The organism is Pseudomonas sp. 09C 129, from assembly GCF_002843625.1.
Lineage (GTDB): Bacteria > Pseudomonadota > Gammaproteobacteria > Pseudomonadales > Pseudomonadaceae > Aquipseudomonas > Aquipseudomonas chlororaphis.
This window is the reverse complement of the sequence record NZ_CP025261.1, coordinates 5,191,537-5,417,936: the sequence shown is the minus strand read 5'-3', so window position 1 is coordinate 5,417,936 and position 226,400 is coordinate 5,191,537. Positions and strand designations below refer to the sequence as shown.

200 protein-coding genes and 1 pseudogene (2 of these 201 only partly in view) are annotated in these 226,400 nt (G+C 61.3%); 117 read left to right on the top strand and 84 right to left on the bottom strand.

Features of this window, described 5'->3' with window-relative positions:
* The 4 genes from CXQ81_RS24040 to puuE form a co-directional block, all read right to left on the bottom strand.
* Positions 1–378: the 5' portion of an ureidoglycolate lyase gene (locus CXQ81_RS24040; RefSeq protein ID WP_007921785.1), read on the bottom strand. 126 nt of this gene lie to the left of the window's left edge; 378 of the gene's 504 nt are visible here — the first part of the coding sequence; the start codon lies at positions 376–378; its stop codon lies off the left edge, out of view.
* Positions 379–528: 150 nt separating this feature from the next.
* Positions 529–1,524, bottom strand: a complete 996-nt coding sequence (alc, locus tag CXQ81_RS24035; protein ID WP_009045057.1) for an allantoicase — start codon at positions 1,522–1,524, stop codon at positions 529–531.
* Positions 1,525–1,601: 77 nt separating this feature from the next.
* Positions 1,602–2,117 carry a 2-oxo-4-hydroxy-4-carboxy-5-ureidoimidazoline decarboxylase gene (uraD, locus tag CXQ81_RS24030; protein WP_007921783.1) on the bottom strand — a complete coding sequence of 172 codons (516 nt, stop codon included), beginning with the start codon at positions 2,115–2,117 and terminating at the stop codon, positions 1,602–1,604.
* Entirely contained in the window at positions 2,114–3,040 is a 927-nt protein-coding gene (puuE, locus tag CXQ81_RS24025; RefSeq protein ID WP_063432619.1) for an allantoinase PuuE, read from the bottom strand. Before puuE ends, uraD begins: the two co-directional genes overlap by 4 nt.
* A 420-nt stretch (positions 3,041–3,460) precedes the next feature.
* On the opposite strand from puuE, the gene uraH reads away from it, so the two are divergent.
* Entirely contained in the window at positions 3,461–3,814 is a 354-nt protein-coding gene (gene uraH / locus CXQ81_RS24020; RefSeq protein WP_023966464.1) for a hydroxyisourate hydrolase, read from the top strand.
* Positions 3,815–3,998: 184 nt separating this feature from the next.
* Here uraH and CXQ81_RS24015 read toward each other — a convergent pair whose 3' ends face one another.
* The 3 genes from CXQ81_RS24015 to CXQ81_RS24005 all read right to left on the bottom strand — a co-directional run bounded on the left by CXQ81_RS24015 (position 3,999) and on the right by CXQ81_RS24005 (position 6,801).
* A complete protein-coding gene (locus CXQ81_RS24015; RefSeq protein ID WP_092417419.1) occupies positions 3,999–4,625 on the bottom strand; it encodes a LysE family translocator in 627 nt (208 codons plus the stop codon).
* A 63-nt stretch (positions 4,626–4,688) separates the two neighbouring features.
* Positions 4,689–6,038 (bottom strand): NCS2 family permease, encoded by a 1,350-nt coding sequence (locus CXQ81_RS24010; protein WP_009050208.1) that lies wholly within the window; start codon positions 6,036–6,038, stop codon positions 4,689–4,691.
* Between the two features lie 328 nt (positions 6,039–6,366).
* Positions 6,367–6,801 (bottom strand): MarR family transcriptional regulator, encoded by a 435-nt coding sequence (locus CXQ81_RS24005; RefSeq protein ID WP_009045052.1) that lies wholly within the window; start codon positions 6,799–6,801, stop codon positions 6,367–6,369.
* Between the two features lie 81 nt (positions 6,802–6,882).
* Between CXQ81_RS24005 and CXQ81_RS24000 the strand changes: the two genes are divergently transcribed.
* On the top strand, positions 6,883–8,049 hold the full coding sequence (locus tag CXQ81_RS24000) for a PLP-dependent aminotransferase family protein (RefSeq protein ID WP_007932279.1): 1,167 nt from the start codon (positions 6,883–6,885) through the stop codon (positions 8,047–8,049).
* A 12-nt stretch (positions 8,050–8,061) separates the two neighbouring features.
* Positions 8,062–8,664: a glutathione S-transferase family protein gene (locus CXQ81_RS23995; RefSeq protein ID WP_007932276.1), complete on the top strand. Its 603-nt coding sequence runs from the start codon at positions 8,062–8,064 to the stop codon at positions 8,662–8,664.
* A gap of 107 nt (positions 8,665–8,771) precedes the next feature.
* Here the strand turns inward: CXQ81_RS23995 and CXQ81_RS23990 are convergent, their stop codons facing one another.
* The 5 genes from CXQ81_RS23990 to CXQ81_RS23970 form a co-directional block, all read right to left on the bottom strand.
* Complete coding sequence (locus CXQ81_RS23990; RefSeq protein WP_101338763.1) at positions 8,772–9,143, bottom strand: glutathione S-transferase N-terminal domain-containing protein; 372 nt, start codon at positions 9,141–9,143, stop codon at positions 8,772–8,774.
* Positions 9,144–9,243: 100 nt separating this feature from the next.
* Positions 9,244–9,789, bottom strand: coding sequence for a GTP cyclohydrolase I FolE (gene folE / locus CXQ81_RS23985; RefSeq protein ID WP_003204506.1), 546 nt, complete (start codon positions 9,787–9,789; stop codon positions 9,244–9,246).
* A gap of 77 nt (positions 9,790–9,866) precedes the next feature.
* Positions 9,867–10,424: a Smr/MutS family protein gene (locus tag CXQ81_RS23980; RefSeq protein WP_007932272.1), complete on the bottom strand. Its 558-nt coding sequence runs from the start codon at positions 10,422–10,424 to the stop codon at positions 9,867–9,869.
* Between the two features lie 75 nt (positions 10,425–10,499).
* The gene (locus tag CXQ81_RS23975) at positions 10,500–10,820 is read right to left on the bottom strand and encodes a hypothetical protein (RefSeq protein WP_007932271.1); all 321 of its coding nucleotides are present in this window, start codon (positions 10,818–10,820) and stop codon (positions 10,500–10,502) included.
* Positions 10,821–10,961: 141 nt separating this feature from the next.
* Entirely contained in the window at positions 10,962–11,552 is a 591-nt protein-coding gene (locus CXQ81_RS23970; RefSeq protein WP_053262217.1) for a cysteine hydrolase family protein, read from the bottom strand.
* A 237-nt stretch (positions 11,553–11,789) separates the two neighbouring features.
* Between CXQ81_RS23970 and prmB the strand changes: the two genes are divergently transcribed.
* A complete protein-coding gene (gene prmB / locus CXQ81_RS23965; RefSeq protein ID WP_101338762.1) occupies positions 11,790–12,698 on the top strand; it encodes a 50S ribosomal protein L3 N(5)-glutamine methyltransferase in 909 nt (302 codons plus the stop codon).
* A 129-nt stretch (positions 12,699–12,827) separates the two neighbouring features.
* On the opposite strand, the gene CXQ81_RS23960 is transcribed toward prmB, so the two are convergent.
* Positions 12,828–13,616: a hypothetical protein gene (locus tag CXQ81_RS23960; RefSeq protein ID WP_087092395.1), complete on the bottom strand. Its 789-nt coding sequence runs from the start codon at positions 13,614–13,616 to the stop codon at positions 12,828–12,830.
* 98 nt (positions 13,617–13,714) lie between these two features.
* Positions 13,715–14,668, bottom strand: a complete 954-nt coding sequence (locus CXQ81_RS23955) for an alpha/beta hydrolase (protein ID WP_101338761.1) — start codon at positions 14,666–14,668, stop codon at positions 13,715–13,717.
* 141 nt (positions 14,669–14,809) lie between these two features.
* On the opposite strand from CXQ81_RS23955, the gene aroC reads away from it, so the two are divergent.
* The 5 genes from aroC to mtnC all read left to right on the top strand — a co-directional run bounded on the left by aroC (position 14,810) and on the right by mtnC (position 19,034).
* Positions 14,810–15,901 carry a chorismate synthase gene (aroC, locus tag CXQ81_RS23950; RefSeq protein ID WP_007932265.1) on the top strand — a complete coding sequence of 364 codons (1,092 nt, stop codon included), beginning with the start codon at positions 14,810–14,812 and terminating at the stop codon, positions 15,899–15,901.
* 34 nt (positions 15,902–15,935) lie between these two features.
* Positions 15,936–17,084, top strand: coding sequence for an MFS transporter (locus tag CXQ81_RS23945; protein ID WP_101338760.1), 1,149 nt, complete (start codon positions 15,936–15,938; stop codon positions 17,082–17,084).
* Positions 17,081–17,701 carry a methylthioribulose 1-phosphate dehydratase gene (locus tag CXQ81_RS23940; RefSeq protein WP_007932262.1) on the top strand — a complete coding sequence of 207 codons (621 nt, stop codon included), beginning with the start codon at positions 17,081–17,083 and terminating at the stop codon, positions 17,699–17,701. The genes CXQ81_RS23945 and CXQ81_RS23940 overlap by 4 nt, the downstream gene beginning before the upstream one ends.
* A gap of 99 nt (positions 17,702–17,800) precedes the next feature.
* The gene (locus tag CXQ81_RS23935) at positions 17,801–18,346 is read left to right on the top strand and encodes an acireductone dioxygenase (protein ID WP_007932260.1); all 546 of its coding nucleotides are present in this window, start codon (positions 17,801–17,803) and stop codon (positions 18,344–18,346) included.
* 4 nt (positions 18,347–18,350) lie between these two features.
* Positions 18,351–19,034, top strand: a complete 684-nt coding sequence (gene mtnC / locus CXQ81_RS23930; RefSeq protein ID WP_101338759.1) for an acireductone synthase — start codon at positions 18,351–18,353, stop codon at positions 19,032–19,034.
* 100 nt (positions 19,035–19,134) lie between these two features.
* Here the strand turns inward: mtnC and CXQ81_RS23925 are convergent, their stop codons facing one another.
* Positions 19,135–19,413, bottom strand: a complete 279-nt coding sequence (locus CXQ81_RS23925) for a DUF3509 domain-containing protein (RefSeq protein WP_009045039.1) — start codon at positions 19,411–19,413, stop codon at positions 19,135–19,137.
* 660 nt (positions 19,414–20,073) lie between these two features.
* On the opposite strand from CXQ81_RS23925, the gene CXQ81_RS23915 reads away from it, so the two are divergent.
* The 5 genes from CXQ81_RS23915 (at position 20,074) to CXQ81_RS23895 (ending at position 25,871) form a co-directional block, all read left to right on the top strand.
* On the top strand, positions 20,074–21,906 hold the full coding sequence (locus tag CXQ81_RS23915) for a long-chain-acyl-CoA synthetase (protein ID WP_101338757.1): 1,833 nt from the start codon (positions 20,074–20,076) through the stop codon (positions 21,904–21,906).
* 97 nt (positions 21,907–22,003) lie between these two features.
* Positions 22,004–22,522 carry an ankyrin repeat domain-containing protein gene (locus tag CXQ81_RS23910; RefSeq protein ID WP_009045037.1) on the top strand — a complete coding sequence of 173 codons (519 nt, stop codon included), beginning with the start codon at positions 22,004–22,006 and terminating at the stop codon, positions 22,520–22,522.
* Positions 22,523–22,637: 115 nt separating this feature from the next.
* Entirely contained in the window at positions 22,638–23,168 is a 531-nt protein-coding gene (locus tag CXQ81_RS23905) for a hypothetical protein (RefSeq protein WP_101338756.1), read from the top strand.
* Between the two features lie 95 nt (positions 23,169–23,263).
* Positions 23,264–23,455, top strand: a complete 192-nt coding sequence (locus CXQ81_RS23900) for a PLDc N-terminal domain-containing protein (RefSeq protein WP_007932252.1) — start codon at positions 23,264–23,266, stop codon at positions 23,453–23,455.
* A gap of 322 nt (positions 23,456–23,777) precedes the next feature.
* Positions 23,778–25,871: an LTA synthase family protein gene (locus tag CXQ81_RS23895; protein WP_101338755.1), complete on the top strand. Its 2,094-nt coding sequence runs from the start codon at positions 23,778–23,780 to the stop codon at positions 25,869–25,871.
* A gap of 81 nt (positions 25,872–25,952) precedes the next feature.
* On the opposite strand, the gene CXQ81_RS23890 is transcribed toward CXQ81_RS23895, so the two are convergent.
* On the bottom strand, positions 25,953–26,105 hold the full coding sequence (locus tag CXQ81_RS23890; RefSeq protein WP_003226960.1) for a DUF3309 family protein: 153 nt from the start codon (positions 26,103–26,105) through the stop codon (positions 25,953–25,955).
* 304 nt (positions 26,106–26,409) lie between these two features.
* Between CXQ81_RS23890 and CXQ81_RS23885 the strand changes: the two genes are divergently transcribed.
* Positions 26,410–27,225, top strand: coding sequence for an SDR family oxidoreductase (locus CXQ81_RS23885; protein WP_101338754.1), 816 nt, complete (start codon positions 26,410–26,412; stop codon positions 27,223–27,225).
* 64 nt (positions 27,226–27,289) lie between these two features.
* Positions 27,290–27,622 (top strand): YnfA family protein, encoded by a 333-nt coding sequence (locus CXQ81_RS23880; RefSeq protein WP_007932246.1) that lies wholly within the window; start codon positions 27,290–27,292, stop codon positions 27,620–27,622.
* Positions 27,623–27,673: 51 nt separating this feature from the next.
* Here the strand turns inward: CXQ81_RS23880 and CXQ81_RS23875 are convergent, their stop codons facing one another.
* The 5 genes from CXQ81_RS23875 to mnmC form a co-directional block, all read right to left on the bottom strand.
* The gene (locus tag CXQ81_RS23875; protein WP_007932245.1) at positions 27,674–27,901 is read right to left on the bottom strand and encodes a YheU family protein; all 228 of its coding nucleotides are present in this window, start codon (positions 27,899–27,901) and stop codon (positions 27,674–27,676) included.
* Positions 27,902–28,002: 101 nt separating this feature from the next.
* Positions 28,003–29,187 (bottom strand): osmoprotectant NAGGN system M42 family peptidase, encoded by a 1,185-nt coding sequence (locus tag CXQ81_RS23870; RefSeq protein ID WP_087092386.1) that lies wholly within the window; start codon positions 29,185–29,187, stop codon positions 28,003–28,005.
* A gap of 130 nt (positions 29,188–29,317) precedes the next feature.
* A complete protein-coding gene (ngg, locus tag CXQ81_RS23865; RefSeq protein ID WP_101338753.1) occupies positions 29,318–31,063 on the bottom strand; it encodes an N-acetylglutaminylglutamine synthetase in 1,746 nt (581 codons plus the stop codon).
* A 2-nt stretch (positions 31,064–31,065) separates the two neighbouring features.
* Positions 31,066–32,838, bottom strand: coding sequence for an N-acetylglutaminylglutamine amidotransferase (locus CXQ81_RS23860; RefSeq protein ID WP_101338752.1), 1,773 nt, complete (start codon positions 32,836–32,838; stop codon positions 31,066–31,068).
* A gap of 250 nt (positions 32,839–33,088) precedes the next feature.
* Positions 33,089–35,071 carry a bifunctional tRNA (5-methylaminomethyl-2-thiouridine)(34)-methyltransferase MnmD/FAD-dependent 5-carboxymethylaminomethyl-2-thiouridine(34) oxidoreductase MnmC gene (gene mnmC / locus CXQ81_RS23855; protein WP_178081114.1) on the bottom strand — a complete coding sequence of 661 codons (1,983 nt, stop codon included), beginning with the start codon at positions 35,069–35,071 and terminating at the stop codon, positions 33,089–33,091.
* Positions 35,072–35,224: 153 nt separating this feature from the next.
* Here mnmC and pap point away from each other — a divergent pair, with 153 nt between their 5' ends.
* The 3 genes from pap to CXQ81_RS23840 all read left to right on the top strand — a co-directional run bounded on the left by pap (position 35,225) and on the right by CXQ81_RS23840 (position 39,232).
* Entirely contained in the window at positions 35,225–36,745 is a 1,521-nt protein-coding gene (pap, locus tag CXQ81_RS23850; RefSeq protein WP_007932235.1) for a polyphosphate:AMP phosphotransferase, read from the top strand.
* A 143-nt stretch (positions 36,746–36,888) separates the two neighbouring features.
* Positions 36,889–38,073 (top strand): thiolase family protein, encoded by a 1,185-nt coding sequence (locus tag CXQ81_RS23845; protein ID WP_101338750.1) that lies wholly within the window; start codon positions 36,889–36,891, stop codon positions 38,071–38,073.
* Between the two features lie 199 nt (positions 38,074–38,272).
* On the top strand, positions 38,273–39,232 hold the full coding sequence (locus CXQ81_RS23840) for a DMT family transporter (protein ID WP_101338749.1): 960 nt from the start codon (positions 38,273–38,275) through the stop codon (positions 39,230–39,232).
* 79 nt (positions 39,233–39,311) lie between these two features.
* On the opposite strand, the gene CXQ81_RS23835 is transcribed toward CXQ81_RS23840, so the two are convergent.
* A complete protein-coding gene (locus CXQ81_RS23835) occupies positions 39,312–40,706 on the bottom strand; it encodes a class II fumarate hydratase (protein ID WP_007932231.1) in 1,395 nt (464 codons plus the stop codon).
* 192 nt (positions 40,707–40,898) lie between these two features.
* On the opposite strand from CXQ81_RS23835, the gene CXQ81_RS23830 reads away from it, so the two are divergent.
* The 7 genes from CXQ81_RS23830 to CXQ81_RS23800 all read left to right on the top strand — a co-directional run bounded on the left by CXQ81_RS23830 (position 40,899) and on the right by CXQ81_RS23800 (position 48,710).
* Positions 40,899–41,414, top strand: a complete 516-nt coding sequence (locus CXQ81_RS23830; protein WP_007932229.1) for a DUF2059 domain-containing protein — start codon at positions 40,899–40,901, stop codon at positions 41,412–41,414.
* Positions 41,415–41,426: 12 nt separating this feature from the next.
* On the top strand, positions 41,427–41,726 hold the full coding sequence (locus CXQ81_RS23825) for a BolA family transcriptional regulator (protein WP_101338748.1): 300 nt from the start codon (positions 41,427–41,429) through the stop codon (positions 41,724–41,726).
* A 101-nt stretch (positions 41,727–41,827) separates the two neighbouring features.
* Positions 41,828–42,769: a rhodanese-related sulfurtransferase gene (locus CXQ81_RS23820; protein WP_007932227.1), complete on the top strand. Its 942-nt coding sequence runs from the start codon at positions 41,828–41,830 to the stop codon at positions 42,767–42,769.
* Between the two features lie 36 nt (positions 42,770–42,805).
* The gene (locus CXQ81_RS23815; protein ID WP_172963034.1) at positions 42,806–43,408 is read left to right on the top strand and encodes a DsbA family protein; all 603 of its coding nucleotides are present in this window, start codon (positions 42,806–42,808) and stop codon (positions 43,406–43,408) included.
* Positions 43,401–45,215 (top strand): ABC transporter ATP-binding protein, encoded by a 1,815-nt coding sequence (locus CXQ81_RS23810; protein ID WP_101338747.1) that lies wholly within the window; start codon positions 43,401–43,403, stop codon positions 45,213–45,215. The genes CXQ81_RS23815 and CXQ81_RS23810 overlap by 8 nt, the downstream gene beginning before the upstream one ends.
* A 204-nt stretch (positions 45,216–45,419) precedes the next feature.
* Entirely contained in the window at positions 45,420–47,879 is a 2,460-nt protein-coding gene (locus tag CXQ81_RS23805) for an EAL domain-containing protein (protein ID WP_007932218.1), read from the top strand.
* A 78-nt stretch (positions 47,880–47,957) separates the two neighbouring features.
* Positions 47,958–48,710, top strand: a complete 753-nt coding sequence (locus CXQ81_RS23800) for a TenA family transcriptional regulator (protein WP_219734992.1) — start codon at positions 47,958–47,960, stop codon at positions 48,708–48,710.
* Between the two features lie 37 nt (positions 48,711–48,747).
* On the opposite strand, the gene CXQ81_RS23795 is transcribed toward CXQ81_RS23800, so the two are convergent.
* The 5 genes from CXQ81_RS23795 to CXQ81_RS23775 form a co-directional block, all read right to left on the bottom strand.
* Positions 48,748–49,674, bottom strand: coding sequence for a GGDEF domain-containing protein (locus CXQ81_RS23795; RefSeq protein WP_053262197.1), 927 nt, complete (start codon positions 49,672–49,674; stop codon positions 48,748–48,750).
* Between the two features lie 366 nt (positions 49,675–50,040).
* Complete coding sequence (locus CXQ81_RS23790; RefSeq protein WP_101338746.1) at positions 50,041–50,781, bottom strand: YciK family oxidoreductase; 741 nt, start codon at positions 50,779–50,781, stop codon at positions 50,041–50,043.
* Positions 50,782–50,819: 38 nt separating this feature from the next.
* A complete protein-coding gene (gene mupP, locus CXQ81_RS23785) occupies positions 50,820–51,491 on the bottom strand; it encodes an N-acetylmuramic acid 6-phosphate phosphatase MupP (protein WP_101338745.1) in 672 nt (223 codons plus the stop codon).
* A gap of 4 nt (positions 51,492–51,495) precedes the next feature.
* Positions 51,496–52,194 carry a bifunctional 2-polyprenyl-6-hydroxyphenol methylase/3-demethylubiquinol 3-O-methyltransferase UbiG gene (gene ubiG / locus CXQ81_RS23780; RefSeq protein ID WP_007932212.1) on the bottom strand — a complete coding sequence of 233 codons (699 nt, stop codon included), beginning with the start codon at positions 52,192–52,194 and terminating at the stop codon, positions 51,496–51,498.
* A 63-nt stretch (positions 52,195–52,257) separates the two neighbouring features.
* Complete coding sequence (locus tag CXQ81_RS23775; RefSeq protein ID WP_087092376.1) at positions 52,258–53,589, bottom strand: TRZ/ATZ family hydrolase; 1,332 nt, start codon at positions 53,587–53,589, stop codon at positions 52,258–52,260.
* A 108-nt stretch (positions 53,590–53,697) separates the two neighbouring features.
* On the opposite strand from CXQ81_RS23775, the gene mtnA reads away from it, so the two are divergent.
* From mtnA to CXQ81_RS23620, 31 genes are all read left to right on the top strand, one after another.
* On the top strand, positions 53,698–54,774 hold the full coding sequence (mtnA, locus tag CXQ81_RS23770; RefSeq protein WP_101338744.1) for an S-methyl-5-thioribose-1-phosphate isomerase: 1,077 nt from the start codon (positions 53,698–53,700) through the stop codon (positions 54,772–54,774).
* 355 nt (positions 54,775–55,129) lie between these two features.
* Positions 55,130–57,799, top strand: coding sequence for a DNA gyrase subunit A (gyrA, locus tag CXQ81_RS23765; protein ID WP_101338743.1), 2,670 nt, complete (start codon positions 55,130–55,132; stop codon positions 57,797–57,799).
* 64 nt (positions 57,800–57,863) lie between these two features.
* On the top strand, positions 57,864–58,949 hold the full coding sequence (gene serC, locus CXQ81_RS23760; protein ID WP_025805551.1) for a 3-phosphoserine/phosphohydroxythreonine transaminase: 1,086 nt from the start codon (positions 57,864–57,866) through the stop codon (positions 58,947–58,949).
* Complete coding sequence (gene pheA / locus CXQ81_RS23755; RefSeq protein WP_009045010.1) at positions 58,949–60,043, top strand: prephenate dehydratase; 1,095 nt, start codon at positions 58,949–58,951, stop codon at positions 60,041–60,043. The genes serC and pheA overlap by 1 nt, the downstream gene beginning before the upstream one ends.
* Before the next feature lie 10 nt (positions 60,044–60,053).
* Positions 60,054–61,166 carry a histidinol-phosphate transaminase gene (gene hisC / locus CXQ81_RS23750; RefSeq protein ID WP_101338742.1) on the top strand — a complete coding sequence of 371 codons (1,113 nt, stop codon included), beginning with the start codon at positions 60,054–60,056 and terminating at the stop codon, positions 61,164–61,166.
* A gap of 28 nt (positions 61,167–61,194) precedes the next feature.
* Positions 61,195–63,402: a bifunctional prephenate dehydrogenase/3-phosphoshikimate 1-carboxyvinyltransferase gene (locus CXQ81_RS23745; protein WP_101338741.1), complete on the top strand. Its 2,208-nt coding sequence runs from the start codon at positions 61,195–61,197 to the stop codon at positions 63,400–63,402.
* Positions 63,399–64,088: a (d)CMP kinase gene (cmk, locus tag CXQ81_RS23740; RefSeq protein WP_101338740.1), complete on the top strand. Its 690-nt coding sequence runs from the start codon at positions 63,399–63,401 to the stop codon at positions 64,086–64,088. Before CXQ81_RS23745 ends, cmk begins: the two co-directional genes overlap by 4 nt.
* 121 nt (positions 64,089–64,209) lie before the next feature.
* A complete protein-coding gene (gene rpsA / locus CXQ81_RS23735; RefSeq protein ID WP_007931318.1) occupies positions 64,210–65,904 on the top strand; it encodes a 30S ribosomal protein S1 in 1,695 nt (564 codons plus the stop codon).
* Positions 65,905–66,106: 202 nt separating this feature from the next.
* Entirely contained in the window at positions 66,107–66,388 is a 282-nt protein-coding gene (locus tag CXQ81_RS23730) for a hypothetical protein (protein ID WP_101338739.1), read from the top strand.
* Between the two features lie 183 nt (positions 66,389–66,571).
* The gene (gene ihfB / locus CXQ81_RS23725) at positions 66,572–66,865 is read left to right on the top strand and encodes an integration host factor subunit beta (RefSeq protein WP_008042113.1); all 294 of its coding nucleotides are present in this window, start codon (positions 66,572–66,574) and stop codon (positions 66,863–66,865) included.
* Positions 66,866–66,887: 22 nt separating this feature from the next.
* Positions 66,888–67,109 (top strand): hypothetical protein, encoded by a 222-nt coding sequence (locus CXQ81_RS23720; RefSeq protein ID WP_101338738.1) that lies wholly within the window; start codon positions 66,888–66,890, stop codon positions 67,107–67,109.
* Positions 67,110–67,233: 124 nt separating this feature from the next.
* A complete protein-coding gene (locus tag CXQ81_RS23715; protein ID WP_101338737.1) occupies positions 67,234–68,289 on the top strand; it encodes an LPS O-antigen chain length determinant protein WzzB in 1,056 nt (351 codons plus the stop codon).
* A gap of 649 nt (positions 68,290–68,938) precedes the next feature.
* Positions 68,939–70,069, top strand: coding sequence for a non-hydrolyzing UDP-N-acetylglucosamine 2-epimerase (gene wecB / locus CXQ81_RS23710; protein ID WP_097137571.1), 1,131 nt, complete (start codon positions 68,939–68,941; stop codon positions 70,067–70,069).
* 9 nt (positions 70,070–70,078) lie between these two features.
* On the top strand, positions 70,079–71,350 hold the full coding sequence (gene wecC, locus CXQ81_RS23705) for a UDP-N-acetyl-D-mannosamine dehydrogenase (protein WP_101338736.1): 1,272 nt from the start codon (positions 70,079–70,081) through the stop codon (positions 71,348–71,350).
* A complete protein-coding gene (locus CXQ81_RS23700; protein WP_101338735.1) occupies positions 71,347–72,786 on the top strand; it encodes a mannose-1-phosphate guanylyltransferase/mannose-6-phosphate isomerase in 1,440 nt (479 codons plus the stop codon). The genes wecC and CXQ81_RS23700 overlap by 4 nt, the downstream gene beginning before the upstream one ends.
* Before the next feature lie 22 nt (positions 72,787–72,808).
* Complete coding sequence (gmd, locus tag CXQ81_RS23695; protein WP_101338734.1) at positions 72,809–73,846, top strand: GDP-mannose 4,6-dehydratase; 1,038 nt, start codon at positions 72,809–72,811, stop codon at positions 73,844–73,846.
* A 13-nt stretch (positions 73,847–73,859) separates the two neighbouring features.
* Positions 73,860–74,750 (top strand): GDP-mannose 4,6-dehydratase, encoded by an 891-nt coding sequence (locus CXQ81_RS23690; RefSeq protein ID WP_256593416.1) that lies wholly within the window; start codon positions 73,860–73,862, stop codon positions 74,748–74,750.
* Positions 74,751–74,797: 47 nt separating this feature from the next.
* Positions 74,798–75,811, top strand: a complete 1,014-nt coding sequence (locus tag CXQ81_RS31565) for a glycosyltransferase family 4 protein (protein WP_223816043.1) — start codon at positions 74,798–74,800, stop codon at positions 75,809–75,811.
* 40 nt (positions 75,812–75,851) lie between these two features.
* Entirely contained in the window at positions 75,852–77,099 is a 1,248-nt protein-coding gene (locus CXQ81_RS23680; RefSeq protein ID WP_101338732.1) for a lipopolysaccharide biosynthesis protein, read from the top strand.
* Positions 77,100–77,119: 20 nt separating this feature from the next.
* Positions 77,120–78,418, top strand: a complete 1,299-nt coding sequence (locus CXQ81_RS23675; RefSeq protein WP_101338731.1) for an oligosaccharide repeat unit polymerase — start codon at positions 77,120–77,122, stop codon at positions 78,416–78,418.
* Between the two features lie 8 nt (positions 78,419–78,426).
* Positions 78,427–80,355, top strand: a complete 1,929-nt coding sequence (gene asnB / locus CXQ81_RS23670) for an asparagine synthase (glutamine-hydrolyzing) (RefSeq protein WP_101338730.1) — start codon at positions 78,427–78,429, stop codon at positions 80,353–80,355.
* A gap of 146 nt (positions 80,356–80,501) precedes the next feature.
* Positions 80,502–82,646 carry a bi-domain-containing oxidoreductase gene (locus CXQ81_RS23665; protein WP_101338729.1) on the top strand — a complete coding sequence of 715 codons (2,145 nt, stop codon included), beginning with the start codon at positions 80,502–80,504 and terminating at the stop codon, positions 82,644–82,646.
* A complete protein-coding gene (locus tag CXQ81_RS23660; protein WP_101338728.1) occupies positions 82,643–84,472 on the top strand; it encodes a heparinase II/III-family protein in 1,830 nt (609 codons plus the stop codon). Before CXQ81_RS23665 ends, CXQ81_RS23660 begins: the two co-directional genes overlap by 4 nt.
* 2 nt (positions 84,473–84,474) lie before the next feature.
* Positions 84,475–85,689: a glycosyltransferase family 4 protein gene (locus CXQ81_RS23655; protein WP_101338727.1), complete on the top strand. Its 1,215-nt coding sequence runs from the start codon at positions 84,475–84,477 to the stop codon at positions 85,687–85,689.
* Positions 85,689–86,285: a sugar transferase gene (locus CXQ81_RS23650; protein ID WP_101338726.1), complete on the top strand. Its 597-nt coding sequence runs from the start codon at positions 85,689–85,691 to the stop codon at positions 86,283–86,285. The genes CXQ81_RS23655 and CXQ81_RS23650 overlap by 1 nt, the downstream gene beginning before the upstream one ends.
* A complete protein-coding gene (locus tag CXQ81_RS23645; RefSeq protein WP_101338725.1) occupies positions 86,282–86,911 on the top strand; it encodes an acetyltransferase in 630 nt (209 codons plus the stop codon). Before CXQ81_RS23650 ends, CXQ81_RS23645 begins: the two co-directional genes overlap by 4 nt.
* 82 nt (positions 86,912–86,993) lie before the next feature.
* Positions 86,994–88,169, top strand: coding sequence for a DegT/DnrJ/EryC1/StrS aminotransferase family protein (locus CXQ81_RS23640; RefSeq protein ID WP_101339474.1), 1,176 nt, complete (start codon positions 86,994–86,996; stop codon positions 88,167–88,169).
* Positions 88,170–88,336: 167 nt separating this feature from the next.
* Positions 88,337–90,331, top strand: coding sequence for a nucleoside-diphosphate sugar epimerase/dehydratase (locus tag CXQ81_RS23635; RefSeq protein ID WP_009044988.1), 1,995 nt, complete (start codon positions 88,337–88,339; stop codon positions 90,329–90,331).
* Positions 90,332–90,652: 321 nt separating this feature from the next.
* On the top strand, positions 90,653–91,651 hold the full coding sequence (locus tag CXQ81_RS23630; RefSeq protein ID WP_371860911.1) for a glycosyltransferase family 4 protein: 999 nt from the start codon (positions 90,653–90,655) through the stop codon (positions 91,649–91,651).
* Positions 91,652–91,772: 121 nt separating this feature from the next.
* The gene (locus CXQ81_RS23625; protein WP_101338724.1) at positions 91,773–92,108 is read left to right on the top strand and encodes a helix-hairpin-helix domain-containing protein; all 336 of its coding nucleotides are present in this window, start codon (positions 91,773–91,775) and stop codon (positions 92,106–92,108) included.
* Positions 92,109–92,319: 211 nt separating this feature from the next.
* Complete coding sequence (locus tag CXQ81_RS23620) at positions 92,320–93,114, top strand: SDR family oxidoreductase (RefSeq protein ID WP_101338723.1); 795 nt, start codon at positions 92,320–92,322, stop codon at positions 93,112–93,114.
* A gap of 28 nt (positions 93,115–93,142) precedes the next feature.
* Here the strand turns inward: CXQ81_RS23620 and CXQ81_RS23615 are convergent, their stop codons facing one another.
* Positions 93,143–93,709, bottom strand: a complete 567-nt coding sequence (locus CXQ81_RS23615; protein ID WP_101338722.1) for a TetR/AcrR family transcriptional regulator — start codon at positions 93,707–93,709, stop codon at positions 93,143–93,145.
* Between the two features lie 197 nt (positions 93,710–93,906).
* Here CXQ81_RS23615 and CXQ81_RS23610 point away from each other — a divergent pair, with 197 nt between their 5' ends.
* Both CXQ81_RS23610 and CXQ81_RS23605 read left to right on the top strand, forming a co-directional pair.
* Entirely contained in the window at positions 93,907–94,560 is a 654-nt protein-coding gene (locus CXQ81_RS23610) for a GntR family transcriptional regulator (RefSeq protein ID WP_007931348.1), read from the top strand.
* Positions 94,561–94,575: 15 nt separating this feature from the next.
* Complete coding sequence (locus CXQ81_RS23605; RefSeq protein ID WP_101338721.1) at positions 94,576–95,427, top strand: DUF1989 domain-containing protein; 852 nt, start codon at positions 94,576–94,578, stop codon at positions 95,425–95,427.
* Between the two features lie 76 nt (positions 95,428–95,503).
* On the opposite strand, the gene CXQ81_RS23600 is transcribed toward CXQ81_RS23605, so the two are convergent.
* Both CXQ81_RS23600 and eat read right to left on the bottom strand, forming a co-directional pair.
* The gene (locus CXQ81_RS23600; RefSeq protein ID WP_007931351.1) at positions 95,504–95,671 is read right to left on the bottom strand and encodes a DUF2897 family protein; all 168 of its coding nucleotides are present in this window, start codon (positions 95,669–95,671) and stop codon (positions 95,504–95,506) included.
* Between the two features lie 167 nt (positions 95,672–95,838).
* A complete protein-coding gene (gene eat, locus CXQ81_RS23595; RefSeq protein WP_101339472.1) occupies positions 95,839–97,224 on the bottom strand; it encodes an ethanolamine permease in 1,386 nt (461 codons plus the stop codon).
* Positions 97,225–97,639: 415 nt separating this feature from the next.
* Here eat and kdpF point away from each other — a divergent pair, with 415 nt between their 5' ends.
* From kdpF to CXQ81_RS23565, 6 genes are all read left to right on the top strand, one after another.
* Entirely contained in the window at positions 97,640–97,729 is a 90-nt protein-coding gene (gene kdpF / locus CXQ81_RS23590) for a K(+)-transporting ATPase subunit F (protein ID WP_007899818.1), read from the top strand.
* An 8-nt stretch (positions 97,730–97,737) separates the two neighbouring features.
* Positions 97,738–99,447: a potassium-transporting ATPase subunit KdpA gene (gene kdpA, locus CXQ81_RS23585; protein WP_007931354.1), complete on the top strand. Its 1,710-nt coding sequence runs from the start codon at positions 97,738–97,740 to the stop codon at positions 99,445–99,447.
* A 10-nt stretch (positions 99,448–99,457) separates the two neighbouring features.
* On the top strand, positions 99,458–101,557 hold the full coding sequence (gene kdpB / locus CXQ81_RS23580; protein WP_178081083.1) for a potassium-transporting ATPase subunit KdpB: 2,100 nt from the start codon (positions 99,458–99,460) through the stop codon (positions 101,555–101,557).
* A 114-nt stretch (positions 101,558–101,671) separates the two neighbouring features.
* Entirely contained in the window at positions 101,672–102,223 is a 552-nt protein-coding gene (gene kdpC / locus CXQ81_RS23575) for a potassium-transporting ATPase subunit KdpC (protein WP_101339470.1), read from the top strand.
* A gap of 52 nt (positions 102,224–102,275) precedes the next feature.
* Positions 102,276–104,927, top strand: coding sequence for a sensor histidine kinase KdpD (locus CXQ81_RS23570; protein ID WP_101338720.1), 2,652 nt, complete (start codon positions 102,276–102,278; stop codon positions 104,925–104,927).
* A gap of 113 nt (positions 104,928–105,040) precedes the next feature.
* On the top strand, positions 105,041–105,736 hold the full coding sequence (locus CXQ81_RS23565) for a response regulator (protein WP_009044976.1): 696 nt from the start codon (positions 105,041–105,043) through the stop codon (positions 105,734–105,736).
* A 19-nt stretch (positions 105,737–105,755) separates the two neighbouring features.
* Here CXQ81_RS23565 and CXQ81_RS23560 read toward each other — a convergent pair whose 3' ends face one another.
* Entirely contained in the window at positions 105,756–106,796 is a 1,041-nt protein-coding gene (locus CXQ81_RS23560) for a patatin-like phospholipase family protein (RefSeq protein WP_007931359.1), read from the bottom strand.
* Between the two features lie 264 nt (positions 106,797–107,060).
* On the opposite strand from CXQ81_RS23560, the gene CXQ81_RS23555 reads away from it, so the two are divergent.
* The 3 genes from CXQ81_RS23555 (at position 107,061) to CXQ81_RS23545 (ending at position 109,156) form a co-directional block, all read left to right on the top strand.
* A complete protein-coding gene (locus CXQ81_RS23555; protein ID WP_007931360.1) occupies positions 107,061–107,339 on the top strand; it encodes a hypothetical protein in 279 nt (92 codons plus the stop codon).
* A gap of 144 nt (positions 107,340–107,483) precedes the next feature.
* Positions 107,484–108,251 (top strand): CHAD domain-containing protein, encoded by a 768-nt coding sequence (locus tag CXQ81_RS23550; protein WP_101338719.1) that lies wholly within the window; start codon positions 107,484–107,486, stop codon positions 108,249–108,251.
* A gap of 107 nt (positions 108,252–108,358) precedes the next feature.
* Positions 108,359–109,156 carry an acyl-CoA thioesterase II gene (locus tag CXQ81_RS23545; RefSeq protein ID WP_101338718.1) on the top strand — a complete coding sequence of 266 codons (798 nt, stop codon included), beginning with the start codon at positions 108,359–108,361 and terminating at the stop codon, positions 109,154–109,156.
* 7 nt (positions 109,157–109,163) lie between these two features.
* Here the strand turns inward: CXQ81_RS23545 and CXQ81_RS23540 are convergent, their stop codons facing one another.
* From CXQ81_RS23540 to CXQ81_RS23530, 3 genes are all read right to left on the bottom strand, one after another.
* The gene (locus CXQ81_RS23540; protein WP_053262176.1) at positions 109,164–109,526 is read right to left on the bottom strand and encodes an Mpo1-like protein; all 363 of its coding nucleotides are present in this window, start codon (positions 109,524–109,526) and stop codon (positions 109,164–109,166) included.
* Positions 109,527–109,677: 151 nt separating this feature from the next.
* Entirely contained in the window at positions 109,678–111,159 is a 1,482-nt protein-coding gene (locus CXQ81_RS23535) for a methyl-accepting chemotaxis protein (RefSeq protein WP_101338717.1), read from the bottom strand.
* A gap of 85 nt (positions 111,160–111,244) precedes the next feature.
* Entirely contained in the window at positions 111,245–112,051 is an 807-nt protein-coding gene (locus tag CXQ81_RS23530) for a TatD family hydrolase (protein ID WP_007931367.1), read from the bottom strand.
* Between the two features lie 236 nt (positions 112,052–112,287).
* Between CXQ81_RS23530 and CXQ81_RS23525 the strand changes: the two genes are divergently transcribed.
* From CXQ81_RS23525 to CXQ81_RS23515, 3 genes are all read left to right on the top strand, one after another.
* On the top strand, positions 112,288–113,709 hold the full coding sequence (locus CXQ81_RS23525; protein WP_007931369.1) for a transglycosylase SLT domain-containing protein: 1,422 nt from the start codon (positions 112,288–112,290) through the stop codon (positions 113,707–113,709).
* A 102-nt stretch (positions 113,710–113,811) separates the two neighbouring features.
* Positions 113,812–114,246, top strand: coding sequence for a DoxX family protein (locus tag CXQ81_RS23520; RefSeq protein WP_007931371.1), 435 nt, complete (start codon positions 113,812–113,814; stop codon positions 114,244–114,246).
* Positions 114,247–114,503: 257 nt separating this feature from the next.
* Entirely contained in the window at positions 114,504–114,812 is a 309-nt protein-coding gene (locus CXQ81_RS23515; protein WP_101339469.1) for a hypothetical protein, read from the top strand.
* An 82-nt stretch (positions 114,813–114,894) separates the two neighbouring features.
* On the opposite strand, the gene CXQ81_RS23510 is transcribed toward CXQ81_RS23515, so the two are convergent.
* On the bottom strand, positions 114,895–115,524 hold the full coding sequence (locus CXQ81_RS23510; protein ID WP_007931372.1) for a response regulator transcription factor: 630 nt from the start codon (positions 115,522–115,524) through the stop codon (positions 114,895–114,897).
* Between the two features lie 146 nt (positions 115,525–115,670).
* On the opposite strand from CXQ81_RS23510, the gene CXQ81_RS31120 reads away from it, so the two are divergent.
* From CXQ81_RS31120 to greB, 3 genes are all read left to right on the top strand, one after another.
* Positions 115,671–115,964, top strand: a complete 294-nt coding sequence (locus CXQ81_RS31120; protein WP_037035922.1) for a hypothetical protein — start codon at positions 115,671–115,673, stop codon at positions 115,962–115,964.
* Between the two features lie 186 nt (positions 115,965–116,150).
* Positions 116,151–117,893 carry a hypothetical protein gene (locus tag CXQ81_RS23505; protein ID WP_101338716.1) on the top strand — a complete coding sequence of 581 codons (1,743 nt, stop codon included), beginning with the start codon at positions 116,151–116,153 and terminating at the stop codon, positions 117,891–117,893.
* Positions 117,894–118,258: 365 nt separating this feature from the next.
* Positions 118,259–118,732, top strand: a complete 474-nt coding sequence (gene greB, locus CXQ81_RS23500) for a transcription elongation factor GreB (protein WP_007931374.1) — start codon at positions 118,259–118,261, stop codon at positions 118,730–118,732.
* 16 nt (positions 118,733–118,748) lie between these two features.
* Here greB and CXQ81_RS23495 read toward each other — a convergent pair whose 3' ends face one another.
* Positions 118,749–121,253 (bottom strand): ABC transporter permease, encoded by a 2,505-nt coding sequence (locus CXQ81_RS23495; RefSeq protein WP_101338715.1) that lies wholly within the window; start codon positions 121,251–121,253, stop codon positions 118,749–118,751.
* Positions 121,253–121,936, bottom strand: coding sequence for an ABC transporter ATP-binding protein (locus CXQ81_RS23490; RefSeq protein WP_007931376.1), 684 nt, complete (start codon positions 121,934–121,936; stop codon positions 121,253–121,255). Before CXQ81_RS23490 ends, CXQ81_RS23495 begins: the two co-directional genes overlap by 1 nt.
* A gap of 10 nt (positions 121,937–121,946) precedes the next feature.
* Here CXQ81_RS23490 and CXQ81_RS23485 point away from each other — a divergent pair, with 10 nt between their 5' ends.
* The 3 genes from CXQ81_RS23485 to CXQ81_RS23475 all read left to right on the top strand — a co-directional run bounded on the left by CXQ81_RS23485 (position 121,947) and on the right by CXQ81_RS23475 (position 123,987).
* The gene (locus CXQ81_RS23485; protein WP_009044965.1) at positions 121,947–122,552 is read left to right on the top strand and encodes an arylesterase; all 606 of its coding nucleotides are present in this window, start codon (positions 121,947–121,949) and stop codon (positions 122,550–122,552) included.
* Between the two features lie 56 nt (positions 122,553–122,608).
* A complete protein-coding gene (locus tag CXQ81_RS23480) occupies positions 122,609–122,902 on the top strand; it encodes a hypothetical protein (protein WP_007931378.1) in 294 nt (97 codons plus the stop codon).
* Positions 122,903–123,018: 116 nt separating this feature from the next.
* Positions 123,019–123,987 (top strand): L,D-transpeptidase family protein, encoded by a 969-nt coding sequence (locus tag CXQ81_RS23475; RefSeq protein ID WP_101338714.1) that lies wholly within the window; start codon positions 123,019–123,021, stop codon positions 123,985–123,987.
* 126 nt (positions 123,988–124,113) lie between these two features.
* Here the strand turns inward: CXQ81_RS23475 and oprI are convergent, their stop codons facing one another.
* Entirely contained in the window at positions 124,114–124,365 is a 252-nt protein-coding gene (gene oprI, locus CXQ81_RS23470) for an outer membrane lipoprotei OprI (RefSeq protein ID WP_003448337.1), read from the bottom strand.
* A gap of 674 nt (positions 124,366–125,039) precedes the next feature.
* Here oprI and CXQ81_RS23465 point away from each other — a divergent pair.
* A complete protein-coding gene (locus tag CXQ81_RS23465; RefSeq protein ID WP_007931380.1) occupies positions 125,040–125,321 on the top strand; it encodes a GNAT family N-acetyltransferase in 282 nt (93 codons plus the stop codon).
* A gap of 59 nt (positions 125,322–125,380) precedes the next feature.
* On the opposite strand, the gene CXQ81_RS23460 is transcribed toward CXQ81_RS23465, so the two are convergent.
* Positions 125,381–126,457, bottom strand: a complete 1,077-nt coding sequence (locus CXQ81_RS23460; protein WP_101338713.1) for a 3-deoxy-7-phosphoheptulonate synthase — start codon at positions 126,455–126,457, stop codon at positions 125,381–125,383.
* A 131-nt stretch (positions 126,458–126,588) separates the two neighbouring features.
* Entirely contained in the window at positions 126,589–127,032 is a 444-nt protein-coding gene (locus CXQ81_RS23455; protein WP_007931382.1) for a PilZ domain-containing protein, read from the bottom strand.
* Here CXQ81_RS23455 and CXQ81_RS23450 point away from each other — a divergent pair.
* The 5 genes from CXQ81_RS23450 to cysB all read left to right on the top strand — a co-directional run bounded on the left by CXQ81_RS23450 (position 127,031) and on the right by cysB (position 130,983).
* The gene (locus tag CXQ81_RS23450) at positions 127,031–127,417 is read left to right on the top strand and encodes a co-chaperone YbbN (RefSeq protein ID WP_101338712.1); all 387 of its coding nucleotides are present in this window, start codon (positions 127,031–127,033) and stop codon (positions 127,415–127,417) included. The genes CXQ81_RS23455 and CXQ81_RS23450 overlap by 2 nt on opposite strands.
* Positions 127,417–128,373 (top strand): putative 2-dehydropantoate 2-reductase, encoded by a 957-nt coding sequence (locus CXQ81_RS23445; protein WP_101338711.1) that lies wholly within the window; start codon positions 127,417–127,419, stop codon positions 128,371–128,373. The genes CXQ81_RS23450 and CXQ81_RS23445 overlap by 1 nt, the downstream gene beginning before the upstream one ends.
* Positions 128,374–128,396: 23 nt before the next feature.
* Entirely contained in the window at positions 128,397–129,302 is a 906-nt protein-coding gene (locus CXQ81_RS23440) for a 5'-nucleotidase (protein WP_007931385.1), read from the top strand.
* 93 nt (positions 129,303–129,395) lie between these two features.
* A complete protein-coding gene (locus CXQ81_RS23435; RefSeq protein WP_007931386.1) occupies positions 129,396–129,896 on the top strand; it encodes a universal stress protein in 501 nt (166 codons plus the stop codon).
* Positions 129,897–130,008: 112 nt separating this feature from the next.
* The gene (gene cysB, locus CXQ81_RS23430; RefSeq protein WP_007931387.1) at positions 130,009–130,983 is read left to right on the top strand and encodes an HTH-type transcriptional regulator CysB; all 975 of its coding nucleotides are present in this window, start codon (positions 130,009–130,011) and stop codon (positions 130,981–130,983) included.
* A 7-nt stretch (positions 130,984–130,990) separates the two neighbouring features.
* On the opposite strand, the gene CXQ81_RS23425 is transcribed toward cysB, so the two are convergent.
* Entirely contained in the window at positions 130,991–131,473 is a 483-nt protein-coding gene (locus CXQ81_RS23425) for an elongation factor GreAB (RefSeq protein WP_009044959.1), read from the bottom strand.
* 2 nt (positions 131,474–131,475) lie between these two features.
* A complete protein-coding gene (locus CXQ81_RS23420) occupies positions 131,476–131,871 on the bottom strand; it encodes a hypothetical protein (RefSeq protein WP_101338710.1) in 396 nt (131 codons plus the stop codon).
* 122 nt (positions 131,872–131,993) lie between these two features.
* Between CXQ81_RS23420 and earP the strand changes: the two genes are divergently transcribed.
* Positions 131,994–133,127, top strand: coding sequence for an elongation factor P maturation arginine rhamnosyltransferase EarP (gene earP, locus CXQ81_RS23415; protein ID WP_101338709.1), 1,134 nt, complete (start codon positions 131,994–131,996; stop codon positions 133,125–133,127).
* Between the two features lie 48 nt (positions 133,128–133,175).
* Positions 133,176–133,748, top strand: coding sequence for an elongation factor P (locus CXQ81_RS23410; RefSeq protein ID WP_007931398.1), 573 nt, complete (start codon positions 133,176–133,178; stop codon positions 133,746–133,748).
* Positions 133,749–133,829: 81 nt separating this feature from the next.
* Here the strand turns inward: CXQ81_RS23410 and CXQ81_RS23405 are convergent, their stop codons facing one another.
* From CXQ81_RS23405 to CXQ81_RS23390, 4 genes are all read right to left on the bottom strand, one after another.
* Positions 133,830–134,843: an alpha/beta hydrolase gene (locus CXQ81_RS23405; RefSeq protein ID WP_101338708.1), complete on the bottom strand. Its 1,014-nt coding sequence runs from the start codon at positions 134,841–134,843 to the stop codon at positions 133,830–133,832.
* Between the two features lie 41 nt (positions 134,844–134,884).
* The gene (locus CXQ81_RS23400) at positions 134,885–135,304 is read right to left on the bottom strand and encodes an organic hydroperoxide resistance protein (RefSeq protein ID WP_009044954.1); all 420 of its coding nucleotides are present in this window, start codon (positions 135,302–135,304) and stop codon (positions 134,885–134,887) included.
* A 278-nt stretch (positions 135,305–135,582) separates the two neighbouring features.
* Positions 135,583–136,044 (bottom strand): MarR family winged helix-turn-helix transcriptional regulator, encoded by a 462-nt coding sequence (locus tag CXQ81_RS23395; RefSeq protein WP_053280308.1) that lies wholly within the window; start codon positions 136,042–136,044, stop codon positions 135,583–135,585.
* A 75-nt stretch (positions 136,045–136,119) separates the two neighbouring features.
* Complete coding sequence (locus CXQ81_RS23390) at positions 136,120–137,070, bottom strand: LysR family transcriptional regulator (protein ID WP_025805488.1); 951 nt, start codon at positions 137,068–137,070, stop codon at positions 136,120–136,122.
* Positions 137,071–137,177: 107 nt separating this feature from the next.
* Here CXQ81_RS23390 and CXQ81_RS23385 point away from each other — a divergent pair, with 107 nt between their 5' ends.
* Positions 137,178–137,927, top strand: a complete 750-nt coding sequence (locus CXQ81_RS23385) for a sulfite exporter TauE/SafE family protein (RefSeq protein ID WP_101338707.1) — start codon at positions 137,178–137,180, stop codon at positions 137,925–137,927.
* On the opposite strand, the gene CXQ81_RS23380 is transcribed toward CXQ81_RS23385, so the two are convergent.
* Positions 137,917–138,771 carry a LysR substrate-binding domain-containing protein gene (locus CXQ81_RS23380; protein ID WP_162136185.1) on the bottom strand — a complete coding sequence of 285 codons (855 nt, stop codon included), beginning with the start codon at positions 138,769–138,771 and terminating at the stop codon, positions 137,917–137,919. The genes CXQ81_RS23385 and CXQ81_RS23380 overlap by 11 nt on opposite strands.
* Positions 138,772–138,868: 97 nt before the next feature.
* Here CXQ81_RS23380 and CXQ81_RS23375 point away from each other — a divergent pair, with 97 nt between their 5' ends.
* Positions 138,869–139,090 carry a DUF1127 domain-containing protein gene (locus tag CXQ81_RS23375; RefSeq protein WP_101338706.1) on the top strand — a complete coding sequence of 74 codons (222 nt, stop codon included), beginning with the start codon at positions 138,869–138,871 and terminating at the stop codon, positions 139,088–139,090.
* A gap of 64 nt (positions 139,091–139,154) precedes the next feature.
* Entirely contained in the window at positions 139,155–140,366 is a 1,212-nt protein-coding gene (locus CXQ81_RS23370) for a winged helix-turn-helix domain-containing protein (protein ID WP_101338705.1), read from the top strand.
* Between the two features lie 47 nt (positions 140,367–140,413).
* Here the strand turns inward: CXQ81_RS23370 and CXQ81_RS23365 are convergent, their stop codons facing one another.
* Positions 140,414–141,760 (bottom strand): class II 3-deoxy-7-phosphoheptulonate synthase, encoded by a 1,347-nt coding sequence (locus CXQ81_RS23365; RefSeq protein WP_007931431.1) that lies wholly within the window; start codon positions 141,758–141,760, stop codon positions 140,414–140,416.
* Positions 141,761–141,921: 161 nt separating this feature from the next.
* Here CXQ81_RS23365 and CXQ81_RS23360 point away from each other — a divergent pair, with 161 nt between their 5' ends.
* Positions 141,922–142,677, top strand: a complete 756-nt coding sequence (locus tag CXQ81_RS23360) for a spermidine synthase (protein ID WP_007931432.1) — start codon at positions 141,922–141,924, stop codon at positions 142,675–142,677.
* Positions 142,678–142,766: 89 nt separating this feature from the next.
* On the opposite strand, the gene CXQ81_RS23355 is transcribed toward CXQ81_RS23360, so the two are convergent.
* Entirely contained in the window at positions 142,767–143,558 is a 792-nt protein-coding gene (locus CXQ81_RS23355) for a crotonase/enoyl-CoA hydratase family protein (protein ID WP_101338704.1), read from the bottom strand.
* Positions 143,524–143,859 (bottom strand): hypothetical protein, encoded by a 336-nt coding sequence (locus CXQ81_RS31295; protein ID WP_164485202.1) that lies wholly within the window; start codon positions 143,857–143,859, stop codon positions 143,524–143,526. Before CXQ81_RS31295 ends, CXQ81_RS23355 begins: the two co-directional genes overlap by 35 nt.
* An 85-nt stretch (positions 143,860–143,944) precedes the next feature.
* Here CXQ81_RS31295 and CXQ81_RS23345 point away from each other — a divergent pair.
* Positions 143,945–145,652, top strand: a pseudogene (locus CXQ81_RS23345) (DEAD/DEAH box helicase).
* A 113-nt stretch (positions 145,653–145,765) separates the two neighbouring features.
* Here the strand turns inward: CXQ81_RS23345 and CXQ81_RS23340 are convergent.
* On the bottom strand, positions 145,766–146,533 hold the full coding sequence (locus tag CXQ81_RS23340; RefSeq protein WP_101338703.1) for a class III extradiol ring-cleavage dioxygenase: 768 nt from the start codon (positions 146,531–146,533) through the stop codon (positions 145,766–145,768).
* Positions 146,534–146,634: 101 nt separating this feature from the next.
* On the opposite strand from CXQ81_RS23340, the gene CXQ81_RS23335 reads away from it, so the two are divergent.
* Complete coding sequence (locus CXQ81_RS23335; RefSeq protein WP_101338702.1) at positions 146,635–147,291, top strand: thiopurine S-methyltransferase; 657 nt, start codon at positions 146,635–146,637, stop codon at positions 147,289–147,291.
* Between the two features lie 69 nt (positions 147,292–147,360).
* Here CXQ81_RS23335 and htpX read toward each other — a convergent pair whose 3' ends face one another.
* The gene (gene htpX, locus CXQ81_RS23330; protein WP_007931437.1) at positions 147,361–148,251 is read right to left on the bottom strand and encodes a protease HtpX; all 891 of its coding nucleotides are present in this window, start codon (positions 148,249–148,251) and stop codon (positions 147,361–147,363) included.
* A 306-nt stretch (positions 148,252–148,557) separates the two neighbouring features.
* Entirely contained in the window at positions 148,558–149,769 is a 1,212-nt protein-coding gene (locus CXQ81_RS23325) for a pyridoxal phosphate-dependent aminotransferase (protein ID WP_007931438.1), read from the bottom strand.
* 224 nt (positions 149,770–149,993) lie between these two features.
* Between CXQ81_RS23325 and msrB the strand changes: the two genes are divergently transcribed.
* From msrB to CXQ81_RS23310, 3 genes are all read left to right on the top strand, one after another.
* Positions 149,994–150,386, top strand: a complete 393-nt coding sequence (msrB, locus tag CXQ81_RS23320; protein ID WP_007931439.1) for a peptide-methionine (R)-S-oxide reductase MsrB — start codon at positions 149,994–149,996, stop codon at positions 150,384–150,386.
* 112 nt (positions 150,387–150,498) lie between these two features.
* Positions 150,499–150,984, top strand: a complete 486-nt coding sequence (locus CXQ81_RS23315; protein WP_007931440.1) for a glutathione peroxidase — start codon at positions 150,499–150,501, stop codon at positions 150,982–150,984.
* Positions 150,981–151,442 carry a MarR family winged helix-turn-helix transcriptional regulator gene (locus CXQ81_RS23310; RefSeq protein ID WP_087092769.1) on the top strand — a complete coding sequence of 154 codons (462 nt, stop codon included), beginning with the start codon at positions 150,981–150,983 and terminating at the stop codon, positions 151,440–151,442. Before CXQ81_RS23315 ends, CXQ81_RS23310 begins: the two co-directional genes overlap by 4 nt.
* Here CXQ81_RS23310 and CXQ81_RS23305 read toward each other — a convergent pair.
* Complete coding sequence (locus CXQ81_RS23305) at positions 151,426–153,747, bottom strand: response regulator (RefSeq protein ID WP_101338701.1); 2,322 nt, start codon at positions 153,745–153,747, stop codon at positions 151,426–151,428. The two genes, CXQ81_RS23310 and CXQ81_RS23305, sit on opposite strands and share 17 nt — an antisense overlap.
* A 164-nt stretch (positions 153,748–153,911) precedes the next feature.
* On the opposite strand from CXQ81_RS23305, the gene CXQ81_RS23300 reads away from it, so the two are divergent.
* Positions 153,912–154,802, top strand: coding sequence for an ATP-binding protein (locus tag CXQ81_RS23300; protein WP_007931443.1), 891 nt, complete (start codon positions 153,912–153,914; stop codon positions 154,800–154,802).
* Positions 154,799–155,281 (top strand): GAF domain-containing protein, encoded by a 483-nt coding sequence (locus CXQ81_RS23295; RefSeq protein WP_085531688.1) that lies wholly within the window; start codon positions 154,799–154,801, stop codon positions 155,279–155,281. The genes CXQ81_RS23300 and CXQ81_RS23295 overlap by 4 nt, the downstream gene beginning before the upstream one ends.
* A gap of 6 nt (positions 155,282–155,287) precedes the next feature.
* Here the strand turns inward: CXQ81_RS23295 and CXQ81_RS23290 are convergent, their stop codons facing one another.
* From CXQ81_RS23290 to CXQ81_RS23245, 10 genes are all read right to left on the bottom strand, one after another.
* Positions 155,288–158,236 (bottom strand): HD domain-containing phosphohydrolase, encoded by a 2,949-nt coding sequence (locus CXQ81_RS23290; RefSeq protein WP_101338700.1) that lies wholly within the window; start codon positions 158,234–158,236, stop codon positions 155,288–155,290.
* A 207-nt stretch (positions 158,237–158,443) separates the two neighbouring features.
* Positions 158,444–160,549 (bottom strand): ATP-binding protein, encoded by a 2,106-nt coding sequence (locus CXQ81_RS23285; protein WP_256593415.1) that lies wholly within the window; start codon positions 160,547–160,549, stop codon positions 158,444–158,446.
* Positions 160,550–160,656: 107 nt separating this feature from the next.
* Positions 160,657–161,283 (bottom strand): response regulator transcription factor, encoded by a 627-nt coding sequence (locus CXQ81_RS23280; protein WP_009044936.1) that lies wholly within the window; start codon positions 161,281–161,283, stop codon positions 160,657–160,659.
* 296 nt (positions 161,284–161,579) lie between these two features.
* Positions 161,580–166,538, bottom strand: coding sequence for a hemagglutinin repeat-containing protein (locus CXQ81_RS23275; protein WP_101338698.1), 4,959 nt, complete (start codon positions 166,536–166,538; stop codon positions 161,580–161,582).
* A gap of 111 nt (positions 166,539–166,649) precedes the next feature.
* Positions 166,650–168,272 (bottom strand): ShlB/FhaC/HecB family hemolysin secretion/activation protein, encoded by a 1,623-nt coding sequence (locus tag CXQ81_RS23270; RefSeq protein ID WP_256593491.1) that lies wholly within the window; start codon positions 168,270–168,272, stop codon positions 166,650–166,652.
* An 858-nt stretch (positions 168,273–169,130) separates the two neighbouring features.
* The gene (locus CXQ81_RS23265) at positions 169,131–170,462 is read right to left on the bottom strand and encodes a deoxyguanosinetriphosphate triphosphohydrolase (protein WP_007923253.1); all 1,332 of its coding nucleotides are present in this window, start codon (positions 170,460–170,462) and stop codon (positions 169,131–169,133) included.
* Between the two features lie 101 nt (positions 170,463–170,563).
* Positions 170,564–171,727 carry an EAL domain-containing protein gene (locus tag CXQ81_RS23260; protein ID WP_101338696.1) on the bottom strand — a complete coding sequence of 388 codons (1,164 nt, stop codon included), beginning with the start codon at positions 171,725–171,727 and terminating at the stop codon, positions 170,564–170,566.
* Between the two features lie 138 nt (positions 171,728–171,865).
* Positions 171,866–172,207, bottom strand: a complete 342-nt coding sequence (locus CXQ81_RS23255; protein ID WP_007923255.1) for a hypothetical protein — start codon at positions 172,205–172,207, stop codon at positions 171,866–171,868.
* Positions 172,204–172,590 (bottom strand): phage holin family protein, encoded by a 387-nt coding sequence (locus tag CXQ81_RS23250; protein WP_007923256.1) that lies wholly within the window; start codon positions 172,588–172,590, stop codon positions 172,204–172,206. Before CXQ81_RS23250 ends, CXQ81_RS23255 begins: the two co-directional genes overlap by 4 nt.
* A gap of 1 nt (position 172,591) precedes the next feature.
* Positions 172,592–172,906, bottom strand: a complete 315-nt coding sequence (locus CXQ81_RS23245; RefSeq protein ID WP_007923257.1) for a YqjD family protein — start codon at positions 172,904–172,906, stop codon at positions 172,592–172,594.
* 332 nt (positions 172,907–173,238) lie between these two features.
* Here CXQ81_RS23245 and CXQ81_RS23240 point away from each other — a divergent pair, with 332 nt between their 5' ends.
* Positions 173,239–174,447, top strand: coding sequence for an ammonium transporter (locus CXQ81_RS23240; RefSeq protein WP_101338695.1), 1,209 nt, complete (start codon positions 173,239–173,241; stop codon positions 174,445–174,447).
* A 49-nt stretch (positions 174,448–174,496) separates the two neighbouring features.
* Here the strand turns inward: CXQ81_RS23240 and CXQ81_RS23235 are convergent, their stop codons facing one another.
* Positions 174,497–176,455 carry a monovalent cation:proton antiporter-2 (CPA2) family protein gene (locus CXQ81_RS23235; RefSeq protein ID WP_101338694.1) on the bottom strand — a complete coding sequence of 653 codons (1,959 nt, stop codon included), beginning with the start codon at positions 176,453–176,455 and terminating at the stop codon, positions 174,497–174,499.
* A 215-nt stretch (positions 176,456–176,670) separates the two neighbouring features.
* Between CXQ81_RS23235 and CXQ81_RS23230 the strand changes: the two genes are divergently transcribed.
* The 4 genes from CXQ81_RS23230 to CXQ81_RS23215 all read left to right on the top strand — a co-directional run bounded on the left by CXQ81_RS23230 (position 176,671) and on the right by CXQ81_RS23215 (position 178,805).
* Complete coding sequence (locus CXQ81_RS23230) at positions 176,671–176,907, top strand: glutaredoxin family protein (protein WP_101338693.1); 237 nt, start codon at positions 176,671–176,673, stop codon at positions 176,905–176,907.
* Between the two features lie 113 nt (positions 176,908–177,020).
* Positions 177,021–177,449 (top strand): S24 family peptidase, encoded by a 429-nt coding sequence (locus CXQ81_RS23225; protein WP_009044928.1) that lies wholly within the window; start codon positions 177,021–177,023, stop codon positions 177,447–177,449.
* 56 nt (positions 177,450–177,505) lie between these two features.
* Positions 177,506–177,826 (top strand): hypothetical protein, encoded by a 321-nt coding sequence (locus CXQ81_RS23220; RefSeq protein ID WP_007923266.1) that lies wholly within the window; start codon positions 177,506–177,508, stop codon positions 177,824–177,826.
* 88 nt (positions 177,827–177,914) lie between these two features.
* Positions 177,915–178,805 (top strand): pseudouridine synthase, encoded by an 891-nt coding sequence (locus CXQ81_RS23215; protein ID WP_101338692.1) that lies wholly within the window; start codon positions 177,915–177,917, stop codon positions 178,803–178,805.
* Positions 178,806–178,886: 81 nt separating this feature from the next.
* Here the strand turns inward: CXQ81_RS23215 and CXQ81_RS23210 are convergent, their stop codons facing one another.
* Positions 178,887–179,108: a YgdI/YgdR family lipoprotein gene (locus tag CXQ81_RS23210; RefSeq protein ID WP_007923269.1), complete on the bottom strand. Its 222-nt coding sequence runs from the start codon at positions 179,106–179,108 to the stop codon at positions 178,887–178,889.
* A 70-nt stretch (positions 179,109–179,178) separates the two neighbouring features.
* Positions 179,179–179,787 (bottom strand): molybdenum cofactor guanylyltransferase MobA, encoded by a 609-nt coding sequence (gene mobA / locus CXQ81_RS23205; protein ID WP_101338691.1) that lies wholly within the window; start codon positions 179,785–179,787, stop codon positions 179,179–179,181.
* Positions 179,788–179,866: 79 nt separating this feature from the next.
* Here mobA and moaB point away from each other — a divergent pair, with 79 nt between their 5' ends.
* Positions 179,867–180,406 (top strand): molybdenum cofactor biosynthesis protein B, encoded by a 540-nt coding sequence (gene moaB, locus CXQ81_RS23200; protein ID WP_007923271.1) that lies wholly within the window; start codon positions 179,867–179,869, stop codon positions 180,404–180,406.
* Positions 180,390–181,616, top strand: coding sequence for a gephyrin-like molybdotransferase Glp (gene glp / locus CXQ81_RS23195; protein ID WP_101338690.1), 1,227 nt, complete (start codon positions 180,390–180,392; stop codon positions 181,614–181,616). Before moaB ends, glp begins: the two co-directional genes overlap by 17 nt.
* A 58-nt stretch (positions 181,617–181,674) precedes the next feature.
* Here glp and CXQ81_RS23190 read toward each other — a convergent pair whose 3' ends face one another.
* Positions 181,675–181,938 carry a hypothetical protein gene (locus CXQ81_RS23190; RefSeq protein ID WP_101338689.1) on the bottom strand — a complete coding sequence of 88 codons (264 nt, stop codon included), beginning with the start codon at positions 181,936–181,938 and terminating at the stop codon, positions 181,675–181,677.
* Positions 181,939–182,162: 224 nt separating this feature from the next.
* Here CXQ81_RS23190 and yegS point away from each other — a divergent pair, with 224 nt between their 5' ends.
* Complete coding sequence (gene yegS, locus CXQ81_RS23185) at positions 182,163–183,065, top strand: lipid kinase YegS (RefSeq protein ID WP_007929994.1); 903 nt, start codon at positions 182,163–182,165, stop codon at positions 183,063–183,065.
* Here yegS and CXQ81_RS23180 read toward each other — a convergent pair.
* From CXQ81_RS23180 to CXQ81_RS23170, 3 genes are all read right to left on the bottom strand, one after another.
* Complete coding sequence (locus tag CXQ81_RS23180) at positions 183,062–183,721, bottom strand: response regulator transcription factor (RefSeq protein ID WP_009044922.1); 660 nt, start codon at positions 183,719–183,721, stop codon at positions 183,062–183,064. The two genes, yegS and CXQ81_RS23180, sit on opposite strands and share 4 nt — an antisense overlap.
* The gene (locus CXQ81_RS23175) at positions 183,718–184,611 is read right to left on the bottom strand and encodes a sensor histidine kinase (RefSeq protein ID WP_007929997.1); all 894 of its coding nucleotides are present in this window, start codon (positions 184,609–184,611) and stop codon (positions 183,718–183,720) included. The genes CXQ81_RS23180 and CXQ81_RS23175 overlap by 4 nt, the downstream gene beginning before the upstream one ends.
* 503 nt (positions 184,612–185,114) lie before the next feature.
* A complete protein-coding gene (locus tag CXQ81_RS23170) occupies positions 185,115–185,582 on the bottom strand; it encodes a hypothetical protein (protein ID WP_009044920.1) in 468 nt (155 codons plus the stop codon).
* Between the two features lie 540 nt (positions 185,583–186,122).
* Here CXQ81_RS23170 and CXQ81_RS23165 point away from each other — a divergent pair.
* On the top strand, positions 186,123–187,058 hold the full coding sequence (locus tag CXQ81_RS23165) for a chemotaxis protein CheV (protein ID WP_009044919.1): 936 nt from the start codon (positions 186,123–186,125) through the stop codon (positions 187,056–187,058).
* A gap of 99 nt (positions 187,059–187,157) precedes the next feature.
* Positions 187,158–187,961 carry an MOSC domain-containing protein gene (locus CXQ81_RS23160; RefSeq protein ID WP_062825103.1) on the top strand — a complete coding sequence of 268 codons (804 nt, stop codon included), beginning with the start codon at positions 187,158–187,160 and terminating at the stop codon, positions 187,959–187,961.
* An 80-nt stretch (positions 187,962–188,041) separates the two neighbouring features.
* Here CXQ81_RS23160 and CXQ81_RS23155 read toward each other — a convergent pair whose 3' ends face one another.
* The 8 genes from CXQ81_RS23155 to CXQ81_RS23120 all read right to left on the bottom strand — a co-directional run bounded on the left by CXQ81_RS23155 (position 188,042) and on the right by CXQ81_RS23120 (position 197,563).
* Positions 188,042–188,326, bottom strand: coding sequence for a pyrimidine/purine nucleoside phosphorylase (locus tag CXQ81_RS23155; RefSeq protein ID WP_007930001.1), 285 nt, complete (start codon positions 188,324–188,326; stop codon positions 188,042–188,044).
* A gap of 81 nt (positions 188,327–188,407) precedes the next feature.
* A complete protein-coding gene (locus CXQ81_RS23150) occupies positions 188,408–188,950 on the bottom strand; it encodes an exonuclease domain-containing protein (protein WP_007930003.1) in 543 nt (180 codons plus the stop codon).
* Positions 188,951–189,019: 69 nt separating this feature from the next.
* Positions 189,020–190,978, bottom strand: coding sequence for an acetyl/propionyl/methylcrotonyl-CoA carboxylase subunit alpha (locus CXQ81_RS23145; RefSeq protein WP_101338688.1), 1,959 nt, complete (start codon positions 190,976–190,978; stop codon positions 189,020–189,022).
* 115 nt (positions 190,979–191,093) lie between these two features.
* Positions 191,094–191,891, bottom strand: coding sequence for an enoyl-CoA hydratase/isomerase family protein (locus CXQ81_RS23140; RefSeq protein ID WP_101338687.1), 798 nt, complete (start codon positions 191,889–191,891; stop codon positions 191,094–191,096).
* Complete coding sequence (gene atuD / locus CXQ81_RS23135; protein ID WP_101338686.1) at positions 191,888–193,045, bottom strand: citronellyl-CoA dehydrogenase; 1,158 nt, start codon at positions 193,043–193,045, stop codon at positions 191,888–191,890. The genes CXQ81_RS23140 and atuD overlap by 4 nt, the downstream gene beginning before the upstream one ends.
* 210 nt (positions 193,046–193,255) lie before the next feature.
* The gene (gene atuC / locus CXQ81_RS23130; protein ID WP_101338685.1) at positions 193,256–194,872 is read right to left on the bottom strand and encodes a geranyl-CoA carboxylase subunit beta; all 1,617 of its coding nucleotides are present in this window, start codon (positions 194,870–194,872) and stop codon (positions 193,256–193,258) included.
* Positions 194,873–194,875: 3 nt separating this feature from the next.
* Positions 194,876–195,760: an SDR family oxidoreductase gene (locus tag CXQ81_RS23125; protein ID WP_007922898.1), complete on the bottom strand. Its 885-nt coding sequence runs from the start codon at positions 195,758–195,760 to the stop codon at positions 194,876–194,878.
* Between the two features lie 12 nt (positions 195,761–195,772).
* On the bottom strand, positions 195,773–197,563 hold the full coding sequence (locus tag CXQ81_RS23120) for an acyclic terpene utilization AtuA family protein (protein WP_101338684.1): 1,791 nt from the start codon (positions 197,561–197,563) through the stop codon (positions 195,773–195,775).
* 210 nt (positions 197,564–197,773) lie between these two features.
* Between CXQ81_RS23120 and CXQ81_RS23115 the strand changes: the two genes are divergently transcribed.
* The 3 genes from CXQ81_RS23115 (at position 197,774) to CXQ81_RS23105 (ending at position 199,817) form a co-directional block, all read left to right on the top strand.
* Positions 197,774–198,397: a TetR/AcrR family transcriptional regulator gene (locus CXQ81_RS23115; RefSeq protein WP_101338683.1), complete on the top strand. Its 624-nt coding sequence runs from the start codon at positions 197,774–197,776 to the stop codon at positions 198,395–198,397.
* A gap of 107 nt (positions 198,398–198,504) precedes the next feature.
* On the top strand, positions 198,505–199,296 hold the full coding sequence (locus tag CXQ81_RS23110; protein WP_053262128.1) for an ABC transporter substrate-binding protein: 792 nt from the start codon (positions 198,505–198,507) through the stop codon (positions 199,294–199,296).
* Between the two features lie 83 nt (positions 199,297–199,379).
* Positions 199,380–199,817, top strand: coding sequence for a pyoverdine biosynthesis protein (locus tag CXQ81_RS23105; protein WP_101338682.1), 438 nt, complete (start codon positions 199,380–199,382; stop codon positions 199,815–199,817).
* A gap of 56 nt (positions 199,818–199,873) precedes the next feature.
* Here the strand turns inward: CXQ81_RS23105 and CXQ81_RS23100 are convergent, their stop codons facing one another.
* A complete protein-coding gene (locus CXQ81_RS23100) occupies positions 199,874–200,422 on the bottom strand; it encodes an RNA polymerase factor sigma-70 (protein ID WP_007922891.1) in 549 nt (182 codons plus the stop codon).
* Between the two features lie 375 nt (positions 200,423–200,797).
* Here CXQ81_RS23100 and CXQ81_RS23095 point away from each other — a divergent pair, with 375 nt between their 5' ends.
* The 6 genes from CXQ81_RS23095 to CXQ81_RS23070 all read left to right on the top strand — a co-directional run bounded on the left by CXQ81_RS23095 (position 200,798) and on the right by CXQ81_RS23070 (position 218,450).
* Entirely contained in the window at positions 200,798–213,841 is a 13,044-nt protein-coding gene (locus tag CXQ81_RS23095) for a non-ribosomal peptide synthetase (RefSeq protein ID WP_101338681.1), read from the top strand.
* Between the two features lie 644 nt (positions 213,842–214,485).
* Positions 214,486–214,704, top strand: coding sequence for a hypothetical protein (locus CXQ81_RS23090; RefSeq protein WP_101338680.1), 219 nt, complete (start codon positions 214,486–214,488; stop codon positions 214,702–214,704).
* Positions 214,705–214,766: 62 nt separating this feature from the next.
* Positions 214,767–215,231: a nitrogen fixation protein gene (locus tag CXQ81_RS23085; RefSeq protein WP_101338679.1), complete on the top strand. Its 465-nt coding sequence runs from the start codon at positions 214,767–214,769 to the stop codon at positions 215,229–215,231.
* Positions 215,232–215,548: 317 nt separating this feature from the next.
* On the top strand, positions 215,549–216,367 hold the full coding sequence (locus CXQ81_RS23080; RefSeq protein WP_101338678.1) for an alpha/beta fold hydrolase: 819 nt from the start codon (positions 215,549–215,551) through the stop codon (positions 216,365–216,367).
* A gap of 218 nt (positions 216,368–216,585) precedes the next feature.
* Complete coding sequence (locus tag CXQ81_RS23075) at positions 216,586–217,638, top strand: hypothetical protein (protein WP_101338677.1); 1,053 nt, start codon at positions 216,586–216,588, stop codon at positions 217,636–217,638.
* A 467-nt stretch (positions 217,639–218,105) separates the two neighbouring features.
* Complete coding sequence (locus CXQ81_RS23070) at positions 218,106–218,450, top strand: DUF6124 family protein (RefSeq protein ID WP_101338676.1); 345 nt, start codon at positions 218,106–218,108, stop codon at positions 218,448–218,450.
* Positions 218,451–218,574: 124 nt separating this feature from the next.
* On the opposite strand, the gene CXQ81_RS23065 is transcribed toward CXQ81_RS23070, so the two are convergent.
* The 4 genes from CXQ81_RS23065 to dsbD all read right to left on the bottom strand — a co-directional run bounded on the left by CXQ81_RS23065 (position 218,575) and on the right by dsbD (position 225,383).
* A complete protein-coding gene (locus CXQ81_RS23065; RefSeq protein ID WP_101338675.1) occupies positions 218,575–221,943 on the bottom strand; it encodes an ATP-binding protein in 3,369 nt (1,122 codons plus the stop codon).
* Positions 221,944–222,037: 94 nt separating this feature from the next.
* Entirely contained in the window at positions 222,038–222,805 is a 768-nt protein-coding gene (gene dsbG / locus CXQ81_RS23060; RefSeq protein ID WP_101338674.1) for a thiol:disulfide interchange protein DsbG, read from the bottom strand.
* A complete protein-coding gene (locus CXQ81_RS23055) occupies positions 222,781–223,653 on the bottom strand; it encodes a TlpA disulfide reductase family protein (protein ID WP_007922874.1) in 873 nt (290 codons plus the stop codon). The genes dsbG and CXQ81_RS23055 overlap by 25 nt, the downstream gene beginning before the upstream one ends.
* Positions 223,653–225,383 carry a protein-disulfide reductase DsbD gene (gene dsbD, locus CXQ81_RS23050; RefSeq protein ID WP_101338673.1) on the bottom strand — a complete coding sequence of 577 codons (1,731 nt, stop codon included), beginning with the start codon at positions 225,381–225,383 and terminating at the stop codon, positions 223,653–223,655. The genes CXQ81_RS23055 and dsbD overlap by 1 nt, the downstream gene beginning before the upstream one ends.
* Positions 225,384–225,536: 153 nt before the next feature.
* Between dsbD and CXQ81_RS23045 the strand changes: the two genes are divergently transcribed.
* A complete protein-coding gene (locus tag CXQ81_RS23045; RefSeq protein ID WP_007922871.1) occupies positions 225,537–226,214 on the top strand; it encodes a response regulator in 678 nt (225 codons plus the stop codon).
* A 3-nt stretch (positions 226,215–226,217) separates the two neighbouring features.
* Positions 226,218–226,400, top strand: partial view of an ATP-binding protein gene (locus CXQ81_RS23040; RefSeq protein ID WP_007922870.1) — the start only. The gene runs 1,140 nt beyond the window's last position; 183 of the gene's 1,323 nt are visible here — the first part of the coding sequence; its start codon is at positions 226,218–226,220; the stop codon falls past the right edge of the window.

Sequence of the window (226,400 nt, the reverse complement as noted above, 5' to 3'; positions counted from 1 at the left end):
GTGCCAGACGCCGCGATGGTAATTAATGCCCTGCCTGCCGTTGCTGACAAAGGCGCGGACCAAGCCCGATACAGGTGCATCGCCAAGTGGCGCGACCACGATCAGAAAGGGATTGCCGAGCAGCGGAATGAAAGCCTGGCTGCCCAGCGGATGGCGCTCCAGCATGCGGACGGTCAAGGGCATGTCCAGCGCGTCGGCGCGGAAGATGCTGATGATCGCCTTGTCGTCCGGCGTGGCGGTTTCCACGGTAGCCAGACGATGGAAGCGCATGGTCGAACCGTTGTTGATCATGAAGTGATCGCTGCCGTCGGTTTCGATCACGTCACCGAAGGGGGCGAAGGCTTCTTTGCTCAGCGGTTCGATCATCAATGTGCGCATGCTGTTCTTCTTAATCTGTGAGTTCGTTGTTGTCGTCTTGTGCTGTCCTGTAGGAGCGAGCTTGTTCGCGATGCGGTTGTCCGGTGTTCATCTATCGCCCGGTCTGACGCCATCGCGAGCAAGCTCGCTCCTACACCTACAGGTTCGGCATTACTTCGCGACCTTGCCGAGGATCCGCAGGCGGCTGACGCCACCGTCCGGGAACACGTTCAGGCGGATATGGGTGATCGGGCCCAGGGCCTTGATCTGCTCGGCGAAGGTGTGTTCGGCGTGCATTTCCAGCTTCTGGCTCGGCAGCAGTTCACGCCAGAACAGCGACTGGGTTTCGATCTGGCTGTCGGTACCGCCCTTGACGAAGGCGCCCTGGATCGAGCAGCTGTCCGGGTAGTTGCCCTTGAAGTGCAGGGTGTCGACGATGATTTTCTCGATCTCGCCCGGATGGCCCAGGGCGACGATCACCCAGTCATTGCCTGGCGTGCGGCGGCGTGCGGTTTCCCAGCCATCGCCCATGTTGATGCCGCGGCCCGGGTTGAGGATGTTGCTCATGCGGCCGAAGTGTTCGTCGGAGCAGGCCAGGGCGCGGCCGCCGTTGAGGGCGGCTGCCAGGTCGATCTGCTCGTTGTCGCCGACCGCCGACCAGTCGCGGTACGGAATGCCATACACGCGCAGGCGGGCCACGCCGCCATCCGGGTAGATGTTGAAGCGCAGGTGGCTGAACGCCTGGTCGTTGCTGATCTCGTGGTAGTGGTGGCTGTTGCCTTGCAGCTCGACGGCCGACAGCACTTCCACCCACTGGGTGTTTTCATTCGGTTCGCCTTCGGCCAGGAAGCAGGCTTCCAGGGAGGCCGATGGCGGGAAGTTGCCGGTGAAGAATGAGGTGTCGATGTCCACGCCTTTGATCTGGCCAGGCACGCCCAGGCGGATCACCGCGCTGTCGTAGCCTTCGAAGCGCTTGCGGCGCGACTCCCAGCCGTCCATCCACTTGCCGTTGTCATCGAAAACGCCCTCCTTCCATACGGCCGGGGTCGGCTGGAACAGACGGTTGGCGTCAGCGAACCAGTCATCGGTCACCGAAATGATCTTGGTGCCCAGGCGGGCGTCGGCCAGGTTGACGAACTTCTCGAAAGGTACGGCGTAAGCTTTCATTCTTCTTGTCTGCCTTTATAGAGTGGCTTGGGATGCTTGCAGGGCCCTGGGTACGTTTCGTACTCGGGCCAGGCTTGCTAGAGAGTCAGTAATCGGAACAGGGCGATCTTGTTGATCTCCGCCAGCGCGCACCTGAATTCGGTGTCCACCGAGTTGTGGATGCGGGCTTCGAACGCCGCGAGGATCTGATGCCGGTTGCTGCCTTTTACCGCCATGATGAAGGGAAACTTGAACTTGGCCTTGTAGGCGTCGTTCAGCTCGGTGAAGCGCTGGAACTCTTCGGCCGTGCATTGGTGAATACCCGCGCCAGACTGTTCTTCAGTGCTGGCCGCGGTCAGTTGCCCCTGGACGGCGGCTTTGCCGGCCAGGTCCGGGTGAGCGTTGATCAGGGCCAACTGGCTCTGGTGGTCGGCGCTCAACAGGATGTCGCTCATGCGCTGGTGCAGGGTGTCGATCCGGTCGATCGAGGCATCCTGGCCCAGGTCGAAGGCCTTTTCGGCGACCCATGGCGAATGTTCATAGATATCGGCGAAGGCATTGACGAAGGCGTCGCGGCTCAGGGTCGAGGGTTTCAGGGTTTGGAAGGTGCTCATTTCGCCGCCCCCGGGAACGGATGGGTTTGCTGCCAGTGGCGGGCGATGTCCACTCGGCGGGTGAACCAGACCTGATCGTGACCTTTGACGTACTCGATAAAACGCTTCAGGGCGGCCAGGCGTGCCGGGCGGCCGATCAGGCGGCAGTGCAGGCCGATGGACAGCATCTTCGGTGCCTCGGCGCCTTCGGCGTACAGCACGTCGAAGGCATCCTTGAGGTACTGGTAGAAGTCGTCGCCCTTGTTGAAGCCCTGGACCTGGGTGAAGCGCATGTCGTTGGTGTCCAGGGTGTAGGGGATCACCAGGTGCGCCTTGCCGGTCGGGTTGTTGGTTTCCCAGTAGGGCAGGTCATCGTCGTAGGTGTCGCAGTCGTAGAGGAAACCGCCTTCCTCCATCACCAGGCGCCGGGTGTTCGGGCCGGTGCGGCCGGTATACCAGCCCAGCGGGCGCTCACCGGTGATTTCGGTGAGGATGCGGATCGCCTCGAGCATATGCTCGCGTTCCTGGGCTTCGTCCATGTACTGGTAGTCGATCCAGCGGTAGCCGTGGCTGCAGATCTCGTGGCCGGCCTCGACCATGGCGCGGATCACGTCCGGATGGCGCTGGGCGGCCATGGCGACGGCGAAGATGGTCAGCGGAATGTCGAATTCCTTGAACAGCTTGAGGATCCGCCAGACGCCGGCACGGCTGCCATACTCGTACAGCGATTCCATGCTCATGTTGCGTTCGCCCTGCAGGGGCTGGGCGGCGACCATTTCCGAAAGGAAGGCTTCCGACTCCTTGTCGCCGTGCAGGATATTGCGCTCGCCGCCTTCTTCGTAATTGAGCACGAACGACAGGGCGATGCGGGCATTGCCCGGCCAGTGAGGGTGAGGAGGGTTGGAGCCGTAACCGATCAGGTCGCGTGGGTAGTCAGCGCTCACTGCAGTCTTCCTTCTTATCGTGATAACGGTGGCGTGGCGGGGCCTGGGGAGAAGGACAGGCTGGCGTCACAGCGATGGACTGATTGTATACAACTTTTCATTCGGTTTGTAAGCCCGATTTTTTGCATTTTTCATCGATTGTGTTCGTGCCTGGGTATTGCAAGAAACCTGCCTGGTTGGTCAGCTAATGGATGAAAAGTCTTCTGTCCTCATGGTGTAGCCGCTGATCAAGGGAATACGGGGGCTTGCTCGAAGTACCCGGAAATGGGTGATTTTTATTGTGTACAATTTTTTTGAAAAGTGTCTTAATAAATTCCTCGCCGCATCCTTTCGTGCTCCGAAACGGTGCGGTCTCCTTATCAACTGACTTCAGGAGGCGCGAGGTCTGGACGTGTGAGCGCGCACAGACACGCAGAATCAATGGGACGTTTGACTACACACGTGTTGGATGCCGCGCATGGCTGCCCAGGCAGCGCCATCAAGGTCGAGTTGTACCGGGTCGAAGGTACGCAGCTGGAACTGGTCGCCAGTGCCCTGACCAACAGCGACGGCCGTTGCGATGCGCCGCTGCTGCAAGGCGATGACTACCGCACCGGGGTTTACCAGCTGCAATTCCATGCCGGTGATTACTACCGTGCCCGCGGCGTACAACTGCCCGAACCTGCGTTTCTCGATGTGGTGGTGCTGCGCTTTGGCATCTCGGCCGAGCAGGAGCATTACCACGTACCGCTGCTGATCTCGCCCTACAGCTATTCGACCTACAGAGGAAGCTAGGACTTTCCCCCCACGAAGCCTGCGCAAATAGCTTCTTTGGTCTTTCGCCCGCTCACACTGCGGGCTTTTTTTCGTTCCCAGAAAGGTGGTGCTTGTGAGGACGCTATCGCGGGCAAGTCGGATCGCCGCCCGCTCGCTCCTACAGGATTGGCTTCTGTAGGAGCGAGGCTTGCCCGCGATGCTTTCAGCGGCTCAACAGCGACGCGGCACCGGCGCCGCTGAACAGCCCGGCGCTGACCCGGTTGAACCAGCTCTGGCCCTTGCCGCTGCGCAGGTAGCGCGCCGCCCCGTGGGCGCCCAGGCCATAAGCCAGCTTGCACAGCAGGTCGAGCACGGTCCAGGTGGCGATCATGATCAGCAACTGTGGCAGGAAGGGCTGCTCGGTACTGAGAAACTGCGGCAGAAACGCGGCGAAGAACAGAATGTCTTTCGGGTTGCTGGCACCCAGCACAAAAGCGCGCCCGAACAGTGCGCGAAAGCGTGGTTTTGGTGCGGCCTCGGGCACTTCGGCGCCATGAGACGGCTGCCGCGATTGCTGCCAGCTTTGCCAGGCGAGATAGAACAGGTACAGCGCGCCGACGATTTTCAGGGCGCTGAACAGCTGTTCCGAGGCCAGCAGCAGGGCGCCCAGGCCCAGGGCCGAGGCGCTCAGCAGGCAGATCGAGGCAAACACACCGCCGAGAAACGCCGGGTAGGACCGGCGCAAACCGTAATTCAGACTGTTGCTGATCATCAGCAGGGACAGCGGGCCCGGAATCAGGATCACCACCAGTGCCGCGCCGCTGAACAGCAGCCAGGTTTCCACGCTCATTGCCTTTCTCCTTATGCGCAAAAGCCTCACCCGACGGGGTGAGGCCGTTTGAAACCGATGTACCTACAAGAAAATGAACTTGGCGATAAAGATCGCGCACAGCACCCACAGGCTGATGGAAATTTCCTTGTACTTGCCCGTCCCGGCCTTCAAGGCCACGTAGGTGATGAAGCCCAGGGCGATACCGTCGGCGACCGAGAAGGTCAGCGGCATCATGATCGCGGTCACGATCGCCGGGATGCTGTCGGTGGCCTCTTCCCAATCGATGTGGGCCATGCCGCCCATCATCAGCATCGCCACATAAATCAGCGCGCCGGCGGTGGCATAAGCGGGGATCATGCCAGCTAGCGGTGCGAAAAACATGGCTGCGATAAATAGCACACCTACGGTCACTGCGGTAAGACCAGTCCGACCACCTGCGGCGACGCCCGCGGCACTTTCCACGTAGCTGGTCACGGGCGGAACGCCGACCACCGCACCGAATACGCTGGAGGCGCTGTCCGCCTTCAGGGCACGGGAGAGGTTCTCGATCTTGCCGTCGGGGTTGACCAGGCCGGCGCGCTGGGCCACGCCCATCAGGGTGCCGGCGGTATCGAACATGTGCACGAAAAGGAACGCCAGCACCACGCTGATCATGCTGACGTTGAACACCCCGGCCACATCCATGGCCATCCAGGTCGGTGCCAGGCTCGGCGGGGCCGACATGATGCCCTCGTAGTGCACCAGGCCCAGGCCCCAGCCAGCCAGGGTCACGGTGATGATGCTGATGAGGATCGCGCCGAATACCCGGTGATAACTGAGCACGGCAATCATCAGGAAGCAGATCGCCGCCAGCAGCGGGCCGGGTTCGCGCAGGGAGCCGAGCTTGATCAGGGTGGCCGGGCTATCGACCACGATGCCCGCGGTCTTCAAGCCGATCAGCCCCAGGAACAAACCCACGCCGGCGCCCATGGCGAAGCGCAGGCTGGCCGGAATGCTGTTGAGCAGCCACTCGCGGATCCGCGAGAAGGTCAGGAACATGAACAGCACGCCGGAGACGAACACCGCACCGAGGGCGGTTTCCCAGTTGTAACCCATGGTTCCGACCACGGTGTAGGTGAAAAAGGCGTTCAGCCCCATGCCGGGCGCCAGGCCTACCGGCCAGTTGGCGTACAGCCCCATCAACAGGCAACCCAGGGCCGCGGCGATGCAGGTGGCGACGAAGGCCGCGCCGTGGTCGATGCCGGCGTCGGCCATGATGTTGGGGTTGACGAAGATGATGTAGGCCATGGTGATGAAGGTCGTCAGACCGGCGATCAACTCGGTCTTCACCGTGGTGCCATGCAACCTGAGTTTGAAGATGCGCTCCAGCCAGCCACTGTTCAGCGGCGGCGAGAGTTCCAGCGTAGGGGCTTCGGATTTGCGGCTTTCCACAGCGAGTACTCCTCAAGAGTTTTATTATTTTTTCCAGAGCCGGGCACGTGAGGGTGGGCAGCGGCTCTTTGAGGTATGTAAGGCTTGCGGGCTTTTATTGACCTTTAGGTCAGGAACTCGCACGTGGCGAATTATGCTTTTGTATACAAAGAAAGCAAATAATGTTTTTTAGGTTGTGTGCGAAAAGTTCGCCAGAAAGGCTATATGGCCTGTAGCCGCTGGCGCAGCCTGCGATCGAGCGCGCAGCGGTCGTAATGGGGCTGACGCGGGTCTTGCAGAAGCATCGGGTATGCAGGTTGACGACCGCTGTGCGCTCGCAGGCTGTGGTTCAGCGGTTGTCGCCCAGAGCCTTGTTCACCGCCAGCCAGCCATCCACTGCCGCCTCGCCGGCCTCGGCGAATACCCGTTGCAGCAGCTTGACCTGCTCGCGCCGCAGCGATTGCTCAAAGCGCGCGCCGTCTTCCGTCAGCTCCAGCAGGCGTTTGCGCTTGTCACTCTGCGAGGCAACGCTGTTGACCAGGTGCATCTCCATCAATTGGCGCAGCGGGATATTCAGCGCCTGCTTGCTCACGCCCAGTGCCGTGAGCAGTTCTTTCACGCTCAGCCCTGGATAGCGGGCGATGAAAAACACGATGCGCTGATGCACGCGACTCAGGCCGCGACGCTCGAGCATTTCGTCGGCCTTGGCGGTGAACGCCTGGTAACCAAAGAAGAAGGCTTCCATGGCGGCTTGTTGGGTGGTCTGGTTTTTAAGGTCAAGCATATTGACGTATCTGCGAAAGTCGGCGTAATTTCGGTCAAGCAGTTTGACGTATTTTCCTCCGCCTTTGCTACCGGTGACCTCATGGCCTTCTCCGAACGTGTTTCGCGTCTTAAAAGCTCACTGATCCGTGAAATCCTTGCCGCCGCGCAGCGTCCGGAAGTGATGTCGTTCGCCGGAGGCCTGCCCGCCGAGGCGATGCTGCCGAAGGTCGATTGGCAGGCGATGCCGGTGTCCATGGGCCAATACGGCATGAGTGAAGGCGAGCCACAGCTGCGCGAGGCCCTGGCGGCGCAGGCCCGGGGGCTGGGCGTGCCGTGCGAGGCCAGCCAGGTACTGGTGGTCAGCGGCTCCCAGCAGACCCTCGATCTGGCGGCCAAGCTGTACATCGACAAGGGCACCGAGATCATGCTGGAAGCGCCGACTTATCTCGCGGCACTGCAGATCTTCCAGCTGTTCGGCGCCGATTGCCTGACCGTGCCGCTTCAGGCCGATGGGCCGGATCTGGCGCAATTGCGCGCCTGCCTGGAGCAGCATCGTCCCGCGTTCATCTACCTGATCCCGACCTTCCAGAATCCTTCGGCGGTGCGCTACAGCGAGGCCAAGCGCGATGCCGTGGCGGCGCTGCTCGACGAGTTCGGAGTGACCCTGATCGAAGACGAGCCTTACCGCGAACTGACGTTCGATGGCGGCAACGCCACGCCTATTGTCGGGCGCCTGCGCAAGGCCAGTTGGATCTACACCGGCACGGTGTCGAAGACCCTGCTGCCAGGGTTGCGGGTCGGTTACCTGATCGCCAGCCCGGACCTGTTTCCCCATCTGCTGCGGTTGAAGCAATCGGCAGACCTGCACACCAACCGCGTCGGCCAATGGCAGGCGCTGCAATGGATAGGTACCGAGCAGTACCAGCAGCACCTGGGCGAATTGCGCGATTTCTACCGGGTGCGCCGCGATGGTTTTCAGGCCGCCCTGCAACGTCATTTCGGCGATCTGGCCGATTGGCAGGTGCCCCAGGGCGGGCTGTTTTTCTGGTTGACCTTGAAACAGCCGCTGGACACCCGCACTTTGCTGAAAGCGGCGCTGGAGCAGGACGTGGCATTCATGCCGGGCGAACCCTTCTTCTCCGAGCCGGACCGCAATCCAGGTCACCTGCGGTTGAATTTCAGTCATATCGATCCGGCGCGTCTGGACGAAGGTCTCAAGCGGCTGGCCACCGTGGTACGTCAAGCACAGGCTGCACAGGCAGCCTAAGGGGAGAGGGCCATGTACAAGGTTTATGGGGATTACCGGTCCGGCAACTGCTACAAGGTCAAGCTGATGCTCAATCTGCTCGGTCAGCCTTACGAGTGGCACGCCGTGGACATCTTGAACGGGGATACGCAGACCGAGGCGTTTCTGGCGAAGAACCCCAACGGCAAGATCCCGGTGCTGGAGCTGGAAGACGGCACCTGCCTGTGGGAGTCGAACGCGATTCTCAACTTTCTCGCCGATGGCAGCGAGTTCCTGCCGAGCGAGCCGCGTTTACGCACGCAAGTGCTGCAATGGCAGTTTTTCGAGCAATACAGCCATGAGCCGTACATTGCCGTGGCACGTTTCATCCAGCTCTATCTGGGGCTGCCGCAAGAACGCCAGCACGAATACGAGAAGCTGCAAAAACGCGGTTACAAGGCCCTGGATGTGATGGAACACCAGTTGGCGCGCACGCCGTATCTGGTGGGCGAGCAGTACTCGATTGCCGATATCGCGCTCTATGCCTATACCCATGTCGCCCATGAAGGTGGCTTCGACCTGGCGCGCTACCCGGGCATCCAGGCGTGGATGCAGCGGGTGGAAAGCCACCCGCGGCATATCGGGATGCTCGACTGAGTCTCTGCGGGAAACAAAAAACCGACCCTTGGGTCGGTTTTTTTATGGTCTGGATCTTGTGGGGGCTGTTCTGGCGCGATGACGTCCTTCAGAACGCCACCAACCATTCAAGCTGTTGCAAAGCGCTTGTCCAGATAATCGATGATCACCTTGGACTCGTATATCCAGGTGGTCTGGCCGTTTTCTTCGATACGCAGGCACGGCACCTTGATCTTGCCGCCTTGCTCCAGCAGGGCCTGGCGATCCTGCTCGTTGTTTTTCGCGTCACGCAGGGCCACCGGAACGTTCAGGCGGTGCAGGGTGCGGCGGGTTTTCACGCAGAAGGGGCAGGCGTGGAACTGGTACAGGGTCAGGCCCTTGGCGGCCTGTTCGACCTGGGCTTGAGCGGCGGCGGGGCGCTGCTGCTTGCGTGGGCGGGTGATGAAGTCGATGAAGATGATGAGCTGGCCCAGGCCGACTCGAAGCGCTTTGACGATCACGATATTGCCTCTTGCCCATGAAAGAAGGGGCGGCAGCTTACCTGATTTTTGCCAGGCGAAAAAAAACCGGCGATGAACGCCGGTTCTTTCGGGCAGCCGTTTACTTGATCAGGCTGAGAAACTCGCTGCGGGTTGCCGCGTTTTCGCGGAACTCGCCCAGCATCACCGAAGTGATCATCGACGAGTTCTGCTTCTCCACACCGCGCATCATCATGCACATGTGCTTGGCCTCGATCACCACCGCGACGCCCAGGGCGCCGGTCACTTGCTGGACCGCGTCGGCGATCTGGCGGCTGAGGTTTTCCTGGATCTGCAGGCGGCGCGCGTACATGTCGACGATGCGCGCGACTTTCGACAGGCCCAGCACCTTGCCACTCGGAATGTAGGCGACGTGAGCCTTGCCGATGAAAGGCAGCAGATGGTGCTCGCACAGCGAGTAGAGCTCGATGTCCTTGACCAGCACCATCTCGCTGTTATCGGAGCTGAACAAGGCACCGTTGGTGACTTCTTCCAGCGTTTGCTCATAACCGCGGCAGAGGTACTGCATGGCTTTGGCGGCACGTTTTGGCGTGTCGAGCAGGCCCTCGCGGGAGACGTCTTCGCCCAATTGGCCGAGGATCGCCGTGTAATTCTGTTCCAGGGACATGAAACTACCTGTGGGATTTTACGCAAAGGGCAAGGGTACGGTGGCGGACCGGGCGCTGCAAGCGCGACGAAGCGGCTTTACTCGTCGCGGCCTTCCATCATGGTGCGTTTGAGCATCACGTAGACCGCCCCGGCACCGCCATGTTTGGCCTGGCACGAGGTGAAGCCGAGCACCTGGGGATGCTGGCGCAGCCAGGTGTTGACGTGGCTCTTGATCATCGGCCGCTTGCCGTCCAGGCGCACGGCCTTGCCGTGGGTGACGCGCACGCAGCGGATTTCGAACTTGGTGGCTTCGGCGAGGAATGCCCAGAGGGTTTCCCGGGCCTTTTCCACGTTCATGCCGTGCAGGTCGAGGCTGCCCTCGAAAGGGATCTGGCCGACCTTGAGCTTGCGCATCTGGCTTTCCTGAACCCCGTCGCGGGCCCACATCAGCTCGTCTTCCGGGCCGACATCGATCACGAACTGATCGGACAGCCCGTCGACGGTCGTGGTTTCGGTGCGCACGCTGGCTGCCTGGCGCAGCTTGGCGATCTGCGCCCGGTCAGCCTTGGGTTTGCCGGTTTCGGCGCGATCGTGCTTGATCGGCTTGACGCCTTGGATCGCGCTTTTGAACAGGGAAAAATCGTCGTCTTGCATGTCAGCCTCCGCGAAGACCGAGCAGTTTACCCAACTCGACGGGAGAGGGGCGGGACAAAACGTGTTGCCGTCGATTCAGTCATGCTTCTTCATCAGGTGGGGAGCCATGTTCAGGGTCTGCGGCTGGCGCATGCGCCGCCGGCAGCGACGCCACAGCCAGACGCCGACATACAGCAGTAACAGACCGACCGCTAGAATCACCGCGGAACCCGCCGGACTTGCATTCAATTCGCCCAGCGCCGGAGGGCGCCCCAACAGGCTGGCGGCCCCGGCCATCGCCAGCAGCACACCGAAGGTCGCCAGCAACGCGGAGAATCCCGCGCCCAGGCGCAAACGCCAGTTCCGCGGGCCTTTGGGCCGCAGACGACGTGCGTCAAAACCATCGGATATCTTCATTCCGACCTTCCTCAATGGGTATCGGCCCTTCGACCGAAAGATGACCGGGTGGTTCCTGAGGCTAAGGCAATTACGGCAAATGAGAGGCTTTTACGGATGAGCGGCCTTGCCCCTGAAGGCGCGCCGCTCATTGCAGGTCGATCAGATCAGATCTTTGGTGGCGGCGAGGGTGGCGAAGTTGTCCGCCATGATGGCCATTTCGGTCTGCTGCACGTGCTCGGCGCTGAGGATGCCGCCCTTGTAAGGCAGGTCGCGGGTGGCGCAGGCGTCTTCCACCAGGGTGCAGCGAAAACCCAGGTTCTTCGCCGCGCGCACGGTGGTGCTGACACTGGAATGGCTCATGAAACCGCAGACGATCAGGTCCAGGGAGCCCAGGTCCTGCAGGCGCTTTTCCAGTTCGGTGCCATGGAAGGCGCTCGGCAGCAGCTTGCCGATGATGGTCTCGTCGCCCTGGGGTTCGAGGCCGGGGATGAATTCACCGCGTTCGCCCTGGGGGTCGAACAGGCCGCCGACGGTGCCGAGGTGGCGCACATGCACAACCGGGCGGCCGGCGGAGCGGGCGGCAGCGACCAGTTGCTTGATGTTGGCGACCGCAGCGTCCATGCCGGACAGGGCCAGGGGGCCGCTGAGGTACTCTTTCTGGGCGTCGATGATCACAAGGGTCGCGTGGCTCAAATTAGCCGCTGCATAACCACGACCGCTGAGTTGAAACATCGTCTTTGGAACGGACATTCTGGGGCTCCTGTGAGTGGGGCTTTTGCGACATTGTCCTCTGGCGGAGCGCTTCTGTGAATCGCTACTAACGTAAGGTGCGTGGTTGCTGGCCTACAGCCGTGTCAAGGGCTATGGAGAATCGGGCCGAATGTGGAGAAAACCGCCTGAACGCCCCGCAGACTCAGATTTTTCATGCGTCGTCCTCAGACGTTTTGGCTGTTAGAATCGCCAGTCGTTTTTTCAGGAGTCTGTCCCGTGATCACTTCCCGCCTGCGCACCCTGCGCGACCACATCCGTTGGGCTGTCAGCCGCTTTCATGGGGAGGATCTGTTTTTCGGCCATGGGACCGACAACGCCTGGGACGAAGCCCGCCAATTGGTACTGGGTGCCTTGCACCTGCCGTGGGAAATCGCTGACAGCTATCTGGACTGCGCCCTGGAAGACGACGAACTGGTCAACCTGCAGCGTCTGCTCAAGCGGCGCATCGAAGAGCGCGTACCGACCGCCTACCTGCTGGGCGAGGCCTGGTTCTGCGGCCTGTCGTTCATTGTCGACGAGCGGGTGCTGATCCCGCGTTCGCCGATCGGCGAGCTGATCGAAAAACGTTTCGAGCCCTGGTTGGGCGCCGAGCCCGCGCGCATTCTCGATCTGTGCACCGGTTCCGGCTGCATCGGCATTGCCTGCGCCTACGAATTCCGTCATGCGGAAGTGGTGCTGGCCGACTTGTCGTTCGAAGCCCTCGAGGTGGCGAACCAGAACATCGAGCGCCATGGCGTCGATGAGCGGGTGTTCACGGTGCAGGGTGACGGCTTCGAGGGTTTGCCGGGCCAGCGTTTCGACCTGATCGTGTCGAACCCGCCGTATGTGGATGCCGAGGACTTCGCCGACATGCCCGAGGAATACCAGCATGAACCGGAGCTGGGCCTGGCCTGTGGCGACGATGGCTTGAACCTGGTGCGGCGCATGCTGGCCGAGGCGGCGGATCATCTGACCGAGAAGGGCCTGTTGATCGTCGAGGTCGGCAACAGCCAGGTTCATGTCGAAGCGCTGTACCCGGAAGTCGATTTCGCCTGGCTGGACTTCGCGCGCGGCGGTCATGGCGTGTTCATGCTCACCGCCGAGCAGTGCCGACAGCACCAGGCACTGTTCAACTCCCGGGTCTGATCGGCGTTTCTGTAGGAGCGAGCGGGCGGCGATCCGACTTGCCCGCGATCCAGGCACCGGGGTGTGCCTGGACGGACGCTATCGCGAGCAAGCTTCGCTCCTACAATAGTCCGTAGAGGCAGCCAGGGGTCAGCGGTGGGTCGCGATCCAGATCAGCAACCCGGCCTGGAACACCGCAAACGCTACCAGGCAGGTGATGGTAAAGCGCAGCCCGGTGTCTTCGCGCTTGTACTTGGCGACCTTTTCTTCGTGCTTGCGCAGCTTCACTTCCTGTTCTTCGAGGTTCTGCTCGGCCTGCTGCAGCATTTGCGCGGCTTCGAGGATCTCGACGAATTGCAGCTTTTCGGTGTTCCAGTTGGGCAGCAGTTCACCGACCTGCACGTGCTTGACGCTGCCCTTGAGATGCTGGGCATCGGCGTAAACCACATCGAAACCCTGGACCCGCAGGAAATGATCGCGCCGCAGGCGCGTGGCCTCGTTCAGCGCATCCTTGTTCGCCAGTTCGAAACCGTCCACGCGGTAGTGCGGCCATTTCTTCTGGGCCCAGCTTGCCCCCTGCGCCAGCAGAAAGCGGCCGATGCCGCGGTTCGCCGGCTCGATCTGCAGGTTTTCCGGCTCGAAGCGCACCCGACGAGTCGCGTGGTCGACCCAGACATCCAGGTGATTCTGTTCCTTGCGCACCCGTTGGCCCGGCAGTTGGAGGGTCATGCGCAACAGGCTGTGTTCCTTGTTGCTGCGCTCGGCATAACCGAACTCGATAAAGCGCAGGGGCCGTCCGCCCGTGGCGCGATCGGTTTGCAGGGGGGCCAGGCGAAGCATCCGGTGATGCTCGGCATGGACGTCCGCCCACGGCAACGCCACGGCTTCGGGAGCGGGGTTTTCAACCTCGGTTTCGGGAGGGTTCTGGGTATCGGTCATAACGGCGAGATCCTGTCCAAGCGCTACTTGCCGACGGCAAGTGAACGGCCGGCAAAGGCTTATCGGCCGTTTTTTTCAGGACTGGAGGGGAAAACGCGTCAACGGGCGTGAAGTCCGTCAATAAAGCTGATGATGCGGGTGCCGAGTTCCGAGGCCAGGGGCAGCTGCGGATCCTTGTAGGAGGCCAGTTGCCGCTTGACGTCGTTGGGCACGATACGCAGGACATGGTTCATGCCTTCGATCAGCGCCAGTTGGGCGTCCGGCTTGGCGGCCTTGAGCATCTGCGCATCGCCGACACCGACCTGGATGTCATTACTGCCCTGGACGATCAGCGCCGGCATCTTCAGGCGGGCGAACGCGGCGGCCGGGTCTTGCCTGAACAGGGTGATCAGGTACGGCTGCACGCTGGGGCGAAAGATCACTTCCAACTGCGGCGGCACGTCGGTGTCGACCCGGCCGGCCTTGAGGCTGTCGAGCAGTTCGTTGCTGCGCAGCATCAGCGGCGCCGGCAGGCGATAGCTCAGTTGCTGGCGCAGCACCTGGTCCACCGGGCGGGCGGTGCCGGAGATGGAGATCACCGCCGCCGCATCGACCTGGGGCGCCGCCAGGGTGGCGATCAGCGCGCCTTCGCTGTGGCCGAGCATGATCAACGGGCCCAGGCGCGGGTCGCTCTTGAGCTTCTTGCCCCAGGCCACGGCGTCGGCGACATAGGCGTCGAGGGTCAGGTTGCGCTCGTCCGGGGTGGCGGCGAGGCTGGCGGCCACCCCGCGCTTGTCGTAGCGCACGCTGGCGATGTTGTGCTTGGCCAGCACCCAGGCCAGGCGCTTGAGGCTGTCGTTGCGCCCACCGTCGGGATTGTTGCCGTTGCGGTCGGTGGGGCCGGAGCCGGAGACGACCAGGACCACCGGCACCGGGGCGTCGGACTTGGGCAGCAGCAGCGAGCCGTATAACTCGCCAGTGCCGGTGTCGAGGCTGATGGGACGTTGCAGTACGGCCGCCTGGACCAGGCCGGTGAACAGGGTAAGGCTCAAGAGAAGAACTCGCAGCATCATCACGCCATCATGGAGAAGGTGCCGGTTGGACTTCCGGACACGGATAAGGTTCGAGGATGAACTAGTTGGGGAGCCTGCGTATACTTCCCGGCTCAGTAATCCAGATTGAGTTATTTCGGCTGATTTCATGGAGCGTCCTGCATGTCCGGCAATACCTACGGCAAGCTGTTCACTGTCACCACCGCGGGCGAAAGCCATGGTCCGGCGTTGGTCGCCATTGTCGACGGCTGCCCACCGGGTCTTGAGCTGTCGCTGGACGATCTGCAGCGCGATCTGGACCGGCGCAAGCCCGGCACCAGCCGCCACACTACCCAGCGCCAGGAAGCCGATGAAGTCGAAATCCTCTCCGGCGTGTTCGAGGGCAAGACCACCGGCTGCTCCATCGGCCTGCTGATCCGCAACACCGACCAGAAGTCCAAGGACTACTCGGCGATCAAGGATCTGTTCCGCCCGGCCCACGCCGATTACACCTACCACCACAAATACGGCATCCGCGACTACCGCGGCGGCGGTCGCAGCTCGGCGCGGGAAACCGCCATGCGCGTGGCGGCGGGGGCCATCGCCAAGAAGTACCTGGCCAGCCAGGGCATCGTGGTGCGTGGCTACATGAGCCAGCTGGGCCCGATCGAAATCCCGTTCAAGACTTGGGACTCGGTGGAAGACAACGCCTTCTTCAGCCCCGACCCGGACAAGGTGCCGGAGCTGGAAGCCTACATGGACCAGCTGCGTCGCGATCAGGATTCGGTGGGCGCCAAGATCACCGTGGTCGCCGAGGGCGTGATGCCGGGCCTGGGCGAGCCGATCTTCGACCGCCTGGATGCCGAGCTGGCCCATGCGCTGATGAGCATCAACGCGGTCAAGGGCGTGGAAATCGGCGCCGGTTTCGCCAGCGTCGCCCAGCGTGGCACCGAGCATCGCGACGAGCTGACCCCGCAAGGTTTCCTCAGCAACAACGCGGGCGGCATCCTGGGCGGGATTTCCTCCGGCCAGCCGATCGTCGCGCACCTGGCGCTCAAGCCGACCTCCAGCATCACCACTCCGGGCCGCTCGATCGACATCGATGGCAACCCGGTGGACGTCATCACCAAGGGCCGTCACGACCCGTGCGTGGGCATCCGCGCCACGCCGATCGCCGAAGCCATGATGGCCATCGTGCTGATGGATCACCTGCTGCGTCATCGTGGCCAGAATGCCGACGTGCGCGTCAGCACGCCGGTGCTGGGCCAGTTGTAATGGCGTCTCTGCCAGTCGCCACGGTCTGACGGCCGTGGCGGCGCTCCCGTACTGGCGGCTCTCCAGTTTCTACCTGTTCTATTTCGCCTTGCTGGGTTCGACCGCGCCGTTTCTGGCGCTGTATTTCGATCACCTGGGGTTTTCCAGCGCGCGTATTGGCGAGCTGGTGGCGATTCCCATGCTGATGCGCTGCGTGGCGCCGAACCTCTGGGGCTGGCTGGGCGACTACACCGGCCGGCGCCTGGCCATCGTGCGTTTTGGCGCGATCTGCACGCTGCTGAGTTTTTCGCTGATTTTCGTCAGCAAGAGCTACGCCTGGCTGGCGATGGTCATGGCCCTGCATGCGTTCTTCTGGCACGCAGTATTGCCGCAATTCGAAGCGATCACCCTGGCGCACCTGCAGGGCCAGACCGCTCGCTACAGCCAGATCCGCCTGTGGGGCTCGATCGGTTTCATCCTCACGGTGGTGGCGCTGGGGCGGCTGTTCGAGTGGTTGAGCCTGGACATCTACCCGGCGGCGCTGGTGCTGATCATGGCCGGCATCGTGCTCAGCAGCGCCTGGGTGCCCAACGCCCAGCCAGCGGCCCAGGGCAGCCGCTTGGCCGCCGGGGGCTTTCTTGGCCAGCTGCGCAGCCCCGGCGTCCTGGCCTTCTATGCCTGCGTGGCGCTGATGCAAATGAGCCACGGTCCTTACTACACCTTCCTGACCCTGCACCTGGAACACCTGGGCTACAGCCGCGGCTTGATCGGCCTGTTGTGGGCGCTGGGGGTGGTCGCCGAAGTCTTGATGTTCCTGGCAATGAGCTGGATTCTCTCGCGGTTTTCGGTACGCCGGGTGCTGCTGGCGAGTTTCCTGCTGGCAGCCCTGCGCTGGTTGCTGCTGGGCGCCTTTGCCGAACACCTGTGGCTGCTGTTGTTTGCCCAGGTGCTGCATGCCGCGACCTTCGGCAGCTTTCATGCCGCGGCCATTCATTTCGTGCAACGCAGCTTCGGCGACCGTCAGCAAGGCCAGGGCCAGGCCCTGTACGCGGCCCTGGCCGGCACCGGCGGCGCATTGGGCGCGTTGTATTCCGGCTACAGCTGGAACGCCCTGGGCGCGACATTGACCTTTAGTATTGCAAGCCTCGCAGCGCTGGCGGCAGCCGTTATCATTGCCACACGTATGCAAGAGGAGAGGCCATGAGCCTTACCCGCGAACAGCTGGCACAGGACATCATCGAGGTCGGACGCTTTCTGTATGCCCGCGGCTGGTCCCCGGCCACCAGCAGCAACTATTCCACGCGCCTGTCGCCGAGCGCGCTATTGCTCACGGTTTCGGGCAAGCACAAAGGCCAGTTGGGCCTGGATGACGTGCTGGCCACCGACTTGTCGGGCAACAGCCTGGAGCCGGGCAAAAAGCCGTCGGCCGAAACCCTGTTGCACACCCAGCTGTACAGCTGGAACCCGCAGATCGGCGCCGTGTTGCATACCCACTCGGTGAATGCCACGGTGCTGTCACGCCTGACCGCCGAGGACTTCATCGAGTTCGAGGGTTACGAGCTGCAAAAGGCTTTTACCGGCATTGCCAGCCACGAGTCGCGGGTGCGCGTGCCGATTTTCGACAACGATCAGGACATCGCCCGGCTGGCGACCAAGATCCAGCCCTGGCTCGACGCCCATGCCGATTGCGTCGGCTACCTGATTCGCGGTCATGGCCTCTACACCTGGGGCGCGCGCATGAGTGACGCGCAGCGCCAGATCGAGGCCTTCGAGTTTCTGTTCGAGTGCGAGTTGCAGACTCGCGCCCTGTTAAACCGTTAAGGCTTGCTTCGACTGAAGTAGCCAGCGCCTGATGATATGCACTGCCTGACCGGCCTGGAAAAAGCCGGAAGGCACTGCCGATAACGAGGAATTGCCAAGATGAGCAGCCTGTCCGTTTACCACGTATCCAGCCCGGACCTGCCGAACAAGGTGCTGACCCATTTCGACGATATCGCCGCGACCCTGGCCGAGCAGGGCGTGCGTTTCGATCGCTGGCAAGCCGCCACCAGGATCCAGCCGGGCGCCAGCCAGGAGGAAGTGATAGGCGCCTACCAGGAACAGATCGACCGCCTGATGACCGAGCGCGGCTACATCACCGTCGATGTGATCAGCCTCAATGGCGATCACCCGCAGAAGGCCGAGCTGCGCGCCAAGTTCCTCGACGAACACCGGCATGCCGAGGACGAAGTGCGCTTTTTCGTCGCCGGCCGCGGCCTGTTCAGCCTGCATATCGGCGACTACGTGTATGCCGTGCTCTGCGAGAAGAACGACCTGATCTCGGTGCCGGCCGGTACCGCGCACTGGTTCGACATGGGCGAGAACCCATACCTGGTGGCGATCCGCATGTTCAACAACCCGCAAGGCTGGGTCGCCAACTTCACCGGTTCCGATATCGCCAGCCAGTTCCCGCTTCTGGAGGATTGAGCGGATGCCGATCAAGGCCATTCTCACCGACATCGAAGGCACCACCAGCGCGGTGAGCTTTGTCTTCGAGGTGCTGTTCCCCTATGCGGTGCGGCACCTGCCGGACTTCGTGTGCAAGCACGCCAGCCGGGCCGACGTTGCCGAGCAGTTGCAGGCGGTGCGCGAGGCCAGCGGCGAGCCGGCGGCGGACGTCGAGCGGGTGATCGGGATTCTGTTGGGCTGGATCGCGGAAGATCGCAAGTCCACGCCACTCAAGGCGCTGCAAGGCATGGTCTGGGAGCAGGGGTACCGGGCCGGACAGCTCAAGGGCCATGTCTACCCGGATGCGGCGGCGGCGTTGCAGCGCTGGCACCAGGCCGGCTATCGGCTGTACGTCTATTCGTCGGGTTCGATCCAGGCGCAGAAACTGATTTTCGGTTGCTCCACTGTCGGGGACCTGTCGCCGCTGTTCAGCGGTTTCTTCGACACCACCTCGGGACCGAAACGGGAAGTGCAGTCTTACCAGCGCATTACCCAGACCATCGGCTGTGCGCCCGGGCAGATTCTCTTTCTGTCCGATATCGTCCAGGAGCTGGATGCGGCCCGGTCCGCCGGCCTGGCCACCTGCGGCCTGGTGCGCGAAGGCGGGGTATTGGCGGGGCATGCGAATGTAGCGAGCTTCGCCGATATCGATCCGCAGGGTTTCTGAGAAGCAATCAGGCCGTGTCAGCGCAAGGCTGGCACGACCTGATTGGGGTTATCTGTTATCCAGTTGCCGGTGATCATCGCGAATCCGCAGCGGTGCGGATTTAAAGCGAGTGATACGACGGCAGGGCAAAACGGTTCTGGCTTTGCAGCAGGGAAATCTGTGGCAATTCGCTGGCCTGTTCGGCCAGGTCGCGACGCAACGCGCTGATCACCCACGACAACTGATCGCCCGCATGCAACTGCGCATAAGAGATCGAGCGCTTGAGCTGTTTACCTTCGCTGTTACGCAGCGTCAGCAGGATGCCGCCATCGGGCCGTGGCTGAGTGGTCACTTCGTAGTTGGAGAACAGGGAAGCGAATTTTTCTTGGATCAGGCTCATGTCTATCAGCTCCATTGGTTCTTGAATGGCAAACCTGGAGTGATAGGTGCAGCGATTGTGCCAGCCTCAATTTTTTATAAAAATCGTTATAAATCAGATTGTTATAAAAAATCGCCGTTTTCGGGATCGTGCAATTTGCATGAATGGCCATCGTGCATCCTGCATTTTGCGAGATCGCGGGCCTGGGCAAGGGCAGGGGAGTAACGCTGTGACTGCCGGTTCACGCAAAAGATTCAGCCGGCAAGCCCGGCCCTCAAGCGCGAGGCACCTGGCGGCGCGGAGGAGATACAAAACTTTGCAAAAACTCCATGTACAGGCCAGGAAGCGCTGACGTATTTTTTTGCCAGCGACAAGCTTGGCGCAGACTCTTTGCACAAGCCCAAGCCCTGATGTTCCGGGCTGTACAGGTCAATCAGACGTTTCACCGACATGGACAGTCATGCGCCATGGTCCCCTTGGATCATGGGCGCCTGATAATAAGAAAATAGGACGTCATCCATGAACGCCATGCTCTGCGTTACTGCCAATAGCACGCCCCCTGTTTCTCCTGTTTGCCGTCGCGGCCCGCCCTCGGGCCCCAGCTGAATAGCCCCATCGACCCTTATCCGCCTGCCCGGCCTGGCCCCGTGCAGGATCCTTTTGCGTCGAACAGGAGCCGTCATGAGCACTCATCAGCACGACATGATCACCTGGGGCATGATGCTACGGAAGTTGCCCTCCATCGCCCGGGCGTTGCCGCGGGTCATCAAGGGCATGCAGATAGCCAACGTCAAGCGTGCCGATCAGCCCTGCGGGCTGGGCTGGACCTTCGAGCAGGCCACCCAACGCAACCCCGACGGCCCGGCGCTGCTGTACGGCGACCGGGTGTTGAGTTATGCACAGGCCAATCAGTGGGCCAACCGGATCGCCCATTACCTGGCGAGCCAGGGCATCGGCAAGGGCGACGTGGTGGCGATCTTCGTCGAGAACCGTCCCGAGTTGCTGGTGAGCGTGCTGGCGGTGGCCAAGCTCGGCGGTATCTGCGCCATGCTCAATACCGCGCAGACCGGCAGTGTGCTGGTGCACAGCGTGAACCTGGTGAAGCCGGTGGCGATGATCGTCGGCGGCGAACTGCTGGATGCCTACTCGGCGATTCGCGATCAGGTCGCCATCGACGAGGCGCGCATCTGGTTCGTCGCCGATCCGGATGTGGCGCCCGGGCCAACGCCTGCCGGTTGCATCGACCTGATGACCGCCAGTGCCGCCAGCGAATCGTCCAACCCACCAAGTACCGCGCGGATCTACCTCGACGATCCGTGCTTCTATATCTACACCTCCGGCACCACCGGGCTGCCCAAGGCCGGTATTTTCAAGCACGGTCGCTGGATGCGCAGCTCGGCCAGCTTCGGCATGATCGCCCTCGACATGCAGCCGGCCGATATCCTGTACTGCACCTTGCCGCTGTATCACGCCACCGGGTTGTGCGTGTGCTGGGGCTCGGCCATCAGCGGCGCCTCGGGCTTCGCCATTCGCCGCAAGTTCAGCGCCAGCCGTTTCTGGGAAGACGTCCGCCGGTTCAAGGCCACCACCATTGGTTATGTGGGCGAGCTGTGCCGTTACCTGGTTGACCAGCCTGCCTGCGAGCACGACCGTGACAACAGCGTGGTGAAGATGGTCGGCAACGGCCTGCGCCCCGGCGTGTGGGGGCCGTTCAAGCAGCGTTTCGGCGTCGAGCATATCTGTGAGCTGTATGCCGCCAGCGACGGCAATATCGGCTTTACCAACGTGCTCAACTTCGACAATACCGTGGGTTTTTCCCTGGCGCCCTGGGCGCTGGTGGAGTATGCCCACGACACCTGTGCGCCGATCCGCAACGGTTCCGGCTTCATGCAGAAGGTCGCCAGGGGCGGGCAAGGCCTGCTGCTGGCGAAGATCGACGACAAGGCACCGCTGGACGGCTATACCGAGCCGGAAAAGAACCTGAAGGTGATCCTCACCGACGTGTTCGAGAAGGGCGACCGTTACTTCAATACCGGCGACCTGCTGCGCGATATCGGTTTTGGCCATGCGCAGTTCATCGATCGCCTGGGCGATACCTATCGCTGGAAGGGCGAAAACGTCTCCACCACCGAGGTGGAGAACATCCTCCTGCAACATCCGCAGGTCGCCGAGGCGGTGGCCTATGGCGTGGAGGTGCACAACACCAACGGCCGTGCCGGGATGGCGGCGATCACCCCGGCCGAATCCCTGGCGACCCTGGATTTCACCGAGCTGTTGCAGTTCGCCCGCGAGCATCTGCCGGGCTACGCGGTGCCGCTGTTCCTGCGGGTCAAGGTGAAGATGGAGACCACCGGCACCTTCAAGTACCAGAAGACCCGGCTCAAGGAAGAAGCCTTCGACCCGTCGAAAACCGGCGGCGATCCGGTGTACGCCTGGTTGCCGGGTTCGGCGACCTATGTCCGGGTGACGGAGGCGGTCCTGGCGGATATTTGTGCCGGTCGACACCGTTATTGATTCTGGCTATGGCCGCTCTTGAGAAAAAAGGGATGACAGGGCGGGAGCCGCTTGGGGACACTAGCGGCTTTCCGATTGGCCGAAAGTGGAGTTCCCGATGTCAGACAAAAGCCGCCAGATGACCGCAGAAGAAGCCGCCGAGTTCACCGAGCAGGTCTTCAACGTCGCACGTCAAGGCGACGCCCAGATGCTCGACAAGCTGGCGAGCAGCGGTCTGCCGGTCAACCTGCGCAATCACAAGGGCGACACCCTGCTGATGCTGGCCAGCTACTACGGGCATGTGGACGCGGTACAGGTGCTGCTCAAGCACAAGGCCGACCCCGAGATCCGTAACGACAACGGCCAGAGCCCGATCGCCGGCGCAGCCTTCAAGGGCGACCTGGCGGTGGTCAAGGCGCTGGTGGAAGGCGGTGCCGAGGTGGAAGGCTCGTCCTTCGACGGGCGTACCGCGCTGATGATGGCGGCGATGTTCAACCGCACGGAAATCGTCGACTACCTCATCGGCAAGGGCGCCAACCCGCGGGCCACCGACGCCAACGGCGTGAGCGCACTGGACGCGGCGAAGACCATGGGCGCCGTCGACACCACCGCGCAATTGCAGAAGTTGCTGGGCTGAGCTGAACGGCGCATACCGTCGGGCCAAGGCCATGCCTGGGTTGCGGCGGTAGGTTCGCGGGCCGGGTTTAGGCTATCCTGCGCGCCCGCCATTGACCCGTAACAGGATTCGCCCCATGAAAACCGTCCTCGCCGAACTCATCACTAAAATCAGCTCCGGCTGCATGGGCGAAGAAGAAATCCTGCGGATCGCCGACGAGGCCGCCCAGGCCTACGCCGATCCCCAGGCCTTCCTGGCCGCCAATCCGGACATCAACTACGACGACAGCTTCCCGATCCCGCTGGGCGAATGGGTGGTGGTCGGCAGCCTGCCGGACACCGTGCTGTTCCAGGCCGACACCTACATGGACCTGTTCGCGCAGATCGTCGCGTCTTTCGGCCCGGGCGTGGCGTTCAATATCAAGCCCAAGCAACTGGCCAAGACCGAGGCCCTGACCGCGCTCAACCGCATCCAGATCCAGATGGGCAGCATGAACCCTGAAAACGGCGGTTACGTGCTGATGAACTTCAGCCAGTTGCTGGACGACGAGCTGCAAGTGGTGCTGGTCTACGGCAACGACGTGCCGCGGGTGCTGCAGCTGTGCGCCGAAGCCGGCATTGCCGCCGCGCCGTCCCTGGAAGCGCTCAAGGTCGCGGTTCACGTCTGAGCCGCGGGCCACAGCCGACCGCGCAGGCAATAAAAAGGAACCCCGCTGCCGGCCGACTATCCTAAGTGGGCAAGCCCTCATTTAGGAGCGACACCATGGGTTCCACTTTCAATACGCTGGTTGGACTGATCATCCTCGCGCTGGACATCTGGGCGATCATCAATGTGCTTAAAAGCAGTGCCGAAACCGGGATGAAAATCCTCTGGGTGTTGCTGATTATCCTGTTGCCGGTGCTGGGCCTGATCATCTGGGCGATTGCCGGGCCGCGCGGCAACGTACGGCTCTGAAGGTTGGCGTGGGGTTCAAAAGGGGCCGCCAGGCCCTTTTTTATGTGACCAAATATGCGCTGCACGAAATTTTCACAAAGTCTCCATGACAATTCGCCAGCGCTGTTTTTCCGCTGCTCCCGTGCGATCTCCGATTGCGATCCCTGGCTCTGGGCCATTGCCGGCCAGGGGAGGGCGCCTGCCAGTAATCAATGGCAATGCCGCTGCTGATCGTGCAACATTTGCGCACCGCGCCATCCCCCCAGCCCTGAATGGCTACAAGAGGGCAAAGCGCAGCTGCATTCTTTTCGCAACTTCAACTTCCATTGGGTCCTAAAACGATATGGCAAACCCGGACGTCCTGAGTCAGCAGCGAGCCTCGAGTCGCCTGCTGCAACCGACCGTCAAATCGCATCTGGCTTATACGCTGCTCTGCGCGCTGGCCATGATGGTCATGCTGTCTTTGCTGCGCGTGGCGCTGCTGGTCTACAACCGCGAGATGATCCTCGACACACCGGCCTCGACCTTCCTTGAAGCCTTCGCCAACGGCCTGCGCTTCGATGTGCGCCTGGTGGTCTACCTCAGCATCCCGCTGCTGCTGGCGCTGTTCAGTGCCCGGGCCATGGCGGCTCGCGGTTTCTTCCGCTTCTGGCTGACCATCGTTTCGAGCATCGCGCTGTTCCTCGGCCTGATGGAGATGGACTTCTACCGCGAGTTCCACCAGCGTCTCAACGGCCTGGTCTTCCAGTATGTGAAGGAAGACCCGAAAACCGTGATGAGCATGCTCTGGTACGGCTTCCCGGTGGTGCGCTACCTGCTGGCCTGGGCGGTCGGTACCTGGCTGCTGAGCCTGGCGTTCAAGGGCGCCGACCGCGCGACCCGGCCGCGCGGCCCGTTCAGCGGCGGCAGCATCGGCACCCGGCAGGTCGCCCCGTGGTACGCCCGTATCGGCGTATTCGTGGTCTGCCTGCTGGTCTGCGTGGTCGCCGCCCGCGGCACCCTGCGCCAGGGCCCGCCACTGCGCTGGGGTGACGTCTACACCACCGAATCGAACTTCGCCAACCAGCTGGGCCTCAACGGCACGCTGTCTCTGGTCGAGGCGGCCAAGAGCCGGATGGGCGAGGACCGCAGCAATATCTGGAAAGCCACCCTGCCGCAGCCCGAGGCGCAGCAAGTGGTGCGCGACCTGCTGGTGATGCCGGACGACAAGCTGGTGGACGCCGATATCGCCGCCGTGCGCCGCGACTACACGCCACCGGCCGCCAAGACCCTGCCGATCAAGAACGTGGTCGTGATCCTGATGGAAAGCATGGCCGGTCACTCGGTGGGTGCCCTGGGCGCTCCAGGCAATATCACCCCGTACCTGGACCAACTGTCCAAGGAAGGCCTGCTGTTCGACCGCTTCTTCTCCAACGGCACCCATACCCACCAGGGCATGTTCGCCACCATGGCCTGCTTCCCCAACCTGCCGGGTTTCGAATACCTGATGCAGACCCCGGAAGGCAGCCACAAGCTGTCCGGCCTGCCGCAGGTGTTGAGCGCCCGCAAGTATGACGACGTGTATGTCTACAACGGCGATTTCGCCTGGGACAACCAGTCGGGCTTCTTCAGCAACCAGGGCATGACCAACTTCGTCGGTCGCAACGACTTCGTCGATCCGGTGTTCTCCGATCCGACCTGGGGCGTGTCCGACCAGGACATGTTCAACCGTGGCCTGGAAGAATTGAAGGCGCGGGAAAACGGCAAGCCGTTCTATGCCCTGCTGCAGACCCTGTCCAACCACACCCCGTACGCCTTGCCGACGCCATTGCCGGTGGCGAAGGTGACCGACCGTGGCAGCCTGAACGAACACCTGACCGCCATGCGCTATTCCGACTGGGCCCTGGGCCAGTTCTTCGAGAAGGCGCGCAAGGAGCCGTACTTCAAGGAGACGCTGTTCGTGATCGTGGGTGACCATGGTTTCGGTAACGAGCGCCAGATCACCGAAATGGACCTGGGCCGCTTCAACGTGCCGATGCTGATGATCGCTCCGGGCATCCAGGAAAAATTCGGCCAGCGCAACCACACCGTGGGCACCCAGGTCGATATCGTGCCGACCATCATGGGCCGCCTCGGTGGCGAAGTGCGTCACCAGTGCTGGGGCCGCGACCTGCTCAACCTGCCGGAAGGCGACACCGGCTTTGGCGTGATCAAGCCGTCGGGCAGCGAGCAGACCACGGCTATCGTCACCGCCGACCAGATCCTGGTACTGCCGCGCGAGAAGGAAATGGCGCCGAAGATCTACCAGTACGAACTGGGCGCCAATCCGCATGCCGAAGTGGTGCCGGACGCACCGCGTACCGCCGAGTTGAAGCACAAGCTGGAAGCTTTCCTGCAAACCGCTACCAAGAGCCTGTTGGATAACACCGCAGGCGTGGTGCACGGCACGCCGGACTGATTCATTGCGCTAATGAAAAAGAGGCCCTCGGGCCTCTTTTTTTTGACGGTTATTCAAGTGCCGGACATGAACTGGCGAAAGCTATATCCGGCCCAGTAACAGGAGAACCAGCAACACCACCAGCACCACACCGATGATGCCGGACGGGCCATAACCCCAGCTTCTGGAGTGCGGGAATACTGGAAGACCACCGATCAGCAGAAGAATCAGAATAATGATCAGGATTGTGCCCATGTCGTTTTCCTTATTGGAGGATCGAAGGCGCGGCTGGACTCGAAGGCAATTAATCCGTACCGCTTAATCATTCGGACTCTGTGCCTTGAAGGATGATTCCAAGTTTTTTTAATGCTTTTTGCACGCAGGCCTATTTCTTTTCGTACCTGCTGCCGGTGGCCATCGAGTTGAACGTGCAACACCGCGGGAAGTCGCACCGAGGCCCCGGTTTGCCTGGGGCATTCAGCAATCTGATGGTGCGTGGGCGGCACAAAATCCTTCGCTACACTCGCCTCATCTTCCCCGGAACAACAAGGCAACTCCTATGCAAAATCGCATGATGATCACTGGCGCCGGATCCGGCCTGGGTCGCGAAATCGCTCTGCGCTGGGCGCGCGAAGGCTGGCAGTTGGCGTTGTCGGATGTCAGCGAACCCGGCCTGCAGGAAACCCTCAGGCTGGTACGCCAAGCCGGCGGCGATGGCTTCGTGCAACGTTGCGACGTGCGTGACTACAGCCAGTTGACCGCCTTCGCCCAGGCCTGTGAAGTCAAGCTCGGCGGCATCGATGTGATCGTCAATAACGCCGGCGTGGCCTCCGGCGGCTTCTTCAGCGAATTGTCCCTGGAGGACTGGGACTGGCAGATCGCGATCAACCTGATGGGCGTGGTCAAGGGCTGCAAGGCGTTCCTGCCGCTGCTGGAAAAGAGCAAGGGCCGGATCATCAACATCGCCTCGATGGCGGCCTTGATGCAGGGCCCGGCGATGAGCAACTACAACGTGGCCAAGGCCGGCGTGGTGGCCCTGTCCGAAAGCCTGTTGATCGAACTGGCCCAGCAGGAGATCGGCGTGCACGTGGTATGCCCGTCGTTCTTCCAGACCAACCTGCTGGATTCGTTCCGTGGCCCGACCCCGGCGATGAAGGCCCAGGTCGGCAAGCTGCTGGAAAGCTCGCCGATCAGCGCGGCGGACATCGCCGATTACATCTACAACCGGGTCGCCGCCGGCGAATTCATGATCCTGCCCCACGAACAGGGACGCATGGCCTGGGCCCTGAAGCAGAAGAACCCGCAGTTGCTGTACGACGAAATGACCCTCATGGCCGACAAGATGCGCGCCAAGGCCAAGCAAAACGCCAGCTGAGCTTGCTCCTGCCCCGGCGCGTCGTTAGGGTTGCCAGCATCTGGCATCCCTGACGAGACCTTGCATGCTCAATTACCTGTGGTTCTTCCTCGCCGCGCTGTTCGAGATCGCCGGCTGCTACGCCTTCTGGATGTGGCTGCGCCAGGGCAAAAGCGCCTGGTGGATGGTCCCGGCGCTGGCGAGCCTGATGCTCTTCGCCCTGTTGCTGACCAAGATCGAAGCGAGCTACGCCGGCCGCGCCTATGCGGCGTACGGCGGGATCTACATCATCGCCTCGATCGGCTGGCTGGGTATGGTGGAGCGGGTGCGGCCGCTGAGTTCGGACTGGCTGGGTGTGGCGCTGTGCGTGATCGGCGCGAGCATCATCCTGTTCGGGCCGCGCTTTACCAACGGTTGAGAAACTGGCCGGGTTGCGGGCGCCGCGATGGCGCCCGGTCCCGGCCGGGAATCAGTCGAACAATTCCTTGGGCACGTCGTGCTTGAGCATCAACTGGCACTGCTCGCTGTCCGGGTCGAAGACGATCACCGCCTGGCCCTTGGTCAGCGCCTGGCGCACGCGCAGGACGCGGGTTTCCAGCGGGGTGTCGTCGCCATTGTCGGTGCCGTCGCGGGTGACGAAGTCTTCGATCAGGCGGGTCAGGGTGTCGACTTCTAGTTGGTCATGGGGAATCAGCATACGGGCCTCCGGCAAACAATCCCGGATCCTACTGCGCCGGGCCCCGCGCGGCTAGGCAAACCTCGCGCGGGGCCGGGCTTTTCCCTTCAGGGCTTTTCACCTCAGGACTTTTGCCCCACCAGGCTGTCCACCGACGGCACCCGGGTGTCGCTTTCCATCTGTGTGTCGTGTTCCAGCTGATGGCTGAAACGGTCCAGGGAGCCCTGGGCCGGCTGTGCGTCGCTGGCGAACACCGGCGGGCTGAGGATGTAGGCGCCCAGCAGGCGGCTGAGGGCCGCCAAGCTGTCGATATGGGTGCGTTCGTAGCCGTGGGTGGCGTCGCAACCGAAGGCCAGCAGGGCGGTACGGATATCGTGGCCGGCGGTGACCGCCGAATGGGCATCGCTGAAGTAGTAGCGGAACAGGTCGCGGCGCACCGGCAATTCGTGTTCCGTGGCCAGGCGCAGCAGGTGGCGCGACAGGTGATAGTCGTAAGGCCCGCCGGAGTCTTGCATGGCCACGCTCACCGCGTGCTCGCTGGAGTGCTGGCCGGGGGCGACCGGGGCGATGTCGATGCCGACGAACTCGCTGACGTCCCAGGGCAGGGCCGCCGCCGCGCCGCTGCCGGTTTCTTCGGTGATGGTGAACAGCGGATGGCAGTCGATCATCAGCGGCTCGCCGCTGTCGACTATGGCCTTGAGCGCGGCCAGCAGCGCCGCGACCCCGGCCTTGTCGTCGAGGTGGCGGGCGCTGATATGGCCGCTTTCGGTGAACTCCGGCAAGGGATCGAACGCGACGAAATCGCCGACGCCGATGCCCAGCGACTCGCAGTCGGCGCGGGTGGTGCAGTAGGCATCCAGGCGCAATTCGATGTGGTCCCAACTGATGGGCATCTCGTCCACCGCGGTGTTGAAGGCGTGCCCGGAGGCCATCAGCGGCAACACGCTGCCACGCAATACGCCGTTGTCGGTGAACAGGCTGACCCGGCTGCCCTCGGCGAAACGGCTGGACCAGCAACCGACCGGGGCCAGGGTCAGGCGGCCGTTGTCTTTCACCGCGCGCACGCTGGCGCCGATGGTGTCCAGATGCGCCGAGACGGCGCGGTCAGGGCTGTTCTTCTGGCCCTTGAGGGTGGCGCGAATGGTCCCGCGGCGGGTCAGCTCGAAGGGGATGCCCAGTTCTTCCAGGCGCTCGGCCACGTAACGCACGATGGTGTCGGTGAAGCCGGTGGGGCTGGGAATGGCGAGCATTTCCAGGAGGACTTTCTGCAGGTAGTTGAGGTCCGGTTCGGGAATCGATCGGGTCATGGAAACTCCTGATGATGAAAAGGCCATCGATGGTTTCGATGAACAAGGCGTCGGGCGCTCGCTCCCACAGTGCGTTTCTGTAGGAGCGAGGCTTGCCCGCGATAAGGCCGGTACTGTCGGCCCATGACGGTCAGACTGCCGGCTGGCTGTGAGGAAACAACAGGTCGACAAAGCGCTCGGCCGTCGGCTGCGGTTCATGGTTGGCCAGGCCGGCGCGCTCGTTGGCCTCGATGAACACGTACTGCGGCTGGTCCGCCGCCGGCACCATCAGGTCGAGGCCGACCATCGGGATATCCAGCGCCCGCGCCGCGCGGATCGCCGCGTCCACCAGTTCCGGATGCAGAATTGCGGTGACATCTTCCAGGGTGCCGCCGGTATGCAGGTTGGCGGTGCGCCGCACGAACAGCCGTTCGCCGGCCGCCAGGATGCTGTCGTAGCCGTGCCCGGCGGCGTGCAGGGTGCGCTGGGTTTCGTGGTCCAGGGGGATCTTGCTTTCGCCGCCGGTGGCGGCCTGGCGGCGTCGGCTTTGCGCTTCGATCAGCTGCCTGATGGAGTGCTGGCCGTCGCCGATCACCTCGGCCGGCCGGCGAATGGCGGCGGCAACTACCTCGAAGCCGATCACCAGGACGCGCAGGTCCAGGCCCTCGTGGAAGCTCTCGAGCAACACCCGGCTGTCGAACCGCCGGGCGTTGTCGATCGCCTGTTGCACTTCTTCGATGGTGCGCAGATCCACGGCCACACCTTGGCCTTGTTCCCCGTCGAGTGGCTTGACCACCACCCGTTCATGCTCGTCGAGAAACGCCAGGTTGTCGTCGGCGTTGCCCGCGAGTTGTTGCGCCGGCAGGTTCAGCCCGGCCTGTTTCAGTACCTTGTGGGTCAGACTCTTGTCCTGGCACAGGCTCATGCTGATGGCGCTGGTCAGGTCGCTGAGGGATTCACGGCAACGCACCCGGCGGCCGCCATGGCTGAGGGTGAACATCCCGGCTTCGGCGTCGTCGACCTGCACGTCGATGCCGCGGCGATGGGCTTCCTCGACGATGATCCGCGCGTAAGGGTTGAACTGCGCCTCGGGCCCGGGGCCGAGGAACAGTGGCTGGTTGATGCCGTTCTTGCGCTTGATGGCGAAGGTCGACAGGGTGCGGAAACCCAGCTTGGCGTACAGGCACTTGGCCTGGCGATTGTCGTGCAGCACCGACAGGTCGAGGTAGCTCAGGCCACGGCTCATGAAGTGTTCGATCAGGTGCCGGACCAGCACTTCGCCGACCCCCGGGCGGGTGCAATGCGGGTCCACCGCCAGGCACCACAGGCTGCTGCCGTGCTCCGGATCGTGGAAGGCCTTCTGGTGGTCCAGGCCCATGACGCTGCCGATCACCGCGCCGCTGTCTTCGTCTTCGGCCAGCCAGTACACCGGCCCGCCGGCATGGCGCGGGGTCAGCAGGCTCGGGTCGACCGGCAGCATGTTGCGGGCCAGGTACAGCTGGTTGATGGCCTGCCAGTCCGCCGCACTCTGCGCCCGACGGATGCGGAAGCCGCGAAACACCCGGGTGGCCTGGCGGTAGTCGCTGAACCACAGGCGCAGGGTGTCCGACGGGTCGAGGAACAACTGGGTCGGTTCCAGGCCGAGGATCTGCTGGGGTGCGGCGACATACAGGGCGATGTCGCGTTCGCCGGGGTGTTCGTTGAGCAGCTCCTCGGCCAGGCTCGTCGGGTCGGGAAAGGTATGGCCGATCAGCAGCCGGCCCCAGCCGCAATGCACGGCAATCGGGTCGGTGCCGAGGGCGCTGCGATCTTCGGCGAAACGCGCCTGCAGACGCTCGTAGGAGGGCGCCTGACCGCGCAGCAAGCGTTGGCTGTAAGCCGTGGCATGGGGTTTCATGGTCAGATTCCTTGTTCGCTGAGCCACAGGTTCAGCGCCGCCAGTTGCCACAGCTTGGAGCCGCGCAACGGTGTCAGCTGGCCTTGTGGATCGGTCAGCAGGCGGTCGAGCATCGCCGGGTTGAACAGGCCGCGGTCCTGGCTCGGGTCGAGCAGCAGTTCACGTACCCAGTCCAGGGTGGCGCCCTGCAGGTGCTTGAGGCCGGGCACCGGGAAGTAGCCTTTCTTGCGGTCGATCACTGCGCTGGGGATCACCAGCCGCGCGGCCTCCTTGAGCACCTGCTTGCCGCCATCGGGCAGCTTGAACCGGGCCGGCACCCGCGCCGACAGCTCCACCAGCCGGTAGTCGAGAAACGGCGTGCGTGCCTCCAGGCCCCAGGCCATGGTCATGTTATCCACACGCTTGACCGGGTCGTCGACCAGCATCACCGTGCTGTCCAGGCGCAGGGCTTTATCCACAGGCGCGGCAGCGCCGGGCTGGGCGAAATGCTCACGCACGAAATCGCCGGCGGCGTCGTTCGCGGTCAGCCACTGCGGCTGCACGGTGGCCGCGTAATCGTCGTAGCTGCGGTCGAAGAACGCCTCGCGGTAGGCCGCGTAGGGATCGCTGGCGCCCTCCACCTGCGGGTACCAGTGGTAACCGGCGAACAGTTCGTCGGCGCCCTGGCCGCTCTGCACCACCTTGCAGTGCCTGGCGACTTCCCGCGACAGCAGGTAGAAGGCGATGCAGTCGTGGCTGACCATGGGTTCGCTCATGGCGCGGAACGCCGCCGGCAGCTGTTCGATGATCTCGCGCTCGTCGATGCGCAACTGATGGTGATCGGTGCCGTAGTGTTGGGCGATCAGGTCCGAATACTGGAACTCGTCGCCGCGTTCGCCGCCGGCATCCTGGAAGCCGATGGAGAAGGTCGACAGGTTATCCACCCCGACTTCCCGCAGCAGGCCGACCAGCAGGCTCGAATCGACGCCGCCGGACAGCAGCACGCCGACATCCACTGCCGCCCGTTGGCGGATCGCCACGGCTTCGCGGGTGCTGTCGAGTACGCGGTCGCGCCAGTCTTCCAGGGTCAGCCCGGTTTCATCGGCGCGCGGGCCGTAGGGCAGGGTCCACCAGGTTCGCTGCTCGGTGCGGCCGTCGGCTTCGATGCGCATCCAGGTGGCCGGCGGCAGTTTCTCGATGCCCGCCAGCAGGGTGCGCGGCGCCGGCACCACGGCATGGAAGTTCAGGTAATGATTGAGCGCCACCGGGTCGAGCAGCGGGTTGATGTCGCCGCCCTTGAGCAGCGCCGGCAAGGCCGAGGCGAAACGCAGGCGCTGGCCGGTGCGCGACAGGTACAGCGGCTTGACGCCCAGGCGGTCGCGGGCGATGAACAGGCGCTTGGCGTCCCGCTCCCAGATGGCGAAGGCAAACATGCCGTTGAGCCGCGGCAGCAGCTTGGCGCCCCAGGCGTGATAGCCCTTGAGCAGCACTTCGGTGTCGCCGCCGGAATAAAAGGCGTAGCCCAGGCTTTCCAGCTCGGCGCGCAGTTCGGGGAAGTTGTAGATCGCGCCGTTGAAGGCCAGGGACAGGCCCAGTTGGTTGTCGATCATCGGCTGGGCCGAGCCGTCCGACAGGTCCATGATTTTCAGGCGCCGATGGCCCAGGGCTATCGGGCCCTGGCTATGGAAACCCCAGGCGTCGGGGCCGCGAGGGGCGAGGTGGTGGGTAATTCGTTCAACCGCTGCCAGGTCGGCGGGTTGATGATCAAAACGTAGTTCTCCAGCTAATCCGCACATAAGTCCTTACCGGTTTTTCCGTTGGGGAGGGGTGAATCGCGACCGGCCAGAAATGGCAGGTACCCGGAAACTGACCCAGGTGATCCCCTGGAGTTTTAGACCGATGGGTTATAAGCGGCGGGGCGCAAGTGCGTTGTGGGCTGGGGCAAAGGCCTTGATCTGCCTGGAGTTTTGCCGTGCGGGCAGTGCCCGTGGGCGTTTGCGGGAGATGGCGAAGCGATGCCAGGGCGGCTGGCATCGCTGCTTTATTTCATGGCTTGCCGCGAATCAACCGACGCAAGGCAAAGCGATTGGGGTGACAGGCCTCGGCCACGCTGCGCGGCAGGGGCAGCGGTTCGTTGTCCAGCCAGGCGGCCAGCAACTCGCCCGACAGCGGCGCGGTGATCAAGCCGCGCGAGCCGTGGCCGCTGTTGATATACAGGCCGTCCAGCCAGGGGCAGGGCAGGTCCGGAACCTGGCGCGCGTCCTTGCCCAGCACCGCGTAGACCTCGGCGAATGCCGCCTGGTCCGCCAGGGGACCGACGATCGGCAGATAGTCCGGGCTGGTGCAACGGAAGGCGGCCCGTCCTTCGAGGGTTTGCGCTTGCAGCCGGTCGGCTTCCAGGCGTTCCACCAGGTCCTGGGAGATCTCTTCGAGCATCTGCAGGTTGCCCGCATGCTCGGCGGCGGTGGGTGTCAGGTCTTCGCTCTTGAAATCGAAACTGGCACCCAGGGTGTGTTCGCCCAGTCGCGCGGGGGCGACATAACCCTCGGCGCACACCACGGTGGCCAGGCTCTGGCTGCGCGCGGTCTGCGGCAGTCGGGTGATCTGCCCGCGGATGCGCTTGAGCGGCAGCTCGGCGCTGGCGGGAAAGCGCTTGATCTCGGCGGCGCCGGCGAGGATCACCACCTCGGCACTGGCCAGCAACCGCTCGCCGTCCCAGGCCTGCCACTGGCCATCGACCCGGCGCAATTCCACTACATCGTGGTGGGGCAGCAGGCGAATCCGCGGGTGCGCGGCTTGCCACTGGCACAGGGCCGGCGGATGCACCCAGCCACCTTCCGGGTAGAACAGCCCACCGTGGGCCAGGCCGACGCCGGCCAGGGCCAGGGCCTGGGGTTGGTCCAACTGATGCAGCAGGTCCGCCGGGAAGGCCGCCGCCAACTGCGCCTGGCGCTCGGCTTCCTTGGCGTTGAAGGCCAGTTGCAGCACGCCGCAGCTGTCCCAGTCGACACCCCGTTGCAGCTGTTCGAGCAGGCGCCGGGTGTAGCCGAAACCGCTGAGGATCATCTGCGACAGGGCGGTGCCGTGGGCCGAGAGTTTCAGGTACAGCACGCCCTGGGGATTGCCCGAGGCCTCCTGGGCCAGTTGCCCGTGGCGCTCCAGCAGGCTGACCCGCCAGCCCCGCGCGGCGAGGCTGGCGGCGCTGGCGCAACCGGCCAGGCCGGCGCCGATCACCAGGGCGTGTTTGTCCTGGATTTGTTGCGTGGGGCGAGCGAACCAGGGCTTGCTGGCGGCAGGCAGCGGCGTGTCTTCGGGCCAGCCGAGAAACTCGCCGCGCAGCACTTCCCACTTGTGGCCGATGCCCGGGGTGCGCTTCATCTTGAAGCCCGCGGCATTCAGCAGGCGGCGCACCCAGCCGGTGCTGGTGAAGGTGCTGATGCTCGAACCCGGCGCGGCCAGGCGCGCCAGTTCGGCGAACAGCTCGGCGGTCCACATCTCGGGGTTTTTCGCCGGGGCGAAGCCGTCGAGGAACCAGGCGTCGACCTGCCCGTCGAGTTGCGGCAATTGCTCCAGGGCATCGCCGACCAGCAGGGTCAGGGTGACCCGGCCCTCGTCCAGCACCAGGCGCTGAAAGCCCTGGTGCACCGCGACATAGGCGCGCAACAGGCGCTCGGCCAGCGGCCCCAGTTCCGGCCACAGGGCCAGGGCGCGCTGCAGGTCGGCTGGCGTCAGCGGGTACTTTTCCACGCTGACGAAATGCAGGCGTGCGCTGGGGTCAGCCTGTTGTTCGAACAACTGCCAGGCGCAGAGAAAGTTCAGGCCGGTGCCGAAGCCGGTTTCGCCGATGACGAAGCAGCCACTGGGCGGCAACGCGGCAAAACGCTCGCGCAGGCGGTTCTGTTCGAGAAACACATGGCGGGTTTCGTCCAGGCCCGACTCGGTGGAGAAATACACATCGTCGAAGACCCGCGAACGCGGGCGACCCTGGTCGTCCCAGTCGAGCTGGGCGTGGGGCTGGGGAGGGGGCAATTCGGCGCTCATGTTCGGCTCGGTAGCGGCAAGGCGGCCATTCTAGCCGATCGACACACCGGGTAATGATCCACGGCAATAAGCGGTATGTTCGGGGCCGACAAAACCTAGGTCGATCCGCTAGTCTTGCTCCATCTTGCCAGGGAGTCGCTCATGTTCGAATCTGCCGAAATCGGTCACGCCATTGACAAAAAAACTTTTGACGCCGAAGTCCCGGCCCTGCGCGAAGCCCTGCTGGAGGCCCAGTTCGAGCTGAAGCAGAAAGCCCGTTTTCCGGTGATCGTGCTGATCAACGGCATCGAAGGCGCCGGCAAGGGCGAGACGGTGAAACTGCTCAACGAGTGGATGGACCCACGCCTGATCGAGGTCCGTACCTTCGACCAGCAGACCGACGAAGAACTGGCGAGGCCACCGGCCTGGCGCTACTGGCGGATGCTCCCGGCCAAGGGCCGCATGGGGGTGTTTTTCGGCAACTGGTACAGCCAGATGCTCCAGGGGCGGGTGCACGAACTGTTCAAGGACGGCCGTTTCGACCAGGCCATCGCCGGCGCCGAGCGCCTGGAAAAGATGCTCTGCGACGAAGGCGCGCTGATCTTCAAGTTCTGGTTCCACCTGTCCAAGAAACAGATGAAGGCCCGCCTCAAGTCCTTGCAGGACGACCCGCTGCACAGCTGGCGCATCAGCCCGCTGGACTGGCAGCAGTCGGAGACCTACGACAAGTTCGTCAAATACGGCGAGCGGGTGTTACGCCGCACCAGCCGCGACTACGCGCCCTGGCATGTGATCGAAGGCGTGGACCCGCATTACCGCAGCCTGGCGGTGGGCAAGATTCTCCTCGAGGGCCTGCAGAGCGCGCTCAACCGGCCGACGCTCGAAGTCGAGTCCCATGTGGCGCCGCTGGGCGAGGCCGTCGACAAGTTGACCCTGCTCGACAGCCTGGACATGAGCCAGCAACTGGACAAGGACGACTACGAGGAGCAACTGATTACCGAGCAGGCGCGCCTGGCCGGCCTGCTGCGCGACAAGCGCATGCGCAAGCACGCGTTGGTGGCGGTTTTCGAGGGCAATGACGCGGCCGGCAAGGGCGGGGCGATTCGCCGGGTAGCGGCGGCGCTGGACCCGCGCCAGTACAGCATCGTGCCGATTGCCGCGCCGACCGAGGACGAGCGGGCCCAGCCGTATCTGTGGCGCTTCTGGCGGCATATTCCGGCGCGGGGCAAGTTCACCGTGTTCGACCGTTCCTGGTACGGCCGGGTGCTGGTGGAACGGGTCGAGGGCTTTTGCAGCCCGGCGGACTGGTTGCGCGCCTATGGCGAGATCAACGACTTCGAGGAGCAGCTCGAGGACGCCGGGGTGATCGTGGTCAAGTTCTGGCTGGCGATCGACAAGCAGACCCAGCTGGAGCGTTTCCAGGCCCGTGAAGAGATTCCGTTCAAGCGTTTCAAGATCACCGAGGACGACTGGCGCAACCGCGACAAATGGGATGCCTACCGCGCCGCCGTCGGCGACATGGTCGACCGCACCAGCACCGAGGTCGCGGCCTGGACCCTGGTGGAGGCCAACGACAAGCGCTGGGCCCGGGTCAAGGTATTGCGCACCCTCAACCGCGCACTGGAAGAGGCATTCGACAAGTCCGAGAAAAAGGACAGGAAAGGCAAGAAGGACAAGAAATAACCGCCGCGGGTTGTGAGCGGGTCACTGGATAAACCCAGCACCGCGATGGTTTTGCATACGCCGGATGAATGATCGTCGCGGCCGGGCAAGGGCTGGATCTATGCTCGAGCCACTCACAACCGACAACAACAATGAGGTATGCCATGCGTGAAGTGGTGATCGTCGATAGCGTGCGGACCGGCCTGGCCAAGTCCTTTCGCGGCAAGTTCAACCAGACCCGTCCGGACGACATGGCCGCCCATTGCGTCAATGCGCTGCTGAGCCGCAACGGTATCGACCCGGCCAGCGTCGAGGACTGCATCGTCGGCGCCGGTTCCAACGAAGGCGCCCAGGGCTACAACATCGGGCGCAACGTCGCGGTGCTGTCGCGCCTGGGCACCGGTACCGCGGGCATGACCCTCAACCGTTTCTGTTCGTCCGGCCTGCAGGCGATCGCCATCGCGGCCAACCAGATCGCGTCCGGTTGCAGTGACATCATTGTCGCCGGCGGGGTCGAGTCAATCAGCCTGACGATGAAAAGCGTCAACACCGACAACCTGATCAACCCGCTGCTCAAGGAGCAGGTGCCGGGCATCTATTTCCCCATGGGCCAGACCGCCGAGGTGGTCGCCCGGCGTTATAACGTGAGCCGCGAGGAGCAGGACCTGTATGCCCTGCAAAGCCAGCAGCGCACCGCGGCGGCCCAGGCGGCCGGGCTGTTCGACGACGAGATCGTGGCGATGGCGGTGAAGTACAAGGTCGAGGACAAGAACAGCGGCCAGGTGCAGATTCTCGATGGCGTGGTCGATCGCGACGACTGCAACCGCCCGGACACTACCCTGGAAAGCCTGGCCGGTTTGAAACCGGTGTTCGCCGAAGACGGTTCGGTGACCGCCGGCAACTCCTCGCAATTGTCCGATGGCGCGTCCATGACCCTGGTCATGAGCCTGGAGCGGGCCCTGGCGCTGGGGCTCAAGCCCAAGGCGTTCTTCCGCGGCTTCACCGTGGCCGGTTGCGAGCCGGACGAAATGGGCATCGGCCCGGTGTTCTCGGTGCCCAAGCTGCTCAAGGCCAAGGGCCTGCAAGTGGACGACATCGACCTCTGGGAGTTGAACGAGGCCTTCGCCTCGCAATGCCTGTACAGCCGCAACCGGCTGCAGATCGACAACGCCAGGTACAACGTCAACGGCGGCTCGATCTCCATCGGCCACCCGTTCGGCATGACCGGTTCGCGCCAGGTCGGGCACCTGGTGCGGGAACTGCAACGGCGCAACCTGCGCTACGGTATCGTCACCATGTGCGTCGGCGGCGGCATGGGCGCGACCGGGTTGTTCGAAGCGGTGCGCTAAGCCGTCAGACGGGGTGGAACCTATCGCGGGCAAGCCTCGCTCCTACAGAACGGTGGTGCTTCTGTAGGAGCGAGGCTTGCCCGCGATGCTTTTTGCGACCTGCACCATCCTGTTTACGTTCCCCCTCCAACTGTCTCTGTGTAAGTCACGGTCCCGAGCCTAGAATGCGGGCTCTCTCCATCAGGCTTTTGGGGGTCGCATGCATATCTCGTCCGGTCGCTGGGTCTACGGCTTGTTCCTCGCACTGCTGACGGCGCTGCTGTGGGGCATCCTGCCGATCAAGCTCAAGCAAGTGTTGCTGGTGATGGACCCGGTGACCGTGACCTGGTTTCGCCTGTTGGTGTCCGGTGGTTTCCTGCTGATCTACCTGGCGGCGGTCAAGCGTTTGCCGAGCTGGCGCGTGCTCGGGCCGCGCGGCGGCTGGCTGGTACTGATGGCGGTTTGCGGGCTGGTGGGCAACTACGTGCTGTACCTGATGGGGCTGAACCTGCTGAGCCCCGGCACCGCGCAACTGGTGGTGCAGATGGGGCCGATCCTGCTGCTGATCGCCAGCCTGTTTGTGTTCAAGGAGCGTTTCAGCCTGGGGCAGGGGATTGGCCTGGCGGTGCTGCTGATCGGTTTCGGGCTGTTTTTCAATCAGCGCCTGACCGAGCTACTGACGTCCTTGAGCACCTACACCGCCGGTGTGCTGACGGTGCTCGCCGCCTCGGCGGTCTGGACCTTCTACGCCCTGGGCCAGAAGCAGTTGCTGACGGTGTGGAATTCCTTGCAGGTGATGATGGTGATCTACCTGTTCTGCGCGCTGTTGCTCACCCCGTGGGCCCATCCTCTCGAAGCGCTTGAATTGAGCCCGCTGCAAGGCTGGCTGTTGCTGGCCTGCTGCCTGAATACCCTGATCGCCTACGGTGCGTTTGCCGAAGCGCTGGCCCATTGGGAAGCGTCGCGGGTCAGCGCCACGCTGGCGATCACGCCCTTGGTGACCTTCGCCGCAGTGGCGGTGGCGGCCTGGTTGTGGCCCGAATATGTGCATGCCGAACAGATCAACGGCCTGGGCTATGGCGGGGCGGTGCTGGTGGTGCTGGGGTCGGCCTTGACGGCCCTGGGGCCTTCGCTGATGGCCGGGCTCAAGGCGCGGCGGGTGCGCATGGAAATGCCGTAGAGTTAGGGCGCGTTATCGTCGATCGCGGGCAAGCCTCGCTCCTACGGAAGCAGGAGCGAGGCTGATTTGCAGTTGGCGATCAGCCCTGCTTGCCAGCCTCCAACATGTTTTCCGGACGCACCCAGGCATCGAACTCTTCGTCCGTCAGGTAACCCAGTTCCAGGGCCGCTTCACGCAAGGTGCGGTTCTCGGCATAGGCCTTCTTGGCGATCTCGGCGGACTTGTCGTAGCCGATATGGGTGTTGAGCGCGGTGACCAGCATCAGCCCGCGTTCCAGGTGGTCGGCCATCTGCACCGGGTCGGGCTCCAGGCCGGCGATGCAGTGCTGCTGGAAGTTGCTGCAGCCGTCGGCGAGCAGGCGCACCGATTGCAGCAGGTTGTGGATGATCACCGGCTTGAACACGTTCAGTTGCAGGTGGCCCTGGCTGGCGGCGAAGCCGATGGCCACGTCGTTGCCCATCACCTGGCACGCCAGCATCGACAGGGCTTCGCACTGGGTCGGGTTGACCTTGCCCGGCATGATCGAGCTGCCCGGTTCGTTGGCCGGCAGCCTGACCTCGGCCAGCCCGGCCCGTGGTCCGGAGCCCAGCAGGCGCAGGTCGTTGGCGATTTTCATCAGGCATACCGCCAGGGTCTTCAGGGCGCCGGAGAGGGTGGTCAGGGGTTCGTGGCCGGCGAGGGCGGCGAACTTGTTCGGCGCGGTGACAAACGGCAGGCCGGACAAGGCCGCCAGCTCGGCGGCGATCGCCTCGCCGAAACCATGGGGCGAGTTCAGCCCGGTGCCGACGGCGGTACCGCCCTGGGCCAGCTCGCAGACCGCTGGCAGGGCCGCGCGAATGGCGCGCTCGGCGTAGTCCAGTTGCGCGATGAAGGCCGACAGCTCCTGGCCGAAAGTGATGGGGGTGGCATCCATCATGTGGGTGCGCCCGGTTTTCACCAGCTTCATGTGCCGTGCCGCGAGTTCGGCCAGGCCGCCGGACAGTTCGGCGATCGAGGGCAACAGATGCTGCTGCACCGCCTGGGCCGCGGCAATGTGCATTGCCGTGGGGAAGCAGTCGTTGGAGCTTTGCGAGCGATTCACATGGTCGTTGGGGTGCACCGGGGTCTTGCCGCCGCGCGGGTTGCCGGCCAGTTCGTTGGCGCGACCGGCGATCACCTCGTTGACGTTCATGTTGCTCTGGGTGCCGCTGCCGGTCTGCCAGACCACCAGTGGGAACTGGTCGTCATGCTGGCCGTCCAGCACCTCGTCGGCGGCTTGTTCGATCAGGCGGGCAATGTCGGCCGGCAGATCGCCGTTGCGGTCGTTGACCCGGGCCGCGGCCTTCTTGATCAACGCCAGGGCATGCAGGACCGACAGCGGCATACGCTCGTTGCCGATGGCGAAGTTGATCAGCGAACGCTGGGTCTGGGCGCCCCAATAGGCGTCGTCCGGGACTTCAACCTGGCCAAGGCTGTCGGTTTCGATTCGACTCATCGTGCTCACTCCTGTAGGTCTGATTGCGCAGTTTAGGCCGTGATCCACAGCCTGGGTTCCATAAAGCGCCTTTTGTGTCATTTGGTCGAGCAAATGCAGGCACCACAAGGCTTGGGGTTGAGCGACAGAGTTTTTTAGGCGCAGAATGGTCGCCCTTGGGGTTATACCTCGCCTGCTAGAAAAGGAAACTCGATGACTCGTCTTCGTGCCATCTGTACCGCGGTTGTTCTGGTTTGTGCCAGCGGCCAGGTGCTTGCCGATACCGCCAGCCACAACGCCAGTGCCGAAGCTTTCCTGACCCTGGCGCACGCTGACAAGCTGGGCACTCCGGTGTACATGCAAGTGCAGCAAATGTTCGCCCAGCGTTTTGAACAGACCAAAGCCCCAGAGTCGAAAAAAGCCGTGCTGGAAACCTACCAGGCCAAGGCCAACGCCGCCCTGGACCAGGCCATCGGTTGGAACAAGCTGAAGCCGGACATGGTCAAGCTCTACACCAGCAACTTCAGCGAATCCGAGCTCAAGGACCTGGTGGCGTTCTACCAGTCGCCGCTGGGCAAGAAAGTCCTGGAAAAAATGCCGCAGCTGACCCAGCAATCGGCCCAGATGACCCAGGCCAAGCTGGAAAGCGCGGTACCGGTAGTCAACAAGCTGCTGGCCGACATGACCGCCGAACTCGAGCCTAAGGCCGCACCGGCGAAGAAGAAGTAAGCGGAGCCAGGAATGACCATGCAACAACGTATCGAATCGGCACTGGGCGCATTGCAGCCAGAGCATTTGCAGGTGCTGGATGAAAGCCTCATGCACAGCCGCGGCCTGGAGACCCATTTCAAGGCCGTGCTGGTCAGCGAGCAGTTTGCCGGGCTCAACAGCGTCAAGCGTCACCAGAAGGTCTACGCGACCCTGGGCGAGCTGATGGGCCAGTTTCATGCGTTGGCGCTGCATACCTACACGCCAGAGGAATGGGCGAAGATCGGCGTGGCCCCGGCCTCGCCGACCTGCGCTGGCGGCAGCAAGCATTAACCACAGGTTTTTTGCTAGAATCCGCAACGCGCCGCTCAGTCGGCGCGTTTTTTTTGCATCCGGTTCACCCTTTGCGAGGGTAGCCACCTGGAGAATTACCCATGACACAACAGATTGTCGTGGCGGCACTGTATAAGTTCGTCACCCTCGAAGATTACGTTGCCCTGCGCGAACCGCTGCTCAAGGCGATGCTCGACAACGGCATCAAGGGCACCCTGCTGATCGCCGAAGAAGGCATCAACGGCACCGTTTCCGGTAGCCGCGAAGGCATCGACGGGCTGCTGGCCTGGCTCAAGAACGACCCGCGCATGGTCGACATTGATCACAAGGAATCGTACTGCGACGAGCAGCCGTTCTACCGCACCAAGGTCAAGCTCAAGAAAGAGATCGTGACCCTGGGCGTACCCGGCGTCGACCCGAACAAGAAGGTCGGCACCTATGTCGAACCGCAGGACTGGAACGCGCTGATCAGCGACCCGCAAGTGCTGCTGATCGACACCCGCAACGACTATGAAGTCTCGATCGGCACCTTCGAAGGCGCCATCGACCCGAAGACCACCAGTTTTCGCGAATTCCCCGACTACATCAAAGCCAACTTCGACCCGAGCAAGCACAAGAAAGTCGCGATGTTCTGCACCGGCGGCATTCGTTGCGAGAAAGCTTCGAGCTACATGCTCAGCGAAGGCTTCGGCGAGGTCTTCCACCTCAAGGGCGGTATCCTCAAGTACCTCGAAGAGGTGCCGCAGCAAGAGAGTAAATGGCAGGGCGACTGTTTCGTCTTCGATAATCGGGTGACCGTGCGTCACGACCTCAGCGAAGGCGACTACGATCAATGTCATGCCTGCCGCACGCCGGTAAGCGTCGAGGATCGCGCCAGCGAGCACTATGTGCCGGGTATCAGTTGCCCGCACTGCTGGGACACACTGAGCGAGAAAACCCGCCGCAGCGCCATCGACCGGCAGAAGCAGATTGAACTGGCCAAGGCTCGCAACATGCCGCACCCGATCGGTTACAACTACAAGCAATCTTCTTCCGAGGCCTGAGCCATGTCTGCCCGCCTGCTCTATGTGATGGACCCGATGTGTTCGTGGTGCTGGGGCTTCGCTCCAGTGGCCGAGGCCCTGGTCGAGCAGGCGCGGGCCGCGGGCGTCGAGTTGCATCTGGTGGTGGGCGGCCTGCGGACCGGCAGTGGCTCGGCCCTGGAGCCGACCACCCGCCGCTATATCCTCGAACACTGGCAGGCGGTCACCGAGGCCACCGGCCAGCCGTTCAAGTTCGAGGGCGCCTTGCCCGACGGTTTTGTCTATGACACCGAGCCTGCGTGCCGCGCCATCGTCACGGCGCGCAGCCTGGCGCCGGATTGCGCCTGGAAACTCTTGCGCCTGATCCAGCGGGCTTTTTACGTCGAAGGCCGGGATGTCACTCGCGCCAGCGTTCTGGTGGAACTGGCCGAGGAAGCGGGCGTGCCGCGCATCGAGTTCGCCGAGGCGTTCGATCGCGCCGAGCAGCATGCCGCGACCGCCGCCGATTTCACCTGGGTCCAGGACCTGGGGATTGCCGGCTTCCCGACGATGCTGGCCGAGCGCAATGGCCAGCTGGCCTTGTTGACCAATGGCTACCAGCCCCTGAGTGAGCTGTCTCCACTGCTCGGCCGCTGGCTGGAGCGTGCCGCCTGTGCGTGATCCACAAGCGCCGGAACCCGTCGATCGCCTGAGCTGGGCGCAAGTCCGCCGGCTGGCACTGCAGCATAAAAAAGCCCTGTGGATCGCCAATGGCGTGGCCGTCCTGGCGACGCTGTGCAGCGTGCCTATCCCGTTGCTGCTGCCGCTGTTGGTGGACGAAGTACTGCTGGGGCATGGCGATGCTGCGCTGAAGGTGATGAACCACGCCTTGCCCGCGGGCTGGCAGAGCGCCGCCGGCTACATCGGCCTGATGTTGTTGATCACCCTGATGCTGCGTTGCTCGGCGCTGCTGTTCAACGTGCTGCAGGCGCGGTTGTTTGCCGGGTTGGCCAAGGACATTGTCTATCGCATCCGCCTGCGGTTGATCGAGCGCCTCAAGCGCATTTCCCTGGGCGAGTATGAAAGCCTGGGCAGCGGTACGGTGACGACTCACCTGGTCACCGACCTCGACACCCTCGACAAGTTTGTCGGCGAAACCCTCAGCCGTTTTCTGGTGGCCATGCTCACGCTGGTGGGCACCGCGGGCATCCTGATGTGGATGCATTGGCAGCTGGCGCTGCTGATCCTGTTGTTCAATCCCTTGGTGATCTACGCCACGGTGCAGTTGGGCAAGCGGGTCAAACACCTGAAAAAGCTCGAGAACGACAGCACCTCGCGTTTCACCCAGGCCCTGACCGAAACCCTGGATGCGATCCAGGAAGTCCGCGCCGGCAATCGCCAGGGCTTTTTCCTCGGCCGTCTCGGCCGGCGTGCCCAGGATGTGCGGGACTACGCGGTGGCCTCGCAATGGAAGAGCGACGCCTCCAATCGTGCCAGTGGGCTGCTGTTCCAGTTCGGTATCGATATCTTTCGTGCGGCAGCCATGCTCACCGTGCTGTTTTCCGATCTGTCCATCGGCCAGATGCTGGCCGTATTCAGCTACCTGTGGTTCATGATCGGCCCGGTGGAACAACTGCTGAACCTGCAGTACGCCTACTATGCCGCCGGTGGCGCGTTGTCGCGCATCAATGAGCTGCTGTCGCGGGCCGACGAGCCGCAGTATGCCGGTGGTGTCGACCCGTTCCAGGGGCGCGAGACCGTGGGTATCGAAGTCAGCGGCCTGAGTTTCGGCTACGGCGACGAGCTGGTGCTGGACCAAATGAACCTGTCGATCGAGCCGGGGGAGAAGGTGGCGATCGTCGGCGCTAGCGGCGGCGGCAAAAGTACCCTGGTGCAGCTGTTGCTGGGGCTCTACACACCGCAGGCGGGCATCATTCGTTTTGGCGGCAAGACCCAGCAGGAAATCGGCCTGGAAACCCTGCGGGAAAACGTGGCGGTGGTGTTGCAGCATCCGGCGCTGTTCAACGACAGCATCCGCGCCAACCTGACCATGGGCCGCGAGCGCAGCGACGAAGCCTGTTGGCGGGCATTGGAAATTGCCCAGTTGGACTCGACGGTCCGCGCCCTGGCCAACGGCCTGGACAGTGTGGTCGGCCGTTCCGGCGTGCGTCTGTCTGGCGGCCAGCGCCAGCGCCTGGCCATCGCGCGGATGGTCCTGGCCGAACCCAAGGTGGTGATCCTCGACGAAGCCACTTCCGCGCTGGACGCCGCCACCGAGTACAACCTGCACCAGGCGCTGACGCGTTTCCTCCACGGTCGGACCACACTGATCATTGCCCACCGCCTGTCCGCGGTAAAACAGGCGGATCGGGTTCTGGTGTTCGATGGCGGACAGATTGCCGAAGATGGCGACCATCAGCAGCTAATTGCCGACGGCGGCCTTTACGCCAAGCTTTACGGGCATTTGCAGCAAGTCCAGCGACCTTGAGTTTTATCCGGTTTTCTGTGCTTAGTGCTTGAATTCTCTGGTGGAAATGACCCTCCTGGGGCGCGGCCCTGTCGTGTCTCGACTGGCAGCGTGCTCGAACGTCACGGCCTGTGCGCTCGAAGCGGCGGAAATTAGCCTAGTCTGTGCTGTCAGGAGCGGTATTTCCTCGGGTGTTCATCTGGCAGTGCTTATGCAAGGGACCTCATGAAGCAAAAGCGGACTCTCGGAACGCCACGGTTATTGGGCATCGTCTGGCCATTTATTGCGGTGGTGTTGTTTCAAGCGCTGTTGGGTGGCCTCAGCTTATATGTCCTTTCGGCGGTACGTGGTTACGTTGCCGGGGAGAGCCTTTGGTCCAAGGGCCAGAAGGACGCCATTTACTACCTCAATCTCTACGCCGACAGCCGCGACGAATCGATCTTTCTGAAGTACCAGAATGCTATTGCCGTGCCTCAGGGCGGGCATGAGCTGCGGGTCGCGCTGGATCAGCAACCGCCCGACCTGAATGCCGCGCGGGCGGGGATTCTCAAGGGTGGCAACCACCCTGACGACAGCGACAGCGTGATCTGGCTGTATCTGAACTTCCGCCATTTCAGCTACCTGGAAAAAGCCATCGACCTGTGGACCGTGGGCGACAGTTATCTGGTGCAGCTCGACAGCGTGGCCCATGAAATGCACCGCAGCATTACCAGCAACCAGGCCTCCGAAGCCGATATCCAGCGCTGGAAGAACCAGATTTTCGCCATCAACGATGGCGTGACGCCCGCTGCCAAGGCCTTTAGCGATGCTTTAGGCGAGGGCTCGCGGGTCATCCTGCGGCTGTTGCTGATCACCAACCTGGCCACCGCGCTGGGGCTGATTGTCCTGGCCTTGCTGCGCACCCATAAGCTGCTGGCCCAGCGTCATGAATTTGCCAGCGCCCTGCAGTTGGAAAAGGAACGGGCGCAGATCACCCTGCAATCCATTGGCGACGGCGTCATCACCACCGACGTGGACGGCGCCATCGCCTACATGAACCCGGCCGCCGAGGAAATGACCCACTGGAAGGCCGAGCAGGCCATGGGGCTGCCGCTGGCGGCCTTGTTCAATCTGCTCGATGAAAATGCCCAGACCGATGGCTTCACCCTGATCGAACACATCCTCAGCGGCCAGCTCAGTGGCGGCAGTGAGCACTCGAAGCTGATCCAGCGCCTGGATGGCAGCACGGTGTCGGTGACCCTGGTCGGCGCGCCTATCCAGAACGCCGGCAAGGTCAGCGGTACGGTGCTGGTGCTGCACGACATGACCCAGGAGCGCCAGTACATCGCCAATCTGTCCTGGCAGGCGACCCACGACGCCTTGACTGGCCTGGCGAACCGTCGCGAGTTCGAATACCGCCTGGAGCAGGCATTGCACAGCTTGAGCCGGCAACCGGGGCGGCACGCCCTGATGTTCCTCGACCTGGACCAGTTCAAGCTGGTCAACGATACCTGCGGCCATGCGGCAGGGGACGAGTTGCTCCGGCATATCTGCGCCTTGCTCCAGTCGGGCCTGCGCGAGGGCGATACCCTGGCGCGCCTGGGGGGCGATGAGTTCGGCATCCTGCTGGAGAACTGCTCGCCGGAAGCGGCGGAAAAGATCGCCGAAGGCCTGCGCCAGACGGTGCAGAACCTGCATTTTGTCTGGAAGGGCCGGCCCTTCGTCACCACGGTCAGCATTGGCCTGGTGCATGTGGCGCAAACCCCGACCACCCTCGAAGCATCACTGCGGGCAGCGGACATGGCGTGCTACATGGCCAAGGAGAAAGGGCGCAACCGGGTCCAGGTCTATCACGCGGACGACTCGGAGCTGTCCCTGCGGTTCGGTGAAATGGCCTGGGTACAGCGTCTGCATATGGCCCTGGAGGAAAACCGCTTCTGTCTTTATGCCCAGGAAATAGCCGCTCTGGGTCATGTGGACCGGCTCGGCGGGCATATCGAGATTCTGCTGCGCCTGCACGACGAGGCCGGGCGGATGATCCTGCCCGACAGCTTCATTCCGGCCGCCGAGCGTTACGGCCTGATGACCTCCCTTGACCGTTGGGTGGTGGAGAATGTGTTCAAGATCATCGCCGAATGCATCCGCGAGGAGCGCGAAGGGCCCTTGGCGATGTGTGCGATCAACCTGTCGGGCGCGACCATCGGTGACGAGGCTTTCCTGGACTTCCTGCGCGAGCAGTTCATCGTCCACGGTGTGCCACCGGACCTGATTTGTTTTGAAATCACCGAGACCAGCGCTATCTCCAATCTCGGCAGTGCGATTCGATTTATCAACGAGCTCAAGGGCTTGGGCTGTCACTTTTCGTTGGATGACTTTTGTGCGGGAATGTCGTCATTCGCTTATCTCAAACATTTGCCTGTAGACTTCCTCAAGATCGATGGAAGTTTCGTAAAAGATATGCTGGACGACCCGATCAATCGTGCGATGGTCGAGGTGATCAACCATATCGGTCATGTGATGGGCAAACGCACGATTGCCGAGTTTGTCGAAACACCGCAGATTGAGCAGGCATTGTTGGAGATTGGCGTGGATTACGCTCAGGGCTACCTGATCGAGCGCCCGCAACTCTTCACCTGCGACAGTCTGCAGTGCCGGCCTTCGCGACCACAGCCTCTGTTGTTCAAGGCTCCTGGCACGTTCCGTTGAATCTCTCGCTGATCCGTACCATCACCATCAAAAGGAGCCCCGACAGTGATCGACGCATTCAACAGAACCGGTCCGCTCATGGACGCTGCAAGCTATCCGGCCTGGGCCCAGCAGCTGATCCAGGATTGCAGCGAGAGCAAGCGCCGCGTGGTCGACCACGAACTGTACCAGCGCATGCGCGACAACAAGCTCAGCAACAAAACCATGCGCCAGTACCTGATCGGCGGCTGGCCGGTTGTCGAGCAGTTCGCCCTGTACATGGCGCAGAACCTGACCAAGACCCGCTTCGCCCGTCACCCCGGTGAGGACATGGCGCGGCGCTGGCTGATGCGCAATATTCGGGTCGAGCTCAATCATGCCGATTACTGGGTGAACTGGAGCCGCGCCCATGGCGTGAGCCTGGAAGATCTGCAGGCGCAACAGGTTCCACCGGAGCTGCACGCTTTGAGTCATTGGTGCTGGCATACCAGCTCCGCCGACTCATTGATCGTGGCGATCGCTGCGACCAACTACGCAATCGAGGGTGCCACGGGTGAGTGGTCGGCGCTGGTCTGCTCCTCCGGCGTGTATGCGGCGGCCTTTCCCGAAGAAGAGCGCAAGCGGGCGATGAAGTGGCTGAAAATGCATGCCCAGTACGACGATGCGCATCCTTGGGAGGCGCTGGAAATCATCTGTACCCTGGCCGGCATGAAGCCGAGCAAAGCCTTGCAGGGCGAGCTGCGCCAGGCGATCTGCAAGAGTTATGACTACATGTACCTGTTCCTGGAGCGTTGTATGCAACAGGAAAAGACCCCGGCGGCCCGTGAGCGGATGGCGCTGGTCGAAGGTTGAATGGCGGCCTCCGATGGAGGCGGCCCCAGCCATTCTCTCAGCCGGCCATCGCCAGGCGGTTGCGGCCTTCGCGCTTGGCCACATACAGCGCGCTGTCCGCACGGCGCAGCAGGCTCTCGGCTGATTCCCCTGGCAGCAGGGTCGAGCAACCCAGGCTGACCGTCAGTTCGATCAACTTGCCATCCGCCCAGTAATCCTTGGCCTGGGCCGCCTGGCGCAGCCGTTCTCCCACCATGGCGGCGGCATCGCGTCCGGTGTTGGACAGCAGGATCAGGAACTCCTCGCCACCAAAACGAAACACCATGTCGACGTTGCGCAACTGCGCCTTGATGGCCGCGGCAACAGCCTTGAGCACTTCATCGCCGGCGCTGTGGCCGTGGCTGTCGTTGATTCTCTTGAAGTGATCGATATCCAGCATCAGCAGCGACAGTGGGTGCAGGTGGCGGCGGGCCATTTCGATTTCCCGTTGCAGCGTCTGGTCCATGGCGATCCGGTTGCCGGTATCGGTCAAGGGGTCGCGCAGGGCGCTACGGGTCGCGGCCCGATAGAGCAGAGCGTTGCGCATCGGATAAAGCAGGGTGGACAGCAGGGATTCCAGATGGCCCTGTTCCTGGTCGCTGAAACGCTGATTGCGCCGAAATACCAGCTCGCCCATGGTCTCGCCTTCATGGCTCAGGCTGTAGCTGATGGAGTGGTGGCCGCGCTGGCCGAACTCCAGGCGCAGGTCGCTGGGTTTGTGCTGGTAAACCAGGGCATCCAGGGGCACAAGGCGTTGGGTTTCGCGGAAGAACAGGCCGAGAATGCGTTGCGGCTCCAGGCTGGTCTGTAATTGCAGGCTCAGCTGCTGGCGCAACTGGGCAAGGCTGACCGGGCGTTGCAGGAGTGGTGACTGCTGGCCAAAGCCCAGGCGTTGCAATTTGGCGCTATCGAAGTCAATTGCGTTGGTCTGGGTCGGTATTTTCATATGGCGTGAGCCCCTGGGCACGTAATGCAGTCTTACTGGCTGGGTGAGAGCGGCTCATGGCTGCACGTCATACTGTTCCATCAGTCCCGTAGGACAAGCGATCACAGTCTAATCCGCTTTACGGGCCGTTATAAGCCCCGACTCGATCGTCGCTGAGTTTCGCCAATACACTGCCTATTTGAGGGAGATGAGAGCGAAAGTCATGCCATTCGCTTCATCCGAGTAAAATGCTTTTGAATTCAGCGGGTTGGCTGACCGTGCCGAGGCTTGGCGTGGCCCGGGGTGGCATTTGTCTGGCGATGACGGGGTGGAAGGCTGGCAGGAAAGGAGTGCCGCGACGATATTCCGCCGCGGCCAAAGAACGGATTACTGGGCGTCGAATGCCTGGCCGTTGATCCCGGTACTGTCCGGACCCATGAGGTACAGGTAGACCGGCATGATCTCCTCGGGGGCCGGGTTGTTGCTCGGGTTTTCCCCTGGATAGGCCTGGGCGCGCATGCTGGTGCGGGTAGCGCCCGGATTGACACTGTTGGCGCGCACCGGTGCGACACCGTCGACTTCGTCGGCCAGGGTTTGCATCAGGCCTTCGGTGGCGAACTTCGAAACGCCATAGGCGCCCCAGTAGGCACGGCCCTTGCGGCCAACGCTGCTGGAGGTGAACACCACCGAGGCGTCCTGGGACAGCTTGAGCAGCGGCAGCAGGGTACTGGTCAGCATGAACATGGCATTGACGTTGACTTGCATCACCCGCATGAAGTTCTCGCCCGACAGCTGTTCCAACGGCGTGCGCGGACCAATGATCGAGGCATTGTGCAGCAGGCCATCGAGGTGACCGAACTCGGCTTCGACCATGGCGGCCAGCTCGTCGTACTGGTGCGGCAGGGCGGTTTCCAGGTTGAACGGAATCACCACCGGCTGAGGGTGGCCGGCGGCTTCGATCTCGTCATAAATCTGGATCAGGTTGGCTTCGGTCTTGCCCAGCAGCAATACGGTAGCGCCGTGGGCGGCGAAGGTCTTGGCGGCAGCGGCGCCGATGCCGCGACCGGCACCGGTGACCAGGATGACCCGATCCTTGAGCAGTTCGGGGCGGGCGGAGTAATCAAACATAAAAACCTCGGGAAATCAGAAGCGAAAGCCTGGGCCGATCAGCAGCTGCACAGCGCCTGGTCCAGGACCTGGCGCAGTTCCAGCGGATGGTCGACCACCACGTCGGCGCCCCAATGCTTGGGATTGTCGTCCGGATGGATGTAACCGTAGGTCACGGCGGCGGTCCTGGTGCCTGCGTCGCGGCCCGATTCGATGTCACGCAGGTCGTCGCCGACGAACAGTACGCTGGCCGGGTCGAGGTCGAGCATCTTGCACGCCAGGATCAACGGCTCCGGATCGGGCTTGCTGTTCTTTACGTGATCCGGGCAGATCAGCAGGGCGGAACGTTCCGCCAGGCCCAGCTGCTGCATGATCGGCTCGGCAAAGCGCACCGGCTTGTTGGTGACCACGCCCCAGAGCAGATTGGCCTTCTCGATATCGGCCAGCAGCTCGGCCATGCCGTCGAACAGTTTGCTGTGCACCGCGCAATGCTTGAGGTAACGCTCCAGAAACTCCAGGCGCAGCTCCTCGAACCCCGGGGATTCCGGGTCCGTCGAGAAGGTCACGGCGACCATCGCCCGGGCGCCACCGGAGATTTCGTCACGGATATGTTTGTCTGCGATCGGCGCCAGGCCGCGGTCGGCGCGCATGGCCTGGCAGATGGCGATGAAGTCCGGCGCGGTGTCGAGCAGGGTGCCGTCCATGTCGAAAAGAACTGCTCTGATACGCATGGGCTTATTCCTCCCGCAGGGTCTGGATCATGTAGTTGACGTCGACGTCGGCGGCCAGCTTGTAGTGCTTGGTCAGCGGGTTGTAGGTCAGGCCGATGATGTCCTTGACGGTCAGGCCGGCATCGCGGCTCCAGGCACCCAGTTCGGAAGGCCGGATGAATTTCTTGAAGTCATGGGTGCCGCGCGGCAGCAGCTTCATGATGTATTCGGCGCCGATGATGGCGAACAGATAGGCCTTCGGATTGCGGTTGATGGTGGAGAAGAACACCTGGCCACCGGGCTTGACCATGCGAAAGCACGCGCGGATCACCGAGGACGGGTCTGGTACGTGCTCGAGCATTTCCAGGCAGGTGACGACGTCGAACTGCTCGGGCATTTCCTCGGCCAGGGCTTCGGCGGTGATCTGCCGATACTCGACGTTCACCCCGGACTCCAGTTGATGCAGTTGTGCCACCGCCAGCGGGGCCTCGCCCATGTCGATGCCGGTTACCGTGGCGCCGCGCTGGGCCATGGCTTCGCTGAGGATGCCGCCGCCGCAACCGACGTCGAGGACTTTCTTGCCGGCCAGGTTGACGCGCTCGTCAATCCAGTTGACCCGCAGCGGGTTGATATCGTGCAGCGGTTTGAATTCGCTCTCGCGGTCCCACCAGCGATGGGCGAGGGCTTCGAATTTGGCGATTTCGGCGTGGTCGACGTTACTCATGGGTAATCCTCTGAATCTGGAAAATTCTGGCTGTCGGTCTCGAGCCGGGCTCGAGGGTTCCTGCTATTCGGTATGGCCGCTGATACGCCGGCCCCAGGCTGTCGCCGTGGCGTGCAGCTGTTGTTCGTCCAGGCGCGTCAGGCGCCGGTCGTCGAGCAATTGCTTGCCGGCGACCCAAAGGTGTTTCACGCAATCGCGGCCGGTGGCATATATAAGCTGCGAAACCGGGTCATAGATCGGTTGCTGTGCCAGGCCGGACAGGTCGAATGCCACCAGGTCCGCGGCCTTGCCGAGTTCCAGCGAGCCGATCTCGCTCTCCAGGCCCAGGGCCCGCGCGCCGTTGAGGGTGGCCATGCGCAGCGCCTGGTGGGCATTCAGGGCGGTGGCCGAGCCTGCCACGGCCTTGGCCAGCAGTGCGGCGGTGCGGATTTCGCCGAGCAGGTCCAGGTCGTTGTTGCTGGCGGCCCCGTCGGTGCCTACTGCAACATTGACGCCAGCCTGCCACAGCCGTTCCACCGGGCAGAAGCCGCTGGCCAGTTTCAGGTTCGACTCCGGGCAATGAATGACATTGCTATTGGTTTCTACCAGCAAAGCCAGGTCGTCATCGCTGATTTGGGTCATGTGTACGGCCTGGAAGCGCGGCCCGAGCAGTCCCAGTCGCGCCAGGCGGGCCAGGGGCCGCTCGCCGTGCCGGGCGACGGCCTGTTCCACCTCGAAGGCGGTTTCATGGACGTGCATATGAATGGAGGCATCGAGCTCTTCGGCAATGATCCGGATCTTCTCCAGGTTTTCGTCGCCGACCGTGTAGGGCGCGTGGGGACCGAAGGTGATCTTGATGCGCGGATGATGCTTGAGGTCGCTGAATAGCTCGACGCCCTGGCGGATGGCCTCGTCGGCGCTGTGGGCGCCCGGAATCGGAAAGTCGAGGACTGGAATTGCAATCTGCGCCCGAATGCCGCTGTTGTGCACGCGCTCGCTGGCAACCTTCGGAAAGAAGTACATGTCGGAAAAGCAGCTGATGCCGCCTTTGAGCTGTTCGGCGATGGCCAGGTCGGTACCGTCGCGGACGAAGGCTTCATCGACCCATTTGGCTTCGGCGGGCCAGATGTGGTTCTCCAGCCAGGTCATCAATGGCAGATCGTCGGCCAGGCCGCGGAACAGGGTCATCGCCGCATGGCCGTGGGCGTTGATCAGACCAGGGCTGAGCAGCATGCCCGGCAACTCGCGGACCTCGGCAGCCTGCAGCTTCAAGGCCGCGGCGCGCGGGCCGATGAACACGATGCGGCCGTCGCGGATACCCAGGCCGTGCTCCTTGAGCACCACGCCGGCCGGTTCAACAGGCACCAGCCAGGTCGGCAACAGGAGTAGGTCGAGCGCAACGACAGGGTTCGGCATCGAAGATCGGTTCCAGGGCGTTTGTGGAGGATGGCGAAGTATACCCGAGCGTCTTCGCCGGGGGATCGCTATAATCGGCGGCTTTTGTTCATGAGTGCGGGGTGAGGGATGCGCGATCGACTGTTGGCAGCGGAGAAGGTGAAGGCCATCGATTGGCGGGATGACGCCCTGTATCTGCTCGATCAGCGTATTTTGCCCTTCGAGGAAAGCTGGATTGCCTACACCAGCGCGGCTGCCGTCGCGCAGGCCATTCGCGAAATGGTGGTGCGTGGCGCGCCGGCGATCGGTATCAGCGCAGCCTATGGCGTGGTCCTGGCGGCGCGCGCGCGTTTTGCCGTCGGTGGTGACTGGCAGGCGGCGATGGAAGAAGACTTCGCACTGCTCGCCGACTCGCGTCCGACCGCGGTCAACCTGTTCTGGGCGCTGAACCGCATGCGTGAACGCCTGGAGCGCCTCAAGGGCCACGCCGACCCGCTGGCGGTGCTGGAGGCGGAAGCCCTGGCCATTCATGAAAGCGACCGCGAAGCCAACCTGACCATGGCCCAGTTGGGTGTCGACCTGATTCGCCGGCATCAGGGCAATGCCCAGGCCATCCTGACCCACTGCAACACCGGCGCCCTGGCGACCGGCGGCTTCGGAACGGCCCTGGGGGTGATTCGCGGGGCCTTTATCGAAGGTATGGTCGAGCGGGTGTATGCCAATGAAACCCGTCCTTGGCTGCAAGGCTCGCGGCTGACTGCCTGGGAGCTGGCCAACGAGGGCATCCCGGTGACCTTGAATGCCGACTCCGCTGCCGCGCACATCATGAAAACCAAGGGCGTGACCTGGGTGATCGTTGGCGCCGACCGCATTACCGCCAATGGCGATGTGGCGAACAAGATCGGCACCTATCAGCTGGCGGTCAATGCAATGCACCACGGCGTGCGTTTCATGGTGGTCGCGCCGAGTTCGACCATCGACATGGCCCTGGCCAGTGGCGAAGACATTCCGATCGAGGAGCGTGATGGCAAGGAGTTGCTCGAGGTCGGTGGCAAGCGGGTAGGGGCGGATGTGCAGGCCTACAACCCGGTATTCGACGTCACCCCGGCGGACCTGATCGACGCCATCGTCACCGAGAAAGGCATAGTCGAGCGTCCCGATACCGCGAAAATGGCCCAATTGATGTGCCGCAAGCGCTTGCACTGAGATCGTTTTGCAAAAGGTTTCGCTGACGGCTGCCGTGGGGTGGTCGTCAGTCCGGGAAAAAAACCGCATTTACGCGCGAAATCAGCCTCTGAGCTTCTCTCGTCTCTTATCAGCCTGTCACCGGTCAACTAACTATGCTCCATGCGCATCAGGGGGATAGGTGCGTGGCGGCGATTGTGATAACATCCGGCGGTTTCCAAGGTGGTCCGAAGTGACCGCCTTCACTGCGCAAATCCATGGCATAACTTGTTGATTTGTCGTAAGTCGGTGCATGGCACTAGGCCTGCAGCGGCGAGCTTCGTTCGTCCCATATGGATGTGACGAAGTTTCACCAGAAAAAGGAATCAGGCTTCTCATGGGCGAACTGGCCAAAGAAATCCTCCCGGTCAATATCGAAGACGAGCTGAAACAGTCCTATCTCGACTACGCGATGAGCGTAATCGTCGGGCGGGCACTGCCTGATGCGCGCGATGGCTTGAAGCCCGTGCACCGGCGTGTGCTGTACGCGATGAGCGAGCTCGGTAACGACTGGAACAAGCCGTACAAGAAATCTGCCCGTGTTGTCGGTGACGTGATCGGTAAGTATCACCCGCACGGTGATACCGCGGTGTACGACACCATCGTTCGTATGGCCCAGCCATTCTCCCTGCGCTACCTGCTGGTAGACGGCCAGGGTAACTTCGGTTCGGTCGACGGCGACAACGCGGCGGCCATGCGATACACCGAAGTGCGCATGACCAAGCTGGCGCACGAGCTGCTGGCCGACCTGCACAAGGAAACCGTGGACTGGGTGCCGAACTACGACGGCACCGAACTGATCCCCGCGGTCATGCCGACCAAGATCCCCAACCTGCTGGTCAACGGTTCCAGCGGTATTGCCGTGGGCATGGCGACCAACATTCCGCCGCACAACCTCGGCGAAGTCATCGACGGTTGCCTGGCCCTGATCGACAACCCGGAGCTGACCGTCGATGAGCTGATGCAGCACATCCCGGGCCCGGACTTCCCGACCGCGGCGATCATCAATGGTCGCGAAGGCATCATCGAAGCCTACCGTACCGGTCGCGGGCGCATTTACATGCGTGCCCGCTCGATCATCGAGGACATCGACAAGGTCGGTGGCCGCCAGCAGATCGTCATCACCGAGCTGCCTTACCAACTGAACAAGGCGCGTCTGATCGAGAAGATCGCCGAGCTGGTCAAGGAGAAGAAGCTCGAAGGCATCACCGAGCTGCGCGACGAGTCCGACAAGGACGGTATGCGCGTAGTGATCGAGCTGCGTCGTGGCGAAGTGCCGGAGGTGATCCTCAACAATCTCTACGCCCAGACCCAGCTGCAGAGCGTGTTCGGTATCAACATCGTTGCGCTGATCGACGGTCGTCCGCGGATCCTCAATCTGAAGGACCTGCTGGAAGCCTTCGTGCGTCACCGTCGTGAAGTGGTGACCCGCCGCACCGTGTTCGAACTGCGCAAGGCTCGTGAGCGTGGTCACATTCTCGAAGGCCAGGCCGTTGCCCTGTCGAACATCGACCCGGTCATCGCCCTGATCAAGGCCTCACCGACCCCGTCGGAAGCCAAGGAAGCGCTGATCAGCACGCCTTGGGAATCCAGCGCGGTGATGACCATGGTCGAGCGTGCCGGCGCGGATTCCTGCCGTCCGGAGAACCTCGATCCGCAATACGGTCTGCGCGACGGCAAGTACTTCCTGTCGCCAGAGCAGGCGCAAGCCATTCTGGAATTGCGTCTGCACCGCCTGACCGGCCTCGAGCATGAAAAACTGCTGGCCGAGTACCAGGAGATCCTCAACCAGATCGGCGAGCTGATCCGCATCCTCAACAGCGCCACGCGCCTGATGGAAGTGATCCGCGAAGAGCTGGAAGTGATTCGCGCCGAATACGGCGATGTGCGTCGCACCGAGATCCTCGATGCCCGTCTCGACCTGACCCTGGGCGACATGATCCCGGAAGAAGAGCGCGTCGTGACCATTTCCCACGGCGGCTATGCCAAGACCCAGCCGCTGGCCGCGTACCAGGCCCAGCGTCGTGGCGGCAAAGGCAAGTCGGCAACCGGCGTCAAGGATGAGGACTACATCGCTCACCTGCTGGTGGCCAACAGTCACACCACGCTGTTGCTGTTCTCCAGCAAGGGCAAGGTCTACTGGCTGAAAACCTACGAAATCCCCGAGGCTTCCCGTGCCGCCCGCGGTCGTCCGCTGGTCAACCTGCTGCCGCTGGATGACGGTGAATACATCACCACCATGCTGCCGGTCGAGGAATACACCGAGGGTCACTACATCTTCATGGCGACCGCCAACGGCACCGTGAAGAAGACCCCGCTGGAATCCTTCAGCCGTCAGCGCAGCGTTGGTCTGATCGCGCTGGAACTGGATGAGGGCGATGTGCTGATTTCCGCCGCGATCACCGATGGCGAGCGCGAAGTCATGCTGTTCTCCGATGGTGGCAAGGTGACTCGCTTCAAGGAGTCCGACGTTCGTGCCATGGGCCGTACCGCCCGTGGTGTGCGTGGCATGCGTCTGCCGGAAGGGCAGAAGCTGATCTCCATGCTGATTCCGGAAGAAGGCAGCCAGATCCTCACCGCTTCGGCGCGTGGTTATGGCAAGCGCACGGCGATCACCGAGTTCCCTGAGTACAAGCGCGGCGGTCAAGGCGTTATCGCCATGGTCAGCAACGAACGTAACGGCCGCCTGGTCGGAGCGGTCCAGGTGCTCGACGGCGAGGAAATCATGCTGATTTCCGACCAGGGCACCCTGGTGCGCACCCGGGTCGATGAAGTGTCCAGCCTGGGCCGTAACACCCAGGGTGTGACCTTGATCAAGCTGGCCAGCGACGAAACGCTGGTAGGCCTGGAGCGGGTTCAGGAGCCGTCGGAAGTCGAAGGCGACGAATTGGAAGACGAGGATGGCGAGGTGCTCGAGGGCGCCGTGCTGGATACGGCGACCGACGCGGATGATGCCGTCGAAGGCCAGCAGGCTGACGCCGCGGGCGAAGAAGAGTCGCAAGACTAAATAAATCGTAGCAGGGCAGAGTGTTTGCTCTGTCCGCTACCGTGAATGCATAGCGAGAGTGGATGTGAGCAAACGAGCCTATAACTTCTGCGCAGGTCCCGCTGCGCTACCTGAAGCTGTCCTGTTGCGTGCCCAGGCCGAATTGCTGGATTGGCATGGCAAGGGCCTGTCGGTCATGGAGATGAGCCATCGCAGCGATGAGTTCGTCTCCATCGCCACCAAGGCCGAGCAGGATCTGCGTGATCTGCTGAATATCCCCTCGAACTATAAAGTGCTGTTTCTGCAAGGCGGCGCCAGCCAGCAATTTGCTCAGATCCCTCTGAACCTGTTGCCGGAAAATGGCACGGCCGACTATATCGACACCGGTATCTGGTCGCAGAAAGCCATTGAAGAAGCCTCGCGCTACGGCCATGTCAATGTGGCTGCCACCGCCAAGCCTTACGATTACTTCGCCATCCCTGGCCAGAACGAATGGCAGCTGTCGAAAGACGCGGCCTACGTGCACTACGCGCCGAACGAAACCATCGGCGGCCTGGAATTCCAGTGGATCCCGGAAACCGGCGACGTTCCGCTGGTGGCCGACATGTCTTCCGACATCCTCTCACGCCCTGTGGATATCTCCCGTTTCGGCATGATCTATGCCGGCGCGCAGAAAAACATCGGCCCGAGCGGCATCCTGGTCAATATCGTTCGCGAGGACCTGCTGGGTCGCGCGCGCGCGCTGTGCCCGACCATGCTCGACTACAAGGTCGCGGCGGACAACGGCTCGATGTACAACACTCCGCCGACTCTGGCCTGGTACCTGTCCGGTCTGGTGTTCGAGTGGCTCAAGGAGCAGGGTGGGGTGGAAGCCATCGCCAAGCTCAATGACGTCAAACAGCGCACCCTGTACGACTTCATCGACGCCAGCGGCCTGTACAGCAACCCGATCAACAAGTCGGACCGCTCGTGGATGAACGTGCCGTTCCGCCTGGCCGATGACCGTCTGGACAAGCCGTTCCTGGCCGGCGCCGACGCGCGCGGCCTGCTGAACCTCAAGGGGCACCGTTCGGTAGGCGGCATGCGCGCCTCCATTTACAACGCTGTCGACATCAATGCGGTCAACGCGCTGGTGGCCTACATGGCAGAGTTCGAGAAGGAACACGGCTAATGTCTGAGCAAGAACTCAAGGCACTTCGCCTGCGCATCGACGCTCTGGACGAGAAAGTCCTGGAGCTGATCAGTGAGCGCGCGCGCTGCGCCCAGGAAGTCGCGCGAGTAAAGATGGCCTCGCTGGCCGAAGGCGAAGTGCCGGTGTTCTATCGTCCTGAGCGTGAAGCTCAGGTGCTCAAGCGGGTGATGGAGCGCAATCAAGGGCCGTTGGGCAACGAAGAGATGGCGCGGCTGTTCCGTGAAATCATGTCGTCCTGCCTGGCGCTCGAGCAGCCGCTGAAAGTGGCTTACCTCGGTCCGGAAGGTACCTTCACCCAGGCCGCGGCCATGAAGCACTTCGGTCACGCGGTGATCAGCAAGCCAATGGCGGCGATCGACGAAGTGTTCCGTGAGGTGGCGGCGGGAGCGGTGAACTTTGGCGTGGTGCCTGTGGAAAACTCCACCGAGGGTGCGGTCAACCACACCCTCGACAGTTTCCTGGAGCACGACATGGTGATCTGCGGCGAGGTCGAGCTGCGTATCCACCATCATCTGCTGGTTGGTGAAAACACCAAGACCGACAGCATCAGCCGCATCTACTCCCATGCCCAGTCCCTGGCGCAGTGCCGCAAGTGGCTGGATGCCCATTATCCGAATGTCGAGCGGGTGGCGGTTTCCAGCAACGCCGAGGCGGCCAAGCGGGTCAAGGGCGAGTGGAACTCGGCAGCCATTGCCGGCGATATGGCGGCGAGCCTGTATGGCTTGACCCGTCTAGCCGAGAAAATCGAGGATCGCCCGGACAATTCCACGCGCTTCCTGATGATCGGCAACCAGGAAGTGCCGCCGACCGGCGACGACAAGACCTCGATCATCGTTTCCATGAGCAACAAGCCCGGTGCTCTGCATGAGCTGCTGGTGCCGTTCCATGACAACGGTATCGATCTGACGCGTATCGAAACCCGGCCTTCGCGCAGCGGCAAGTGGACCTATGTGTTCTTTATCGACTTCGTCGGCCACCATCGCGATCCATTGATCAAGGGTGTGCTGGAAAAGATCAGTCAGGAAGCAGTGGCACTCAAGGTGCTGGGTTCCTACCCGAAAGCGGTTCTCTGAGGCTTTAACAATGAGTGGCGACTTCCTCGCTCTGGCTCAGCCAGGCGTGCAACAACTTTCGCCTTACGTTCCGGGCAAGCCCGTGGACGAACTGGCACGCGAGCTGGATATCGATCCGGCGAAAATCGTCAAGCTGGCGAGTAACGAAAACCCGCTGGGCGCCAGTCCCAAGGCGTTGGCGGCGATTCGTGAAGAACTGGCCGAGCTGACCCGTTACCCGGATGGCAATGGCTTTGCGCTCAAGACCCTGCTGGCCGAGCGCTGTGGCGTTGAGCTGGCGCAGGTCACTCTGGGCAATGGTTCCAACGACATCCTGGAGCTGGTCGCCCGCGCTTATCTGGCGCCTGGCCTGAATGCGGTGTTCAGCGAACACGCCTTTGCGGTCTATCCGATCGTTACCCAGGCCGTGGGGGCCGAAGCCCGTGTGGTTCCGGCTAAAGACTGGGGGCATGACCTGCCGGCCATGCTGCAGGCCATCGATGCCGATACCCGGGTGGTCTTTATCGCCAACCCGAACAATCCGACCGGCACCTGGTTCAGCGCCGAGGCGCTGGACGATTTCCTCCAGGACGTACCGGCGCATGTACTGGTGGTGCTGGACGAGGCTTACATCGAATACGCCGAAGGCAGCGACCTGCCGGATGGCCTGGATTTCCTGGCGGCCTATCCGAACCTGCTGGTTTCGCGAACCTTCTCCAAGGCCTACGGCCTGGCTGCGTTGCGCGTGGGTTATGGCTTGTCGGCTCCGACCGTTGCCGATGTGCTCAATCGCGTCCGCCAGCCCTTCAACGTCAACAGCCTGGCCCTGGCGGCGGCGTGTGCGGCGCTGGAGGATACCGATTACCTGGCCGAGAGCCGTCGCTTGAACGAGGCGGGCATGCAGCAGCTGGAATCCGGCTTCCGGGAACTGGGCCTGAGCTGGATCGCTTCCAGGGGCAACTTCATTGCGGTGGATGTCGGGCGGATTGCCGCACCGGTGTTCCAGGGCTTGTTGCGTGAAGGGGTGATCGTGCGTCCGGTGGCCAACTACGGCATGCCGAATCACCTGCGCGTGACCATTGGCCTGCCGGCTGAAAACACCCGTTTCCTCGAGGCTTTGGCCAAGGTTCTGGCTCGTGGTTGATGTCATTCCAGTGCAACCTGCGGTGCCTATGATCGGTCGCCTGGTGGTGGTCGGTCTGGGACTGATCGGCGGTTCCTTTGCCAAGGGCCTGCGTGAAAGTGGCGTATGTCGTGAAGTGGTCGGTGTCGATCTCGATCCGCAATCGCGCAAGCTGGCCGTTGAGTTGGGTGTGGTGGATCGCTGTGAAGAAGACCTGGCGCTGGCGTGCCGGGGCGCTGATGTGATCCAGCTGGCGGTGCCGATTCTGGCCATGGAAAAGTTGCTGGCGATTCTGGCAGGCATGGATCTGGGGCAGGCGATCCTGACCGATGTCGGCAGCGCCAAGGGCAATGTGGTGCGAGCAGCGACCGAGGCTTTTGGCGGCATGCCGCCGCGCTTCGTCCCGGGGCATCCGATCGCCGGTTCCGAACAGAGTGGGGTGGAAGCCGCCAATGGCCAGTTGTTCCGTCGCCACAAAGTGATCCTGACGCCGCTGGAGCAGACCGATCCGGCAGCGCTGGCGGTGGTCGACAAACTCTGGCGGGAGCTGGGGGCGGATGTCGAGCATATGCAGGTCGAGCGCCACGATGAAGTGCTGGCGGCGACCAGTCATCTGCCGCACTTGCTGGCGTTCGGTCTGGTCGATTCGTTGGCCAAGCGCAGTGAAAATCTGGACATCTTCCGCTACGCTGCGGGCGGTTTCCGTGATTTCACGAGAATCGCCGGTAGTGACCCGGTCATGTGGCACGACATCTTCCTCGCCAATCGCGAAGCTGTCCTGCGCACACTCGATACATTTCGCAACGACCTCGACGCCTTGCGCGACGCGGTCGATGCAGGGGATGGGCACCAGTTGTTGGGCGTATTCACTCGCGCCCGGGTTGCTCGCGAGCATTTCAGTAAAATCCTGGCCCGTCGGGCCTATGTGGACGCTATGAACTCCAATAACCTGATTTTCCTGGCAAATCCTGGTGGCCGCCTGACTGGGCGGATTCGTGTACCAGGCGACAAGTCGATTTCTCACCGTTCGATCATGCTCGGCTCCCTGGCTGACGGTACTACTGAAGTCGAAGGCTTCCTCGAGGGCGAAGACGCCCTGGCGACGCTGCAGGCTTTCCGTGACATGGGAGTGGTGATCGAAGGTCCGCACCATGGTCGCGTGACCATTCATGGCGTCGGCCTGCATGGCTTGAAGCCGGCTCCGGGGCCGATCTACCTGGGCAACTCCGGCACCTCGATGCGCCTGCTGTCCGGCCTGCTGGCCGCGCAGAGTTTCGATAGCGTGCTGACGGGCGATGCATCGCTGTCCAAGCGTCCGATGAATCGCGTAGCCAATCCGCTGCGCGAGATGGGGGCAGTCATTGAAACCGCAGCGGAAGGGCGTCCGCCGATGACCATCCGTGGTGGTCACAAACTCAAAGGCCTGACTTACACCATGCCAATGGCCAGTGCCCAGGTTAAGTCATGCCTGCTGTTGGCTGGCCTGTACGCCGAAGGCAAGACCACTGTGACCGAGCCTGCGCCAACCCGCGATCATACCGAGCGCATGCTGCGCGGCTTCGGTTACCCGGTAGCGGTCGACGGCGCCACGGCTTCGGTCGAGTCCGGCGGCAAGCTGCAGGCGACCCATATTGAAGTACCTGCGGATATCTCCTCGGCGGCCTTCTTCCTGGTGGCTGCGTCCATCGCCGAAGGTTCCGAACTGGTGCTCGAGCATGTTGGCATCAACCCGACTCGTACCGGGGTAATCGATATCCTGCGCCTGATGGGGGCTGATATCAGCCTGGAAAACCAGCGTGAGGTCGGCGGCGAGCCTGTGGCGGACCTGCGGGTTCGTGCGGCGAAGCTCAAGGGGATCGAGATTCCGGAAGAGCTGGTCCCGCTGGCGATCGACGAATTCCCGGTGCTGTTCGTTGCCGCAGCCTGCGCCGAAGGGCGTACCGTGCTGCGTGGCGCCGAAGAGTTGCGGGTCAAGGAGTCCGACCGCATCCAGGTGATGGCCGATGGTTTGCTGGCCCTGGGTGTCAAGTGCGAGCCGACGCCGGACGGTATCATCATCGATGGCAGCCAGATTGGCGGCGGCGAAGTGCACGGGCATGGCGATCACCGTATCGCCATGGCTTTCAGCGTGGCTTCATTGCGTGCCAATGCGCCAATCCGCATCCATGACTGCGCCAACGTTGCCACGTCCTTCCCGAACTTCCTTGCGTTGTGCGCTCAGGTCGGCATTCGTGTTGCGCAAGAGGCCCAGTCGTGAACATCAAGGCGCCAGTCATCACCATCGATGGGCCAAGCGGCTCGGGCAAGGGCACCGTTGCCGGGATTCTGGCGAAGCGCCTAGGCTGGTGCCTGCTGGATTCCGGTGCCTTGTACCGGTTGCTGGCTTTTGCCGCGCGCAATCATGGTGTCGACCTGACCAATGAGGAGTCGCTGAAACTGCTGGCGGCTCATCTGGATGTGCAATTCGTCGGAGCGACCGAAGGTCATCCGCAACGCATCATTCTGGAAGGTGATGACGTCACCGACGACTTGCGCAACGAGCAGGTCGGCGCCTGGGCCTCCCAGGTTGCGGCGCTGCCGGCCGTGCGCGACGCGCTGTTGCAGCGTCAGCGAGCTTTTCAGGAACCGCCGGGGCTGGTGGCCGATGGGCGCGACATGGGGACAGTGGTATTTCCCGATGCGCCCCTGAAGATATTCCTCACCGCAAGTGCCGAGGAGCGCGCGCGCCGTCGCTACTTGCAGTTGAAGGGAAAAGTCGATGGTGTTAGTCTGTCGAGTCTGCTAGATGAGATTCGTGCGCGCGATGAGCGCGACACCCAGCGAGCAGTCGCCCCGCTCAAACCGGCGGTTGACGCTATACAGCTGGACTCCACGGAGTTGTCCATCGAGCAGGTGCTGGAACGCATCTTGAGCGAAATCGCCATTCGCGATATCGCCGGGTGACCAAGGAGGAGCGCAGGGGACCAGTCATAGTCCTGCGGTCCTTCTTTTATATGAACGTAACCCACATTGTCTGGGATGTGGCAGATGGGCGTATTCTTCGCCCTTATCAACAGGAATTAAAATGAGCGAAAGCTTTGCGGAACTCTTTGAAGAAAGCCTAAAAACCCTGAACCTTCAGGCAGGCTCCATCATCACCGGTGTTATCGTCGACATCGACTACCAAGCGCGTTGGGTAACCGTTCACGCTGGTCTGAAGTCTGAAGCGCTGATCCCGCTTGAGCAGTTCTACAACGATGCTGGCGAACTGTCCATCAATGTTGGTGATGAAGTTCACGTTGCTCTGGATTCGGTTGAAGACGGCTTTGGTGAAACCAAGCTGTCCCGTGAAAAAGCCAAGCGCGCTGAATGCTGGATCGTTCTGGAAGCAGCCTTCGCAGCCGAAGAAGTGGTCAAGGGCGTTATCAACGGTAAGGTTAAAGGCGGCTTCACTGTCGACGTTAACGGCATCCGTGCGTTCCTGCCAGGTTCTCTGGTTGACGTCCGTCCAGTGCGCGACACTACGCACCTGGAAGGCAAAGAGCTCGAGTTTAAAGTCATCAAACTCGACCAGAAGCGCAACAACGTTGTCGTTTCCCGCCGTAGCGTCCTCGAAGCCGAGAACTCCGCTGAGCGTGAAGCTCTGCTGGAATCCCTGCAGGAAGGTCAGCAAGTCAAAGGTATCGTCAAAAACCTCACCGATTACGGCGCATTCGTCGATCTGGGTGGCGTCGATGGCCTGCTGCACATTACCGACATGGCTTGGAAGCGCATCAAGCATCCTTCCGAAATCGTCAACGTTGGCGACGAGATCGATGTCAAGGTTCTGAAATACGATCGCGAGCGCAATCGTGTTTCCCTGGGCCTGAAGCAGCTGGGCGAAGATCCATGGGTTGCTATCAAAGCCCGTTACCCAGAAAGCACTCGCGTTACCGCTCGTGTAACCAACCTGACCGACTACGGCTGCTTCGCCGAGCTGGAAGAAGGTGTTGAAGGTCTGGTGCACGTTTCGGAAATGGACTGGACCAACAAGAACATCCATCCTTCGAAAGTCGTACAAGTCGGCGACGAAGTGGAAGTTATGGTTCTGGACATCGACGAAGAGCGTCGTCGTATCTCTCTGGGCATCAAGCAGTGCAAATCTAACCCATGGGAAGATTTCTCTGGCCAGTTCAACAAGGGCGACAAAATCTCCGGCACCATCAAGTCGATCACCGATTTTGGTATCTTCATTGGTCTGGACGGTGGCATCGACGGTCTGGTTCACCTGTCCGACATCTCTTGGAACGAAGTGGGCGAAGAAGCCGTACGCCGCTTCAAGAAGGGCGACGAGCTGGACACCGTTATCCTGTCGGTTGACCCAGAGCGTGAGCGCATCTCCCTGGGTATCAAGCAGCTGGAAAGCGATCCGTTCTCCGAGTACGTTCAAGAGAACGACAAGGGTGCAATCGTTAAGGGTGTTGTAAAAGAAGTTGACGCCAAAGGCGCCATCATTACCCTGGCCAACGATATCGAAGCGACTCTGAAAGCCTCCGAAATCAGCCGTGATCGCATCGAAGATGCTCGTAACGTCCTGAAAGAAGGCGAAGAAGTTGAAGCCAAGATCATCAGCGTTGACCGTAAGAGCCGTGTAATCCAGCTCTCGATCAAGTCGAAAGACGTTGAAGACGAGAAAGAAGCTATCCAGAGCCTGCGCGACAAGCCAGCTGCTTCGGATATCGCTGCTGGTCCTACCACTCTGGGCGACCTGCTGCGTGCACAGATGGAAAAGCAGAACTAAGTTCTGTCAGACCATAGAAAAAGGGCGACTTCGGTCGCCCTTTTTTGTGTCTGCGATTTGGGTTCTGGCTTGCGTCTGTCGAGGGGGGAAACCAATAGAGTCATTTGGGTGTCTATTTTCTTAAGAGGATCAATAACCTATTCAGGGCTATGCGTGTTTGAGCTGAATGATGGTGGGGCGATTGCCTGGTATAAGGAAGTAGATGAAAAATCTCATCGTGATTTTCGCGGTTCTAGTCTTGGTGGGCTGTACGACCAATGCCAAGGTCCATGCGGTCCGTGGTGTCAGTGGTATCGAGATCGATTGCTCCGGTCTTGGGGCTGGCTGGGGCAAGTGCTACAAACGCGCTGAGCGTGAATGCAAGGGGGATGGCTATAAGGTCATTACCAGGTCTAGTGATGCCAAGGACGAGGAGGGTGACTATCCCTTTGGCTGGAATCCTGCGGGTTACCTCACTCGGACCATGCTTGTCATATGCCGCTAGTAGGATGGCGTGGTGGGAGGTCAAATTGCTGCGGAGTTTTCATTTTAGGCGCTGTTGAATGCCCTCGTTTGTGGTGTTTTCGCAAGGTGGGAGATAAGTCAATGCTTGGGCTGTTCAAAATCTCCCGGTCGTGCTAAAACCTTTGAAGCGCTTATCTAGCTGCTTGAAAAAGAAGGGAAAAATATGACGAAGTCGGAGTTGATCGAACGAATTGTCACCCATCAAGGGCTACTCTCATCCAAGGATGTGGAGTTGGCCATCAAGACCATGCTTGAGCAAATGTCCCAATGCCTCGCAACCGGAGATCGCATCGAGATTCGGGGCTTTGGTAGCTTCTCCCTGCACTATCGTGCACCGCGCGTAGGTCGCAATCCGAAGACAGGTCAGTCTGTCAGTTTGGATGGCAAGTTCGTTCCACATTTCAAGCCGGGCAAAGAGCTTCGGGATCGTGTGAATGAGGAAGAGGAGGAGGTGTGATGTTTTTTGCGGGAGGGATCATATGCGTACTTTGAAGCGTGTGCTGCTCGCGATTGTTTTTTTTGCTTTTGCCTTGTCGATTCTCATTTTTGTGTTGGAGAACCGGGAGGTTGTTGTATTGAGCTTTCTGGGTCGCTCTATTTCTGCATTTCCTGTTTCTATCTACATTATATTTTCATTGTTGATTGGTATGATTTTTGGTCCATTGTTAAGAGCTGTGCTCAAGGGTGGGCAAAAAAAATAGTGGTTGCCTGTAGTGTGGCTATGGTGTCAAAGACTGGCTAGCATGAGGAGATTTTCTTGGATGTCTGGTATGGGGTTGTTGGCGCATTTTTGAGTCAGGGTGTTTAATTAAAAGGTTGATTTGCATGCAGGGCGACTTGATGGTGAGCAAGAAAGATGAAGAGGTGGATCTGCAGGAGCTTGTTCGGGTTCTTTGGGATAAAAAGGCTTGGATACTGATTTTTACGTTACTGTCGGTGCTATTTGCCGCCGTCTTTGCCTTTTTGAGTAAACCTGAGTATGAAGCCAAAGGATATGTGGTGCCTCCAACTCAGAAAGATATAGAAAACTTTAACTATGGTCGAGCTAAGGATTCTCAGTTAACCCCTTATACTATTAAAGATGTATATGGTGTATTTATTTCCTATTTTCAGGCTGAGTCGCTCCGGCAAGATTTTTTTAACAACGTCTATCTGCCTTCTTTGAGTGAGGAGGAGCGCCAAGGGGCGCAAGATGGATTGTACTCAGGCTTTTCCAAAAGGTTGAGCATCACTCTGCCAGGCAAGGATTTTGCTGATCGTTATTCCATTACTGCGCGCAGTGACAGTCCTGCTCAATCTGTAGAGTGGGTTCACCAATATGTAGCTCGTGCCAGTGATCTGGCAAAGCAGGAGCTATTGGCCAACGTAAGGCGTGAGGCTGAGGTGGGGGCGCGAAACGTCGAGCAGCAGATTGCAGCATTGCGTGATGTTAGCCAGAAAGAGCGGGAGGACTCTATTGTTAGGCTTCAGGAGGCATTACAAGTTGCGGAAGCATTGGGGCTTGAAAAGCCGTTGATCATAACAGGAAACTCGGCCATCGAGGTTGCTGGCAATATAGCGGGCCAACCTGCTTATATGCGCGGGGCCAAGGCTTTGAAGGCTGAGATTGAAAATATGGAGTTGCGCAAATCCGATGACCCCTTTATTGGTCGTTTGCGTGAGTTGCAAGGTAAGTATGACTTTTATAAAGGGATTGAGGTCAAAGTTGGTGATGTGTCTGTCTATCGAATGGATGGCGGTATTGCTCGATATGACACGCCGGTAAAGCCGGTGAAATCCATGATTCTTGCATTGGGGTTGCTGATCGGCTTGGTCGGGAGTAGCGGGTTGGTGCTTATTGTTTATTTGATAGCTAGAGGTCGGTCTGCTGTGTCCTCCTGAGAAAGATTGTTTCAGCTTTGGCGTGTGTGGGCACTGAGTTGGCTATGTTTTCAGGTTGGACTGTGACGCTCGCGTTCAGAAGCTACTGAGGTTGCCTCAGGTTTTTTTGCTTGACGGGCTTGACATTTCTTTGGCGTGAGCTCAGCTCATGCATCGATGCTGCCTTGCGGAAAGGCTTCCAGTGGCTATCGGCTCAGGTGTTTTTCTTCTTTTACGGGCAGGTCGGTAGTGATTTTCCCGGTTCGAGGCCTCACTTTGGCGCTTCTAGCACCATAAAAAACTTGGCTTGGCGCCCAGAATTGCTCAGTCAGTTCAGGCATAATGGTCATTATGATGCTGGAGGATGGCGTGGCTGAAGGTTACTCGCTTCAAATTCCGTGTTGAATGCATTTGTGGCTCTATTAGGTAATCGGTAGTGGCTAAATAGTGGCTGCTGGGCGCTTTCTGTTGGTATCTGCGAAAAGCTCTGCTTGTGAGGCATCGTTCACTGGGCGTATCCGAATAATGTATTATGCCCGGTGATATGTCTGCGATTGGTGCGGAATCGTCCGATCTTATGTGGTTCGATAGGTCAGGCAATGGTGTGGCGGTAATAAAGCTTCAGGCTGAACTGCTGAATAAATAATGATATGGAATCATTGGTAATCTAATGACTTTAAAGATCTTGAGTGTTTTCGGGACGCGGCCGGAAGCCATAAAAATGGCACCACTGGCTTTGGCATTGCGTGCGGATGAGCGTTTTGACGCAAAAATCTGTGTCACGGGTCAGCATCGCGAAATGCTCGATCAAGTGCTGGAGTTATTCGAGCTTGAGCCGGACTTCGATCTAAATATCATGAAGCCAGGCCAAGACCTTACCGATGTAACCACATGTATTCTACAGGGAATGAAGGGTGTATTTGCCACTTATAAGCCGGATATCATTCTGGTGCATGGTGATACAGCAACTACTTTCGCAACAACCCTCGCAGCTTATTATCATCAGATCCCTGTAGCGCATATCGAGGCAGGGCTGCGTACAGGCAATCTTTATTCGCCGTGGCCGGAAGAGGCTAATCGGAAGTTGACAGGGGCTTTGGCGCGCCTTCACTTCGCGCCTACCCAAAAATCCGAACAGAATCTGTTGCAGGAAGGGGTGCCTCCGGAGTCGGTTTATGTAACTGGCAATACTGTTATTGATGCCTTGCTCAATGTTGTTGAAAAGCTCGGATCTAACACTAGGCTGAATCAGCAGTTTTCGGAGCAGTTCAAGTTTCTTTCAACAGAACGCCGCTTGATTCTTGTGACGGGACATCGCCGCGAAAGCTTTGGTGATGGATTTGAAAGAATCTGTATGTCACTGGCTTCTATTGCTCGTGAATTTGATGATGTTGAAATTGTTTATCCTGTGCACTTGAACCCTAATGTGCGCGAACCTGTTAATCGTTTGCTGTCTGGTATCGATAATATTCATCTCATCGAACCATTGGATTATCTTCCTTTCGTCTATTTGATGAACCGTTCCTACTTGATTCTGACGGACTCCGGCGGTGTGCAGGAGGAAGCTCCGTCCCTGGGTAAGCCAGTGCTAGTTATGCGTGATACTACTGAGCGCCCGGAGGCCATCGAAGCCGGTACCGTCAGGTTGGTCGGAACTGAGAAGGAAAAGATTACCAGCAATCTGCGCGAGCTTTTGCTTGATAGCGATGCTTATCAGGAAATGAGCTTTGCTCATAATCCTTATGGTGATGGTAATGCCTGTGCCCGGATTATTAATACTCTTGCCACTTTTAAAAAGTAAGGTTTCGTTATGAGCTTTTCCACTATTTCCGTGATTGGCCTAGGGTATATCGGCTTACCCACTGCTGCAGTGTTTGCTTCGCGAAAGATAAAAGTTGTTGGTGTTGATGTTAACCAGAAAGCCGTAGATACCATCAACTGTGGGCAGATCCATATCGTAGAGCCTGATCTTGATATCGTAGTTCATGCTGCCGTAACCGAAGGGTATTTGCGTGCCAGCACTCGTGCAGAACCTGCAGATGCTTTTTTGATTGCGGTACCTACTCCCTTCAAGGGTGATCATGCTCCAGATCTTTCTTATATCGAGTCTGCAAGCAAGTCGATTGCGCCTGTTCTGAAAAAGGGTGACCTGGTTATTCTCGAATCCACTTCGCCTGTAGGGGCAACCGAGCAGATGGCGCAGTGGCTGGCCGAGGTGCGTCCGGACCTGACCTTCCCTCAGACTCATGGCGAGGCATCGGATATTCGAGTTGCTCATTGCCCGGAACGCGTATTGCCTGGCCATGTGCTGCGTGAGTTGGTGCAAAATGACCGGGTTATTGGTGGCATGACACCTAAGTGTTCTGAGGCCGCTACCCGTCTTTACAAGCTGTTTGTAGAAGGTGAGTGCATTCTTACCAACGCGCGCACAGCGGAAATGTGCAAGTTGACCGAGAATAGCTTTCGTGATGTCAATATCGCGTTTGCCAATGAGCTTTCTATGATCTGCGATAAGTTCGGTGTAGATGTGTGGGAACTCATCAAGCTGGCTAACCGACATCCTCGAGTCAATATCCTGCAGCCTGGTCCCGGTGTGGGGGGGCATTGTATTGCCGTCGACCCCTGGTTCATCGTCAGTCAGGCCGAAGGGCAGGCGAAACTGATCAAAACTGCTCGTGAGGTCAATGATTCCAAACCATCTTGGGTTGTTGAAAAAGTTGATGCCGCGGTGGCTGAGCATCTTTCGCACAATCCTGAAAAGTCCGAGAAAGATGTTGTTATTGCCTGTTTTGGTCTGGCATTCAAGCCTGATATCGATGACTTGCGAGAGAGTCCATCGTTGGAAATTACCAAGCACATTGCGGGCTCTCACTCTGGCAAAGTCCTGGCAGTCGAACCCAATATCGAGTCTTTGCCGGCAGCCCTGGTATTGCCTGGTGTGGAACTGTGTGCGATAGAAGAGGCCTTCAGTCGGGCGGATGTTCTTTTGCTTCTGGTGGATCACAAGCAGTTCAAGGCTGTCCCGTCGTCGGCTTTAGAGGGGCGTCAGGTAGTTGATACTCGCGGGATCTGGTTTGTATGAAGATTCTTCCGGTAATCATGTCCGGAGGCGCCGGGACGCGCCTGTGGCCCCTTAGCAGAACGCTCTACCCTAAGCAGTTTCTAGCTATATCAGGTCGTGAAACCTTGTTTCAGCAAGCCATCGGTAGGTTGATAGGGATAGCTGCGCCAGGCTCGGATTTGCTGCCACCTTGTATCGTCGCCAATGATGAGCACCGTTTCCTGTGTCTGGACCAGATTCGGGAGATGAAACTGAGCAAGAGCTCCATCATTCTCGAGCCTATAGGGCGTAATACGGCGCCCGCACTCACACTGGCTGCTCTCTATGCGCGGGATGAGCTGTCACAGGTCGATCCAATTCTGGTTGTGGCGCCTGCTGATCAAATGATTCTCGATGTGCAGATGTTCACCCAGTCAATCAGCAAGGCTGTTGAAGTTGCAGCGGACGGCGATATTGTCATATTGGGTATAAAGCCTGATCGCCCTGAAACAGGCTATGGCTATATTCATTCAACAGATGCCGCTGAAGTTAAGCGAGTCGACGCCTTTGTTGAAAAACCCGGACTGCAAACTGCACAGAAGTATCTGGATGAAGGTAGTTATTTCTGGAACAGTGGTATTTTCGTTCTGCGAGCATCCGTATGGTTGAAGGCGCTAAAAATTTTCAGGGAAGATATTTACCTGGCCACTGAGAAAGCCTGGGCCGAGAGAGCTCAGGATAGTGGATTTATTCGGCCTCAGGCCGATGCCTTCTCTCTTATCCCGTCGGAATCAATAGACTACGCGGTGATTGAGCATTGCGCGAAGCATCCTGAGTTGCAACTCAAGATGCTGGCGATGGATGCAGGCTGGTCTGATCTTGGGGCATGGGATGCCGTTTGGCGCTCAAGCGAGAAGGATGACAGCCACAATGCAACTCATGGTGACGTGATTGTCGAATCCAGCGCCAATACGCTGGTTTATGCTTCTCACCGTCTGGTGACCGCTGTTGGGCTCGACAATATCGTGATCGTCGAGACGCCTGATGCTGTTTTGGTTGCCAACAAGGAGCGCAGTCAGGGCGTGAAGGCGATTGTCGAAGCATTGAATGTCTGCTCGCGGAGTGAGACCAAACTGCATCGTCGCGTTCACCGGCCTTGGGGTTGGTACGACAGCATTGATTCCGGCTCACGTTTTCAAGTGAAGCGGATATTGGTCAAGCCAAAGGCAACGCTGAGCTTGCAGAAACATTATCATCGTGCAGAGCACTGGATTGTGGTTTCTGGTACAGCAGAAGTTACCTGTGAGGATCGGGTTTTTCAGCTGAACGAAAACCAGAGTACTTATATTCCTGTTGGACATGTTCATCGTCTTTCCAATCCGGGCACGATACCTCTTGAAATCATCGAGGTTCAGTCCGGAAGTTACTTGGGTGAGGATGATATTGTTCGATTTGATGATACTTACGGTCGTGTATAAGATTTAAATAGGGGCTGTACAAATGCGGAAGAATGCGCTGGTCACCGGGGTTACTGGTCAGGATGGGGCTTACCTTGTTGAGTTGTTATTGTCAAAAGGTTATGAGGTATACGGAGCATATCGGCGTACAAGTTCTGTAAACTTCTGGCGGATGGAAGAGTTAGGTGTCCTGAATCATGATCGGCTGCATCTTGTCGAGTTTGACTTGACCGATCTGGCTGGGACTATTCGCTTGATTGAAAACTGCAAGCCAGATGAGGTGTATAACCTCGCAGCCCAAAGTTTTGTTGGTGTTTCTTTTGATCAGCCTATCACTACGGCTCAGATTACGGGTGTTGGTGCGCTTAATCTGCTTGAAGCAATTCGGATCGTGAACCCCAAGATACGTTATTATCAGGCATCGACTTCTGAGATGTTTGGATTGGTTCAAGCTGTTCCCCAATCCGAAAGTACCCCGTTTTATCCTCGGAGCCCTTATGGGGTGGCGAAGTTGTTCGCTCATTGGACCACGATAAACTATCGTGAGTCTTATGGTATCTTCGCTACCAGCGGTATTTTGTTTAATCATGAATCCCCGCTGAGAGGTAAAGAGTTCGTTACTCGAAAAATTACCGACGCGGTAGCTAATATTGAAATAGGTACTCAGCAAGTTCTGGAACTCGGCAATATGGATGCCAAGCGTGATTGGGGTTTTGCCAAAGAGTACGTAGATGGCATGCACCGCATGTTGCAGATCGATACTCCGGAAACTTTTGTACTGGCTACAAATCGCACTGAAACCGTTCGTGACTTTGTCTCCATGAGTTTCAAGGCTGTCGGTGTTGATATCGACTGGCGTGAAAGTGGGGAGAACGAGTTTGGTGTCGACCGTAGGACAGGTGTGACTCGAGTCAAAGTTAACCCGCGTTTCTACCGACCTGCAGAAGTGGAATTGTTGATCGGTGATCCCTCCTTCGCCAAGGAGCGCCTGGGCTGGAAGCCTGAAACGACGCTGGAGCAACTTTGCCAATTGATGGTAGAGGCGGACTTGAGAAGGGCTCGTAATGGCGTCTCACACTAATGACCGCAGGGTCTTGATCACGGGCCTCTCCGGTTTTACCGGGAGGCACCTGGCCGAGACTTTGACCCAGGCTGGCTGGCAGGTTGCCGGCCTGGGAGGGCAGCGACTACCTTGTGAGTTTGATCACTTGGAAGCTGACCTTAATGAGACTGATCGGTTGTGCGATTGGATCAAGCAGGTTCAACCGACTCATGTCATCCACTTGGCTGCCTTGGCACATGTGACGGGCAGTGATGCGCTGTCCTACTACCGAGTCAATGTACTGGGTACGGAAAGTCTGCTTACCGCTATCATCGAGTCGAAAATAGACATCGAAAAGGTGGTAATTGCCAGTAGCGCCAATATTTACGGCAACGCGCTTTCGTCACCTATCGTGGAGTCTGCCCAGCCACAGCCGATGAACCATTATGCTCTGAGCAAGTTCGCCATGGAGGCGTTGCTCCGTAAGTGGTTTGTTCGCTTGCCTATATTGGTGACGCGGCCTTTTAACTACACGGGGCCAGGCCAATCGGAGTCCTTTGTGTTTTCCAAGATCGTCGGTGCTTTTGCCAGAGGTGAAAAGGAAATCAGGTTGGGGAATCTGGACGTTTCTCGCGATCTTTCCGATGTGAGATACGTGGTTGAGGCCTATGCGCGCCTTTTGACATGCGAAAAGCATAGTGAGTTTGTCAATATCTGTTCGGGGCGGAGTATTTCCTTGCTCAGCGTGATTGACGAAATGGTACAGATTGCTGGGTATCGGCCTAATATAGTAGTGGACCCGGCTTTCGTCCGGAGCGATGAAGTAAAAGAACTTTATGGAAGTTCAGCCAAACTTTTCGATACTGTGGGAGTGTTAGAGGTGCCTGGTTTGCATGAGACACTTCTCTCCATGTATCAGCAAAAGATAAGCGTCCAAGGTTAATGGCTATAGCGGGTTGGTGAACTGTGCGTATATGTTTTTTTGCGAATATGTCAGCTCACGCCAATTGGCGTGAGTTGTTTGATAAAGTTGAGTTTTATAGGGTCGATATTCGGATTCTTAAAGAGCTCGGGCATGAGGTTGTGCTATCCGGGACGCCAGGGACTCTGGATTGGAAGGCTGATCTTTATTTTTGCTGGTGGTGGGGGCACTCACCTTTTCCTTTGCTCGCGGGAAAACTTCGCCGCCGACCGGTTGTGGTAACTGGAGCTTTTGACTACTCCACCTGCCGAAAAGAAATTCCAGGTCTCTGTTATCTGGATCGGCCATGGTGGCAGAAGCTTGTGCTACGTAGCTCTTTGTTATTGGCCGATAGAAACCTGTTTATCTCGAAGTCCGAGTGTGAAGAGGTTACTTCCAACCTTCCAGTAAAAAATCCTGTCTATGCCACATTGGCAATTGATACAGAGTTCTATTCACCGGGCGAATCTCCGTCTGCTGAGTCAGATTACTTTTTTACCGTTACTTGGACAAGCCGGACTAATGCTATTCGTAAAGGTCTCATTCCGACTATTGAGGCATTTGCAGAAGTTGCGAAAAAAGCGAGCAAGCTTCGGTTGGTAGTAGCTGGTAAGCATGGTGACTATCTGGATGAGCTGAAAAGCCTTGCGCATAGATTGGGTGTTGCAGACAAGGTCGAGTTTGTTGGGATGATTTCCGACGAAGAGAAGCTTGAACATTACCGTAAATGTCTTGCTTATGTTCAGCCTACCCTTTACGAGGGGTTTGGCCATGCAATAGGCGAGGCTTTGGCCTGTGGGGCGCGAGTAATCACCTCGCCAAGAGGTGCGGTACCTGAGGTCGCTGGGGAGTTTGCTTACTGGGTCCAGCCGGACAGCCAGAAAGAGATTACCGCAGCCATGGAAATGGTAGTGGCTACACCTATTGCGGAGGGAGAAGCGCAGGCTAGGCATCAATGGATTTCCTCTAACTATTCGATCGCATCTCGCCGGGCTGCATTGAAAAGTGTTCTGGATTCACTATCGCCAGAAAAGAAAGGGTAACTTCATTGATAATAATTAATAATACTAATGGTGGTACTGCGTGCTAGCCCGTCTGATCAGTATTTTCGAGAGTTCGAGGCTATTACAGCTGTTTGTTATCACCGCTTGTATTCAAGGTGGCGTTATCATCAGCCAGTTTTTGATTACGCCTTGGGTCGACCCTTCAGTTGTAGGGGTTGTCCGTTCTCTGGAGACAGTCATAGCGCTCGTTGTATTGGCTGGTAGTTTGGGGATGCAAAGTATCGCTATCCGCGATACAGCGGCCTATAGCGATGCATCCTGTCAAAGCGCGGTGCTTCGGCAGGTTTTTTTACTTGTCTCGTTAGCGTCTGGCGTCGTTATTTTTGGCATATATATCGTTCATGAATTTGTGCTGACTTCTGCAATAAGCTCCTATGTCTTTACAACTTGTGGTTTAGTCGTGTTGACTAATTTTCTTCGTGTCAGTACAGGTTTTGCCCAGGGCGCGAAGGCGATAAGGGAGATTTATCTTGTACTAATGCTAGTCACCGCCGCGGGCGTTGTGCTGCACGTCATACTCACCAAACTTTACGGGGTGCGGGGATGGATGGCGGCTCGTTATCTGGGGGAGCTTTTCTGTCTGATAGCTGTGTGGTGGAGGCTCAGAGCTTATATTCTACCGGCCCTGAATTTTGCCGCAGTAGATAAGAAGCAATTGATGATTACTGCCAAGTCCGGTGTAACTATTAATGCCAGTTTGTTTGTTCGTCTATTGGTTGATAGCTTGCCGGTTCTGATGCTGACTGCCCTTCATGTCAGAACCGAAGAGATTGGTTTTTTTGGAATCGCGATACTAAGCTTAGTTCTCGGATTGTTACCTTTGGCTATCATTGCCCAGCGAGCGTTACCCGATCTGGTCGAGGCGCTCGGCCATCCTGATGAGCTCCGCAAAAAGTACTCTTCTGCTTTGAAAAGCATGTTGAAAGTATCTTCTGCTGTGGCGTTGCTGCTGATTCTCATATCATCAGCCTGGTGGCTTTTTATCGGTGGAGCCTATAAAACCACTGCTCTCTATGTGATGGTCTTGGCGTTAACGTTGCCGTTGAAAGCAATTGCTCTCGCGTGCGGCACAATGTTGGTGGCGCTTCGTGTATTTGGATTGAGCCTCAAGGTCAATATCTTGGAAGGTTTACTTGTACTGATTCTTCTCTATGTGGGAATTCCGATTCTGGAAGGATGGGCTGGGGTTATGGCTTATTCGGCTGGCGCAGTGCTATCAGCAGTGCTCCTACTCTCTGCGGTAAAAATCCGCTTAGCTGTTTTATAATTATCAGAGAGAGGCTGGTCATGTCGAGGAAAAGCTGGTTTATGCCTTCAGCAAGAAAGGAAAGTTTTGATTGTTTTAGCGTGGGTTTTTTCTTTTTTGTGATTTGGTTTGCAGGGGTTATCGTTCCGCTGTATCCGTTTATTATGAGTTTTGACGGTTTCAGTCAGATTTGGAATTTTAACTTTTCTAATAAAAGTTTAGCTATCCGGAGCGCTCTGATTTTATATACAGCGGCGCTCTTTTTTGTGCTTCTCGGCTGTTATTTGGGGCGTAGGCTTCAGCTGAATATGCCTGCGGCGGTTCGTTGTATTGTGAGTACGAAAATATTCTTTTTTCGGTCTTTTGTATTTACGGCAGTTGCTCTGTTGGCGCTTGTCATAATTCTGATTGCGCTAGGTGGGCTGTCAGGGCTGATTCAAGGTGCTAGTGATCGAATCAGGGCGTTTGCTGGTTTGAATGGTTTCTTTCTTTTGCAGAACTTACTTCTTTCTGTTTCGTTGGCGTGGTTTATTCGCTTAACAGGCGGGGAAAAGAAGGGGCTCTCCGAACGGGTTCTCTTTTGGTTGTATTTTTTGGTTGGGATTTTTGTTTGCGGGTTGCAGGGGCAGAAATCGACTATTTTTATTATCGTGCTTTCATTGATTATCGTCAGGCATTACCGGGTTCAGCGCGTTAGTCTGATAAAAGGGGCTGTGCTTGGTTTTGTGATGTTTGTTTCCTTGATGGCTTACCACCTATTCAAACAAGAGTTTTTGGTGTCGGGGAAGTTTTCGTTTATCAATGATGAGCAAGGTGTATTTTTATCCTTTGTTAACTTCTTGGCCATACAGTTTACAGGGAATCTCATGCAGTTGCAGACCATGAGTGTACTGGTTGATGCCATGCCGCGGCTTCTTGACTGGCAAAACGGTACGACACTGTTAATGATCGTTTTGATTTTAATTCCATCCGGAATCTTTCCTAACAAGCCTATGACTGCTGCTGGAGTGTTTACAGGCGCTTTCTGGCCGAACATGTGGTTGAGGGAAGGTACGACATTGCCACCTGGAATATTTGGTGAGCTTTACATGAACTTTGGAACTCTTGGTGTTCTACTAGGAGGCTTGCTGCTTGGGGTCCTATGGGGATGGCTCTACGGTGCTACCATCAACAACCCTAAAAGCGACCGGGCATTGGGTGTATATGCGCTGACCGTTGCTTCCATGCTTCATTTGTTCAGAGGGGAATTGGCTTCGGTGGCTCTTCTCGTTGCCTCTATTCTGATCCCCTTTTTATTATTAAGCTCAAAGCGCCAAGAACCTGTTAATAATTCGATCTAGAGACTCTTATGTGCGGAATTCTGGGCTACATACATAACGGGACGCGAGAGTCCATTGATTTCTCTTCGGCACTTTCTTTCATTCGACGTCGTGGTCCGGATGACAAGGGGATCTGGGCTGACACTGATGTGGGCGTATGGTTGGGACAGGTCCGCCTGTCTATCCTCGATACCACGTCTGCCGGACACCAACCCATGGTTTCGGCAGACGGCCGTGTGGTCATGGTCTTCAACGGTGAAATCTATAACTTCCGCGAGCTGAGAGCCCATCTGGAGGCGGCGGGAGATGTTTTCTCCAGCCAGTCCGACTCCGAGGTGTTGCTTGCATTGTTTTGTCGTTATGGCATTGAGTGCTTGAATCGGCTGAACGGTATTTTTGCCGTTGTGTTCTGGGAACGGGACACGAATACGCTCTGGGTGGCGCGCGATCAACTTGGTGTAAAACCTCTTTATATCCATTCCGGTGATGGCTGCTTTGCTTTTTCTAGTGAAATGAAAGGGCTCATTCGCAGTGGTTTTGGTACCACCGAAATCGATCCGCGGGCTGTGCTGGCTCATCTCGGCTTCTTATGGTCGCCGGGAGAGAAAACAATCGTCCGGGATATCAAGAAGGTTCTTCCAGGGCAGGCACTGTGCGTTCGTAATGGACGTATTGAAAAGAGCTGGTTTTACTACGAGTTGCCTATTGCGGAAAAGAAACTGGCGAAGAAAGTCGATGATGTTGCTATCGAGGTGGCTGACGCGGTTAGAACCGCAGTCAAGCGACAGCTGGTTTCGGACGTCCCGCTGGGTTCTTTTCTGTCCGGAGGGTTGGACTCCAGTGCGATAGTCGCCTTTGCTGCACAGGAGATGCAGAACAAGGGACGACTGCAGTGTTTCAGTATCCGTATCGATAATGGCGCCACGTCAAATGAAGGGTTTGCTGACGATCTTCCTTATGCGCAGAAAGTTGCCAAGCACCTGGATGTGGATCTGCATGTGGTCGGCGTTGGCGATGAAATGATGGACCGACTGCCTGAGATGGTTTATCTGCTGGATGAACCAACTCCGGACCCGGCTGCCCTGAATGCCTTGTTTATCTCTGAATTGGCGAGCCAGAACGGTATCAAGGTGCTGCTGTCCGGTGCGGGCGGAGACGATATCTTCACCGGTTATCGTCGGCATTTCGCCTTGGCCCAGGAGCGGTGGTGGGGCGGCTTGCCTAAACCGCTTCGGTCGGTGCTTGCCAATGCCTCCAATTTGCTCCCTGCGTCGTCGCCACTGTCCCGGCGTCTCGGGAAGGCTTTTCGTTATGCGGATCTTCCAACCGACGATCGCCTGATCAGTTATTTCCTTTGGTTGGAGCCCGAGCAGGCTTACGGCCTGTTGGCACCGGATCTGCGTCGCCAGTTGGCGGCGGACGATCTGTTTGCGCCGATGCGTGAGACACTTTCGCGTTTGCCTTCCGACGTGACTCCGCTGGACAAGATGCTCACCCTGGAATGCAAGCACTTCCTCACGGATCACAACCTCAATTACACCGACAAGATGGGGATGGCCGCGGGCGTTGAAGTGCGTGTGCCATTGCTCGACCTGGATCTGGTGCGCTTGGCGGGTTCGTTGCCTTCCGACATCAAGCAGAAAGGCCGTGAAGGAAAATGGATCTTCAAAAAAGCGATGGAACCTTATCTGCCGCACGACATCATTTACCGGCCTAAAACCGGCTTCGGTGTGCCGTTGCGCAACTGGTTGCAGGGGCGATTGAAGCCGCTGGTCGATGAAGTGCTGTCTCCAGCCTCGTTGCTTCAGCGAGGAATTTTTGATCCGCAAGCGGTGGCGCGCCTGATCGAGGCTGATCGTTCAGGGCGCATTGATGCGGCCTACACCTTGTTTGGCATCGTTTGTATGGAGTTGTGGTGCAAACAGTACCTTGATGGCAACTTCGCCCTTGATCGCTGAGAGCAGCGAGGCCCCGCGCAACCAAGGTTGCGCGGGAATCAGGGGTTCTGTGTAAATACGGATTGTATGAACCGATGTTAATCTAGGCGGCTAGACACAAGATTCTCAGTGATGAGTGAAATTTTTAACTTTATTGGTACGAATGCATGAAGCAGGTTGTTCAGAATATGGCTAGCGGTGAGACGTCATTGGTTAATGCGCCTGCCCCGACTGTTCGTAGTGGCGCTTTACAGATCAACACGACCAATACGCTGATTTCTGCTGGCACGGAGCGCATGCTTGTGGGCTTTGGCCGGGCTAACTGGCTGGAAAAGGCCCGTCAGCAACCCGATAAGGTCCGTATGGTTCTGCAGAAGGTCCAGACCGACGGTTTGGCAACCACTGTAGAAGCCGTTCGCTCGAAGCTGGCGCAACCTTTGCCGCTGGGATATTGCAACGTCGGTGTTGTCGCGGCAGTAGGCAATCATGTTTCCGGTTTCAAACAAGGTGACAGAGTCGTTTCCAATGGTCCTCATGCCGATGTGGTGATCGTTCCGAAAAACCTCTGTGCCGTCATTCCGGATTCGGTCAGTGACGAAGCAGCGTCGTTTACCGTCCTGGCCAGCATCGGCCTGCAAGGTATCCGGCTGGCTCAGCCGACGCTGGGAGAGGCCTTTGTCGTCACCGGCGTTGGTCTGATCGGTCTGATGACTGTCCAGCTTTTGCGTGCCCAGGGCTGCCGTGTGCTTGCCATAGATTTTGATGACCAGAAACTGGCCCTGGCGCGTAGCTACGGTGCCGAAACCTGCAATCCGGGCAAGGGCGAGGATGCTGTTGCCGCCGGTATGATGTTCAGCCGTTCCAGAGGTGTTGACGGCGTTATCATTACCGCCTCCACCAAGTCGACTGATCCGGTCACCCAAGCCGCGCATATGTGTCGCAAGCGCGGGCGCATTGTGCTTGTAGGTGTCACCGGCCTGGAGCTGAATCGGGCCGATTTCTATGAAAAAGAACTGACATTCCAGGTTTCATGCTCCTACGGCCCAGGGCGCTATGACCCTACATATGAAGATCAGGGCAATGACTTCCCGATCGGTTTCGTTCGCTGGACTGAGCAACGTAACTTCGAGGCTGTGCTGGACATGCTTGCCAGTGGCCAACTGGAAGTCGATTCGCTGATTTCCCATCGTTTTGCCTTTGAAGACGCGGCAGATGCTTATCAGACGCTCACGGCGGATAATTCCGCGCTGGGCATCATCCTGCAATATTCTTCAAGTGCGGCTGAGCGCAACATCAAGAAAGTGGTGTTGGCACCGGAAGCGGTCGCGAGCTTCAACCCGGTCAAACCCGTGGTGGGTTTCATCGGTGCTGGAAACTACGCCTCAAGAATGCTGATTCCTGCTTTCAAGGCGGCAGGCGCGCAATTCCATACGATCGTGACCGCAGGTGGGATCAACGGAGTCATCCACGGCAGCAAGGCCGGATTTGCGGAAGCATCGACAGATATTGGGGCGATGCTGGGCAACGACCTGATCAATACCGTGGCGATTGTCACCCGTCACGATAGCCATGCTCGTTTTGTCGCTCAGGCGCTCGAGGCCGGCAAACACGTATTTGTCGAAAAACCATTGGCCATAGAAACCCAAGAGTTGGCGATGGTTGAGCAGGCCTATCAGAGTGCTGTCGAGAAGGGCCTCAAACCTCATCTGATGGTGGGCTTCAATCGACGTTTTTCGCCGCAAGTGCAGAAGATGAAAGCTTTGCTTGCAGCGGTAAAAGAGCCGAAATCCTTTGTCATGACGATGAATGCCGGCGCTATTCCCGCGAATCACTGGACACAGGACCCTGCGGTTGGCGGCGGACGTATTATCGGCGAGGCCTGCCACTTCATCGATCTGATGCGTTTCCTGGCCGGTAGCAAAATCGTTTCGATCCAGGCCCGTAGAATGGGCGATACGGACGCCTTGGAAATCACCGAAGATAAAGCTGCGATCATTCTGGGTTTTGAAGATGGTTCTTTCGGTACCATTCATTACCTGGCCAATGGCGCATCGAGCTTTCCAAAAGAGCGCGTGGAAGTCTTTGCCGCGGGCCGTGTCCTGCAACTGGATAACTTCCGTAAATTGAAAGGTTTCGGCTGGCCGGGCTTTAACAAGCTCAACCTGTGGAAACAGAACAAGGGGCAAAGCGAGTGTGCGGCTGCATTCCTTGCTGCCGTGGGGTCTGGCAAGGCGACGCCGATCTCCTCCGATGAAATCTTCGAAGTGGCGCGAGTGAGTATCGAGATTTCGCGGATCCTGCGTGAGCAATGAGCCTTTTTATTACTAAAGCCAGAACTGCCGCCGCGCTAGGGGGCGGCAATCTGGTTCGCGCATTGACGTATCGGCTTGGGGTCAAGACCGGGTTGAACCCTGTCAGACGTCTTTGCGCTGATATGCCTCAGGGGCCTTTTTTTGTGCCCAGTGCCAGACGCGCCAACTCATTGCCCGTCAATACCCAATGGGATACCCAGGCCCGCTATTACGGGTGTTGGGCCATTCCTGTTTCAGACAATGCGCCTGACTGGCACCTGAACCCGCTCAGTGGGATTCGGGTTCCGGATCCCGAAAGGGAGTGGTGGCGCATCCCTGACTTTGATGCAGCTGTTGGCGACATCAAGAATATCTGGGAAGCGTCGCGTCTAGACTGGACGCTGGCATTCGCTCAGCGAGCCTGCTCAGACGATGCCTCGCAGATGGAGCGGCTGAACCAGTGGTTGACGCACTGGTGCAAGAATAACCCTCCTTATTGCGGTCCGAACTGGAAGTGCGGTCAGGAGGCTTCCATTCGTGTTTTGCACCTGGCGATGACGGCGATCATTCTCGAGCAGTCGTCGACGCCGTTGCCTGGGTTGATGGAGCTTGTTCGACTGCATCTCAAGCGTATCGAGCCAACGCTGAGTTATGCGATGGCCCAGGACAACAATCACGGCACCTCTGAAGCTGCGGCCTTGTTTGTCGGTGGTAGCTGGCTGGCACTGTGCGATCATCCCGAAGGGCTGCGTTGGCAGCGATTGGGGCGTAGGTGGCTGGAGAACCGTGCTGCTCGATTGATTGAGCTGGACGGTAGTTTCAGCCAGTACTCGGTCAATTATCACCGGGTCATGCTCGATACCTTTTCCATGGTCGAGGTCTGGCGAGTCAAGGCCGGACTCGAGGCCTTCTCCGCAACCTTTCAATCCAGGATGCGGGCCGCTACGAATTGGCTATTTTCGCTGGTTGACGAGAGTTCCGGGGATGCGCCGAACATAGGGGCCAATGATGGCGCGCGGCTGTTGCCGCTGACGGACACTGACTACCGCGATTTCAGGCCGGCGGTTCAGTTGGCCATGGCGCTGTTCTGCGGAAAAAGAGCCTATGCGGCTCCAGGGGCGTGGGATTTGCCTTTGCAGTGGCTGCAACTGTCCGCGCCGTCGGCTGTTGTCGAGCGCCCGGCTAGCCAGCTGTTCGACCAGGGTGGATATGCACTGTTGCGACGCGTAGACACCCTTGCCGTGCTGCGTTATCCGCGCTTTCGTTTTCGACCCAGCCAGGCCGATGCCTTGCACGTGGATCTCTGGCGCTCGGGCCTCAATCTGCTGCGCGACGCAGGAACCTATAGCTATAACACCTCGGCTCAATGGCTGAGCTATTTCCCAGGTACCGTCAGCCATAACACCGTGCAATTCGACGGGCGTGACCAGATGCCAAGACTCAGTCGTTTCCTGTTTGGCGACTGGTTGCGTACGCGCAAGGTCGATGGTCTGGGCGATACACCGGAGGCCACTACCTGCGGTGCCAGCTATAGCGACAACGCTGGTGCCTCTCACACACGCCAGGTGCGTCTGAGCGATACCGGGTTACAGGTTCGGGATGAGATCAAAGGGTTCAAAGCCGGCGCGGTTCTGCGCTGGCGTTTGCAGCCTGGCGATTGGCAGATGTCGGATGGCGTATTGAGCAACGGTTCGCACCGGATATCGGTAACGGGCAGCATGTCGATTGTCCGGCAGGAGCTGGTTCAGGGCTGGGAGTCTCGTTACTACTTGCAGAAGACTGAAGTGCCGGTGCTTGAAATAGAAGTGGATTCGGCGGGTGTTTTGATTACGGAGTATCACTGGTAAACATGAAAATTCTTTATTTTCATCAGCATTTTTCCACTCCGAAAGGAGCGACTGGTATTCGTTCCTACGAAATGGCCCGTCGTCTGATTGCTCGAGGGCATCAGGTTTCCATGGTATGCGGTAGCTACGGCGGTGGGCAGACAGGGTTGGAAGGGCCTTTTGTCGGAGGGAAACGCAAGGGCACCGTCGACGGAATCGAAATCATCGAGTTCGATCTGGCGTACTCCAACAGTGATGGTCTGTTCACCCGTACACTCAGTTTCCTGAAATTTGCATTTCGCAGTATCGGCTTGGCGCTGACCGAGCGTTACGATCTGGTTTTTGCCACGACAACACCATTGACGGCAGGGATCCCCGGTATCTTTGCCCGCTGGTTGCGCAACAAGCCGTTTGTATTCGAAGTCCGCGATCTCTGGCCCGAACTCCCCAAGGCAATGGGCGTCATTCGCAACCCTCTGATTCTGTCTGCCATGTCGCTGCTTGAATGGGCAAGCTATCGTTCCGCTCACCGAGTCATCGGGCTTTCCCCGGGTATTGTCGACGGTATCGCCCATCGCGGTGTTGCACGCGATCGGATCACCATGATCCCCAATGGCTGTGACCTTGACATTTTTAATGCGCCCGCCGAGCCATGGCGGCCTGCCGGTGTGGAAAAAGATCAACTGATGGCGGTCTTTGCCGGTACCCACGGCGTTGCCAACAAACTGGATTCGGTACTGGATGCGGCGAAGGAACTGAAACTTCGCCAGCGTGACGATATCCGCCTGGTGCTGATCGGGCAGGGCAAGCTGAAGCCGGCGCTGCAGCAGCGAGCGGCCAGGGAAGGGCTGGATAATGTGATCTTTCACGATCCGGTGAACAAAGCGAAGTTGTCCGGTCTGATGGCCAGCGCAGATCTTGGCTTGCAGTTGCTCGCCAATGTTCCTGCTTTCTATTACGGCACCTCACCCAACAAGTTTTTCGACTACATTGCTTCGGCATTGCCTGTTCTGAATAACTATCCAGGCTGGCTGGCCGAAATGATCAGCAAGGAAGATTGCGGTTTTGTCGTGCCGCCGGAAAACCCATCGCTGTTCGCCGATGCCCTGATACAGGCCGCCGATGTCCGTGAAGAACTCAAGGCCAAAGGCCTGAGAGGTCGTGAGCTGGCGGTCAGAGAGTTCGATCGTCGTAAGCTGGCGGATCGATTTGTCGATTGGCTGGAGGGTGTGGCCTGATGATCAAGCGTGGGTTCGATCTGCTTGCTTCGATACTGGGCCTGTTGCTGCTGGCACCGGTCATGGCGATAGTCGCCTGGCAGATCCGCAAGAAACTTGGTTCGCCCGTGTTGTTCCGCCAGGTCCGGCCGGGCAAGGAGGGCAAGCCCTTCGAGATGGTCAAGTTCCGTACGATGCGCGATGCTCATGACGCGAAGGGCAATCCACTGCCGGATTCGGAGCGCATGACGCCGTTCGGCAGCTTCCTGCGTTCGAGCAGCCTGGATGAGCTGCCTGAACTGTGGAATGTGTTGAAGGGCGATATGAGCCTGGTAGGGCCTCGACCTCTGCTGATGGAGTATCTGCCGCTCTATAATAGCGAACAGTATCGTCGCCATGAGGTGCGTCCGGGTGTGACCGGCTGGGCCCAGATCAATGGACGGAACGCCTTGGAGTGGGAAGAAAAATTCAATCTGGATGTCTGGTATGTGGATAACCAGTCGTTATGGCTGGATCTGAAGGTCATCTTCCTGACGATCAAGAAGGTCGTTATCCGTGATGGTATTAGCGCGGAAGGCGAAGTCACCGCCGCCAAGTTTACCGGGACCAAGCGATGAACCGGCTGGCAGTGCTGGGAGCCAGCGGGCATGGCAAGGTCGTTGCTGATACGGCTGAGTGCTGTGGCTGGAAAATTGTCGAGTTTTTTGACGATGCCTGGCCCGAGCGGCGACGCAATGGTGCCTGGGATGTCGTGGGTGATACCGCGGCGCTTCTGGCCAATCTGGATCACTATGACGGTGTGATTGTCGCGATCGGCAATAATCGTATTCGTCAGGCCAAGCTTGCTCAGCTCAAGGCGGTGGGTGCCAGGCTGATAAGCCTGTTGCATCCTGGCTGTACGTTCAGCCGGTATGCCAGCCTCGGTGAAGGGTCGGTTGTGTTTGCCGCGGCTGTGGTGAATGCTGATGCGATCGTTGGCGCGGGGGCCATTCTAAATACAGGTTGTAGCGTCGATCATGATTGCCGCCTGGGCGACTGTGTACATATCAGCCCTGGTGCCCGGCTTGCCGGTGGCGTATCGGTGCAGGATCTGAGCTGGGTAGGTATTGGTGCCAGTGTGCGGCAGCTTGTGAACATTGGGGCGCAAGTCATGATCGGTGCCGGCGCGGCAGTGATCAAAGACGTGCCGGACAACGTTATCGTCGCAGGCGTGCCTGCCCGGATAATGGGGCCCGGTGTTTAAAGCACCCCCCCGCTTTTTGTAGACAGCAGGAGCTCATGAAGAGCTCTCCATATTTTCGAATGAAAACTGACGGGTATTGGTTGTGTTGAATACACCTTTTTCTCCCTGGCCTTCCTTTTCCGACGAAGAGGCCAATGCTGTACGTGATGTGATCCTGTCCAACAAAGTCAATTACTGGACCGGCACGCAAGGACGTGAGTTCGAAAAGGAATTCGCGGCATGGACGGATACTCAATACGCCATTGCGCTCGCTAACGGCACGGTCGCCCTGGACCTGGCCCTTAAGGCTCTGGGGATTGGCGCCGGTGACGAAGTGATCGTTACCTCGCGTACGTTCCTGGCATCGGTGTCCAGCATCGTCAATGCCGGAGCGACTCCAGTTTTCGCCGATGTGGATCGCGATTCGCAAAACTTCACCGCGCAGAGTATTCGTGCCGTAATGACTCCTCGTACCTGCGCGGTCATCTGTGTGCACCTGGCTGGCTGGCCTTGTGACATGGACCCGATCATGGCCCTGGCGCAGGAGTTCGATCTCAAGGTGATCGAGGACTGCGCGCAGGCCCATGGGGCCCTGTACAAAGGGCGTCCCGTCGGTTCGATCGGTCATGTCGGTGCCTGGTCTTTCTGTCAGGACAAGATCATGACCACGGGTGGCGAGGGCGGCATGGTCACCACCAACGATCGCCAGTTGTGGGCAGACATGTGGGCCTTCAAGGACCATGGCAAGAGCTGGGAGGCTGTCTATGAGCGCGAGCATCCACCAGGTTTCCGCTGGGTGCACGAAAGCTTTGGCACTAACTGGAGGATGCTGGAAGTCCAGGCCGTGATTGGCCGGATTCAACTCAAGCGCATGACCGATTGGCAGGCAAGCCGTCTGCAGAATGCACAGCAGATTTGGGATTGTGCTCGCCAATTGAATGGTCTGCGTACTCCAGCCATACCCGAAGGCAGCGTTCATGCGGCCTACAAGTGCTATGTGTTCGTGGAACCGCAACAGCTCAAGGACGGGTGGGACAGGGACCGTATTCTCGCGGAGATTACAGCGCGGGAGGTCCCGGTATTCTCCGGCTCCTGCTCCGAGGTCTATCTGGAAAAAGCCTTCGACAATACTGACTGGCGCCCCACGACTCGTTTGCCGATTGCTCGAGAGCTGGGTGAAACCAGCCTCATGTTCCTGGTACACCCTACGCTGAAGGCATCTGAAATCGAGAAAACGTGCTCGGTGCTCAAAGAGGTCATGCAACTGGCCGCGCGGTAACTATCAGCCAACGGTGTGCGGTGGGGCGGTTTCTGCTCCCTGCACAAAAAGAATTCGGCTGCTGGGCTGTAAAGCGGGTTTGCCTGTTGTCATAAAATGGAACTTCTTGGGATCACCCAGTGTGGCACCAGATATATTTCAGGAGTAATAGAGGTGTTCAAGGTGTTATGGATAAGTTGAGAGCCTTTTTACTGGGATTAACGCGCCGGCAAAAGCGTGCCTTTCAGGTGGTGACTGACGTTGTCCTCGTCTGGTTCGCCCTCTGGATGGCTTTTGTCGTTCGTTTAGGCGTCGATGAGCTGGTCAATCCCTTTGCTGATTACCTCTGGTTATTTTTGAGTGCCACTGTTGTCGCCATCCCATTGTTCATACGCTTCGGCATGTACCGCGCCGTCATGCGTTATTTCGGCAACGATGCGCTGATTACCATTATCAAGGCTGTCAGCCTGTCGGCGCTCATTCTCGCCCTGATCGTGTATTGGAGCAGCAGCCGTCAACCGCTGGTACCCAGATCGATAATCTTCAACTATTGGTGGCTAAGCCTAGTGATGATCGGCGGGTTGCGTCTCGCGATGCGCCAGTACTTCCTGGGCGACTGGTTCACGGCCGCGCAGCATGTTCCCTTTACTAGCCGGGATGACGGTTTGCCGAAGGTGGCCATTTACGGCGCCGGTGCAGCGGGTAACCAGTTGGTCGCCGCTTTGCGGATGGGCCGCCTGATGCGCCCGGTGGCATTCATCGACGATGACAGCAATATTGCCGAGCGAGTGATTTCCGGGCTGCACGTCTATAAGCCCAAACATATTCAGCAAATGATCGATGTGACCGGTGCTCAGCAGATCCTGTTGGCGATCCCTTCTGCAAATCGTACGCGCCGCCGAGAGATCCTGAGTTTTCTAGAGGGGTTCGGCCTGCACGTGCAGAGTGTGCCGGGCTTTATGGATCTGGCGAGCGGACGGGTCAAGGTCGATGATATTCAAGAAGTCGATATTGCCGACCTGTTGGGGCGCGACTCGGTCCCCCCCCAGGAAGAGTTGCTCGAGCATTGCATCAAGGAGCAGTCGGTACTGATCACGGGGGCCGGTGGCTCGATCGGTTCGGAACTGTGCCGTCAGATTCTTGCGTTGCGCCCGACCACGATGCTGCTCTACGAGCACAGTGAGTTCAATCTTTATAGCATCTTGCAAGAGCTCGAACAGCGTATCGTGCGCGAGTCGCTGTCCGTGAAGTTGCTGCCCATCCTGGGGTCTGTGCGTAATCAGGAAAAGTTGCTCGACATCATGCAAACCTGGCATGTGGATACGGTGTATCACGCCGCAGCCTACAAGCATGTCCCCATGGTCGAGCACAATATTGCTGAAGGCCTGTTGAATAATGTGATGGGCACATTGAGCACGGCGCAGGCCGCTCTTCGTGCGAATGTCGCGAACTTCGTGCTGATTTCTACGGATAAAGCGGTACGCCCGACGAATGTCATGGGCAGTACCAAACGTCTGGCCGAAATGACGCTGCAGGCTCTGAGTCGTGAGGTAGCTCCAGTATTGTTCGGAGAGCACGCCAATGTTTCCCGGGTGAATAAAACCCGCTTTACCATGGTGCGTTTTGGCAATGTGCTGGGTTCTTCCGGCTCGGTCATTCCGTTGTTTCACAAGCAGATCAAGTCCGGTGGACCGCTGACCGTCACGCATCCCCGTATCACGCGTTATTTCATGACTATCCCGGAAGCTGCCCAGTTGGTGATCCAGGCGGGCTCCATGGGGCAGGGGGGGGATGTGTTTGTGCTGGATATGGGCGAGCCGGTCAGGATTGTCGAACTGGCCGAGAAGATGGTTCATCTGTCCGGGTTGAGTCTGCGTTCCGAAAAGAATCCCCACGGCGACATAGCCGTCGAGTTCACTGGACTGCGGCCGGGCGAAAAGCTTTACGAAGAACTGTTGATCGGCGACAACGTCGTGGCGACACAGCATCCAATGATCATGAGCGCCAACGAAGACTATCTGCCTTGGGATGTATTGAAGGCCAGGCTGGGTGAATTGCTGTTGGCAGTCGACCAGGATGATTACTCAAGAGTCCGGCAACTGTTGCGTGACACGGTCAGTGGCTACACTCCGGATAGCGAGATTGTCGACTGGATTTATCAACAGCGTCGTCTCGAGCCTTAGTTGCACCGATAAAGCCCCTCGCCCGCCAGAAAGCTTTCTGTCTGGCGCTGAGGGGCAGTTACACCAACCGGCATTACCCGTATTCTTGTTGTACTTACACGGAGCGAGCGCCGCCGGGATGGCCACCATCCTGACCCGTCTGAAAAAACGTTCTGCTCTGCAACTACAAAAATAAAAAACATATTGAAGTGGTCAGCCGGGACCGCAGTCTGGTTCCAGACTTCGCTGCCACGACATGCCGTTGGAGTCGACACCTTGAACTTTCAAGCATCGTCTGACCTATGGTTTCCTTGGATTGGACTTTTGTGGTCGCTACCGATCATGGCGATCCTCTCGCTGGCGGTGACCGGTGTTTTTCTTCGTTATGCGCTTACTCAAAGGCTGATGGAGATTCCGAACGCACGCAGCTCCCATTCCATTCCTACACCGCGTAGTGGCGGAGTAGGCATTGTCCTGACCTTCCTTATTGCCTTGCCCTTGGCCGGAATGCTTGGCGCTATCAGCCAGAATCTGGTCTGGAGCCTGTCAGGCGCTGGTGCTGGCATTGCTTTGCTCGGGTTTATGGACGATCACCGGCCTATTGCAGCCCGCTGGCGTTTGCTCGGACATTTTGCGGGTAGTCTCTGGGCGTTGTTCTGGCTGGGAGGATTGCCGGCGCTCGAGGTGTTCGGCATGACGCTGGAGCTTGGCTGGATCGGGCATGGGCTGGCGGTGGTGTATCTGGTCTGGATGTTGAACCTCTACAACTTCATGGATGGCATCGATGGGATTGCCAGTGTCGAAGCCGTGACATCCTGCCTGAGCATTTGTCTGATCTATTGGTTGTCGGGATATGACGAGCTGATCTGGCCGCCGTTGCTGCTTGCCACCTCCGCTCTGGGTTTCCTGTACTGGAATTTCCCGCCGGCGAAAATCTTCATGGGTGATATCGGCAGCGGTTTCCTGGGGATTGTGCTGGGTATTCTTTCACTGCAGGCCGCCTGGAGAAGCGCCGATTTCCTGTGGGTATGGTGCATTTTGCTCGGGGTGTTCATCGTTGATGCGACCTTTACCTTGATCCGGCGTTTTTTACGTGGAGAGCGTATCTATGAAGCTCATCGCAGCCATGGTTATCAATTCGCTTCACGCCAACTGGGAAGTCATTTCCCGGTGACCTTGGGCGTTGCATTGATCAACCTTCTCTGGCTGTTACCCATCGGTCTGTGCGTCGCCATGCAGAAGCTTGACGGAGGACTGGGGGTAATCATGGCCTATGTACCTTTGCTCATCCTGGCGGTGAAGTATCGGGCCGGTGAGTCGGAACACCGAGCAGATGGATGAGGCTTTACTATTACATAAGCTGTAATTAATCCCTTTTTGACAGTGCATCACCATGACCTAAGTTTGAGGGGCAGCTTCGGAAAAGCTGCATCTCTATCAACGGTGTCATGGAGTGTCACTTATGCGTGCAAATTATTTCTATTCCTTGCTTTTTGCCCTGCTGACTAGCGCCTCTATCAGTGTAATTGCTGCTCCCGCGTCGAAACAGGAGGCAGCAAGCACGGCGCCAGTCGTGACTGCGGCTGTTGCCCCACAAACTGCCACGGTCGATATCAACAAGGCTGATGCGGCTACGTTGCAGCGTGAGTTGTTGGGAGTCGGTGAGGTAAAAGCCAAGGCAATTGTTGCATATCGTGAAACTAATGGAGCTTTCTCGTCAGTGGACGAACTGCTCGAGGTCAAGGGAATCGGCAAGGCGATTCTGGAAAGCAACCGGGACAAATTGAAGGTCAACTGACGCTTCAATTCATGCGCAAGGCCGATCACTGATCGGCCTTGCGTTTTTCGGGCCCACCATAAGCAAGGTTGTGCCATTCAATGTTATCTATCGTATCGATAGAATTATGATCGTAATATTTTATTAAATTATGACTATAATCAAACCGCTTCCCAAGCAGCGTATCAATTCCTTGTCTTTCCCTTCTCAAGCACTTTTCTGGAGAGCCGTCATGAATTCGATTTCCCCCAGGGGGCTGGCACTTGTCACCGGTGCTTCATCTGGCATCGGTGCGGTTTATGCCGAGCGGCTGGCCGCTCGTGGTTACGATCTGTTGCTGGTTGCACGCGATGAGCAGCGCCTGCAAGCCGCCGCGACCCGGTTACGGGCCGAACACAAGGTGCAGGTTGAAGTGTTGAAGGCCGATCTGACGCTCCAGGTCGATATGCTGAAGGTCGAGCAGCGCTTGCGCTCCGACTCGAGCATCAGTCTGTTGCTGAACAATGCCGGTATCGCGGCTGACGGAAGCCTGGCCGTTGCCGACACCGATCAGTTGGAGGCAATGATCCAGTTGAATGTGGTTGCGGTCACTCGTCTGGCTGCTGCGGCCGCCGGCAGCTTTTCGGCGGCGGGAAGAGGAGCGATCATCAATATCGCTTCGGTGGTGGCGCTGATTCCCGAGCGTTTTAATGCGACCTACAGCGCGACCAAGGCCTATGTCCTGAGCCTGACTCAATCGCTTGCTGCGGAATTGGACGGTAAGGGTGTGCAGGTCCAGGCGGTATTACCTGGGGTGACCCGCACTGAGATCTGGGAGCGCTCGGGCATCGACGCCCAAGGGATTCCAGCCGAGATGATCATGGAAGCCACCGAGATGGTAGATGCGGCTCTGGCCGGTTTTGACCAGGGTGAGTTGATCACCATTCCCTCGCTACCTGACTCGGCTGACTGGGAGGCCTTTGTAGCTGCGCGTTTTGCCCTGGGGCCGAACCTGTCGAAAAGCAGTGCGGCTGCTCGCTACAAATAACGGTGTCGAGGCGGGAGGTTGGTGGAGATCACTCCGCCTGACCATCCTGTTTTTTCAGATGCTCGCGTGTTACCTCCAGTATCCGTTTGGCCAGGTCGGGGTTCTCGACACTGCGCGACAGCACCAGGGCCCCGACCAGGGTCGACATGATCACCAGGCTCTGGTCGGCGGCATTTTCTCCTTCGAGACTGGCCTCTACCTGTGCAAGTCGTGCATTGAGCACCGCATCAGTGGTGGGGCTGGCTTGCCCGCGCAGGCCCAGCTCCGATGACATGGTGGGCAGCGGGCAGCCTTCACCGGGGGAGGTCTGGTGCCACTCGGACAGGTAGCTGTCGATAAAGGCCGGCAGGGGTTGTTCCTGGGCAAATAGCGTGGCGCAGTGCGCATCGAGTTCTTCCGCCGCGGCCTGCAGGGCTTTTTCGACCAGTTCGTCCTTGGATTTGAAATGCGAGTAAAAACCGCCATGGGTCAGGCCCAGGGCTTTCATCAATGGTTGCAGGCCTGTCGCCCCGATACCGTCGCGCCGAAAGCGCTCGGCGGCCTCCTTGATGATGCGTTGATGGGTTTGGGCTTTATGGTCGTGCGAGTAACGCATCGGGGAAGTCTCCACAGCTAGGGAGTCATCTTACCCAAGGTTGATGGAAGGGGGATTGCACTATTAACCCCGGAAACCTCATTTTTTCCTACTGAATGGCTAGAAAGACATGGTTCGTCAGTGAGCCAAGTATCAGTTGGCATGAATAGTGATTATTGGATATCCATAGATTGTTCAACAATCGCAAGGCGATATTCATGAGCAACGTACTGTCCCTGGCCGATCAGATAACCCTCGAATTACGTGCCGATATCATCGGCGGTCGCTTGCTGCCGGGCATGGCCCTGGTGGAAAACGATCTGGTCTGCGCCTATAACGCCTCGCGCAACACCATTCGCGAGGCCTTGCATCGCCTGGGGCAGGAAGGCCTGACCCGCTACACACGCAATAAAGGCGTCACGGTGCGCAGGCTGGGCATCGATGAAGTGCGGGATCTGTTCCAGGTGCGCCGTACCCTGGAGTTGCAGGCCATTGCCTCCAGCAAACCGCTGCGCGACTACCAGTCCGACCGGATGCTCGAGGCTATCGAGGCCAGCGAACTCGCCCGCGAGCGCGAGGACTGGCGCTCGGTGGGCACCCACAGCCTGGCCTTTCATCAACACATCGTTGGTCTGATGCGCAGCCCCTTGTTCGATGAGTTCTTCACCAACGTCGTGGCGCAGATGCGCCTGGTGTTTTGTGCCGCCCCTGACGAGCAGCATTTTCAATCGCCCTGGCTGGCCCGCGACCGGCAGATCCATGACTTGCTCGCCGCTGGCGACAAGCAGGCCGCCAGCGAAACCCTGGCGGTTTACCTGGACGATTCCGAACGGCTGCTGCTCGACATCCTCAGCCACTCTTCCCGCCACTGATCGAGGATTTCAACCATGTACAAAGACTATCCCGCGGCTTATCAGGTCAGCAAAGGTTCGGCCCTGCAGGTGGACACGGTCTTTTATGAGCGGGTCCGTGACAGCAAGGACCAGCGCACCTTGATCGAGCAATTCGAAGTGCCGATCCGTACCGGGCGCGCCTGGCATGTGCCGGCCGGGCATGTGTTCCGGGTGACCACGCCGGCCGGCCCGCAGGTCGGGGACTTCAACGTCTGGAATGCCAACGATCCGCGGGAGCGTCTGTGGGCGGCGCGCACCCGGCAGTTGCAGGGCGCGCATGTCAGTACCCATGACCGGTTGTGGTCGAACCTGCCGTTTTTGCGGCCACTGGTGACCATCACCGATGACAGCCTGGCCGGTTACGGGATCGACGAGCATGGCGGGCGCTTGCACGACCTGCTCGGCACGCGCTGCGATCCTTACGTGAACCGCATGCTCACCGGGGAGGACTTCCATCACCATTGCCATTCCAACCTGACGCGCGCGGTCCTGCCCCACGGCCTGACCGAGTTCGATGTGCATGACGTGCTGAACATCTTCCAGTGCACCGGGCTCAATCATGACGACATGTACTTCATGAAGGCCTGCCCCGCGCAGAAGGGCGATTACCTGGAGTTCTTTGCCGAAATCGATCTGTTGTGCGCGTTGTCGAGCTGCCCGGGTGGCGATCTGTCGCTGCCCATGTGGGGCCCAGAGGCTCAGGACCCACTCAGCGTCTGTCGGCCGTTGGGTGTGGAGATCTACCGGCTCGACGAGGCATTGCTCGAAGGCTGGAGCCAGCCTGAGCGGGCGGCCTACAAAGGTTTGCATGGCCTGCACATCGCCAAGGCTGCCTGGGAGAAATAGCGCTGCCGGCCGCAGGGGCGGATAAAAAAGCCCCGCCATTTCGAGAAGGGCGGGGCTGTTCGATCGGGTTATCCAGTCAGCGGTCCTGCGCGTCCTTGGCGTCCGCTTCCGCGTTGCGTTCAGCAACGCGCTTGCGTTGCTCATCGGTCAGTTCCACCTTGTTGGCGGTGTCGCGCAACATCATCAGACCGCCAACGATCGAGCCGATTGCAACGACCAGAATCAACCAGGCATACCAGGGCATAGGGCTCTCCTTGAGGGCATACCGGCGGGCGAGGAGTTTCGCCCGTCAAGTTGCCATACCACTTCGAGTTACAGCGTTCCGCAGTGGTTCCATTGTAGGCCTGATCTGCCCCGGCAACCTCTCTTGCATCAATCTTCTCGAAGGTCGCATTCGGCCATGCAAGCCAACTACAGAGAGATGCCATCCCCTCGGAGCCCGGTCAGCATTGCATCCGCCGGCGCATCGGCGCGCAGTTGCGCGGTCAGTTGGAAATAGATGAAACCGGCCACCATGAAACCGAGGAAAATCAGGCCGATCAGGCTGTTGAACCAGGCCATCGCCACCAGGCAGACCACGGCCAGTGTCAGGGCAATGGCGGGGACCAGCGGGTAGCCCGGTGCGCGGAAGGTGCGTTCCAGGTGCGGCTCGGCCTTACGCAACTTGAACAGGCTGAGCATGCTCATGATGTACATCACGATGGCGCCGAATACGGCCATGGTGATCATCGCCGCAGTCAGGGTCATGCCTCCCAGGTTGATCAGGCCATCGCTGTAGATGGCGGCGATGCCGATCAGGCCGCCGGCGATGATGGCGCGGTGCGGCGTCTGGAAGCGTGACAGCTTGGCCAGCGACGCCGGCAGATAGCCGGCGCGGGCGAGGGCGAAGAACTGCCGCGAGTAGCCAAGAATGATGCCGTGGAAACTCGCCACCAGGCCGAACAGGCCGATCCACACCAGCATGTGCAGCCAGCCGGAGTTGTCCCCGACCACGGCTTTCATCGCCTGGGGCAGCGGGTCGTTGATGTTCGACAGGGTGCGCCAGTCGCCCACGCCACCGGCGAAGAACATCACGCCCATGGCCAGCAGCACCAGGGTCAGAATGCCGCTGATGTAGGCCTTGGGGATGGTGCGTTTCGGGTCCTTGGCTTCTTCGGCAGCCATGGCCGCGCCTTCGATGGCGAGGAAGAACCAGATGGCGAACGGAATCGCCGCGAACATCCCGGCAATCGCCGGCGCGCCGAAGGTGTCCGAGCCCGCCCAGCCGTTGAGGGCGAAGTGGCTGAAGCTGAAGGCCGGCGCGACCACACCCATGAACACCAGCAGTTCCGCCACCGCCAGTACGCAGACCACCAATTCGAAGGTGGCGGCGAGTTTGACCCCGAGGATGTTCAGCCCCATGAACACGATATAGGCGCCGACCGCCGCATGCTTCGGGTCCAGGGCCGGGAACTGCACATTCAGGTAGGCACCGATCGCCAGAGCGATGGCCGGTGGCGCGAAGACGAATTCGATCAGGGTCGCCAGCCCGGCGATCAGCCCGCCTTTTTCACCGAAGGCCCGGCGGCTGTAGGCAAAAGGGCCACCTGCATGGGGAATGGCGGTGGTCAGTTCGGTGAAGCTGAAGATGAAACAGGTGTACATGGCCGCGACCATGAGCGAGGTCAGTAGAAAGCCCAGGGTGCCGGCGACGCCCCAGCCATAACTCCAGCCGAAGTATTCCCCGGAGATCACCAGCCCGACCGCGATCCCCCATAAATGCAGCGTGCCCAGCGTTGGTTTGAGTTGTGTGTTCATGCGTGGCTCCCGGAACGGAATGAAATGCTCGGGACTGCTCATTGCACCGCTCATGCCAGAGCGAAAACGGCCGTCGTAAAGCGCAAAAAGCTGTCGTATCGAGGATGTTTCCAGTTGTTTCGGGGTCGAAGGCGCCTGGGTTGGTGCACAGTCGTGCAACAGAGGAGGGCGGTGGAGCCTGGAGGCGCGCGATCGCGAGCAGGCTCGTTTCTACGTGCATCGTGCTTTTCCGGTGCAGCAGCAAACCGGCTGGCGATCCCTCCCCCTGGCCACGCCGATGGCCGGTGTAAATCCCGCGTAAAGCCTTTCTTTACGCTTTCTTTATGCGTCGCCCACGCCCTCGATCTCGTTCCTTTACAGCCTCCCTGCGGACAATGCCCCACACGCGGCGATTGCCGTACGACGGAGAGATTCCATGAGCGTTCTGGACGGGGTGTCCCTGCTGCTGGCAGTGGGGCTGTTCATCTATCTACTGGTTGCGCTGTTGCGCGCGGATCGGAACTAGGAGCGGCTATGCACAGTTATGACTATTGGCTGATCCTCGGCTTCTTTGCCTTGGTGCTGCTGCCCGCGCCTTTCCTGGGGCGGTTCTACTACAAGGTAATGGAGGGCCAGCGCACCTGGCTGACGCCGCTGTTGGGGCCGGTCGAACGCGCTTGTTACCGGCTTTCGGGCGTCGATGCGCAAAGCGAACAGAGCTGGCAGAAATACACCCTGGCCCTGCTTGCGTTCAACCTGGCCGGCTTCTTGTTGCTGTTCACGATTCTGTTGTTCCAGGACCATCTGCCGCTCAACCCGCAGAACCTGCCGGGGCAGGAGTGGACGCTGGCATTCAACACTGCGGTCAGTTTCATGACCAACACCAACTGGCAGTCCTACAGCGGTGAAGCCTCCCTGAGCTACCTGAGCCAGATGATCGGCCTGACTGTGCAGAACTTCGTCAGCGCCGCCACCGGTTTGGCGGTGCTGGTTGCACTGTGTCGTGGCATCGGCCGCAAGTCGACCAAGACCCTGGGCAACTTCTGGGTCGACATGACCCGTGCCACCCTCTACGGCCTGCTGCCGCTGTGCCTGCTGCTGGCATTGTTCCTGGTCTGGCAGGGCGTCCCGCAAACCTTCGCCCAGTATGTCCACGCTGTGACCCTGCAAGGTGTCGATCAGGTGATTCCATTGGGCCCGGCCGCCAGCCAGATCGCCATCAAGCAACTGGGCACCAACGGCGGGGGCTTCTTTGGCGTCAACTCGGCGCATCCGTTCGAGAACCCGACGGCCTGGAGCAACCTGTTCGAGGTGGCCTCGATCATCCTGATCCCGGTGGCCCTGGTGTTCACTTTCGGCCACTACGTCAAGGATCTGCGCCAGAGCCGGGCGATCATCGCCTGCATGCTGGCGCTGTTCCTGATCGGTGGCGCGACCTCGCTGTGGGCCGAGTACCAGCCCAACCCGACCCTGAACAACGTCGCGGTCGAGCAGACCGCACCGCTCGAGGGCAAGGAAGTGCGTTTCGGGACCACCGCCACCGTGCTCTGGTCGGTGACCACCACCGCGGCCTCCAACGGTTCGGTCAACGGCATGCATGACAGCCTCAGTCCGCTGAGCGGCATGGTCGCGCTGATCAACATGATGGTCGGCGAGGTGATCTTCGGCGGCGTCGGCGCGGGCCTCTACGGCATGTTGCTGAACGTGCTGATCGCGGTCTTCCTCGCCGGCCTGATGATCGGGCGCACCCCGGAATACCTGGGCAAGAAGCTGCAGGCCAAGGAAGTGCAGTTGCTGGTGGTGACGCTGATGGTGATGCCGGTCGGCGTGCTGGTACTGAGCGCCATCGCCGCGAGCCTGCCGGGGCCGGTGGCGGCGGTGAGCAACCCTGGCGCCCACGGTTTCAGCCAGTTGCTGTACGCCTACACCTCGGCCAGCGCCAACAACGGTTCGGCCTTCGCCGGCCTGGGCGCCAACACCCCGTTCCACAACCTGATGCTGGGCCTGGGCATGTTGATCGGCCGCTTCGGCTACATCCTGCCGGTGCTGGCTCTGGCTGGCAGCCTGGCGCTGAAAAAGACCGCGCCGGTCGGCCAGAACAGCTTCCCGACCCATGGTCCACTGTTCGTCACGCTGCTGACCATGACCATTTTGCTGGTGGGCGGACTGACCTTTTTGCCGACCCTGGCGCTGGGCCCGATTGCCGACCACTTGAGCTTGGCTGCCTTTGGAATGAAGGGCTGAGGACTTAATGATGAATATGCATGTTCCTGCTTCCAAGAAGGCTGTAACCGAAATGCCCGGCGCTAAAACCGCGGCTTCGAAACACACTGCTGCCGAACAACAGAAAACCTCGATCGCAGCCCTGTGGCGTCCGGCGCTGGTACAGGCCTTCGTCAAGCTCGACCCACGCCAGTTGCAACGTTCGCCGGTGATGCTGGTGGTCGAGCTGACTGCGATCCTGACCACGGTACTGTGCCTGGTGCCGGATACCGCGGTGCCGACCTTCGTCGCCGCGCAGATCGCCCTCTGGCTGTGGTTCACCGTGCTGTTCGCCAACTTCGCCGAAGCCCTGGCCGAAGGCCGTGGCAAGGCCCGCGCCGACAGTCTCAAGGCCGGCAGCGAGGGCCTGAGTGCACGCCTGAAAAAGGCCAATGGCAATTTCCAGGTGATCCCTGCCGCCAATCTGCGCAAAGGCGACGTGGTGCGGGTCGAGGCCGGGGAAATGATCCCCGGTGACGGTGAAGTCATCGAAGGCATTGCTGCGGTCAACGAAGCGGCGATCACCGGCGAGTCGGCACCGGTCATCCGCGAGTCCGGCGGCGATCGCTCGGCGGTGACCGGCAATACCCGGCTGGTGTCCGACTGGTTGCTGGTGCGTATTACCAGCAATCCGGGCGAATCGACCCTCGATCGCATGATCGCCCTGGTGGAAGGCGCCAAGCGCCAGAAGACCCCGAACGAAGTGGCCCTGGATATCCTGCTGATCGGCCTGACCCTGATCTTCCTGATCGTGGTCGTGACCCTGCAGCCGTTCGCCCACTTTGCCAATGGCAGCCTGCCGCTGGTGTTCCTGGTGGCGTTGCTGGTGACCCTGATTCCGACCACCATCGGTGGCCTGCTGTCGGCTATCGGGATCGCCGGGATGGACCGCCTGGTGCGGCTGAACGTGATCGCCAAATCCGGTCGTGCCGTGGAAGCGGCGGGTGACGTGCATGTCCTGCTGCTGGACAAGACCGGCACCATCACCTTCGGTAACCGTCGTTGCGCGGCCATCCACGCAGCGCCCGGGGTCAACCACCAGGAAATGGCCGAGGCGACCTTGCTGGCCTCGCTGGCGGACGACACGGCGGAAGGCAAATCCATCGTCGAATACCTGCGCGGGCTTTATCCACAGCCCGAGCCGGGCGCCGAAATGCTGACCGCGGTGCCATTCAGCGCGGAAACCCGGCTGTCCGGTGTCGACTATCAGGGGCGGGTCTATCGCAAGGGCGCGGTGGATTCGGTGCTGGCCTTCGTTGGTCTGCAACGTGGCGAGCTGGCCCCGGCGCTGTCCCGGGAAATCGACAAGATCGCCCAGAGTGGCGGCACCCCGCTGCTGGTGTGCGCCGAGGGCAAGCTGCTCGGCGCCATTCACCTCAAGGACGTGGTCAAGCCCGGTATCCGCGAGCGTTTCGCCGAGTTGCGCAAGCTGGGGATCCGTACCGTGATGGTGACCGGCGACAACCCGCTGACCGCCGCCGCCATTGCCGCGGAGGCCGGGGTGGATGACGTGCTGGCCGAAGCCACGCCGGAGAAAAAGCTGGCGCGCATTCGCCACGAGCAGAACGACGGTCGCCTGGTCGCCATGTGCGGCGACGGCGCCAACGACGCCCCGGCGCTGGCCCAGGCCGACGTCGGCATGGCAATGAACGATGGCACCCAGGCGGCGCGCGAAGCGGCGAACATGGTCGACCTCGACAGCGACCCGACCAAGCTGCTGGACGTGGTGCAGATCGGCAAGGAGCTGCTGGTGACTCGTGGCGCCCTGACCACCTTTTCCATTGCCAACGACATCGCCAAGTACTTCGCGATCTTGCCGGCGCTGTTCGCGGCGATTTATCCACAGCTCGGCGTGCTCAATGTCATGCAACTGAGCAGCCCGCAGAGCGCGATCCTTTCGGCGATCGTGTTCAACGCCCTGATCATCGTCGTGCTGATTCCGCTGGCCCTGCGCGGGGTGCGGGTGCAGGCGGCCAGCGCGGCCCATCTGCTGCGCCGCAACCTGCTGATCTATGGCCTGGGCGGGATCCTGGTGCCGTTCCTGGGCATCAAGCTGATCGACATGCTGCTGACGGCTTTGCATCTGGTGTAACCGCATCCCTGGAGGAGCGGGCCTGCTCGCGAGGTGCTGTCACTGAAGCACTGCCGACAGGCTGGCTCCTACAGCGTTTGGGGTGAGTTTGTTAACCGAATCGAGGATTTGATGATGTCCACAGTATTGCGTCCGGCCTTGAGCCTGATTGTGTTGATGACCCTGATCACTGGCGTGGCCTATCCGCTGGTGGTCACCGGTGTAGCCCAGGTGGCGTTCCCGAAACAGGCCAATGGCAGCCTGGTGCTCGATGGCGTGGGCCAGGTCCGTGGTTCGGCCCTGATCGCCCAGGATTTCAGCGGCGACAGCTGGTTCCACCCGCGTCCATCGGCGGGGGGCTTTGCCACGGTATCCAGCAGCGCGAGCAACCTGGCGCCGAGCAACCCGGCCCTGGCCAGCCGTGTGATCGACGACGCCAACAAGCTGGCGGTGCCAGGGCAGGGGCCGGTACCGCTGGCACTGCTGACGACTTCGGGCAGCGGCCTGGATCCGCACTTGCCACCGGCAGCGATTAACTATCAACTGGCGCGGGTCGCGGCGGCGCGCAACCTGCCGGTCGCCACGTTGCAGCAACTGGTGGATTCCCATGTCGAGCAGCCTCTGATCGGCCCGCCGGTGGTGAATGTGCTGGCCTTGAACAGGGCGTTGGAAAAGCTCGCCCTGTAGCCAGCTGCTACAAGTTTGTATGTCGATGATTTGAGTCCAGAGAGAACAATGCATGAGTGATTCCGGCCGCGCCGACGCCCTGTTAGCCGATCTGTCCCATGACGGCCGCGGCCGCCTCAAGGTCTTCCTTGGCGCCGCCCCGGGCGTCGGCAAGACCTACGCCATGTTGCAGGCGGCGCACACGCAATTGCGCCAGGGGGTGACGGTCCTGGCCGGGGTGGTGGAAACCCATGGCCGGGCGGAAACCGAAGCCTTGCTCGGCGGTTTGCCGCAACAGCCGCTGGTGCGTTCCGAATACCGCGGGGTCATGCTCGAAGAGATGGACCTCGACGGCCTGCTCAAGGCCAAGCCCAAGCTGGTATTGGTGGATGAACTGGCCCATACCAACGCCCCCGGCAGCCGGCACGCCAAGCGCTGGCAAGATGTTCAGGAACTGCTGGCGGCCGGTATCGACGTCTTCACTACGGTCAACGTGCAGCATCTGGAAAGCCTCAACGATCAGGTCCGCGGCATTACCGGGGTGCAGGTCCGCGAGACCCTGCCCGACTGGGTGCTGCAGGAAGCCTACGAGTTGCTGCTGGTGGACCTGCCGCCGCGAGAACTGCTGGAGCGCCTGCGCGAAGGCAAGGTGTATGTGCCGGAGCAGGCCCGGGCGGCGATCGATGCGTTCTTCACCCAGACCAACCTCACCGCGCTGCGCGAGCTGGCGATGCAGGCCGCGGCGGCGCAGGTCGACGACGATCTGGCCCAGGGGTATCGCAAGCTCGGGCAGGCCGCGCCGGCGGTGCGCGGACGCTTGCTGGTAGGGGTCGATGGCGATGCCCAGGCCGAGCGCCTGGTGCGTCATGCCAGCCATGTCGCCCGGCGGCGGCATCTGCCCTGGAGCCTGGTGCATGTGGATGACGGCCGGGTGCCTGACGAGCAAGCTCGCCAGCGCCTGCAAAGTGCCCAGCAACTGGCCGAGCGCCTGGGCGGCGAGGTGGTCCTGCTGCGGGCCGGCGAGGTGGCCAAGACCCTGATCCAGCATGCCGCGGAGCGGCGCGCCAGCCTGGTGCTGGTGGGGCAGTCACGCAAACGCCTGCGCCGCCGTTTGTTCGGCGGCGGCCTGGCGGCGCGCCTGCTGCGCAACGCCCAGGGCCTGGAAATCAACGTGCTCGACAGCGAGGACGAACCCGGCCAGCCGCGCCTGCGGGTGGAGCGTTCGCTGGTCTGGTTCGACTACGCCCTGGCGGTCCTGGCGACGGTCCTGGCTTCGGGGCTGTCGTGGGCGGTGGCGAGCGTGCTGGCGTTGCCGAACATCTCCCTGGTGTTCCTCGCCGCGGTGCTGCTGGTGGCGGTGCGCAGCAGTCTCGGGCCGGCACTGGTGTGCGCGGCGTTGTCGTTCCTGACCTACGATTTCCTGTTCATTCCGCCGACGTTCTCCTTCGCCATCCAGCGCGAGGAAGACGTGCTGACGCTGCTGTTCTTCCTGTTGATGGCGGCCCTGACCGGCAACCTGGCGGCGCGCCAGCGTCGGCAGTTGCAGGCATTGCGCGACACCCAGGAAGAAACCAGCGAGCTGTTGGACCTGTCGCGCAAGCTCACCGCCGCCACCGACCGGCAGGCGGTGATCAGTGCCGCGGCGCAGCACCTCAATGGCTGGAAGGAACTGCAACTGTGCCTGCTCAATCGTGACGGGCAGGGTGGCTGGAAGGTCGAGACGGGTGGGCCCTTGCAGTTTTCCGAGTCCGAACGGGCCGCCGCCGACTGGGCCTGGCAACACGATCAACCGGCCGGGATGGGCACCGGAACCCTGCCTTTCGGGCGCTGGTGGTGGTGGCCGTTATCCGTCGACGAGGGCCCGCTGGGCTTGCTTGGAGTCTGTCCGAAAGAAGGCGAGGAGCTCAACGCTCAGCGTCGTCGCCTGTTGAGTGCCTTGAGCCAGCCCCTGGCCCAGGCTTTGGCCCGGGCACAGTTGGCCGAGGATCTGGAAGCGGCGCGTCTGCACGGCGAAACCGAGCAATTGCGCAGTGCGCTGCTGGCCTCGGTGTCCCATGACCTGCGTACCCCCTTGACCTCGATGCGCGGCAGCATCGACAGCCTGTTGGCGCTGGGGGAGGCGATCCCCCTGGAAGACCGTCGCGAACTGCTCGAAGGCACGCGGGATGAGGCCGAGCGCCTGGATCGCTACATTCAGAATCTGCTGGACATGACTCGTCTTGGCCATGGCTCGTTGAAGCTGGCGCGAGACTGGGTGGCGCCGGCCGATATCGTTGGCAGCGCGCTGAATCGCCTGCGAGTGGTGCTGGCGCCGCTGCGGGTCAGCACCGAATTGCCGGCCGAACTGCCGTTGCTGTTCGTGCATGCGGCGCTGATCGAACAGGCGCTGATCAATGTCCTGGAAAACGCCGCGCGCTTTTCACCGGCCAACGGCCGTTTGCAACTGAGTGTCGGGACCCGCGATACCGAGTTGCTGTTTGCCGTGAGCGACGAGGGGCCGGGAATTCCAGTGGAAGATCGGCCGCGGATTTTCGACATGTTCTACACCGCGGCACGGGGCGATCGCGGCGGGCAGGGCACCGGCCTGGGGCTGGCGATCTGTCAGGGCATGGTCGGTGCCCATGGCGGGCGCATCACGGTGGGCGAGGGGATCGATGGGCGTGGTACCTGCATCACCTTGTGCCTGCCGCTGCAGGCGCAACCCGAGCTTGAAGGAGAGGCCTGAGTGCCGGTAAAAAGCGTCAACCCAACGAGGCCAGGAGGGCCGCATATGTTCTTTACGATCCACAGCCTCGCCTGCGCTACTCTTGCGCCACTTATTTGTCTTGAAGCGAAACCATGAGCCAGACCGCGACCATCCTGGTCATCGATGACGAGCCGCAGATCCGTAAATTCCTGCGCATCAGCCTGGTGTCCCAGGGCTACAAAGTGCTTGAAGCCGGCACCGGCAACGAAGGCCTGGCCCAGGCGGCGCTGAACAAGCCGGACTTGCTGGTGCTCGACCTCGGCCTGCCGGATATGGACGGCCAACAGGTGCTGCGTGAGTTTCGCGAGTGGTCGGGTGTACCGGTGCTGGTGTTGTCGGTGCGGGCCAGCGAGGGGCAGAAGGTCGAAGCGCTGGACGGTGGCGCCAACGACTACGTGACCAAGCCCTTTGGCATCCAGGAGTTCCTGGCGCGTATTCGAGCGCTGTTGCGCCAGGCGCCCGTCGGCGAAGCGCAGGAAGCAGCCCTGGATTTCGGCCCGCTGACCGTGGACCTGGCGTATCGCCGGGTACTGCTCGACGGTGCCGAAGTGGCGCTGACGCGCAAGGAATACGCCGTGCTGGCGCAACTGGCGCGGCACCCGGGGCGGGTGATCACCCAGCAGCAACTGCTCAAGGATATCTGGGGGCCGACGCACACCGAGGACAGTCACTACCTGCGTATCGTGGTCGGGCATCTGCGGCAGAAGCTGGCGGACGATCCGACCCGGCCACGCTTTATCGTGACCGAGGCCGGGGTGGGGTACCGGTTGCTGGGGGCGCAGGAGTGAGCGGGCTCGCGGCCCTCTTTCAGTTCAGTTCGTTCTCGTAGCGGTCCAGGGTGTCGCTGGCAATTTCCCGTCCCAGTGCGATCAGTTCCGGAGCCTTGTAGAACTCGAAGAAGCGGCACACCCGCTTGGGTACGTTGATCAGGATGTCCGGCGGGTAGCCGGCGATCTTGTACTGGGCCAGCGAGGTCTGCATGACCTCGAAGCTCTGGTTGATCAGGTCCAGCAGGGAAGCGGGGCCGACGTTATCGATAATGAACGAGCCGGTGGCCGATTTTGGGGCGCCATCGGTTTCCGGAGCCGCGGCCGGTTGCTGGGCCTCGGGCTCGGCGGATTCGATCCAGGGGTTGCCGATGTCGGCTGCCTCGCTGCGCAGCGCTTCCTGTTCGAGCAGCAGCAGTTGTTCGGCTTGCTTGCGGCGAAAGGGCAGGTGCGAGCCCAGGGAGTTGATCAGGCTGTCGAAGCGGCTCTTGAAGGCGGCGGGGCGCTGGATCACCGGCAACTGGTAACGACGCTGGTTAGTCGAGTTGAGGTTGACGGCGATGATCAGGTCGCAGTGGCTGGAGACCACCGGCACGATGGGCAGCGGGTTGAGCAAGCCGCCGTCCACCAGCATGCGATTGCCTTGCATGACCGGGGTGAACAGGCTGGGGATCGCCGCCGAAGCCCGCATGGCCTGGTGCAGGCAGCCTTCCTGGAACCAGATTTCCTGCTGGTTGGTCAGGTCAGTGGCCACGGCGGTGTAAGGGATGCGCAGGTCTTCGATGTTGATTTCGCCGACGATCTTGCGGATCTGGCCGAATACTTTCTCCCCGCGTATCGCCCCCAGGCGAAAGCTGACATCCACCAGCCGCAGCACATCCAGATAGTCCAGGCTTTCGATCCAGCTGCGGTAGTCGTCCAGTTTGCCGGCGGCGTAGATACCACCGACCACCGCTCCCATGGAACAGCCCGCGACACAGGCAATGTCGTAACCACGTCTTTCGATTTCCTCAATCACCCCGATGTGGGCGTACCCCCGGGCACCACCAGAGCCCAGGACCAGTGCGACACGCTTCTTCATGACTCGATCCTTCGCCAGACAGGTTTCCACAATGCACCCATCGAGGGTCTCGGTTCAATCACTGACGGCCTCTGCGGGCCCTGGATAGAGGGATTTTTTCCAGTGTTTTGCCGCATGGGGTTATGCTCGCGCGGCTATATTTTCCCTGACGAGCCAAGGCACTTTTAGTGGCGGCGATCGTCTTACGTTCACGATTGTTTTTATTGTTCGCAATTGCTTCTTATCGTTCACGACTGTTTCCCCCCCTACCTTGAGGTGTCATTGATGAAAGCCTGGATCTGTCTACCGTTGATTGCATTGGTACTCGGTGGTTGTGCTGGCAAGACCGCCTATCGCGACAGCTGCGGTACGCAACTGGATGCGGCCTGGCATGAACTGGACCTGGCCAAGGCCGAAGGTTTCGCTGGCACAGTCAGCTATTCCAAGGCCCTGTCGCTGCTGACCGGGGCCAAGACCCAGCAGCAATTCGAAGCCTTCGAGGGCTGCACCAAAAAAGCCGAGAAAGCTCGTTTCTATATTCGTGAGTCGCGCGCCGGCCGCTGATCGCAAGGCTGGCGTTTGCCGCTAGACTGAAGAGCGCTCTTCAGTTTCCGTCTCGCAGGCGTCGTGAGCGCGCCTGCCAGTCATGCCAGGGCCCGGCCGCAGTCTTTGTGCTGCGAGCCGGGTCATTCGTTTCGGGAGTCAATGATGTCTGCCTTGGTTGATCGGTTGGTGGCACAGGTGTTGGGGCTGGAGGTGCGCTTGCTGGCGTGCCAGGCGCGTTTGCAGGCGGTGACCGACCCCGAGGCGCTGCACGACCTGCGTACCACGGTGCGCCGCTTGCGCAGCCTGTTGCGAGCGTTGCGCGGCTCGCCTGGTGTCGAGCAACTGGAAGCGGCGGCTTCGGCGGTCGGGCAACTGACGACGCCGTTACGCGACCGTGAGGTCCTGGCTGCGTACCTGCATCAGCATGACTACCATCAGGCCGCAGAACGCCGTACTGCGGGGTTGGCGGATGAATACCGGACAGTGGCGACGGGCTCCGAACTCCAGCAGCTGCTGCTGGTGCTGGATGCCTTCCCGCGTTTCCTGCGGGCGGCGCAACGTCAGGAGCTGTTGCGCGGCTTGCGCAAACGCATCGAAAAGCGCCTGTCCAAGCAATGGAAGGCACTGGACGAGGCCCTGCACGATCCGGCTCACGATCGGCACCGTTTGCGCCTGCTGATCAAGCGTGTGCGCTACGCCGCCGAGGCTTATCCCGAACTGGCCGAACTGTCGCCCAAGGCGGTCTCTCGCTTGAAGGCCGCTCAGGGCGCGCTGGGCGACTGGCATGATTGCTGGCAATGGCTGGCCCAGGCCGAACGGCAGGCGGACCTGTTGCCTTGTGTTCCGGTCTGGCACGCCACCATGCACAAGGCCGAGGGGCGTGCCGATCGGGTGCTCGACAAGCTGAGCGCTACCTGTTTCCGTAGCTGACTCCCGGCTGGCGGCTTATCTGTCAGTCTTTTTGGCGGGAACAAGTGCTTTACGCGTGTGCGCTGCTGGTTAAGATCCTCGAACCCTTTTCTTGATCAGAGGTGCTCATGCGCTTTTGCGATTTGCTCGATGCCGTCCGCCACCATCCGTTGGAACTGTCGATTCCAACCGAGTGGGCGCAGGGGCGGGCCAGTTTCGGCGGATTGGTGGCGGCTTTGCAGTATGAAGCCATGCGCGCAAAAGTCCCCGCCGAACGTCCGGTGCGTTCACTGGCGATCACCTTTGTCGGTCCGGTCACCCCCGATGTGCCGGTCAGCTTTGAAGTCGAGGTGCTGCGCGAAGGCAAGGCCGTCAGCCAGGTGCTGGGACGTGCGGTGCAGAACGGTCAGGTAGTGACCCTGGTACAGGGCAGTTTCGGTGCCTCTCGGCCGTCCGAGGTGACGGTTGTCGCCGAGGAAGCGCCCAGCATGAAGCATTGGGACGAGTGCCCGGAACTGCCTTACGTCAAGGGCGTGACGCCGGAGTTCATGCGCCATCTGGCAATGCGCTGGAGCATCGGTGGCATGCCGTTCACCGGCAACAAGTCGCGGGACATGGGCGGTTGGGTGCGCCTGCGGGGCGACGTCAAGGAAGAGCCCATGACTGAGGCGCATATCCTCGCACTGGTGGACGCCTGGCCGCCGGCCTTGTTACCACAACTGACCAGCCCGGCACCCGGCAGTACCCTGACCTGGACCATTGAATTCGTGCAGCCGCTGCTGGCGTTGAGCACCCTGGACTGGTGCAAGTACCGGGTGAATATCGAACATGCCCGTGACGGTTACGGGCATGCGGCCGCGGCACTCTGGAGTGCCGAAGGCCGGTTGATTGCGCTCAGCCGGCAGACGGTCACCATCTTCGGTTGAACCCCTCTCAATGTCGGTGGCGCTTGCGCCATGCACGCCACCAGGCGCCGCTGAGGACGAAGCGTGGAAAGGTCACGAATTGTTCTACCAGCAGGCGCTGGACTGCATCTTTACGGTCACTGAACGGCTCGGCGGCTTGGGCCTCCAGGCTATGGCCGTGACGCTGCAGGCCCAAAGCGGCGATCAGGCCTACCACGCCGATGGCGACGTTGGTGAAGCTCAAGCCGAATACTCCTGAAACCAGCAACAGAAAGCCGACGATGAACAGCGGCACTGCAATCAGGTGCAACACCAGGTTGGTCGGGTTGCGGTGGTTATGCGGGTAGGAGCGCCATTGCCAGGCGGGGAGGTTGGGGTGACGTTTACCCATGACAGTGATCCTTGATTCGTAGAAGCCTATGTATCAAAGGATAGGCCTCATGCGAGGGGGCGGCGAATCAAGGCTGGCTATGGGGGCGATAGCTTGGCAAGGGTTTCGCCGCGGCAGGGAGGCTGATCCTGCTGCAACGAAACTCGTGTTTTTAAAGCTTCAATTGACCGATGGCCTTGCTCAGTTCCCCAGCCAGGGTCGCCAGTTCGTTGCTGGTGGTCGCCGAGTCGACGGTCTGTTGCACCGTGTTTTCGGTGACGTCGCGAATACTCACCACGGCGCGATTCATTTCTTCCGCCACCTGGCTTTGCTGCTCGGCGGCCACTGCAATCTGGGTATTGCTTTCACGCATCTGCGCCACGGCCGTGGTGATTTCCGCCAGCGCTGCGCCGGCTTCCTGTGCCTGCTGCACGCAATCGTCCGCCTTGAACGAGCTTTCCTGCATGAAGTCCACCGCGTCGCGGGTACCGGCCTGCAGGGCGGAGACCATCCGGGTGATTTCGTCGGTGGAGGTCTGCACCCGCTTGGCGAGGTTGCGTACTTCATCGGCGACCACCGCGAACCCGCGGCCCATTTCACCAGCGCGCGCCGCTTCGATCGCGGCATTGAGCGCCAGCAGGTTGGTTTGCTCGGCAATGCTGTGGATCACGTTGACCACGCCATTGATCTTCTGACTGTCCTCGGCCAGGCGCTGGATCATCTCGGCGGTCTGTTGCACGCCGCTGGAGAGCCCGGAAATGGACTTCTGCACGCGGCTGACCACTTCCTGGCCGCTGCCGGCGAGGACATCGGCGGCCTGGGAGCGATCCCGGGTGGCGCCGGCGTGCTGGGCGATGTGATAGACGGTGGCGGACATTTCGTTGATCGCTGTCGCGGCCTGATCGGTTTCGCTTTGCTGGCCCAGCATGCCGTGACGCACATCGTTCATGCTCGATGCCAGGCGCGCGGCGCCGATATCCAGTTGCCGGGCGGTATTGGCGACGGTGTTGACCACCCGCTGATAACCCGCCTGCATCGCATTGAAGGCGCTGGCCATCTGGCCGACCTCGTCCGTGCACGACAGGGGCACGCGGGCCGACAGGTCGCCGGTCTTCTCCACATGCAGCATCACATCCTTGAGGGTGTTCAGTTGGCTGAGCAGGAAACGGATCAACAGTTGCGAAGCACCGAGCATCGCCAGCATCAGAATGAACACGGCCACCGCGTACTGGCTGAAGCGTTCGCTGAACACCTGACGCAGGCTTGGCCCATGGGCAAGCACCGCAATCCGTTGGCCATCGGCCCGGGGCAGCACTTGCGCGCCGATCAGAGGGTTTTCGCCGAACAGCGGCATTTCATCGAAGGCCACCCATCCATTGGCATTGCTCAACTGCGGCAGGGAGCGCTGATCGAGGCTGGGGATCTGGCCGGCCGCGAAGCTCAGCAGATTCTCGGCATTGGGCAGCGCTTGCCCGGAGGGCCATGCGTCGAGCAGGCTCGCCTGGGCCCTGGCGTTGTTTTGTGAGGCCTGGCTACGCGCTTGCTGCTCCAGCTGGACGGCGTACAGGACCAGTAGCAGGGTGGTCACGAAGGCGACCGCATTGACCGCCCAGAACTTGTATTTCAATGAGATATTGCTGAGCCAGGCACCCATGGAAGGTCTTCTCTGATTAAGCGGAACAGTATTGGCAAGGTGCCATTATTGTGCCGCTATGCAGAGAGTCGAATCTTGATATGCGTCAAGCAATCTCGGGCAAGGCGAAGAAGGCACGGGCGCTGGCGGTACTGTGGGCCGCCAGCTCTTCCTGGCTCTCGCCGCGGTGCAGGGCCACCTCGCGCAACACTTCGGTCAGGTAGGCCGGTTCGTTGCGACCGTTCTTCGGCTTGGGGCGCAGGCTGCGTGGCAACAGATAGGGGGCGTCGCTTTCGAGCATCAGGCGACCGCGGGGAATCTCTCGTACCAGCGGGTGCAAGTGAGTGCCACGGCGCTCGTCGCAGATCCACCCGGTGATGCCAATGTGCAGGTCAAGGTCCAGATAGTTGAACAGCGCGCGCTGTTCGCCGGTGAAGCAATGCACCACCGCGGCCGGTAATCGGTCACGAAAGTCGCGGACTATTTCCAGCAGGCGCTGGCTGGCGTCGCGTTCGTGGAGGAAGACCGGCAGTTGCAGTTCAACGGCCAGGGCCAGGTGTTCCTCCAGCACTTTTTCCTGTTGCCCTCGGGGGGAGAAGTCCCGATTGAAGTCCAGGCCGCATTCGCCCACGGCCTTGACGCTGCTTTCCTTGAGCAGACTGCGCAAGCGCTGTGCGCTGTCGGCATTCCAGTCGCTGGCGCAATGCGGATGAATCCCGGCGGTAGAGAACAGTTGGCGGCCACTTTCATCCAGTTGCCGCGACAGCTCGAGTGCCTGTTCGCTGCCCTCGACACTGGTGCCAGTGAGCACCAGTTGGCAGACGCCGGCGGCATAGGCACGGTCCAGTACTGCGCGATGTTTTTCGGCGAAACTTGGATTGGTCAGGTTGACGCCGATATCGATGAGTTGCATGGTGCTATCTCCGCCTGCGGCCGGAAAGCATATCAGAGCTGTAGATTTATAAGAAAAGCCAAGAACTACAACGAGTTGAAGCTGTCTCTTGATGCCGGAAGAAAGGCTGCGGTTGGTTTGCCAGCCGTGGTTGTGCCAGTCTTTCGCATCTTGTCAGCGCTCTAGGCGCTCTGTTTCTGTCGCCCGCGTTTTCGCCATTGCTCGAAAACCCGGACAGTATTCTTCCCGGAGAGCGGATGACGCGACCCTCGGTTTTGCTAGCGTTGTGCTTGTCGTTGCTGCTGCCCCTGCCGGCGGTAGCACGCTTGGCTGGCCCTCCGGAAGCGGCCGTAGCGGGCAAGGTTCGCGACCTGGCGGACATTCGCAGCAGCCGGGTCTTGCGCGTGCTGGTCAACCAGAGTCGCAATAGCTCCGGTGAAGTCCAGGGCCAGGCCATCGGTGTCGAATATCACCGTCTGCGTGCCTTTGAGCAGTACCTCAATGGTCACGCTCGCGACGGTCAGGAAATCAGTCTCAAGATCATTCCCAAAGCCAAGGATCAATTGCTCGGTGCGCTGCAGCGTGGCGAGGGGGATCTGGTCGCTCCGGGAGAGTTGTTGGAGGCGCTACCGGGGCAAGCGGTAAGCCCCAGCGAACCGGTCGCCAGCAACGTGCCGTTGCTGCTGGTGGGAATCAAGGGCGAGCGGCGCTACACCCGACCTGAACAACTCTCCGGCAAGACCCTGGCGCTGACCACAGGCAGCGCTGCCGGGGATGCGGTGAGCCAGATCAATCAGAAACTGGCGCTGCATAAGCTGGCGCCGGTCAAGGTCGAGTGGGTCGATCCGAGCCTGGCAGTCGAAGATGTCCTGGAAATGGTCCAGGGCGGGATCTTTCACCTGACCATCGTCGAGAAGCCCATTGCCGAGCGCTGGGGCAAAGTCCTGCCAAAGCTGCGTTTTGATCGGCAACTGGTCATCAGCGAGCCTGGCGAGGAGCACTGGTTCGTGCGGCGGGATGCCTCGATGCTGCGGGCGAGCATCGATCGTTTCCTGAAGGTCTATAAGGCTCCGGCGGATCAGGACGTTGCGTTCTTGCGCATCTATCGACGCCTGTATCAGGTGCATAACCCTTTGACCCGGGCCGATCGCCAGCGCCTGGAAAAATTGCGCCCGGTATTACAGAAGCATGCCGATGCCCAGAACATGGACTGGTTGAACCTGGCGGCGCTGGCCTTCAAGGAGTCGTCGTTGCAGCCCTCTGCCAGGAGCGGCAGCGGCCCGACCGGCCTGATGCAGATCACCCCGTCAGCCGCCCAGCGGGTAGGGGTCAATAACATCCAGACCCTCGATAACAATGTGCTGGCCGGAGCCAAGTACCTGGCGTTGATCCGGCGCAAGTTCTTTTCCAGTCCCAAGCTCAACGAGCGCGAGCGTATGGCATTTGTCCTGGCGGCCTACAACATGGGGCCGGAGCGAGTACAGGGTATGCGGACCGAAGCCCGGCGACGCGGGTTGAACCCCAATCAGTGGTTTTTCCAGGTCGAGCGCATTGCGATGGAACAGGTCGGAATGGGCGCCGTCAGCTATGTTAATAGCGTCAACAAATACTATTTGGCCTTTGACCGGGAACGCGAATCGTTGGAGCCGCAAGCGCGTAAGGTCGTCTCAAGGAAATAATCGATAAAGTTGATTGTTATCTTGCTATTTTTGCACTTTTAACATGAGATTTTGTGATTAATATAGCGACCCATTACCCAACACTACAAAGGACTACACAGCATGAGCACACTGATCAAAACCGTACTGAACACCCGTGCAGGCTACGGCCTGACCGTCCTGCGAGTTTTTGTCGGCATCATTTTCGCCGCTCACGGCGCGCAAAAGCTTTTCGGCCTGTTTGGCGGTTATGGATTGGCAGGTACGGCACAGTGGATGGAGAGCATCGGCCTGGCACCAGGACACCTGATGGCGCTGTTAGCGGGCGGTACCGAGTTCTTCGGCGGTCTGGCGCTGATTATCGGTCTGTTGGCACGTCCTGCCGCGTTGGGGTTGAGCTTCACCTTGCTGGTGGCGATTTTCTCCGTGCACATCAGCAATGGCCTGTTCATGGCGAACAATGGCTATGAGTTCGCCCTGGCTCTGCTCGGTGGCACCATTGCGGTTCTGATCGAAGGCGCAGGCAAATTGTCACTCGATGCGGCGATTGCCAAGTAACTTCCGGAAAACACCCAAGGCCCGCTTGTAGCGGGCCTTTTTCGTTGCTGATTTCGTTATTGGGGATTCTTGACACTACCCCGTCGGCTTCTCTAGGATTGTTGCCCATGCGCCGATTTAAACAGCTACTTGCGGGGCGCCAGGTGATTCGGAATATCACCGACAGAAGCTCTACCGGCTTCGAAATACCGCTAAAGCGCTGGTTCGGTGTTGCCTCTCACCTGCCCGGCAGAAAATTGAGGCAGAGACACGACACGATGAATGCACTCCACCCTCCTGTACGTCTTGCGCCAATCACGGCGAATCTTGTTCAGCGCAATCCAAAAATTCTTCTTGGCGGCACACACCAGCCGACATTGCTGCGTTATCTCGATGGCTGGCCACGTCGTAGCACAGGCCCTTCGGCCTTTCTCATCCAGTTCATCGAAGACGGCGAGCCCTTGGCTCGTTTTGCCAACGACAGTTTTGACCTTGCGGTGATACAGGCGCCCAGCTCGGAAAATGCTGCGGAAGTCATCCGGCATCTGACCCGCGTGGCTCGACAGGGGCTGATCACCCGCAGGTAAGTACCGTAGGTGACCAACCTGGCTGTCGAGGTGGGGGCGATGTTTCTGAATCCCAGCTAAAGGCTGCATCGATATCAGGGGTTCAAACTACGGAGTTGCGTTTGGCCAGCTCCGCCAGCGCTACCAGATTGGAAACATTGAACCGTTTTAGCAGCCTGACCTTATAGGTGCTCACCGTCTTGTGGCTGATCAGCAACGCATCCGCGATTTTCTGATTATTCAGGCCGCTTGCCAGCAGTTTCAGGACGGTGATTTCCCGGTCGGTCAGTTGGGCAATCAAGACACTTTCCTGGCAGGCGGCGTTTGTATTCTGTTGCAAGGTGCTGATTGTATCTTCGGGGAAATAGCTATACCCCGACAATATGGCTTTTACCGCATTAGCCAGTTCGTTCAGATTATCGTTCTTGCACAGAAACCCGGCCGCACCGGCCTGCAAACAGCGCAAGGCGAAGTTCTTGGAGTTGCTGGAAGTCAGCACCAGTGTCTTTATCGGCAGTCCAGCGGACTTTATATGGGAGATAACGGAAAAACCGTCGAGGTTGGGTATGTTCAAGTCCAGGATGAGCAGGTCTGGAAGATGCTTGCGTACCAGCTGGACGGCGTCGGCCCCGTTGTCCGCCTCCGCGACGATGTTGTGTTCGTGAGGTTCCAGAACGGTTCTTATGGCGAGTCGAATCAACGGATGGTCGTCGACGATGATGATACTTCCCATGCAAGGCATCTCGATATTTAGGGGGAGGGTGCCCTGCGTATGTTATCCGAGCACTCTGAAAACTAAATCAGACGAATCTGATAGTTGTCATTGTGTGGCTAAGTTATGGTTGAGCTCCGTTTTTATCTGGCCAAGCCACGCTCGCTATGCATATTATTATCTTTAGACCGACCTCTCATCTGAAAGGCTCTTGGTTATTCAACACTCTTTTGCGTCTTGATCGTTTCATCTACTGGTTTGCTCCTTCTCTAGCGATGTTGATGGGGGTGGCTGGTGTCGCGCTGTGTTTTTTTAGCTGGCAGCAACGACTGATATTGACAGGAGGGGCCGGGCTAGTACTGCTACTGCTGGCGGGAGGGTTGGTCATGCTATGGTCGAATTATGATTGGTGGCTGTTCAAGCTCAGTCCGCAGAAGGGCTTGAATATTCCTCTTAAATGAGATCGGAGTTGTCAAGGCTGTCAGCCATAACATGGTAAATTGACAGCGTTGACTTTTCTGGTAGTGAGTTGTCGGATAGTTCTACCTGAAGAATGGGAATTGTCCGGTTGCTGGCATGTGTTGTTAGGAGGTATTTTTTACTCCGTGTGATATGTTTTTAGATATATGACGGAGCCTAAGTCAGCGATGCTGCTACGAACTATTTCCATCGAAAACGCAGAGCAAGAAGTGCTGAATGGTGCGGTGCTCTGCAGTTTTGCAATTCCTATGCTGAGGCGTAATTTTCTTGCCTATAGCTTAAATGAGGGCGCTGAAGTCGGAGAGTCGCGAGTTTATATTGCGATGTTGCATAAAAAGGGGGAAGAGTATGCGCTGAGTTCGATTGAAAGCGAACGCGATTGGCGTCTGGTTATTCAGGTCTTCAAAGAGATAGTTACTCATGCAACGCGGCTTGAGATTCGACAACAAGGTGCTGCTGGCAGTGTTGGCACTCCCTACCATCTGATTGACCTTAAAGGCTGTGTGATACCGACGGGGAACCTTTCCGAGCATCGTTCACTCACCATCAAGAAAAATTTGGTGGTGAAACTCATATCATCAGAAGCTTCGACAGTTTGTCTGCCTGCAATTGATGACACCGAACTCAGCGTTCCAGCCCTTGATGTTTCTATTGAGACGACCTCTCAAAATCCCCCTGCTGCAAAAGATGCCACAGAGTGTGTGGACGAGGTTCCTGACTCGAACGAGTATGGTTCGCCAGAAACTGTTGAGGACCTTGAAGGGGACCTGCCTGATGATGCCCCATCCAGATCTGAGCCGATTGGAGAGCCATATGAATTATGCCAAAAGGACGCTGAAACCGAGGCTTATGTAAGGGAGGGCTCTACTGAGACCTCGTTATTGGCCGAGGATCTTCAACAGGGTATTGCTGGCTTAGCTATCACCAATGTCGAAAGTCATGTCGACTCATCCAGGAGTGATGCTCTCCTGTCAGGTGTTACAACACATAGAATAGATGCTGACCAGTCTGCTGACCCGGAGGTCGATGCCGTACGTCTGCATCAAGGTATACAGAACACACTGGCTGATTTGGCGGAGGTGGTTCGCGATTTGACTTCGGAGGATGATGTGGAATTAACCCAGGGAAATGAGTACGACCTGTCGATGTCTGACAGAGTTCCGACTTTGGTAGACAGGCAGCTTCAAACCATCCCTGATATCGATCAGTCCGGTGAAAATGCTGTGGATGCAATGCCGGATGAGTCGGACGGTTGTGAAGCCTCACTAGAGCATTCGCTGGATAAGGATCAGTTCCTGATGGATACGGCTCCCGATACCGAAGTTGTATCTCAGGGGGCGGATACCGATCATCTGCTTTTTGATGTAGAGAACACGTTGTCAAATCTTGCACATATGGCGCAGGAACTGGCACAACAAAAATTGATTGCAGTGAAGCAGCAGGAGGCCTTGGAGCTTTTAAAGGAGCAATTGCAGGAGCGAGAACGCAAGCTTCAGGAAAAGGATGAATACTTGCGCCAGTTACAAAGCCAGCTTCAACAAGAGAGGATCGCTATCGATAAATCCGCAGAGCACAACTCCAAGGTGATTGCCGAACGCAGCGTTGCTCTACAACAGTTGGCTGAAAATGTGGAGTCCCGAGAGCGAAGTGTTGCGCGGCGCTCTGAGCTATTGCAGTTGGAGCAACAACGTCTTGAAGAAATTTCTGTAAAACAAAGTGTTCGTGCATCCGAGCTTGAAAAACGGGACATCGGGATCCAGCAAAAAAATGCCGAGCTTGTGGAAAGATTAGCGCAGCTATCCAGTACCCGTAAAAAACTGAGCAATATTGTAAAAGGCTTCAATGAGACAGTGACCTTCAATAATAGTCTGCATAGCATATCTAGTACCTTATTCAACGACGACGAGTAAGGCGCCTCAGTTGAAATCGCAAGTGTCTATTTTAGTCCCTGGGTGTTTTTTCATGTAAGGCAATATGTGATCTGTATGAAATAGTCGGCTAGTAATGGTTGGGCAGGAGACGGGAGAAATGGGGTGCATGCGTGTTCTTTGATGAGCGTTCTGATCGGACTTGCACATGAGCTTGTTTTTACCTCGCATGACCAAGGCAGTCGCTTTTCATACAGAGCCTAGAGATCGATTCATTCTAGATGGTGGATGTTCCGATGGCATGCGTCTTACTGGAAGGTTTATTTTGCTCAATATTGGTTCTCAGTGCTCCGGTTGACCCATAATGCTGAACGGCTCATAAGGCTCTGCATGGGGAATTTAACCAATTGAGTACCAAGCTCATTACGCAGGAAGGTTTCGAGGCTCTGAAAAGCGAGCTGGATTACCTGTGGCGGGAGAAGCGTCCGGATGTGACGCAGAAAGTCACTTGGGCGGCCTCCCTGGGGGACAGAAGTGAAAACGCCGATTATCAATACAACAAGAAACTCCTGAGGGAAATTGATCGCCGGGTTCGCTACTTGCGCAAGCGACTCGAAGACATGAAGGTCGTGTCTTATTCGCCGGAACAGGAGGGTCGGGTTTTCTTCGGCGCCTGGGTCGATATCGAGAATGAAGAGGGTGAAACCAAGCGTTTCCGTATCGTCGGTTATGACGAGATATACGGGCAGAAGGATTACATCTCTATCGATTCACCCATGGCCCGGGCGCTCTTGAAGAAAGAAGTCGGCGACGAGGCGATAGTGCAGACGCCTGGTGGAGAAATGTGCTGGTGGATCAATCAGATCGAATACGTGAAATGAACTGCCTGCGAGGGGCTTACCCCTCGCGCAGTACTGTCAGTGGACTGGCATTCAATGCCCGGCGTGTCCCGTAGACACCGGCACCGCCGATCAGCAGGGCACCGATAACAGGCAGGAGCAACAGCCAAGGATGTGGATGCCAGGGCAGGTCGAAGGCAAACCGATACAGCACCAGGCTCACCAGTTCCGATCCCAATGCCGCCAGTAGCCCGCTGACGGCTCCCAGCAGCCCGAACTCGATACGCCGGGCCTTGACCAGTAATTGTCGTTCTGCACCCAGCGCCCGTAGCAGGGCGCCCTGACGAATACGCTCGTCCAGGGTGGCCTGCAGTCCGGAAAACAGCACGGCCATGCCGGCGGCGAGCACAAACAGCAGCACGTATTCCACGGCCAGGGTGACCTGGGCCAGGATGCTGCGCAGTTGTTCGAGCAGAGCCTCCACTTGCAGGATGGTCACTGCCGGAAACGCCCTGGACAACTCGACCACCTGCTGGTCATGACCCGCAGCCAGATAGAAGCTGGTCAGGTAAGTGGCGGGCAGATCCCGCAGCGTGCCCGGCTGAAAGATCATGAAGAAGTTGGGCTGGAAGTTGTCCCAGTTGATTTCCCGCAGGCTGGTCACCCTGGCCTCGCGATTGACCCCTCCGACGCTGAATGTCATCTGGTCGCCGAGTTTGAGTTTCAAGCTTTCGGCCACCAGGGCCTCGACCGAGACGCCAGGTAAATCCCCTTCGGGCTGTTGTGCCCACCACGAGCCGCTGGTGATCTTATTGCCCGCTGGCAGATCCGCGGCCCAGGTCAGGCTCAAATCGCGCTGCACGGCGCGGTCGCCACTGGAATCCTTGCTGACGATTTCCCGGACCGGTTCGCCATTGATGCTGATCAGCCGCCCTGGCACTACCGGATACAGCGGTGCGGAAGGGGCGGAAAGCGCCACCAGCTTGTCGGTGAAAGCTTGTTTGTCCGCGGGCAGGATATTCAGCGCGAAATAGTTCGGTGCGTTCTTGGGCAACTGGTTTTGCCAGGTGTCGAGCAACTCTCCACGTAACAGCGCAATCAAGGCCATCGACAGCAGAATCAAGCCGAAGGCCAGGGATTGCCCCGCAGCGGCCAAAGGATGCCGCAGCAACTGGCCCAGCCCCAGGCGCCATGGCAGCGACGCCTTGGTCAGCAAGCGACGCAGACTCTGCAGGGCCAGCAGCAGTAATCCGCCCAGAACCAGGGCAGCGATGACGCCGCCGCCGAGCAAGGCAAAGGTCAGCAGCAGATCCAGGCTCAGGCGCCACATGATCAGGCCCAGGGCCAGCAAGGCGGCGCCATACACCATCCAGGTGCTTGGGGGGATCGGCAGCAGGTCACGGCGCAACACCCGCAAGGGTGGGACACGCCCCAGCGCCGCCAGTGGCGGCAAGGCGAAACCGCCAAGTGCCACCAGGCCGGTGCCGATACCGGCGACAGCGGGCAGCAGCCCGCCAGGAGGCACGTCGGTTGGTAGCAGGTCATGCAGCAGGTAAAACAGCCCAAGCTGGGCGAGCCAGCCAAGCAGTGCGCCGACGATGCTGGCCAGGATGCCGAGCAGGGCCAGTTGCAGGGTGAACAGCAGCATGGTTTCCCGGCGGGACAGGCCCAGGCAGCGCAGCAGCGCGCAGGCATCGAAACGGCGGGAAGCGAAGCGCGCAGCGGACAGGGCAACCGCCACGCCTGCCAGCAGCACCGCCACCAGGCTGGCCATGTTCAAGTAGCGTTCGGCCTTGCCCAGGGCTCCGCCGATCTGGCGGTTGCCATCTCGGGCATCCTGCAGGCGCTGATTGGCCGCCAGGCCTGGCTTGATCAATTGGCGATAGGTTTCCAGGGCGCTTCCCGGACCGCGCCAGAGCTCCTTGTAACTGACCCGGCTGCCCGGTTGCACCACGCCGGTGGCGTTCAGGTCGCTCAGGTTGATCAGGACCCTGGGGGTCAGGCTATAGAAGTTGCCGGCGCGATCCGGTTCGTAAGTCAGTACCCGGCTCAGGCGCAGGGTTTTCATCCCGACGTCGATGCTGTCGCCGATTTTCAGGTCCAGCGCGGTCAATAGTCGAGCTTCGACCCAGGCTTCACCCGGTTGCGGACCACCGCCGGTTTCTTCCGTCGCGTAAGGGGCCGGGGCGCTTTTCAGTTCGCCGCGCAGCGGGTAGGCATCGTCCGCGGCCTTGATACTGGAAAGCTGGATGCCATTGTCGGTGGCGATCACACTGGAGAACTCCACCACCTGCGCATGTTGCAGGCCCAGTTCCCGGCCGCTTTGTATCTGTTCTGGCCTTGCTGGAGAGCTGCTTTCAAGCAGCAGGTCCGCGCCGAGAAACTCCGTGGCGCGCAACAGCATCGCGCCGTTGAGGCGTGCACCGAAATAGCCGATGGCGGTGCTGGCGGCTACAGCCACCACCAGGGCGAAGAACAATACCCGCAGTTCTCCGGCGCGGGCGTCGCGCAGAAGTTGGCGAACGGCAAGGCTGAACAGGCGCAACAGCGGCAGGCGTGCCATCAAGGCTCCAGGGGGGCGACCAGCAGGCCGGCTTCAAGGCGGATCAGGCGCCGGCAACGATGGGCCAGGCGTTCATCGTGAGTGACCAGGACCAGCGTCGTGCCGCTTTCCTTGTTCAGATCGAACAGCAGGTCGCTGATGCGCTCGCCGGTGTGGCTGTCGAGGTTGCCGGTCGGCTCATCGGCGAACAGCACGTCAGGTTCGGCGGCAAAGGCGCGGGCGATGGCCACCCGCTGTTGTTCGCCGCCGGAGAGCTGGCGAGGCGAGTGACTCAGGCGTTGCCCGAGCCCGACGCGCTGGAGCAGTTCGGTCGCACGCTCGCGGGCATCCCGACGGCCGTCCAGCTCCATGGGTAACATGACGTTCTCCAGGGCATTGAGGCTGTCGAGCAGTTGGAACGACTGGAAGACAAAGCCCACATGCTCGGCCCTGATTCGGGCGCGCTGGTCTTCGTCCAATGTGCCGAGGCTGCGACCGGCCAGGGTGACCTCGCCGCTGCTGGGCAGGTCGAGCCCGGCCAGCAGGCCGAGCAGGGTGGATTTTCCGGAGCCGGAACTGCCGACGATGGCCAGGCTGTCGCCTTTGTTCAGTTCCAGGCTGAGTTCGTGCAGGATGGTCAGTTCACCTTCCGCGCTGGGAACCACTTTGCTAAGGTTCCGCGCAGTGAGAATGCTTGCGCCCATGGAGAATCCGATGCGTGTGTGGTTTTTGAGTGCTGGCCTGGCCTTGATGTGCATGGCCCAGAACGCAGCGGCGGGTACAGTCCTGATCGTTGGCGATAGTATCAGCGCGGCTTTCGGCCTGGATACCCGGCAGGGGTGGGTGGCACTGCTCGAGCAACGGCTCAAGAGCGAAGGTTTCAACGATAAGGTGGTCAATGCTTCCATCAGTGGAGACACCAGCGCAGGTGGCCAGGCGCGGCTGCCGGCGCTGCTTGCAGAGCACAAGCCGGAGCTGGTGATTCTCGAGTTGGGCGGCAACGATGGCCTGCGTGGGCAACAGCCCACGCAATTGCAACAAAATCTTGCTTCGATGATCGACAGCTCCAAGGCCAGTGGTGCCAAGGTGCTGTTGCTTGGCATGCAGCTGCCACCCAATTACGGCGTGCGTTATACCCAGGCGTTTGCCGAGGTGTACAGCAAGCTCGCGAATGAAAAAAACGTAGCGCTGGTGCCATTTTTTCTGGAAGGGGTCGGCGGCAATCCCGAGCTGATGCAGGCCGATGGCATCCACCCTGCGGTCACCGCTCAGGGCAAGTTGCTGGAAAATGTCTGGCCGACGCTAAAACCGCTGCTTTGACGCTTTTCTACCGGCAGTGTTTCGGCTAATGTGGCGCCCCCGATTTGGAGCCCCCGATGCCGCGTCCCGCCTGGTCCCTGTTTGCCTACCAACTGATCGAGCCTGACGAACAGCTCGACCTGTTCGCCTGCCAGGAAGTCCGGGTGCACCTGGTGACGCGTCAGCTGGAGCTGGGCGGCTCTGCCGATCGCACGTTGTGCGGCACCTTGCTGCCCGCGCAACCGCGCTGGTCGAGTGTCGACCGGACCATTTTCCAGGACCAGCGCCTGTGTCCGTTGTGCCGGGCGATCCTCGAATCGCAAAAGCGCGGCACGCCACCGATCTGGCCAGAGTTGCGTTTCGAGCTGTAAGGCAGCAAGTTCTCGCCCGGCTCCCTTCTTGCGCTGATGCAGCTGTCGCTCCCGCAGCCACGGGGGCGGGTGTACAATCACTTTTTTACTCGTTGATCATGCGAAGGATTTTCCGGATGTTGCCGCGCTTTCCTGTCGTCACCCGTTGCCTGACGCTTGCCGCCTTCTGTGTGGCCGGCCCCGTTGCCGCATTGGAACTGCCTCTACCTCCACCGGGCGAAGATATCGTCGGTCAGGTACAGGTGATCAAGGCCAAGTACGAAGACACCTTTGCCGACCTGGGCACGACCTACGACCTGGGCTATTACGAGATGGTCGCGGCCAACCCGGGAGTGGATCCCTGGTTGCCGGGCGCGGGCACCGAAGTGGTGTTGCCGACGCGTTTCATCCTGCCGCCGGGACCTCGTGAAGGCATCGTGATCAACCTGGCTGAATATCGCCTGTACTACTACCCGAAAGGGCGGAACGTGGTGTACACCTTCCCCCTGGGTATCGGCCGGGAAGGTTGGGGGTCGCCGATCGCCCATACCAGCATTGTCGCGAAGACGCCGAATCCGACCTGGACTCCGCCAGCCTCGATCAAGGCCGAGCACGCCGCCGACGGTGACCCGCTGCCAAACGTGGTGCCGGCGGGTCCGGACAATCCGTTGGGGCCATTCAAGTTCACCCTGGGCACGCCGGGCTACCTGATCCACGGTTCGAACAAGAAGTTCGGGATCGGCATGCGCACCAGCCACGGCTGCTTCCGGATGTTCAACAACAACGTCCTGGAAATGGCGAGCATGGTGCCAGTGGGGACATCGGTGCGCATTCTCAACGATCCGTACAAGTTTGGTATCAGCGCTGGCAAAGTCTATCTGGAAGCTCACACGCCGCTGGATGACAAGGGCAATCCGTCGGTCGTGGACAAGCACACCGCGGTGATCAACGCCTTGCTCAAGCGTGAAGACCTGGCCAATAACTTGCGGATGAACTGGGATGTGGTGCGCGACGTGGTGGCGGCCGAAGATGGTTTACCGGTAGAGATCGCCGTACCGAGCACTGCGCCCGTAGTATCGGCGCTGCCTATCGATATGCAGCAGTAACGGCTGGAACAGCAACCCGTCGATGCCTCCGGGCGTCGACGGGTTTTTTATTGCCGCAAGAAAATCCGGGCAATAAAAAAGCCGACCCAATAAATGGGTCGGCTCGATAACAATCCCGAGGGATTATTACTTGCGGCTAGCTTTTTCCAGCATACGCAGAGCGCGCTCGTTAGCTTCGTCAGCAGTCTGTTGTGCTTTTTGAGCAGCAGCCAGAGCTTCATCAGCTTTACGGTAGGCTTCGTCTGCACGAGCCTGGGCACGAGCTGCTGCGTCTTCAGTTGCAGTCAGACGAGCTTCGGTTTCTTTGGATACGCTGCTGCAACCGGTAGCCAGAACTGCGGCCAGAGCCAGAGCAGAGAATTTCAGAACGTTGTTCATCGTGTTCCCCTTCAAGGACTTTCTATTAAGTAGCTATCTCATCCGAGTGATGAAATGGCCGGCGTACATACTACCCATTACTTGTAGTAAGTAAACTGACGTAGCGCAAGAAGCAAAAAAAATTCTAGGCGTTGAATCTTTTTCGAGCAACTTTTTATTGATCTGTATAAAAAATACGCAACCTTGTCACCCTGTTGGGAGGTTGCGCTTGTTGACCGTATCTGCCGTAGAGCCCCTTTGCACGGCGCTTGCGGAGTGTAGGCTAAAGTCTATCTATATCGACTCGTCTACACTTTTGTTCAGAATCTGTGGGGCGCCTCACGCATCTTTGTCCATGTTGAGGTGACTTTAAATGGGTGGGCTCGTCTTAAATCTCAACATCCGGCGATGTTCAGGTTGTTGATCCTCAGGCGGTTTGATCGAGCGTTTTGTATGTAGCTGGGAACAGGTCCGGGGAAGTATCGACAGAAAACTGGCCTGATGCCAGTATCTTGAACGCAAGCGTCCCTTGAGCATTGGTGCCAATGGTGCCTACTATTTGAAACGTGCTCGGTCATGCGAGAGCGGCAAGCTCTCCTCGGTGTTCAAACAGGCACGGGGTGGCGTAGTTGTTCCTTCGCCGGAAAAACATCGGTAAGGTAGGGGTCAGAATCCAAGACCCGCGAGGAGTAGTGATGAGCGAGGCGTTGTCCATCCACCATGACCAGGCTGGTCATCAATTCGAGACCAATGTGGACGGTCATCGTGCCTACCTGACCTATATGGACCTGGGTAAGCAGACCCTGGATATTTATCGGACGTTCGTGCCTAACGCGCTGCGTGGTCGTGGTATTGCCGCGGCACTGACCGAGCAGGCGTTGGAATATGCTGACCGCATGGGTTACACGGTGATTCCGTCGTGCTCATATGTGGAGCGCTATATGGAGCGCCATCAGCGCCATGCCGCGAAACTCTGAGCGGGGACGCCAAAAAAACGCCGGGCTTGGCCCGGCGTTTTTGTGTCTGCGATACGGGGTCAGGTACGAACCCGTTTTGGCAGGACGTCCTTGAGCTTGGCGTGCATGCTGCGCAAGGTTTTCTCGGTGCTTTCCCAATCGATGCAGGCATCGGTGATCGACACGCCGTATTGCAGTTCGGCCAGGTCCTTGGGAATTGCCTGGCAGCCCCAGTTCAGGTGGCTTTCGACCATCAGGCCGATGATCGACTGGTTGCCTTCGAGAATCTGGTTGGCCACGTTCTCCATCACCAGCGGCTGCAAGGCCGGGTCCTTGTTGGAGTTGGCGTGACTGCAGTCGACCATGATGTTCGGCTTGATCTTCGCCTTGTTCAGCGCCTGCTCGCAGAGGGCGACGCTGACCGAATCATAGTTCGGCTTGCCATTGCCGCCGCGCAGAACCACGTGACCGTAGGCATTGCCCTTGGTGGTGACGATGGATACGCCGCCTTCCTGGTTGATGCCGAGGAAGCGGTGAGGGCTGGAAACCGATTGCAGGGCGTTGATGGCAACGGTCAGGCCGCCGTCGGTGCCGTTCTTGAAACCTACCGCCGAGGACAGGCCGGAAGCCATCTCGCGGTGGGTCTGGGATTCGGTGGTACGTGCACCGATCGCCGACCAACTGATCAGGTCCTGCAGGTATTGCGGGGAGATCGGGTCCAGCGCTTCGGTGGCGGTCGGCAGGCCCATCTCGGCCAGGTCCAGCAGCAGCTGGCGACCGATGTGCAGGCCGTCCTGGATCTTGAACGAGTCGTCCAGGTACGGGTCGTTGATCAAGCCTTTCCAGCCAACGGTGGTCCGTGGTTTCTCGAAGTACACACGCATCACCAGATAAAGGGTGTCGCAGACTTCGGCGGCCAGGACTTTCAGGCGCTCGGCATATTCGTGAGCCGCCTTGATGTCGTGGATCGAGCACGGGCCGATGACGACGAACAGGCGGTGGTCGGTGCCGTCGAGAATATTGCGGATCACTTCGCGACCCTTGGTCACGGTGCGCAGGGCGGCGTCGCTCAGCGGGATGTCACGCTTGAGCTGGTCGGGAGTGATCAGGGTTTCGTTGGAGGCGACGTTAAGGTCGTTGATCGGTAAATCAGCCATCGTGTTACTCGTCAGGTCACGGGTGCCGGCCGCCAGCGATCCCCGCGCGGCGGTGCACAGCGGATTTAAGCGCGTCGGGGAGCCGAACCTTAGCGCGTTACACCGGGGCTCGACAATGGGCAGAGGCGGGTTTAATCCAGCGCTGGCTGCATAAAAGCCTGGTGAACCCGGTCATGGGAGAACTCGGCGGCATGCTGTTCGACCCATTGCTGGGCCAGGGCTTCGATCTGTCGCTGCTCAGCCTGGGGCTCATGCAGGTGGCAGTAGTGGGTGATCTGGCACACCTGCTCACTCATCCGGGCATGGAACAGGGTCTGTTCGTCGATGAAGGCGATCCCCACCAGATAGCCATGCTTGCGTCGCAGGCACCAGGCCACATAGCCGTTGTAGCGGGCGTTTTCACCCAGAGTGGGGATGCAGATTTCCAGTGCGGTGCCGCGGCGCCAGGCGCGGTGATAATTGCAAGCCATGCCGCCGAGGCTGATAGTGTGCAACCGTTGCCGCGAAATACATGCGTGCTCGCGTAAGGTCATCTCAACCGGAACATCGTCAGGATGAGGAATGAAACGTCCCATGAACGCAGACTCCGAGTGTCGGCTATGTGACATTGTTTCCCCCAGTATAGTGGTCGAATTGGAGCTGACCGATTTCGATATCGATCAGCGGTTATTGGCGATGAGCGGTGTTTCGCTGGTGATATTCACCAGCGTCGGCTGCGCCAGTTGTCGTTGGGCCCGGCAGCAGTTGCCCGGCTTCGATCTGCCGATCGAGCGGTTGTGCTGGATCGACGCGGGGAACAATGGCGGCGCGGTCGAGCGTTATCAGGTGTTTCACTTGCCGGCACTGTTCGTGGTGCGCGACGGTGAGTTTTATGGGGCCTTGCAGTCGCGCCTGGCACCCGGCGAGCTCCGCGAGCGCCTGGCGCAGACGCTGAACCGAATTCCAGAGGAGTTGCCTTGATGGAGGCAGTCCACACGCCGCGAATCGGCATTATCGGTACCGGAGCGATCGGTGGTTTCTATGGGATGCTGCTGGCGCAAGCCGGCCTGGATGTGCATTTCCTGCTGCGCAGCGAATTCGCCGCGGTCACCGAGCGGGGGTTGCAACTGCATAGCGCGGTGCATGGTGAGCTGACCCTGAACCCGGTCCAGGCCTATGCCAGTGCCGAAGATATGCCGCCCTGCGATTGGCTGCTGGTGGGGGCCAAGACCACCAGCAACGCCGAGCTGGCTCCGGCGATTCTTCGCGCGGCGGCTCCCGGCGCCAAGGTGCTGTTGTTGCAGAATGGCCTGGATGTGGAAGATGGCCTGCGCGACCTGCTTCCCGACTCGCTGCATCTGTTGGGCGGCCTGTGTTTTATCTGCGTGCACCGTGCCGGACCAGGGGTGATCGAGCATCAGGCGCTGGGCGCGGTGAACCTGGGGTATCACAGTGGCCCGGCAGCGCAGGACGAGTCGCAGCGCCAGGCAATAGTGGAAGAGGGGGCGGCGCTGTTCCGCAAGGCCGGTATCGGCTCCCAGGCCATGGCCAACCTGCAGCAGGCGCGCTGGCAGAAACTAGTGTGGAACGTGCCCTATAACGGTTTGTCAGTGTTGCTCAACGCCAGCACCACGCCGCTGATGGCCGATGCCGACAGCCGCGAGCTGATTCAGGCCTTGATGCGTGAAGTGGTGCAGGGCGCCCTGGCCTGTGGTCACAGCATGCCGGACGGCTATGCTGAGCACTTGTTCAAGGTGACCGAAGGCATGCCGGACTATTGGCCGAGCATGTACCACGACTACCAGCACAAACGTGCGCTGGAGTTGTCGGCCATCTATGCCGCGCCATTGGCCGCGGCCAAGGCGGCGGGATGCGAGCTGCCGAAAATGGAAGCCTTGTATCAGGCGTTGAGTTTTATCGACCGGCATAACGGTTGATCGCAGCATCGGGGGGAAGGGATATGGCAAAGGGCTTGGGCGGTAAACTGGTGGTGGCGATTTCATCGCGGGCCCTGTTCGATCTCAGCGAGAGCCATAAGGTCTATCTGGCCGAGGGGGTCGAGGCCTACCGCAAGTATCAGATCGATCACGAGGAGGAATCCCTCGAACCGGGCGATGCTTTTCCCCTGGTGAAAAAGCTCTTGAGCCTCAATGCCAGCCTCGGCCGGGCTCGGGTCGAGGTGGTACTGGTGTCGCGTAACAGTGCCGACACGGGCCTGCGGGTCTTCAACTCGATTCAGCATTACGGCCTGGATATTTCCCGGGCCGCGTTTGTTGGTGGGCGCAGCCCTTATCCCTACCTTGCGGCCTTTGGTTGCGACCTGTTTCTTTCCACCCACGCCGAAGATGTGCGCAGCGCACTGGACGCCGGGTTCGCCGCGGCGACCATTCTTTCCGGTGGCGCCCGACGCGCCGCCAGCGCCGAACTGCGGATCGCCTTCGACGGTGACGCCGTGCTGTTTTCCGATGAGTCGGAACGGGTCTATCAGCTCGGTGGCCTGGAAGCCTTTCAGGCCAAGGAGCGCGAGTCCGCCCGCGAGCCGTTGCGTGGGGGGCCGTTCAAAGGCTTCCTCGCCGCGCTCAATCTGTTGCAGCGCGAATTCCCCGACGATGGTTGTCCGATCCGCACCGCCCTGGTGACAGCGCGTTCGGCCCCGGCCCATGAGCGGGTGATCCGCACCCTGCGCGAATGGGATATCCGCCTGGACGAATCGTTGTTCCTGGGCGGCCTGGAGAAGGCCGCCTTTCTCGAAGCCTTCGCCGCCGATGTGTTCTTCGACGATCAGGCGGGTCATTGCGAACTGGCTCGCGAAGTGGTCGCCACCGGTCACGTACCCCACGGTATCAGCAACGAAACCAAGGTTTAGCTCAATGTTCACGGGCTTGCGCGGGACGTCGTAGTCGCCTTGGCACTGCTAAGCTGAATCAATCTCCGCCATATTGGCAGTCGAGGAGGTCATATGATTCGTTCGATGCTGTATGCCACTGACCTCGGTCTGTATGCGCCCTACGTGATGCAACATGCCCTGGAGCTGGCTCGAACATTCAATGCCGAATTGCACGTGGTTCATGCGGTGGAGCCCATGGGACTGTTTGCCGAGTCGGTGTTGCAGAGTTATCTCGACGAACAGGCCCTGAATGAGTTTCACAGCCAGGGTCTGAGCACGGTGATGGCGAATATCGAGCAACGGGTACTCGACAGCTTTCGCGAAGAGTTGGGGGAGGGCATGCAGGATCTCGCGCTGATTCAGTCGGTCAGGGTCTTTCAGGGGGACCCCTCGCACGTCATTCTCGAGCAGGCGTCGAAACTCTCTGTGGATTTGTTGATCGTAGGAAGTCACAGCCATGGGGCGGGCGGTGAGACTCCATTGGGCAGGACGGCAGCCAGGGTACTGCAACTGGCCAAGGTTCCGGTTTACCTGGTGCCCTTGGTACAGCGTCGGCGGCTCGGAGATATCTGACGCGCTTGTTGGAATTTTCTGAAGAAAAGTTCTAGATTTATTCTTCGAACCATTAATATAGTTATATACCGTCGCTGATGCCCGTGGCGTCTACCTGCTTTGAGGGATTCATATGAAGCTTCAACAATTGCGCTACATCTGGGAAGTGGCGCACCACGACCTCAACGTCTCTGCTACAGCCCAAAGCCTTTATACCTCGCAACCGGGTATCAGCAAGCAGATCCGCCTGCTCGAGGACGAGCTGGGGGTCGAGGTATTCGCTCGTAGCGGCAAGCACCTGACTCGCGTCACCCCGGCTGGCGAACGCATCATCACCACCGCTGGCGAGATCCTGCGCAAGGTCGAAAGCATCAAGCAGATCGCCCAGGAATTCTCCAACGAGAAGAAGGGTACCCTGTCGATCGCCACCACCCATACCCAGGCCCGTTATGCCTTGCCGCCGGTGATCAGCAGCTTTATCAAGCAGTACCCGGATGTGGCGTTGCACATGCATCAGGGCTCGCCGATGCAGATCGCCGAAATGGCTGCCGATGGCACCGTCGACTTCGCCATCGCCACCGAAGCGCTGGAGCTGTTCGGCGATCTGGTGATGATGCCGTGCTACCGCTGGAACCGTTGCGTAGTGGTACCGCAGGGCCACCCGCTGACCAAGCTGCCGAAGCTGACCCTGGAAACCCTCGCCGAATACCCGATCGTGACTTACGTGTTCGGTTTTACCGGCCGCTCCAAGCTCGACGAAGCCTTCAGCCATCGCGGCCTGACGCCGAAGGTGGTGTTCACCGCCGCCGACGCCGACGTGATCAAGACTTACGTACGCCTGGGCCTGGGTGTGGGCATCGTTGCCAAGATGGCGGTCGATACCAAGCTCGACAGTGACCTGGTGGTACTGGATGCCAGCGAACTGTTCGAGTCGAGCATCACCAAGATCGGGTTCCGTCGCGGCACTTTCCTGCGTGGCTTCATGTGCGACTTCATCGAGAAGTTCGCGCCGCACCTGACGCGCGAAGTGATGGCCAAGGCCATTCAGTGCCACAACAAGCAGGAACTCGAAGAGCTATTCGACGGCGTCGAACTGCCTGTCCACTAAGCCGGGCTTACTTGACCTCGGTGACAGCGAACTGTTGCCGAGCGCCCGCGACGACGATCTCCAGTTCATCCCCCTCGAACTTGCCCAGCAGGCCTTTGCCCAACGGTGAACGAGGGGTGATGACGGTCACCGGTTGCCCCACCACCTCTACCTTCAGTCCCGCCCCATCCGGCGCCAGGAACAGCCATTGTTCGTGGCCGTTTTCGTCTTCGAGGCCCAGCAGCGCGCCGACCTGGATACCAACTTGCTCGTCGTACGGGCGCAGGGTCAGGTTCTGGCAGAGCGCCAGCGCCTGCCGGATTTCCTCGACGCGCCTGGCCTGGCCGGCGGCGAGATAGGAGGCCTCGAGCCCCAGGGTGTCGTACTTGTTTTCGGCAATGTTCTCTTCGTGGGTCGCCGCCTCATAGGCGGTCTGCGCCGCCCGCTGAGCGATCTCCAGATCGCCACGGAGCTTGTCGAGAATCAGTTGGTGGACCGTAGGTTTGTTCATGATCAATCGCAGAATTGCAGGACGTTGGCCCGGCTCTTTTCGCTCGGCGCCGTCTGGTCCTGTTGCAACCAGAACTGGCATTTCGGGTTGGACTGGTTGCGCAGGTTGCTGCGCGCATTATCCAGGGCCTGCTGCTGTTCGTTTTTACGCAGGTTTTCCTGGTACTGCTCGAACATGCGGTTGGACGCCGCCGATTCCGCGCTGGGCGGTTTTGCCAGCTGTTGCACGGCCTGGGCGACGGGCGCCAATTGCTGGTCGAACAGAAAACGCCAGGCCAGCCAGCAGGTCAGGGCGATCGCCAGAAAACCCAGCCACAATCCCAGGGCAATACTGCCGCTGAGTTGAAGTGCGTTTACGCTGATACGTAATGATCGACGGGGTGTCGGGCGATAGGGCATGGCAGCCTCCTGGCAGGCGGTGTCGGCAAGCTGCGATTGTCGCACGAAGATTATCGGCGTTGGCTCTTCTGTCAGTAGCCATTTATGCGGACAATCGGCGCCTTTGCCAAATGGAGCCCGGAATGAAAGCCTCCTGGGATATTTTCTGCAGCGTCGTCGACAACTACGGCGATATCGGCGTGACCTGGCGGCTGGCCCGGCAATTGGTGGCCGAACATCAGTGCGCGATGCGGCTGTGGGTGGATGACCTGCGGGCCTTCGAGCGTTTGTGCCCGCCCATCGATATCGCCTTGCCTCAGCAATGGCAGGAAGGTGTCGATGTGCGTCACTGGCCAACCGAGTGGTCGCCGGTGGCGGCTGCCGATGTGGTGATCGCGGCCTTTGCCTGCCAGTTGCCAGCGGCTTATATGGAGGCGATGGCCGAGCGTGAACATACCCCTTTGTGGTTGAACCTCGATTACCTCAGCGCCGAGACCTGGGTGACCGGCTGCCACGGCCTGCCCTCGGTGAAGTTCAAGGGCGTGCAGAAGTACTTCTTTTTCCCCGGGTTTCAAGCCGGCACCGGTGGGCTGCTACGCGAGGCTGGATTGCTGGAGCGGCGCAGGGCGTTTCAGCAGGACTCCCTGGCCCGGCAACGCTTCCTGGAAGGGCTCGGCGTATTTGCAGCACCTGGCGCGCGATTGATGTCGCTGTTCGCCTATGAGAACGCCGGCCTGGCCAGTTGGCTGCAAGCGCTGGCTGCCGACTCGCGGGCTACCCATCTGCTGGTTCCCGAAGGGCGGATCCTCGGTGACGTGCAACACTGGCTGGGTGTCGAGGCGCTGGCGGCGGGTGCGGTGCAGGTCCGTGGGGCCTTGACGGTACAGGTGCTGCCGTTCGTCCGACAGGAGGAATACGACCAGCTCCTGTGGTCCTGCGATTTCAACGCGGTACGCGGTGAGGACTCGTTCGTGCGTGCGCAATGGGCCGGCCGGCCGATGCTCTGGCACATTTATCAACAGGACGAAGACATTCACCTGGACAAGCTCGACGCCTTTCTCGAGCTTTATACGCAGGGGCTGTCGCCAGAGGTCAAGGCGGCGCTGATCGACCTGTGGCGGGCCTGGAATGCCGGAGGCGAGATGGCGCAAGGCTGGAAAAAGCTGCTCGAACACTGGCCGGAAGTGGCTGCTCACGCCGAAAAGTGGTGTCTGGAACAGGGCTCGCAGCCCGATCTTGCTGCGGCGCTGGTGCAGTTTTACCTAAATTGGATATGATACGCGGCCTAGATTTTTGTAAATCCCATCCAAATTCGGATATTCGCAATGAAAACTGGTAAAGAACTCAAACCCGGTACCGTGATCCGTATCGACAACGATCCTTGGCTGGTTCAGAAAGCTGAATTCACCAAGTCCGGTCGTAACAGCGCGATCATGAAGACCAAGCTGAAGAACCTGCTGACCGGTTACAAGACCGAAACCGTTTACGGTGCGGACGACAAACTGGACGACGTGATCCTGGATCGCAAAGAAGCGACCCTGTCGTTCATCAGCGGCGACACCTACACGTTCATGGACACCACCGATTACACCATGTACGAGCTGAACGCTGAAGACATCGAAGCCGTTCTGCCGTTCATCGAAGAAGGCATGACCGACGTTTGCGAAGCTGTGTTCTTCGAAGACCGTCTGGTTTCCGTTGACCTGCCGACCACCATCGTGCGCCAGGTTGACTACACCGAAGGTTCCGCTCGCGGCGACACTTCGGGCAAGGTGATGAAGCCTGCCAAACTGAAGAACGGTACCGAGCTGTCGGTTGCGGACTTCATCGAAATCGGCGACATGATCGAGATCGATACTCGCGAAGGCGGTTCCTACAAAGGCCGCGCCAAGGTTTAAGCCCCTGCTTGAATCCTTAGCCACGAAAAAGCCCGACCATCGAGTCGGGCTTTTTTGTGGCCGAAGGCCTGGGTGGCAAACTTACTTCAGATGTTGCTTGAGCTCATCGGATGCCTGCAGCAGGGCCGAACGCACCGCGGGTACCTGGCTGACCACGTTGAGCAGACCGTAGTCATGGATCATCCCGTTGTAGCGCACCGAGGTCACGGTCACGCCGGCTTCGTCCAGCTTGCGGGCATAGGCTTCGCCTTCGTCGCGCAGTACGTCGGCGCCGGCCGTCTGGATCAGCGCGGGTGGCAGGCCCTTGAGCTGGGCGCTGGTGGCGCGCAGCGGTGAAGCGTAGATCTCGTTACGCTGCTGGGCATCGGTGGTGTAGTTGTCCCAGAACCACTTCATCATGTTTTTGCTGAGAAAGTGCCCCTCGGCATATTGGTTATACGACGCCGTTTCGAAATTCGCGTCGGTCACCGGCCACAACAACAGCTGGAACCGGATCGCCGGCGTGCCCTTGTCCTTGGCCATCAGGCTGACCACTGCTGCCATATTGCCGCCGACGCTGTTGCCGGCAACCGCCAGGCGCCTGCCGTCGACGTTGATTTCCCGGCCATGCTCGGCCACCCATTGGGTGGCCGCGTAAGCCTGATTGATCGCCACCGGGTAATGAGCTTCCGGGGACGGCGTGTAATTGACGAATACCGCCGCCGCCCCGGAGCCCACCACCAGGTCCCGCACCAAGCGCTCGTGGGTCGGGAAGTCTCCCAGCACCCAGCCGCCGCCGTGGAAGAACATGAACACCGGCAAGGTGCCTTTCACTCCGGCCGGCCTGACGATGGTCAGGCTGATGGCCTGGCCGTCGACGTCGATGGTCTTCTGGCTGACATCCGCCTTGGGCAGCGTCAGCTTGACCCCGGCCTGGGCGCCGACCAGCACGGCTCGGGCCTCTTTGGGTGTCATCTGTTCCATCGGCTTGCCGCTGCCGGCGTTCAAGGCGTCGAGGAACGCCTGGGTGTTGTGTTCGACCCCGCCTTCGGCGAACGCGGTGTTGATGGACAGGGCGAGAAGGCTACCGGTCAAGACCTTGCTGAAAGTGTTCATGTTCGTCTCCTGGGCGGTGCGGGCGCTGGCGCGCAGCTGGGTTAGACAGTCACGTGCAGACGTACGTCGACGTTGCCGCGGGTGGCGTTGGAGTAAGGGCAGACCTGGTGAGCCGCTTCGACCAGGGACTGCGCGTCGCTCTGTTCAAGACCTGGCAGGCTGATATGCAGGTCGATGTCCAGGCCGAAGCCGCCAGGAATCTGGCCGATGCCGACGTGCGCAGTGATCGACGCGTTGTCCGGGATCTTGCGCTTGCTTTGGCTGGCGACGAATTTCAGGGCGCCGATAAAGCAGGCGGAGTAGCCGGCGGCGAAGAGTTGCTCAGGGTTGGTCGCCTGGCCGCCGGCACCACCGAGTTCTTTGGGGGTGGAGAGTTTGACGTCGAGGATGTTGTCGCTGGAGACGGCGCGACCATCACGGCCACCGGTTGCGGTTGCGACTGCGGTATAGAGAGTTTGCATGGTGTGAGCCTCTTGGGTTTTGAAGTTTTGCGCTAAATATTTGCGCGCTAAGTAAGTGCGAAACAAATGTATCTCTCAAATATTTAGTGCGCAAGATAAATTTTGAAAAAAACTCGAAAATGCTTGCCAGCAGTCCATGTTTTTCGGCTAAGCGAATGATTTAAATAATATTTTTATCGAGAATTTTTTTCGTCGATACGCTATTAGCGGCATCGAAACAGAGAGAATCGCGAGCAAGCGCTCCTGGAGAGGGGCGGGGTGTGCTCGCGAGAGCGCCGTTAAAGGCTGTCTTGCAGATGGCCACGCAGGTTCAGCAGGTCGGCCTGCAGTTTGCGCAGTTGCTCCAGGGTCAGGCCGCTGGCGCCGAGGATGCATTGGGGAACGCCGCGCGCCCGGTCATACAGGGCCTGCCCTTGCTCGGTCAGCTCGATGATCACCACCCGTTCGTCTTCGCGGCTGCGGGTCCGGCTCAGCAATCCCTCGGCTTCCAGGCGCTTGAGCAAGGGCGTCAATGAACCGGGATCGGTCAGCAGGCGACTGCTGATCTCGCCGACGGTCAGGCCGTCCTGCTCCCAGAGCACCATCATTGCCAGGTACTGGGGATACGTCAGGCCCAGCTCCTGCAGCAGTGGTTTATAGACTTTGGTCATCAGCAACGAAGTCGAGTGAAGGGCGAAACACAGCTGGTTATCCAGCAGCAGGTCGTCGCATTTTTCCGGGGTGGAGCCTTTGGTGTTCATGGTCGGGCCTTGATCGATATTCGCCCTGAATCTAGCGGGCGAATCTTTAATGCGCCAGATAATTCTCACGAGCGCTCAGCCCATGGCGCTCTGCAGGGCCAGATCCCAGGGCGGAATCGGACTGAAGCGAGTCTTCAGGTATTCCAGCAACAGGCGGCTGCGAGCGTTGGTGTGCTGTTCCAGGCGCAAGGCGTAGATACCGGCGCTTTCCGGTTTGGGCAGGCCGGTTTCGCAGAACAGCGGCAGCAGTTCCCCACGCAGCAGGTATTCGCTGGCCAGCCAGGTCGGCAGGTGGGCGATGCCCAGCCCGGCCAGGGCTCCGGATAGCAGGGCCTCGGCATTGTTGGCGCTCATGCGGATGCGTTGTGGGCGATGAGTCTGCAACTGCCCGTCCAGTTCGAAGCGCCAGGCGAACAGTGGGGCCAGGCCGTCCCAATCCAGGCCGTCGTGCTGGCTCAGTTCGGCGGGATGCACCGGGGTGCCGCGCAGCTTGAGGTAGGCCGGGCTGGCGCAGGCGATGCGCACGATGCTCGCCAATGACGTCGCCACCATCCGGGTATCGACCCTTTGCCCGGCGCGCAGCACCAGATCGACCTTGCCCAGGTGCGAACCCTGCATGTCGACGAAGCTGTCGATCAGGTGCAACTGCACATCCAGCCCCGGATAGAGCATCAGGAAATCGGCGATCGCCGGCGCCAGGTGTCGCCGGCCGAACGCCGCGGGAGCGTCGATGCGGATCAGGCCTTCCGGCGCGTGGCTCAAGGACACGGCTTCCGCCCGCGCCAGTTGTAGTTCGGCGACGATGCGCCGGGCGCGTTCGGCAAAGGCCTGGCCAGCCGCCGTCGCCACCACCGCGTGGGTGGTGCGCATGAACAGCTTGCTGCCGACGGCGTTTTCCAGGCTGTCGATACGCCGGGCCACCGCCGAAGGGGTCAAGGGATGCCGGCGGGCGGCAGCGGAAAAACTCCCGGCTTCCAGCACATCGAGGAATAGACCGAGCTGATCGGTGAGGGCGTTGGGGTTCATGGCGGACATTTGCTTGTGCGAAGTTGGCAAAGCCATTGTGCGTTGCTGTGCGTTTCCGCACCAGAGCCGACTGCGTAGCATGCAAGGCCTGAGTGAGGAGAGCGGCGGTGATCGATTTAGCGATGTATGTGGTATTGGGCGCGGCGCTGGGCACGGTGGGCGGCTTGTTCGGGATCGGTGGAGGGCTGATTGCGATTCCGGTGCTGGGCGTGCTGTTCGGGCTGGACCAGCAGATCGCCCAGGGCACGGCGTTGGTGATGGTGGTGCCGAACGTGATGCTCGCGCTGTGGCGTTATCACCAGCGCAACCGGATCGAGGCGCGCCATGCGTTGCCGTTGGCCCTGATGGGCTTCAGTTTTGCCTGGCTCGGTTCGATCTGGGCGGTGGGCATTGATGCCCAAGTCATGCGGATCGGCTTCGTCGCGTTCCTGGTGGCCTTGTCGGCCTACAACCTGTTGCGCATGTTCCTGGCCAATGCCCCGGCTTCGGCGCAGATGCGCTATCCCTGGCCGTGGCTTGGTGTGCTGGGTGCGGCTTCCGGGGCCATGGGCGGGCTGTTCGGCGTCGGCGGCGCGGTGGTTGCCACCCCGGTGCTGACCAGCGTGTTCGGCACCACCCAGGTGGTCGCCCAGGGGCTGTCGCTGGCCCTGGCCCTGCCCAGCACCGGGGTGACCCTGGTGACCTACGGGGTGCATCAGGAAGTGGACTGGATGATCGGCCTGCCGCTGGCGGCGGGTGGGCTGTTGAGCATCAGTTGGGGGGTGAAAATCGCCCATGCGCTGCCCGAGCGAATGCTGCGCGGGCTGTTCTGCGGCTTCCTGGTGGTCTGCGCGGTGATGCTCGCCTTTAAAGTTTGAAGCCTTCGACTATGTGCTCGGCCAGGCATTCGGTGATGGGCGAGGGCGTGTTGAGGTTGCGCACCAGCATGATGCTGGCCTCGGGCAGCAGGGGCAGATCCTCGGCGGCGCCCAGGATGCGCATGTCCGGGGTGATCAGGCTTTCCAGCTGAGCGGTGATCGCCAGGCCGGCGCTGACCACGGCCATCAGTGCCGACAGGCTGGAGCTGTTATAGGCGATGCGATAGTCGCGCCCGGCGGCGTCCAGCGCATTGCAGGCCCATTGCCTGCAGAAGCAATCGCTGTTGAACATCGCCAGGGGCAGCGGCGTCTGTTCGTGGGGGCAGAACCCCTGGGCCTCGGCCCAGACGAAACGCTCCTTGCGCAGCAACTGGCCGATTTCGCTGCCCGGCTCGCGGGTGACGATAGACAGGTCCAGATCCTGGCGCAGCAGCAGTTGCTTGGACGACTCGCAATGCACCTCGATCTGGATCAAGGGGTAGGCCTGGGCAAAGCGCGACAGGATCCCCGGCAGAAAACGCATCACGTAATCGTCCGGCGTACCGATGCGCACGGTGCCGACCATGTGCGGCTCGCGCAGGGTGTTGAACACCTCGCTGTGCAGTTTCAGGATGCGCCGTGCGTAACCCAGCAGCACCTGGCCTTCGGCGGTCAGGCGTACCTGCCGGCCCTCACGCTGGAACAACTGGCGTTGCAACACGTCTTCCTCGAGCCGCTTCATCTGCATGCTCACCGCGGACTGGGTGCGATTGACCTGCTCCCCGGCCTTGGTGAAACCGCCCTGGTCGGCGATGGCGACGAAGGTGCGCAGAACCTCGGTATCAATGCTTGGGTAGCTGGACAATTCATCAAACTCCGAGATGTATTGCATAAGAAACATTCGTTGGATTGATCTTAGCCCTGGGTGGAGACTTGAGCCATCCCCACTGGAGGGCAAGACGATGAAAGGTCAAAAAGGTTTTGTACTGGCTCACCGGTTTGCATGGCATGGCACTTCCTTGCGGCACCTGCTGCAGAGGATTGTCCGCTGGCATCAGCTGCACCGTGAACGCAACATGCTGGCCGGCATGAGTGATGAGGCGCTGAAGGATATCGGCCTCAGTCGCGCGGATGTGGAGCGGGAGACCGTGCGGCCGTTCTGGGACGATCCGATGCACAAGTGAATGTCAAAACGCTACACAAGCCACTTCTCACTGAGGTAGTTTGCGGGCAGACAAGGAGATTGCCATGCCCGCAGAACTGTCCTTTTCCCTCAAGCAGGCTCGGCGTCTGGCGCTGGCCGCCCAGGGTTTTTCCGGGCGGCCACTGCCTGCGACGATCAGGCCCGCACAGCTCAATCGCCTGATCGCGCGCCTGGGTATCCTGCAGATCGATTCGGTCAATGCCCTGGTGCGTTCGCACTACCTGCCGCTGTTTTCCCGCCTTGGCGACTATCCTGCGCAACTGCTGGACCAGGCTGCCTGGAGCCAGGGCCGGCAACGCACGCTGTTCGAATACTGGGGCCACGAAGCCTCGTTGCTGCCGCTGTCGCTGTACCCGCTGATGCGTTGGCGCATGCAGCGGGCCAGCCAGGGGCAGGGGATCTACCAGCAGTTGGCGCGTTTCGGCCAGGAGCAGCAGGCGACTATTCGCCGGGTGCTGGCCGCGGTCGAGGAACAGGGCGCCCTCGGGGCGGGCAGCCTGTCGACCCGTGAGGAACGCGCCGGCCCTTGGTGGGACTGGAGTGCGGAGAAGCATGCGCTGGAATGGCTGTTTGCCGCCGGTGAGGTGACGGTCGCTGGTCGGCGTGGATTCGAGCGCTTGTACGACTTGCCGGAGCGGGTGATTCCTTCGAGCATCCTGCAGCATTCGCCGCTCAGCGAGGCCGATGCCCAGCGCGGTTTGCTACTGCATGCCGCCAGCGCCCTGGGCGTGGCCACCGAGAAGGATCTGCGCGACTATTTTCGCCTGGAGCTGGCAGACAGCCGGGCGCGCCTGGCGGAATTGCTGGAGGGCGGCGAACTGCTGGCCTGCGAGGTGGCGGGCTGGAAGCAAGCGGCGTATTGCCTGCCAGAGGCCAAGGTGCCGCGCAGCGTGCCGGCCAGCGCCTTGCTTTCTCCCTTCGATTCGCTGATCTGGGAACGCAGTCGCACCGAGCGCCTGTTCGATTTCCGCTATCGCCTGGAGATCTACACCCCGCAGCACAAGCGGGTGTACGGCTATTACGTGTTGCCGTTTCTGCACCACGAACGGATCGCCGCGCGGGTCGACCTGCGGGCAGAAAGGGCGCAGGGGCGCCTGGCGGTGCATGCCGTGCATGAGGAGGATCTGGGGTTGGACGAGCAGGGGATGCAGGCGCTGGCGAGCAGCTTGCGGAGCATGGCCGACTGGCTGGGGCTGGCCGACGTCCAGCTCAATTGCCCAAGGGCCAGCGCCCAGCGCTTGCGTGCGTTTCTTTGACCAGCATCGATCATCCAGCTTCCCCTGGATGATCGAATGCTAGGAGTTCAACGCTTGACCTGTTTCAAGGTCTCGGCAATCAGGAACGCCAGCTCCAGCGACTGATCGGCGTTCATCCGCGGGTCGCAATGGGTGTGGTAGCGATCCGACAAAGCATCTTCGGTAATCGGCCGCGCGCCACCGATGCACTCGGTGACGTTCTGCCCGGTCATCTCGATGTGGATACCGCCGGCATAGCTGCCCTCGGCTTCGTGGACCTGGAAGAACTGCTTCACCTCATTGAGGATCTGCGCGAAATCGCGGGTCTTGTAACCGCTGCTGGCCTTGATGGTATTGCCATGCATCGGGTCGGAACTCCACAGCACCTTCTTGCCTTCGCCTTCCACCGCGCGGATCAGCTGCGGCAGGTGGTCGCCGACCTTGTTCACGCCCATGCGCACGATCAGGTTCAGGCGGCCTGGATCGTTGTCCGGGTTGAGGATGTCGATCAGGCGGATCAGCTCCTCGGTGTTCATGCTCGGGCCCACCTTGACCCCGATCGGGTTATTCACCCCGCGCAGGAATTCGACGTGGGCGCCGTCGAGCTGGCGGGTGCGATCGCCGATCCACAGCATGTGCGCCGAGCAGTCGTAATAGTCGTTGGTCAGGCTGTCGCGACGGACGAAGGCTTCCTCATAGTTCAGCAGCAGCGCCTCGTGGGCGGTGAAGAAGCTGGTCTCGCGCAGTTGCGGCGAGCTGTCCATGCCGCAGGCGCGCATGAAGGCCAGGGTTTCGTCGATGCGGTCGGCCAGTTGGCTGTACTTCTCGGCCAGGGCGGAGTTGGCGATGAAGTCCAGGTTCCATTTGTGCACCTGGTGCAGGTCGGCAAAACCGCCCTGGGCAAAGGCGCGCAGCAGGTTCAGGGTGGCGGTGGCCTGGTGATAGGACTGCAACAGGCGGTCCGGGTCCGGCACCCGGCTTTTCGCATCGAAACCTATGCCGTTGACGATATCGCCGCGGTAGGCCGGCAGGGTCACGCCATTGATGGTTTCGTCGTTGGCCGAGCGCGGCTTGGCGAACTGGCCGGCCATGCGCCCGACCTTGACCACCGGGCAACCGGCGGCGAAGGTCATGACGATCGCCATCTGCAGCAGGACCTTGAAGGTGTCGCGGATCTTCGCCGCCGAGAACTCGGCGAAGCTCTCGGCGCAATCGCCACCCTGCAGCAGAAAGGCACGACCCTGGGTCACTTCGGCAAACTGGCGGCGCAACTCCCGGGCTTCGCCGGCAAACACCAGCGGCGGGTAGCTGGCCAGGGTCTGCTCGACCTGCAACAGGTGTGCGGCGTCGGGGTAGACGGGTTGTTGCTGGATCGGCAGGGCGCGCCAGCTGTCAGGGCTCCAGGGTTGGCTCATCACGGACTCGGGTGTTTTTAAGGTCGGACAGGCATGTTATCAGCAATTAGTGCGTGACCTGTTCCCGCCGGTTCGCGGACAATCGCGCCTTTCCCGCTCGGCGCCGAGCGGCCGGTTTATCGCGACGGCGAGGTTGAGCCCCGTCGCGGCTAGGAGAAGAGATGACTGAGGAGCGCGTCGAGCGCCTGCTCGCCGAAGTGCACGATGAGTTCGGCATGATTCGGGTACTGGAAGTGGCGGATTACCGCTTCCTCGAATTTGGCGATGCCATCGAGCAGAGCTGCGTGTTTACCGCCGACCCGAGCTGGCTGGAGTACGACTACACCCGCGCCATGCTGATCGGTGCGCTGTGCCATGAGCAGCCCGAGAGTGCGCTGTTTCTCGGCCTGGGCGCTGGCACCCTGACCCAGGCCTGCCTCAAGTTCCTGCCGCTGGACGATGTCGAGGCCATCGAGCTGCGCCCCGACGTGCCGCGCCTGGCTATCGAGTACCTGGGGCTGGATGACGATCCGCGTCTGTATATCCGGGTGGGCGATGCGCTCGAACTGCTGGACAGCGCCGAGTCGGCGGACCTGATTTTCGTCGACCTGTACACCGACGTCGGACCGGGCGTCGGACACCTGGCCTGGGGTTTCCTGGAAAACTGCCAGAAGCGCCTCAACCCGGGCGGCTGGCTGGTGATCAACCAGTGGGCCACCGACGATGGCAAGCCGCTCGGTGCGGCCTTGCTGCGCGGGCTTTACCATCGGCACTACTGGGAGCTGCCGGTGAAGGAGGGCAACGTGATTCTGATCGTGCCGTCCGACCTGGAGCAGGGTCTGGACATGGACGGTCTGAGCGCCCGGGCCGAGGCGCTGGCGCCACGCCTGGGCTATTCGTTGCAGTCGTTGATCAAGTGCATCCGTCCGGCGACCTGAGTCGGCTGTCCGCTTCGCGGATCGTCCGCATCTGTAGGAGCGAGGCTTGCCCGCGATAGAACCTCACATTCACCACGGGTTCAGGCCGCTCAACACCCCTTGAACACCCCCGGGCGCTTCTCGACCATCGCTCGCACACCTTCCTTGGCATCCTCGCTGTTCAACAGCGTCTTCACCAGCGGCGGCAGCCCCTGCGCTGCCGCGCTTTCTCCTTCGAACCGGGCTTGTCGGGCCGACATCAGGGTGGCTTGAACCCCCAGCGGCGCCTGGCAGGCGATCCGTTCGGCGAGGGCCAGGGCGCGGGGCAGCAGGTCTTCGCTGGCCATCACCTCCTGCACCAGCCCCAGGCGCAGGGCTTCATGGGCGTCGAACTCGTCGCCGGTGAGCAACCAGCGCATGGCATTGCCCCAGCCGGCGATCTGATGCAGGCGCAGGGTGGCGCCGCCAAAGGGAAAGATGCCGCGTTGCACTTCCAGTTGGGCGAAGCGGGTATTGCTGGCGCACAGGTTGATATCCGACGCCAGCATCAGCTCGATGCCTATGGTCAGGCAGTAGCCCTGCACCGCGACTATCACCGGTTTGCTGACCCGTGGCCCGGCGAAGACACCCCAGGGATCGCAACCGCCGGCCGGTGCCTGCCAGCCTTCGGCGAGTTTCGCCCCGACGTTGGCCAGGTCCAGCCCCGCGGTGAAGTGCTCGCCATGGCCGAACACCACGGCGACCCGGGCCTCGCTGCTGGCCTCGAACTCGCCGTAGGCCAGGCTGAGTTGATCGAGCAGCTGCAGGTCGAAGGCATTGCGCTTGGCGACCCGGTCCAGGCCGATGAGGAAGAGATGACCACGTTGTTCACGGCTGACGCGACTGCAACTGGGCTGGCTCATGGGGCATTTCCTCGGACGGTAAAGAGTGTCTCGGACCGACGGTATCGGCCGGCAAGATGAACCGTTTAAGCGTCATCCCCCGACAGGCGTGGGCCTGTGCAAAATAGACCTTTGCCGGATTATCCGCAAAGCCTGTGACAACTAGGTATTCAGCGGGTTTTTCCGATAAAAAAAACTCCCTTTTTTGAGTAATTCCGGTATAGTGCGCGCCGGCCTTTAACCGGGCCTCGTTTAGGTGATGCAATTCCCCGAAGTCAGCTTCGGCTGCTTGTCCGCTGCGCGGACTATCCTTGACGTTCATTTCTTTCAATCGTTTTCGCAAATCCCCGCCGACAAAGCTGCCAGGGTGACTCTTGAGTCTTACACGGCATGCGCAGCTTTGGAGCATGGGTCTTTGCGGATGCACTTAGAGGCAGACCCATGACCCAGGAAATCGGCGGCTTCGCCGCTCTTGAACTTCATCCCAATATTGTCGCTGCAGTAGTCGCTACCGGCTATGAAGAGCCTTCGGCCATTCAGCAGCAGTCGATCCCGATCATCCTCGCCGGTCACGATATGATTGGTCAGGCGCAAACCGGTACCGGTAAGACCGCCGCGTTCGCCCTGCCTATCCTGCACCGCATTGATCCGTCCAAGCGCGAGCCGCAAGCTCTGATCCTGGCCCCAACCCGTGAGTTGGCGCTGCAAGTTGCAACCGCTTTCGAAACCTACGCCAAGCAAATGCCGGGCGTAACTGTTGTGGCTGTCTACGGCGGCGCGCCGATGGGCCCACAACTGAAAGCAATCCGTAATGGCGCACAGATCGTTGTCGCCACTCCGGGCCGTCTGTGCGACCACCTGCGTCGCGACGAAAAAGTCCTGGCTACCGTGAACCACCTGGTTCTCGACGAAGCCGACGAAATGCTGAAACTGGGCTTCATGGATGACCTGGAAGTCATCTTCAAGGCCATGCCGGAAACCCGTCAGACCGTACTGTTCTCGGCCACCCTGCCGCAGTCGATCCGTGCGATCGCCGAGCGTCACCTGAAGGACCCGAAACACGTCAAGATCCAGAGCAAGACTCAGACCGTCACCGCGATCGAACAGGCTCACCTGTTGGTTCACGCTGACCAGAAGACTTCTGCTGTTCTCAGCCTGCTGGAAGTGGAAGATTTCGACGCCCTGATCATGTTCGTGCGCACCAAGCAAGCGACCCTGGACCTGGCCAGTGCCCTGGAAGCCAAAGGCTACAAAGCTGCCGCGCTGAACGGCGACATCGCCCAGAACCAGCGTGAGCGTGTGATCGACTCCCTCAAGGATGGCCGCCTGGACATCGTTGTGGCGACTGACGTTGCCGCCCGTGGCCTGGACGTACCGCGCATCACCCACGTATTCAACGTGGACATGCCGTACGACCCGGAATCCTACGTGCACCGTATCGGCCGTACCGGCCGTGCCGGTCGCGAAGGTCGTGCGCTGCTGCTGGTGACTCCACGCGAGCGCCGCATGCTGCAAGTGATCGAGCGTGTAACCGGTCAGAAGGTTGCCGAAGTTCGCCTGCCGGACGCTCAAGCCGTTCTCGACGCGCGCATCAAGAAGCTGACCAACAGCCTGTCGCCGCTGGTCGCTGACGCTGAATCGACCCACGGTGATCTGCTGGATCGCCTGACCGCCGATATCGGTTGCAGCCCGCGTGCCCTGGCCGCGGCCCTGCTGCGCAAGGCCACCAACGGTCAGGCGCTGAACCTGGCAGCGATCGAGAAGGAACGCCCACTGGTGCCGAACAGCGCGCCACGTGGCGACCGTCCTGAGCGTTCCGGCGATCGTCCTGATCGCGGCGAGCGTGAGCGTCGCGCACCGATGCCTCTGGCTGAAGGTCGTGCCCGTTGCCGTACCGCGCTGGGCGCGCGTGACGGTATCGCGGCCAAGAACCTGCTGGGCGCCATCCTCAACGAAGGCGGCCTGGCCCGCGAAGCCATCGGTCGCATCCAGGTGCGTGACAGCTTCAGCCTGGTCGAGCTGCCGGAGGAAGGTCTGGAGCGTCTGCTGACCAAGCTGAAGGACACTCGCGTGGCCGGCAAGCAGTTGAAGCTGCGTCGCTATCGCGAAGACTGATCAGTGCTGAGCTGATTGGTTGAACGAAAAAATCCCCGCCTGGTGCGGGGATTTTTTTTGCCTGGGGTTTGGATCAGTTGTCGCATCGTGATGCGCCAGGCCCGGCAAGGGCATCAACCGAAGCGATAGATATCCATGCCCAGCGCGCCCATGGTGAAGCCTTGATGGGCGATGCTGAAGTCGCCACCGGCGCCTCTGGCGAAGTACAGCGGCAGCAGGTGTTCATCGCTGGGGTGGCTGCGCACGGCATTCGGCGCCTGGCGACGGTAGTCGTGCAACGCGGCTTCATCATTGGCGGCGAGTTTCTCGATTATCCAGTCGCGGAACGCCTTGGCCCACGGCTCGACGCTTTCCGGGCCGGCGTGCCAATCCAGTTCGCGCAGGTTGTGGGTAATACTGCCCGAGCCGATCAACAACACCCCCTGTTGCCGCAGGCTGGACAGGGCATGCCCGACCTGAGTCTGCAGGGTTGGTCCAAGGCGACTGGGCAGAGACACCTGGACCACCGGAATATCCGCCTGTGGGTACATCAGCGACAGCGGCACCCAGACCCCGTGGTCGAACGGGCGCTGGTCATCGAGCTGCGCCGGCAGGCCATCGGCCCTGAGCAACTGCGCCACCTGTTCCGCCAGTTCAGGCTGGCCGGGGGCGGGGTATTGCACGGCGAACAGCGCGGCGGGAAAGCCGCCGAAGTCATGCCAGGTTTGCGGTTGCGGGTTGCTGCTGACCCGCAGGTCCTGGCTTTCCCAGTGGGCCGACACCACCACTATGGCCTTGGGGCGCGGTAGCTCGGCGGCCAGGCGGGCGAGGGCCGGGCCGCTGGCGCCGGGTTCCAGGGCGAGCATCGGTGATCCGTGGGAGATGAACAGGCTAGGGAGCATGAATAAGGTCCTGAGCGTTAAGATGCACCATCTTCAATCAGATCATTGATCTGAATCTAATATAAGTTTTTGTGGTTTTTGATCGAATTTCAGGGTGATTTATGCAGCCGGAGTTTTGGCACAAACGGTGGGAACAGAATCAGATCGGCTTCCATTTGTCCGAGGTTAATCCTTACCTGCAACGCTACTGGCCCCAGTTGGAGCTGGCGTCGGGTTCGCGGGTACTGGTGCCGCTGTGCGGCAAGAGCCTGGACCTGAGCTGGCTGGCCAGCCAGGGCCATCAGGTGCTGGGTATCGAGTTGTCGGAGAAGGCCATCCAGGACTTTTTCAGCGAACAGCAGGTGCAGCCGCAGGTTGAGCTTCGAGGTGGATTCAAAGTCTATGAGTACGGCCCGATCCAGCTCTGGTGCGGCGACTTTTTTGCCCTGCAGGCCACGGATGTCGCCGGCTGCCAGGCGTTGTACGACCGCGCGGCGTTGATCGCCTTGCCGCCGCAGATGCGTGAGCGGTATGCGGCGCATCTGCAGTCGGTCCTGCCTCAGGGCTGCCAGGGGCTGCTGATCACTCTGGATTACGACCAGGCGCTGATGGCGGGGCCGCCTTTCGCCGTGCTCGATGACGAGGTCAAGGTCTTGCTCGGTAAGCGCTGGCAGCTGCGGGTCGAGGAGGTGCGGGACATTCTTGGCGAGAGCTGGAAGTTTCTCCAGGGCGGCGTGACCCGCCTCGAAGAACGGGTCTATCGCTTGCTGGCGCGCTGAGCCCCGGCCTTTTTCCAGACCATGAAAAAGGGCGACTTGCGTCGCCCTTTTTTGTGTTTGCCAGCGTTATCAGCCGCGACGACGGCTCAGGGCGTCGATACGCTCTTCCAGTGGAGGGTGGCTCATGAACATGCGAGCCAGGCCTTGTTTGAGGCCACCGTTGATGCCGAAGGCATTCAAGGTGTCGGGCATGTGCACCGGCAGGCCCTGTTCCGAGCGCAGGCGTTGCAGGGCGCCGATCATGGCCGCGGTACCGGCCAGTTGCGCGCCGGCTTCGTCGGCACGGAATTCGCGCTTGCGCGAGAACCACATGACGATGGCGCTGGCCAGGATGCCCAGGACCAGTTCGGCGAAGATGGTCGCGATGTAGTAGGCGATGCCCTGACCTTCTTCGTTCTTGAAGATCACCTTGTCGACGAAGTTGCCGATGATGCGCGCGAAGAACATCACGAAGGTGTTCACCACGCCCTGGATCAGCGCCAGGGTGACCATGTCGCCGTTGGCCACGTGACCGATCTCGTGGGCCAGCACGGCTTTCACTTCATCGGGCGAGAAACGCTCGAGCAGGCCCTGGCTGACCGCAACCAGCGCGTCGTTCTTGTTCCAGCCGGTGGCGAAGGCGTTGGCCTCGTAGGCCGGGAAAATACCGACTTCGGGCATCTTGATCCCGGCTTCGCGGGACAGTTGCTCGACGGTTTGCAGCAGCCATTGCTCATGACGAGTACGAGGCTGGGTAATGATCTGGGTGCTGGTGCTCATTTTCGCCATCCACTTGGAGATGAACAGCGAGAACAGGGAACCGGCGAAACCAAAGACCGCACAGAAAACCAGCAGCTGATTGAGGTTGAGATCAACCCCATTGGCCGCCATGAACCCGTTGAAGCCGAAAAGGCTCAGGGTGATGCTGGCAATCAGCACGACCGCCAGGTTAGTGGCCAAGAACAGCAGGATGCGCATCATGGTTGTAGAAATCTCCTCATGCTAAAGATGTAGCGTTCTGCGGGGTATATAAGGTGCGGCACCGGCCTATTCAACCGGGTGACTATTTCAAACTGTGTCCTGCAGGCTGATTTTAGACGCTTGCATGAGCTTTCTGTCGCAGTTGGGCAGCCACCGGAAGCCGAGCCGCACTTCAGAGGCATGCAACCACTGGGCACAAGGCGCAAGGCAAAGATACAGAAGGGTAGGCGTAGCAGGGAGTACAGAAGTGTTGCTGAATTAATCGCAGTGCGACCGTGGCGGCCGCACTGCGTCGCAAGGCTTACTTTACTGGCGATACGACTTGAGGAAGCTGCCGATACGGCCGATCGCCTGTTCCAGGTCATCGACCCGTGGCAGGGTCACGACGCGGAAGTGGTCCGGCCATGGCCAGTTGAAGGCGGTGCCCTGAACCACCAGCAGTTTCTCCGAGAGCAGCAGGTCCAGGACGAACTTCTCGTCGTTGTGGATCGGGCAGACTTTCGGGTCGATTTTCGGGAAGGCGTACAGCGCGCCCATAGGCTTGACGCAACTGACGCCGGGGATGTCGTTGAGCAGTTCCCAGGTGCGGTTGCGCTGTTCCAGCAAACGGCCCGGTGGCAGCACCAGGTCGTTGATGCTCTGATAGCCGCCCAGCGCCGTTTGAATGGCGTGCTGGCTCGGCACGTTGGCGCACAGGCGCATGTTGGCCAGCATGTCGATGCCTTCGATGTAGCTCTGGGCGTGGTGCTTGGGACCGGAAATGGCCACCCAGCCGGAACGGAAACCGGCCACCCGGTAGGACTTGGACAGGCCGTTGAAGGTCAGGCACAGCAGGTCCGGCGCCAGGGAGGCGGTGCAGACGTGCACGGCATCATCGTAGAGGATCTTGTCGTAGATCTCGTCGGAGAACACCACCAGGTTGTGCTGGCGTGCCAGTTCGAGCATGTCCAGCAACACTGCCTTGGGGTACACCGCGCCGGTCGGGTTGTTCGGGTTGATGATCACCAGGGCCTTGGTGTTCGGGGTGATCTTGGCCTTGATGTCGGCGATGTCCGGCCACCAGTTGGCCTGCTCGTCGCACAGGTAGTGCACCGGGTTGCCGCCGGCCAGGCTCACGGCCGCGGTCCACAGCGGATAGTCCGGGGCCGGGACCAGCACTTCGTCACCGTTGTTGAGCAGGGCCTGCATGGCCATGACGATCAGTTCGGAAACGCCGTTGCCCAGGTAGATGTCTTCGATGCCGACGCCTTCCACCTGCTTTTGCTGGTAGTACTGCATGACGGCCTTGCGTGCGCTGAACAGGCCCTTGGAGTCGCTGTAGCCCTGTGCGGTCGGCAGGTTGCGGATTACGTCCTGGAGGATTTCGTCCGGCGCTTCGAAACCAAAAGGCGCCGGGTTGCCGATGTTCAGCTTGAGGATGCGATGGCCTTCCTCTTCCAGGCGTTTGGCGTGCTTGAGCACTGGGCCGCGAATGTCATAACAGACGTTGGCGAGCTTGTTCGATTTGCTGACCTGCATGGCGATGTGTTCCCGAAAATGAACGATCCAGACGGTGAGTGAGCTACCGTACTGGGAATCCTGCGTTTGCACACAGGCCTGAAGCCTGGGTTCGCGGCGGCAAAATCCGTTTGAACCCGTGTAACACGGCTGCCAGACTGGCGTCTAACGAGGCGCAATCATACGTGCCGCCCGATCCGTGGAAAAGATACAGATCGGGCTTTTTCAGTTGCAGAGGAAGGACCATGGAAAAGCTGGAAAAAACCCTTGAAGAATGGCGTGCCATGCTCGATCCGGAGCAGTACAACGTCTGTCGTCTCAAAGGCACCGAACGACCGTTCTCGGGCAAGTACAACGCCACCAAGACCGACGGTGTGTATCACTGCATCTGCTGCAATGCGCCGTTATTCGACTCCAGGGCCAAATTCGATTCCGGTTGCGGCTGGCCGAGCTTCTACGAGCCAATCGGCGAGAGCGCCATGGTCGAGATCCGTGACCTGAGCCACGGCATGATCCGTACCGAAGTGGTCTGCGCCAAATGCGATGCGCACCTGGGGCATGTGTTCCCGGACGGTCCGCCGCCGACCGGCCTGCGCTACTGCATCAACTCGGTGTGCCTGGACCTGGTTCCACGCTGACCGGAGCGAGCGGCCAAGGCGATTTTTCGGAATCGCTTTTCGATTTATTAAATTGCGCACAATTTAATTGAGTACTACTTTTATCGGACCTTTCATTTCTGGAGTCCGCACCATGAGTGACACATTGCTGAACATCCCGTGCACCACCATCAAGGGTGAGCAAAAGACCCTGGCCGACTTCGCCGGCAAGGCCGTGCTGGTGGTCAACACTGCGAGCAAGTGCGGTTTCACCCCGCAGTACAAGGGCCTGGAAGAACTGTGGCAGACCTACAAGGACCGGGGCCTGGTGGTGCTGGGCTTTCCCTGCAACCAGTTCGGCAAGCAGGAGCCGGGCAACGAAGGGGCCATTTCCGAGTTCTGCGAGCTGAACTACGGCGTCAGCTTTCCGCTGTTCAAGAAGATCGACGTCAATGGCGCCGAGGCGCATCCGCTGTTCGTGCAACTGAAAAAACGCGCGCCGGGGGTACTGGGTTCCCAGGGCATCAAGTGGAACTTCACCAAGTTCCTGATCGGCAAGGACGGCGCGCTGGTCAAGCGTTTCGCCCCGGCCACCAAGCCCCAGGACCTGACCGGCGAGATCGAAGCCCTGCTCAAATGACCGACCTGTTCGCCGATTCGCTGAAACTCGACAGCCAGCTGTGCTTCAAGCTGTACGCCGCCTCGCGGGCCGTGGTGCGGGGCTATAAGCCGATGCTCGACCAGTTGGGGCTGACCTACCCGCAGTACCTGGTGATGCTGGTGCTCTGGGAATGGCAGGCCACGCCCCCCGAGCTGCCGACGGTCAAGGCGCTGGGGGAGCGCCTGGCGCTGGATTCCGGGACCCTGACGCCGTTGCTCAAGCGCCTTGAACAGCTGCAACTGGTGCAGCGCCAGCGATCGTCCCGCGACGAGCGCGAGGTGCACCTGAGCCTGAGCGCGGCCGGCCTGGCGCTGCGCGATCAGGTGCCGCCGCTCAAGGCGGCGCTGTTATGCGACAGCGGGGTCGACCTCGACAGCCTGAGCGAATTGCGCCATGGCCTGGACCGGTTGCTGGCCCAGGTCAAAGCGCCGTCGTAGTCGGCACCCAGAGGTCCAGCAGGGCAATCAGCTCTTCACGGCGGAAGGGCTTGGACAGGTAGTCGCTCATGCCCGCGGCCCGGCAGCGCTCGCGCTCTTCGGGCATGGCATTGGCGGTCAGGGCGACGATCGGCAGGTCCGGCCAGCGGCCGCTGCGGCGGATCTGCCGACTGGCCTCGTAGCCATCCATCACCGGCATGTTGCAGTCCATCAGCACCAGGTCGAAATGCTGGTGCTCCAGCACGTCCAGGGCCTCGGCACCCTGGGAGGCGACCGTCACCTCGCAGCCGAGCTTGCTCAACATGCCTTTGGCCACCAGTTGGTTCACCGGGTTGTCCTCCACCAGCAGGATAAAGGCGCGGCGCAGGGGCACCAGGGTTTCCAACTGGGTTTCATTGATCACCGCGGTTTCGGCCAGCAGGGCCCGGCGCAGGGTCTGATACAGGGCGTTGCGCGCCAATGGCCGCGCCTGTTGCTGCAACGGCGCCAGGGCGCTGGCTTCTTCGCTGGGCAGGAAACTGCCGTAGGCGGTGACCAGCAGAATCGGCGCGCTGATGCTCGGGCGCAGGCCGAACAGGCATTCCGGGCAGTCGGTGATCAACAGGTCCGGCTTCTGCCCGAGCAGTGACTCGTCGAGATCGCAGCGCCGATACTCCAGCCCCCAAAACGGCAACTGCACGCTCAACAGTTCGGCCAGGCCGCTGCCTTCGGAGGTAATGGCCAGTACCTGGCCGTGCAGCGGCGGCGGTGGGCTGGCTGGCGTGTGGCAGGGCAGCGGCAGGTCGGCACAGAACTGGCTGCCGAAACCCACCTCCGAGCTGATGCTCAGGCGCCCCTGCATGGCTTCGCAGAGGTTGTAGGTCAGGGCCAGGCCCAGGCCGGTGCCGCCGTATTGCCGGGTGATCCCGGCACCGGCCTGGGTATAGGGCTGGAAGATCTTCACCTGGGCCTCGCGGGCGATCCCGATGCCGGTGTCGCAGACTTCGATCCTGACCCCGTCCTCGAACGTACGCAGGCGCACATCGACACGGCCGAAGCGGGTGAACTTGAGGGCGTTGGACAGCAGGTTGCTGACGATCTGCCGCACGCGCGTGGGGTCGCCGAGGACCAGGGCCGGAAACTCCGGCTCGATCAGGCAGGCCAGCTCGACGCTCGGCGCGGCGTTCTGCGACAGCAGGTTGGCGGTGTCTTCCACCAGTACCCCGAGGTCGAAGGGGATGCGCTCCAGCTCCAGCTGGCCGGCGTCGAACTTGGACATGTCGAGAATATCGTTGAGCAGCTCCACCAGCACTTTGCCGGAGTCGTGGGCGATCGACAGTTGCTGGCGTTGTTCGGCGTTCAGCGGGCTGTCCAGCGACAGGGCGATCATGCCCAGCAGGCCGTTGAGCGGGGTGCGGATTTCATGGCTCATGTTGGCCAGGAAGGCGGCACGCGCCTGGGCCATGTCGAGGGCGGTGCTACGGGCGACTTCCAGTTCTTCGTTGGACTGGCTCAGCCGGTCGTTGATCGCCTTGAGCTCGGTGGTGCGCGCCGAGACGATGTTTTCCAGCTGCCCGAGATAGTCGGTCAGGCGGTTTTCGGCATTGCGCCGTTGCTGGATCTCGGTGGCCATGTTGTCGAACTGCTGGTTGGCGACCTTGACCAGCACGCCGATCTCGTCCTGTTCGTGGCTGGGCGGGAAGTCCAGCCGGGTCTGGTCGGGGCTGCGCGGATCGCGCCCGCTGAGTTCGCGAATGACGCCGACCAGGGGTTTGGTCAGCATCACGTAGAACAGCGCCAGAAGCAGCCCGGTGAGGATCAGGCTGCGCACGAAACCGTTGATCAGGGTGATTTCCGCACGGCGCAGGAAGCGGCTGCCGAACGAGTAGGTGTCGACTTCCAGGTGCAGGACGCCGAGGGATTCCGAGGGCAGGTGGTCGAGGTACAGGCGGTCCTGGAACTCGCGCTTGGCGCCGAATAGGAAGTCGCTGAGCATCCGGTAGGAGCTTTGCTGGGCCGGCCGGGTGACGTTGGCCAGCAAAGTGTCGTTGTTGTCGATCAGCCGGGCGCGGATGATCGCCGGCGAGCGCAGCAGGCCGAGCGTCAGCTCCTGGGCGAGCTCGGCGTCGATGTTATAGGCGATACGCGAGGCCGGATTGTGGCTGATTTCCAGGAGTGCGTTGATTTCCCGGTTGATGGAGGCATCTTCACTGGCATAATCGATGCCGATTTGCAGCAGACTGAGCGCCGTCCCCAGGACAAAACCGACCAGCACAGTGAGCCTGGCTTGCTTGTAAGACAGGCGGTTGGTGAACTTGATGTCCATGGGGTGTTGAACCAATTTCCGTTTCCCTTCGCTGGGCAAGCATAGCTGATCATCAGTGTGTGCCGGCAGGGCTCGGCGCCGTTCGCCTGCGGTAGACCTGGCATGCGCAAGGTCGTTGCGTCTGCGTGCCACATCATTACTGGGAACCTGCCCGAGGAGAAGTCGTGGAATCTCGATTGAATGCTTTTCTTGAGCGCGCCGATGCGGTTCTGGCGCGTATCGAGCCGCTGTTGCCCGCGCCGCGACAAGCCATCGACTGGACCCAATGCCTGGCCGCGCGCTGGCAGCGTGAGGGCCGCAGCGGTTTCCTGCTGCCGCTGGACGTCAGCCTGGACATGCGCCTGTCCGACCTGATCGGGGTCGATAACCAGCGCGACCAGCTGGGGCGCAATACCCGGCAGTTTCTCGACGGCCTGCCGGCCAACCACGCCTTGCTGTGGGGCTCGCGCGGCACCGGTAAATCGTCGCTGGTCCGCGCGCTGCTGGCCGAGCATGCCCAGCACGGCCTGCGCCTGATCGAGATCGAGCGCGATCACCTGGCCGACCTGCCGCGGGTGGTGGAGCAACTGGTCAAGCTGCCGCAGCGTTTCGTGCTGTTCTGCGACGACCTGTCGTTCGAGTCGGGCGAGGGCGACTACCGGGTCCTCAAGAGCGTGCTCGACGGCTCGCTGGAGCAGGCCCCGGACAATGTGCTGCTGTACGCCACGTCCAACCGCCGGCACCTGGTTCCGGAGAAGGAAAGCGACAACGAGAACTGGAAGCGCGTCGATGGCGAGCTGCACCCGAGCGAAGCGGTGGAAGACAAGATTGCCTTGTCGGACCGTTTTGGCCTGTGGTTGTCGTTCTACCCCTTCACCCAGGAGCACTACCTGAACGTGGTCGAGCACTGGATCGGCGAGTTGGGACGCAAGGCGGGCCTGCAATGGCAGCGTGACGAAGCCCTGGACATCCTCGCCGTGCGCTGGGCCACCGGCCGTGGCAATCGCAATGGTCGCTGCGCGTATCAGTTCGCGCGCTACTGGGTAGGTTTGAAGTTGTTGGAGCAAAAAGCATGATCGATCTGCAGAACACCGGCAAAGGCCTGGACGGCTATGCCTTGCTGTGCGCCCAGCTGGAATCGTTGCTGGCCGACGAGCGCGATTTCATCGCCAACGCCGCGCAATTCTCGGCGTTTCTGTTCAACCAGCTGGACGACTTGAACTGGGCCGGGTTCTACCTCAATCGCAACGAGGAACTGGTGCTCGGCCCGTTCCAGGGCCAGATCGCCTGTGTGCGCATTCCCTTCGGTCGTGGTGTGTGCGGCGCGGCCGCGGCGAGCCTGCAGACCCAGCGGGTCGAGGATGTGCACGCGTTCCCCGGGCATATCGCCTGCGACAGCGCTTCCAACAGTGAGCTGGTGGTGCCCCTGGTCAAAGAAGGGCGGCTGATCGGCGTGCTGGACCTGGACAGCCCGAAAATCGCCCGTTTCACCCTCGAGGACCAGGCCGGCATCGAGCGCCTGGCGGCGATCTTCCTGCGCCTGACCGACTGCTGAGCCTCGTCAGACCCTGAGCCCGGCCTTGCCCAGCACGGCCTCGGGGTCTACCCCGTCGATCTGCTGCGGTTCCATGAAGCGGTCAGCGTACTGCTGGTAGATCCCGGTCTGGATGAACAGCTCGAACAGTTCCGGATCGATATGGGCAGTGCGGCACATGGTTGCCATGATGCCCAGCGCTTCGCTCAGGGTCTTGCCTTTCTTGTAGGGACGGTCCGCCGCCGTCAGGGCTTCGAAGATATCGGCGATCGCCATCATCCGCGCCGGCAGGCTCATCTGCTCCCGTTTCAGCTGCTTGGGATAACCGCTGCCATCCATTTTCTCGTGATGGCCGCCGGCGATCTCGGGAATGCTGCTCAAGTGGCTGGGGAAGGGCAGATGGTTGAGCATCAGGATGGTCTGCACCATGTGATGGTTGATCACGTAGCGCTCTTCCCGGGTCAGCGTGCCTTTGCCAATGCTCAGGTTGTACAGCTCGCCACGGTTGTATTTGTAAGGCGGGACATCGAGCTTGAAGCCCCAGGGATTGTCCGCCGGGATCAGCTCGGCGGGGTTGCGTTCGATCAGTTGCTCGGGCTTGTCGGCCAGCAACTGTTCGGTGACCGGCAGGGTCGGCGCCGGTGTGCGTTGCTGGCGGTGGTTTTCTTCCCATGACACGCCCAGGCGGTCGTCCAGCGTCCGGCTCCAGGTGCGCTGGGCGATCCTCGCCAGCCGTTGCAGATCGGCCTCGCCCATGGCTTCGGTGCCCAGGTTGCAATGGGCGATAAAGGCAAAGTCGTCGTCCAGTTCCACCAGGCTTGCATCGCGGGTCGCGGCCAGGGAAACCTCATCGCCACCCTGGGCGCGAGCCTGCCAGTAGTCGATCCAGGCATCGCGCTTGAGCACCTCGACGCGGGTGCGGATTTCATGGATACGGTCGTTCAGGGTTTCCAGCTTGGTGGCCTTGTCGACCACGTACTCGGGGGTGGTGATCTTGCCGCAATCGTGCAACCAGGCGGCGATATGCAAGGCCTCCCACTCATCTTCGCTGGGCTGGTAGGTGCTGAACGCCGGCTGCTGGCTGGCCGCGGCGGCCTGGGCGAGCATCAGCGTCAGTACCGGCACCCGCTGGCAATGCCCGCCGGTGTAAGGGCTCTTGGCATCGATGGCCCCGGCCAGCAGTTGGATGAAGGCGTCGAGCAATTGTCTTTGCCGGTTCTGCAGGCGCTGGCTGTCGATGCTGACCGCCGCGGCGCCGGAAACCGCCTGCAGGAACGCGACGCGGTCCGGGCCGAGTTTTTCCAGGTCGGCTTCCTGGCCGCTATCGGCCAGCAGCAGCACAAGGATGCCGACGGTTTCGTTGTGGCGATTGTGCAGGCGGATACCGATCAGGTGCACGCTGGGGCAGTTCATCGCCAGCAGCACGCCTTGCAGGTCGGCCGCCTGCTCGAACCCCAGGGTCGTGACCAGGCTCTCGCCGTTCGCCAGTTGCCGCAGCCATGCGGGGCTTGCCTCGTGCTGGATGTCCTGGCTGCGTACATCGAACGCCTGCAGGTCCTGGACAACATCGGCGATGATCAGGCCGTGGGGCTTGAGGTTCATGCCATCGTTTTCGCGCAGGTAGATCAGCCCGGCCTGGGCCTGGCCGATCTTCATGGTTTCAACCAGCACCCGTTGCAGCAGCGGGTCGAAGCGGGTTTCCGCGGAAAGGCTGGCGGTGATCTCGAAAAAGCTGGCCAGGGTTTCCTTCATGCGGGCCATCGACACGCTTAACTGGTCGATTTCCAGCACGGGTGAGCGGCGGGTCAGCGGGTAATCGAAATCGAAGCTGCGGATGGCATCGGCTTCCTGCACCAGGGCGCGCAGCGGCCTGACCAGCACGCGCGAGGTCAGCCAGCCGAGCGGCAGGCACAACAGCAGAATGCCCAAGGTGATGAGCGCGCCTTGCCAGCGCAGGCGATAGGCATCCGTCAGCAGCTCGTCCTCGGGCACCAGCAGCGCCAGCTGCAACCCACCGGGCCCACCTTCCTGCAGGTGCTGGCTGGCAACTATCCATTGGCGATCCCCGAGCCGCAGGCGGTTGCCCTGGGCCTTGCCTTGCAGCAACGCGTCGAGAGCCGGGTTCAGGTCGTTGGCGCGGATCAGCCGGGCGCTCTGTTCTTCGACGATCAGGCGACGGCTGTCCGGGTAGGCCACGGCATGGCCATTGCCATCCACCAGAGCGATTTCGGTGCTGGGCGTGACCCGATGCTTGGCCAGGGTCGCCGAGAGTTGTTCCAGGGTCAGGTCGGCCCCGATCACCGCCTGGTTGCCGCTGCGGCGGGCGAGGGTGGTGCCGACGTTGCGGGTCGAGAAAAAGACGTAGGGCTCGGTGGTGATCTGATCGGTGTCGTCCTTGGCGCCCGCAAACCAGTTGCGGGCGCTCGGGTCGTAGGATTCCTGGGGGTTGTCGCGGCGGCTGACGGGGCCGAGGCTGGCGTCGTAGAACAGCGACTGCGAATGCAGTTGCCCGGTGTGGCGGTCTCGCTCGATGCTCCAGACTTCGTAGGCCGCGGCTTCAGGGGCCTGGCGAGCTTGTTTCAAAGCCTGGGTGCGCAAGGGCCGGACCATGAAAAAATCCCCATCGGCATAACCCACATAGAGTGAGGCCAGGTCGGGGTTGTCCTTGAGCGATTGGCTGAAAGGCCCAAGCAGCGCCAGGCGTTGCTCGAGGTCGCCGGCCTGGATGGCCGGGTTGCCCACCAGCAGGCTGAGCAGATGGCGAATCGGTTCGTAAGTCGCTTTCAGGTCCAGTTGCACGTCCTGTTCGATGCGCTGGAACAGTTTTTCACTGCTGGAAAGGATGATGCGGGTGGTCTGCTGGTAATTGAAAAAGCCCAGCACCACGCCGGTCAGCAGAAGCAGGCAGGTGAACATCACGCTGATATGCACATGGAGAGGAAATCGGCGTTTATCGAATGACAGCGTGCTTGGCATTGCAGCTCTCTCCAGGGGGCGCGTGATGCGCAACTCAACGTTTGAGCATAGTTAAGGCAGGTGCATTGCGCTCAGGGGAGGCAGCTCCGGGGGGGCGTTGCGAATTGCATTGCCATGAGGCTTTTGGGGCCGACTGACAGGATAGTGGCTTTTTGATATTTACCTGGCAACTAGCCGCACCACAAGTTGCTGCGCTGGTGATGGGGATCAGGTCGTGGCCGGGCTGTGCTGTTGATCGATTTGCCACAGCAGGGCCCGTTCGAGCTTGAGCATGGCCTGTTCCAGGGCGGTTCTGCGCTGCATCAGGGTTTGCCTGTCCGCGTCTTGCAAAACAGCCTGCTCAAGGGCTTCGCACTGCGTTTCAAGCTCTTTTGCCTGCACCATCAGGGCCGAGCCCTTGATCTTGTGGGCGAGTTCCGCCAGTGCCTGGGGCGGGGGCTCGCAGGGCAGGGCCATCAGTTGCTGGCGGTCCCGGTAGCTGCAATGCAGCAGTTCGGTAAGGATGCGCAGGGCGAACTGCGGTTTGCCGCGGGACAGGGTGCGCAGCGCCTTCAGGCTGAACACGCCATTCCAGGGCCGCGGTTGCAGGCCCGCCAGTTTATGGCCGAGGGTCGCCAGGCCGACAGGCTTGAACAGGCAGTCATCGATGCCGGCCTGTTCGCACTGCTGCCTCTCTCGCGGCCTGGGGCTGGCGATCACCCCCAATACCCGGCAAGCCGCGCGGGACTCCAGGCGTTCATGCTCGCGGATGGCGCGGACCAGGTCGTAGCCGTGCATACCCGGCATGTTGCAATCGACGATGAGCAAGTCGAAGAACCCCTTGCACCAGAGCTCGAAGCCTTGCTCGACGTCTTCGGCGGTGCGGCAACGGTGCCCGAGAAAGTGCAGTTGTTCGCTCAGCAGCAGGCGGTCCGCCGCATGGTCATCGATCACCAGTACGTTCAAGGCCTGGGTGGCAGGGGCAATGAGTGGCTCGACGAGGGGCGCGGGTTTTCGCGCTGGCTGACAGGCCAGCGGCAACAGGACCCGGACTTCCGTGCCTATGCCCGGCTGGCTGGTCAGTTGCAGCGTGCCCTGCATGAGCTCGCAGAGGTGACGGCAAATGGTCAGGCCCAGCCCTGCGCCGTCAGGTCTGGATGGGGTGCGAGCCTGGGCCTGGAAGAAGGGTTCGAACAGCCTGTGCTGATCCTGCTCGTCGATGCCGATGCCGCTGTCCGTCACTTGCAGCATCAGCCGCACCTGTTGCGGCTGTGTGGCCGCTTGCAGGTCGAGATGGATTTTGACCTGACCCTGTTCGGTGAACTTGATCGCGTTGTGCAGCAGGTTGCCCAGAACCTGCTTGAAACGCAGTGGGTCGAGCAGCACATCGACTGGCTCGACGCTGGAGTGGACGGTCGGTAGCAGCTTGAGGTGCTTCTCCCGGGCCTGGCTGTCGAACTCCCTGACGATGGATTCGACAAGGGCGCGCGGCTCGAGCCATTCGGGCGCCAGGTCCAGGCACCCCGATTCGATGCGGGCGATATCGAGGGTGCCGTCGACCAGGCCCTGCATCGCCCGGGCCGAGCGATAAGCCATTTCAATGACCGGACGATCCTGGGACTGGCTGTCGGAGCGCTGCCGCAGCAGTTCCAGCGCACCGATCAGGGCATTCATGGAGCGGCGCAGTTCGTGGCTGGTGCTGGCCAGGAAAGCGCTTTTCGCCAGGCTGGCTGCTTCGGCCTGTTGTAGGGCGGCCTTGAGGCTGTCGCTGAGCCGATGGCGTTCGCTGATATCGACCCAGCCGCCGATGATGCCCTGGACCTCGCCGTTCGCGTCCCGGTAGGGCAGGACCCAGTGCTGGACGGTCAGCTCCTCTGTGTTCAGGCGTAGTGGCCGGTCACGCAGCAACGGGCTGTCTTGCGCCATGACGCGCTGGTAGTCGGTGTGATATTCGCGGGCCTGCTGGGGATCGTCCAAAAGTCCCTGCAACAGGCTTTTGCCGATGATCTCTTCGCGCCGGGCGGCGAAGCTTTCCAGGTAGCTGGCATTGCAGCTTTGCAGCAGGCCCTGGCGGTCGCGCACGTAAGTCGGATGCGGCACGCCGTCGATCCAGGCCTGCATGAAGGCGAGCTGCTGCCTGAAGTCATGGGTGGCCTGTTGCTGCTGGGTCAGTCGCCGGTGCAGCCAGGCATTCCAGCCCAGGGACGCCAGCAGCGGCACGCCGAGCACCAGGCCTGCGAGCAGGAGCAGCCCGCGATGCCCGTTATCGAGAGGCGGGGCGGTGGCCGATTCAAGACAAGGCGCCGTGTCAGGGCACTGAGGGAGGGATGTCATTGCGGACTCTGGTTGCCCGGCCTCGACCAGGCCAAACAACAGGAACAGCGAAACTGCCGTGGCCGTCAGGGTTAAATAATAAAGAATGGGTTTGAACATCCTGTTTCTCACACCAGTTCGTGACGTTGTGCCAACTCGATAAGTTCCGCCATGGAAGTCGCGCGAAGTTTGTGCATGATTCTTTTTTTATAGGTACTGACGGTCTTGCCACTGAGAAATATGCTGTTGGCTATTTGCGTGCTGGTGCTGCCCTTGGCAAAAAGTTGCAACACCATCAATTCCCGATCGCTGAGCAACATCAAGCGGCTCAGTTCGTTGTTTGTCGTTTCATCCTGACGCGGCGTTTGCAGGGCATGACTCGGAAAGTAGTTGTAACCACATAGCACCGCCTTCATGGCGCTGAGCACTTCGCTCAGGTCTTCCTGCTTGCACACATAGCCGCAGGCCCCGGCCTGCATGCAGCGCGCGGCGAACAGGGCCGGCGATTGCGCCGTCAGCACCAGCACCCGCAAGGACTTGTCCAGGGCGCCGAAACGCAGCAGCAGTTCCAGCCCGTCGAGCTTGGGGATACTGATATCGAGCACGATCAGGTCCGGCATGCTGTCGCGAACCATTTGCAGGGCATCGACACCGTTATCGGTTTCGCCGACGACTTTATAACCCTCATGTTCCAGCAACATGCGGATGGCCAGTCGGATAACGGGATGGTCGTCGATGATGAAAACAGAACTCATGGTCAAACCCGTGGAAATAAATACAGGTCTGGACCTTAGCGCAGGCAGGACAGTGGATATATGCGGGTTAAGGCGGGGTTGGGGACAATAAGGCAGTTCTTACATGAAAGACGGTTTCGGATTACAGCAGTTTTTCAGTTGAAAGTAGGAATGAGTATCCAGCCATGTAAAAGGTAAGGAGATGTTGGAGGTTTAGTGCACTTTTTCGCAGGGCAATAAAGGGCGCTGAGAAGAGAAGGGAGCCAGGCAAGGCTGCCCCCCGTTCATGGGGGGCAGCCGCTCACGGAGCGCTTGCCTCAGGGCGCTTTCTGATCGATGCCGGCCTGCAGCAGCTGGCTGTCGCTATGGCCACCGACGCGCAGCGGCCCCAGGTTGAACGCCTGGTCGTTGCGGGTGGCGTCGTCCTGCTTGCGGGTCAGCTCATCCTTGGCGCCGAGGACCAGGTTGACCGGCGACTTCGACAGGTTGAGCCCGACGTCGGCGCGGTAATCCGTGCCCGCCAGTGCGGTGCTCTTGACGGTCGAGCCGCCGAGGTCGACCTTGCCTTCGCTGGCGCCGATCCGTGCACCGCTGAGCTGGGTTTCACCCGACACCTGCAGGTTGACCCCGCGGCTGCCACTGATGCCAGAAGCCTCTGCCACGCTGTCCTTGCTCTGACGGCTGACATTCAGGTTCAGGGTCGGCGTGTAGGAGGTGTTGCCGCTCTTGTCGCCGAACAGCACGCCTTGCGCGGTGTTGGTCAGCTTGCTGCCAGCGCCGGTTTTCTCGCTGACGGCGTAGCTGTCGCTGGTTTTCGGCCAGACCCGTTCCTTGAGGCTGGAGAAGCGATCGCCCAAGGCTTCGGTCTTGTCGGCGAGGTAGCTCTTGGCTTTGTCTACGCCGCGACCGAAGGCGCCCTTGGGTTCCGGGTTGACGTCATAGCTGCCGCTGCGGGTGAATTTCTCGCCCAGGCGTTCCTTGGCGATTTCGGCCTTGTTCACCAGGTTGTCCTTGGCCGCAGTCAGGCGTTCGGTGCCTTTGTCGACGACGTTTTCCAGCTTCTCGCGGTGCTTGTCGAAACCGCCTTCGGCCTTGGCCTGCAGCTTGTCCTTGAGCGGGCCGGTCTGTTTGGTCAGCTTGTCGACCACACCAGGCTGGTTTTTCTCCGCGTCCAGGCGGGCGTCGAGGTTGACCGTGGTGCTGCTGAGTTGGTCCTTGCGGCTCTCTACCTTGAGATCGCCACCGATCCGCCCATCGACCTGATTGGCGTCGATGCGCGCCCCCGCCAGATGGGTGTCGCCGTTGCTATTGAGCGTCACCTGGTCGGCCTTGATCAGGCTGTTGTGCTGGGTGGTGCTGTGCAGTTGCTCGACGTCGATCTTGGCCCGGGCGTGGATACCGCGATCGGTTTTCGGCGAGTCGTGTTCGCCGGCGTCGGCCCGGGTGGTCTTGCCACCGTTGCCGCCGGCACCCAGGGTCAGGCCCCAGTTGTTGTGGGCCTGGGTGGACTGCGCCGACTCCTGGTAGATCCCGCCCTGGTCGGCGCTGAGGGTGACACCCTTGGCCTCGATCTGGGTGCCTTGCAGGTGCAGCGCGGTAGTGCTGTCGGAGCCGCTGGCGAGTGTTACCTGGCCATTGCTGTGCAGTTGCCCGCCGGTCTGGCTCTGGTCCTGTTCCGAGACCCGGCCGATGTTGAAGTTGGCGCTCAGGTTGGCGCTCTTGCCGCTGCTCTGCTCGCTGCTGGTCTTGCTGGCGCCGCCCGTCAGGCCGCCACCGAGGTTGCTGCCCTGGCTGCTATGGGTATCGACCGCGGCCTGCAGGTCGAGCTTGCCGCCGGCGTTCAGGTTGATGTCGCCGGTCTTGGCGGTCTTGCTGCCGATGGTGGTGCCCTGGAGGATCAGGTCGCCGCCGCTGGTCAACTCGATCGGGCCCTTGCCCTGGATAGTTGCCACCCGCGCCTGGCTGTCCTGCTGATCCAGGCGCTTGTGGTCCAGTTGTACGCCGGCGCCGAGGTTGAGGTTATTGCCGTTGGCGCCCGGTGCGCTGCCGACGGTGAGCGAGGCATCGCCGCGCAGGCTGGAGTCGCTGCTGTTCTGCCGGTCATTGGCCTGGTTCAGCGCCAGTTCGCCGCCGCTGTGCAGCTTGACGCCGGCGTCGCCGCCATCGAACCGGCTGCCTTCGTACTGGCCATCGCCGTTCAGCGCGATGTCCACACCCTGTTTGCCCACATAGCTGCCGACTACCGCCTTGCTGCTGTCGCTGCGCTTGTCGCTGCTGCCGCCGGCGCCGCTGCCACGCACGTTCACGTCCTCTCCAGTGGTGGTGTAGACCCGCACGCCGGCCTTGGCGTCCAGTGCCTGCTCGCTGCTGCTGTGGGTATCGCTGGCGGCCTTGGCCACCTGGCTGCCGGCGTCGATCTTCAGCGCACCTTGAGTCGCCTCGTAGCGGCTGCCTTCATCCTGCAGCTGGCCGGCGACCTTGACCTCGACCTGGCCACCCGTGAACTGGCTGACCACGGCGGTGCTGCCTTGCTCGGTGCGCTGTTTGTTCTGGTGGCCGACTTCCACGTCCAGGCCAACATTGGGTTGTTCCAGGGCATCGAGCAGGCCCGGTTGATGGAACTTGCGCTGGGCCACGCCTTCGATGGCTTTTTCCACCGGGCGGGTCAGGCCCTTGTATTCGACGTTGGCGCCGATATCGGCGCTCCAGGTGTTTTCCTTGTGGCTGGTGGACTCACTGTCGTGCGCCGCGCGGTTGTCGACCTGCTCGGCCTTCACCAGCAGCTTGTCGCCGGCCTTGACCTGGGCACCCTCGGTCACCAGGGCGTTGCCGGCCTTGATGGTCAGGTTGCCGGTGGCATTGATGCCGGTGGTGTTGGCGGTGCTGCTGTCATGGGTGTCCTGGGTACTGCTGTGGGCGAACTCCACACCGTTGCCGGCGCGGTCCAGGCCGCCGGTGTAGTAGAAGCCGCCGCCGGTGGTGCGGGTGTCGGTGCTGCTGCTCTTTTGGTCGTGATCGGCCAGCAGCTCGACCTGCTGGCCGCTGAGGCTGGCATCGCCGTGGGTGGCTTTCAGGTCGCCGCCCTTGATGCTCAGGTTGCCCTTGGCAGCGACTTCCAGGCTGCCGCCGCTGAGGCTCGAACCCTGTTGCTGGGTGTCGTCGGTCTTGACCGTTTTCTGCTGGTCTTCGTAACGCACGCCGGCGCGGTATTGCCGGGTGCCCGGGGCGTTTTCCTTGGCATAGGCGTCGAAGCCACGGGTGTGGGTCGTTTTTTCGCTCTGCGTGGTGTCCTGCGCCGAGTCGATCTTGATGTCGCCGCCAGCCTTGGCTTCGAGCTTGCCGGTCGCGGTCACTTGCGCGCCGCTGATGGCGATGTCCTTGGTGCTTTTAAGCTTGAGGTTGCTGTCCGAGCGCAGGTCGCTGGTGACGGTGGTGCTGTCTTTGCGGTTCTGCCGGCTTTCGTCCTTGGTGATACCGAAGAACTTGCTGTCCTTGCTGTAGCTGTTGTCGTGAGAGCGGTCCTGCACGCCGTCGATGGTCAGCGAGCCTTTTTCGCTGATCACGCTGGCCTGCTTGCCGCCGCGGGCCTGGCTGCCGCTGATGCGGACCTCGTCGGCCTTGACGATCAGGTCGCCCTTGGCATTGACCTTGCTGCCCTTGTTCAGGGTCTTGCCCTTGTCGCCGTCGCCGTTCTTGCCGAAGAAGCTGCCACCGACCAGGTCGCCGGAGTAGGACTTGTCGCTGTTGCTCTGGGTGCGGCTGGCGCTGGTGATGTCCACCTGGCGCCCGGTCAGCTGGATATTGGTGCTGGCCAGTTCGGCGCCCTGCAGTTGCAGTTGCTTGCCGCTGGTCAGGTGCAGGTCGTCGCCAGCCTCCAGTTGGCTGGTGATGCTGCGTTGCTCGCTGCTGGACTTGTCCCAATCGGCTTTCCACAGGTGTTTGCGGTGCCGGCCCTGATCGCGTTGTTCGTGGGTTTCGGTGGCGGCGGTCAGGCGCAGGTCGGCACCGCTGTCGAGCGTCAGGTTTTTTTCCGCCTTGATCTGGCTGGCCTTGATTTCGGTGTTGGCGCGGGCCTTGAGCTCGGCATCGCGGCGGGCAGTCAGTTGGTTGCCGTGCTGACGGCTGTCGCTGTCGGTCAGGGTACGGTCGTAGGTTTCCCAGGTGATGCCGATGGTGCTGTTGTGCCACTGCTCGCGCTTTTCCTGGAGCTTGCGGCTTTCGATGGCGCTCAGGGTGAGGTTGCGCCCGGCGTCGAGCTTGATATCGCGAGCGCTGACATCGGTGGCGGCGAGGGTCAGGTCCTGGCCGCTGCGCAACTGCACGTCGCCCTGGCTGCTGTGCACGCCGGCACGGATGGCGTCGAGGCTGTCGGGCCTGGCCTGGCCGCTGATGTGCAGGTCGCCGGCGGAGGCGATATCCACCCCGTCGCGGCCTTTGACCTGCACCGCGCCGACCCGCACGCCCGCGCCTTCGGCGGTGCTGACAATGTTGATGCGTCCGGCCTGCATGGCGCCGAACAGGCTGGCGTCGATGCGCTGCTCCTGGGTGTTACCGGCCGGGTCGGTGCTCAGCACCTTGCCGCTGGCCGGGTCCACGCGGTTGCGCCCGACGGTGAGGTTGAGCTGGTCGCCGGCCGTAAGGTCGCCCTGGCTGTCGATGCGTGGGGCGATCAGGTTGATGCTGCCCTTGGTGTTGCTCAGGCCTCGGCCCTCGACCGTCAACTGGCCCTTGGCGTCACGGGTGCTCAGGGCTTGCAGCTTGCCGTCGTTGAGCTCGGGGCGGCCGACCAGCAGGCTGGCGTTCGGCGTATTGATGAAGCTGCCGCCGTTGACCGAGATGCCGTTGGGGTTGGCCAGCACATAGTCGGCGGCGCGGCCGAAGATCTCCTGGGTGCCGTTGAGCGCCGAGGCGTTGCGGCTGATCACCTCGTTGAGAATCACGCTGGCGTCCTGGCCGTGGAACTGCGGGTTGGCAGCCAGCTGCCCGGCCAGTTGCGAGGCGCCGGCTTGCAGGGAGTTGTTCAGCACCACGCCCTGGCGATCGACGTTGTAGTCGAGGAACTGGTTATGGGAGAGCCCGGCGCCATTGGGCGCGACGATGTTGACGATAGGCACGCCGTTCTGGTTCTGCAGCTGCGGGATGCCGCCCGGGCCCGGGGCCACGGTGATGCCGCCGGCCAGCGCCTGCGGCAGATGGGAGACCAGAAGCAGGCTGGCGATGGCCAGGCGCAGTTTGCCCCTGGGGGACAGGTGAAACACAGATGTGTTGTCGGGCATAAGAAGCTCTCTATGTGTGGGCCGAGTGGCAGTGCGCGTTGTTCGTTGCAACGCTGCTGTGGTGTTCAGGCTCGGCTGTTTTTTTCAGGCTGATGCACGGTTCGCGGAACCTCAGATCTGCACACTCAGGCGGGTCAGCCAGGTGGGCGATTCATGGTGGAAACGGTCGGGTGTTTCCAGGCTGTGCTGGTAGTCGACGTCGACTTGCACGTTCTTCCAGCTCAGGTTCAGGCCGATGCTGGCGCTGCTCAGGCGCTCGCTGCTGGCGCCCTCTTGCGCCTTGATCCGGCCGTGGTCGAAGGCCAGGCGCGGGGTCAGCTTGACCGGCAGATCGTTCTGCAACGGCAGGCGCAGGGTGTTGCGCCAGATCCCGCCGATGGCGCCCGAGGCGCTGTTTTCGCGATAGCCGCGCACGGCGGAGTCGTCGGTGCCCAGCAGTTGTTCGATGGCCGGCAGCGGGTCGGGGCTGTACTGCAGCGACAGCTGGCTCTGCCACTGCCAGGGCTGGCTGCCGAAGCGGCCATTGCGCCATTGGCTGAGGCTGGCGCGGTACTTGCGGAACTGCGCCTGCGGCAGGTTTTTCTGCACCTGTTGCGAGTCGCGGTCGGCGCCGAACCAGGTCAGGCCCTGGGCATAATTGATGTCGAGGTTCCACACCGCGCTGTCGAGCCAGAACAGGTTGAGCCCGGCTTCGGCCACGGTCAGGGTCGGGCTCTGGATGCCCAGGCGGACCTTCTCCAGGTAGCTGTCGACATCCTTGTGGGCCAGTTGCAGGTTGGCGCTCAACTGGTGGCCCTGGTCGCGCCACAGCACGCGGTCGGCGCGCAGGCTGAGCAGGTCGGTGCGCCCGCTGTTGTAGAAGGTCACGCTGCTGAGCTTGAACGGCGCACGGTACTCGGCATGGCTGGCGAACAGGCTGTAGGTCCAATAGCCGTAGGGGATCGAGTAGAAAACGCTGGCGCTGCGGCTGTAGCGCGGACCGTGATTGAGGGTGTCGCTGAAGTTGAGGTTGAGCGCGTCGTTGAGTTGCAGTGGGCTGTCGAGGCTCAGGTTGACGGAGTTGCGATCGCGCCCGGTACTGGCGCTGCCGAGGTTATCCACACCCAGCCCCAGGGCCCAGCGCGAAGCGCCGCTGCTGCGCGAGCGCAGGATGATCCGCGAGGCGCCGGGCTGGCTGCCGGGGGCGATATCGGCGGTCAGGTCGAGGGAGCGCAGGCGATTGAGCTGGTCCAGGCCCTGTTCCAGGTCGCGCAGGTTCAGCGGTTCGCCGAGCATGCCGGGAAAGGCCCCGGCCAGGGAAACCGGCAGGCTCTGGTCGGCCAGTTCGACGGCCTCGACATACCCTTCGTCGACCACGATGTCCAGCGAATGGCCGGCGGCGGGGGCGCTGCTCAGGTAAGGGCGGCTGGCGATGTAACCGGCCTCGACATAGATCCGGGTGATCTGCGCCAACAGGCGGTTGATCCCGTTCACGCCCATGCAGGGCGCGATATAGGGTTCGAGCTGGCGGTTCAGCCGGTCTTTCTTGAACAGCGTGACACCGGCGATCCGCGTGCCGCTCAGGGCCCAGCACTGTTCATCCTCGCTACCCTGGGCGGTTTCGGCGGGAGCCACCGCCGGCGTACCGAAGCTGCCGCGCTGCAACTGGCGCTGGCGCTGTTCCAGCTGCAGTTGTTGCAGGTCGCGCTGTTGCTGTTGCTGCAGGCGCAGGGCTTCTTGACCCGGTTGTGGCATATCGGCGGCGGCCACGGGCAGGGCCCCGGCCAGCAGCGAGAGCAGCAACCAGCCGCGCAGGCCAGGGTGACAGCTTGGGTGACTTGAGGACGTATAGGGCACTCGACATCCTTAATAGTGGAAAACGGATGAGGAAGTGCGGGAACAACTTATCGACACGGATTCATTCCGTGTACTCACTTCCATTTTGACGCTTGAGTCCTGGGCGCGCTCTTTGTTACAGCGAGAGGTGAAATTATTTTGCAAATGCCTGCTGAACTAACAGGTGAAGCCGAAGTTTTAGTGTAGGTACTTAGTTCGCTTGCTATTTGTTTTTTGCACCGATCACTCGGGCAGGGTCATGAAAGGGGAACGATCTGTCGCGGAGTGAAATTAATCCTGGTTAACCCATTACGGTTCGAGACTAGCGGAAACGATAAAGTTGATTTGTACGGAATTTGTAATCGTGGTGGATCCGTAGGGGCCTTGTGCTGCAAGGGTTTCTGCCTGAAGGCTAGGCAGATGTATCGAAAGGTAAAGGTAGGATGTTTGGTTGTGGCGTTAACGATCTGTTTAATTCAGCCTAGTTGGCTTGCTTGTCGGGCGGCATGTATCGGTCAATATCGCTAGTTATAGAGCAAGTGCTCTAGCTGGGCGCGGTTGCGTGGAATATTGTCGATCTGGATGGTGTCTGGCGAACTTGCTGGAAGTGAACGGCACTCTCAATGCAGTGTGAAATGGCCGGGATCTCAAAGTTGAAGTAACGACGGTGTCCGGTTACTGCCTTACAACAGACTAGGGGAATCCCTTAGTTGTCGACTCACGAGAAACCGCCCGAACGGCCACCTCGATAACGCGAGGTAGCCGCTCGACGGCGGGTCATTGCGGGCTGGAACGCCCGGTCATTTCCCGGGCCATTTCGCTGGCGTAGCTGTCGGTCATGCCGGCGATGAAGTCGATCATGCGCAGGAAGGAGGCATGCAGCGAGCCGTTCGGATCCGGCGCGTTGTTGCCCAGCAGGTCGAGAATCCGCCGGTTCTTGAACGACGGCGTGCGTCCGCCGTGTTGTTCCAGCGCGGCGCCGCAGAACGAATTGAGGAGGATTTCCAGGGTGGTGTAGGCGCCGATCTCGTGCAGGGTCTTGCGCTTGTCCTGGAAGATCTTCTTGCGCGCAATGTCCTTGGCATTGAGCACGCAACGCTTGGCCGGGCCGTGCATATGCTCCACCAGATCGCCCGGCAGGGTGCCGCTGAGCAGGGCGTCCTGCTGTTCGACGAAGGCCCGGGCGGCGGCGTTGGTCAGGTGCTCGATGGCCTTGCCGCGCAGGATCGCCAGCTTGCGCCGGCGCGAGTCCCGCGGGCCGAGCTGGCGATAGGTTTCCGGCAGGTCGTCGCCCACCAGCCCGAGCAGCAGCGACTCGACTTCGGCATAGTCGAGCAGCTCCATCTCCAGCCCGTCCTCGAGGTCGATCAGGGCGTAGCAGATGTCATCGGCGGCTTCCATCAGGTACACCAGCGGATGTCGGGCCCAGCGTTGTTCCTCGAGTTGCGGCAGGCCGAGCTTGGTGGCGATCTGTTCGAGCAACGGCAATTCGCTCTGGTAGCAGCCGAACTTGTGCTTCTTGTAGCCCAGGGAGTCGGCGTGGCGCGCGGTCCAGGGGTACTTCAGGTAGGTGCCGAGGGTGGCGTAGGTCAGCCGCGTGCCGCCGTCGAACTGGTGGTATTCCAGTTGGGTCAGCACCCGAAACCCCTGGGCATTGCCTTCGAAGTTGAGGAAGTCGTTGCGCTCGTTTTCGTGCATGGCGTCCAGCCAGCCGCGCCCGGCGGCCTGCTGGAACCAGTGGCGGATCGCGTCTTCGCCGGAGTGGCCGAACGGCGGGTTGCCAATATCGTGGGCCAGGCAGGCCGATTGCACCACCATCCCCAGGTCGCTGGGTTCGCACCACTCGGGCAGGGCGTCGCGAATGGTCTCGCCGACCCGCATGCCCAGGGAGCGACCGACACAGCTGACTTCCAGGGAGTGGGTCAGGCGCGTGTGGATGTGGTCGTTGCTGGACACCGGGTGCACCTGGGTCTTGCGGCCCAGGCGGCGAAAGGCACCGGAGAAGATGATGCGGTCGTGGTCCTTGTGGAAGGGGCTGCGGCCCAGTTCTTCAGGGCTGTGCAGCGGCTTTCCGAGGCGTTCACGGGTAAGCAGGGTATGCCAATCCAAGGCGGGGTCTCTCCGTCGAATGACTGATGGGCTAGCTTCCCGGTTCACGCCAGCGCCTGCAAGGGGAATACGCTGAATAACGGGGCTGACCACGCACGCCACTAAAGCCCCGCGGCATCGATATCGATCAGCAGCAGGCGCTGGCCATTGTCGAAGAACTGCCCGGCAGTCAGGCAGTACTGGTTGCTGGTGGCGTCGCGGTAGGTGTTCGACAGGGTCAGCCGCCGCTCGTCCCAGCCCTCGGCCAGCAGGTGGTAGAAGTACGGACGCCACGACCAGTTGTGGCCGACGTAGCTGTGGTCGGCCTGCCAGCGGTCGTGGCGCCATTCCAGGTTCGGTGTCAGCTGGGTGCCGTGGCGATCGCATTGATAGAAGCGCAGCAACCAGGGAAAGGCATCCAGCTGGGGCAACCGTTCGATCGGGGCCCGGGCCTGGGCCCAGTCCTGCAGCAGGGTCATCAGCTCCGCGAGTTGCTGGCGCATCTGCATCAGGCGTCCGCGCTCGGCCAGTTTCTGTTGCACATAGCGCTGGCGCACCCGGGCAAAAGGCGCGACGAAAGCGTCGCTGGCGAAGAACGCCTGCTCGGCCCGGGCAAACAGGAAGCCCTGGACATACCGCGAGCCGCATTCCAGGGCGAAGTTGAGTTCGGTTTCGCTCTCGACCCCCTCGGCGATGATCCAGCAGCCGGTTTTCTCGGCCATTTGCGCCAGGGCCTTGACCACGTCGCTGCTGGGCCCGCCACGGGCCGCGGCCTGGAACAGGCGCATGTCGAGCTTGAGAATGTCCGGTTGCAGGGCCAGCACCCGGTCGAGCTGGGAGTAACCGGCACCGAAGTCGTCGATGGCGATCCGCACGCCGGCTTCGCGGTAGCGCGCCACCACTTCGCTCAGGCGCTGGCTGTTGCCGCTCAGTTCGGTGATTTCGAAGACCACGCGCCGCGGATCGACGCCCTGTTGCTGCAATTGCCTGAGGCTCGGCAAGGGCTGGCCGGCGCGCAGGCGGCTGATCCAGTGGGGCGAGATGTTGATGCTCAGGAACCAGTCGGCGGGCGCTTCATGCAGGCGGCCCAGGGCGTCGGCGCGAATCAGCCGGTCGAGCCGCCGCAGGGCACTCGAGGAGGTCCGGGGATCGTTGAACAATGGGCCGACCGACAGCAGTTGGCCGTTCGGTTGGCGCAGGCGGCCCAGGGCTTCGACACCGGCAATACGGCCGGTGGCGGTGTCGATGAAGGGTTGAAAGCAGGCAAGCGGTTGCCCGTCGATCACGGGGCCTCCTTGGTTGATCTTGTTGATTCTGGCGCTGCGCCGACGCAACAGGCAGGCACGACCCGACCTCTCGCGGGAGAGGTCGGGTGCGCAGCTATTGCGGGAATGATTGCAAGAATGCAGCCAGATGGCGCGGGCTCAGTGCTTGTTCGAAGAGCCTTGCATGACCAGCTTGATCAGCGGCAACAGGCCGGCGCTGAGCCGCACCAGCCGGGCGAAGCTTCTGACGCTGCCGCTCTTGGCGCCTTTGCCGGTGAGAAAACCCAACAGGGTCACGGCAGCCACGCCCCACAACGGCGCGTGCTTGATGCCCAAGCCCTGTTGCCAGCTCTGGCCAAGGCCACGGACCCGCTGCAAGGGTTGCAACAACTGTTGGGATTCGTGGCGGATTTCCTGGCGATGCATTTCCATGCGCAGGCGGATCAGCGCCTTGCGCATCTCGCGCCGGGAGTTGGTTTGCGGGATGTCAGGCAGGCTCATGGCAGCAGGCGCTCCCTGTCGTTGGCCAGCTCTTCAAGGGTGGCGTGGAAGGGCGAGGACTCGTCGAAAATCGCCGCCTTCAGGCGCAGGGCGCAGAACAGCGCCGCCAGCGTATAGAAGACGCACAGCCCGATGATGGCGGTCAGGCGATAGGTGTCCCAGAACAGGATCAGCACCAGCGCCGATAGTCCTATCAACAGCAGCAGGGCGAACACCAGGGCCAGCCCGGCGAACAGCAGCAGGCTGACGGTTCTGGCTTTCTGTTCCTGCAACTCGATGCCGAACAGTTCGACGTGGCTGTGCAACAAACCCAGGAAAGCAGCGCCCAGGCGCCGCGTTGAAGAGCCTTGGCCCGCCGTGGAGCCGGATTCATCGATAGCCATATCAGCGCCGGGTCGCCAGCAGGCCGATCAGAAAGCCCACACCCGCCGCGATACCCACTGCTTGCCAGGGGTTGCTCTGCACATAGTCTTCGGTGGCGGTGACTGCCGCCTGGCCGCGTTCGCGCAGCGATTGTTCGGTCAGTTGCAGGGTCTCGCGGGCGCGCAGCAGGCTGTCGTGAATCTGTGTGCGTAATTGGTCTGCCTGGTCGCCAGCCAGGGTGGCGGTGTGTTCCAGCAGACGTTCCGTGTCACTGACCAGTGCCTGAAAGTCCGCCATCAGTGTTTCTTGAGCTGTCTTGGTGGTTTTGCTGGCCATGGTTATCTCCGTAGTGGCGTTCTGAAGGGTTCGAGTATGAGCCTTGCGCGAAGGTTCAGTGCAATTGTCTGGTACAGCTTTTGCTTTGTCCTGGTGCGTAAACACGGGTGGTTGCGCCGAAAGCGCGCAGGATGCGGTGCCTGGCAGCTAAAACCTTACCCTAAAAAATCAACACTTATGGAAACACCCCGAGCGATACATCCCTCTCGCAAAAGCGTCGCGCCAAAATGGGTCGTAATACCTGGGTCGACAGGACCTTGGGTGCCAAGTTGGTGCAAAAAAACGTTCGAGCGGCTCGCGGCTTTTTCCTGAATATCAGGTCTGCCCATTCCATGGAAAATCTGCAAAGCGCTGTGGACACTCTGGTCCATGGTTCCAATACCCTGTTCATCCTTATCGGTGCGGTCATGGTCCTGGCCATGCATGCCGGCTTCGCCTTTCTCGAGGTGGGCACGGTGCGCCAGAAAAACCAGGTCAACGCCTTGTCGAAGATCCTCAGCGACTTCGCGGTCTCGACCCTGGCCTATTTCTTTATAGGCTATTGGATCTCCTACGGCGTCAGCTTCCTGCAACCGGCGGCGGTGATCAGCGCCGATCACGGCTACGGACTGGTGAAGTTCTTCTTCCTGCTGACGTTCGCCGCGGCCATCCCGGCGATCATTTCCGGCGGCATCGCCGAGCGTGCGCGGTTCGTCCCGCAGCTCTGCGCCACGGCGCTGATCGTGGCCTTTATCTATCCCTTCTTCGAAGGCCTGGTGTGGAACGGTAACTATGGCCTGCAAGCCTGGTTGCTGGCGAGCTTCGGCGCGAGCTTCCATGATTTCGCCGGCTCGGTGGTGGTGCATGCCATGGGCGGCTGGCTGGCGCTGGCCGCGGTGCTGTTGCTCGGGCCGCGCAACGGTCGTTATCGCGACGGCAAGCTGGTGGCGTTCGCGCCGTCGAGCATCCCGTTCCTGGCCTTGGGGTCGTGGATCCTGATTGTCGGCTGGTTCGGCTTCAACGTGATGAGCGCGCAGACCCTGCAGGCGGTCAGCGGGCTGGTGGCGGTGAATTCGCTGATGGCCATGGTGGGCGGCACGGTGGCGGCGCTGATCGTCGGGCGCAACGACCCGGGCTTCCTGCACAACGGCCCGCTGGCCGGGCTGGTGGCGATCTGCGCCGGCTCCGACCTGATGCATCCGGTGGGCGCGCTGATCACCGGAGCGATTGCCGGCGCGCTGTTCGTCTGGTGCTTTATCGCCACCCAGACCCGTTGGAAGATCGACGATGTGCTGGGTGTCTGGCCACTGCACGGGCTGTGCGGCGTGTGGGGCGGTATCGCCTGCGGGATCTTCGGCCAGAGCGCCTTGGGCGGCCTGGGCGGCGTCAGCCTGGTCAGCCAGTTGATCGGTACCGGCCTGGGTGTGCTGGTGGCGCTGGTCGGCGGCTTTATGGTGTACGGCGCGATCAAGGCGCTCTGCGGCCTGCGCCTGACGCAGGAGCAGGAGTACTACGGCGCCGACCTGTCGCTGCACAAGATCGGCGCGGTCAGCCAGGACTGAGCCTATGCGGCCCAGGCTGGAGTACCCGGCCAGGGCCGCTTGCCGCTGATCATTGGCCGCCGAGCAGGCGCGCCTCCGACGCTTCGATGGCCGCCAGCGGGCCGGACATCAACACCGTATCGCCGGCTCGCAGCAGGGTGCCGGCGGCCAGCTCCAGGTCGCGGCCATCGCGCTGCACGCCTTGCACATCCACGCCCAATTGCTCCAGCGCCAGCTCGCCGAGGGCCAGGTCGCAGGCGTGGGCCGCGCTGCCGAGATTGACCGCATGCATCAGCACCCGCGGCTGGCCGCGATTGTCCAGCAGGTCGGTCTGCGCCCCATGGTAGAAACCATGCAGCAGGCGATAGCGGTTGTGGCGAACCTCATCGACCTTGATCTGTACCTGGTGTTCCGGCAGCCCGAGCATCACCAGCGCATGGGACGCCAGCATCAGGCTCGACTCCAGTAGCTCCGGCACCACTTCGCTGGCACCGGCGGCTTTCAGTTCGGCCAGTTGGCTGTCGTCCCGGGTGCGCACCAGGATCGGCACTTCGCTGTTGATCCGGCGCGCGCTTTTCAGCACGTTGAGGGCGATGTCGGTCTTGTCCACGGCAATCACCAGCAGGCGCGCGCGTTCGAGGCCGACCGCCGCCAGCAGCTCGGCGCGGCGGGAGTCGCCGTAATGCACGCAGCTTTCGCCGGCCGCGGCTTCCTGGACCCGCACCGGGTCGTCGTCCAGGGCAATGAAGCGCTGCTGTTCGCGGCGCAGGAAACGGCCGATCGACTGGCCGACGCGGCCATATCCGCAGATCACCACATGGTCCTGCAATGCGGCGTTGAGGGCGCTGATTTCTTCCAGGTGGGCCTCCTGGTTCGGCTTGCGGTGCAGGCGCGCGGCAATGCCCGGGGCGGCGCGCAGCAGCAGGGGCGTCAGCAGCATCGAACAGAAGGTCGCTGCCAGCAGCAGGCCGCTCAGATCGGCCGGCATCAACTGGCTCTGCTGCATCTGCGCCATCAGCGCAAAACAGAACTCGCCGCCCTGGGCCAGGGCCAGGCCACTGCGCCAGGCCGTCTCGCCGTCGCTGCCGCGCAGCTTGAGCAACAGTGCCACCACGGCGCCCTTGATCAGCATCAGGGCCAGGGTCAGGCCGAGGACCAGCAAGGCATGGCTGGCGAACAATTGCAGGTCGATCAGCATGCCGATGCTGACGAAAAACAGCCCCAGCAGAATGTCGCGGAACGGCCGGATATCGGCCTCGATCTGGTGCCGGTAACGGCTCTCCCCCAGCAGCATGCCGGCGAGGAATGCACCGAGGGCGGGGGACAGGCCGAGCAGGTGGGTCAGCCAGGCGGTCAGCAGGACGATGACCAGGGCCAGCAGCACGAACAGCTCGGCGGAATGGGAGGCGGCCACCTCGTGGAATAGCCGTGGCAGCAACCAGCGGCTGGCCAGCGCCAGGCCGATGAACAGCAGGGCGGTCTTGCCCAGCGTCAGGGGCAGGGCCCAGTACCAGGCCTGTTCGGTGTTGCCGGCGAATACCGGCACCAGGGTCAGCAACAGCACCGCCACCACGTCCTGGAACAGCAACACGCCGATCGCATTCTGCCCGTGGCTGCTGAAGATTTCCCCGAGGCTGCCCAGCTCCTTGCTGACAATGGCGGTGGAGGACAGCGCCAGGCCCGCACCAAGCAGCAGCGCCGGGATCGGCGGCACACCGGCGAGGATCAGCAGGCCGCCGAGGATGGCGCCGCTGCACAGCACTTGCAGGCTGCCCAGGCCGAATACCACCTGGCGCAGGGCCAGCATTTTCGATACGGAAAACTCCAGTCCCAGGGAAAACAGCAGGAACACCACCCCCAACTCCGCCAGGTCGGGCAGGTTTTCGTTGTCGTTGACCCAGCCGAAGGCGGTCGGCCCCACCAGCAGGCCCACGCACAGGTAGCCCAGCACGGGCGGCAGGCGCAGGCGGCGGAACAGGGCGATCACCACCAGGGATGAAGCGAGGATGATCAACAGATTGGCGAACACAGACATCTCCGGGCGGCGGTTGTAATGACAGAGCGTAGAGGCAAAAAAAGCCGCGAGGGTCGCTCAACCGCAAGTTGGCGGCGCTGACCTGCATCAGCTGTTTGGCAGAATGCTCGACGATGGCCATTGTTGGCCGCAGGGTGCTGCGTTCATCGGTCGACGGCTTTTTCCCGCCGGCCTAGAATAAGCGCCTGTCTCTTTTCGGTCTGTATGTCATGCCTCCTGAATGTCAGCTGTTCGGCACCCTGGGCTGCCACCTGTGCGAACTCGCCGAGGCGGAGTTGATGCCGCTGGTGGAGCACGGGCTGATGGTCGAGCTGGTGGATATCGCGGAAGACGAAACCCTGTTCGAGGCGTATGGCCTGCGTATCCCGGTCCTGCGCCGGGCGGACAACGGCGCCGAGCTGGGCTGGCCGTTCGATGCCGAGCAGGTGGTGGCCTTCCTGCGCTGAGCCGGCCTGTCGCTGGCACGACCCTTTCCGTTTGTCGCCTGCGCTGCAATCCCTTGGCGGGATCCCGATTATTCGGTTACTGTATATGCGTACAGTTATCGGGATGGTTCGTCATGTCTCTCACAATCCTCGCCCGCGCCGAGCGTTTGCAACACCTGTCGCCCGAGCATGCAGGGCACGACGGGTTTGCCGCCGGGCTCACGTTCGAAGGCGGTTTTTCCCTGGATCGTACCGTGGGGCTCGGAGCGCCGCAGATCCGCGCGGTGCTGGTGGATGACGACAGCCTGCTGGGCTTCGGGATCTATCCCGGCGACCGGCTGATCGTCGATCGTTCGGCGGCCCCGGCGGTGGATCAGTACGTGGTGGCCCATCTCGATGGCGAAGACGCCTATGGCGTGCGCCTGCTGGCGCCCGATCCCAAGGGTGGGCTGCTGCTCAAGGCGGCGCGACCTTCGGTTGCACCGATCCCTCTGGACGATCGGGACTCGGCGCAAATCTGGGGCGTGGTGTTATGGGTGGTCAGTTATGTCGGCCGTGGCTGATATCGATGCGCAGGGCGTGTGCTCAGTGGATGAATGAGAGGGTAGAAGGACTGATGATGGTCAATGTTGAACAATTGAAGAGCAGTGTGAACCGCATGTCCGCCGATGTGGTGCGCGAAGCGGTACTCGAACTGCGCCTGGACGGCCTGGTCACGGAAGGCAAGACACCGTTCAACAAGCTGCATTTCAATACCTGCTTTGCCGAAATCGAAGCCCTGTTCCAGCGTGCGGGTTATCACCGGCAACTGGACGTGGTGGGGTATCAGGGGTTGTTGTATGCGCTGTATGACCCGGCCCGCTGGGAGGCGGTCGATGTGCTGCGCTGGCTGAAGGAGTTCACCGATGCCGCCGCGCAAGCCGGTGTGGCCCGGGCTTAGTCGCAGGTTCCGGAGGGGGAAACTCTCCTAGGCTCCCCGGGACCCATGTTGGATAATGTCGCTCTGCATTGTCCGTTCGAGCTTTTGTATGTCTTCCGTACCTTTTTTTGCCGCACAGCATCAGGCCAGCACCCTGTACCTGCCCCCCGGTTCATGGCCAACCGTACTGGATTGCCTGTGTGACCATTTCAGCACCATCAGCCGCGAGCAGTGGCTGAGCCGGATCGCCCGCGGCCGGGTGCTCGATGGACAGGGACTACCGATCGGTGTCGACCTGGCGTACCGCGAAGGCCTGCGCATTCATTATTTTCGCGAAGTGCCCGACGAAAAGATCATCCCGGTGCAGGAGTCGATTCTTTACGTCGATGAGCACCTGGTGGTGGCGGACAAGCCGCATTTCCTGCCGGTCACCCCGGCGGGGGAGTATGTCGAGCAAACCTTGCTGCGCCGCTTGATCCGCAGCCTGGACAATCCCCACCTGGTGCCTCTGCATCGCATCGACCGGCATACGGCGGGCCTGGTGTTGTTTTCGGCCAATCCGCAAAGCCGCTCGGCCTATCAGTCGCTGTTTCCGACACGCAGGATCGACAAGCGCTACGAGGCCATCGCACCGGCCTTGCCCGGTCTTGAGTTCCCGCGGGTGCATAAAAGCCGCCTGGTCGATGGCGAGCCCTTTTTCCGCATGCAGGAAGGGCCTGGTACGCCTAATACGGAAACGGCACTGGAGGTCCGGGAAAAGAACGGTGACCTCTGGCGTTATGGGCTGTATCCGGTGACTGGCAAAAAGCACCAGTTGCGGGTGCACATGGGTGCGCTGGGGGCGGCGATCTGCAACGACCCGTTTTATCCCGATGCGCTCAAGGATGTGGAGGACGATTACGCCAAGCCGCTCAAGCTGCTGGCCCAGGGCCTGCGTTTTACCGACCCGCTGACAGGGGAGGAGCGCGAGTTCGAGAGTCGGATCACCTTGCAGTGGTAATCCAGGCAACTGCTTGCTGCTGCCAGAAACGATAAAGCCCGCGAAAGCGGGCTTTATCGTGCGAGGCTGTAACGGTATGGATTACAGCTCTTTTACCGTACGAACCTGATCCTTGTTGATGCGGGTTTGTTTGCCGTCCAGTTGTTCGAACTCGTAGAAGCCGGAATCCTCATCGTATTTCGGCGTATCGACGGCCTGGATTTCGCGACCGTCATTCAGGGTGATCACAGTAGGCGATGCGCAACCGGCGAGAGTGGCAAGGCCCAGTGCAAGCATGAGAGTGGCGAGAGTCCGCTGAATCATTGTGTGTCTCCGAGATGAATACTTTAGTTACTGTGCTTGAGACGTATGCAACGCCTGCAAGTTCCTTGAGTTAAGGGCATTCTGACACGCCGTGCTGCTGGCTTAACAGCTCTGGTGTATTCAGATTAGCCAATCGGGGATCGTTTGCCGGACATTGCAGGGCCTGAGCATCCAGCCCGCGCATGATACGTCCGGGGCTGCGCTCACCGTTCTGCCAGGCTCCGTCGAAGGTGCCGAGCAGTGCGCGCGGGATGATACACAGCAAGGGTTCCCAGTGCTCGCCATGGCGCAGCATCAGTGGTTTGTCCGGATGCAGGGCGGCGCTTTGTCGCATGGCGCCGATCAGTTGCACATCGATGCGCGGCACGTCGCAGGGCAACACCAGCAGTCGGGCATGCCGGGCGACGGTCAATCCGGCACGAATACCTGCCAACGGCCCTGGGAAATCATTGCTTTCGTCCTGCACCAGTTGGTCGGCATAAGGCGCGTACTGCCGGCGATTGCGGTTGCAGGAAATGATCAGGTCATCGCTCAGGTCGCGGGTCAGTCGATGCAGATGGGCGATCAATGGCCGGCCCTGCCACTCGATCAGTCCCTTGTCCCTTCCGCCCATGCGTTGGCCGCGTCCACCGGCCAGGAGCAGAATGGAGCAGGGTGGCAAATCTGCGCGCGGGGTCATGGCACGTCTCCACAGGGGCGGTCAAAGAGAGCGCTGTGATATAACACCGGGCTGTTTCTCCTACAACTGGATCGAGCCTATGAAAGCCAAGGCTGATGTACCTTTTGCACCCCTGAATATCGCGGTGCTGACTGTCAGTGATACCCGGACTCTGGAAACCGATACCTCCGGCCAGGTCTTCGTCGATCGTCTGAGCGCTGCTGGCCATAACCTGGCCGCGCGCGTCCTGCTCAAGGACGATCTCTACAAGATTCGCGCGCAAGTGGCGACCTGGATCGCCGACGACCTGGTCCAGGTGGTGCTGATCACCGGCGGCACCGGTTTTACCGGCCGCGACAGCACCCCGGAAGCCGTGTCTTGCCTGCTCGACAAACAGGTCGACGGTTTTGGCGAGTTGTTCCGTCAGATCTCGGTGGCCGACATCGGCACTTCCACCGTGCAGTCGCGGGCCCTGGCCGGGCTGGCCAACGGCACGCTGGTGTGCTGCCTGCCGGGCTCGACCAACGCGGTGCGTACCGGTTGGGACGGCATCCTCGCCGAGCAGCTGGACTCGCGGCACCGGCCGTGCAATTTCGTCACGCACCTGAAACAGGCGGCACCTTGTGAATCCCGTGGGTAAGCCGGGCAAGACCGGTGCCTTGATGCCGGTCGAGGTCGCATTGGCCCGTTTGCTGGAGATGGCCGAGGCTACTCCCATTCTCGAGCGCGAGCGGCTGCCGCTGGCGGCAGCTCAAGGCCGGGTCTTGGCCGACGATTTGATTTCCACCCTGGATCTTCCGCCCTGGCCCAACAGCGCCATGGACGGCTATGCCTTGCGTGCCGCGGATTGGAGTGGTGAGGCCCTTGTGGTCAGCCAGCGTATTTTCGCCGGCCAGGCGCCCGAGCCTTTGGCGCCCGGTACCTGCGCACGCATCTTCACCGGGGCACCGGTCCCGGCGGGAGCCGACTGCGTGGAAATGCAGGAGAACGCCGAGGTTCAGGCCGATGGGCGGGTGTCCTTTACCGAGCCGCTCAGCGCCGGGCAGAACATTCGTCCCCAAGGCCAGGAAACCATGGTCGGTGAGTGTGTATTGGTGGCCGGAACGCAGCTGGGGCCGATCGAGCTGGGGCTTGCTGCTTCCTTGGGTTGCGGGGAGTTGGAGGTGGTGCGTCGAGTGCGGGTCGCCGTGCTTTCCACCGGCGACGAGCTGGTAGAACCCGGGCAAGCGCTGGGTCCAGGGCAGATCTACAACAGCAACCGTGTCCTGCTGTGCAGTTGGTTGCAGCGGCTGGGCTGTGAAGTGGTCGACGGCGGGATCCTGCCCGACGATCTGCCCACGACCCGGCGGCGCCTTGCCGAACTGGCGGATGTGGACCTGATCCTGTCCACCGGTGGTGTATCGGTGGGCGAGGCGGATTTCCTGGGCATCGCCTTAAGAGAGGAGGGCGAGCTTGCGCTCTGGAAGCTGGCGATCAAGCCGGGCAAGCCATTGACCTTCGGGCATTTCCGCAGCGTGCCGGTGATCGGCCTGCCGGGTAACCCGGCCTCGACACTGGTGACCTTTGCCTTGCTGGCTCGCCCCTATATTTTGCGGCGCCAGGGAGTGAAGGAGCTGCAGCCCTTGCAGTTCCAGGTTCCAGCCGGGTTTGCCTGGTCGAAACCGGGGAATCGACGAGAGTATCTGCGTGGGCGTCTGGAGCAGGGCAGGGCAATCATCTACCGGAACCAGAGTTCCGGGGTCTTGCGCAGTGCCGCCTGGGCCGAGGGGCTGGTCGAGGTACTGGAAGAGCGAACGCTGGTTGAGGGCGATTGGGTCAACTTCATCCCATTGAGTGAAGTCCTGGGCTGACTCCAGGGGAGGCGGACCTGGTCGGCAGCGCCGGGTCCATCCTCCAGGGCCCTGCCTATCAACGCAGGAGTAAAAGGATCAGCAAGCCAAAACGGCTGTTCAGTCCCCAAGACAGCAGTGCCGATAGAAACCCGGCATAGGCCAACACCCACGCGAGCTTCTTGAGCAAGGCATGAAGCTTGCTGTCGGGCTTATGCTCGGGGTCACGGGTATGTACTTGATGGACACTCAGTTCCGGGTGTTTACCTGTACTGAGCAGGATGCTCCCTTCCAGCCGAGTGAGCGCGGAGTTCGAGCGTTCAAAGCATTTCTTGTCATCCATGTGTTTCGCTTCCCTGTTTGAGGCGTCGTTCGCCTGCCATGAACATTCTCCGATTGTCTGTTTCGGGTCAATTCAGGTGATTCTCAATCTGCGGTCAGAAAAGTTACCGGTCAGCCAGCAGACGGCCTGACGGCGACAAATTGATTACGTCCCGATCGGACTTTTTCTCATGGGCCGAGGGTCAACATCCTTCAATGGCCCTCGAATGACAGGAGTGATGAGCGATGAGCGAACGCAAGGCGATGCTGATACTGCACGGCAAGCAGGCCCTCAACGAAGAGGTCCGCGACGCTGTCGAACGCAAGCGTGAAGAGGGTTGGGAGCTGGCGGTCCGCCTGACCTGGGAAGCGGGCGACGCCCAGCGCCTGGTGGATGAAGCCCTCGTGACTGGTTACACCCGCCTGATCGCGGGGGGCGGTGATGGCACTTTGCGTGATATCGCCGAGGCCATGGCGGCGCAGGCCAACGATGCCAGCCTGGTGTTGCTGCCGCTGGGGACGGCCAATGATTTCGCGCGGGCGGCCGGCGTGTCGTTGCTGCCCCATGAGGCATTGAACCTGCTCGACGTGCCGGCACGGGCGATCGACCTCGGCGAGGTCGGTGGCCAGGTATTTCTCAACATGGCCACGGGCGGGTTCGGCAGCCAGGTGACGGCCAATACCTCCGAGGACCTGAAAAAGATTCTGGGGGGCGCGGCCTATCTGTTCACTGGTTTGTCTCGTTTCAACGAACTGCATGCGGCATACGGTGAACTGCAGGGGCCGGATTTCCATTGGCGCGGCGAGCTGTTGGCCCTGGGGATCGGCAACGGGCGCCAGGCCGGTGGTGGTCATCTGCTGTGCCCTGAGGCGATGGCCGATGACGGATTGCTGGATGTCAGTATCCTACCGGCCCCCCAGGAGTTGGTGGGCACCTTGAAGGACCTGCTGGCCGGCGGCTGGGGGATCGACAACCTGTTTGTGCGCACGCGCCTGCCCTGGGTTGAAATCAAGGTGTCCGAGGGGCTGGATATCAATCTCGACGGTGAGCCCCTGCAAGGCGAAAACCTGCGTTTTCGCGCGCTCCCAGGGGCATTGCGGGTGCATTTGCCGGAAGACTCCCCGCTGTTGGCGGCTTCGGCGTCTTAATCGTCGAGGCTGATGATCTGTTCGCGGACGGCAAACAGGACCAGGCCGGCCACATCATAGATCTGCAGGCGTTTCATGATCTGCGAGCGGTGGGTTTCCACGGTCTTGATGCTCAGGCCAAGCCCATGAGCGATTTCGCGGGTCGATTTGCCGCGAACGATCAGGCGCAGGATCTCCAGCTGGCGTGCGGTCAGGTTATGGGTTTCAACGGGTTCCGGATGGGGCTTCTGCACGCGGATCAGCGCCTGGTTGATCACCGTGTGTGCAATGGCCGGGCTGAGATAACGCTCGTTGTTGCGCAAGGCGTCGAGCGCGTGCTCGAGCTCGTTGGCGGTGGTGTCCTTGAGCAGATAACCATGAGCACCGGATTCCAGGGCCTGCATGATCAGCGCCGGATCGGTGTGCATCGAGAGAATCAGTACTTTGCTCTGCGGGTGCACCACCTTGAGTCTCTTCAGGGCCTCAAGGCCGCCGATATCCTTCATGGAAATATCCAGAAGGATAATGTCCGGCGACAGCCTCTCGACCATTTCCAGTACTTGTGCGCCATCGTTGGCTTCGCCGATCACGGCATAGCCAGGAATGTCCATGACCAGGGCACGCACGCCAGCCCTGATGAGCGAGTGGTCATCCACCAGAAGTAAATTGCAGGTCAATGTAAAACCTTATTCGTACTGGCCCGTTCGAGTGCGCGAGGCGCCCAGGGGAAGAGTGCTTCGATTTGTGTGCCCTGGTCGGGCTGGCTGGAAACCTTCAGTGTGCCACCCAGTTGCGCGATTCTTTCCGCCATGCCCGCCATGCCGCGTTGTCCTTGCGCGCCAGGATTGGCCGCTGGGGAAAAGCCACAGCCATCATCGCTGATAAACAGCGAAAGGCCCTCGGGCAGGCGTTGCAGGCGTACCAGCAGGTTATCCGCCTGGGCGTGGCGCAGCATGTTGGTGACGGCTTCCTGAGTGATGCGAAAGGCGGCCACCGCCATCTCCTCGGGGATGCCTGCCAGGCGTTGCTTGCATTCCAGGCTCCAGTGCACGGAAGTGTTTTCCAGGGTCTTCAGCAAGTGTGCCCGCAGGCTGGCTTCCAGGCCCAGGCTGGCCAATTGCCGGGGATTAAGAATGGCCGATACATCGCGCACCTTGGCCAGGGTTTCTTCCAATGTGCTTTGAAGCGTCGTGCAATGCTGTTGCAGGTCTTCGGGCAGGCGGCGCTTGAGCCATTCGCTTTGCAGCTTGGCGGCAGTCAACAACTGACCAATATCATCATGCAATTCACGACTGAGGCGATGGCGCTCGTTTTCCTGGACTTCCAGCAAGCGATCCGCCAGTTCCTGAGGCTGGAACTTGATCGAATTGCGCGAGTCCCCGTAATAGGCCCAGACACTGGCCAGGGCCGCCAGATTCAGGATCAGCAGGCTGAGGGGAAAGGTCGTCGACAGGCAATAGACGGCCAGACTTCCAAGTGCCGAGCATGAGCACAGCAACAGGTTGAGCCAGCGCAGGTTTATTCGAGAGAGAAGCCTGGTGGCAGTTGACTTGAGGCTGGCGTACATAGCGGATGGAGCCAATGAATGTTCGCTGCGGGGAGACCGGTCAAGTCGACTGACGGGCCCCGGTTTGGAAAACGGTATTGTTTGAGTATGCGGCTTCAATTAACGCGGTCTATTCGTTGGGAGCAAGCCTTGCACTGATCAGGTGTGTAACAAGATCAATCTGAAATCACAGTGCCATTAAGGATATCGTTTAGTGGCTGGCATAGTATCAGCTTAGCTACCGTTGGTCGCGCCTCTATATATGTCCAGCGGGTCAGGAATATTGCCTTTTGGGACGTATGTTCCGATTCGCTTGTTTTAACTGGCTCCGCTCAAACAGTGGCTGTATCTGGCCTTGGCGAACGGGTAGGCGAGATTCAGAACACTTGAAGTCTCGGGATTGGTTTTATTTAGTTGTGTTAGTTGGTTCTGTCGTTAACAGGCATGAAATATTGGATAACGACATGATGCTGGTCAATGTCACGACATATCTAACGACTGAAGTTAGGTATTAACGACAGGGTCTATGCGTTTCTCTTGGCGATCGAAAAAACTTTGAACGAATTTTGGTGGCAGGACAGGGGTGCGGGCAGAGGGTCGATTTGCACGGCGAGGGATTCGATGAGGGTGGCCTGTTCGTTGCCATCGAGGTTCAACTGCCCAGTCACCGGATCGACGAGTTCAAGCTGCCAGGCCATCAGGCTGAAGCATTCCCCGAGGGTGTCGAGGATCTGCTCGTTCATGTCCGGATGAGGATGGGAGTGATCCAGCAACGCATGAACCTGGCGCGAGAATTCGGCGGTGCTGCGCAGCGCCAGCGCATCGGTTTTCTCGGCCAGTTTGAGCAGGGTGGACAACATGCAATCGATGGCGTCCTGATCGTTCCTGATCAGGTTGAGATGGTTCAGGCATTCAACAGACTTGGCCAATAGTGCTTCTGCCTCAAGCAGAAAGTCGGGTGACTGGTGCCACTCTTTATCGTCGATCAGCATGCTTGTCTCCACGACGCCACGTCAGATGATGGAATGGTCCGTTTTGTGAGCGGCTGTAAGGTATTACGTCGGTTATGCCGTGGGATATAGGACGAATCTGATTGGTTCTCAATGGACGAAGACGCTGTGCTGGTGTTTAGTCTGCAGGCGACAGACTGCCGAGCACGGTGTGTCGGCCACGCTTGGACAGCGGAGGCGGGGGGGCTCGAAGGGGCACCAGCCCATCTTCCTGCGATCACAAACAAAAGCCTGACTCCATTCATGCAATGAGAATGGCGTCACATTAATGGCTATTGGATATTGCGAATATCAGGTTGGTCCTGATTGCCGATAGGGGATTCCCTTATAAAGGGGAACCAAGCGCTGAAATAGAGGTCGCGGCGGGGAAGTTGTGTGGATGAAATCGCGAAGCCAGTAAAGCATGATGTTAATGTGACATCAATGCCTTTGCATGGCATTTTGTATGCGGGTCAAGATTCGGCGAATTGCGCCGATAACCCACGTTAGTGAATTCATCAGAACAAGCCCAGGAGTCATTACATGGCCGGCATTCTCGACACGGTAGATCAACGCACGCAACTGGTGGGTGAGAATCGCCTGGAAATCCTCATGTTCCGTCTGGCCGGGCGACAGTTGTTCGCGATCAACGTGTTCAAGGTGCAGGAAGTCCTGCAATTGCCGAAGCTGACGCTGATGCCCCAGCGCCATCCGTTCGTCTGTGGCGTGGTCAACCTGCGGGGGCAGACGCTGCCGGTCATCGATCTGTCCCAGGCGATCGGCATGCGACCGCTGGTGCCGGGTCCCAACAGCACCATCATCGTCACCGAGTACAACCGCTCGGTGCAGGCCTTCCTGGTGGGGGGCGTCGACCGTATCGTCAACATGAACTGGGAAGCCATCCTGCCACCGCCGACCAGTGCCGGGCGCCAGCATTACCTGACGGCGATCAGCAAGGTCGACGATCAACTGGTCGAGATCATCGACGTGGAAAAGGTCCTGGCCGAAATCGTTCCGTACAACGCCAAGGTGTCGCGCGACAAGCTCGACGATCCGGTGCTCGAACGTGCCCGCGGCCGTGAAGTGCTGTTGGTGGACGACTCCAACGTGGCGCTGTCGCAATTGCGCGACACCCTGGGCCAGTTGGGGGTGAAGATGCACATTGCCAGCGACGGCCTGAAGGCCCTGAAGATGCTCAAGGCCTGGGCCGATACCGGGGTCGACATGACCGACAAGCTGCTGATGGTGTTCACCGACGCCGAAATGCCGGAAATGGACGGCTATCGCCTGACCACCGAAATCCGCAACGATCCTCGTCTGCGCGGCCTTTATGTGGTGCTGCATACCTCCCTGTCCGGCAGCTTCAACGAGTCGATGGTGAAGAAGGTCGGTTGCGACAACTTCCTGTCCAAGTTCCAGCCGGACAAACTGGTCGACGTGGTGCGCCAGCGCCTGATGCTGGACGAAGTTCCCGCCTGACGGGAGCCGTGGCCGGAGCGACGCCTGCGCGGCAGCTGCTTCTTTGATTCGCGGGCCGGCTCGTATAAGGTTGCTTTCTTTGCCACCCGGGAGCTGGCCATGCGTCTCAGCGCGCTTTATCGATACCCCTTGAAATCCGGCAAGGGCGAGTCCCTGCAACAGGTCGCGCTGGACAGGCTGGGGCTGGAGGGAGATCGACGCTGGATGCTGGTCGATGAACCCAGCGGACGCTTCCTGACCCAGCGTGCGGTCCCGCACATGAGCCAGCTTTCGGCGCTCTGGAACGCCGAGGGAGGGCTGACCCTCAGTGCTCCCGGTTATCCATCCCTCGATGTGCCACTGCCTGGTGCGGATGCCCCGTTACGCGGCGTGACCATCTGGCGCGATACCCTGCGCGTACCGGATGCCGGCGACGAAGCCCATGCCTGGCTGAGCGATTTCATCGGCAAGCCGACCCGCCTGGTACAGGTCCCCCCGGAGCGTGCGCGCACCACTCAGGCCGGTTACGGCAAGGATGACGATCAGGTGGCCTTCGCCGACGGTTTTCCGCTGTTGCTGATTGGCGAGTCCTCCCGGGAAGACCTGTCCAGTCGTGTCGGCCGTCCCCTGGAAATGCTGCGCTTTCGCCCGAACCTGGTGATCGAGGGCTGCCCGGCCTTTGCCGAAGATGGCTGGAAACGCATCCGCATCGGCGATATCGAGTTTCGGGTGGTCAAGCCTTGTGCGCGTTGCATTCTCACCACCATCGATCCGCAGACCGGCGAGCGCAGCGCCGACCGTGAACCGCTGGCCACGCTGCAGCAGTACCGGGCGCAAGAAGGCGGGGCGATGTTCGGGCAGAACCTGGTGAACGATGGCATTGGCCGCCTGGAAGTCGGCATGCCGGTCACGGTGCTGGAATAGTCGGTGGCGCTGAAACGAAAAATGCCCGTATCGCCAGATACGGGCATTTTTTTATCGCCGAGGATCAGCTCCCGGAGGGATCAGCCGCGGTATTCGCACAGGTAGGCGGTGTCGACGGCCACTTTCAGCTGGAACTTGCTGTTGGCCGGTACGTTGAACTGGCTGCCGGCGGCAAAGGTTTCCCAGTCGTTGCTGTCAGGCAGCTTGACGGTCAGGGCGCCGGAAACCACGTGCATGATTTCCCGTTGAGCCGTGCCGAACTCGTATTCGCCCGGAGCCATGACGCCGATGGTGGCGGGACCTTCGGCCGTGCCGAAGGCAATCGACTTGACGGTGCCGTCGAAGTACTCGTTGACTTTAAACATGGGCGATTCCTCAAAAAGGGGTCAAAAAGGCCGGCCAGTATGCACAAGGCCTTCAGATGCGTCACCTGTTGCGCGGACGGATCAGCCGGGAAGAATCAGAGGCAATAAACGCGCCGTATTGCGGGCATCTTCCAGGGCGCGATGCTGCTGGCCGGTGAACTGCAGCCCGGCCAGTTGCAGCGCGCCGTTCAGGCCCAGCGGTCGTTCGAGGCGGCGGGCCTTGGCGAAGCGTTGCTTGAGGTTCATGTGCGGCAGTTGGGCGAGGGCGCTGTGCAGTTGCGAGCGTTGCCACTCCTGCAGCAGTTGCTTGCGATCGTAGTCGCCCCAGCTGGCCCAGCCCTCCAGGCGCGTGTGATGCTGGCCCAGCCAGCGTTCGAACAGCGGCCAGACTTCGCTCAACGGCTGGGCGCCGTCGATCTGGGCCTGGGTGATGTGGGTCAGTTCACGGCAGAACGGTGTCAGCATCGGCCGCCGCAGCGGGCGCACGAAGCGTTGGAAATGGTCCAGTTCACGCCCTTCGCGGTTCACCAGGGTGGCGCCGATCTCGATGATTTCCATGTCGGTCAGCGGCCAGCCTCCTTCGTCCGTGGTGGCTTCCAGATCAATTACCAACCAGTGGGGCATCACAGGCTCCAGCTTCAACATCCCGATGAGGCTTGAGCGTAGCCAAACCCGACGTCTGCGCCTAGCGGCTTATTCCACCTCCAGCAGAATCTGGCGGTTTTTCACCTGATCGCCGAGATTGACCTGCAGCCGCTTGATCACGCCATCGATCCCGGCCTTCAGCGGATGCTCCATTTTCATCGCCTCCAGCACCAGCAGCAATTGCCCCTTGCTGACGGTCGCGCCCTCGCTGACCAGTACGTCGACTATGGCGCCGTCCATGGGCGCCTTGAGCATGCCGCTGTGGGCGCCGGCCTGGCTGGCGATCGGCGCGTGGCTCAGGTCTTGAAGGTGCAGGCTGCCAGGACGGGTGAACAGCCAGAGCTGCCCGGCTTCCAGGGTGTAGGCGTAGCGGCGGCGGATACCGTCGATGGTCGCGCAGGCCCAGCGGCCATCCGTCTCCAGCAGCTGTACCTCGAAGCCTTGGTCGGCGTGTTGAATCCGCAGCGTTCCGGCCTGGTTATTCAGTTCAAGGTTCCATACGGCTTCACCCGAGCCCAGGCGATAGTGCAGCGGCACGCTGGCGTTGTTGCGCCAGCCGGCCAGCGCCGTGCCGTGACGCTGGGCCGCGTGCTGATAAAGCAGTGCCGCGGCCAGGGCCAGCTCGGCACCTCTTGGCGACTGGGGGTGCAGGCTTGGATCGTCGGCGAAATGTTCGGCGATAAAGGCGGTGCTGAATTCGCCGCTGGCAAAACCGGGATGGCGAAGCAGGTTCGCCAACAGCTTCTGGTTGCTCGCCACGCCCGTCAGCACCGTGTCCTCGACCGCGCGCAACAGCTTGCGACGCGCTTCTTCGCGGGTGGCGCCGTGGGCGATGAGTTTGCCCAGCATCGGGTCATAGAACGGGCTGACGCTCTGGCCTTCCAGCAGGCCGTGATCGATACGCACATCGGCACCCAGCGCCGGTTCCCAGCGCCGTACCTGGCCGGTTTGTGGCAGGAAGTCCTGCGCCGGGTCCTCGGCATACAGCCGCACTTCGATGGCATGGCCCTTGAGTTCGACCTGTTCCTGGCGCAGTGGTAACGGTTGACCGGCCGCCACCTGTAGTTGCAGGGCCACCAGGTCCAGGCCGGTGATCATTTCGGTGACCGGGTGTTCGACCTGCAGGCGGGTGTTCATTTCCAGAAAGTAGAATTGCCCCCGTGCATCGAGGAGAAATTCCACGGTGCCGGCACCGACATAATTCACCGCCCGGCCGGCCTTGAGGGCGGCCTCGCCCATGTCCTGGCGCAGCTCGGCGGTCATCACCGGACAGGGCGCTTCCTCGACGACTTTCTGATGACGGCGCTGGATCGAGCAATCGCGCTCGCCGAGGTAGATCAATTGGCCGTGGCGGTCGCCGAACACCTGGATTTCCACATGCCGCGGTTCGATCAGCGCCTGCTCCAGAATCAACTCGTCGCTGCCGAAGGCGTGCAGCGCCTCGGAGCGCGCGGTACGCACCTGGGCCAGCAGCTCATCGGCTCGCTGCACCAGGCGCATGCCGCGTCCGCCGCCACCGGCGCTGGCTTTGATCATCAGCGGGTAGCCGATGCGTTCGGCTTCGCGTTGCAGGGTCGCATCGTCCTGTTCCGCGCCCTGATAACCGGCGATGCAGGGGACGCCCGCCGCGAGCATCGCCAGCTTGGACAGGCGCTTGCTGCCCATCAATTCGATGGCCTCGGCGCTGGGGCCGATAAAGGTGATGCCGGCTGCCTCGCAGGCGTTGGCGAACTCGGCGTTCTCCGACAGAAAGCCGTAGCCGGGATGCAGCGCGTCGGCGCCCGTGCGCCGGGCCGCGTCAAGGATCGCCTGGCTGTTCAGGTAGGACTGTTGGACCGCCGCCGGGCCGATACGCACCGCCTCGTCGGCCATCCGCACATGCAGCGCATCGGCGTCGGCATCGCTGAACACCGCCACGGTGCGATAACCCAGGGCTTGGGCGGTGCGCTGGATGCGGCAGGCGATTTCACCGCGATTGGCGATCAGGATTTTGCTGAAGGCGGGCATGAGGTGGTTTCCTGAGATCGGTGGTGTTTGGTCGGGCATTTCGCGAGCAAGCTCGCTCCTACAAAGGCGTAGGCCAGTCACGGACCGGTAGGAGCGAGCTTGCTCGCGATGGGGCTCATGAGGCCCACGCCGGTTTGCGTTTCTGCACGAAGGCCATGGTTCCTTCGATGCCTTCGGCACCGGTGACGGCGGCGCCAAACTGTTCCGCCGCGCGATCGAGCAGCGGCGCCAGCGGTTCTTCAGCGCTGGCCAGCAACAGGGCCTTGGTCGCGGCGTTGGCCTCGGGCGCGCAGCACAGCACATGGGCCAGCACCTCATCGAGGCGCTCGGCCAGGGCCTCTGGGCCGTCTTCGACAAAATGCACCAGGCCCAGCCGTTCGGCTTCGTTGCCATCAAAGCGCGCGGCGGTCAGGGCCAGCCGACGGGCCTGGGTCAGGCCGATGCGCTTGACCACAAACGGCGCGATCTGCGCCGGCAGCAGGCCGAGGCTGGTTTCCGGCATGCCGAATTGCGCCTGATGATCGGCGATGGCGATATCGCTGACACAGGCCAGGCCGAAGCCGCCACCTAACACCGCGCCCTGCAGCAGCACGATCAGCACCTGCGGGCTGTGCTGGGCTTCCTCGAGCAGTGTGCCGAACGCCCGGTTCAGTTCCTGATAGGCACTGGCGCCCTGGGCACGGGCACTGGCCATGTCTTTCAGGTCGCCGCCGGCGCAGAAGTGCCCGCCGGCGCCCCTCAGGACCAGGGCGCGAATGCCGCGGTCATCGCGTACCGCCGCCAGCACCGCGCGCAGTTCGGCGACCATGTGCAGGCTCATGGCGTTGCGGCTGTCCGGGCGATCGAGGGTGATGTGCAGGACGCCGCCACGGGGCGCCAGCAGCAGGGTTTCGCAGGCGGGCAGGCGGCTCATTTTCTTTTCCCTGGCAGGATGCCCATGAGTTTGCAGATGATACCCAGCATGATTTCGTCGGCACCGCCGCCGATCGAAACCAGGCGCACGTCACGGTAGGCGCGGGCCACCGGGTTGTCCCACATGAAGCCCATGCCGCCCCAGTATTGCAGGCAGCTGTCGCTGACTTCTCGGCCCAGGCGCCCGGCCTTTAGCTTGGCCATGGACGCCAGGCGGGTGACGTCCTGACCGCGCACGTATTGCTCGGTGGCCTGGTAAACCAGGGCCCGCAGGCATTCGATTTCGGTGGACAACTCGGCCAGGCGGAAGTGGATCACCTGGTTGTCGATCAGCGCGCTGCCGAAGGTCTTGCGCTCCTTGCAATACTCGATGGTGCTGTCGACGCAATACTCCAGGCCCTTGATCATGTTGGCCGCGCCGAACAGCCGCTCTTCCTGGAATTGCAGCATCTGCATCATGAAACCCGCGCCTTCGTGGCCGATGCGATAGCGCTGGGGCACGCGCACGTTGTCGAAAAACACCTGGGCGGTTTCCGAACTGCGCATGCCGAGCTTGTCCAGGTGCGGGCTGAGGCTGATGCCGGGGCTGTTCATCGGCACCATGATCAGCGACTTGTTGACGTGGGGTTTGTCGTCCGAGGTGTTGGCCAGCAGGCAGATGAAGTCGGCGCTGGGGGAGTTGGTGATCCACATCTTGCTGCCGTTGATCACATAGTCGTCGCCGTCCTTGCGCGCGGTGGTCTTGAGCCCGGCCACGTCGGAGCCGGCACCGACTTCGGAGACACCGATGCAGCCGACCATTTCCCCGCTGATGGCCGGGCGCAGGAACTCCTCGCGCAACTCGTCGGAGCCGAAACGCGCCAGGGCCGGGGTGCACATGTCGGTCTGCACGCCGATGGACATCGGGATGCCGCCGCAATGGATGGTGCCGAACTCTTCGGCGGCGACGATCGAGTAGCTGTAGTCCAGGCCCATGCCGCCGAACTTCTCCGGCTTGGAGATGCCCAGCAGGCCCAGTTCGCCGGCCTGGCGGAAAATCTCGTGGATCGGAAAGCGCCCGGCCTTTTCCCATTCCTCGACATGCGGGTTGATCTCGCGCTCGACAAAGTTGCGCACCGTGCGCCGCAGTTCTTCATGTTCCTGGGTGAAGATCATTTTTATTGTTCTCCTCAAGTTGAGTGACGCAATCCCTGAACCTTGTTACCCCTGTAGCCGCTGCCGCAGGCCGAAAACACCGTCGTTGCGGAACTGCTCGCTGTCCCTGTAGCCGCTGCCGAAGGCTGCGATCGGCCCCGCAGGGGACGTGCTCTTGAGGCCCTAGAAGACCCTTCGGGCCTTATCGCAGCCTGCGGCAGCGGCTACCGGTCAGAACCGTGCGACGCCGAAGCTATTGGGTTGTAGCTGACGCACCTGCGCCTCGTGGCAGATATCCAGCAGATAACCCAGCAGGATGCGGGTATCCCGTGGGTCGATCAGCCCGTCGTCCCACAGGTTGGCGCTGCCATACAAGGCCGTGGATTGGCTGTCGAGTTTCTGCGCCGTGACCTGTTCCAGCATATCCAGCATCTGCGGATCGGCCGCCTGGCCCTGCTTGGCGTGCTTGGCCTCGGTGACGATGCGCAGCACCTTGCCGGCCTGGGCGCCGCCCATCACCGCGGTGCGGCTGTTGGGCCAGGCGAAGATGAAGCGCGGGTCCAGGCCGCGGCCGCACATGGCGTAGTTGCCGGCGCCGTAGGAGCCGCCGACCACGATCGTCAGCTTCGGCACCCGGGCATTGGCCACCGCCTGGATCAGCTTGGAACCGTGCTTGATCACGCCCTGCTGCTCCGACTCGGTGCCGACCATGAAACCGGTGGTGTTGTGGAAAAACAGCAGCGGGGTGCCGCTCTGGTCGCACAACTGAATGAACTGCGCGGCCTTGCTTGCGCCTTTCGGGGTGATCGGCCCGTTATTGCCGATAAAACCGCAAGGGCGTCCCTGGATCTGCAAATGGCCGCAGAGGGTCTGCTGGTCGAACTCGCCCTTGAACTCGAGGAAATTCGAGCCGTCGGCGATGCGCGCGATGATTTCCCGGGCGTCGTACGGCTTTTTCGGTTCGTCGGGAATCAGCCCCAGCAGCTCGTCGATCGGGTACAGCGGCTCCGCATAAGGCCGGGGTGGCTGCAGCGGCAGCCGGGCATTCCACGGCAGGGCTGCGAGGATTTCCCGCACGATGCGCACGCCGTCGCCGTCGTTTTCCGCCAGGTATTCCGCGGTGCCGGCCACCTGCGCATGCATCTCGGCGCCGCCCAGTTCTTCATCGGTGGCCACCTCGCCGGTGGCGGCCTTGAGCAATGGCGGGCCGGCGAGAAACAGCTTGGCCTTGCCGCGCACCACCACCACGTAATCCGACAGCCCCGGCTGGTAGGCCCCGCCGGCGGTGGCCGAGCCATGGACCACGGTGATCTGCGGCAGGCCCATGGCCGACATGCGTGCCTGGTTGGCGAAACTGCGCGCGCCTTCGACGAAAATCTCCGCTGCGTAATTGAGGTTGGCGCCGCCGCTTTCGGCCAGGGTCACCACCGGCAGTTTGTTTTCCATGGCGATCTGCTGCAGGCGCAGGGATTTTTTCAGGCCGCTGGGAGAGATGGTGCCGCCCTTGATCGCACTGTTGTTGGCCACCACCAGCACCCGCACGCCGCTGACGTAGCCGATGCCGGCGATCAACCCGCCACCGGCCTGGCTGCCATCCTTGTCGTCGTGCAGCTTGTAGCCGGCCAGGCTCGCCAGTTCGAGAAAGGGCGCGCCGGGGTCGAGCAGCAGATTGAGGCGTTCGCGGGGCAGCAGTTGCCCGCGCTTTTCGAATTTCGCCTTGGCCTCGGCGGCCTTGGCCAGCAGGTTCTGTTCCAGCTGGCGGATCTGCGCGATGCCGGCCAGCATCGCCTCGCGGTTCTGCTGGAACTGCGGGCCGTGGGGATCGAGCTGGGACTGTATGACTGGCATGGCTTATTTCCCGTCCTTGAGTGGCTCGTCCTTAAGCACGTCCGGTAGGTAGGCGCGGTGGAAGCCGTTGTAGGACTCGCTGTGGGACGCCTTGTGCAGCGGCCAGGCACGGCTACCCAGGCTGGCGGCGCCGTCGATGCGCAAGGTGCTGCCGCTGATGAAGGCCGCCGCCGGGCTGAGCAGGAAGACGATGGCGGCGCTGACTTCCGACTCGGTGCCGATGCGCTTGAGCGGTACGTGTTCGCGCAGGGTCGGGATCACCGCCTTGAACGCGCCTTCGTAGGTGTCCATGCCGCTGGAGGCGATCCAGCCCGGCGCCACGGCGTTGACCCGCACCCCGGCATGGCCCCATTCGAACGCGGCGGTCTTGGTGAAATTGTCCATCCCCGAACGCGCGGCGCCGGAATGGCCCATGCCGGGCATGCCGCCCCACATGTCGGCGAGCATGTTGACGATGCTGCCGCCGTGCTTGCTCATGGACTGGTTGAAGACTTCCCGGGCCATGAGAAAGCCGCCCACCAGGTTGGTGCGCAGCACGGTTTCAAACCCTTTCTGATTGATCGAGGCCAGGGGCGAGGGGTACTGCCCGCCGGCGTTGTTGACCAGGCCATGCAAGGGGCCGTGGTCACGGATCAGTTCGCTGACCAGGGCCTTGACCGCTTCCTCGTCGCGGATATCGCAGGCATGCCCGCTGGCCTGGCCGCCGTCTTCGGCGATCTCCGCGGCCACCTTGTGCAGCTTGTCCGCCTTGCGCCCCACCAGCAGCACCCGGGCGCCAAGGGCCGCCAGTTCATGGGCGGTGCAGCGCCCGATGCCGCTGCCGCCGCCGGTGACGACTAGGGTCTGGCCGGCGAACAGGTCGGGTTTGAAAATCGAGTCGTAGCCCACGAAAAGCCTCCTTCAGTTGACGGCATCAGCGATGCTCTGCGGCACCGGGATCTGGATTTCCAGCAACTGCTGGGCGAAGGCCTTGCCCTGCGGGTCGATGCGCAGGCTGGCGACACCGCCGCCACCGAGGGCGTTCTCCAGCAGGAAATTCAGGCTGTGGGTGCCCGGCAGGTACCAGCGCTGGACCCGGCCATGCACCGGGTCCAGCACATGGCTCATCCAGTCCACCACGACGGCGGGTGTCAGGGCCTCGGCGATCCACGGCAGGTATTCGGGGTCGCGCGCCATGACCCCGATATTGCTGTGGTTGCCCTTGTCGCCGGAGCGCGCCACCGCCAGCTTGACCAGCGCCACGCTGGCGTCGGCGCGGCCCACGGGGCTGGCCACGGCATGGGGCGCGGGCAGGGCGCTGGCGTCGAGGCTGTCGAGCTCGGGCAGCTCGACCCGGTGGCGCTGGCCGGCCATCTCGACTGCCAGAGTGCAAGCGCTTTTGTCGATCAGGAACGAGAACAGGCGGATCAGCGGATAGACCGTGGGCCGGCCGCCGACGATGCCGGTCAGGCCCGGGGCCATGCCGGTGGCGGCCTGGGCGATCTCCCGGGAAAACAGCACCAGCGCGCGTTTGTCCGGATGGCGCACGGCGAGCTTGATCACCACTTCGCGGCTGTCCTGGCGCTGGCCGTGGGGGCCATAGGTGGCTTCGCTGCCGAGCAGTTCGATATTGACTTCGCTGTAGGGTGCCCAGCCGCGTTGGTCGAACATTTGCGCAGTCTTGTCGACGATCGCCTGGCTGACCCGGCGCGCCTTGGCCACCGCGTCGATGCCGGCGATCAGGCAACTGGCGGTGCAGCGGAAACCGTCCGGGTAAGTGGCGCTGACCTTGTACTGGCCGGTCGGCGGCAGGCCCTTGGCGCCGTGCACGCTGACCGCATTCTTGCCCTGTTGGCGCAGTTTGACCTGGGTGAAGTTGCAGACCACATCGGGCAGCAGATAGGCCCGTGGGTCGCCGATCTCATAGAGCAGTTGTTCGCCGACAGTCAGCGGCGTGACCAGGCCACCGGAACCTTCGGGCTTGCTCACCACGAACTGGCCGTCGGCGCTGACCTCGACGATGGGAAAGCCGATGTGTTCGTAGTCCGGCACGTCGCGCCAGTCGGTGAAGTTGCCGCCGGTGCACTGCGCGCCGCATTCGATGATGTGCCCGGCGAGGGCGGCCTGGGCCAGTTTGTCGTAGTCGTGCCAGGACCAGCCGAATTCATGCACCAGCGCGGCACTGACCACCGCGCTGTCGACCCCGCGACCGGTGATGACGATGTCGGCGCCCAGCTTCAGGGCTTCGACTATCCCGGGGGCGCCGAGGTAGGCGTTGGTGGACACGCACATCGGCGGCAGCGGCGCACCGCTGAACATTTCATGAATGCCGCTGCCGCTCAGTTGCTTGAAGCGGGGTTGCAGGTCGTCGCCCAGCAGCACGGCGATTTTCAGGGCTACGCCGGCCTGGTCGCAGGCCGCTTGCAGGGCCGCGGCACAGGCCTGCGGGTTGATCCCGCCGGCGTTGCTGATGACCCGGATCTCCTGCCGGGCGATCTCGCCCAGCAGCGGGCTCAAGACCTCGACAAAATCCGTGGCGTATCCGGCAGTGGGATCCTTCATCCGCGCGCCGGCCATGATCGACAGAGTGATCTCGGCCAGGTAGTCGAACACCAGGTAATCCAGGTGGCCGCCCTCCACCAGTTGCGCGGCGGCGCTCGAGGTGTCGCCCCAGAAGGCGCTGGCACAACCGATGCGAAGGGTCTTGGTCATGGCTGGGGCTCTCGATAAAAGACTCGATAAAAAGACGCGATGACAGAACTGGATCGAGACTACCAAGCAAGCGCTTGGTTTGTAAACGTCGGAAATATCTTATTCCCAAGCGCTTGCTTGGTTGTCCCCACGGGCTTAAATTGCGCGCGCAAGCTCCCTGTTTCAGGGGGCTGCACCGCATAACGATCGAGCGAATGTAGGAGAGAGGCCGTGGACGAGCAAAAAGCCTTGCTGGTGATGCGCCAGCTGGTCGCCAACGGGCAACTGACCGATCCGGACAGCGCCCGCGGCAAGCTGCTGCAAACCGCGGCTCACCTGTTTCGCAACAAAGGCTACGAGCGCACCACGGTGCGCGACCTGGCCAGCGCGGTGGGCATCCAGTCCGGCAGCATCTTTCATCACTTCAAGAGCAAGGACGACATCCTGCGCGCGGTGATGGAGGAAACCATCCACTACAACACCGCCCTGATGCGCGCCGAACTGGCCGAGGCCGGCAGCGTGCGCGAGCGGGTGCTGGCGCTGATCCGCTGCGAGCTGCAATCGATCATGGGCGGCAGCGGCGAGGCCATGGCGGTGCTGGTCTACGAATGGCGTTCGTTGTCGGCGCAGGGCCAGGCCGACGTCCTGGCGCTGCGCGACATCTATGAGCGGATCTGGCTGCAGGTGCTGGGCGAGGCCAAGGAGGCCGGCTTTATCAAGGGCGATGTGTTCATTACCCGGCGTTTTCTCACCGGGGCGCTGTCCTGGACCACCACCTGGTTTCGCGCCGAGGGCAGCATGACCCTCGAGCAACTGGCCGAGGAAGCGCTGACCCTGGTGCTCAAGGAGCCGTAGGCCTCCTGCAAGTAGTTAATTCTTCAGTGGAAAGTTGTTGAAGCCAGGGAAACCGCCTAGCTTTAATGGCATTGCCCTGTTTCTTTATCTTGAGGTGAGTTGCCTTGATGTCTTCGCCAATGCGGACGGCTTTGCGAGTGCTGGTGTGGGGCCTGGCCACCCTGACGGTTTTTCCGGCCTGCGCTGCGCAGTTGGTACGCGTGGGGGCGGCGCATTTTCCCCCTTATACCGTGCGTCCCGAGCAGGGCGCCGACACCGGGCTGCTGCCGCAACTGGTGGACGCCTTGAACGCGCTGCAGAGCGACTACCAATTCGTACTGGTGCCGACCTCGATTCCCCGGCGTTTTCGCGATTTCGAGCAAGGCCGCGTCGACATGGCGATTTTCGAGAATCCGGCCTGGGGCTGGCAGAACATTCCCCACACCAGCGTCGACATGGGCCTGGAAGATGCCGAGATCTTCACCGCCCAGCGCGAGCCCGGCCGCGGCCAGGAGTATTTCGCCGACCTCAAGGGCAAGCGCCTGGCCCTGTTCAGCGGTTACCACTACGCGTTCGCCAACTTCAATGCCGACCCCAAGTACCTGGCCGACACCTACAACGCGACCCTGACCTATTCCCACGACAGCAACCTGCTGATGGTGCTGCGCGGTCGTGCCGACATTGCGCTGGTGACCCGTTCCTACCTCAGTGATTTCCTTTCGCACAATACCGACACGGCGCAGCAATTGTTCGCCTCCGATCGGATCGATCAGGTCTACCACCACTACGCGCTGATTCGCCCCATGGCGCCGATCAGCGGCGAAAACTTCGCCAAGTTGCTGGGGCGCCTGCGCGACAGCGGTGAATTGCTGAAGATCTTCGATCCCTACCGCATCGTGGTCATGCCACCGGCCAAATGAAGCCGCCGGCAAGGCGGCTTGCCTAAATTTCCCTGTGCGGCTCACGTCACTTGGTTGAACACTGATGACGCTGAGTCCGTGCCATGTCCTCTCTCGATACGCTGTCCGCTGTGGCCGTTGCCGATACCTGCCGTTGCGCCGCCGATCCCGCTGGCCTGCAACCGCTGCGCCTGGCCGGTATTGAAACGAGCGGTGCCAGCTGCGGGTCTGGCACGCCACTGCCGCCAGCGGGCAGCGAGGTGCTGCAAGCCTTGCGTGGGCAAGAAGGGTGGCGTGACGAGTGGATGGCCGGCTGGTTATCGACTCTGGTGCATTCGTTATGCCTCGACCACGGGCCGAGCGAATGGCTGGCCGAGGACGCGGGCCAGAGGCTCGAGCAGCAGGAGCGTTGTCTGCATTGTGGGAGAGCCTTCGATTTTTCCCACAAGCGCGCCGCCTTGCTGATTCTGGCGCAGGGGCGGGGGGACGGACGGCATCAGGCGGTCGAGAAGATCTGGCGGGAGCGTTCCTGTTCGCGGTAGCGCCGTGGCTGACGGTGGCTATCGCGATCAGGTGCGGGAGTAGCGTGCGGCGCGGATCAGTGGCGGGCGTAGGTATCGGCGCGGTTGCCCGAGACTTTGCGGCAATGCACCAGCGCATCGCGAATCATGAAATTCACCAGCGTCGGCGAGACTCCGAGTTCCTTGGCGATGTCCTTTTGCGGCACGCCATGCAGGCGATACATCTCGAAGGCATAGCGGGTGCGGCTGGGCAGCTCCGTCAGCGCGTCGGCAATGTGTTCCAGGGTCGAGAAATTGATGTGTGAGGTTTCCGGCGACGCTCCCTGCACGACCACATTCAGACCCTCTTCTTCAGTGCCCGAATACTTCTGCTCCAGCGCCTGCTTGCGATAGTGGTCGATCGCCAGGTTGCGCACGATCTGGAACAGATAGCTCAACTGCGCCTTGAACGATGAGGTGATCTGCGGCGCCGATTGCAGCCGGAAGAACGCGTCTTGCACCACGTCTTCGGCACGGGAACGACAGCCGGTAATGCGCGCCGCGATCTTGACCAGGATCAGGCGGTTGTCGACAAAGGCCTGGAGTAGCGGTGAATCGCACCTGCTTGTGGATACTTGTTCCGTCATGGAAATCACCTTGCTGCAAAAGGGTTAGTAGGACGACAGAAATTTCAGATTCGTCTTACACATCGAGCGACAAATTATGTTGAATGATAATGATTGTCAATTGAGAAAGAGAATTAATGAGCATCTTTGGTGCAGAGTGAGAACTGCGGCTCGTTGTCGCACTTTGTGAAGGGGTTCGAGGGCAGAGTGCGGACTAATTATTTCAAGACGCCATCCGTTCTCATTGGAGAAAGGTTCCGGGTGAAAAATCCCGCCACAGCGCTCTCCAGATGTCCCATTCCGAGGGCAGGGGCCTTTATTTTTCAAAGGTTTATGTAACGGCTGCGGCTTTTTCCCGCGGCTCTACGTGCAAGCACAATCCGCGCAGGAAACCCCATGATGGACGCGTTCGAACTCCCCAGCACTCTGGCTCAAGCCCTTCAACGCCGGGCGGCTCAGACCCCCGATCAAGTGGCCTTGCGCTTCCTTGCCGAAGAGCAGGATCAGAGCGTGGTCCTCAGTTATCGCGACCTGGATCTGCGTGCCCGGACCATCGCCGCGGCGTTGCAGGCCAATGCCGCTCTGGGCGATCGCGCGGTGCTGCTGTTCCCCAGCGGCCCGGACTATGTCGCGGCGTTTTTCGCCTGCCTGTATGCCGGGGTTATCGCGGTGCCGGCCTATCCACCGGAGTCGAGCCGACGCCATCACCAGGAGCGGCTGATCTCGATCATCGCCGACGCCGAGCCGCGGCTGCTGCTGACCAGCAGCGGGCTGCGCGAATCGTTGTCGCAGATGGACGAACTGCAAGGTGCCGACGCGCCGCAACTGCTCTGCGTGGACACCCTGGTGGCGAGCCTGGCCGAAGGCTGGAGCGCCACCGAACTGCGGGGCGACGACATCGCCTTCCTGCAGTACACCTCGGGCTCCACCGCCTTGCCCAAGGGTGTGCAAGTCAGCCACGGCAACCTGGTGGCCAACGAGCTGCTGATCCGCCGCGGCTTCGGTATCGACCTCAACCCCGACGACGTGATCGTCAGCTGGCTGCCGCTGTACCACGACATGGGCCTGATCGGCGGCCTGCTGCAACCGATCTTCAGCGGCGTGCCCTGCGTATTGATGTCGCCGGCGTATTTCCTCGGCCGGCCGTTGCGCTGGCTGGAGGCGATCAGCGAATACGGCGGCACCATCAGCGGTGGCCCGGACTTCGCCTACCGCCTGTGCAGCGAGCGGGTCAGCGAGTCGGCCCTGGAACGCCTGGACCTCAGCCGCTGGCGCGTGGCCTATTCCGGGTCCGAGCCGATACGCCTGGACACCCTGGAACGCTTTGCCGAGAAGTTCGCCGCCTGCGGTTTCACCTCGAATCATTTCTTCGCCTCCTATGGCCTGGCCGAAGCCACCCTGTTTGTCGCCGGCGGCACCCGTGGCCAGGGCATCCCGGCCCTGCGCCTGGACGAGCAGGCCCTGGCGCAGAACCGCGCCGAGCCGGGCACCGGCAACGCCATGATGAGCTGCGGCACCAGCCAGCCCGAGCACGCGGTGCTGATCGTCGAGCCCAATACCCTGGCCGAGCTGGAAGAGAACCGGGTCGGTGAAGTCTGGGCTGCCGGCCCGAGCATCGCCCATGGTTACTGGCGCAACCCCGAGGCCACGGCCAAGACCTTCGTCGAGCATGCCGGCCGGACCTGGCTGCGCACCGGCGATCTGGGTTTCATGCGCGATGGCGAGCTGTTCATTACCGGCCGCTTGAAAGACATGCTGATCGTGCGTGGGCACAACCTTTATCCACAGGACATCGAGCAGACCATCGAGCGTGAGGTCGAGGTGGTGCGCAAGGGCCGGGTCGCGGCGTTCGCCGTCACCGAGCAGGGCCAGGAAGGCATCGGCATCGCCGCGGAAATCAGCCGCAGCGTGCAGAAGATCCTCACGCCGGACGCGCTGATCAAGCTGATTCGCCAGACCGTGGCCGAGGCCTATCAGCAAGCGCCGAGCGTGGTGGTCCTGCTCAATCCCGGCGCCTTGCCCAAGACGTCCAGCGGCAAGCTGCAACGTTCGGCCTGCCGCAACCGCCTGGCCGATGGCAGCCTCGACAGTTACGCCCAGTTCTCCGATAACAAGCTCCCCGATCGCCAGGCGGCGGTCGGCGAGGCGAGTGACGAAGCGACCCGCGAACTGCAAGAGCTGATCGGCCGTATCTGGCGCGAACAGCTGCAAGTCGAGCAAGTAGCGAGCGACGATCACTTCTTCCTGCTGGGCGGCAACTCCATCGCCGCGACCCAGGTCGTCGCGCGTCTGCGTGAAGCACTCGGCCTGGAGCTGAACCTGCGCCTGCTGTTCGAGGCGCCGACCCTCGGCGCGTTCGCTGCACAGGTCGCCCAGTTGCAACAGGATGGCGGCCTGGCCCAGGGCGCGATCAACGCTTTGTCGCGTACCGAGGCGCTGCCCCAGTCCCTGGCGCAGAACCGCCTGTGGATCACCTGGCAGCTCAATCCGCACAGCAGCGCCTACAACATTCCCGGTGGCCTGCGCCTGCGTGGCGAGCTGGACGAAGACGCCCTGCGCGCCAGCTTCCAGCAACTGATCGAACGCCACGAATCCCTGCGCACGCGCTTTTTCGAGCGCGACGGCCAGGCGCTGCAACAGGTCCTGCCGGCCAGCGAATTCAACCTGCAGGTGATCGACCTCAGCGACCTGCCGGCGGCCGAGCGCGAGGCGCGGGCGCAACAGATCCGTGAGGATGAGGCCCGTACCCGGTTCGACCTGGAACAAGGCCCGCTGCTCCGGGTGACCCTGGTGCGCCTCGACGACGAGGAACACCAACTGCTGGTGACCCTGCACCACATCATCGCCGACGGCTGGTCGCTGAATGTGCTGATCGACGAGTTCTCACGCCTGTATGCCGCCGCCGTGCAAGGCCAGGCGGCGAGCCTGGCGCCGCTGCCGTTGCAGTACGCCGACTACGGCAGCTGGCAGCGCCAGTGGCTGGCCCAGGGCGAAGGCGAACGGCAACTGACCTACTGGAAACAGCAGTTGGGTGACGAGCACCCGAGCCTGAGCCTGGCCACCGATCACCCGCGTTCGGCGCAACGGCAACACAGCGCCGCGCGGCACAGCCTGCGCCTGGGCGCGAGCTTGAGCGAAGCCATTCGCCAGACCGCCCAGGCCCATGAATCCACACCTTTCATGCTGTTGCTCACGGCGTTCCAGAGCCTGCTGCATCGCTACAGCGGCCAGCGCGACATCCGTATCGGCGTGCCCAACGCCAACCGTCCGCGCCTGGAAACCCAGGGCCTGATCGGCTTCTTCATCAACACCCTGGTGCTGCGCGCCGAGGTGGACGGGCGCCTGCCGTTCGTTGATCTGTTGGCGCAGACCCGCCAGGCCGCGCTGCAGGCCCAGGCCCATCAGGACCTGCCGTTCGAGCAACTGCTCGAAGCCTTCCCCCAGGCCCGCGAACAGGGTCTGTTCCAAGTCATGTTCAACCACCAGCAGCGCGACCTCAGCGCCCTGCGCCGGCTGCCCGGGCTGCTGGCCGAGGAGTTGCCGTGGCACAGCCGCGAGGCCAAGTTCGACCTGCAACTGCACAGTGAAGAAGACCGCAACGGCCGCCTGAGCCTGTCGTTCGACTACGCCAGCGAACTGTTCGAGGCCGCGACCGTCGAGCGCCTGGCCGAGCATTTCGTCAGCCTGCTGCGCGAAGCCTGCGCGCGTCCGCAAACCGCCATCGCCGACCTGCCGTTGCTCAACCCCTGCGAGCAGGCGCAGCAGCAACAGTGGAGCGAAGCCCCGTGCGCGGCGGCCAGCCAATGGCTGCCCGAGCTGCTCGAGGCACAACTGCAGCAGACCCCGGAACGCACCGCACTGGTGTGGCAGGGCGGCGAGCTGAGCTTTGCCGAGCTGCATGCCCAGGCCAACCGCCTGGCCCATTACCTGCGCGACAAAGGGGTCGGCCCGGATGTCTGCGTGGCCATCGCCGCCGAGCGTTCGCCGCAGCTGTTGATCGGCCTGCTGGCGATCGTCAAGGCCGGCGGCGCTTATGTGCCGCTGGACCCGGACTACCCGGCCGAGCGCCTGGCCTACATGCTGGCCGACAGTGGCGTCGAGCTGCTGCTGACCCAGACCCAGCTGCTCGAGCGCCTGCCCCAGGCCGAGGGCGTCAGCGCCATCGCCATGGACAGCCTCAAGCTCGACAGCTGGCCGAGCCATGCGCCGGGCCTGCACCTGCACGGCGACAACCTGGCCTATGTGATCTACACCTCCGGCTCCACCGGCCAGCCCAAGGGCGTGGGCAACACCCACGCGGCCCTGAGCGAACGCTTGCAGTGGATGCAGAACAGCTACCGCCTGGACGCCAGCGATGTGCTGATGCAAAAGGCGCCGATCAGCTTCGACGTGTCGGTGTGGGAGTGCTTCTGGCCGCTGATCACCGGCTGCCGCCTGCTGCTGGCCGCGCCGGGCGAACACCGCGACCCGCATCGCATCGCCCAGCTGGTGCAGCAATACGGCGTGACCACGCTGCACTTCGTACCGCCGCTGTTGCAGCTGTTCGTCGAGGAGCCGCTGAGCGCCGGATGCAGCAGCCTGCGCCGGGTGTTCTCCGGTGGTGAAGCCTTGCCGGCCGAATTGCGCGACCGGGTGCTGGAGCAGTTGCCGAACGCTCAACTGCATAACCGTTACGGCCCGACCGAAACCGCGATCAACGTTACCCACTGGCATTGCCGCAGTGTCGATGGCCAGCGTTCGCCCATCGGCCGTCCGCTGGGCAACGTGATCTGCCGGGTGCTGGACGCCGACCTCAACCCGGTACCGACCGGCGTGCCGGGCGAGCTGTGCATTGCCGGGGTCGGCCTGGCCCGCGGTTACCTCGGGCGCCCGGGGCTGAGCGCCGAACGTTTTGTCGTTGATCCGCTGAGCAGCGAGGGCGCGCGCCTGTACCGCACTGGCGACCGGGTGCGCTGGGCGGCCGATGGCGCCCTGGAATACCTCGGGCGTCTCGACCAGCAGGTCAAGCTGCGCGGCTTTCGCGTCGAACCCCAGGAAATCGAAGCGCGCCTGCTGGCCCAGGAGGGCGTGGCCCAGGCGGCGGTACTGGTGCGCGAGACCGCGGCCGGTGCGCAGCTGATCGGTTATTACACCGCCAGCGCGGATGGGGAGGAGGAGGGTGCGCAGACCGCGCGCCTGAAAACCGCCCTGGCCAATGAGCTGCCGGAGTACATGGTGCCGGCGCAACTGATGCTTCTTTCGGCCATGCCGCTGAGCCCGAGCGGCAAGCTCGACCGCCGCGCCTTGCCGGAACCGCAATGGCAGGTGCGTGAACACGTCGAACCCGTCACTGAGTTGCAACAGCAGATCGCGGCGATCTGGCGCGAGGTGCTGGGGCAGCAGCGCATTGGCTTGCGCGATGATTTCTTCGCCCTGGGCGGCCACTCGCTGCTGGCCACGCAGATCATTTCCCGCACCCGCCAGGCCTGCGACGTCGAGTTGCCGCTGCGGGCCTTGTTCGAAGCCAGCGAGCTGGGCGACTTCGCCGAGCAGGTGCGGCTGATCCAGGAAGCCGGCAAGCGCAACCAGCAGCCGCCGATCGCCAAGGTCGATCGCAGCCAGCCTGTGCCGTTGTCCTATTCCCAGCAGCGCATGTGGTTCCTCTGGCAGATGGAGCCGGACAGCCCGGCCTACAACGTCGGTGGCATGGCGCGTTTCAAGGGCGTGCTGGATGTCGGGCGTTTCGAGGCGGCGCTGCAGGCGCTGATCCTGCGTCACGAAACCCTGCGCACCACTTTCCCCAGCGTCGACGGCGTGGCCCAACAACGGGTGCATGGGGAAACCGGCGTGCGCATGGGCTGGAAGGATTTCTCCAGTTTGGATGCAGCGAGCCGCGAGCAACGCCTGCAACAGCTGGCCGACAGCGAGGCGCACCGGCCGTTCGACCTGGAAACCGGTCCACTGCTGCGCGCCTGCCTGGTCAAGGCGGCGGAGCAGGAGCACTACTTTGTGCTGACCCTGCACCACATCGTCACCGAAGGCTGGGCGATGGACATCTTCGCCCGTGAGCTGAGCGCGTTGTACGAAGCCTTTATCGACGACCGCGACTCGCCGCTGGAACCGCTGCCGGTGCAGTACCTGGATTACAGCGTCTGGCAGCGCCAGTGGCTGGAGTCCGGCGAGCGTCAGCGCCAGCTGGATTACTGGACCGCGCAACTGGGCAACGAACATCCGCTGCTGGAACTGCCGGGCGACCGGCCGCGGCCGCCGGTGCAGAGCCACCGGGGCGAGTTGTACCGCTTCGACCTGAGCGACGAACTGGCGGCACGGGTGCGGCGCTTCAACGCCGAACACGGCCTGACCCTGTTCATGACCATGACCGCGACCCTGGCCGTGCTGCTCTATCGCTACAGTGGCCAGACCGACCTGCGCATCGGCGCGCCGGTGGCCAACCGCATCCGTCCGGAAAGCGAAGGGCTGATCGGCGCCTTCCTCAACACCCAGGTACTGCGTTGCCAGCTCGACGGGCAGATGAGCGTCTTTGATCTGTTCGAGCAGGTGCGGCACACCGTGATCGAAGGCCAGTCCCATCAGGACCTGCCGTTCGACCACCTGGTGGAGGCCTTGCAGCCGCCGCGCAGCGCCGCCTACAACCCGCTGTTCCAGGTGATGTGCAACGTCCAGCGCTGGGAGTTCCAGCAGAGCCGCAGCCTGGCCGGCATGACGGTCGAGTACCTGGCCAACGATGCGCGGGCCACCAAGTTCGACCTCAACCTGGAAGTCACCGACCTCGATCATCGCCTGGGTTGCTGCCTGACCTACAGCACCGACCTGTTCGACGAACCGCGCATCGCGCGCATGGCGGCGCATTGGCGCAACCTGCTGGAGGCCTTGATCGCGGCCTTGATAGAGAGCCCCGAGCGGCGCCTGAGCGAATTGCCGTTGCTCGACCGCGTCGAACAACAGCAACTGCTGGACAGCCTGGGCGTCGAGCCCGGCGAACACCGCCTGGACCAGTGCATCCACCACCTGTTCAGCGAACAGGCGCTGCTGCGCCCGGACGCGCCGGCCCTGACGTTCGCCGGGCAGACCCTGAGCTACGCCGAGCTCGACAGCCGCGCCAACCGCCTGGCCTGGATGCTCCGTGAGCGTGGCGTCGGCCCGCAGGTGCGGGTCGGCCTGGCCCTGGAGCGCTCGCTGGAAATGGTCGTCGGCCTGTTGGCGATCCTCAAGGCCGGCGGCGCCTATGTGCCGCTGGACCCGGAATACCCGCTGGACCGCCTGCACTACATGATTGAAGACAGTGGTATCGGCCTGCTGCTCAGCGACGCGGCGATGTTCCAGGCTTTGGGTGAGTTGCCAGCCAGCGTGGCGCGCTGGTGCCTGGAAGAGGACGGCGCGCAACTGGCCAACTACCCGGCTGGCGAGCTGCCCTTTATCAGCCTGCCGCAACATCAGGCGTACCTGATCTACACCTCGGGCTCCACCGGCAAGCCCAAGGGCGTGGTGGTGTCCCATGGCGAGATCGCCATGCACTGCCGCGCGGTGATCGAGCGCTTCGGCATGCGGCCGGACGACTGCGAGCTGCACTTCTATTCCATCAACTTCGACGCCGCCACCGAGCGCCTGCTGGTGCCGCTGCTCAGCGGCGCCCAGGTGGTGCTGCGGGCGCAGGGGCAGTGGGATGCGCAAGAGATCTGCCAGCTGATCCGTGAGCACCGCATCAACATCCTCGGCTTCACCCCGAGCTACGGCAGCCAGCTGGCGCGGTGGCTGGCGACCCAGGGCCAGACCCTGCCGGTGCGCACGTGCATCACCGGCGGCGAGGCACTGACCGGCGAACACCTGAGCCGTATTCGCGCGGCGTTCAAGCCGAGCCTGTTCTTCAACGCCTACGGCCCGACCGAAACCGTGGTCATGCCGCTGGCCAGCCTGGCGCCGGAACAACTGGAAGAGGGCGCTGGCAGCGTGCCGATCGGCACGGTGGTGGGGGAGCGCGTGGCCTACATCCTCGACGCCGATCTGGCCCTGGTGCCGCAAGGCGCCACCGGTGAGCTGTATGTCGGCGGGGCCGGCCTGGCCCAGGGTTACCACCAGCGTCCGGGCATGAGCGCCGAGCGTTTCGTGGCCGACCCGTTCAGCGCTAAAGGCGGGCGCCTGTATCGCACCGGCGACCTGGTGCGCCAGTGCGTCGATGGCCAGGTGGAATACATCGGCCGGGTCGACCATCAGGTGAAGATTCGCGGCTTCCGTATCGAGCTGGGGGAAATCGAAAACCGCCTGCTGGAACATGACGCCGTGCGCGAAGCGGTGGTGCTGGCCCTGGACATGCCGGGCGGCAAACAGCTGGCCGGCTATCTAGTCAGCGACGTTGCCGAGCAGGGCGACGAGCAACAGGCGGCCCTGCGCGAGGCGATCAAGGCCCAGCTGAAAATCCACCTGCCGGACTACATGGTGCCCACCCACCTGGTCCTGCTGGCGAGCATGCCGCTGACCGCCAACGGCAAGCTCGACCGCCGCGCCTTGCCGGCGCCGGACCTGGAACTCAACCGCCAGCAGTACGTGGCGCCGAGCAACGAGCTGGAGCAGACCCTGGCCCAGGTCTGGTGCGACGTGCTGAACCTGCGGCAGGTCGGCCTGCACGACAACTTCTTCGAACTGGGCGGCGACTCGATCCTGTCGATCCAGGTGGTCAGCCGCGCCCGTCAGCTGGGCATTCATTTCAGCCCGCGGGACCTGTTCCAGCATCAGACCGTGCAGACCCTGGCCGCGGTGGCCAGCCGCAGCGAGCGGATCGTCGCCGAGCAAGGCCTGCTCAGCGGCGAGTCGGGCCTGACGCCGATCCAGCACTGGTTCTTCGACAGCGCGATCCCCGAGCGTCAGCACTGGAACCAGGCGCTGCTGCTGGCGCCGACCCAGGTGCTCGACGGGCAGTTGCTGGAGCAAGCGTTGCACGCGGTGTTGGCCCAGCATGACGCCCTGCGCCTGCGCTTCACCCAGGTCGACGGCCAATGGCGGGCCGAGCACCAGCCACTGTCCGAGGCACCACTGCTGATGCAGCTGCGCGTGGCTTCCATGGAGCAATGCCCGGCGCTGTTCGCCGAGGCGCAGCGCAGCCTCGACCTGGCCAACGGACCGCTGTTGCGCGCGTTGTTGGTGGACGGTCCGGATGCGCAGCAACGCCTGTTTATCGCCATCCACCACCTGGTGGTCGACGGCGTGTCCTGGCGGGTGCTGCTGGAGGATCTGCAAAACCTCTACCGTCAGCTTGAAGCTCAGCAGACGCCGCGCCTGCCGGCGAAAACCAGCGCCTTGCGCGATTGGGCGTCACGCCTGCAGGCCTATGCCGGCAGCGAGTCGCTGCGCGAAGAGTTGAGCTGGTGGCAGGACCAATTGGCTGGCCCGGCGGCGACGCTGCCGGTGCAGCACGCCCATGGCGGGCGGCAGAACAAACATGCGCGGACCGTCAGCGTGAAACTGGATGCCGAGCGCACCCGGCAGCTGCTGCAACAGGCGCCGAGCGCCTACCGCACCCAGGTCAACGACCTGCTGCTGACGGCCCTGGCCCGCGTGCTGTGCCGCTGGACCGGCGAAGCGTCGGCGCTGATCCAACTGGAAGGCCACGGCCGCGAAACCCTGTTCGACGAGATCGACCTGACCCGCACGGTCGGCTGGTTCACCAGCGCTTACCCGCTGCGCCTGACCCCGCTGGCCATCGAAGCGGCGGCCGGGCAGGGCGCCTCGATCAAGGCGATCAAGGAGCAACTGCGCGCCGTGCCGCATAAAGGCCTGGGTTATGGCGTGCTGCGCTACCTGGCCGACGCGGCGATCCAGCAGGGCATGGCGGCCTTGCCGCAGGCGCCGGTCACCTTCAACTACCTGGGCCAGTTCGACCAGAGCTTTGCCAGCGACGCGCTGTTCCGTCCGCTGGACGAGCCGGTGGGCGCCGCCCATTCGCCGGAGGCGCCGCTGCCCAACGAGCTGAGCGTCGACAGCCAGGTCTACGCCGGCGAGCTGGTGCTGCGCTGGACCTTCAGCGGCGAGCGTTTCGACCCGCAGACCATCGACGAACTGGCCCAGGCCTACCTCGGCGAACTGCACAGCCTGATCGCCCATTGCCTGGAGGACGATGCCGGCGGCCTGACGCCGTCGGACTTCCCCCTGGCACGCCTGACCCAGGCGCAACTGGACGCGCTGCCGGTGCCGGCCAGCGCCATCGAGGACGTCTACCCGCTGACCCCGATGCAGGAGGGCATGCTGCTGCACACCCTACTGGAGCCGGGCACCGGCCTGTACTACATGCAGGACCGCTACCGCATTAACAGCGAGCTGGACCCTGCGCGTTTCGCCCAGGCCTGGCAGGCGGTAGTGGCCCGTCACGAAGCCTTGCGCGCGTCCTTCTGCTGGAACGTCGGCGAAGACATGCTGCAGGTTATCCACAAGCCGGGCAGCACGCCGATCGAGTTCCTGGACTGGAGCGCTGTCGCGCAGGACGAGCAGGAACCGAAGCTGCAGGCGCTGCTGAAAAGCGAGCGCGAGGCCGGTTTCGATCTGCTCAGCCAGGCACCGTTCCACCTGCGGCTGATCCGCGTGGGGGCCGCGCGCTACTGGTTCATGATGAGCAACCACCACATCCTGATCGACGCCTGGTGCCGTTCGCTCTTGATGAACGACTTCTTCGAGATCTACACCGCCCTGGGCGAAGGTCGCGAAGCCCAGCTGAGCGTGCCGCCACGCTACCGCGACTACATCGGCTGGCTGCAACGCCAGAGCCTGGCCGAGGCGCGCCAGTGGTGGAAAAACAACCTGCAAGGCTTCGAGCGCACCACGCCGATTCCGAGCGATCGGCCGTTCCTGCGCGAACACGCCGGCGACAGCGGCGGCATGATCGTCGGTGACTGCTACACCCGGCTCGATGCCCGCGACGGCGCGCAATTGCGCGAGTTGGCGCAGCAGCATCAGCTGACCGTCAACACCTTCGCCCAGGCGGCCTGGGCCCTGGTCCTGCGGCGCCTGAGCGGCGATCGAGACGTGCTGTTCGGCGTCACCGTGGCCGGGCGTCCGGTGCAAATGCCCGAGATGCAGCGCACCGTCGGTCTGTTCATCAACAGCATCGCGCTGCGGGTGAAGCTGCCGGAAGACGGCCAGCGCCTGAGCGTGCGTCAATGGCTCAGCAGCCTGCTGGAACGCAACATGGAGCTGCGCGAGTACGAATACCTGCCGCTGGTGGCGATCCAGGAAAACAGCGAACTGCCCAAGGGCCAGCCGCTGTTCGACAGCCTGTTCGTGTTCGAGAACGCACCGGTGGAAGTCTCGGTGCTGGACCGCGCGCAAAGCCTGAACGCCACCTCGGATTCCGGCCGCACCCACACCAACTTCCCGCTGACCGCGGTGTGCTACCCGGGGGATGACCTGGGGCTGCACCTGTCCTACGACCAGCGCTACTTCGAGCAAGCGACCATCGAGCGCCTGCTCGGCGAGTTCAAGCGCCTGCTGCTGGCGCTGGTGCAGGGCTTCCATGGCGACATGGCCGAGCTGCCGCTGCTGGGTGCAGCAGAGCAGGACTTCCTGCTCGCCGGCTGCAACCAGAGCGAGCATGAGTACCCGCTGCAGCGCAGCTACGTCGAACTGTTCGAGGCCCAGGTGGCGGCGCATCCGCAACGCATCGCCGCCAGTTGCCAGGACTTGCAATACAGCTATGCCGAACTGAACCAGCGCAGTAACCGCCTGGGCCACGCCCTGATCGCCAACGGCGTGGGCCTGGACCAGCCGGTGGCCCTGCTGGCCGAGCGCAGCCTGGACCTGCTGGGCATGATCATCGGCAGCTTCAAGGCCGGCGCCGGCTACCTGCCGCTGGACCCGGGCCTGCCGGGCCAGCGCCTGGGGCGGATCATCGAGCTGAGCCGCACGCCGTTGCTGGTGTGCACCGCGGCCTGCCAGGAACAGGCGCAAGCCTTGCTCGACGAATTCGCCTGCGCCAACCGACCACGTTTGCTGGTGTGGGAGGAGGTGCAAGCGGCCGATCATTCGCAGGACAACCCGGGCCTCTACAGCGGCCCGGACAACCTGGCCTATGTGATCTACACCTCGGGCTCCACCGGCCTGCCCAAGGGCGTGATGGTCGAGCAGCGCGGCATGCTCAACAACCAGCTGAGCAAGGTGCCATACCTGCAATTGAGCGAGGCCGATGTGATCGCCCAGACCGCGTCGCAGAGCTTCGACATTTCGGTCTGGCAGTTCCTCGCCGCGCCGCTGTTCGGCGCGCGGGTGGACATCGTGCCGAACGCCATCGCCCATGATCCGCAAGGCTTGCTGGCCCATGTGCAGGCGCAGGGCATCAGCGTGCTGGAAAGCGTGCCGTCGCTGATCCAGGGCATGCTCGCCCAGGAGTCCATCGACCTCGATGGCCTGCGCTGGATGCTGCCGACCGGCGAGGCGATGCCGCCGGAGCTGGCGCACCAATGGTTGCTGCGTTACCCGCAGATCGGCCTGGTCAACGCCTACGGTCCGGCCGAGTGTTCGGATGACGTGGCCTTCTACCGCGTCGACATGGCCTCGACCCGTGGCAGCTACCTGCCGATCGGTACGCCGACCGACAACAACCGCCTGTACCTGATGGATGGCGCGCTGGACCTGGTGCCACTGGGCGCGGTGGGCGAGCTGTGCGTCGCCGGTACCGGGGTCGGCCGTGGTTATGTCAGCGATCCGCTGCGCACCGCGCAGGTGTTCGTGCCGCATCCGTTCGGTGCCCCGGGCGAACGCCTGTACCGCACCGGCGACCTGGCACGGCGCCGCGCCGATGGCGTGCTGGAGTACGTCGGGCGCATCGACCATCAAGTGAAGATCCGTGGCTACCGTATCGAGCTGGGGGAAATCGAAGCCCGCCTGCACGAACAGCCGGAAGTCCGCGAAGCGGCGGTCGGGGTGCAGGAAGGCGTCAACGGTAAGCATCTGGTGGGGTACTTGGTGGCGAGCGACTCGCCGCTGAACCCGACGGAACGCCTGGAGCGCATCAAGCAGCGCCTGCGCGCCGAGCTGCCGGAATACATGGTGCCGCTGCACTGGCTGTGGCTGGAGCGCCTGCCGCTCAACGCCAACGGCAAGCTCGACCGCAAGGCCCTGCCGGCCCTGGAGATCGGCCAGCTGCACAGCCAGGACTACCTGGCACCGCGCAGCGAGCTGGAGCAGACCCTGGCCGCTATCTGGGCCGAGGTGCTCAAGGTCGAGCGGGTCGGGGTCCAGGACAACTTCTTCGAGCTGGGCGGGCATTCGCTGCTGGCCACGCAGATCGCCTCGCGGGTGCAGAAAACCCTGCAACGCAACGTGCCGCTGCGGGCGATGTTCGAGTGCAGCACGGTGGAGGAGCTGGCGCAGTACATCGACGGCCTGGCGAGCAGTGAAATCAGCGAGGAGAAGGTCGATCGCCTGAGCGACCTGATGGCGGAGCTGGAGGGGTTGTAATCCAGGGTTGTCGGCGCTGGCCCCATCGCGAGCAAGCTGAACTGGCCTGATAAGCCGGGACACCCCAATCGGGCGCCATGATGGCGCCCAACTCTGAACCTTAGCCTGGCAGGGCCTTACCATCGAGGCCCTGCTCACTTCCGGCTGGCCCGAGTGCTACCGCCACATCCACGGCTATCCGCTGCCCATCTTTGAAACCGGCTACCGCTCCCGCTTCGAATGCGCCGACAACATCGACGCGGCAGATGTCGCTGTTCTAAAAAACTCGGCCCTTCGGGTCGAATTATTCATCCCTCACCGTGCGAGATTAGAGTCCTTCGCAGAACTGCTCATGGGGCTCGCAATGAAATTTTGAAGTATCTCCGCGACCAGGGCGATTCAGTCTTTCACTTATAGTGATTCGAGTTAATCCATCTTCCAAATTTGACTTTTGACGCTAACTTTAGTGGCTATGCTCTTACAGTGGGTTGACTATCAAAGTCATTGCCGCGCCAGCAATAATGGCAGATCGTTATTTTGGAGTTTTTATGGACATGGAGCTGTTTGAAGCGAGCCATTACCAAGCCCCCGAGACACCAAAACGCCATTGATGTTCTGCTTGCACGCCTCCAGTTATTTCAACGGCTATGTTTTGGAGAATTAAAATGTCCAATGAAAAGTTTGACCGCGTAACAACGAATCTGTCTGTTGCCGATATAAGCACTGCAATCGCTACCGGTTTGCAAAGAGCGCTTGATACTCGTGGAGAAGCGTTGCGCGATAAAATCCTTATTTATGGTGGAAGGATTGACTTCAACATTCAAGTGCTCCCCCAAAGCGCGGTAGGCGAACTCAAGGAAGTTGCCAATATTGGCAAGGTCTAGGTTTTTCGGCATTTTTTCGTCAAGCCAATAGGGACAGAAGGAATGCTGGTGGAGGGAATAAAATGCCACCCAAATCGTTGGAAAAATCCCGCCGATTGATTGAGAACGGTCGAAATAAGGCGCTTCTGTGCCCAAGTGCTCAGCCGGAATGGGAAGGAGCGAAAATATTCGGGGTGGTGAATGGCACGGTGGCAGCTCCTGAAGTAGCTTACCTTTCACAAGCAATACCCATGACGAAAGAGCTGGCTGAATCAACAGCCCCTGTCAGTCCGGCAGAGGTATTTCGCATTTCCGCACCCTGTGCGGAAATGCGATGCCAGCATTACAAGGAAGGAGGCTGCCAGCTTGTATCGCGCACCGTAGAGAAATTAAAAACGGTCACAGACAAACTTCCCCGTTGCTCGATAAGAGCCTCCTGTCGCTGGTGGAATGAACAGGGCCCCGATGCCTGTTTCCGCTGTCCGCAAGTCGTAACCAACAGTTTTTCCCAGGACGAGATGATCATTATTGCGGCAACCCCGATATAGCTCAAAGTGTGAGTCTCGTTGAACTGATCAACTTGCACTCTCTGATATGAACTTTGAGTCTATTTGCCACTTCTGGAGGGGAGTCGAAGGGGCCGGCTGTGCCGCTCTTCGATATCTCACTCAAGGGTGTCGAAGGTATACACATCGTTCAGGTGTTCAGCAGCCTACATGGATTCCATCATCTTCTGTGGGGGCAAGTTTGCTCGCGAAAAACCTCCAGGCTGGCACGGCCCTTAGGACTTGTCCGATTGACGGCAACCCTTCACTGGCACAGTCTACCGAGGCTTTTTCGCAGCCCACCTGACAGGAGACAGTTGATGCCCTTCGCGACTATTGATGGACAAGCCCTTCACTACCTGGACCAGGGCAGCGGCCCGGCGGTGCTGCTGGCCGGCAGCTACCTGTGGGACCTGAACATGTGGGCGCCGCAGATCGAGGCGCTGTCCCGGCAGTACCGGGTGATCGCCCTGGACCTGTGGGGCCACGGCCAGTCCGGCGCGCTGCCGCAAGGCACTGCCTCGCTGGACGATATCGCCCGGCAGGTGCTGGCGCTGCTGGATCATCTTGAGATCGAACGCATCACCCTGGTCGGCCTGTCCGTGGGCGGCATGTGGGGCGCGCGCCTGGCCCTGGCGGCGCCGCAACGCATCAATGGCCTGGTGCTGATGGACACCTACCTCGGGGCCGAGCCCGAGCCGACCCGTCAGTACTACTTCTCGTTGTTCAAGCAGATCGAAGAGGCGGGGACCATCCCGTCGCCGCTGCTGGACATCGTGGTACCGATTTTCTTCCGTCCTGGCATCGACCCGCAGTCGGCGCTGTACCAGGACTTCCGCGCGGTCCTCGCGGCACTGCCCAGCGAACGCCTGCGCGAAAGCGTGGTGCCCATGGGCCGCATCACCTTCAGCCGCGCAGACCTGCTATCGCGCCTGGACCAGCTGGACCCCAAGACCACCTTGCTGCTGTGCGGCGACCAGGACAAACCGCGCCCACCTGCGGAAACCCGGGAAATGGCCGAGCTGATTGGTTGCCCTTATCAGCTGGTGCCCGAGGCCGGGCATATCTCCAACCTGGAGAACCCGGCGTTTGTCACCGAGGCGTTGTTGAAGTTTTTGGCTGAGCGGCATTCCTGCTGATACCTCGGCGACGTTTGGGCTGACGTTATCGCGAGCAAGCTTCGCTCCTACAGAAACCGTATTTTTCCTGGTGGATCGCATTCTTCTGTAGGAGCGGCCGGTCGACGCTCGATTGCCCGCGATGCGATCCCACGGCCACCACACGACCCTCTGCTATAGTCGCGCCCGGCGCAGGTCCAAGCACCTGCGCCGGGCGTTTTCATTCAGGGACAGGGGCGATGACGGAACACATTTACTGGCGTGATATCGAGGATCTGGCCGGCAACTGGAACGGCCTCGGGGTGGAGGTCAAGCGCCCGGCCAGCGGCAAGCCGAACTTGCGCCTGCTCAGTGGCAACAACCGCCGCATGCAACTGGTGCTGGGTGACCAGACGCTGCTCTGGGGCACCATGTCCCGCTGCCTTTACGGCGTGTGGCTGGTACGCAATCACCTGCTGGAGCAATGGCCGCAAACCCTGGTGTGCCCCATCGATTCGCCTCAGGTGGAGCAACAGCTACGCCTCGACCCGGCCCTGCGCCTCAAGGCCTGGAGCCGCTTTTTCGTCCAGCAGTTGATGCAGCACCAGTCGGACTTTTTCTACCCTGGCTACTGGCTGGTGCGGGCCCTGCGCCCGGAATCCCTCAAGCCGATGCGGCCGTTGTTGAGCGGTACCGAAGCCTGGTACTTCAAGGGCGGCGAAGACGCCCTGAGCCATATGCCGCAGTGGGCGATCTACGGCCGTAACATCCTCGACAACCAGCAACCCGGCGCGGCGCGCTGGGTCGAGTTGGGCGAGAGTGGCGGCGCGGTGGTCGGCCTGCATGCAGTGGACCCGCATTCCGGGCGCCTCAAATGGTGGCGCAAGAAAGCCCGCGAGGGCAGCTTGCCGCCCATCCTGCTGTGGTACGTCAGCGGCCTGAGCTGCCACCTGATTCTCGATGGCCATTACCGCTTGCAGGCGGCCATCGATGAAAACCTTCCACCGGAGTTCCTGGTGCTCAGTTCGCCGCGGCTCTTCAGCTATCGCCCGAACCCGCAAGAGCAGCAGAAGGTGCTGGGGGCGCTGCAGATGCAGATCCAGCGCAAGAACCTGGAAACGGTGCGCTTCAACCAACTGCTGATCAGCACCTTCGATGACCGGCCGTATCACGGCTTCGGCAGCCAGTCGTGGGCCGGGATTGCCTCGGAAAAGGTCTGGGTCGATCAGGTCAGTGCCATCCTCAACGAACGGGCTGACACCGGCGAGCTGGAAAATATCCTCGCCCGCGAAGCGCCGGACGAGTTCGCCTGAGCCTTACGCACAAATGCCGAAATCTGACATGCCCCTGTAGCCGCTGCCGAGCCTGCGAGGCTGCGATCGACTGCGCGGCATTCCGACGAAGCGGCTTATGCACAGGCGCCGAATTCAGACACGCTCCTGTAGCCGCTGCCGAAGGCTGCGATCGGGCGCGAAGCGGCCGTAAACCAGGCGACGGTTTTTTGCCTGACACACCGCATGGGCAGGTTTGGCGCCTGCTGCGCAGTCGATCGCAGCCTCGCAGGCTCGGCAGCGGCTACAGGGGGCCAATTCGCTTTCTTTTGTAGGGTATTTCCGAGACGCAGTTTGCGGCTTGAAGGTGGCTGTTCTGAGCTACTAGTCTGCGTGGGTCGTCGCCAAATCGATGGCCGGAAGTGCAAGTCCGAAAAACTGTCGGGAACGTACGAAGACCCAGAAGTAATCGCTGGGTATTCATATCCACTGTGTTGAGGACTGCACCCATGAAAAAGCCAATTCCTGTGTATCGCTACCCTGAACTGAAGACTGCCAATCAGACCTTGCGCCAATCTCTGGCCAATTCGCCTGCCGAATCATTCGATGCTCTTCCTGCCACTACGGCAGGGCCGGTAGGTCCGGATTCTCTTTTCTGTGTACGCGAAGGCATCAGCGCCGAAGAAGCCCTGGTGCATGTCTCGCTCTTGCTCAAATGCGCCGAAGAAGTCAGCGATGAAATCACCGAACGCGGCAGTGGCCTGGAGCGTGGGTTGATCTGGTCGATGGTCCATTCCGTGGAAATGGCCAGGGCGGTGGTGGATGCGTTGCTGGATGGGCGCGGTGCCCGTTGAACCGATACTGTTTTTTGAAGCGCGCATCGTGAGCGGGTTCGCCCCCACGGGGGCCTGATGGTCGTTTCACAATCAGGTATCCGTGGGGGCGAGCGCTCAGGTCAGCGTCAGGCGCTGACGGTGTTCAACTTGGGGTCTGTTCTTCCAGCGCATTCATTTTCGCCAGAAATGAAGCGGGCCCCATTCTTTGCAGCGGGAATTTGCCGCGACTCACCGCATCGAAGTAGCGCAGCGACCCCCACAGTTCAAAATCCCCCACCAGATAGACCCGACGTTTGGCCCGGGTGAGGGCAACGTTCAGCAGGTTGGGTTTGGAGGCGGCCCACTGCGCCGCTCCCGCATGCTCGGTGTCTGCCCCCAGCAGCATGAACACGGTGTCTTGTTCTTTACCCTGGAAGGTATGCACGGTGCCGATGGAGGCTTTCAACCACTGCTTCAACTCGCCCGCAGGTAATTTCGGGCGATGGTTGGGCCGGGCCCAGGCCGCCATGCGTATGGCTTTTTGCAGGGCCAGGCGCACGGCCTTGAACGGCGAGATCACGTACAGCTGCGGCAGCTCTCCATCGCGCAGGTACAGCTGCCCGAGCAGATCGACCATGAACTCGATCTGCTGGGGGACAACCTGTTTGTGTTCGACATTGCCAGGGATATCGACCCAGCAACTGGAGCTGTACACGGGGGCGTCCTGTTCGGCGTGGGCATTGGGCAGGCCAAAGACCATCTTGTTACCGTAGGCGATCTGATTCGACAGGCTGAACATGGGTTCGATGCAGCGTCTGTGGACCCTCAACGGGCTGCCGATCCACAGCTCTTGATCGGTGTCGTTCTTGAACACGCTGCCATACAGATTGTTGTGGTCCGCCAGGCTTTGCACCGACACACGATTGGGGGCGAAGGCATCGTTCGCCGTGTGTACCGATAGCTGGCCCAGGGTCTTGACCAGGCGTTGCGGCAGGGTGAAGACCGGCTCGATTTGCAGGGGGTCGCCCACCACCATGGCTCTTTGCGCCCGCCACAAGGCACCGACGGCGGCCTGGGGCACGGCCTGTCCCGCCTCGTCGATGTACAGCCAGCCCAAAGAGCCAGCACCCAACCCACGGAACTGGTTGGCAAAGGAGGCAAAGGTGCTCGAGACCACCGGGATCACCATGAACAGGCTTTGCCAGAGCACCTGGGTCAGTCGCTCATCCTCGGGTGTCTTGTTGCTCAGCAACAGGCTGATGGCGGCGAGGTTGGCGCTGAAGCCCTTGCCGTTCGAGCCCGAGGGCGCCACCTCGGCCAGCCAGGCTTCATGCAGGGTCAAAGCCGCGGCGAACAAGGTCGAGCGCAAGCGATTGAGTGCTTCATCATGCCAAAGCCCATTGATCTGGAACTCGCTGTTCTCCAGCTCACTGAGCTGACTTGGCAAATCCGGACGGCCCAGGCGGCTGGCGAAATCGTCCAGGCATCGGCACTTGTCTTGCCATTGCGCCAGACGGGTATCGAGTTCGCTTCTACAGAACAGCAATGCGGTTTGCGCGCTTTCAAGTTCTGGTCTGAGGCTTTTGTTCAGAAGGCTTTTCGCGCGGTTGATCTCTTCATGCGCCAGACGCTGAAGCCGGGCATTTTCCAGTTGTTCGTCACGGTGGGTTTTAGCGGCTTGAGTATTGAACAAGCGCTTCCACCAGACCGGACGGCTGCGATCTATCAGGCGCTCCAGTTCCTGAAGGCTGCTCAGATGTTGCGCCGTTGCTTGAAGTTGCTGTTGCTGTTGCTGTTGGTCGAGGGCTTGCTGGGCGGACGCCCTGGTCTGTTCGGCCTGATTGAATGACTGTTGCTGAAGGCGCAGGAAGGCCTGTTCATCGGTAGCCGCCATTTCTTCCAGCAGGCTGGCGTAACGGGCTCGTTCCTCCAGTGCTTTGCTGACCGCCTCATCGGCTTTTTTGAAGGCTGCGCTGGCATCCTTGAAGGTGGGGCCTTTGTATTCATCCACCCATTGCCGAATCGTCAGTGGCCGATTGGGCTCGGTGGAGTCTACCGGGGCGAAGAACATGCGTTCCTGCAGGACCTTTCGGTTGTTGCTATTACCGAGTGCGGCGCAGATCAAGCCCCAGGGTTTGTCCTCGTCGGACAGGTCGCTGATGCTGCCATCGCTTTTTTGTGCGGCAATCTTATGGGCGACCGGTTGCAGGTACTGCACGTCGTTCCAGCATTTTCCCAGGGATTTGCGTTTGGGCAGGTCTCGGGAAATGTTTTCCACGGCGGCATTGTTGGAGGAGGCCACCACCATTTCATAGCCGGTCAACTCAGGTTTGAGCGCGCGGATGGTGTAGGTATTCGGCATGCCCTTGAAGGTGACCTGCGGCTTTTTCCCGCCGACGAAAGCATCTTCCGCCTCGCTGTATCCCGCCAATACCCGCGCCCGACGCACGATGTTCTCGGCGAACATGTCGCGCAACAACGTCGTTTTGCCTGTCCCGGGTGGTCCGTTAACGGAGAACACCCCACTGTTTTCCAAGGTGCCGAGCGCGGTATTGATCGCGAACTGTTGCATCAGGCTCATGGCATGGCCCGGCTCATCCGGCCAATGCCCGGGGTTTATGCATTGCGGTTGCAGGGCCCGGTAAATGGCCTTGCGGCCATTGTCGGTATACAGGTCGATTCTTTTGCCCGGGTCGGCTTCGCCCAGGTATTGAAGCAAAGGCAGCGGCTGTTCTGCGCGTTGCAGGCTGGCGATCGCACGCTCGATGTCTTTTATGAAAAAGCTGTTGAGGATGTCGATCTCGGTATCGGGCTCCTCTTCGTCCTCGACTTCCGTTGCCTGCGCCGCAGAGGGTTGCGTGAGTGGTTTCTCGACCTTGGGCTGGGTCAGCACTTGAAGCAATGCGACCGAGCTACCGCTGTTTTGCTCTGGCGTGAAACTGGCCCAGTTGCACAGCAGTTGATGCAGATGCATGACTTCCTCGGCCATCAAGGCTGGGTCATCGTTTTGCTGACGCTGTCCGTGGAAGTTGTGCAGCAGTTTGATCAACTGCTCCTTGGCGTCCTCGAAGGCTTGATGGCCAAGCGCACCAAGCCCTTTGCTCACCGTTTGCCCCAGGGCCCAGGGAGCCGTCGACAGTGACACGGCATCCAGTTGCGGGACGGCTTGAGCATTGAGCTTGATCTTGGCGAAGCAGGTAAACCCTTCAAGCTCCACCCGTTCCTGCTCTTCGTAGAAGGTGTTCTCGTCTACCGATAAAGCGGCCAGATACGGTTCGCAAAGAGTCGCAATGACGGAGGCGTCAAAGACCCCGATATAGAGATTGAAGCCTTTGACTTGAAGGTCTTCAGGTATGGAAAAGTTGCGCCAGTGGCTGTCCTTGCTCTGCTGGAGAATTTCCTGGGAGAGCCATCGGGTCTCCCATTTCTTGAAGTCCTCAACATATTTCCCGAGGGCATAAGGTAGAAAGAATTCCACCTTGTGCCAGTAATCGAGAATGTCTAAAAGCCTGGCTTGTCCTTGAGCTTTCAAAACGTCACATCCCTGTCTGCGTGAATAAAGGCAGTAGTGTAACGCTGTCGGTAAGGCTAAAGGCCATTAGTGGTCAGGTCGTGGCGCCTCTCATTCATTTGGGCCCGAAAATCTTGCCCAGCTTGTCCGGCGCCGGTGCGCCTTGTTGCTGTTGCAGCTCGCCCTTGTCGTCCATGTAGAAGATCGCCGGGGTGGCGGACAGCTCCAGTTCGTCCATCAGCGCCATGTTGGCGTCGAGCTTGGCCTGGACCTCGGCGGGGATCTTGGCCAGGGGCTTGAGGCTGCTGCCCTTGCCGGCTTTCTCGTGGTCCTGCAGGGCTTTCTGCGGGTCTTTGGCGGCCAGCAGGGCGGCGGATTTGCCCGGGCTGTCTTCGCGGATGATGCCGACCATGATGTGCCGCAGCTGGACCTTGCCGGCGTTCACCCAGGGCCGCGCCTGTTCCCAGAACATGTTGCAGTAAGGGCAGTTGGGGTCGCTGAACAGATAGATCACGCGCGGCGCGTCGGCCTTGCCATCGGCGATCCAGTGGCTCTTTTCCATCTTGGCCCAGACGGCCTTAGCCATTGGCGCGTACACCAGTTTTTGTAGCGGCTCGGCGCTCAGGTCCTTGCCGTCGGCGTCGTACAGGTTGCCCAGCAGCACATGTTTGCCGTCCGGGGTCAGGTACAGCGCCATGCCGCGGTTCTGGTACTGCGCGGCATAGCCCTTGAGGCCGTCCGGGGCATCGAAGCTGCCGACGATCTTGGCGCCTTTGGCTTCGATCTTCTTGATCGCCTCGGGCAGTTCTTCGGCGTGCAGCAGCGGGGCCTGGAGCAGGGCGGCGCCCAGGGACAGGCTCAGCAGGTGGCGGATGAAAGGCATGGCAATTTCCTTGAAGGGGCGGCCTGCGTGGCCGTGGTCGAATGCGCTGAGTCGAAATGTTCCAGGGCGCGGGCCAGGCTGGCTTCGGACAGCTCGCCCAGGTGGCTGCCGAGCAGGCGCCCGTCGGCGCTGTAGAACAGCGTAGTCGGTAGCGCCATGGAGCCCACGGCCTTGCCCAGGCGGCCGCTGCCGTCGAACAACACGTTGTTCAGGTTCAACTCCTGGGTGGCCAGGAAGGTGCTGACGCTCTGCATGCTTTCGGCCTGGTTGACGAACAGGAAGGTCAGGTCCGGGCGCTGCTGCTGGGCTCTTTCCAGCACCGGCATTTCCCGACGGCAGGGCGGGCACCAGGTGGCCCAGAGATTGATCACCAGCGGTTTGCCCTGGTAGCTGGTCAGTTGCACGGTGGCGCCGTCGGGGTTGCGCAGGGCGATTTCCGGCAGCCGCGTGCCTTGTTCGAAAAGGCTCAGGGACAGGGTGGCGAGCAGCCAGAACGCCAGGCCGCTGCCGACCCCGGCGCCCAGCGGCTGGCGCAGGGCCGGGCGGCGCCAGCCCCAGGCGAGGGCGGCCAGCAGCAGGACGATGGCCCCCGGCCAGGCGAGGAAACCGCCGTCGCGCAGGTCGATGATTTGCCACAGGTCGTGGCGATAATGCTTCCAGTAGGCGACCACGAAGCCGATGCGCGCCGCCAGCATGCCCAGCAGGAACAGGCCGAACAGCACCGATTCCGGGTTCTCGCCACCACGCTTGGCGACTCGCCAGCCGACCAAGGTGGCCAGCGCCAGGGCACTGATCAGCAGCAGGTGGTTGAGCGCGATGGCAAAGGTGCCGATGGTAAAGGTCAGCATCAACGGGCTTCTCGGGTAGCGGTCCAGCGTTGCAGGAAGGCAGCCGCGTCTACCTCACCGGTAATCCGCTGGCTGCGGCGTTCTTCGCCGTCCGGGCCGATCCACAGCAGGCTCGGCGGCCCCGGCACTTTATACCGGTTGAGCAGTTCGCGGCTGGCGGCGTTGTCGGCCGTCACGTCCAGGCGCAGCAGGTGCACGTCTTTCAGGGCCTCGAGGACCTGGGGTTGGCCGAACACCTGTTTTTCCATGATCTTGCAGGACACGCACCAGTCAGCGTAGTAGTCCAGCAGCACCCACTGGCCCTGGGCCCTGGCGGTGTCGAGGGCGCCTTGCAGGGCGGCCGGGTCGTTGACGGTGCTGAAGGCGTCGTGGGCGCTGACGGTCGCCACGCCATTGCCGCCGCTATAGACCTTCAGCGGTCGCCACAGGTCGTCGCTGCCACCGGCGGCGCCCACCAGCAGCAGGCTGCCCCACAGGCCGAACACCACCGAGCTGGCGCCGAACAGGTGCCCGGCGCGCCCGGCGGCACGCATCTGATACCAGGCGGTGTAGGCCAGGACCAGCGCCAGCGCGCCCCACAAGCCTATCCACAGCGATTCGTCGAGCACCGGGCGCAGCAGCACGATGGCGGTGCCGAGAAAGAGGAAGCCGAACACGCCCTTGAGCAGGTTCATCCACGGGCCGGGCTTGGGCAGGAAGCGGTTGCCCACGGTCACCAGCAACAACAGCGGCAGGCCGATGCCCAGGCCCATGACGAACAGGATCAGCCCGCCGTGCAGGGCATTGCCGCTCTGGGCGATGTACAGCAGGGCGCCGGCCAGCGGCGCGGTCATGCACGGGCCGACCAGCAGGCCGGACAGGGCACCGAGCACCCCGGCGCCGACCAGGCTGCCGCCGCTGCGCGAGCGGCTGGCGTTTTCCAGGCGATCGCGCAGGGCCGCCGGCAATTGCATCTCGAAGAAGCCGAACATCGGCAGTGCCAGGATCACGAACACCGCGGCAAAGCTGCCCAGCAGCCAGGGCTGTTGCAGCAGGGCTTGCAGGTTGGCGCCGAGCAGCGCGGCTAGCACGCCCATCGCGGCATAGACCAACGCCATGCACACCACATAGCTGCCGGCCAGGGCGAAGCCGCGCCGCGGGCTGGCGCCGCTGCCCACCACCAGGCCGGCGAGGATCGGCAGCATCGGCAGCGAGCAGGGGGCGAAGGCCAGCAGCAGGCCGAGGCCGAAGAACACCAGCAGGCTCCAGCCCAGGGCCCGCTGTTGCAGGCCGCTGGCCAGGGCCTGATCGCTGGCTTCGGTGGCATTGGCGGCGGCCGGACTGCCACCCAGGTCCACTTCCAGAGATTGCGGCGGGTAGCACAGGCCGGCGTCGGCGCAGCCTTGCCAGCCGACCTTGACCTTGCCGGTGGCGCCGGCGGGGATTTTCAGTTCCAGGCCCTGGCGATACACCTGCTGCGCGCCGAAGAATTCGTCGCTGTGGGCCTCGCCCTCGGGCAGCGCCGGTTTGTGCGCTTCCGCCAGGCCGTCGAATTTCAGCCGTTGCTGATACAGGTAATAGCCGTCGGCGATCTGCCAGAACAGCTGGGTTTCCCCCGACGCCAGGCGTTCGGAGGTGAAGACGAAGGCTTTGCCGACCGGGAGAAAGTCGGGTTTGACCTCGAACGGGTTGTTACCCGCCTGGGCCAGGCCCGACAGCAGCATGAACAACAGGATGAACAGACGACGCATGGAAAAGCCTTAAACCGGTGCAAGTGACCGCACAATGGCCGATGGCGATTAACCGATGATTAACCCTGCACGCCTTGTGGCACTAGCGGTGCAGGCATAATGTCGGCTTAATCGGCGCTCGATTTAATGCACCCCTTTTCTACAGGTTCCACCATGCACGTACTTGTCTGTGAAGATGATGAGCTGATTGCCAGCGGGATCGTGGCCGGCCTCACGGCCCAGGGCCTGACGGTCGAGCACGTGGCCACTGCCTCGGCGGCGCGGGCCATGCTCGGCGTGGCGGAATTCGACGTGATGGTGCTCGACCTCGGCCTGCCCGACGAGGACGGCCTGAAACTGCTCAAGCAACTGCGCCACAACGGCCTGGAAATCCCCGTGCTGATCCTCACCGCGCGGGACTCGGTCACCGACCGGGTCGACGGCCTGCAGGCCGGCGCCGACGATTACCTGCTCAAACCCTTCGACCTGCGGGAACTGGCGGCGCGCCTGCATACCCTGTTGCGCCGGGTGGCGGGGCGCAGCGTCAACCTGATCGAGCACGGCCGCCTGACCTACGACCCAAGCACCCGCGAAACCCAGCTCGGCGGCCAGCCGGTGGACCTGTCGCGACGCGAGCAGGCGCTGCTCCAGGCGCTGCTGCACAACCGCGGCCGGGTGCTGTCCAGCGAGCAGCTCAAGGACAGCGTCTACGGTTTCAACGACGAACTGGAAAGCAACGCCCTCAACGTGCATATCCACCACCTGCGGCGCAAACTCGGCAACGGCATCGTCGAGACCGTGCGCGGCCTGGGCTATCGCCTGGGGCCGGCGGATGGCGGGGAGGAGTCGTAAGTGATGAGCCTGCGTTTGCGCCTGAGCCTGACCATCGGCGCGGCCTTCGTGCTGATCTGGGCGCTTGCCGCGGCCTGGATGTTCAGTGACCTGCGCAACCAGATGATGTTTTCCCTCGACCAGCGCCTGGTGGCGTCGGCGCGCATGGTCGCCGGCCTGCTGGAGCAATTGCCGGCCTTGCCGAGC

Excerpts from the sequence above, each read along its gene's own strand:
- CXQ81_RS23485 (WP_009044965.1), top strand. The coding sequence starts at position 121,947 with ATGCGTGTGTGGTTTTTGAGTGCTGGCCTGGCCTTGATGTGCATGGCC.
- CXQ81_RS23935 (WP_007932260.1), top strand. The coding sequence starts at position 17,801 with ATGAGCAGCCTGTCCGTTTACCACGTATCCAGCCCGGACCTGCCGAAC.
- CXQ81_RS23275 (WP_101338698.1), bottom strand. The coding sequence starts at position 166,538 with ATGCCCGACAACACATCTGTGTTTCACCTGTCCCCCAGGGGCAAACTG.
- CXQ81_RS31120 (WP_037035922.1), top strand. The coding sequence starts at position 115,671 with ATGCATATTATTATCTTTAGACCGACCTCTCATCTGAAAGGCTCTTGG.
- CXQ81_RS23360 (WP_007931432.1), top strand. The coding sequence starts at position 141,922 with ATGACTGAGGAGCGCGTCGAGCGCCTGCTCGCCGAAGTGCACGATGAG.
- CXQ81_RS23145 (WP_101338688.1), bottom strand. The coding sequence starts at position 190,978 with ATGCCCGCCTTCAGCAAAATCCTGATCGCCAATCGCGGTGAAATCGCC.
- CXQ81_RS23445 (WP_101338711.1), top strand. The coding sequence starts at position 127,417 with ATGGAGGCAGTCCACACGCCGCGAATCGGCATTATCGGTACCGGAGCG.
- CXQ81_RS23120 (WP_101338684.1), bottom strand. The coding sequence starts at position 197,563 with ATGACCAAGACCCTTCGCATCGGTTGTGCCAGCGCCTTCTGGGGCGAC.
- uraD (WP_007921783.1), bottom strand. The coding sequence starts at position 2,117 with ATGAGCACCTTCCAAACCCTGAAACCCTCGACCCTGAGCCGCGACGCC.
- CXQ81_RS23110 (WP_053262128.1), top strand. The coding sequence starts at position 198,505 with ATGTCTTCGCCAATGCGGACGGCTTTGCGAGTGCTGGTGTGGGGCCTG.
- CXQ81_RS23460 (WP_101338713.1), bottom strand. The coding sequence starts at position 126,457 with ATGGCTGATTTACCGATCAACGACCTTAACGTCGCCTCCAACGAAACC.
- CXQ81_RS23080 (WP_101338678.1), top strand. The coding sequence starts at position 215,549 with ATGCCCTTCGCGACTATTGATGGACAAGCCCTTCACTACCTGGACCAG.
- CXQ81_RS23085 (WP_101338679.1), top strand. The coding sequence starts at position 214,767 with ATGCCACCCAAATCGTTGGAAAAATCCCGCCGATTGATTGAGAACGGT.
- gyrA (WP_101338743.1), top strand. The coding sequence starts at position 55,130 with ATGGGCGAACTGGCCAAAGAAATCCTCCCGGTCAATATCGAAGACGAG.
- CXQ81_RS23510 (WP_007931372.1), bottom strand. The coding sequence starts at position 115,524 with ATGGGAAGTATCATCATCGTCGACGACCATCCGTTGATTCGACTCGCC.
- CXQ81_RS23410 (WP_007931398.1), top strand. The coding sequence starts at position 133,176 with ATGAAAACTGGTAAAGAACTCAAACCCGGTACCGTGATCCGTATCGAC.
- CXQ81_RS23400 (WP_009044954.1), bottom strand. The coding sequence starts at position 135,304 with ATGCAAACTCTCTATACCGCAGTCGCAACCGCAACCGGTGGCCGTGAT.
- CXQ81_RS23070 (WP_101338676.1), top strand. The coding sequence starts at position 218,106 with ATGAAAAAGCCAATTCCTGTGTATCGCTACCCTGAACTGAAGACTGCC.
- CXQ81_RS23650 (WP_101338726.1), top strand. The coding sequence starts at position 85,689 with ATGATCAAGCGTGGGTTCGATCTGCTTGCTTCGATACTGGGCCTGTTG.
- CXQ81_RS23970 (WP_053262217.1), bottom strand. The coding sequence starts at position 11,552 with ATGTCCGTTCCAAAGACGATGTTTCAACTCAGCGGTCGTGGTTATGCA.
- CXQ81_RS23455 (WP_007931382.1), bottom strand. The coding sequence starts at position 127,032 with ATGGGACGTTTCATTCCTCATCCTGACGATGTTCCGGTTGAGATGACC.
- CXQ81_RS23955 (WP_101338761.1), bottom strand. The coding sequence starts at position 14,668 with ATGATGCTGCGAGTTCTTCTCTTGAGCCTTACCCTGTTCACCGGCCTG.
- CXQ81_RS23450 (WP_101338712.1), top strand. The coding sequence starts at position 127,031 with ATGAACGCAGACTCCGAGTGTCGGCTATGTGACATTGTTTCCCCCAGT.
- CXQ81_RS23440 (WP_007931385.1), top strand. The coding sequence starts at position 128,397 with ATGGCAAAGGGCTTGGGCGGTAAACTGGTGGTGGCGATTTCATCGCGG.
- CXQ81_RS23095 (WP_101338681.1), top strand. The coding sequence starts at position 200,798 with ATGATGGACGCGTTCGAACTCCCCAGCACTCTGGCTCAAGCCCTTCAA.
- mupP (WP_101338745.1), bottom strand. The coding sequence starts at position 51,491 with ATGCGTATCAGAGCAGTTCTTTTCGACATGGACGGCACCCTGCTCGAC.
- CXQ81_RS23505 (WP_101338716.1), top strand. The coding sequence starts at position 116,151 with ATGCTGCTACGAACTATTTCCATCGAAAACGCAGAGCAAGAAGTGCTG.
- CXQ81_RS24015 (WP_092417419.1), bottom strand. The coding sequence starts at position 4,625 with ATGAGCGTGGAAACCTGGCTGCTGTTCAGCGGCGCGGCACTGGTGGTG.
- CXQ81_RS23325 (WP_007931438.1), bottom strand. The coding sequence starts at position 149,769 with ATGCAGGTCAGCAAATCGAACAAGCTCGCCAACGTCTGTTATGACATT.
- msrB (WP_007931439.1), top strand. The coding sequence starts at position 149,994 with ATGGAAAAGCTGGAAAAAACCCTTGAAGAATGGCGTGCCATGCTCGAT.
- CXQ81_RS23395 (WP_053280308.1), bottom strand. The coding sequence starts at position 136,044 with ATGAACACCAAAGGCTCCACCCCGGAAAAATGCGACGACCTGCTGCTG.
- CXQ81_RS23390 (WP_025805488.1), bottom strand. The coding sequence starts at position 137,070 with ATGAACCCCAACGCCCTCACCGATCAGCTCGGTCTATTCCTCGATGTG.
- pheA (WP_009045010.1), top strand. The coding sequence starts at position 58,949 with ATGTCTGAGCAAGAACTCAAGGCACTTCGCCTGCGCATCGACGCTCTG.
- CXQ81_RS23565 (WP_009044976.1), top strand. The coding sequence starts at position 105,041 with ATGAGCCAGACCGCGACCATCCTGGTCATCGATGACGAGCCGCAGATC.
- dsbG (WP_101338674.1), bottom strand. The coding sequence starts at position 222,805 with ATGCCTTTCATCCGCCACCTGCTGAGCCTGTCCCTGGGCGCCGCCCTG.
- CXQ81_RS23405 (WP_101338708.1), bottom strand. The coding sequence starts at position 134,843 with ATGAACACTTTCAGCAAGGTCTTGACCGGTAGCCTTCTCGCCCTGTCC.
- CXQ81_RS23875 (WP_007932245.1), bottom strand. The coding sequence starts at position 27,901 with ATGCTGATTCCCCATGACCAACTAGAAGTCGACACCCTGACCCGCCTG.
- moaB (WP_007923271.1), top strand. The coding sequence starts at position 179,867 with ATGAAAGCCAAGGCTGATGTACCTTTTGCACCCCTGAATATCGCGGTG.
- CXQ81_RS23900 (WP_007932252.1), top strand. The coding sequence starts at position 23,264 with ATGGGTTCCACTTTCAATACGCTGGTTGGACTGATCATCCTCGCGCTG.
- CXQ81_RS23190 (WP_101338689.1), bottom strand. The coding sequence starts at position 181,938 with ATGGATGACAAGAAATGCTTTGAACGCTCGAACTCCGCGCTCACTCGG.
- CXQ81_RS23975 (WP_007932271.1), bottom strand. The coding sequence starts at position 10,820 with ATGAAGATATCCGATGGTTTTGACGCACGTCGTCTGCGGCCCAAAGGC.
- CXQ81_RS23660 (WP_101338728.1), top strand. The coding sequence starts at position 82,643 with ATGAGCCTTTTTATTACTAAAGCCAGAACTGCCGCCGCGCTAGGGGGC.
- CXQ81_RS23245 (WP_007923257.1), bottom strand. The coding sequence starts at position 172,906 with ATGGCCAGCAAAACCACCAAGACAGCTCAAGAAACACTGATGGCGGAC.
- CXQ81_RS23475 (WP_101338714.1), top strand. The coding sequence starts at position 123,019 with ATGTTGCCGCGCTTTCCTGTCGTCACCCGTTGCCTGACGCTTGCCGCC.
- folE (WP_003204506.1), bottom strand. The coding sequence starts at position 9,789 with ATGTCCCTGGAACAGAATTACACGGCGATCCTCGGCCAATTGGGCGAA.
- aroC (WP_007932265.1), top strand. The coding sequence starts at position 14,810 with ATGTCCGGCAATACCTACGGCAAGCTGTTCACTGTCACCACCGCGGGC.
- wecC (WP_101338736.1), top strand. The coding sequence starts at position 70,079 with ATGAGCTTTTCCACTATTTCCGTGATTGGCCTAGGGTATATCGGCTTA.
- CXQ81_RS23665 (WP_101338729.1), top strand. The coding sequence starts at position 80,502 with ATGAAGCAGGTTGTTCAGAATATGGCTAGCGGTGAGACGTCATTGGTT.
- CXQ81_RS23635 (WP_009044988.1), top strand. The coding sequence starts at position 88,337 with ATGGATAAGTTGAGAGCCTTTTTACTGGGATTAACGCGCCGGCAAAAG.
- CXQ81_RS23940 (WP_007932262.1), top strand. The coding sequence starts at position 17,081 with ATGAGCCTTACCCGCGAACAGCTGGCACAGGACATCATCGAGGTCGGA.
- CXQ81_RS23610 (WP_007931348.1), top strand. The coding sequence starts at position 93,907 with ATGAGCAACGTACTGTCCCTGGCCGATCAGATAACCCTCGAATTACGT.
- CXQ81_RS23480 (WP_007931378.1), top strand. The coding sequence starts at position 122,609 with ATGCCGCGTCCCGCCTGGTCCCTGTTTGCCTACCAACTGATCGAGCCT.
- alc (WP_009045057.1), bottom strand. The coding sequence starts at position 1,524 with ATGAAAGCTTACGCCGTACCTTTCGAGAAGTTCGTCAACCTGGCCGAC.
- eat (WP_101339472.1), bottom strand. The coding sequence starts at position 97,224 with ATGAACACACAACTCAAACCAACGCTGGGCACGCTGCATTTATGGGGG.
- CXQ81_RS23615 (WP_101338722.1), bottom strand. The coding sequence starts at position 93,709 with ATGCGTTACTCGCACGACCATAAAGCCCAAACCCATCAACGCATCATC.
- CXQ81_RS23605 (WP_101338721.1), top strand. The coding sequence starts at position 94,576 with ATGTACAAAGACTATCCCGCGGCTTATCAGGTCAGCAAAGGTTCGGCC.
- CXQ81_RS23860 (WP_101338752.1), bottom strand. The coding sequence starts at position 32,838 with ATGTGCGGATTAGCTGGAGAACTACGTTTTGATCATCAACCCGCCGAC.
- CXQ81_RS23270 (WP_256593491.1), bottom strand. The coding sequence starts at position 168,272 with ATGCCACAACCGGGTCAAGAAGCCCTGCGCCTGCAGCAACAGCAACAG.
- asnB (WP_101338730.1), top strand. The coding sequence starts at position 78,427 with ATGTGCGGAATTCTGGGCTACATACATAACGGGACGCGAGAGTCCATT.
- CXQ81_RS23625 (WP_101338724.1), top strand. The coding sequence starts at position 91,773 with ATGCGTGCAAATTATTTCTATTCCTTGCTTTTTGCCCTGCTGACTAGC.
- CXQ81_RS23215 (WP_101338692.1), top strand. The coding sequence starts at position 177,915 with ATGTCTTCCGTACCTTTTTTTGCCGCACAGCATCAGGCCAGCACCCTG.
- CXQ81_RS23825 (WP_101338748.1), top strand. The coding sequence starts at position 41,427 with ATGACCATGCAACAACGTATCGAATCGGCACTGGGCGCATTGCAGCCA.
- CXQ81_RS23165 (WP_009044919.1), top strand. The coding sequence starts at position 186,123 with ATGGCCGGCATTCTCGACACGGTAGATCAACGCACGCAACTGGTGGGT.
- CXQ81_RS23255 (WP_007923255.1), bottom strand. The coding sequence starts at position 172,207 with ATGAGCCTGCCTGACATCCCGCAAACCAACTCCCGGCGCGAGATGCGC.
- CXQ81_RS23550 (WP_101338719.1), top strand. The coding sequence starts at position 107,484 with ATGTCTGCCTTGGTTGATCGGTTGGTGGCACAGGTGTTGGGGCTGGAG.
- CXQ81_RS23160 (WP_062825103.1), top strand. The coding sequence starts at position 187,158 with ATGCGTCTCAGCGCGCTTTATCGATACCCCTTGAAATCCGGCAAGGGC.
- CXQ81_RS23315 (WP_007931440.1), top strand. The coding sequence starts at position 150,499 with ATGAGTGACACATTGCTGAACATCCCGTGCACCACCATCAAGGGTGAG.
- CXQ81_RS23105 (WP_101338682.1), top strand. The coding sequence starts at position 199,380 with ATGTCCTCTCTCGATACGCTGTCCGCTGTGGCCGTTGCCGATACCTGC.
- CXQ81_RS23720 (WP_101338738.1), top strand. The coding sequence starts at position 66,888 with ATGCGTACTTTGAAGCGTGTGCTGCTCGCGATTGTTTTTTTTGCTTTT.
- CXQ81_RS23535 (WP_101338717.1), bottom strand. The coding sequence starts at position 111,159 with ATGGGTGCCTGGCTCAGCAATATCTCATTGAAATACAAGTTCTGGGCG.
- CXQ81_RS23520 (WP_007931371.1), top strand. The coding sequence starts at position 113,812 with ATGAGCACACTGATCAAAACCGTACTGAACACCCGTGCAGGCTACGGC.
- CXQ81_RS23310 (WP_087092769.1), top strand. The coding sequence starts at position 150,981 with ATGACCGACCTGTTCGCCGATTCGCTGAAACTCGACAGCCAGCTGTGC.
- CXQ81_RS23545 (WP_101338718.1), top strand. The coding sequence starts at position 108,359 with ATGCGCTTTTGCGATTTGCTCGATGCCGTCCGCCACCATCCGTTGGAA.
- CXQ81_RS23055 (WP_007922874.1), bottom strand. The coding sequence starts at position 223,653 with ATGCTGACCTTTACCATCGGCACCTTTGCCATCGCGCTCAACCACCTG.
- CXQ81_RS23800 (WP_219734992.1), top strand. The coding sequence starts at position 47,958 with ATGGACGCTGCAAGCTATCCGGCCTGGGCCCAGCAGCTGATCCAGGAT.
- CXQ81_RS23620 (WP_101338723.1), top strand. The coding sequence starts at position 92,320 with ATGAATTCGATTTCCCCCAGGGGGCTGGCACTTGTCACCGGTGCTTCA.
- CXQ81_RS23995 (WP_007932276.1), top strand. The coding sequence starts at position 8,062 with ATGTACAAGGTTTATGGGGATTACCGGTCCGGCAACTGCTACAAGGTC.
- CXQ81_RS23600 (WP_007931351.1), bottom strand. The coding sequence starts at position 95,671 with ATGCCCTGGTATGCCTGGTTGATTCTGGTCGTTGCAATCGGCTCGATC.
- CXQ81_RS31565 (WP_223816043.1), top strand. The coding sequence starts at position 74,798 with ATGTCAGCTCACGCCAATTGGCGTGAGTTGTTTGATAAAGTTGAGTTT.
- hisC (WP_101338742.1), top strand. The coding sequence starts at position 60,054 with ATGAGTGGCGACTTCCTCGCTCTGGCTCAGCCAGGCGTGCAACAACTT.
- CXQ81_RS23175 (WP_007929997.1), bottom strand. The coding sequence starts at position 184,611 with ATGTACGCCAGCCTCAAGTCAACTGCCACCAGGCTTCTCTCTCGAATA.
- CXQ81_RS23845 (WP_101338750.1), top strand. The coding sequence starts at position 36,889 with ATGCGTGAAGTGGTGATCGTCGATAGCGTGCGGACCGGCCTGGCCAAG.
- CXQ81_RS23870 (WP_087092386.1), bottom strand. The coding sequence starts at position 29,187 with ATGACCCGATCGATTCCCGAACCGGACCTCAACTACCTGCAGAAAGTC.
- mtnA (WP_101338744.1), top strand. The coding sequence starts at position 53,698 with ATGCGCGATCGACTGTTGGCAGCGGAGAAGGTGAAGGCCATCGATTGG.
- gmd (WP_101338734.1), top strand. The coding sequence starts at position 72,809 with ATGCGGAAGAATGCGCTGGTCACCGGGGTTACTGGTCAGGATGGGGCT.
- atuC (WP_101338685.1), bottom strand. The coding sequence starts at position 194,872 with ATGCCAGTCATACAGTCCCAGCTCGATCCCCACGGCCCGCAGTTCCAG.
- rpsA (WP_007931318.1), top strand. The coding sequence starts at position 64,210 with ATGAGCGAAAGCTTTGCGGAACTCTTTGAAGAAAGCCTAAAAACCCTG.
- CXQ81_RS23150 (WP_007930003.1), bottom strand. The coding sequence starts at position 188,950 with ATGCCCCACTGGTTGGTAATTGATCTGGAAGCCACCACGGACGAAGGA.
- uraH (WP_023966464.1), top strand. The coding sequence starts at position 3,461 with ATGGGACGTTTGACTACACACGTGTTGGATGCCGCGCATGGCTGCCCA.
- CXQ81_RS23890 (WP_003226960.1), bottom strand. The coding sequence starts at position 26,105 with ATGGGCACAATCCTGATCATTATTCTGATTCTTCTGCTGATCGGTGGT.
- CXQ81_RS23420 (WP_101338710.1), bottom strand. The coding sequence starts at position 131,871 with ATGCCCTATCGCCCGACACCCCGTCGATCATTACGTATCAGCGTAAAC.
- CXQ81_RS23655 (WP_101338727.1), top strand. The coding sequence starts at position 84,475 with ATGAAAATTCTTTATTTTCATCAGCATTTTTCCACTCCGAAAGGAGCG.
- CXQ81_RS23230 (WP_101338693.1), top strand. The coding sequence starts at position 176,671 with ATGCCTCCTGAATGTCAGCTGTTCGGCACCCTGGGCTGCCACCTGTGC.
- CXQ81_RS23090 (WP_101338680.1), top strand. The coding sequence starts at position 214,486 with ATGTCCAATGAAAAGTTTGACCGCGTAACAACGAATCTGTCTGTTGCC.
- CXQ81_RS24000 (WP_007932279.1), top strand. The coding sequence starts at position 6,883 with ATGGCCTTCTCCGAACGTGTTTCGCGTCTTAAAAGCTCACTGATCCGT.
- CXQ81_RS23805 (WP_007932218.1), top strand. The coding sequence starts at position 45,420 with ATGAAGCAAAAGCGGACTCTCGGAACGCCACGGTTATTGGGCATCGTC.
- htpX (WP_007931437.1), bottom strand. The coding sequence starts at position 148,251 with ATGATGCGCATCCTGCTGTTCTTGGCCACTAACCTGGCGGTCGTGCTG.
- CXQ81_RS23525 (WP_007931369.1), top strand. The coding sequence starts at position 112,288 with ATGACGCGACCCTCGGTTTTGCTAGCGTTGTGCTTGTCGTTGCTGCTG.
- CXQ81_RS23465 (WP_007931380.1), top strand. The coding sequence starts at position 125,040 with ATGAGCGAGGCGTTGTCCATCCACCATGACCAGGCTGGTCATCAATTC.
- CXQ81_RS23340 (WP_101338703.1), bottom strand. The coding sequence starts at position 146,533 with ATGCTCCCTAGCCTGTTCATCTCCCACGGATCACCGATGCTCGCCCTG.
- atuD (WP_101338686.1), bottom strand. The coding sequence starts at position 193,045 with ATGATCTTCACCCAGGAACATGAAGAACTGCGGCGCACGGTGCGCAAC.
- CXQ81_RS23435 (WP_007931386.1), top strand. The coding sequence starts at position 129,396 with ATGATTCGTTCGATGCTGTATGCCACTGACCTCGGTCTGTATGCGCCC.
- CXQ81_RS23745 (WP_101338741.1), top strand. The coding sequence starts at position 61,195 with ATGATCGGTCGCCTGGTGGTGGTCGGTCTGGGACTGATCGGCGGTTCC.
- CXQ81_RS23910 (WP_009045037.1), top strand. The coding sequence starts at position 22,004 with ATGTCAGACAAAAGCCGCCAGATGACCGCAGAAGAAGCCGCCGAGTTC.
- CXQ81_RS23775 (WP_087092376.1), bottom strand. The coding sequence starts at position 53,589 with ATGCCGAACCCTGTCGTTGCGCTCGACCTACTCCTGTTGCCGACCTGG.
- CXQ81_RS23815 (WP_172963034.1), top strand. The coding sequence starts at position 42,806 with ATGTGTTCGTGGTGCTGGGGCTTCGCTCCAGTGGCCGAGGCCCTGGTC.
- CXQ81_RS23170 (WP_009044920.1), bottom strand. The coding sequence starts at position 185,582 with ATGCTGATCGACGATAAAGAGTGGCACCAGTCACCCGACTTTCTGCTT.
- CXQ81_RS23895 (WP_101338755.1), top strand. The coding sequence starts at position 23,778 with ATGGCAAACCCGGACGTCCTGAGTCAGCAGCGAGCCTCGAGTCGCCTG.
- CXQ81_RS23820 (WP_007932227.1), top strand. The coding sequence starts at position 41,828 with ATGACACAACAGATTGTCGTGGCGGCACTGTATAAGTTCGTCACCCTC.
- CXQ81_RS23570 (WP_101338720.1), top strand. The coding sequence starts at position 102,276 with ATGAGTGATTCCGGCCGCGCCGACGCCCTGTTAGCCGATCTGTCCCAT.
- CXQ81_RS23715 (WP_101338737.1), top strand. The coding sequence starts at position 67,234 with ATGCAGGGCGACTTGATGGTGAGCAAGAAAGATGAAGAGGTGGATCTG.
- CXQ81_RS23495 (WP_101338715.1), bottom strand. The coding sequence starts at position 121,253 with ATGGCACGCCTGCCGCTGTTGCGCCTGTTCAGCCTTGCCGTTCGCCAA.
- CXQ81_RS23365 (WP_007931431.1), bottom strand. The coding sequence starts at position 141,760 with ATGAGCCAACCCTGGAGCCCTGACAGCTGGCGCGCCCTGCCGATCCAG.
- CXQ81_RS23250 (WP_007923256.1), bottom strand. The coding sequence starts at position 172,590 with ATGGCTATCGATGAATCCGGCTCCACGGCGGGCCAAGGCTCTTCAACG.
- CXQ81_RS23730 (WP_101338739.1), top strand. The coding sequence starts at position 66,107 with ATGAAAAATCTCATCGTGATTTTCGCGGTTCTAGTCTTGGTGGGCTGT.
- CXQ81_RS23555 (WP_007931360.1), top strand. The coding sequence starts at position 107,061 with ATGAAAGCCTGGATCTGTCTACCGTTGATTGCATTGGTACTCGGTGGT.
- kdpF (WP_007899818.1), top strand. The coding sequence starts at position 97,640 with ATGAGCGTTCTGGACGGGGTGTCCCTGCTGCTGGCAGTGGGGCTGTTC.
- mobA (WP_101338691.1), bottom strand. The coding sequence starts at position 179,787 with ATGACCCCGCGCGCAGATTTGCCACCCTGCTCCATTCTGCTCCTGGCC.
- CXQ81_RS23290 (WP_101338700.1), bottom strand. The coding sequence starts at position 158,236 with ATGCCAAGCACGCTGTCATTCGATAAACGCCGATTTCCTCTCCATGTG.
- CXQ81_RS23980 (WP_007932272.1), bottom strand. The coding sequence starts at position 10,424 with ATGCAAGACGACGATTTTTCCCTGTTCAAAAGCGCGATCCAAGGCGTC.
- dsbD (WP_101338673.1), bottom strand. The coding sequence starts at position 225,383 with ATGCGTCGTCTGTTCATCCTGTTGTTCATGCTGCTGTCGGGCCTGGCC.
- CXQ81_RS23140 (WP_101338687.1), bottom strand. The coding sequence starts at position 191,891 with ATGAGCCGCCTGCCCGCCTGCGAAACCCTGCTGCTGGCGCCCCGTGGC.
- CXQ81_RS23960 (WP_087092395.1), bottom strand. The coding sequence starts at position 13,616 with ATGACCGATACCCAGAACCCTCCCGAAACCGAGGTTGAAAACCCCGCT.
- pap (WP_007932235.1), top strand. The coding sequence starts at position 35,225 with ATGTTCGAATCTGCCGAAATCGGTCACGCCATTGACAAAAAAACTTTT.
- CXQ81_RS23285 (WP_256593415.1), bottom strand. The coding sequence starts at position 160,549 with ATGACATCCCTCCCTCAGTGCCCTGACACGGCGCCTTGTCTTGAATCG.
- CXQ81_RS23790 (WP_101338746.1), bottom strand. The coding sequence starts at position 50,781 with ATGTTTGATTACTCCGCCCGCCCCGAACTGCTCAAGGATCGGGTCATC.
- CXQ81_RS23630 (WP_371860911.1), top strand. The coding sequence starts at position 90,653 with ATGGCGATCCTCTCGCTGGCGGTGACCGGTGTTTTTCTTCGTTATGCG.
- CXQ81_RS23840 (WP_101338749.1), top strand. The coding sequence starts at position 38,273 with ATGCATATCTCGTCCGGTCGCTGGGTCTACGGCTTGTTCCTCGCACTG.
- CXQ81_RS31295 (WP_164485202.1), bottom strand. The coding sequence starts at position 143,859 with ATGAACGTCAAGGATAGTCCGCGCAGCGGACAAGCAGCCGAAGCTGAC.
- CXQ81_RS23915 (WP_101338757.1), top strand. The coding sequence starts at position 20,074 with ATGAGCACTCATCAGCACGACATGATCACCTGGGGCATGATGCTACGG.
- ubiG (WP_007932212.1), bottom strand. The coding sequence starts at position 52,194 with ATGAGTAACGTCGACCACGCCGAAATCGCCAAATTCGAAGCCCTCGCC.
- CXQ81_RS23830 (WP_007932229.1), top strand. The coding sequence starts at position 40,899 with ATGACTCGTCTTCGTGCCATCTGTACCGCGGTTGTTCTGGTTTGTGCC.
- CXQ81_RS23540 (WP_053262176.1), bottom strand. The coding sequence starts at position 109,526 with ATGGGTAAACGTCACCCCAACCTCCCCGCCTGGCAATGGCGCTCCTAC.
- CXQ81_RS23280 (WP_009044936.1), bottom strand. The coding sequence starts at position 161,283 with ATGAGTTCTGTTTTCATCATCGACGACCATCCCGTTATCCGACTGGCC.
- CXQ81_RS23885 (WP_101338754.1), top strand. The coding sequence starts at position 26,410 with ATGCAAAATCGCATGATGATCACTGGCGCCGGATCCGGCCTGGGTCGC.
- mtnC (WP_101338759.1), top strand. The coding sequence starts at position 18,351 with ATGCCGATCAAGGCCATTCTCACCGACATCGAAGGCACCACCAGCGCG.
- oprI (WP_003448337.1), bottom strand. The coding sequence starts at position 124,365 with ATGAACAACGTTCTGAAATTCTCTGCTCTGGCTCTGGCCGCAGTTCTG.
- CXQ81_RS23075 (WP_101338677.1), top strand. The coding sequence starts at position 216,586 with ATGACGGAACACATTTACTGGCGTGATATCGAGGATCTGGCCGGCAAC.
- CXQ81_RS23795 (WP_053262197.1), bottom strand. The coding sequence starts at position 49,674 with ATGAAAATACCGACCCAGACCAACGCAATTGACTTCGATAGCGCCAAA.
- CXQ81_RS23100 (WP_007922891.1), bottom strand. The coding sequence starts at position 200,422 with ATGACGGAACAAGTATCCACAAGCAGGTGCGATTCACCGCTACTCCAG.
- earP (WP_101338709.1), top strand. The coding sequence starts at position 131,994 with ATGAAAGCCTCCTGGGATATTTTCTGCAGCGTCGTCGACAACTACGGC.
- CXQ81_RS23925 (WP_009045039.1), bottom strand. The coding sequence starts at position 19,413 with ATGAGCCTGATCCAAGAAAAATTCGCTTCCCTGTTCTCCAACTACGAA.
- CXQ81_RS23370 (WP_101338705.1), top strand. The coding sequence starts at position 139,155 with ATGCCCGCAGAACTGTCCTTTTCCCTCAAGCAGGCTCGGCGTCTGGCG.
- kdpA (WP_007931354.1), top strand. The coding sequence starts at position 97,738 with ATGCACAGTTATGACTATTGGCTGATCCTCGGCTTCTTTGCCTTGGTG.
- CXQ81_RS23295 (WP_085531688.1), top strand. The coding sequence starts at position 154,799 with ATGATCGATCTGCAGAACACCGGCAAAGGCCTGGACGGCTATGCCTTG.
- cysB (WP_007931387.1), top strand. The coding sequence starts at position 130,009 with ATGAAGCTTCAACAATTGCGCTACATCTGGGAAGTGGCGCACCACGAC.
- CXQ81_RS23515 (WP_101339469.1), top strand. The coding sequence starts at position 114,504 with ATGAATGCACTCCACCCTCCTGTACGTCTTGCGCCAATCACGGCGAAT.
- kdpC (WP_101339470.1), top strand. The coding sequence starts at position 101,672 with ATGTCCACAGTATTGCGTCCGGCCTTGAGCCTGATTGTGTTGATGACC.
- CXQ81_RS23880 (WP_007932246.1), top strand. The coding sequence starts at position 27,290 with ATGCTCAATTACCTGTGGTTCTTCCTCGCCGCGCTGTTCGAGATCGCC.
- CXQ81_RS23220 (WP_007923266.1), top strand. The coding sequence starts at position 177,506 with ATGGTCAATGTTGAACAATTGAAGAGCAGTGTGAACCGCATGTCCGCC.
- CXQ81_RS23155 (WP_007930001.1), bottom strand. The coding sequence starts at position 188,326 with ATGTTTAAAGTCAACGAGTACTTCGACGGCACCGTCAAGTCGATTGCC.
- CXQ81_RS23560 (WP_007931359.1), bottom strand. The coding sequence starts at position 106,796 with ATGAAGAAGCGTGTCGCACTGGTCCTGGGCTCTGGTGGTGCCCGGGGG.
- CXQ81_RS23675 (WP_101338731.1), top strand. The coding sequence starts at position 77,120 with ATGTCGAGGAAAAGCTGGTTTATGCCTTCAGCAAGAAAGGAAAGTTTT.
- CXQ81_RS23375 (WP_101338706.1), top strand. The coding sequence starts at position 138,869 with ATGAAAGGTCAAAAAGGTTTTGTACTGGCTCACCGGTTTGCATGGCAT.
- CXQ81_RS23335 (WP_101338702.1), top strand. The coding sequence starts at position 146,635 with ATGCAGCCGGAGTTTTGGCACAAACGGTGGGAACAGAATCAGATCGGC.
- CXQ81_RS23425 (WP_009044959.1), bottom strand. The coding sequence starts at position 131,473 with ATGAACAAACCTACGGTCCACCAACTGATTCTCGACAAGCTCCGTGGC.
- CXQ81_RS23905 (WP_101338756.1), top strand. The coding sequence starts at position 22,638 with ATGAAAACCGTCCTCGCCGAACTCATCACTAAAATCAGCTCCGGCTGC.
- wecB (WP_097137571.1), top strand. The coding sequence starts at position 68,939 with ATGACTTTAAAGATCTTGAGTGTTTTCGGGACGCGGCCGGAAGCCATA.
- CXQ81_RS23225 (WP_009044928.1), top strand. The coding sequence starts at position 177,021 with ATGTCTCTCACAATCCTCGCCCGCGCCGAGCGTTTGCAACACCTGTCG.
- CXQ81_RS23645 (WP_101338725.1), top strand. The coding sequence starts at position 86,282 with ATGAACCGGCTGGCAGTGCTGGGAGCCAGCGGGCATGGCAAGGTCGTT.
- ngg (WP_101338753.1), bottom strand. The coding sequence starts at position 31,063 with ATGAAACCCCATGCCACGGCTTACAGCCAACGCTTGCTGCGCGGTCAG.
- CXQ81_RS23045 (WP_007922871.1), top strand. The coding sequence starts at position 225,537 with ATGCACGTACTTGTCTGTGAAGATGATGAGCTGATTGCCAGCGGGATC.
- CXQ81_RS23530 (WP_007931367.1), bottom strand. The coding sequence starts at position 112,051 with ATGCAACTCATCGATATCGGCGTCAACCTGACCAATCCAAGTTTCGCC.
- ihfB (WP_008042113.1), top strand. The coding sequence starts at position 66,572 with ATGACGAAGTCGGAGTTGATCGAACGAATTGTCACCCATCAAGGGCTA.
- CXQ81_RS23700 (WP_101338735.1), top strand. The coding sequence starts at position 71,347 with ATGAAGATTCTTCCGGTAATCATGTCCGGAGGCGCCGGGACGCGCCTG.
- yegS (WP_007929994.1), top strand. The coding sequence starts at position 182,163 with ATGAGCGAACGCAAGGCGATGCTGATACTGCACGGCAAGCAGGCCCTC.
- CXQ81_RS23490 (WP_007931376.1), bottom strand. The coding sequence starts at position 121,936 with ATGGGCGCAAGCATTCTCACTGCGCGGAACCTTAGCAAAGTGGTTCCC.
- CXQ81_RS23210 (WP_007923269.1), bottom strand. The coding sequence starts at position 179,108 with ATGATTCAGCGGACTCTCGCCACTCTCATGCTTGCACTGGGCCTTGCC.
- kdpB (WP_178081083.1), top strand. The coding sequence starts at position 99,458 with ATGAATATGCATGTTCCTGCTTCCAAGAAGGCTGTAACCGAAATGCCC.
- CXQ81_RS24005 (WP_009045052.1), bottom strand. The coding sequence starts at position 6,801 with ATGCTTGACCTTAAAAACCAGACCACCCAACAAGCCGCCATGGAAGCC.
- CXQ81_RS23835 (WP_007932231.1), bottom strand. The coding sequence starts at position 40,706 with ATGAGTCGAATCGAAACCGACAGCCTTGGCCAGGTTGAAGTCCCGGAC.
- CXQ81_RS23305 (WP_101338701.1), bottom strand. The coding sequence starts at position 153,747 with ATGGACATCAAGTTCACCAACCGCCTGTCTTACAAGCAAGCCAGGCTC.
- CXQ81_RS23240 (WP_101338695.1), top strand. The coding sequence starts at position 173,239 with ATGGAAAATCTGCAAAGCGCTGTGGACACTCTGGTCCATGGTTCCAAT.
- CXQ81_RS23355 (WP_101338704.1), bottom strand. The coding sequence starts at position 143,558 with ATGAGCCAGCCCAGTTGCAGTCGCGTCAGCCGTGAACAACGTGGTCAT.